Source organism: Streptomyces sp. NPDC088097, from assembly GCF_044741845.1.
Lineage (GTDB): Bacteria > Actinomycetota > Actinomycetes > Streptomycetales > Streptomycetaceae > Streptomyces.
The window spans coordinates 565,829-763,094 of sequence record NZ_JBIUTJ010000002.1 but is presented as its reverse complement, the minus strand read 5'-3'; the positions used below and the strand labels follow the sequence as shown (position 1 = coordinate 763,094).

Annotated in this window: 185 protein-coding genes and 2 tRNA genes (1 of these 187 only partly in view); 77 read left to right on the top strand and 110 right to left on the bottom strand. The window is 74.0% G+C overall.

Annotated features, from left to right (window positions below):
• Window positions 1-138: 138 nt before the first annotated feature.
• The 5 genes from ACIOD1_RS09430 to ectA all read right to left on the bottom strand — a co-directional run bounded on the left by ACIOD1_RS09430 (window position 139) and on the right by ectA (window position 4,829).
• The gene (locus ACIOD1_RS09430) at window positions 139-939 is read right to left on the bottom strand and encodes a CAP domain-containing protein (RefSeq protein WP_365628565.1); all 801 of its coding nucleotides are present in this window, start codon (window positions 937-939) and stop codon (window positions 139-141) included.
• 533 nt (window positions 940-1,472) lie between these two features.
• Entirely contained in the window at window positions 1,473-2,375 is a 903-nt protein-coding gene (gene thpD, locus ACIOD1_RS09425) for an ectoine hydroxylase (protein ID WP_365628562.1), read from the bottom strand.
• Between the two features lie 98 nt (window positions 2,376-2,473).
• Entirely contained in the window at window positions 2,474-2,878 is a 405-nt protein-coding gene (locus tag ACIOD1_RS09420; protein ID WP_365628559.1) for an ectoine synthase, read from the bottom strand.
• A gap of 65 nt (window positions 2,879-2,943) precedes the next feature.
• Window positions 2,944-4,212 (bottom strand): diaminobutyrate--2-oxoglutarate transaminase, encoded by a 1,269-nt coding sequence (ectB, locus tag ACIOD1_RS09415; RefSeq protein WP_401901247.1) that lies wholly within the window; start codon window positions 4,210-4,212, stop codon window positions 2,944-2,946.
• 62 nt (window positions 4,213-4,274) lie between these two features.
• On the bottom strand, window positions 4,275-4,829 hold the full coding sequence (ectA, locus tag ACIOD1_RS09410) for a diaminobutyrate acetyltransferase (RefSeq protein WP_401901246.1): 555 nt from the start codon (window positions 4,827-4,829) through the stop codon (window positions 4,275-4,277).
• A gap of 366 nt (window positions 4,830-5,195) precedes the next feature.
• Here ectA and ACIOD1_RS09405 point away from each other — a divergent pair, with 366 nt between their 5' ends.
• A complete protein-coding gene (locus ACIOD1_RS09405) occupies window positions 5,196-5,732 on the top strand; it encodes a MarR family transcriptional regulator (RefSeq protein ID WP_365628550.1) in 537 nt (178 codons plus the stop codon).
• A gap of 80 nt (window positions 5,733-5,812) precedes the next feature.
• Here ACIOD1_RS09405 and ACIOD1_RS09400 read toward each other — a convergent pair whose 3' ends face one another.
• The 4 genes from ACIOD1_RS09400 to ACIOD1_RS09385 all read right to left on the bottom strand — a co-directional run bounded on the left by ACIOD1_RS09400 (window position 5,813) and on the right by ACIOD1_RS09385 (window position 11,965).
• Window positions 5,813-8,377, bottom strand: coding sequence for an ABC transporter permease (locus tag ACIOD1_RS09400; RefSeq protein WP_401901244.1), 2,565 nt, complete (start codon window positions 8,375-8,377; stop codon window positions 5,813-5,815).
• A gap of 90 nt (window positions 8,378-8,467) precedes the next feature.
• Window positions 8,468-9,244, bottom strand: coding sequence for an ABC transporter ATP-binding protein (locus tag ACIOD1_RS09395; RefSeq protein ID WP_401901242.1), 777 nt, complete (start codon window positions 9,242-9,244; stop codon window positions 8,468-8,470).
• Window positions 9,245-9,542: 298 nt separating this feature from the next.
• Window positions 9,543-10,223: a response regulator gene (locus ACIOD1_RS09390; protein ID WP_401901240.1), complete on the bottom strand. Its 681-nt coding sequence runs from the start codon at window positions 10,221-10,223 to the stop codon at window positions 9,543-9,545.
• The gene (locus ACIOD1_RS09385) at window positions 10,220-11,965 is read right to left on the bottom strand and encodes a sensor histidine kinase (protein ID WP_401901238.1); all 1,746 of its coding nucleotides are present in this window, start codon (window positions 11,963-11,965) and stop codon (window positions 10,220-10,222) included. Before ACIOD1_RS09385 ends, ACIOD1_RS09390 begins: the two co-directional genes overlap by 4 nt.
• A 318-nt stretch (window positions 11,966-12,283) precedes the next feature.
• Between ACIOD1_RS09385 and ACIOD1_RS09380 the strand changes: the two genes are divergently transcribed.
• Window positions 12,284-15,685 carry a CARDB domain-containing protein gene (locus tag ACIOD1_RS09380; protein WP_401901236.1) on the top strand — a complete coding sequence of 1,134 codons (3,402 nt, stop codon included), beginning with the start codon at window positions 12,284-12,286 and terminating at the stop codon, window positions 15,683-15,685.
• Window positions 15,686-15,762: 77 nt separating this feature from the next.
• Here the strand turns inward: ACIOD1_RS09380 and ACIOD1_RS09375 are convergent, their stop codons facing one another.
• The 4 genes from ACIOD1_RS09375 to ACIOD1_RS09360 all read right to left on the bottom strand — a co-directional run bounded on the left by ACIOD1_RS09375 (window position 15,763) and on the right by ACIOD1_RS09360 (window position 19,064).
• The gene (locus ACIOD1_RS09375; protein ID WP_365628533.1) at window positions 15,763-16,950 is read right to left on the bottom strand and encodes a GDSL-type esterase/lipase family protein; all 1,188 of its coding nucleotides are present in this window, start codon (window positions 16,948-16,950) and stop codon (window positions 15,763-15,765) included.
• A gap of 36 nt (window positions 16,951-16,986) precedes the next feature.
• Window positions 16,987-17,559, bottom strand: coding sequence for a WHG domain-containing protein (locus tag ACIOD1_RS09370; protein WP_365628530.1), 573 nt, complete (start codon window positions 17,557-17,559; stop codon window positions 16,987-16,989).
• 226 nt (window positions 17,560-17,785) lie between these two features.
• Window positions 17,786-18,610, bottom strand: a complete 825-nt coding sequence (locus ACIOD1_RS09365) for a DUF1206 domain-containing protein (protein WP_401901233.1) — start codon at window positions 18,608-18,610, stop codon at window positions 17,786-17,788.
• A 4-nt stretch (window positions 18,611-18,614) separates the two neighbouring features.
• On the bottom strand, window positions 18,615-19,064 hold the full coding sequence (locus ACIOD1_RS09360) for an SRPBCC family protein (RefSeq protein WP_365628527.1): 450 nt from the start codon (window positions 19,062-19,064) through the stop codon (window positions 18,615-18,617).
• Window positions 19,065-19,231: 167 nt separating this feature from the next.
• Here ACIOD1_RS09360 and ACIOD1_RS09355 point away from each other — a divergent pair, with 167 nt between their 5' ends.
• On the top strand, window positions 19,232-19,801 hold the full coding sequence (locus ACIOD1_RS09355; protein ID WP_365628524.1) for a hypothetical protein: 570 nt from the start codon (window positions 19,232-19,234) through the stop codon (window positions 19,799-19,801).
• Window positions 19,802-20,085: 284 nt separating this feature from the next.
• Window positions 20,086-20,694: a TetR/AcrR family transcriptional regulator gene (locus ACIOD1_RS09350; protein WP_401901231.1), complete on the top strand. Its 609-nt coding sequence runs from the start codon at window positions 20,086-20,088 to the stop codon at window positions 20,692-20,694.
• Between the two features lie 70 nt (window positions 20,695-20,764).
• Here ACIOD1_RS09350 and ACIOD1_RS09345 read toward each other — a convergent pair whose 3' ends face one another.
• The 6 genes from ACIOD1_RS09345 to ACIOD1_RS09320 form a co-directional block, all read right to left on the bottom strand.
• Entirely contained in the window at window positions 20,765-21,196 is a 432-nt protein-coding gene (locus tag ACIOD1_RS09345; protein ID WP_365628518.1) for a pyridoxamine 5'-phosphate oxidase family protein, read from the bottom strand.
• A gap of 136 nt (window positions 21,197-21,332) precedes the next feature.
• Window positions 21,333-22,331 (bottom strand): type I glyceraldehyde-3-phosphate dehydrogenase, encoded by a 999-nt coding sequence (gene gap / locus ACIOD1_RS09340; protein WP_401901229.1) that lies wholly within the window; start codon window positions 22,329-22,331, stop codon window positions 21,333-21,335.
• Window positions 22,332-22,443: 112 nt separating this feature from the next.
• Window positions 22,444-23,400, bottom strand: a complete 957-nt coding sequence (locus ACIOD1_RS09335) for a helix-turn-helix domain-containing protein (RefSeq protein ID WP_365628512.1) — start codon at window positions 23,398-23,400, stop codon at window positions 22,444-22,446.
• A 52-nt stretch (window positions 23,401-23,452) separates the two neighbouring features.
• The gene (locus ACIOD1_RS09330) at window positions 23,453-23,731 is read right to left on the bottom strand and encodes a hypothetical protein (RefSeq protein ID WP_365628509.1); all 279 of its coding nucleotides are present in this window, start codon (window positions 23,729-23,731) and stop codon (window positions 23,453-23,455) included.
• Entirely contained in the window at window positions 23,731-23,958 is a 228-nt protein-coding gene (locus ACIOD1_RS09325; RefSeq protein ID WP_365628506.1) for a hypothetical protein, read from the bottom strand. Before ACIOD1_RS09325 ends, ACIOD1_RS09330 begins: the two co-directional genes overlap by 1 nt.
• A 125-nt stretch (window positions 23,959-24,083) precedes the next feature.
• Window positions 24,084-25,052, bottom strand: a complete 969-nt coding sequence (locus ACIOD1_RS09320; protein ID WP_401901227.1) for an NUDIX domain-containing protein — start codon at window positions 25,050-25,052, stop codon at window positions 24,084-24,086.
• Window positions 25,053-25,435: 383 nt separating this feature from the next.
• Here ACIOD1_RS09320 and ACIOD1_RS09315 point away from each other — a divergent pair, with 383 nt between their 5' ends.
• Window positions 25,436-25,678, top strand: coding sequence for a hypothetical protein (locus tag ACIOD1_RS09315; RefSeq protein WP_365628500.1), 243 nt, complete (start codon window positions 25,436-25,438; stop codon window positions 25,676-25,678).
• 155 nt (window positions 25,679-25,833) lie between these two features.
• Here ACIOD1_RS09315 and ACIOD1_RS09310 read toward each other — a convergent pair whose 3' ends face one another.
• On the bottom strand, window positions 25,834-26,037 hold the full coding sequence (locus ACIOD1_RS09310; RefSeq protein ID WP_281208001.1) for a cold-shock protein: 204 nt from the start codon (window positions 26,035-26,037) through the stop codon (window positions 25,834-25,836).
• Window positions 26,038-26,317: 280 nt separating this feature from the next.
• On the opposite strand from ACIOD1_RS09310, the gene ACIOD1_RS09305 reads away from it, so the two are divergent.
• Together ACIOD1_RS09305 and ACIOD1_RS09300 are read left to right on the top strand one after the other, a co-directional pair.
• Window positions 26,318-26,749, top strand: a complete 432-nt coding sequence (locus tag ACIOD1_RS09305) for a GNAT family N-acetyltransferase (protein ID WP_365628498.1) — start codon at window positions 26,318-26,320, stop codon at window positions 26,747-26,749.
• Between the two features lie 144 nt (window positions 26,750-26,893).
• A complete protein-coding gene (locus ACIOD1_RS09300) occupies window positions 26,894-27,190 on the top strand; it encodes a DUF6300 family protein (protein ID WP_365628495.1) in 297 nt (98 codons plus the stop codon).
• Between the two features lie 46 nt (window positions 27,191-27,236).
• On the opposite strand, the gene ACIOD1_RS09295 is transcribed toward ACIOD1_RS09300, so the two are convergent.
• Together ACIOD1_RS09295 and ACIOD1_RS09290 are read right to left on the bottom strand one after the other, a co-directional pair.
• Window positions 27,237-27,743 carry a DUF4265 domain-containing protein gene (locus tag ACIOD1_RS09295; RefSeq protein WP_401901224.1) on the bottom strand — a complete coding sequence of 169 codons (507 nt, stop codon included), beginning with the start codon at window positions 27,741-27,743 and terminating at the stop codon, window positions 27,237-27,239.
• Window positions 27,744-27,773: 30 nt separating this feature from the next.
• Window positions 27,774-28,640: a DMT family transporter gene (locus tag ACIOD1_RS09290; protein WP_401901222.1), complete on the bottom strand. Its 867-nt coding sequence runs from the start codon at window positions 28,638-28,640 to the stop codon at window positions 27,774-27,776.
• A gap of 154 nt (window positions 28,641-28,794) precedes the next feature.
• Between ACIOD1_RS09290 and ACIOD1_RS09285 the strand changes: the two genes are divergently transcribed.
• On the top strand, window positions 28,795-30,966 hold the full coding sequence (locus ACIOD1_RS09285; protein ID WP_401901221.1) for a hypothetical protein: 2,172 nt from the start codon (window positions 28,795-28,797) through the stop codon (window positions 30,964-30,966).
• A gap of 330 nt (window positions 30,967-31,296) precedes the next feature.
• Window positions 31,297-32,811, top strand: a complete 1,515-nt coding sequence (locus ACIOD1_RS09280) for a cellulose binding domain-containing protein (protein WP_401901219.1) — start codon at window positions 31,297-31,299, stop codon at window positions 32,809-32,811.
• A 7-nt stretch (window positions 32,812-32,818) separates the two neighbouring features.
• On the opposite strand, the gene ACIOD1_RS09275 is transcribed toward ACIOD1_RS09280, so the two are convergent.
• Entirely contained in the window at window positions 32,819-33,736 is a 918-nt protein-coding gene (locus ACIOD1_RS09275) for a LysR family transcriptional regulator (protein ID WP_365628480.1), read from the bottom strand.
• Window positions 33,737-33,868: 132 nt separating this feature from the next.
• On the opposite strand from ACIOD1_RS09275, the gene ACIOD1_RS09270 reads away from it, so the two are divergent.
• Window positions 33,869-34,861 carry a DMT family transporter gene (locus tag ACIOD1_RS09270; protein ID WP_401901217.1) on the top strand — a complete coding sequence of 331 codons (993 nt, stop codon included), beginning with the start codon at window positions 33,869-33,871 and terminating at the stop codon, window positions 34,859-34,861.
• Window positions 34,862-34,951: 90 nt separating this feature from the next.
• On the opposite strand, the gene ACIOD1_RS09265 is transcribed toward ACIOD1_RS09270, so the two are convergent.
• Window positions 34,952-35,281 carry a hypothetical protein gene (locus tag ACIOD1_RS09265; protein WP_365628474.1) on the bottom strand — a complete coding sequence of 110 codons (330 nt, stop codon included), beginning with the start codon at window positions 35,279-35,281 and terminating at the stop codon, window positions 34,952-34,954.
• A gap of 150 nt (window positions 35,282-35,431) precedes the next feature.
• Between ACIOD1_RS09265 and ACIOD1_RS09260 the strand changes: the two genes are divergently transcribed.
• The gene (locus ACIOD1_RS09260) at window positions 35,432-35,659 is read left to right on the top strand and encodes a hypothetical protein (protein WP_401901215.1); all 228 of its coding nucleotides are present in this window, start codon (window positions 35,432-35,434) and stop codon (window positions 35,657-35,659) included.
• Window positions 35,660-35,734: 75 nt separating this feature from the next.
• Here ACIOD1_RS09260 and ACIOD1_RS09255 read toward each other — a convergent pair whose 3' ends face one another.
• From ACIOD1_RS09255 to ACIOD1_RS09245, 3 genes are all read right to left on the bottom strand, one after another.
• A complete protein-coding gene (locus ACIOD1_RS09255; protein ID WP_401901214.1) occupies window positions 35,735-36,361 on the bottom strand; it encodes a TetR/AcrR family transcriptional regulator in 627 nt (208 codons plus the stop codon).
• Window positions 36,358-37,458: a saccharopine dehydrogenase family protein gene (locus tag ACIOD1_RS09250; protein WP_401901212.1), complete on the bottom strand. Its 1,101-nt coding sequence runs from the start codon at window positions 37,456-37,458 to the stop codon at window positions 36,358-36,360. The genes ACIOD1_RS09255 and ACIOD1_RS09250 overlap by 4 nt, the downstream gene beginning before the upstream one ends.
• A gap of 153 nt (window positions 37,459-37,611) precedes the next feature.
• A tRNA-Trp gene (locus ACIOD1_RS09245) sits at window positions 37,612-37,686 on the bottom strand.
• Between the two features lie 90 nt (window positions 37,687-37,776).
• Between ACIOD1_RS09245 and ACIOD1_RS09240 the strand changes: the two genes are divergently transcribed.
• Together ACIOD1_RS09240 and tsaD are read left to right on the top strand one after the other, a co-directional pair.
• Window positions 37,777-38,787: a glutathione S-transferase family protein gene (locus ACIOD1_RS09240; protein ID WP_401901210.1), complete on the top strand. Its 1,011-nt coding sequence runs from the start codon at window positions 37,777-37,779 to the stop codon at window positions 38,785-38,787.
• A 183-nt stretch (window positions 38,788-38,970) separates the two neighbouring features.
• Window positions 38,971-40,041: a tRNA (adenosine(37)-N6)-threonylcarbamoyltransferase complex transferase subunit TsaD gene (tsaD, locus tag ACIOD1_RS09235; RefSeq protein WP_401901209.1), complete on the top strand. Its 1,071-nt coding sequence runs from the start codon at window positions 38,971-38,973 to the stop codon at window positions 40,039-40,041.
• A gap of 47 nt (window positions 40,042-40,088) precedes the next feature.
• Here tsaD and ACIOD1_RS09230 read toward each other — a convergent pair whose 3' ends face one another.
• From ACIOD1_RS09230 to ACIOD1_RS09205, 6 genes are all read right to left on the bottom strand, one after another.
• On the bottom strand, window positions 40,089-40,658 hold the full coding sequence (locus ACIOD1_RS09230) for a GTP-binding protein (RefSeq protein ID WP_401901207.1): 570 nt from the start codon (window positions 40,656-40,658) through the stop codon (window positions 40,089-40,091).
• 368 nt (window positions 40,659-41,026) lie between these two features.
• On the bottom strand, window positions 41,027-41,758 hold the full coding sequence (locus ACIOD1_RS09225; protein ID WP_365628456.1) for a hypothetical protein: 732 nt from the start codon (window positions 41,756-41,758) through the stop codon (window positions 41,027-41,029).
• A 72-nt stretch (window positions 41,759-41,830) separates the two neighbouring features.
• Window positions 41,831-42,880 carry a hypothetical protein gene (locus tag ACIOD1_RS09220; protein ID WP_365628453.1) on the bottom strand — a complete coding sequence of 350 codons (1,050 nt, stop codon included), beginning with the start codon at window positions 42,878-42,880 and terminating at the stop codon, window positions 41,831-41,833.
• Window positions 42,881-43,031: 151 nt separating this feature from the next.
• The gene (locus tag ACIOD1_RS09215) at window positions 43,032-43,607 is read right to left on the bottom strand and encodes an exonuclease domain-containing protein (RefSeq protein ID WP_401901205.1); all 576 of its coding nucleotides are present in this window, start codon (window positions 43,605-43,607) and stop codon (window positions 43,032-43,034) included.
• Between the two features lie 125 nt (window positions 43,608-43,732).
• Window positions 43,733-45,784 carry an NAD-dependent DNA ligase LigA gene (ligA, locus tag ACIOD1_RS09210; protein ID WP_401901204.1) on the bottom strand — a complete coding sequence of 684 codons (2,052 nt, stop codon included), beginning with the start codon at window positions 45,782-45,784 and terminating at the stop codon, window positions 43,733-43,735.
• A gap of 46 nt (window positions 45,785-45,830) precedes the next feature.
• Window positions 45,831-47,822, bottom strand: a complete 1,992-nt coding sequence (locus tag ACIOD1_RS09205) for a PE-PGRS family protein (RefSeq protein ID WP_401901202.1) — start codon at window positions 47,820-47,822, stop codon at window positions 45,831-45,833.
• A gap of 132 nt (window positions 47,823-47,954) precedes the next feature.
• On the opposite strand from ACIOD1_RS09205, the gene ACIOD1_RS09200 reads away from it, so the two are divergent.
• The 4 genes from ACIOD1_RS09200 to ACIOD1_RS09185 all read left to right on the top strand — a co-directional run bounded on the left by ACIOD1_RS09200 (window position 47,955) and on the right by ACIOD1_RS09185 (window position 51,608).
• A complete protein-coding gene (locus ACIOD1_RS09200; protein ID WP_401901200.1) occupies window positions 47,955-48,236 on the top strand; it encodes a hypothetical protein in 282 nt (93 codons plus the stop codon).
• Window positions 48,233-48,556: a putative quinol monooxygenase gene (locus tag ACIOD1_RS09195; RefSeq protein ID WP_365628438.1), complete on the top strand. Its 324-nt coding sequence runs from the start codon at window positions 48,233-48,235 to the stop codon at window positions 48,554-48,556. Before ACIOD1_RS09200 ends, ACIOD1_RS09195 begins: the two co-directional genes overlap by 4 nt.
• Window positions 48,557-48,832: 276 nt before the next feature.
• The gene (helR, locus tag ACIOD1_RS09190) at window positions 48,833-51,016 is read left to right on the top strand and encodes an RNA polymerase recycling motor ATPase HelR (protein WP_401901198.1); all 2,184 of its coding nucleotides are present in this window, start codon (window positions 48,833-48,835) and stop codon (window positions 51,014-51,016) included.
• Between the two features lie 178 nt (window positions 51,017-51,194).
• Window positions 51,195-51,608, top strand: coding sequence for a rodlin (locus ACIOD1_RS09185; protein ID WP_365628432.1), 414 nt, complete (start codon window positions 51,195-51,197; stop codon window positions 51,606-51,608).
• A 60-nt stretch (window positions 51,609-51,668) separates the two neighbouring features.
• Here ACIOD1_RS09185 and ACIOD1_RS09180 read toward each other — a convergent pair whose 3' ends face one another.
• Together ACIOD1_RS09180 and ACIOD1_RS09175 are read right to left on the bottom strand one after the other, a co-directional pair.
• On the bottom strand, window positions 51,669-52,664 hold the full coding sequence (locus tag ACIOD1_RS09180) for a WYL domain-containing protein (RefSeq protein ID WP_365628429.1): 996 nt from the start codon (window positions 52,662-52,664) through the stop codon (window positions 51,669-51,671).
• A 60-nt stretch (window positions 52,665-52,724) separates the two neighbouring features.
• Entirely contained in the window at window positions 52,725-53,795 is a 1,071-nt protein-coding gene (locus ACIOD1_RS09175; RefSeq protein WP_401901196.1) for a serine hydrolase domain-containing protein, read from the bottom strand.
• Window positions 53,796-53,940: 145 nt separating this feature from the next.
• On the opposite strand from ACIOD1_RS09175, the gene ACIOD1_RS09170 reads away from it, so the two are divergent.
• The 7 genes from ACIOD1_RS09170 (at window position 53,941) to ACIOD1_RS09140 (ending at window position 59,463) form a co-directional block, all read left to right on the top strand.
• Window positions 53,941-54,174: a hypothetical protein gene (locus tag ACIOD1_RS09170; RefSeq protein WP_401901195.1), complete on the top strand. Its 234-nt coding sequence runs from the start codon at window positions 53,941-53,943 to the stop codon at window positions 54,172-54,174.
• Between the two features lie 217 nt (window positions 54,175-54,391).
• Entirely contained in the window at window positions 54,392-54,658 is a 267-nt protein-coding gene (locus tag ACIOD1_RS09165) for a hypothetical protein (protein WP_365628421.1), read from the top strand.
• A gap of 132 nt (window positions 54,659-54,790) precedes the next feature.
• Entirely contained in the window at window positions 54,791-55,381 is a 591-nt protein-coding gene (gene thpR, locus ACIOD1_RS09160) for an RNA 2',3'-cyclic phosphodiesterase (protein WP_401901193.1), read from the top strand.
• An 82-nt stretch (window positions 55,382-55,463) separates the two neighbouring features.
• A complete protein-coding gene (locus tag ACIOD1_RS09155; RefSeq protein ID WP_401901191.1) occupies window positions 55,464-56,003 on the top strand; it encodes a GNAT family N-acetyltransferase in 540 nt (179 codons plus the stop codon).
• 362 nt (window positions 56,004-56,365) lie between these two features.
• On the top strand, window positions 56,366-57,685 hold the full coding sequence (locus ACIOD1_RS09150; protein ID WP_365628412.1) for a bifunctional o-acetylhomoserine/o-acetylserine sulfhydrylase: 1,320 nt from the start codon (window positions 56,366-56,368) through the stop codon (window positions 57,683-57,685).
• Entirely contained in the window at window positions 57,682-58,842 is a 1,161-nt protein-coding gene (locus ACIOD1_RS09145; protein WP_401901405.1) for a homoserine O-acetyltransferase, read from the top strand. The genes ACIOD1_RS09150 and ACIOD1_RS09145 overlap by 4 nt, the downstream gene beginning before the upstream one ends.
• A gap of 60 nt (window positions 58,843-58,902) precedes the next feature.
• A complete protein-coding gene (locus ACIOD1_RS09140; RefSeq protein WP_365628409.1) occupies window positions 58,903-59,463 on the top strand; it encodes a DinB family protein in 561 nt (186 codons plus the stop codon).
• 113 nt (window positions 59,464-59,576) lie between these two features.
• Here the strand turns inward: ACIOD1_RS09140 and ACIOD1_RS09135 are convergent, their stop codons facing one another.
• Entirely contained in the window at window positions 59,577-63,068 is a 3,492-nt protein-coding gene (locus ACIOD1_RS09135; protein ID WP_401901190.1) for a molybdopterin-dependent oxidoreductase, read from the bottom strand.
• A gap of 137 nt (window positions 63,069-63,205) precedes the next feature.
• Window positions 63,206-64,045, bottom strand: a complete 840-nt coding sequence (locus ACIOD1_RS09130; protein ID WP_365628402.1) for an NAD(P)H-binding protein — start codon at window positions 64,043-64,045, stop codon at window positions 63,206-63,208.
• 108 nt (window positions 64,046-64,153) lie between these two features.
• On the opposite strand from ACIOD1_RS09130, the gene ACIOD1_RS09125 reads away from it, so the two are divergent.
• Both ACIOD1_RS09125 and ACIOD1_RS09120 read left to right on the top strand, forming a co-directional pair.
• Window positions 64,154-64,762, top strand: coding sequence for a TetR/AcrR family transcriptional regulator (locus ACIOD1_RS09125; protein ID WP_401901188.1), 609 nt, complete (start codon window positions 64,154-64,156; stop codon window positions 64,760-64,762).
• 382 nt (window positions 64,763-65,144) lie between these two features.
• Window positions 65,145-65,218 (top strand) — tRNA-Met (locus ACIOD1_RS09120).
• A 70-nt stretch (window positions 65,219-65,288) separates the two neighbouring features.
• Here the strand turns inward: ACIOD1_RS09120 and ACIOD1_RS09115 are convergent.
• Together ACIOD1_RS09115 and ACIOD1_RS09110 are read right to left on the bottom strand one after the other, a co-directional pair.
• Complete coding sequence (locus ACIOD1_RS09115; RefSeq protein WP_365628397.1) at window positions 65,289-66,731, bottom strand: cellulose binding domain-containing protein; 1,443 nt, start codon at window positions 66,729-66,731, stop codon at window positions 65,289-65,291.
• 38 nt (window positions 66,732-66,769) lie between these two features.
• Complete coding sequence (locus ACIOD1_RS09110) at window positions 66,770-68,329, bottom strand: beta-N-acetylhexosaminidase (RefSeq protein WP_365628394.1); 1,560 nt, start codon at window positions 68,327-68,329, stop codon at window positions 66,770-66,772.
• Between the two features lie 253 nt (window positions 68,330-68,582).
• Between ACIOD1_RS09110 and ACIOD1_RS09105 the strand changes: the two genes are divergently transcribed.
• Both ACIOD1_RS09105 and ACIOD1_RS09100 read left to right on the top strand, forming a co-directional pair.
• Complete coding sequence (locus ACIOD1_RS09105) at window positions 68,583-69,431, top strand: GntR family transcriptional regulator (protein ID WP_401901404.1); 849 nt, start codon at window positions 68,583-68,585, stop codon at window positions 69,429-69,431.
• 125 nt (window positions 69,432-69,556) lie between these two features.
• Window positions 69,557-69,766: a hypothetical protein gene (locus tag ACIOD1_RS09100; protein ID WP_365628391.1), complete on the top strand. Its 210-nt coding sequence runs from the start codon at window positions 69,557-69,559 to the stop codon at window positions 69,764-69,766.
• A 103-nt stretch (window positions 69,767-69,869) separates the two neighbouring features.
• Here ACIOD1_RS09100 and ACIOD1_RS09095 read toward each other — a convergent pair whose 3' ends face one another.
• Window positions 69,870-70,610, bottom strand: a complete 741-nt coding sequence (locus ACIOD1_RS09095; RefSeq protein WP_401901186.1) for a VanZ family protein — start codon at window positions 70,608-70,610, stop codon at window positions 69,870-69,872.
• Between the two features lie 131 nt (window positions 70,611-70,741).
• On the opposite strand from ACIOD1_RS09095, the gene ACIOD1_RS09090 reads away from it, so the two are divergent.
• Window positions 70,742-71,428, top strand: a complete 687-nt coding sequence (locus ACIOD1_RS09090) for a DUF4230 domain-containing protein (RefSeq protein WP_401901184.1) — start codon at window positions 70,742-70,744, stop codon at window positions 71,426-71,428.
• Here ACIOD1_RS09090 and ACIOD1_RS09085 read toward each other — a convergent pair.
• A complete protein-coding gene (locus tag ACIOD1_RS09085; RefSeq protein ID WP_401901183.1) occupies window positions 71,419-72,459 on the bottom strand; it encodes an ACP S-malonyltransferase in 1,041 nt (346 codons plus the stop codon). The two genes, ACIOD1_RS09090 and ACIOD1_RS09085, sit on opposite strands and share 10 nt — an antisense overlap.
• A gap of 435 nt (window positions 72,460-72,894) precedes the next feature.
• On the opposite strand from ACIOD1_RS09085, the gene ACIOD1_RS09080 reads away from it, so the two are divergent.
• Window positions 72,895-74,412, top strand: coding sequence for a glutamate synthase subunit beta (locus ACIOD1_RS09080; protein ID WP_401901181.1), 1,518 nt, complete (start codon window positions 72,895-72,897; stop codon window positions 74,410-74,412).
• 126 nt (window positions 74,413-74,538) lie between these two features.
• Complete coding sequence (locus ACIOD1_RS09075; RefSeq protein WP_401901179.1) at window positions 74,539-75,276, top strand: alpha/beta hydrolase; 738 nt, start codon at window positions 74,539-74,541, stop codon at window positions 75,274-75,276.
• Window positions 75,277-75,299: 23 nt separating this feature from the next.
• On the opposite strand, the gene ACIOD1_RS09070 is transcribed toward ACIOD1_RS09075, so the two are convergent.
• A complete protein-coding gene (locus ACIOD1_RS09070; RefSeq protein ID WP_365628379.1) occupies window positions 75,300-75,698 on the bottom strand; it encodes a DUF4440 domain-containing protein in 399 nt (132 codons plus the stop codon).
• Window positions 75,699-75,879: 181 nt separating this feature from the next.
• On the opposite strand from ACIOD1_RS09070, the gene ACIOD1_RS09065 reads away from it, so the two are divergent.
• Window positions 75,880-76,266 (top strand): hypothetical protein, encoded by a 387-nt coding sequence (locus tag ACIOD1_RS09065; RefSeq protein ID WP_401901177.1) that lies wholly within the window; start codon window positions 75,880-75,882, stop codon window positions 76,264-76,266.
• Between the two features lie 3 nt (window positions 76,267-76,269).
• Here ACIOD1_RS09065 and ACIOD1_RS09060 read toward each other — a convergent pair whose 3' ends face one another.
• Window positions 76,270-77,772 carry an MFS transporter gene (locus ACIOD1_RS09060; protein ID WP_401901175.1) on the bottom strand — a complete coding sequence of 501 codons (1,503 nt, stop codon included), beginning with the start codon at window positions 77,770-77,772 and terminating at the stop codon, window positions 76,270-76,272.
• A 129-nt stretch (window positions 77,773-77,901) separates the two neighbouring features.
• On the opposite strand from ACIOD1_RS09060, the gene ACIOD1_RS09055 reads away from it, so the two are divergent.
• Window positions 77,902-78,525 (top strand): XRE family transcriptional regulator, encoded by a 624-nt coding sequence (locus ACIOD1_RS09055; protein ID WP_365628372.1) that lies wholly within the window; start codon window positions 77,902-77,904, stop codon window positions 78,523-78,525.
• 188 nt (window positions 78,526-78,713) lie between these two features.
• Here ACIOD1_RS09055 and ACIOD1_RS09050 read toward each other — a convergent pair whose 3' ends face one another.
• Together ACIOD1_RS09050 and ACIOD1_RS09045 are read right to left on the bottom strand one after the other, a co-directional pair.
• The gene (locus ACIOD1_RS09050; protein WP_365616889.1) at window positions 78,714-78,917 is read right to left on the bottom strand and encodes a cold-shock protein; all 204 of its coding nucleotides are present in this window, start codon (window positions 78,915-78,917) and stop codon (window positions 78,714-78,716) included.
• A 155-nt stretch (window positions 78,918-79,072) separates the two neighbouring features.
• Window positions 79,073-79,426 (bottom strand): hypothetical protein, encoded by a 354-nt coding sequence (locus tag ACIOD1_RS09045; protein ID WP_365616891.1) that lies wholly within the window; start codon window positions 79,424-79,426, stop codon window positions 79,073-79,075.
• Between the two features lie 211 nt (window positions 79,427-79,637).
• Here ACIOD1_RS09045 and ACIOD1_RS09040 point away from each other — a divergent pair, with 211 nt between their 5' ends.
• Together ACIOD1_RS09040 and ACIOD1_RS09035 are read left to right on the top strand one after the other, a co-directional pair.
• Window positions 79,638-79,820, top strand: coding sequence for a hypothetical protein (locus ACIOD1_RS09040; RefSeq protein WP_365616893.1), 183 nt, complete (start codon window positions 79,638-79,640; stop codon window positions 79,818-79,820).
• Window positions 79,821-80,042: 222 nt separating this feature from the next.
• Entirely contained in the window at window positions 80,043-81,158 is a 1,116-nt protein-coding gene (locus tag ACIOD1_RS09035; RefSeq protein ID WP_401901172.1) for a mechanosensitive ion channel family protein, read from the top strand.
• 21 nt (window positions 81,159-81,179) lie between these two features.
• Here the strand turns inward: ACIOD1_RS09035 and ACIOD1_RS09030 are convergent, their stop codons facing one another.
• Window positions 81,180-83,474, bottom strand: coding sequence for an FUSC family protein (locus ACIOD1_RS09030; protein ID WP_401901170.1), 2,295 nt, complete (start codon window positions 83,472-83,474; stop codon window positions 81,180-81,182).
• A gap of 145 nt (window positions 83,475-83,619) precedes the next feature.
• Entirely contained in the window at window positions 83,620-85,386 is a 1,767-nt protein-coding gene (locus ACIOD1_RS09025; protein WP_401901168.1) for a putative Ig domain-containing protein, read from the bottom strand.
• A 317-nt stretch (window positions 85,387-85,703) separates the two neighbouring features.
• Here ACIOD1_RS09025 and ACIOD1_RS09020 point away from each other — a divergent pair, with 317 nt between their 5' ends.
• Entirely contained in the window at window positions 85,704-88,658 is a 2,955-nt protein-coding gene (locus tag ACIOD1_RS09020; protein ID WP_401901167.1) for an AAA family ATPase, read from the top strand.
• A gap of 803 nt (window positions 88,659-89,461) precedes the next feature.
• Here ACIOD1_RS09020 and ACIOD1_RS09015 read toward each other — a convergent pair.
• Window positions 89,462-89,713, bottom strand: a complete 252-nt coding sequence (locus tag ACIOD1_RS09015) for an acyl carrier protein (RefSeq protein WP_365616903.1) — start codon at window positions 89,711-89,713, stop codon at window positions 89,462-89,464.
• Window positions 89,714-89,873: 160 nt separating this feature from the next.
• Between ACIOD1_RS09015 and ACIOD1_RS09010 the strand changes: the two genes are divergently transcribed.
• Complete coding sequence (locus ACIOD1_RS09010; protein WP_401901165.1) at window positions 89,874-90,656, top strand: lysophospholipid acyltransferase family protein; 783 nt, start codon at window positions 89,874-89,876, stop codon at window positions 90,654-90,656.
• A 9-nt stretch (window positions 90,657-90,665) separates the two neighbouring features.
• Here ACIOD1_RS09010 and ACIOD1_RS09005 read toward each other — a convergent pair whose 3' ends face one another.
• The 6 genes from ACIOD1_RS09005 to ACIOD1_RS08980 all read right to left on the bottom strand — a co-directional run bounded on the left by ACIOD1_RS09005 (window position 90,666) and on the right by ACIOD1_RS08980 (window position 98,325).
• Window positions 90,666-92,207 carry a hypothetical protein gene (locus tag ACIOD1_RS09005; RefSeq protein WP_401901163.1) on the bottom strand — a complete coding sequence of 514 codons (1,542 nt, stop codon included), beginning with the start codon at window positions 92,205-92,207 and terminating at the stop codon, window positions 90,666-90,668.
• Between the two features lie 58 nt (window positions 92,208-92,265).
• Complete coding sequence (locus tag ACIOD1_RS09000) at window positions 92,266-93,729, bottom strand: lipase family protein (RefSeq protein ID WP_365616909.1); 1,464 nt, start codon at window positions 93,727-93,729, stop codon at window positions 92,266-92,268.
• Between the two features lie 304 nt (window positions 93,730-94,033).
• Window positions 94,034-94,465, bottom strand: a complete 432-nt coding sequence (locus tag ACIOD1_RS08995) for a VOC family protein (protein WP_401901161.1) — start codon at window positions 94,463-94,465, stop codon at window positions 94,034-94,036.
• Between the two features lie 127 nt (window positions 94,466-94,592).
• On the bottom strand, window positions 94,593-95,507 hold the full coding sequence (locus ACIOD1_RS08990; RefSeq protein WP_365616913.1) for an alpha/beta fold hydrolase: 915 nt from the start codon (window positions 95,505-95,507) through the stop codon (window positions 94,593-94,595).
• Between the two features lie 118 nt (window positions 95,508-95,625).
• Window positions 95,626-96,702, bottom strand: a complete 1,077-nt coding sequence (locus tag ACIOD1_RS08985; protein ID WP_365616915.1) for a cation diffusion facilitator family transporter — start codon at window positions 96,700-96,702, stop codon at window positions 95,626-95,628.
• Window positions 96,703-96,801: 99 nt separating this feature from the next.
• Window positions 96,802-98,325, bottom strand: a complete 1,524-nt coding sequence (locus tag ACIOD1_RS08980; protein ID WP_401901159.1) for an MFS transporter — start codon at window positions 98,323-98,325, stop codon at window positions 96,802-96,804.
• 53 nt (window positions 98,326-98,378) lie between these two features.
• On the opposite strand from ACIOD1_RS08980, the gene ACIOD1_RS08975 reads away from it, so the two are divergent.
• From ACIOD1_RS08975 to ACIOD1_RS08965, 3 genes are all read left to right on the top strand, one after another.
• Window positions 98,379-99,245: a helix-turn-helix domain-containing protein gene (locus ACIOD1_RS08975; protein ID WP_365616919.1), complete on the top strand. Its 867-nt coding sequence runs from the start codon at window positions 98,379-98,381 to the stop codon at window positions 99,243-99,245.
• A gap of 127 nt (window positions 99,246-99,372) precedes the next feature.
• Window positions 99,373-99,597 carry a hypothetical protein gene (locus ACIOD1_RS08970; RefSeq protein WP_401901158.1) on the top strand — a complete coding sequence of 75 codons (225 nt, stop codon included), beginning with the start codon at window positions 99,373-99,375 and terminating at the stop codon, window positions 99,595-99,597.
• A gap of 210 nt (window positions 99,598-99,807) precedes the next feature.
• Window positions 99,808-100,353: an FABP family protein gene (locus ACIOD1_RS08965; RefSeq protein WP_365616923.1), complete on the top strand. Its 546-nt coding sequence runs from the start codon at window positions 99,808-99,810 to the stop codon at window positions 100,351-100,353.
• A 27-nt stretch (window positions 100,354-100,380) separates the two neighbouring features.
• Here ACIOD1_RS08965 and ACIOD1_RS08960 read toward each other — a convergent pair whose 3' ends face one another.
• From ACIOD1_RS08960 to ACIOD1_RS08940, 5 genes are all read right to left on the bottom strand, one after another.
• Entirely contained in the window at window positions 100,381-101,139 is a 759-nt protein-coding gene (locus tag ACIOD1_RS08960; protein ID WP_365616925.1) for an SDR family oxidoreductase, read from the bottom strand.
• Between the two features lie 134 nt (window positions 101,140-101,273).
• On the bottom strand, window positions 101,274-101,858 hold the full coding sequence (locus ACIOD1_RS08955; protein WP_365616927.1) for a TetR/AcrR family transcriptional regulator: 585 nt from the start codon (window positions 101,856-101,858) through the stop codon (window positions 101,274-101,276).
• Between the two features lie 84 nt (window positions 101,859-101,942).
• Window positions 101,943-102,626: a DUF2278 family protein gene (locus ACIOD1_RS08950; protein WP_401901156.1), complete on the bottom strand. Its 684-nt coding sequence runs from the start codon at window positions 102,624-102,626 to the stop codon at window positions 101,943-101,945.
• Between the two features lie 71 nt (window positions 102,627-102,697).
• The gene (locus tag ACIOD1_RS08945) at window positions 102,698-103,366 is read right to left on the bottom strand and encodes an intradiol ring-cleavage dioxygenase (RefSeq protein ID WP_365616931.1); all 669 of its coding nucleotides are present in this window, start codon (window positions 103,364-103,366) and stop codon (window positions 102,698-102,700) included.
• A gap of 125 nt (window positions 103,367-103,491) precedes the next feature.
• Window positions 103,492-105,000 (bottom strand): alpha/beta hydrolase, encoded by a 1,509-nt coding sequence (locus ACIOD1_RS08940; protein ID WP_401901155.1) that lies wholly within the window; start codon window positions 104,998-105,000, stop codon window positions 103,492-103,494.
• 491 nt (window positions 105,001-105,491) lie between these two features.
• Here ACIOD1_RS08940 and ACIOD1_RS08935 point away from each other — a divergent pair, with 491 nt between their 5' ends.
• The gene (locus ACIOD1_RS08935) at window positions 105,492-107,402 is read left to right on the top strand and encodes a hypothetical protein (RefSeq protein ID WP_401901154.1); all 1,911 of its coding nucleotides are present in this window, start codon (window positions 105,492-105,494) and stop codon (window positions 107,400-107,402) included.
• 52 nt (window positions 107,403-107,454) lie between these two features.
• Here the strand turns inward: ACIOD1_RS08935 and ACIOD1_RS08930 are convergent, their stop codons facing one another.
• The 4 genes from ACIOD1_RS08930 to ACIOD1_RS08915 all read right to left on the bottom strand — a co-directional run bounded on the left by ACIOD1_RS08930 (window position 107,455) and on the right by ACIOD1_RS08915 (window position 112,616).
• On the bottom strand, window positions 107,455-108,633 hold the full coding sequence (locus tag ACIOD1_RS08930; protein WP_401901152.1) for an anhydro-N-acetylmuramic acid kinase: 1,179 nt from the start codon (window positions 108,631-108,633) through the stop codon (window positions 107,455-107,457).
• Complete coding sequence (locus tag ACIOD1_RS08925; RefSeq protein WP_365616938.1) at window positions 108,630-109,988, bottom strand: MFS transporter; 1,359 nt, start codon at window positions 109,986-109,988, stop codon at window positions 108,630-108,632. Before ACIOD1_RS08925 ends, ACIOD1_RS08930 begins: the two co-directional genes overlap by 4 nt.
• A gap of 95 nt (window positions 109,989-110,083) precedes the next feature.
• Window positions 110,084-111,565 carry an Ig-like domain-containing protein gene (locus ACIOD1_RS08920; protein WP_365616940.1) on the bottom strand — a complete coding sequence of 494 codons (1,482 nt, stop codon included), beginning with the start codon at window positions 111,563-111,565 and terminating at the stop codon, window positions 110,084-110,086.
• Between the two features lie 148 nt (window positions 111,566-111,713).
• Complete coding sequence (locus tag ACIOD1_RS08915) at window positions 111,714-112,616, bottom strand: class I SAM-dependent methyltransferase (RefSeq protein ID WP_401901150.1); 903 nt, start codon at window positions 112,614-112,616, stop codon at window positions 111,714-111,716.
• Window positions 112,617-112,852: 236 nt separating this feature from the next.
• Between ACIOD1_RS08915 and ACIOD1_RS08910 the strand changes: the two genes are divergently transcribed.
• Window positions 112,853-113,473 carry an L-threonylcarbamoyladenylate synthase gene (locus ACIOD1_RS08910; RefSeq protein WP_365616944.1) on the top strand — a complete coding sequence of 207 codons (621 nt, stop codon included), beginning with the start codon at window positions 112,853-112,855 and terminating at the stop codon, window positions 113,471-113,473.
• 173 nt (window positions 113,474-113,646) lie between these two features.
• Here ACIOD1_RS08910 and cynS read toward each other — a convergent pair whose 3' ends face one another.
• Together cynS and ACIOD1_RS08900 are read right to left on the bottom strand one after the other, a co-directional pair.
• Window positions 113,647-114,117 carry a cyanase gene (cynS, locus tag ACIOD1_RS08905; protein WP_365616946.1) on the bottom strand — a complete coding sequence of 157 codons (471 nt, stop codon included), beginning with the start codon at window positions 114,115-114,117 and terminating at the stop codon, window positions 113,647-113,649.
• A gap of 92 nt (window positions 114,118-114,209) precedes the next feature.
• Complete coding sequence (locus ACIOD1_RS08900) at window positions 114,210-114,818, bottom strand: carbonic anhydrase (RefSeq protein WP_365616948.1); 609 nt, start codon at window positions 114,816-114,818, stop codon at window positions 114,210-114,212.
• A 128-nt stretch (window positions 114,819-114,946) separates the two neighbouring features.
• On the opposite strand from ACIOD1_RS08900, the gene cynR reads away from it, so the two are divergent.
• Window positions 114,947-115,870: a transcriptional regulator CynR gene (cynR, locus tag ACIOD1_RS08895; protein ID WP_401901147.1), complete on the top strand. Its 924-nt coding sequence runs from the start codon at window positions 114,947-114,949 to the stop codon at window positions 115,868-115,870.
• A gap of 7 nt (window positions 115,871-115,877) precedes the next feature.
• Here the strand turns inward: cynR and ACIOD1_RS08890 are convergent, their stop codons facing one another.
• Window positions 115,878-116,105 (bottom strand): DUF6296 family protein, encoded by a 228-nt coding sequence (locus ACIOD1_RS08890; protein ID WP_365616952.1) that lies wholly within the window; start codon window positions 116,103-116,105, stop codon window positions 115,878-115,880.
• Between the two features lie 255 nt (window positions 116,106-116,360).
• On the opposite strand from ACIOD1_RS08890, the gene ACIOD1_RS08885 reads away from it, so the two are divergent.
• Window positions 116,361-117,122 (top strand): carbonic anhydrase, encoded by a 762-nt coding sequence (locus ACIOD1_RS08885; RefSeq protein WP_401901145.1) that lies wholly within the window; start codon window positions 116,361-116,363, stop codon window positions 117,120-117,122.
• 18 nt (window positions 117,123-117,140) lie between these two features.
• Here the strand turns inward: ACIOD1_RS08885 and ACIOD1_RS08880 are convergent, their stop codons facing one another.
• Window positions 117,141-117,500 (bottom strand): DUF6204 family protein, encoded by a 360-nt coding sequence (locus ACIOD1_RS08880; RefSeq protein WP_401901143.1) that lies wholly within the window; start codon window positions 117,498-117,500, stop codon window positions 117,141-117,143.
• Between the two features lie 159 nt (window positions 117,501-117,659).
• Between ACIOD1_RS08880 and ACIOD1_RS08875 the strand changes: the two genes are divergently transcribed.
• A complete protein-coding gene (locus ACIOD1_RS08875; protein WP_365616957.1) occupies window positions 117,660-118,238 on the top strand; it encodes a YdeI/OmpD-associated family protein in 579 nt (192 codons plus the stop codon).
• A 39-nt stretch (window positions 118,239-118,277) separates the two neighbouring features.
• Here ACIOD1_RS08875 and ACIOD1_RS08870 read toward each other — a convergent pair whose 3' ends face one another.
• The 5 genes from ACIOD1_RS08870 to ACIOD1_RS08850 all read right to left on the bottom strand — a co-directional run bounded on the left by ACIOD1_RS08870 (window position 118,278) and on the right by ACIOD1_RS08850 (window position 122,387).
• Window positions 118,278-118,880: a HutD family protein gene (locus ACIOD1_RS08870; RefSeq protein ID WP_401901141.1), complete on the bottom strand. Its 603-nt coding sequence runs from the start codon at window positions 118,878-118,880 to the stop codon at window positions 118,278-118,280.
• A gap of 36 nt (window positions 118,881-118,916) precedes the next feature.
• The gene (locus ACIOD1_RS08865; RefSeq protein WP_401901139.1) at window positions 118,917-120,368 is read right to left on the bottom strand and encodes a VWA domain-containing protein; all 1,452 of its coding nucleotides are present in this window, start codon (window positions 120,366-120,368) and stop codon (window positions 118,917-118,919) included.
• A gap of 48 nt (window positions 120,369-120,416) precedes the next feature.
• Window positions 120,417-121,133, bottom strand: a complete 717-nt coding sequence (locus ACIOD1_RS08860; protein WP_401901137.1) for a hypothetical protein — start codon at window positions 121,131-121,133, stop codon at window positions 120,417-120,419.
• A gap of 168 nt (window positions 121,134-121,301) precedes the next feature.
• Window positions 121,302-121,505, bottom strand: a complete 204-nt coding sequence (locus ACIOD1_RS08855; protein ID WP_030228921.1) for a cold-shock protein — start codon at window positions 121,503-121,505, stop codon at window positions 121,302-121,304.
• 222 nt (window positions 121,506-121,727) lie between these two features.
• Window positions 121,728-122,387, bottom strand: coding sequence for an NAD(P)-binding domain-containing protein (locus ACIOD1_RS08850; RefSeq protein WP_365616963.1), 660 nt, complete (start codon window positions 122,385-122,387; stop codon window positions 121,728-121,730).
• Between the two features lie 231 nt (window positions 122,388-122,618).
• Between ACIOD1_RS08850 and ACIOD1_RS08845 the strand changes: the two genes are divergently transcribed.
• A complete protein-coding gene (locus tag ACIOD1_RS08845) occupies window positions 122,619-123,089 on the top strand; it encodes a hypothetical protein (protein ID WP_365616965.1) in 471 nt (156 codons plus the stop codon).
• Between the two features lie 159 nt (window positions 123,090-123,248).
• On the opposite strand, the gene ACIOD1_RS08840 is transcribed toward ACIOD1_RS08845, so the two are convergent.
• The 5 genes from ACIOD1_RS08840 to ACIOD1_RS08820 form a co-directional block, all read right to left on the bottom strand.
• Window positions 123,249-124,610, bottom strand: coding sequence for an FAD-dependent oxidoreductase (locus tag ACIOD1_RS08840; protein WP_365616967.1), 1,362 nt, complete (start codon window positions 124,608-124,610; stop codon window positions 123,249-123,251).
• A gap of 157 nt (window positions 124,611-124,767) precedes the next feature.
• Window positions 124,768-125,904, bottom strand: coding sequence for a hypothetical protein (locus tag ACIOD1_RS08835; protein ID WP_401901135.1), 1,137 nt, complete (start codon window positions 125,902-125,904; stop codon window positions 124,768-124,770).
• On the bottom strand, window positions 125,901-126,575 hold the full coding sequence (locus tag ACIOD1_RS08830; RefSeq protein ID WP_365616969.1) for an ankyrin repeat domain-containing protein: 675 nt from the start codon (window positions 126,573-126,575) through the stop codon (window positions 125,901-125,903). Before ACIOD1_RS08830 ends, ACIOD1_RS08835 begins: the two co-directional genes overlap by 4 nt.
• A 209-nt stretch (window positions 126,576-126,784) precedes the next feature.
• Window positions 126,785-127,321 carry a GNAT family N-acetyltransferase gene (locus ACIOD1_RS08825; protein WP_365616971.1) on the bottom strand — a complete coding sequence of 179 codons (537 nt, stop codon included), beginning with the start codon at window positions 127,319-127,321 and terminating at the stop codon, window positions 126,785-126,787.
• 93 nt (window positions 127,322-127,414) lie between these two features.
• Window positions 127,415-130,300 carry an XRE family transcriptional regulator gene (locus tag ACIOD1_RS08820; protein WP_401901132.1) on the bottom strand — a complete coding sequence of 962 codons (2,886 nt, stop codon included), beginning with the start codon at window positions 130,298-130,300 and terminating at the stop codon, window positions 127,415-127,417.
• A gap of 220 nt (window positions 130,301-130,520) precedes the next feature.
• Between ACIOD1_RS08820 and ACIOD1_RS08815 the strand changes: the two genes are divergently transcribed.
• Window positions 130,521-131,564, top strand: coding sequence for a hypothetical protein (locus ACIOD1_RS08815; protein ID WP_401901130.1), 1,044 nt, complete (start codon window positions 130,521-130,523; stop codon window positions 131,562-131,564).
• The gene (locus ACIOD1_RS08810) at window positions 131,557-131,970 is read left to right on the top strand and encodes a peptidase inhibitor family I36 protein (protein ID WP_401901129.1); all 414 of its coding nucleotides are present in this window, start codon (window positions 131,557-131,559) and stop codon (window positions 131,968-131,970) included. The genes ACIOD1_RS08815 and ACIOD1_RS08810 overlap by 8 nt, the downstream gene beginning before the upstream one ends.
• Window positions 131,971-132,057: 87 nt before the next feature.
• Here ACIOD1_RS08810 and ACIOD1_RS08805 read toward each other — a convergent pair whose 3' ends face one another.
• Together ACIOD1_RS08805 and ACIOD1_RS08800 are read right to left on the bottom strand one after the other, a co-directional pair.
• Window positions 132,058-133,038 carry a maleylpyruvate isomerase N-terminal domain-containing protein gene (locus ACIOD1_RS08805; RefSeq protein WP_401901127.1) on the bottom strand — a complete coding sequence of 327 codons (981 nt, stop codon included), beginning with the start codon at window positions 133,036-133,038 and terminating at the stop codon, window positions 132,058-132,060.
• Window positions 133,039-133,073: 35 nt separating this feature from the next.
• Entirely contained in the window at window positions 133,074-133,604 is a 531-nt protein-coding gene (locus tag ACIOD1_RS08800; protein WP_365616980.1) for a hypothetical protein, read from the bottom strand.
• Window positions 133,605-133,879: 275 nt separating this feature from the next.
• Here ACIOD1_RS08800 and ACIOD1_RS08795 point away from each other — a divergent pair, with 275 nt between their 5' ends.
• From ACIOD1_RS08795 to ACIOD1_RS08785, 3 genes are all read left to right on the top strand, one after another.
• Window positions 133,880-134,506, top strand: coding sequence for an HPP family protein (locus ACIOD1_RS08795; RefSeq protein ID WP_401901124.1), 627 nt, complete (start codon window positions 133,880-133,882; stop codon window positions 134,504-134,506).
• Window positions 134,507-134,614: 108 nt separating this feature from the next.
• Window positions 134,615-135,346, top strand: a complete 732-nt coding sequence (locus ACIOD1_RS08790; RefSeq protein WP_365617520.1) for a VOC family protein — start codon at window positions 134,615-134,617, stop codon at window positions 135,344-135,346.
• A gap of 55 nt (window positions 135,347-135,401) precedes the next feature.
• Window positions 135,402-136,430, top strand: coding sequence for a PHP domain-containing protein (locus ACIOD1_RS08785; protein ID WP_401901122.1), 1,029 nt, complete (start codon window positions 135,402-135,404; stop codon window positions 136,428-136,430).
• A 235-nt stretch (window positions 136,431-136,665) separates the two neighbouring features.
• Here the strand turns inward: ACIOD1_RS08785 and ACIOD1_RS08780 are convergent, their stop codons facing one another.
• A complete protein-coding gene (locus ACIOD1_RS08780) occupies window positions 136,666-137,553 on the bottom strand; it encodes a UbiA family prenyltransferase (RefSeq protein WP_365616986.1) in 888 nt (295 codons plus the stop codon).
• A gap of 88 nt (window positions 137,554-137,641) precedes the next feature.
• Between ACIOD1_RS08780 and ACIOD1_RS08775 the strand changes: the two genes are divergently transcribed.
• From ACIOD1_RS08775 to ACIOD1_RS08765, 3 genes are all read left to right on the top strand, one after another.
• Window positions 137,642-138,703 carry a type III polyketide synthase gene (locus ACIOD1_RS08775; RefSeq protein ID WP_401901120.1) on the top strand — a complete coding sequence of 354 codons (1,062 nt, stop codon included), beginning with the start codon at window positions 137,642-137,644 and terminating at the stop codon, window positions 138,701-138,703.
• A gap of 85 nt (window positions 138,704-138,788) precedes the next feature.
• Window positions 138,789-139,322: an isoprenylcysteine carboxyl methyltransferase family protein gene (locus ACIOD1_RS08770; RefSeq protein WP_365617522.1), complete on the top strand. Its 534-nt coding sequence runs from the start codon at window positions 138,789-138,791 to the stop codon at window positions 139,320-139,322.
• Window positions 139,319-140,356 (top strand): NAD(P)/FAD-dependent oxidoreductase, encoded by a 1,038-nt coding sequence (locus tag ACIOD1_RS08765; protein ID WP_365616990.1) that lies wholly within the window; start codon window positions 139,319-139,321, stop codon window positions 140,354-140,356. Before ACIOD1_RS08770 ends, ACIOD1_RS08765 begins: the two co-directional genes overlap by 4 nt.
• 78 nt (window positions 140,357-140,434) lie before the next feature.
• Here the strand turns inward: ACIOD1_RS08765 and ACIOD1_RS08760 are convergent, their stop codons facing one another.
• Window positions 140,435-141,835 carry a hypothetical protein gene (locus ACIOD1_RS08760; protein WP_365616991.1) on the bottom strand — a complete coding sequence of 467 codons (1,401 nt, stop codon included), beginning with the start codon at window positions 141,833-141,835 and terminating at the stop codon, window positions 140,435-140,437.
• A gap of 242 nt (window positions 141,836-142,077) precedes the next feature.
• Here ACIOD1_RS08760 and ACIOD1_RS08755 point away from each other — a divergent pair, with 242 nt between their 5' ends.
• Together ACIOD1_RS08755 and ACIOD1_RS08750 are read left to right on the top strand one after the other, a co-directional pair.
• Window positions 142,078-143,766 carry a carboxylesterase family protein gene (locus ACIOD1_RS08755; RefSeq protein ID WP_365616993.1) on the top strand — a complete coding sequence of 563 codons (1,689 nt, stop codon included), beginning with the start codon at window positions 142,078-142,080 and terminating at the stop codon, window positions 143,764-143,766.
• A gap of 4 nt (window positions 143,767-143,770) precedes the next feature.
• Complete coding sequence (locus ACIOD1_RS08750; RefSeq protein WP_401901117.1) at window positions 143,771-144,925, top strand: serine hydrolase domain-containing protein; 1,155 nt, start codon at window positions 143,771-143,773, stop codon at window positions 144,923-144,925.
• 60 nt (window positions 144,926-144,985) lie between these two features.
• Here ACIOD1_RS08750 and ACIOD1_RS08745 read toward each other — a convergent pair whose 3' ends face one another.
• The gene (locus ACIOD1_RS08745; RefSeq protein WP_401901115.1) at window positions 144,986-146,344 is read right to left on the bottom strand and encodes a M64 family metallopeptidase; all 1,359 of its coding nucleotides are present in this window, start codon (window positions 146,342-146,344) and stop codon (window positions 144,986-144,988) included.
• A gap of 149 nt (window positions 146,345-146,493) precedes the next feature.
• Here ACIOD1_RS08745 and ACIOD1_RS08740 point away from each other — a divergent pair, with 149 nt between their 5' ends.
• Window positions 146,494-147,855 carry a tetratricopeptide repeat protein gene (locus tag ACIOD1_RS08740; RefSeq protein WP_401901113.1) on the top strand — a complete coding sequence of 454 codons (1,362 nt, stop codon included), beginning with the start codon at window positions 146,494-146,496 and terminating at the stop codon, window positions 147,853-147,855.
• Window positions 147,856-147,898: 43 nt separating this feature from the next.
• On the opposite strand, the gene ACIOD1_RS08735 is transcribed toward ACIOD1_RS08740, so the two are convergent.
• The 9 genes from ACIOD1_RS08735 to ACIOD1_RS08695 all read right to left on the bottom strand — a co-directional run bounded on the left by ACIOD1_RS08735 (window position 147,899) and on the right by ACIOD1_RS08695 (window position 155,524).
• Window positions 147,899-149,422: an MFS transporter gene (locus ACIOD1_RS08735; RefSeq protein ID WP_401901112.1), complete on the bottom strand. Its 1,524-nt coding sequence runs from the start codon at window positions 149,420-149,422 to the stop codon at window positions 147,899-147,901.
• 46 nt (window positions 149,423-149,468) lie between these two features.
• Entirely contained in the window at window positions 149,469-150,086 is a 618-nt protein-coding gene (locus ACIOD1_RS08730; RefSeq protein WP_365617003.1) for a TetR/AcrR family transcriptional regulator, read from the bottom strand.
• A 73-nt stretch (window positions 150,087-150,159) separates the two neighbouring features.
• Window positions 150,160-150,849, bottom strand: a complete 690-nt coding sequence (locus tag ACIOD1_RS08725) for a CPCC family cysteine-rich protein (protein WP_365617005.1) — start codon at window positions 150,847-150,849, stop codon at window positions 150,160-150,162.
• Between the two features lie 40 nt (window positions 150,850-150,889).
• Window positions 150,890-152,035 carry a DUF6596 domain-containing protein gene (locus ACIOD1_RS08720; RefSeq protein ID WP_365617007.1) on the bottom strand — a complete coding sequence of 382 codons (1,146 nt, stop codon included), beginning with the start codon at window positions 152,033-152,035 and terminating at the stop codon, window positions 150,890-150,892.
• A gap of 8 nt (window positions 152,036-152,043) precedes the next feature.
• Window positions 152,044-152,451: a YciI family protein gene (locus ACIOD1_RS08715; RefSeq protein ID WP_365617009.1), complete on the bottom strand. Its 408-nt coding sequence runs from the start codon at window positions 152,449-152,451 to the stop codon at window positions 152,044-152,046.
• A gap of 565 nt (window positions 152,452-153,016) precedes the next feature.
• Complete coding sequence (locus tag ACIOD1_RS08710) at window positions 153,017-153,205, bottom strand: hypothetical protein (RefSeq protein WP_401901109.1); 189 nt, start codon at window positions 153,203-153,205, stop codon at window positions 153,017-153,019.
• A 154-nt stretch (window positions 153,206-153,359) separates the two neighbouring features.
• On the bottom strand, window positions 153,360-153,731 hold the full coding sequence (locus ACIOD1_RS08705) for a peptidase inhibitor family I36 protein (RefSeq protein WP_365617013.1): 372 nt from the start codon (window positions 153,729-153,731) through the stop codon (window positions 153,360-153,362).
• 410 nt (window positions 153,732-154,141) lie between these two features.
• On the bottom strand, window positions 154,142-154,393 hold the full coding sequence (locus tag ACIOD1_RS08700; protein WP_365617015.1) for a DUF6158 family protein: 252 nt from the start codon (window positions 154,391-154,393) through the stop codon (window positions 154,142-154,144).
• A 57-nt stretch (window positions 154,394-154,450) separates the two neighbouring features.
• Entirely contained in the window at window positions 154,451-155,524 is a 1,074-nt protein-coding gene (locus ACIOD1_RS08695) for an AI-2E family transporter (RefSeq protein ID WP_365617017.1), read from the bottom strand.
• A gap of 114 nt (window positions 155,525-155,638) precedes the next feature.
• On the opposite strand from ACIOD1_RS08695, the gene ACIOD1_RS08690 reads away from it, so the two are divergent.
• Window positions 155,639-156,973, top strand: a complete 1,335-nt coding sequence (locus ACIOD1_RS08690; protein WP_401901106.1) for an MFS transporter — start codon at window positions 155,639-155,641, stop codon at window positions 156,971-156,973.
• 81 nt (window positions 156,974-157,054) lie between these two features.
• The gene (locus ACIOD1_RS08685; RefSeq protein WP_365617021.1) at window positions 157,055-157,792 is read left to right on the top strand and encodes a hypothetical protein; all 738 of its coding nucleotides are present in this window, start codon (window positions 157,055-157,057) and stop codon (window positions 157,790-157,792) included.
• Between the two features lie 12 nt (window positions 157,793-157,804).
• Here ACIOD1_RS08685 and ACIOD1_RS08680 read toward each other — a convergent pair whose 3' ends face one another.
• On the bottom strand, window positions 157,805-158,152 hold the full coding sequence (locus ACIOD1_RS08680; protein ID WP_365617023.1) for a hypothetical protein: 348 nt from the start codon (window positions 158,150-158,152) through the stop codon (window positions 157,805-157,807).
• Window positions 158,153-158,441: 289 nt separating this feature from the next.
• Here ACIOD1_RS08680 and ACIOD1_RS08675 point away from each other — a divergent pair, with 289 nt between their 5' ends.
• Window positions 158,442-159,539 (top strand): alpha/beta hydrolase, encoded by a 1,098-nt coding sequence (locus tag ACIOD1_RS08675; protein WP_401901104.1) that lies wholly within the window; start codon window positions 158,442-158,444, stop codon window positions 159,537-159,539.
• Window positions 159,540-159,562: 23 nt separating this feature from the next.
• Here ACIOD1_RS08675 and ACIOD1_RS08670 read toward each other — a convergent pair whose 3' ends face one another.
• From ACIOD1_RS08670 to ACIOD1_RS08660, 3 genes are all read right to left on the bottom strand, one after another.
• A complete protein-coding gene (locus ACIOD1_RS08670) occupies window positions 159,563-159,784 on the bottom strand; it encodes a hypothetical protein (protein WP_365617026.1) in 222 nt (73 codons plus the stop codon).
• Window positions 159,785-159,926: 142 nt separating this feature from the next.
• On the bottom strand, window positions 159,927-160,595 hold the full coding sequence (locus ACIOD1_RS08665) for a response regulator (RefSeq protein WP_401901102.1): 669 nt from the start codon (window positions 160,593-160,595) through the stop codon (window positions 159,927-159,929).
• Window positions 160,592-161,773: a sensor histidine kinase gene (locus ACIOD1_RS08660; protein WP_365617030.1), complete on the bottom strand. Its 1,182-nt coding sequence runs from the start codon at window positions 161,771-161,773 to the stop codon at window positions 160,592-160,594. Before ACIOD1_RS08660 ends, ACIOD1_RS08665 begins: the two co-directional genes overlap by 4 nt.
• Before the next feature lie 275 nt (window positions 161,774-162,048).
• Here ACIOD1_RS08660 and ACIOD1_RS08655 point away from each other — a divergent pair, with 275 nt between their 5' ends.
• Window positions 162,049-164,253 carry an MMPL family transporter gene (locus ACIOD1_RS08655; protein WP_401901099.1) on the top strand — a complete coding sequence of 735 codons (2,205 nt, stop codon included), beginning with the start codon at window positions 162,049-162,051 and terminating at the stop codon, window positions 164,251-164,253.
• Window positions 164,254-164,337: 84 nt separating this feature from the next.
• Here ACIOD1_RS08655 and ACIOD1_RS08650 read toward each other — a convergent pair whose 3' ends face one another.
• The 3 genes from ACIOD1_RS08650 to ACIOD1_RS08640 all read right to left on the bottom strand — a co-directional run bounded on the left by ACIOD1_RS08650 (window position 164,338) and on the right by ACIOD1_RS08640 (window position 168,381).
• Window positions 164,338-166,131, bottom strand: coding sequence for an ABC transporter permease/substrate binding protein (locus ACIOD1_RS08650; RefSeq protein WP_401901096.1), 1,794 nt, complete (start codon window positions 166,129-166,131; stop codon window positions 164,338-164,340).
• Window positions 166,131-167,216 carry a betaine/proline/choline family ABC transporter ATP-binding protein gene (locus tag ACIOD1_RS08645; RefSeq protein ID WP_365617523.1) on the bottom strand — a complete coding sequence of 362 codons (1,086 nt, stop codon included), beginning with the start codon at window positions 167,214-167,216 and terminating at the stop codon, window positions 166,131-166,133. Before ACIOD1_RS08645 ends, ACIOD1_RS08650 begins: the two co-directional genes overlap by 1 nt.
• A gap of 199 nt (window positions 167,217-167,415) precedes the next feature.
• Window positions 167,416-168,381, bottom strand: a complete 966-nt coding sequence (locus ACIOD1_RS08640; RefSeq protein WP_365617036.1) for a SigB/SigF/SigG family RNA polymerase sigma factor — start codon at window positions 168,379-168,381, stop codon at window positions 167,416-167,418.
• Between the two features lie 205 nt (window positions 168,382-168,586).
• Between ACIOD1_RS08640 and ACIOD1_RS08635 the strand changes: the two genes are divergently transcribed.
• Both ACIOD1_RS08635 and ACIOD1_RS08630 read left to right on the top strand, forming a co-directional pair.
• Window positions 168,587-168,973, top strand: coding sequence for a MarR family transcriptional regulator (locus ACIOD1_RS08635; RefSeq protein ID WP_401901093.1), 387 nt, complete (start codon window positions 168,587-168,589; stop codon window positions 168,971-168,973).
• Between the two features lie 113 nt (window positions 168,974-169,086).
• Window positions 169,087-170,646 carry a S8 family peptidase gene (locus ACIOD1_RS08630; protein WP_401901402.1) on the top strand — a complete coding sequence of 520 codons (1,560 nt, stop codon included), beginning with the start codon at window positions 169,087-169,089 and terminating at the stop codon, window positions 170,644-170,646.
• A gap of 75 nt (window positions 170,647-170,721) precedes the next feature.
• Here the strand turns inward: ACIOD1_RS08630 and ACIOD1_RS08625 are convergent, their stop codons facing one another.
• Together ACIOD1_RS08625 and ACIOD1_RS08620 are read right to left on the bottom strand one after the other, a co-directional pair.
• Window positions 170,722-171,480: a GntR family transcriptional regulator gene (locus tag ACIOD1_RS08625; RefSeq protein ID WP_365617038.1), complete on the bottom strand. Its 759-nt coding sequence runs from the start codon at window positions 171,478-171,480 to the stop codon at window positions 170,722-170,724.
• A 137-nt stretch (window positions 171,481-171,617) separates the two neighbouring features.
• Window positions 171,618-173,162: an IucA/IucC family protein gene (locus ACIOD1_RS08620; protein ID WP_401901090.1), complete on the bottom strand. Its 1,545-nt coding sequence runs from the start codon at window positions 173,160-173,162 to the stop codon at window positions 171,618-171,620.
• 189 nt (window positions 173,163-173,351) lie between these two features.
• On the opposite strand from ACIOD1_RS08620, the gene ACIOD1_RS08615 reads away from it, so the two are divergent.
• On the top strand, window positions 173,352-174,884 hold the full coding sequence (locus ACIOD1_RS08615) for an IucA/IucC family protein (protein ID WP_401901400.1): 1,533 nt from the start codon (window positions 173,352-173,354) through the stop codon (window positions 174,882-174,884).
• A 71-nt stretch (window positions 174,885-174,955) separates the two neighbouring features.
• The gene (locus ACIOD1_RS08610; RefSeq protein WP_401901088.1) at window positions 174,956-175,603 is read left to right on the top strand and encodes a class I SAM-dependent methyltransferase; all 648 of its coding nucleotides are present in this window, start codon (window positions 174,956-174,958) and stop codon (window positions 175,601-175,603) included.
• A gap of 22 nt (window positions 175,604-175,625) precedes the next feature.
• Here ACIOD1_RS08610 and ACIOD1_RS08605 read toward each other — a convergent pair whose 3' ends face one another.
• Window positions 175,626-175,916, bottom strand: a complete 291-nt coding sequence (locus ACIOD1_RS08605; protein ID WP_401901087.1) for a hypothetical protein — start codon at window positions 175,914-175,916, stop codon at window positions 175,626-175,628.
• A gap of 291 nt (window positions 175,917-176,207) precedes the next feature.
• Between ACIOD1_RS08605 and ACIOD1_RS08600 the strand changes: the two genes are divergently transcribed.
• Together ACIOD1_RS08600 and ACIOD1_RS08595 are read left to right on the top strand one after the other, a co-directional pair.
• Entirely contained in the window at window positions 176,208-177,764 is a 1,557-nt protein-coding gene (locus ACIOD1_RS08600) for an FAD-binding oxidoreductase (RefSeq protein WP_401901085.1), read from the top strand.
• A gap of 164 nt (window positions 177,765-177,928) precedes the next feature.
• Complete coding sequence (locus ACIOD1_RS08595) at window positions 177,929-179,320, top strand: hypothetical protein (protein ID WP_401901083.1); 1,392 nt, start codon at window positions 177,929-177,931, stop codon at window positions 179,318-179,320.
• Here the strand turns inward: ACIOD1_RS08595 and ACIOD1_RS08590 are convergent.
• Genes ACIOD1_RS08590 through ACIOD1_RS08575 form a run of 4 tightly spaced genes read right to left on the bottom strand, consistent with a single transcriptional unit; the run spans window position 179,274 to window position 181,219 of the window.
• Window positions 179,274-179,663: a hypothetical protein gene (locus ACIOD1_RS08590; protein ID WP_365617051.1), complete on the bottom strand. Its 390-nt coding sequence runs from the start codon at window positions 179,661-179,663 to the stop codon at window positions 179,274-179,276. The genes ACIOD1_RS08595 and ACIOD1_RS08590 overlap by 47 nt on opposite strands.
• 7 nt (window positions 179,664-179,670) lie before the next feature.
• Window positions 179,671-179,952 carry an HXXEE domain-containing protein gene (locus ACIOD1_RS08585; protein ID WP_401901081.1) on the bottom strand — a complete coding sequence of 94 codons (282 nt, stop codon included), beginning with the start codon at window positions 179,950-179,952 and terminating at the stop codon, window positions 179,671-179,673.
• Entirely contained in the window at window positions 179,874-180,275 is a 402-nt protein-coding gene (locus tag ACIOD1_RS08580; RefSeq protein ID WP_401901079.1) for an HXXEE domain-containing protein, read from the bottom strand. The genes ACIOD1_RS08585 and ACIOD1_RS08580 overlap by 79 nt, the downstream gene beginning before the upstream one ends.
• Window positions 180,251-181,219 (bottom strand): AEC family transporter, encoded by a 969-nt coding sequence (locus ACIOD1_RS08575; RefSeq protein ID WP_365617053.1) that lies wholly within the window; start codon window positions 181,217-181,219, stop codon window positions 180,251-180,253. Before ACIOD1_RS08575 ends, ACIOD1_RS08580 begins: the two co-directional genes overlap by 25 nt.
• Window positions 181,220-181,499: 280 nt before the next feature.
• Between ACIOD1_RS08575 and ACIOD1_RS08570 the strand changes: the two genes are divergently transcribed.
• From ACIOD1_RS08570 to ACIOD1_RS08555, 4 genes are all read left to right on the top strand, one after another.
• Window positions 181,500-182,768: a sensor histidine kinase gene (locus ACIOD1_RS08570; protein ID WP_365617055.1), complete on the top strand. Its 1,269-nt coding sequence runs from the start codon at window positions 181,500-181,502 to the stop codon at window positions 182,766-182,768.
• On the top strand, window positions 182,765-183,445 hold the full coding sequence (locus ACIOD1_RS08565; protein ID WP_365617056.1) for a response regulator transcription factor: 681 nt from the start codon (window positions 182,765-182,767) through the stop codon (window positions 183,443-183,445). The genes ACIOD1_RS08570 and ACIOD1_RS08565 overlap by 4 nt, the downstream gene beginning before the upstream one ends.
• A gap of 131 nt (window positions 183,446-183,576) precedes the next feature.
• Window positions 183,577-184,623 carry an alpha/beta hydrolase gene (locus tag ACIOD1_RS08560; RefSeq protein ID WP_401901076.1) on the top strand — a complete coding sequence of 349 codons (1,047 nt, stop codon included), beginning with the start codon at window positions 183,577-183,579 and terminating at the stop codon, window positions 184,621-184,623.
• Complete coding sequence (locus ACIOD1_RS08555) at window positions 184,620-185,843, top strand: acyltransferase (protein WP_401901074.1); 1,224 nt, start codon at window positions 184,620-184,622, stop codon at window positions 185,841-185,843. The genes ACIOD1_RS08560 and ACIOD1_RS08555 overlap by 4 nt, the downstream gene beginning before the upstream one ends.
• 115 nt (window positions 185,844-185,958) lie before the next feature.
• Here ACIOD1_RS08555 and ACIOD1_RS08550 read toward each other — a convergent pair whose 3' ends face one another.
• Window positions 185,959-186,381: a DUF350 domain-containing protein gene (locus tag ACIOD1_RS08550; RefSeq protein WP_365617061.1), complete on the bottom strand. Its 423-nt coding sequence runs from the start codon at window positions 186,379-186,381 to the stop codon at window positions 185,959-185,961.
• A gap of 401 nt (window positions 186,382-186,782) precedes the next feature.
• Here ACIOD1_RS08550 and ACIOD1_RS08545 point away from each other — a divergent pair, with 401 nt between their 5' ends.
• The 4 genes from ACIOD1_RS08545 (at window position 186,783) to ACIOD1_RS08530 (ending at window position 191,099) form a co-directional block, all read left to right on the top strand.
• Window positions 186,783-188,732: an ABC transporter ATP-binding protein gene (locus tag ACIOD1_RS08545; protein ID WP_365617063.1), complete on the top strand. Its 1,950-nt coding sequence runs from the start codon at window positions 186,783-186,785 to the stop codon at window positions 188,730-188,732.
• 59 nt (window positions 188,733-188,791) lie between these two features.
• Window positions 188,792-189,169 (top strand): VOC family protein, encoded by a 378-nt coding sequence (locus ACIOD1_RS08540; RefSeq protein WP_365617065.1) that lies wholly within the window; start codon window positions 188,792-188,794, stop codon window positions 189,167-189,169.
• Window positions 189,170-189,252: 83 nt separating this feature from the next.
• Entirely contained in the window at window positions 189,253-190,386 is a 1,134-nt protein-coding gene (locus tag ACIOD1_RS08535) for a MerR family transcriptional regulator (RefSeq protein WP_401901072.1), read from the top strand.
• A gap of 74 nt (window positions 190,387-190,460) precedes the next feature.
• Window positions 190,461-191,099 carry a hypothetical protein gene (locus ACIOD1_RS08530; RefSeq protein ID WP_401901070.1) on the top strand — a complete coding sequence of 213 codons (639 nt, stop codon included), beginning with the start codon at window positions 190,461-190,463 and terminating at the stop codon, window positions 191,097-191,099.
• An 18-nt stretch (window positions 191,100-191,117) separates the two neighbouring features.
• Here the strand turns inward: ACIOD1_RS08530 and ACIOD1_RS08525 are convergent, their stop codons facing one another.
• Together ACIOD1_RS08525 and ACIOD1_RS08520 are read right to left on the bottom strand one after the other, a co-directional pair.
• Window positions 191,118-193,211, bottom strand: coding sequence for an ATP-binding protein (locus tag ACIOD1_RS08525; RefSeq protein WP_401901069.1), 2,094 nt, complete (start codon window positions 193,209-193,211; stop codon window positions 191,118-191,120).
• A 91-nt stretch (window positions 193,212-193,302) separates the two neighbouring features.
• Window positions 193,303-194,013: a FadR/GntR family transcriptional regulator gene (locus ACIOD1_RS08520; RefSeq protein WP_401901067.1), complete on the bottom strand. Its 711-nt coding sequence runs from the start codon at window positions 194,011-194,013 to the stop codon at window positions 193,303-193,305.
• A gap of 123 nt (window positions 194,014-194,136) precedes the next feature.
• Here ACIOD1_RS08520 and ACIOD1_RS08515 point away from each other — a divergent pair, with 123 nt between their 5' ends.
• Both ACIOD1_RS08515 and ACIOD1_RS08510 read left to right on the top strand, forming a co-directional pair.
• Window positions 194,137-194,682, top strand: coding sequence for a gluconokinase (locus ACIOD1_RS08515; RefSeq protein WP_401901065.1), 546 nt, complete (start codon window positions 194,137-194,139; stop codon window positions 194,680-194,682).
• 93 nt (window positions 194,683-194,775) lie between these two features.
• The gene (locus ACIOD1_RS08510; RefSeq protein WP_365617077.1) at window positions 194,776-196,182 is read left to right on the top strand and encodes a gluconate:H+ symporter; all 1,407 of its coding nucleotides are present in this window, start codon (window positions 194,776-194,778) and stop codon (window positions 196,180-196,182) included.
• A 71-nt stretch (window positions 196,183-196,253) separates the two neighbouring features.
• Here ACIOD1_RS08510 and ACIOD1_RS08505 read toward each other — a convergent pair whose 3' ends face one another.
• Both ACIOD1_RS08505 and ACIOD1_RS08500 read right to left on the bottom strand, forming a co-directional pair.
• Complete coding sequence (locus tag ACIOD1_RS08505; RefSeq protein ID WP_365617079.1) at window positions 196,254-196,559, bottom strand: hypothetical protein; 306 nt, start codon at window positions 196,557-196,559, stop codon at window positions 196,254-196,256.
• A protein-coding gene (locus ACIOD1_RS08500; protein WP_401901062.1) for a hypothetical protein crosses the window boundary here: on the bottom strand, window positions 196,556-197,266 show its 3' portion. Its footprint extends 432 nt past the window's final position; only the last 711 of its 1,143 coding nucleotides appear in the window; its start codon lies off the right edge, out of view; the stop codon is at window positions 196,556-196,558. The genes ACIOD1_RS08505 and ACIOD1_RS08500 overlap by 4 nt, the downstream gene beginning before the upstream one ends.

The following is a 197,266-nucleotide window of genomic DNA, read 5'->3' as shown; positions in this document are numbered from 1 at the left end:
GGGGGGGGGGGGGGGTGTCGGCGGCGCCCCCCCCCCCCGGGGGGGGGGGGGGCGGGGCGCGGGGGGGCGGGGGGGGGGGGGGGGGGGGGGGGGGGGGGGGGCCCCCCCCCACGCCCGGCGACGCGCGCCGCCGGCGGATCAGCGGGTCGCGCCGAAGTCCTGGGTCCAGTACTGACCCGGCTGCGCGAGGCCGATGCCGATCTCCTTGAAGGAGCAGTCCAGGATGTTCCGCTTGTGGCCCGGGCTGTTCATCCAGCCCTCCATGACCTTCGCGGCGGTGGGGTAGCCGTAGGCGACGTTCTCGCCGTACGTCCTCCACTCGTACCCGGCGCGGGTGACCCGCTGTCCCGGGTCGGAGCCGTCCGAGCCGGTGTGGGACATGTTGCTGTGGGCGGCCATGTCCGCGCTGTGGTCCTGCGCGGCCTTCGTCAGCTTCGCGTTGACGGTGAGGGCCGGGCACCCGACGGCGGCGCGCTCCTGGTTGACGAGCGCGAGCACCTCGGCCTGGGGGCCGGTGGGCGCCTGGGCGTCCTGGGAGGCGGTGGGCCCGGTCGGCTCCACCGGCTGCGGCGCGACCGGCCGCGGTCGCGCGGGGCGCGGCTGCTCGGGCTGCGGCTGAGCGGGCTGCGGCTGCTCGGTCTCGACGACCTGCTCCGCGGGAGGCTCGGCGATCGGCTGCGACGTGGGCTCCGCCGGTGCGGTGTCGGGGGCCGTGGTGTCGAGCTGGGCCGGGGCTTCCACGGGCTGCCGAGAGCCGGGGAGGCCCAGAGGGGCGCCGTACCCGGAGCGCCCGTGCTGCTGGGCCGCGGCGGGGCGCGCGGAGCCGGATTCCTGGGTGTCCAGGCAGGCCATGGCGGCCGTGGGCACGGCGACGATGGCCAGTGCTCCGACGGCGACGGCTATTTTCTTGTGGTGCGACTTCTTACGGTGCTTCTTCATACGTGACCTCACTCGGTTTTCGCGAAGCTCCCGGCGCCCGGACCGCGAGGACGCCGGAGGAGCCGCCATTGTTGAAGCCCCGCCGTGACCTGGGCAAGCCACACCCCCGAGGGCGCTCGGGAGCCACCGGCACCGGCTTGAAACGGCCACAAGATCGTGCATGCGCGCCCACCGGCCGCCTTCGCCCAGACCTGGCGCACCGCCAGAACCGCCGCCCGTCAGCCGCGTTGAAGAAGGCAAAACAAGAGCCACTGATTCCGTTTCTGGCGGAGTGAGGCATGTCAACGTCAAATAGGCATAAAGAGCGACATGTCGACGGCCTGGCGATCACAGCCCGACCCACTGGAACGACACGTGCCGCGTGACGCATGTCACGGCTCGGCAAGGCAACCGGACGGTGTGTCCGCACCCGCGTTCAAGGAGGCAACCGAGGGGGCCCTGACGCACGGCCGCCCCGCGCGCCGACGGGCGCACGGGGCGAGATGTGTGGCGGAACGTGCGGGGCCGGCCGAACCGGCCGCCCCTTCCGCCCGTCAGACCAGCGGGGTGAAGTCCCGCGAGGCGATGAAGGATGGGCGCCGGATCGGAGCCGCGAAGGGCTCCACGGGCCGGTTCTCCACGCTGTTGAACACCAGGAAGACGTTGCTGCGCGGGAAGGGGGTGATGTTGTCCCCCGAGCCGTGCATCGCGTTGCAGTCGAACCAGGTCGCCGATCCGGCGGGACCGGTGAACTGCCGGATGCCGCAGGCGGAGGAGAAGCGGGTGAGCGCCTCGCGCGAGGGGATCCCGGCGTCCTGCATCTGGAGGGACTTCTTGTAGTTGTCCTTCGGCGTCTCCCCCGCGCAACCCAGGAACGTCCGGTGCGAACCCGGCATGATCATGAGGCTGCCGTTGGTCGTGTAGTTCGGGGTGAGGGCGATGGACACCGAGACCGTCCGCATCCGGGGCAGGCCGTCCTCGGCGTGCCAGGTCTCGAAGTCCGAGTGCCAGTAGAAGCCGCTCGCGCCGAAGCCGGGCTTGGCGTTGATGCGGGACTGGTGGACGTACACGTCGGATCCGAGGATCTGGCGGGCCCGGTCGGCGAGGCGGGAGTCGGCGGCGAGGCGTGCGAACACCTCGCTGATGCGGTGGACCTCGAAGACCGAGCGGACCTCCCCGGACCGGGGCTCCACGATGGCCCGCTCGTCGGCCCGTACGGAGGGGTCCGCCACCAGCCGGTCCATCTCGGCGCGGTACTCCTCGACCTCCGCCGGGCCGAACAGCTGGTCGGCGGTGAGGAAGCCGTCGCGCTCGAACTCCTCCAGTTCGCGTGCCCAGAGCGGCCCCGGGGTGCCGGGTTCGGACCACACGACGGGGTCCTTGCGTCCGACGAGGACTTCCTCGGAGCCCCGGGTGGGGTACAGGTCGGTGAGCGTGCGTTCGGTGACAGTGGTCATGGCGGTGCCTGCCTCGCCTCTCGGTTCGATCGCTGGATCGGTCGGTCGGTCAGTCAGTCGATGCGTGGGTGGGTGCGTCGGTCGGTGCGTCGGTCGGGTCAGACCGGGTCCGGTTCGGTGAGCAGCGGGTAGACGCCGTTCTCGTCGTGGTCCTCGCGGCCGGTGACCGGCGGGTTGAAGACGCACAGGCAGCGGAACTCGCTGACGACCCGCAGGGTGTGGCGTTCGTGGCCGTCGAGGACGTAGACGGTGCCGGGCGTGATGCGGTGCTTCTCGCCGGTCTCCTCGTCGGTCAGTTCGGCCTCGCCCTCGACGCACACGACGGCCTCGATGTGGTTCGCGTACCACATCGACGTCTCGGTGCCGGCGTACAGGATGGTCTCGTGGAGGGAGAAACCGACGCGTTCCTTCGCCAGGACGACGCGCTTGCTCTCCCAGGTGCCGGAGGCCGCCTTGACGTGGCGGTCGGTGCCTTCGATGTCCTGGAAGGATCGGACGATCACGGTGGTGCTGCCTTTCGTGGTGCCGGCTCCCGCGCGCCACTGGCGGGGGTGCCGTACGGGGTGGGTCAGGCGGTCTCGCGGACGGACCGGGCGAGGATGTCGAGGCCCTCGTCGAGCTCGTCGGCGGACACGGTGAGCGCGGGGAGCAGCTTGACCACCTCGCTCTCGGGACCGGAGGTCTCGACGAGGAGGCCGTGCTCGAAGGCCCTGCGGCACACCTCGGCGGCGCGCTCCTTGCGGGCGAACTCGATGCCCCAGACCATGCCGCGGCCCCGGTAGGAGATGCCCTCGCCGTCCTGGTCGGCGCAGAGGTCGATGAGCGCCCGCTCGATGCGGTCGCCCTGGACGCGGGTGCGTTCGCGCAGGACGCCGTCGCGCCAGTAGGTGTCCAGGGCGGCGGTCGCCGTGATGAAGGCGGGGTTGTTGCCGCGGAAGGTCCCGTTGTGCTCGCCCGGCTCCCAGATGTCGAGTTCGGGCTTGAACAGGCAGAGCGACATGGGCAGTCCGTAGCCGCTGATGGACTTGGACAGGGTCACGATGTCGGGGGTGATGCCGGCTTCCTCGAAGGAGAAGAAGTCGCCGGTCCGGCCGCAGCCCATCTGCACGTCGTCGACGATGAGCAGCATGTCGCGGCGGCGGCACAGGTCGGCGAGGTTGCGCAGCCACTCGGCGCGCGCCACGTTCACACCGCCTTCGCCCTGCACGGTCTCCACGATCACGGCGGCGGGGTTGTTGAGGCCCGAGCCCTGGTCCTCCAGGAGCCGCTCGAACCAGAGGAAGTCCGGGACCACGCCTCCGAGGTAGTTGTCGAAGGGCATGGGCGTGCTGTGGACCAGCGGAATGCCGGCGCCCGCGCGCTTGAAGGCGTTGCCCGTGACGGCGAGCGAGCCGAGGGACATGCCGTGGAAGGCGTTGGTGAAGGACACGACGGCCTCGCGGCCCTTGACCTTGCGCGCCAACTTCAGGGCGGCCTCGACGGCGTTGGTGCCGGTGGGGCCGGGGAACATCACCTTGTACGGCAGGCCGCGCGGGGCGAGGATCGTGGAGTGGAAGGTCTCCAGGAAGGCCCGCTTGGCGGTCGTCGACATGTCCAGGGCGTGCGTGATGCCGTCGCGCTGGATGTACTCGACCAAGGCCTGTTTGAGCACGGGGTTGTTGTGGCCGTAGTTGAGTGAGCCGGCGCCCGCGAAGAAGTCCAGGTAGCTGCGGCCGTCCTCGTCGTGGAGGCGACTGCCCTGCGCGCGGTCGAATACGACGGGCCAGGCGCGGCAGTAGCTGCGTACCTCCGACTCGACGGTGTCGAAGACGGTCGGGACCGGTGCTGTCGTGGTCAAGGTGAGCCTCTCCAAAGGTCGTGCGCGGGTTGGGATCGCGTGCGAAACGGGTTCGGGCGGGTTCAGGACAGCGGGGCGATGCGGTGGAGCACTTCCGCCTCGTGGTGACCTGCGCCGCCGGGGAAGTGCTCCTCGTCGAAGAGGACCTTCCGGGTGACGCGGGCGCCGTGGCGTTCGGCGTAGGACGCGAACAGCCTTTCCGACGCGGTGTTTCCGGGGCTGATGGTGGTTTCCAGGCCGTCGAGCCGTTGTTCGGCGGCGATCCGTGCGGTCAGCCGGTCGAGGAGGATGCCGGCGACCCCCTGCCCGCGGACGGACGCGTCCACGGCGATCTGCCAGATCAGCAGGGTCGCCGGGGCGTCCGGGCGGAGGTAGCCGGTGACGAAGCCGACCGGGCGGCCGGCGGCGTCCCGGGCGACGGCGGAGGTGGCGGCGAAGTCCCTGCACCACAGCAGGTAGCTGTAGGGGGAGTTGACGTCCAGCGTCTCGGCCTCACGGGCGAGGCGCCACAGCTCGGGTCCGTCGGCCAGGGTCGGTCGGTCGACTCTGATCCGGGGTGCGGTCGTCGGGGCGGGAGTTCGGGAACGGGTGGCCGGGTCGGCTGGAGCGGTGGTCATGCGGGCCGAAGTTACCGACCTCGGGACGAAATCGCAGCCCCGGTCGGGGTTCCATACGCGAATCATTCGTGTTATTCGACAGCGCCGCCCGAGGGGTCGACACCCCTCACAGGGGCGTCAAAAACCATGGGTTTGTCGGGATAAAACACCCAACTCATGGCGAATATAACGAGATGATAACGTCTTTGCCCTGTGCCACATTTACCATGTGAAAGCCGCAACATTCGACGCTCCCCCCGTTTGGGACGGCAGGAACGGGTAAGACGGGTCGACTCCCGCTGTCCGACGGCAGCGGCGCGTCCGCGCCCGGGCGCCGTCCCTGACGAACCACCGGGTGCCCCGCACGGGCAGGCGGTACAAAGGGGTATGACCGAGCAGCTGCGACCCGCGGGGACGTCACCCGCCGCGGACCAGGTCGACGAGGTGACACGCGCCCTGCTCACCGGCTCCCGCCTGCTTCTGGCCCTCTCGACCCGGGCCCTGGCAGCCGGCGCCGGGGACAGGGTCACGCTCGCGCAGTTCCGGATGCTCGCCGCCCTCGCTGAGCGCGGGCACGTCAAGCTGGTCGCCCTGGCGGGCCTGATGGCGGTCAATCCGTCGACCGCCATGCGCATGGTCGACCGGCTCATCGCGGCCGGGCTCGCCGACCGGCGGCCGAATCCGGCCAACCGGCGGGAGACCGTCCTGACCGCGACGGCAGCAGGCCTGCGCCTGGTGGAAGAGGTGACCGCCCGGCGCCGGGCCGAGGTCGCCGCGGTCGTGGCGCGGATGGAGCCGGAGCAGCGGGCCGCCCTGGTCGCCGCGCTCACCGCGTTCATCGGCGCGGGCGGGGAACCCGAGGCGGACGAGCCCTACGGTGCGCCGCGCCCCCTCGGCTGGACCGAGCCGTACGTCCTGGGCTGAACCGAGCCGTACGTCCCGGGCTGAACCGGCCCCTGCCGCTCCGGCCCGGGCCGGAGCGGCAGGGGGCTCGGTCAGGGGTCTCAGGCGGTGTCGGCGATCGCCTCCAGGGGGTTGAGGGCCGCGGCCCGGCGGGCCGGGACCGCCGCCGCCACGGCGCCGATGGCGAGGGAGGACAGGCAGACGAGGAGGAGGGTGCCCCAGGGGAGCGAGAACGCGTACTGCTCCACCGCGCCGTTGGCGAGCGAACCGACGGCCCACGCGCCGAACAGGCCGCCCACGAGCCCGAGCGCGGTGCCGAAGACGGCGACGGTGAGGGATTCCAGTCGGATCATGCGCCGAATGCCCTTGCGCCGCATGCCGACGGCGCGCAGGACGCCGATCTCGCGGGTGCGTTCGGCCACCGACATGGCGAGGGTGTTCGCGATGCCGAGCGAGGAGATGACGACACCGATGGCGAGCAGTCCGTACGTCAGGGTGAGCAGGTTGCCGACGGTGGCGCCGGCTTCCGCGACGAGCTGTCCGCGGTCCTGGATCGTCAGGAGCGGATTGTTGCCCACCGCGGTCCGCAGCCGGTGTTCGAGGTCCTTCGCGGCGCCCCGCTCGGCCCGGACGAAGACGCGCTGCACGGATCCGGGGACGAAGCCGTTGGCCTGTACTTCGGCGCGTGCGCCGAGGACGTCCCCCGCCAGGGGGTTGTCCCGGTACACACCCACCACGGTGTACTCGCGCGGCTCCTGGCCGAGGCCCATCCGGGCTTCGGTCCGGCCGCCGACGGCGAGGCCGTACTCATGGGCGGTGGTGGCGGAGACCGCGATCCGCCCGGGTGCGAGTTCCCCGGCGGAGCCGCTGACGAAGTCGAGCTTCAGGGCGGTGTCGAGGCCCTTCGGGTCGATGCCGGTGATCCCCTCCACCCCGCCGCCGACGAACAGGGTGCCGGCCGAGGTGGCGGTGGCCGCTTCCACACCGGCGGTGCGGGCCACCCGGTCCACGGCGGCGGGGTCGATGGCGGTGGTGTCGGTCCGGGCCCGGATCAGGTAGTCGGCGCTGAGGCCGGCCGCCGCCTGCCGGTCGAGGGACCGGGCCGTGGAGTGGCCGATGACGGCGAGTCCGGCGACCAGGGCCGTACTGACCATGAGGGCGGCGGCGGTGGCCGCGGTACGCCGCGGGTCGCGCAGCGCGTTGTCCCGCGCGAGCCGGCCGACGACCCCGAACCGGGAGGTCAGAGCCCCGAGGGTGCGGATCAACGGGCGGACGAGCAGCGGCGACAGGACGATCAGACCCGCCATCAGGACGCCACAGCCGAGCATCGCGCTCCGCAGGTTCTCCTCGGAGGCGTCCTCGGCGCCGGTGAGCGAGACCAACAGGCCCGCGCCGGCTGCCAGGAGGACCGCTCCGATCGCGCCCCGGACCCGGGTTCCGGCGGTGGACGGCGGCTGGTGGGCGCTGCGCATGGCCTCGATCGGCGCGATCTTCGCGGCCCGACGGGAGGGCAGCCAGGCGGCGAGGACGGTGACGCCCACCCCGACGGCGAGCGCGGCCACGACCGACCGGGCACCGATGACCAGGGGGAAGTCGGGCAGGGTGCCGTCGGAGCCGCTCAGCAGGCCGGGCAGCACGCTCGCGACGCCGAGGCCGGCGAGGAAGCCGACGGCCGACGCGGCCACTCCGATCAGCGCGGCTTCGAGGATCAGGGAGCGGACCACTTGGCGGCGGGTGGCCCCGATGGCCCGCAGCAACGCGATCTCCCGCGTGCGCCGGGACACGAGCATCGTGAAGGTGTTGACGATGAGGAAGGAGCCGATGAACAGCGAGACCCCGGCGAAGACCATCGGGACCTTCTGGTAGCCGCGGGTGAGGACGTTGACGTAGACGGCCTGCTGGTCGGCCTGCGCGGTGGCGGTGGTGGCCTCGGCTCGGTCGGCGGGGAGCGCGCCGGTGACGCGGCCCGCGAGCTCGAACTGGCTGGTGCCGGGAGCGGCGGTCAGATCGATGTCGGTGTAGTGCCCGGGGGTGGCGAAGAGCTGCTGGGCGGTTGCCAGGTCGAACAGGACGAGGGTGCCGCCCGTGGTGACCCGGGTGTCGTGGGTGGTGACGATGCCGACGAGGCGCTTGGTCATGACCGGGCCGTGGGTGGCCAGCGTGATCGTGTCGCCGATGTGGAACCCGCCGGCCTCGGCGGTGGTGGTGTCGACGACGATCTCGTCGCCGCCGCGCGGGGCCCGCCCCTTCACCAGGGGATGGCGGCCGTCCTTGCCGTCGGGTCCGGGTACGTAGGCGCCGGCCGGCCGGGCCCGGCCCGTGCCGGCGCGCAGCGGGTCGCCGTCCGCGGCGGACAGGGTGGCGGAGCCCTCGGCGGAGGGGCGCACCGCGGCGACTCCGGGAACGGCGGCCAGTTTCCGTACGAGCGCGTCGGTGAGGACGTCCTCCCGGGGCTCCGCGACCCGGCCGGGCGGGGGTGCCTTCGCGGTCACGGTGACCGCGATGCCCTCGAAGCCCTTGGAGGCGGCGGCCCGGTAGCCGGCGGCGGCGGAGTCGGCGAAGACGAGGGTGCCGCAGACGAACGCGACACCGAGGCAGACCGTCAGGACGGTCATGGCAAGACGGGCCTTGTGCGCGAGGACGTTGCGCAGGGCTGTTCGCAGCATGGGGAGCTTTCGAATCGATGGTGGTCGACGGGGTGCGGGGGATGCGGCGGGCGCGGGGGGGGTGCGGGGGGATACGGGGGCGCGCCTCGGTCAGGAGGTGTGGCTCGGGGTTTCGAACGCGAGCATCCGGGCGAGGACGCTGTCGGCCGTCGGCTCGTGCAGCTCGTCGACGAGCCGTCCGTCGGCGAGGAACACGACCCGGTCCGCGTACGAGGCGGCCGCCGGGTCGTGGGTGACCATCACCACGGTCCGGCCCAGTTCCCTCACCGAGTCCCGCAGGAAGCCGAGGATCTCGGCGCCGGAGCGGGAGTCGAGGTTGCCGGTCGGTTCGTCGGCGAACACGATCTCGGGACGGGAGATCAGGGCGCGGGCGACGGCGACCCTCTGCTGCTGGCCGCCGGACAGCTCGGCGGGACGGTGCTCCAGCCGGCCGGCCAGTCCCACCGTGGCGATGACGGCCTCCAGCCAGGCCGGTTCGGGCCGCCGGCCCGCCAGTCGCAGGGGCAGCGTGATGTTCTCCAGCGCGGTCAGGGTGGGCATCAGGTTGAAGCCCTGGAAGACGAACCCCACCTTGTCGCGGCGCAGTGTGGTGAGCCGGTTCTCGGAGAGCGACGACAGCTCGGTGCCGCCGATGTGGGTCGTGCCGGAGGTGGCGGGATCCAGCCCGGCCATGCAGTGCATGAGCGTGGACTTGCCGGAGCCGGAGGGGCCCATGACGGCGGTGAACCGGCCCCGCGCGAACTCGACGCCGACCCCGTCCAGCGCGGTGACCCGGGCCTCGCCCTTCCCGTAGACCTTGGTCAGGGCGGTGGCGCGGGCGGCGGGTTCCGCGGTGTGGGGGCGGGGGGGAGGAAGGTGTGCTGACATGGGGACTCCGACGGAAGTACGGGGGTCCGCGCGGCGGGCGCGGACCGGGTGGACCTCTCCATCGTTACGGCTCCCACCTGCGCAAACATCGCCCGGGAGGCGGGAGTTGGCGTCTGCCGAAAGGCAGGAGCGCGGGCGGCGCCTCCGTCTTTGGGCAGAGCGCGGGCGTGCTCGCCTCCGCCTTTCGACAGAGGCGGGGCGCCCTCGGCACGAGGCCAGGGCGCAGAGGCGGAGGGCCGGGGAATCAGAGGGTCGGGGGCAACGGGTCAGGGAGTCAGACGGTCAGGGAGTCAGACGGTCAGGGGGTCAGGCCACTTCGGTGGGCCAGGAGGGCGGCCTGCACCCGGCTCGTCGAACCGGACTTGTCCAGGATCGCGCCCACGTGGGTCTTCACCGTGCCGGTGCCGATGCCGAGCCGTTCGGCGATGTCCTGGTTGGACAGCCCCTGGCCGAGCATCGCCAACACGTCCCGCTCGCGGGCCGTCAGCCGCTCGATGCTGCGGGCGTCCTCGGGGAGGAGTTCCCGCGCCGGCGTGTCGTCCGCGCGCAACATGCGCGCGACCACCGTCCCGGTCACCCCCGGGGAGAGGACGGCGTCCCCGGCGGCGGCGGCCCGTACCGCGTTGATCAGTTCCTGCGGCCCCTCGTCCTTGAGCAGGAAGCCCGCCGCGCCCTCGCGCAGGGCGCGCAGGACGTTGTCCTCGTCGCCGAAGGTCGACAGCATCACCACGCGTGGCGCGGGGTCGAGGGCCAACAGCGGACCGATCGCGGCGAGGCCGTCGCACACGGGCATCCTCACGTCGAGCAGGACGACATCGGGCCGGTGGGCGGCGGCCGCCTCCACGGCCCGGCGCCCGTCGGCGACGTCGGCGACGACCTCGATCCCTTCGGCGTGGCGGAGGATCAGGCTCACCCCGGCCCGGATCATCGCCTCGTCGTCGGCGAGGAGGACGCGGATCGAAGGGGCGGGCTCGCTCACGGGGACTCCCAAGGGGTGGCGTCCTGGACGGACGGGACGGGAAAGCGGTCGATGGCGATCAGCCGGCTGGAGCCGTCGAAGCAGTAGCGGGCCACGGTCAGGACGCCGGGGCGGTGCTCGGTGGCGCCGTTGAACGGATAGACGCAGCCGATGGCGCCGGCCGGGCGGGGCGGCTCGTGCCCGGTGGCCGCGGCCCGGACCGCCGCGTTGTCCAGGACGCCGCTCCCCGCCACCTGCTCGTAGGTCATGCCGACGTGGGGCAGCGGCTGCGGCCCCGAGCCCGAGGAGGGCTCCGTGGCGTAGACGAACCCGACGCCGATCACCATCGACACGCACACCGCCACCGTGCCGCAGGCCGCCATCAGCCACTGTGCGCTCCGGTGCGCCGGCGCCACGGGGCCGATGTGCCGGGAAACGTCGAGGGGTTGGGGATCGGTCGCATCCGGAGTGCCCGCGCCGGCCGCCCGTACCGCCACGGCCTCGTCGGCCTCGGCGGGGACGGTGGCGTGGACCTGGAAGCCTCCGGAGGGCAGCGCGCCGGCCGCGAACACTCCGCCCAGCAGTTCGGTACGCTCGCGCAGCCCCGTCAGACCGCGGCCGGTGCCCGGGGTGGGCCCGGAGCCGTCCGCCGGGGCGGCGGCGCGCGGGGTGGCGGGGGCGCCGTTGCGGACGGTGACCGACACGGCCGTGTCGTCGTGCGTGACGGCCACGGTGGTGTGCGCCGTGGCCGCGTACCGGTGGACGTTGGTCAGGGCCTCCCGCACGACGCGGTGGACCGTACGACGGACCGGCGCCGGACGGTCGAGGAGGTCCGGCCCGTGCCACTGCGACCGGACGTCGATACCGCCGGCCCGGGAGTCCTCGACCAGCGCCTCGATGTCGGCGCGGGTGCCGGTCGCGTCGGTGAGCACGTCGACGCCGGTGTCCCTGCCCAGCGGCCCCAGCACGCCCAGGGCCCGGCGCAGCTCCCGCATCGCGTCGCCGGTGGTGCGCCGTACGAGCACCGCCTCGTCGCGCAGCTCGGGCGCAGCCCGTTCCAGGGCCAGTTCCAGGCCGCCGGCGTGCAGGGAGACCAGGCTGAGCCGGTGGCCCACCAGGTCGTGCATCTCCGCCGCGATCCGGGACCGCTCGTGGATGCGGGCCTCACTGTCGGCGAGCAGCCGGGCCCGCTCCGAGGCGTCGCCGCGCTCACGCAGCGCCCGTACGAGCCGGCCCTGCTGCCCCTGTACGGTGCCGACCAGCCCCGGCACGACCACGGCCGTCACCGCGAGCACCAGGCCCAGGGCCGCTCCGTACAGCAGGGACCCCGGCCCCACCCGGGGCCCCGCCACCGTGGCGACGACCGTCACCACGGCGCTGGCCGCGACCGGCAGCCAGGCGCGTCGGCGCCCCGGAGCCGTCCGGCGGGCCGCCGCGTACGCGGTGGCCGCCAGGACCGGGCCGGCGCCGGGCGCCAGTCCCGCCAGGGCGGCGAGGACCAGCAGTACGGGGGCGTGCCGGATCCGGCGCAGCGGGAAGAGGAGCACGGCGGCGGCCGCGGCCGCCGCCTGGAACTCCGGGTGCGGCGGGCGCGCGATCCGGAGCATCGCCGCCAGGGTCACCAAGGTCACCAGGGCGACGACGGCCACGGCCGCCGCCTCCGCCGCCCACGGCCCGGGTCCCGTCGCGTCCGGGCCGTCCGGGCCGTCCGGCCTGTCCGGGTCCTGGCGGGTCGATCGGAGGAAAGGGCTGGTACGGGGCACAACGCCCAGTATCGGTGTCCGAAGGGCGCGGGGCGTGGACCCTCAGGCCGATCCGCCGCTCTGCCGAAAGGCAGAGGCACCCGCCCTGCTCGGACGGTGGGGAGCGGGCCGCGTCGTGCGCCGACCGTTGACAAAGTCGTCATCTGCTAGAAATCTGTGGCGCGACAGCCGCACATCTACGACTTGAGAACTCAAAAATCTGAGCACCCTCTGCAAAATCACGGCAGGCATGCACATCCGCCTGTGGAAGTCCCAGGTTCGAGCCTCCACCCCGGCGCGTCGGCACCGGGCGGATCCCCCCATGGAACAGAGGACAGCATGAGATGGAAGCACGGTGGCCGGCTGATGCTGGCCGGCACGGTCGTCGCGGGCTTGATGTCCGCCGGGCTCCTGCCCGCCACGTTCGCCGCCGCGGCGGGCGGCCCCAACCTCGCCCTCGGCAAGACGGTCACCGCGAGCGGCTCCCTCGGCGGATACGGGGCCTCGGGCGTCACCGACGGCAACCAGGGCTCGTACTGGGAGAGCCCCTCGGGGACCTTCCCGCAGTGGGTGCAGGTGGACCTCGGCAACAGTGCCCGCGTCGACCAGGTCGTCCTGAAGCTGCCCGCGTCCTGGGAGACGCGCACCGAGACCCTGACGGTGCAGGGCAGCACCGACGGGAGCACCTTCAGCGCCCTGTCGGCCTCCGCCGGGCGCGTGTTCAACCCGTCCCAGTCGAACGCGGTGACCATCGCCTTCCCCGCCGCGACCGTCCGCTACCTGCGGGTCAGCGTCACCTCGAACACGGGCTGGCAGGCCGCGCAGATATCCGAGCTGGAGGCGTACGCGGCCGACGGCGGCGGCAATCCCGGAGACCCCGGCGACCCCGGTGATCCGGGAACGCCCCCGGCCGGCGTGAACCTGGCCAAGGGCAAGCCGATCGAGGCCTCCTCCGTCACCCAGTCGTTCGTCGCGGCCAACGCGAACGACGACAGCGTCACCAGCTACTGGGAGGCGGGCGGCCGGCAGTCCACGCTGACGGTCAAGCTCGGCTCCAACGCCGACGTCACCGGGGTGGCCGTCAAGCTCAACCCCGATCCCGCCTGGGGCAACCGCACCCAGAGCTTCGAGGTCCTGGGGCGCGAGCAGTCGGCGACCGGGTTCACCTCCCTCAAGGCCCGCGCCGACTACGCGTTCAGCCCGACGGGCAACCAGAACACGGTGGTCGTCCCCGTCACCGGCCGGCTCGCCGACGTCCAGCTGAACTTCTCCGGCAACACCGGCGCCGGCGGCGGCCAGGTCGCGGAGTTCCAGGTCATCGGTGCGGCCGCGCCCAATCCCGACCTGACCGTCACCGACCTCACCTGGTCCCCGGCCTCCCCGTCGGAGGTCGACCCCGTCACGGTGGGCGTCACCGTGCGCAACGCCGGTACGGTCGCCTCCCCCGCGACCACCGCCGCCGTCAGCCTGGAGGGAGCGGTCGCCGGAAGCGCCCCGGTGGGCGCGCTCGCCGCCGGCGCCTCGGTCACCGTCCCGGTGGCCGTCGGCAAGCGTCCGATGGGCAGCTACACCGTCTCGGCCGTGGTGGACCCGGCAGGCACGGTGCCCGAGCAGGACGACACCAACAACAGCCGCACCGGCTCCGCGAAGCTCGTCGTCGGCCAGGCTCCCGGTCCCGACCTGGAAGCCCTCTCCATCACCACCAATCCGGCCAACCCCGCCGTGGGCGCTCCGGTCTCCTTCACCGTGGCCGTACACAATCGCGGTACCACCGGGGTGGCTTCGGGCACCGTCACCCGCCTGGTGGCGGGCGCCACCACCTTGAACGGCCCCACTCCGGCGATCGCGGCCGGCGAGACCGTCAACGTGGCGATCAACGGCACCTGGACGGCGGTCAGCGGCGGGGCCACCCTCACCGCCACGGCCGACGGCACCTCCCTGGTCGCCGAGACCAACGAGAACAACAACGGCTTCAGCCGCGCCGTGGTCGTCGGCCGGGGCGCCGCGCTGCCGTTCACCGCGTACGAGGCGGAGGCCGGCAGCTACACCGGCGCGCTGCTGCAGACCGACGCCAAGCGCACCTTCGGGCACACCAACTTCGCCACCGAGTCCTCGGGCCGCGAGTCGGTCAGGCTGTCCTCGACGGGCCAGTACACACAGTTCACCTCGACCGGGGCCGCCAACTCGATCGTCGTGCGCAACTCCGTCCCCGACGCCGCGGGTGGCGGCGGCCAGGACGCCACGATCAGCCTCTACATCAACGGCACCTTCGACCGCAAGCTCAGCCTGTCGTCCAAGTACAGCTGGCTCTACGGCAGCACGGACAGCCCGGAGGGGCTCACCAACACCCCCGGCGGCGACGCCCGTCGGCTCTTCGACGAGTCCCACGCCCTGCTCTCCAAGAGCTACCCGGCGGGCACCACCTTCCGACTCCAGCGGGACGCGGACGACACGGCCTCGTACTACGTGATCGACCTGGTCGACCTGGAGCAGGTGGCCCCGCCGGCGGCCAAGCCGGCCGAGTGCGCCTCGATCACCGAGTACGGCGCGATCCCCAACGACGGCATCGACGACACCGTCGCCATCCAGAAGGCGGTCACGGCCGACCAGAACGGGCAGATCGCCTGCGTCTGGGTCCCGCAGGGCCAGTGGCGCCAGGAGCAGAAGATCCTCACCGACGACCCGCTGAACCGGGGCCAGTTCAACCAGGTGGGCATCAGCAACGTCTCGATCCGCGGTGCGGGCATGTGGTACTCACAGCTCTACACGCTGACCGCGCCGCAGAACGCGGGCGGCATCAACCACCCGCACGAGGGCAACTTCGGCTTCGACATCGACGACAACACACAGATCTCCGACATCGCCATCTTCGGCTCGGGCACGATCAGGGGCGGCGACGGCAACGCTGAGGGCGGAGTGGGTCTCAACGGCCGCTTCGGCAAGAACACCAAGATCACCAACGTGTGGATCGAGCACGCGAACGTCGGTGTCTGGGTCGGTCGCGACTACGACAACATCCCGGCCCTGTGGGGTCCCGGCGACGGAGTCGAGTTCACCGGCATGCGGATCCGCGACATCTACGCCGACGGCATCAACTTCGCCAACGGCACGCGCAATTCGACCGTCTTCAACTCCTCCTTCCGCACCACCGGTGACGACTCCCTCGCCGTCTGGTCCAGCAAGTACGTGAAGGACCAGTCGGTCGACGTCGGGCACGACAACCACTTCCGCAACAACACCATCCAGCTCCCGTGGCGGGCCAACGGCATCGCGATCTACGGCGGTTACGGCAACACCATCGAGAACAACCTGATCTACGACACCATGAACTACCCGGGCATCATGCTGGCGACCGACCACGACCCGCTGCCCTTCTCCGGGCAGACGCTGATCTCCGGCAACGGCCTCTTCCGTACGGGCGGCGCCTTCTGGGGCGAGGCCCAGGAGTTCGGCGCGATCACGCTCTTCGCGGCGAACCAACCGATCCCGGGCGTCACCATCCGCGACACCGACATCCACGACTCGACCTACGACGGGATCCAGTTCAAGACCGGCGGCGGGTCCGTCCCCGACGCGAAGATCACCAACGTACGCATCGACGACTCGAACAACGGCGCCGGCATCCGGGCCCACGGCGGCGCACGAGGCAGTGCCACCCTCTCGAACGTCACCATCACCGGTTCCGCCGACGGCAACATCGTCGTGGAACCCGGATCACAGTTCGTCATCAACGGCGGCTAGCCCCACCCCGCTTCACCAGACCGGCCGCCCGAGCAACCCTCGGGCGGCCGGTCCCGCGCGGGCCGGTTCGGGCGGGGCTACGGGGCGAAGGGGCCGTCGGTCGTGAAGGCGAGGCGGGCGAAGCGTTCGCCGATGAGGCGGTGGGTGGTGGCGTCCGGGTGCAGGTTGTCGGGCAACGGCAGCTCGGCGTGGTCGGGTTCGCCGTAGAGGGCGAGTCCGTCGAGGTGGTGCAGGTTCGGGTCGTCGGCGGCGCGCTGCCGGACGATGCGGACCAGCTCCTCGCGGATCACGGTGAGCGTCAGCTTGCCGGCGGCCGTCTCGGCCGGGTCCCCGGTGGCCGTGAACGACAGCCGTCCCTCCCCCATCGCTTCGAGGTTCACGGCGCAGGGGCCGGGCGTGTGCTCGTGGATGGGGCAGTGGATCGGCGAGACGACCAACAGCGGCGTGTCGGGGTGCCCCTCCCGGATGGTGTCGAGGAAGCCGTGGACGGCCGGCCCGAAGGCGCGCAGTCGCATCACGTCGGCGTTGACGATGTTGATCCCGATCTTGACGCTGATCAGGTCGGCGGCGGTGTCGCGCATGGCGCGAGCGGTGAACGGGTCGAGCAGCGCACTGCCGCCGAACCCCAGGTTGATCAGGTCCACGCCGCCCAGGTGCGCGGCGACGGCGGGCCAGATCCCGGTCGGGGTCGCGGCGTTGGAGCCGTGACTGATGGAACTGCCGTGGTGCAGCCAGACTTTACGGCCGTCGGCGGGCACGGTGTGGACGGGGGCGTCGGTGCGCAGCGCGACCAGTCGGGTGGTCTCGTCGTGCGGGAGCCAGATCTCGACCTCCTTGTCCTCGCCCGGCAGGCCGGTGAACCGCAGGGTCTCCACCGGCCCTTCACGGGATTCCGCGGCGCCGGAGGCCAGGTCCACGGTGATCGTGTCCCCGTCGGCGGCGACGGCCCGGCCCGCGAGCCGTCCGTCGACGAGCAGCTCGTACACGCCGTCGGGGCGGGGCGGCGCTCCGACGTAGACCCGCTTGCCGGCCACCACGTCCAGTTCGACGGTGGTGGCCCGGGTGCGGAAGCCCAGTCGCACGCCGGACGGCTGCGCCTCGGCCATGGCCAGCTGCCCGTCGGGGATCTGCTTGCGGGCGCGCGCGGGCAGCCGGTGGGGCAGTACGCCGCGTTCGGTGTGCTCCAGGTCGAGGGCGCCGCGCAGCAGGTCCGCGGTGATGGCGGTGGTGGTGATGGCGGTGGTCCGGTCTCGGTCGGTGCTCATGGGCCGATCTCTTCGCGGGGAGGGCTGTGAGGGGAGTCAGGAGGCGGTGGGCCAGGTGCGCAGCAGGGCGTCGAGCGCGTTGAGGATCTCGGTCCAGCTCTCCTGCGGGTCGGGGGCGCTGTGGCTGAAGCCGCCGGCGGCCTCCAGCCCGACGTAGCCGCTGAAGACGCTGCCCAGCAGGCGAACGGCGTGGGTCTGGTGGGGTTCGGCGAGGTGGTACCCGCGCAGGAGCGCCCGCATCATCCGGGCGTGCCGCACACCGGCGCTCACGGCGGCCGTCTCCGGGTCGAGCCGGTAGGCGGCGGCCTCGAACCGGCCCGGGTGCCTGAGCGCGTAGCCGCGGTAGACGTTCGCGAAGGCGGTGAGGGCGTCCTTGCCGGCCCGCCCGGCCACCGCCGCGGAGACCTCGTCGGCGAGTTCCTCCAGGGCGAGCAGGGCGATCCGGGTCTTGAGGTCGTGCGCGTTCTTGACGTGCGAGTACAGGCTCGCGGTCTTGACGCCGAGCCGTCGGGCCAGCTCGGCAGGGGTCGCCGCTTCGAAGCCGATCTCGTCGGCCAGCTCGGCGCCCGCACGGACCAGTCGCTCCGTGGTCAGTCCTACGCGCGTCATGTCCGTCCTCCGCGTTGCTCCCCGAAGCCTGCCATAGGGCAGTATGCATTTGCCTAATAGGATTAGGCAAATGGCGCTATTGATTTGGAACGGCCGCTTAGGGGAGGGGGCCGACACCGCGGGAAGGGGGCGGCATGCCAACGCCCCCGCCCCCCGAGCATTCGGGGGCGGGGGCGTTCGGGGAGCGGGGGCGTTCAGGGCGGCGAGTCCTCGGACCGTGCCGCGTTCAGACCTTGCGCCACCGGGCCATCGCGAAGGAGAAGAGGCCGAAGAGGGCGAGGCCGGCGGCGACCGCCAGCAGCAGCCACGGTCCGGCGGGCGTAGCGGTGAACGACCGCAGGGTGTCGTCCATGCCCTTGACCTGCGCGGGGTCGTAGCGCAGTGCGGCGTACACGGCGAAGCCGCCCGCCGTGGCGAAGACGAGGCCGCGCGCCATGCCGCCGCCCACACCGAGTACGTCGACGGTCTTGCGCAGGCCCGCGGAGACCCCGCCCATCTCCATGTGCTTGCGGAACGAGCGCCGGGCGGCCTTCACGCCGATGACCACACCCGCGATGAGTATCCCGGCGCCGGCGGCGGCCACCAGCCACTGACCGGCCGGCAGACCCAGCGCCTTCGTCGTGACGTCGCGCGACTGCTCGTCGCTCGACGGGCCGGAACCGGCTCCGGCTGCGAAGGAGAGTACGGAATAGGCGGCCGTCCCGTAGAAGACGGTGCGGCCCGCCGAGGCCAGCCGCTTGGTGGCCTTGCCGCCGTCGGCTCCGGCGGCTCCGAACACCGCCTCCGACAGCCGCCACAGCGCCATGCAGACCAGGCCAACCCCCACGGCCCCCACCAGGACGCCGCCGAACGGCTGCCCCGACAGTTCCTTCAGGGCCCCTTGGCGATCGGCCTCTTGGCCGGTGTCGCCCAGGGCCACGCGGGCCGCCACTCCGGCGATGAGCAGGTAGAGCACGCCGCGCGCCGTCAGACCGCAGCGGGCCGTCAACTCCCGACCCTTGCCACCCCGCGACGCGCTCCGTACGCCCGCTCTCGCGACTCCGGCGCTCACCGGCTCAGACCTCGCCACGCCAGGCGCCGGTCTCGGCCCCTCGCGCCTCGATGAACGCCTTGAACCGCTTGAGGTCGCCCGCGACCTGACGCTTCACGAAGCCGAGCTTGTCCGCCGCGTTCTCGGCGAGCCCCTCGGGCGCCCAGTTCATGTGCAGGGCGATCTGGGTGGTCGTCGGGTCGACCGGCCGGAAGGTGACCAACCCGGCCTGACGCGGCTCTCCGTCCACCGTCATCCAGGCGACGCGTACGTCCGGCAGCTGCTCGGTGATGCGGGCGTCGAACTCGCGTTCCACACCGTTCACGTTGGTCACCCAGTGCGTGAGGGTGTCGCTGCGCTGTTCGATCCTCTCGACGCCTTCCATGAAGGCGGGGAAGTCCTCGAACTGGGTCCACTGGTTGTAGGCCGTCCGGATGGGGACGTTCACCTCCACGTACTCCTCGACGTGCGACATGCGAATCCCTTCCGTGCTGTCGGCGCGACCGGGGCGCTCGGCCACCGGGGCCTCCCTGTTGGAAGCTCGTGGGCCCTCGACTACCCGACCGCGCCCACCCCATGCGCCCGGGCGCTCCCCGGCACGGCCTGCCGCGCTCGGGCCGCGCACGCCCGTAGGGTCGTACGGTGAACTCCACCGCGCGCACGCGCACTTCCCCGGTCGAGGACGACGCCCCGTTCGCCAGGCGCGCGGCCTCGGTGTTCGGCCGAGCGGGCGGAGAGGTCCGCTGGCCCTACGGGATGTCCCCACCGCCACCGCCCCGGAGCGGATCGGAGGACGCCGACGCCCTCGACCGACACCGGGCCGCCTCCTCGGACCGCCGGGCCGCGCAGGAGACGATCACCAACTGGGCGCAGGCGTACGGGCTGCGGCAGAGCCTCTCGGGCTGCTGCCCCCGCTGGCTCCAACGCCGCCGCAGCCGGCGCTGCCAGCCCTGGGACTGCACGCACTACGGGGGCGGCGCCCCGGACCACGACTGGCTGGACCACCTCACGGTGTGGACCCGGGAGGGCCGGCCCGCGGTCCTCACCACGGCCCCCTACGAGGTCACGCCCGACGACGAGGCCCGCCTGCGGTGGTGGACCCAGCAGGACGCCCGGCTCGCCGTGGCCCGCGGAGCGGGCTGGTACGGATCCGGCACCAGCCAGATCGTGGTGTGGCGGGGCGACCTCCTGCCCGAGGTCCGGCCCGCGTAAGGCGGTCGGCCGCCGCATCGGGAGGGCGTCGCGTACGCGGAGCCCGGCCGTCACCCCGGGACGACCGCCCCCACCCCCGTGGGAGGCGGTCGTCCCGGATCCGCGCGGGAGGAGCAGCGGAGCTTCGTCGGCGAACGGGTCCCGCGGGGCTCCGATCCACGGGCCTGGATACCTGTGTCACACAGTCGCGGTACGACTCGTTTCGTTTCGCGCTCTGATCATGCGGTCTGCCTACGTCGATGTCAACGCGGAGAACGCCCGGTCCGCACGCTAGCGTCTGCCAGATGACACCTCCGCCCCCACGACAGCCCGACCCCTCCCGCCGCAACACCCAGGCCGCGCGGGCCATCACCACGGCGGCCCTCGAACTGTGCCGGGAGGTCGGCTACACCAAGGTCACCATGGACGCCATCGCCGCCCGGGCCGGTGCGAGCAAAGCGACCATCTACCGGTGGTGGCCCAGCAAGGGGGCGGTCCTCCTCGACGCGTTCATGGAGGCCGCCGCGGACTCGGCCGGATTCCCCGACACCGGCGACGTCGTCGCGGACCTGCGCACGCAGATGAACTCCGCCGTCGCGACGATCGCCGGCCCCGATCTGTGGCCCCACTACACCGCGTTGATCGGCGAGGCCCAACACCACCCCGGCCTCGCCCAGGCCATCTTCGACCGGTTCATCGGCCCCCTGGAGGAAGCCGCCGCCGAGCGGCTGCGCGCGGCCCAGGAGCAGGGGGAACTGGACCCCTCGCTCGACCCGCACGTACTCATCGACCTGATGTACGGGGCCCTGTACTACGCCCTGTTGCTCGTCCGCAAACCCGCGGACCCGGCCTATGTCGACACCCTCCTGGCCACCGCGTTCCGGGCGTGGACCGCCAAGGGCGTCGAACCCTGAGCGCGCTCGGGGAGCGTCGCGCGGGGAGCCGGTGCCGGCGGGGCGGCCGGTGAGGGTGAGCGCCCGGGTGTCAGACGTCCCCGAGGTCCGAACTCACCCAGCGCTGCGGCCTCATGTGGATGATGATCTGCTCCCCGTGCGCCTTCCAGGCGAAGTCCACGTAGCCTTCGACCTTCTCGGCGGGCAGGTACCGGGTGGACATCTCCACCAGCCGCTCACGGGTGGCCGGTTCGGTCGAGACGACCGGTCCCTCGACGGAGACGTACCGGATCGTCGGCTTCAGACGGTCCACCATCAGCGTGAACCGCCCTGCCGCCCGGATCAGTTCGGCCTTGCGCGAGTTCAGGCCGGTCAGGATCCAGATGTCGCCACCGGGCGCGTACTGGTACCAGATGGGGACCGTCAGCGGTGCGCGGTCTCCCTCCGGGCCCGCGTTCACGGCCAGCGCGGCGATGTGGGGCTCGGCGAGGAAGCGTTCACGGTCGGTGCGGGACAGGGCCACGACAGACTCCTTCGGCAGGACGGGCATCACTCGGACAACGGCCCGCCCGACGCGACTGTTCCCCCCCGTCACCCGTACGGCCCTGGGCCGGCACACCGGAGCGTGCGGGTCCAGGGCCGTCCCCACCGCGCGACGATCAGGCGGTGGCGAGGAGTTCGAGGGTGTCGATCACACGGTTCGAGAAGCCCCACTCGTTGTCGTACCAGGCGACGACCTTGATGTGGCGTCCCTCGACGCGGGTGAGCGCCGAGTCGAAGATGGACGAGGCGGGGTTGCCCGTGATGTCGGACGACACGAGGGGGTCATCCGAGTACTCCAGCACGCCGGCCAGCGGGCCCTGCGCCGCGGCGCGGTAGGCCGCCAGGACCTCTTCGCGCGTCACGTCGCGGGCGACGGTGGTGTTCAGCTCGACGATCGATCCCACCGGCACGGGAACGCGGATCGAGTCGCCGGAGAGCTTGCCGTCGAGGTTCGGCAGGACGAGGCCGATGGCCTTCGCGGCGCCCGTGGTGGTCGGCACGATGTTGACGGCTGCGGCGCGGGCGCGGCGGGGATCCCGGTGGGGACCGTCCTGGAGGTTCTGCTCCTGCGTGTAGGCGTGCACCGTGGTCATGAAGGCGTGCTCGATGCCGGCGAGGTCGTCGAGGACCGAGGCCAGCGGGGCGAGCGCGTTGGTGGTGCAGGAGGCGTTCGAGACGACCGTGTGCAGCGCCGGGTCGTACGCGTCCGTGTTCACCCCGAACGCGAGCGTGACGTCGGCCCCGTCCGCCGGAGCGCTGACGAGCACCCGCCGGGCGCCCGCGTCGATGTGGGCGCGGGCGGCCTTCGCCGAGGTGAAGCGGCCGGTCGCCTCCAGCACGAGGTCGACGCCCAGCTCGCGCCAGGGCAGCTGCGCCGGTTCCCGCTCGGCGAGGACCTTGATGCGCCGGCCGTCGACGACGAGGACGTCCCCGTCCACGCTCACCGGACGGCCGAGCCGGCCGGACGTCGTGTCGTAGGCGAGGAGTCGCGCGAGCGTGGCGGGCTCGGTGAGGTCGTTGACGGCGACGATCTCAAGGGCGCTGTCACGCTCCAGGAGCGCGCGCAGGACGTTGCGTCCGATGCGGCCGAATCCGTTGATGGCGATGCGAGTCATGGTGTGTCCCCTTCCGTTTCACCACCAGGGTCGCGCGCGGCGGCCTCCGCTGACAGGGGCGCGATCGCCATGGTCCGCAAGGATCGCGCCACAGCGCGGCCGACCGCGTCCGTCACTCGCCCCGGGTGAAGGTGCGCCGGTACTCACTGGGCGTGGTGCGCAGGATGTGTTGGAAGTGGAGCCGCAGGTTCGAACCGGTGCCGAGGCCGACGTCGGCGGCGATCTGCTCGACGCTCCGCTCCGATCGCTCCAGCAGTTCCCGGGCCAGGTCGATGCGGGCGCGCATCACCCATTGCATGGGCGTGTAACCGGTGTCCTCGGCGAAGCGACGCGAGAAGGTGCGCGCCGAGACCGCCGCGTGCCGGGCGAGCGCCTCCAGGGTGAGGGGCTCGCCGAGCCGGTGCAGGGCCCACTCCCGGGTGGCGGCGAAGCGCTCGCCGAGCGGCTCGGGCACGCTGCGCGGCACGTACTGCGCCTGACCGCCGCTGCGGTAGGGGGCCGCGACCAGGCGTCGGGCGGCGTGGTTGGAGGCCGCCACTCCGAGGTCGCCGCGCAGGACGTGCAGGCACAGGTCGATGCCGGATGCGGCCCCGGCCGAGGTCAGCACGTCGCCCTCGTCGACGAACAGGACGTTCTCGTCGACCTTGACCCGCGGCCACTTCGCGGCGAGCGCCCGCGTGTAGTGCCAGTGCGTCGTGGCGCGCTTGCCGTCGAGGAGGCCCGTGGCGGCGAGCGCGAAGGCGCCCGTGGAGATGGCCGCGAGCCTCGCGCCCCGGGCGTGGGCGGCGACCAGCGCGTCGAGAACGGGCTGCGGCGGAGCGTCGCGGTCGGGAAAGCGGTAGCCGGGGACGAAGACGATGTCGGCCCAGGCGAGCGCGTCCAGGCCGTGGGCGACGGAGTACGACAGGCCGTCCCCGCCGGTCACGAGCCCGGGCGCGGCGCCGCACACGCGTACCTCGTACGGCATGCTCGCGCGGGTGGTGAACACCTGGGCGGGGATCCCCACATCGAGGGGCTTCGCCCCCTCCAGGACGAGGACGGCGACGTGACGGGGGCGGGAGTCGGGCACGGGACGAGGGTACGCGGGGGTGCGCGCGGGCGGCGGAGGCGGGAGGCGCGGGTCAGGCCTCGATGTGGGCGACGACCACGACGGTGCGCAGGGCGGTGACGAAGTACAGGACGACGACGCGTTCGATCTCGTCGGCGTACCGGCGCAGCGCGGGTCGGCCGCCGTCGGCGTCGGTGGGGAGCGGGTCGCCGATCTCGGGGTCGACGGAGAGGGCGACCAAGGCGCGGTCCAGGGCATGGACCGCGGCTTCGGTGTCGAGTTCTTCGAGCTGCTTGGCGGCGGATTCGCTGAAGGCGATCCGGGCGCGTCGCGGGGTGGGGCCGGTGGCCATCAGGCGACGGCCGGGCGGCGGGAGGCCAGGACGGCGAGGCGCTCCTCCCGCAGGTCCTCCCACGGGGTGCACTCCTCCACCGCCGGAAGGCCGTTGGCGGCGAGGTCCTCCAGCACCGAGGCGAACCGGTCGGCCTGCTCCCGGGTCCTGGCCGCGTACGCGCGGACCGCGTCGGCGGTGGCGGGGGCCAGCTGGTGCCGGGCGGCGGGGACCGGTCGGTGGCTCATCGTGGGCTCCAGGAGGCTGAACCGGTGGGGCCCCACCACGGTATCGCCCGGCCCGCCCCGCGTCCCCCGGTACGGACGAACCGGCCGCGGCCCGAGAGCGCGCCTCCTCCCCGTCCGTGGTGGGGTCAGGCCCAGCCCGTCTCCGAGTACGCGCGACCGCGGCCGATGCCCTCGATCGCCGTACGGGCGTACGGGACGACGGGCTCGGGGAGTCGCTCGGGGTCGAACCAGTCCCACTCCAGGCACTTGTCGGGCTCCCGGAGTTCGGGGCTGCCCGTCCAGGCACGCGCGCGGAAGACCAGCTGGAGGCGGGGCCGGCCGCCGGCCGCGTGCAGGACGTGGACGGTGTGCACCAGATCGAGGTCCTCGGGTGCGATCGTCAGGCCGGCCTCCTCCCGAGCCTCCCGGATCAGGCAGGCCAGGACGGACTCCTGCTCGCAGTGGCCCGCGAGGAAGTGCCAGGTCCGGGGGGCGAACAGCGCGTCGGGGTGGCGCAGGCCGAGGAGGATGCGGCCGTCCTCCCGTTGCAGGTAGAGGTGGACACCCAGCACGTTCAGCCGCACCGGGGAGCCGCCGGCCGTCTCGGGCGGGGTGACGGGCCGGGGCGCCGGAACGGCGGCGGGGGTGGGAGCAGGACCGGCGGCGGGGGCGTTCGCCTGGTGCAGCGCGATGACCTCCGAGGTCCACGGACACATCGTCAGCCAGGCGGTGGTGGCCGCGTCGAACCAGCGGAACATGATGCCCTCGGGGCACGGAAGCGCGTCGGCGTCGCCGTCCCAGGAGCCGAGGAAGACCCGGATCCGGCTCCGACCGCCGCCCGGCCCGTGGGCGTCGACGACGGTGAGCGGCTCCAGGGGCACGAACAGCCCTGTCTCTTCGCGCAGTTCGCGTTCGACGGCCTGCTGTGAGGACTCCTCGCCCTCGCGGTCGCCGCCCGGGATAGACCAGGTTCCCGGGTCGTAGATGTGCGGCTTGTTGGCGTCGCGCAGGTGCAGGAGGTACTGACCGCGTGCGTTGACCAACAGGGCGGCCGTGCCGCGCGGTTCGTCGGACATCGTGTCCGTGGGCGTCGTGTCCGTGGGCGTCGTGCTCATCGGCGGGCTCCTCGGTGCGGGGCGTGCGCTGGAGGAGTGAGTAGAGCGCGGCCGGGTGGTCGGCCTAATGCGATCTGGCCGATCTGGCGGCGCCGCGGCCCCGTGCGTGCCCGCTGATCGTTTCCGGCCGCCGCCGGGTTCCCGGTCACCGCGCCCGGATGAGGTTGGCCGGAACCGGCCGGTGTACGGCGCGCACCGGCGGAATTCGCTTGCCGCCGCTGCGGCGACCTGCCGAGCCGGCCATGACGCCACATGGACGCGCCCCGGGACGGATCTCCCGGCCATTGGAGTGACGTGCCGTTTCCCGTGACGATTCCGTGACGTTGGACCGCCCGACGCGCACACCTTTCCTGGCGCGTCTCCAAAGATCCTTGGGAGTCACCATGCGCATGCGCTCTGCCCTCACCGCCTCCGTCCTCGCCGCGGGCATCCTGCTGGGCGGCGCCGGTGCCGCCCTCGCCGACGGCGTCGACGGCGAGTACTTCTCCGGCGGGCACGCGGCCTTCGCGTCCGACTGCTCCTCCGCCGCCGCCATCCCGGCCCACTTCGGTCCGGTCTACACCTCGACGTGTGCGCGTGCGGGCGAGAAGGAGTTCGCGAAGTTCGCCCACCTCGGCGCCCACTGACACCAGGGCCCGCGCGAACGGGGGTGGTCGAGGGGATCGATCCCTCGACCACCCCCGTGGCGCGTCACCCCACCCCGGCCCCCGAGCGCCCTTCGAGCGGGTCCGGAGACAGCTCCGCCCCGGAGCGCGGCTCCGGGGCGGAGGAGTACTCGGGATCAGGCGGCGGTGATGTTCTCCGCCTGCGGGCCCTTCTGGCCCTGCGTGATCTCGAAGGTCACGGCCTGACCCTCCTGGAGCTCACGGTAGCCCGTGGAGTTGATGTTGGAGTAGTGCGCGAAGACGTCCGGACCGCCGCCGTCCTGCGCGATGAAGCCGAAGCCCTTTTCGGAGTTGAACCACTTCACGGTTCCGCTGGCCATGGTCATGCCTCTCAGTCGATGTCGGATCCGCACGACGCGGACCCGGAGGTGATCGCCCTGGTCCGGCACTGCACAGCAAAACGCCCACGCCAGGGCGCGGGCAGAACTGCGAACCACGACAGCTTGAGCTGAAGTTACACGCCGGAACCGTCCGTCACCAGAGAACTTCGAGCACCAGTCCTCTTCGGCTCCTCCTCGGCCTCGTTCCGAGTCTTGCGGCCCGCCCCCGGCTCCGAGAAATGGGGTGGCCACGGGCTGCTCGGCTTGGTTGGATCACCGCATGAACGACGACCTTCCCGCCGGCTGTGAGATCTCCACCGACCCGGCCCGCCTCGACGCCGCCCTGATCCACCGATGGCTCTCCGAGGATTCCTACTGGGCGCTCGGACGGAGCCGCCGGAAGCAGGACGTGGCGATCGCCAACTCGCTGAATTTCGGTGTGTACGACGAGGCCACGGGCGCGCAGCTCGGCTACGCCCGCATCGTCTCCGACCTCTCCACCTTCGCCTGGCTGTGCGATGTGTTCATCGCCCGGGACGCACGCGGCAAGGGGCTGGGCACGGCCCTGGCGCGCGCGGTGCGCGACCACATGGAGCCGTACGGAGTGCGGCGGATCATGCTGGCCACGGCCGACGCCCACGAGGTCTACGCGCAGGCCGGGTTCGCTCCGCTCGCCCACCCCGAGAAGTGGATGGCCCTGGGCGAGCAGTGACGCCCCCGGGAGCCCACGGGCGCCGTCGACCGCGCGCGGGGCGTGTGGGAACGCGCCCCGGCGGGCATCGCCCCTGTACGTCCGGGCGAGCGGTTCCGGACGGCGCCGGTGGGTTCCCCACACCGTGAACGAGGAGGTGGCGGCATGGACCACGTGGAACTCTCCGACCAGCTGCCGCGGTGCTCGCGCTGCCGCGGGGATCTGGTGAGCAGCATCGTGATGCCGCAGGACGATGCCGAGGGGTGGCCGATCCACCTGGAGCTGTGCTGGGCCTGTGACGTGGACAAACCCGCGGCCGGCGCGCTGCTCGGGTTCTTCGCCGAGGGCGGCGGGCGCGACATCGCGCGCGTGGAGGAGGCCGCCCGGCTGCTGATCGCGTGGACCGACGAGGGCATGGCCGGGCACGGCTTCCTCCGCCAGGATCCACCGCCCGAAGAATGACCCCGGCCGCTCCCCCGGGGCTGCCGAACCCGCCCGGAGGACTGTTTCAGCCGGCGTTTCGCCAGGCGTCGGTGACACGGCCCGCTTCGAAGTGCCACCAGCCCTCGTCCCGGCCGTGGTGGAGCAGGGCCTTGATCCGGGCCAGGTCGGCGTCGGCCGGCACGGTCATGGCCACCAGCGGCAATTCCGCGCTGAACACCTCGCCGCCCATCCCGAAGGGGGCGAACCGCTCGTGCACGGCCCGCGGGTCCCGCCCGAGGGGGCCGGTGGGTACGGCCAGGACCCTGATGGTGCAGTTGCCGGAGGGTGCCACCCGTTCCGTGGCCCAGTGCAGGCCCTCGGCGTCCGTGGCGAAGCGGACGGTCTCCCCTTCGGCCACGCCGTCCTGTAGGAAGGGGACGTTGGCCACGCACGCCGTGTCCTCGCTGAGCCGTGTCGCCCACAGGCCCTCGGTGTCGTACGGGAGCCGGCCCTCGCGGGGGACGAAGCGGAACCACACCTTGATGTAGTCGGGTCCGGGTGTGGGGCGCTCCGGCGCCGCGGGGGAAGGCATGCCTCCATCCTCACGCACGCCCCACGGCCCTCACGTGGCGCCGGGGTCCTGGCCCGCCTCCGCCCTCGCCAGGGCGAGGACCCCGGCGCAGATCAGGGCGAGGCCCAGGAACTGGGGCACCAGCCACCACTGGGCCCGCAGGTGTTCCTCGTACAGCAACACGCCGAGCGCGACGCTCACCCCCGCGTCGCCGAGGGTCAGGGCGGGTTGTGAGGCGACCAGCGGGCCGCCCTGCATGGCGTGTTCGAGGAGCAGCAGGGCGCAGATGCCGCTCGCGGCGAAGGCGTAGGTCTCCCAGGTGGTCAGGAAGGCTCCGAGTCCGCCGTCGTCCAGGACGTGCACGGCCGACTTCATCAGGGCGGCCGTGAGCGCGTAGCAGACGGCGGTGGCCGCCCCGAGGCATCCGGCCCGCGTCCGGCCGGGCGGCCGGCGCAATCCGGCCACGGCCGCCACCGCCACCGCCCCGGCGCACGCCACGAGTGCCAGCACCCAGCGGTCGAACGGTACGTGCGTACGGTTGCCGGCCGGCGAGGCCGCCACCAGCACGATCCCGAGGCCGAGCACCACCCCGGCCACGGCGAGCCACAGCGCTCCGGGAAAGCGGCGCCGCGTCACCAGCGAGGCGATGAGGAGCGCGAGCGGCAGCTCCAGCACGAACAGGGGCTGTACGAGGGCCAGCGCGCCGGTGGCCAGCGCCACGGCCTGCCCGACGCCCGCCGCGATCACCGCCAGGATCCCACCGATCCACAGCGGCCTCCGCAGCAGATCGAGGACAAGGCCGACGCGGAAGCCGTCGCTCTGCGGGACGGTCAGCGCGGCGCGCCGTTGGAGCACCGTCGCGAGGGCGTTGCTGAACGCCGCGAACAGTGCGAAGAGGACCGGCAGCACGAAGCCCATGCCCCGATCCTCGCCGCCTCCGCCCCTGCTCGCCGCCAGGACACCACCCGGCGTCGGCCCGGCGCCGTTCATTCCCCCGTCCGGCCCGCGCCGGCGCTCCCCGTGGGCGAAAATCCGAGTGCTCCGCCCGGGCCCGTTCTGGGACGATGCCCGGATGGCCCATCCTCTCGAAGCCCTCGTCCTGCGGCACACCCACCGCCTCCCCGACCCTTCCGGACCCGCCGGCCAAGGTGACGTCGTGGCGCGGCAGTTCGACGCCGCGCTGTTGTCGGTGGGCTTCAAGCTCTCGGCGGCCCTGTTGGGCCGCTTGTCGGAGCTGACCGGGGAGACGGTCGCCGAGACCGCCCGGCGCACGCTGGAGACGGTGCGCGAGATGGTCGGCGACCACGTCCGGCACAACGTCTACTTCCTCGACTTTCCGGCCAACGTGCCGGACACCTTCGAGTTCTGGACGCGGTGCGTCACCGAGGCGCTGGCCGACGACGCCTCGCGCGAGCGCACGCTCGCACAGCTCCGTACCGGCGTGGTCGACCTGCTGACCCTGCCCACCTACGGCACCTACCGGCACGCCTACGCCGACCTGCTGGCCGCGCACGACGAGCTGATCGCCGCGGCGGGCGACCGCATGACGGTCCTGCACGCGGGCGCCTCCCCGGAGGTGGAGGTCGGCGCCCTGTACCTGGCCCTGGCGGGCAGCAGCACTCCGCTCGGCGAGGAGGCGCTGCGCGACCTGCGCGTGCTCGCCGAGCACTGCGTGGACGGCCCCCAGCCGGACTCCGTCCCGGTGCGGGAGAACCGCGCCGTCGTCAACCTCGCCCGCCTGCACGCCGGCCGTGACCTCCTGCTGGACACCGTGACGGACGTGCTCCGCCTGGCCTGCGCCCTGTCGGACGGCGACGTGTCGCTCACGGACCCCACCCGCTTCCGGTCGCTCTCCCGCCCGATCCGGCGGGCCCTGCTCGCCGGCCTGGACGCGGTGGTCGGCGCGTCTCCCGCCAAGCTCGCCGACGTCCACGCGCACCGGGAGGCGTTCAAGCGGCTCGGTGAACGGATCCACCCGCACGAGTACCCGCGGTGGCCGCACGCCCTCGACGTGTTCGCCGTCGCCCGGGGCGAGAAGGAGGCCCGGACCTTCGACAGCCGGGTCGAGGAACTGCTCGGTGTCAACGACGTCACGGGGGCCGTCGAGCTGCTGACGGCGGCCCCCGGCCGGCTCTTCCGCTCCCTGGACCGACTGCTGCGCACGTGTCTCACCCAGGACGAGCGCGACGCCGTCGTGGCCGCCGCCGAGCAGGTCGCCCCGCGGGTCGCCGGCCGGGTCCTGCTGTCCGTGCGCGAGCACCTGCACAACCGGGCCCGCGAGAGCGGCGAACGTCGTGTCTTCGTCAACCGCCGGGGCGGCGCCTGGGTCACCGCCGACGAACGCACCCTGGTGTACCCGGCCGAGCGCGAGCGCCTCGTCGACCTCCTCGACGCCGAGACGCGTCGTCGCCTCCCGGCGCCGGGCCACCTGCTCGTCGACCCGGACGTCCTGGACGTCGCGCTGCCGCTGAGCGGCAAGGCCACGGCCGCCGGCCTCGGCGTGCTGCCGCGCGGCTCGCTCTCTCCCGTCGAGGGCGAACTGCTGCGCTTCTTCGTCCATTGGAAGCAGACGAGCCGCGACACCGACTACGACCTGTCCGCCGTCATGCTCGACGCCGCCTACGAGACCGTCTGTTGGCTCTCGTACACCAACCTCACCGACGTCGAGGGCGAGCACTCCGGCGACATCACGGAAGCCCCCCAAGGCGCCTCGGAATTCATCAACCTGCGTCTGGGAGCCGTGCGCGGGGACTTCGTCGTCCCGCAGGTCAACATCTTCTCGGGCGAGGACTTCGAGACGGTGGAGGAGTCGTTCTTCGGTTTCATGCTGCGCGACGCCGAGCAGGCCGGGCGGCCCTTCGAGGCGCGCACCGTACGCATGAAGTCGGGGTTGCGCGGTCCGGGCCGGGTCGCGCTGCCCCTGGCGTTCCTGCGCGGGAGCGACGGACGCTGGCGCGCCAAGTGGACGCACCTCTACCTCCGGGGAACACCGAACGGCAACCGGGTCGAGGAGAACCGGGTGTCGGTGGCCACGCTGCTGCGCGGCATCGTCGAGCGCGACTACCTCACGGTCCGTCACCTCACGGATCTGATGTCGGACCGCGCCACCTCCACGACGCTGTGGGACGGCGCGTCGGTCCCGGACGGCCCGGTCACCTACATCGGCCTGGAGCGACCGGAAGGACTGCATCCGGATTCGGTGGTCGTCACGCCGGAAAATCTGCGCGCGCTGATCCCGGCCTGACTGTTAGCTTTGACCCAGGCAAGGCCATGGACGGGCTTCCTTCTCACTCCTTCTGAAATAGTCCGTCCGCTTTCCTTGCCCCGACGTCACGCCGGGGTGCCCCAGGGCATCCCGGCGTCGTCATGTCCGGACCCGGGCGGCCCTTCCCGAGGTCCCCTTGCCAACGCTCTTCCCGGGGCCCTTCCGGAGGCTGTTCCTGAGGTCCCCCTTACCGCTTCCTTAAGCGGAACCTAAGACTCATCCCCCGACCCCCGAAACGAACGAATGTCCGTTTCGGGGCGGCTAGCGTGCTGCCTCTCCCCCACTCCGCACTCCAGAGGCAGGCACATCATGGGCAGCACCACCGGTCACCGGCGCAGGACGAGTACGAAGGCGAAGGCCGCGGGCGCGATCGCGGTGGCGGCGGTGATCGCCGGCGCCGCCCTGATATTCACCGGCACCGCGCAGGCCGGCACGGTCGGCGCGGTCTACACGAAGTCCAGCTCTTGGAGCGGCGGTTACACCGCCCAGTACGCGATCACCAACAACACCGCCCAGGCGCAGTCGGGTTGGACCCTGGAGTTCGATCTGCCCGTGGGCACGCGGATCGACTCCCTGTGGAACGGCGCCCATACGGTCAGCGGGCGCCACGTCACCGTGAAGCCGGCGGCATGGAACGGGACGCTGACCCCCGGCGCCTCGGTGACCGTCGGCTTCGCCGCGAGCACGACCGGTGCGGCGACCGGTGCGGTCGGGGCACCGACGGCCTGCCGGATCAACGGCGCCAAGTGCTCGGTGGAGCAGGGCGCCACGCCCGCTCCCGGCGGCCGCCCCACCACCGCCCCGACGGCGACTGCCGGTACGGTCGCCCCCTCGCCGTCGGCGCCCACGACGACCCCGACCCGTACCGCGTCACCGTCCGCCTCGGCCCCCACCACTGCCTCGCCGCCGCCCGCGACGGGGACTCCGGCGGGCGGGGCGCGGTTCGCCCCGTACGTGGACACCTCGCTGTACCCCACCTACGACCTGGTCGACACCGCGACCCGGACCGGGGTGAAGGAGTTCCACCTCGCCTTCGTCACCGGCGGCGGCGGCTGCACCCCGATGTGGGGCGGGGTCACCGACCTCGCGAGCGACAAGGTCGCCGCGCAGATCGGGGCGCTGCGGGCCAAGGGCGGCGACGTACGGGTCTCCTTCGGCGGAGCGTCGGGCAGCGAGCTGGCCCTGAACTGCGCGAGCGCGGACCAACTGGCCGCCGCATACGGCAAGGTCGTCGACCAGTACCGGCTCACCAAAGTCGACTTCGACATCGAGGGCGCGGCACTGCCCGACACGGCGGCCAACGCCCGGCGCGGGCAGGCGATCGCGGCGCTGCAGAAGTCGCACCCGGGTCTGGACGTCGCCTTCACCCTCCCGGTGATGCCCGAGGGGCTCACCCAACCGGGCGTCGCGCTGCTCGCGGACGCGAAGCGGGCGGGGGTACGGATCGACGGGGTCAACATCATGGCGATGGACTACGGGCCCGCGTACAGCGGGAACATGGGCCAGTACGCGATCCAGGCCGCGACGGCCACGCAGGCACAGGTCAAGGGGGTGCTCGGGCTCTCCGACGCGGCCGCCTGGCGCGCGGTGGCCGTCACTCCGATGATCGGGGTGAACGACGTGGCGAGCGAGACCTTCACCGTCGCCGACGCGGGCCGACTCGTGGAGTTCGCACGCTCGAAGGGGATCGGCCGGCTGGCGATGTGGTCCGCGACCCGTGACAAGCAGTGCGCGGCGGGCGCGGTCGACCACGCCGACCCGACGTGCAGTTCCGTCCTCCAGGAACCCCTGGCCTTCACCAAGACCCTCGGCGCACTGCGCTAGAGACGGCCTAGTCGACGGCGGGGGTCGCGCACCGCCGGAGGGCTTCGAGGAGGTCGCGTACGGCGGGGCGGCCCAGCGAGACCTTGCGCACCGCGGCGTAGACGGCCCGGGTCGGGCGCGGGTCGCGGACCGGACGGACGACGACGCCCGGATGCGGGTGCCCCGGGCCCATCCCCACACCCAGGCCCAGGCGTGGCATCAGGCCGATGCCGAGGCCGGCCGCGACGAACCCCCGCGCCGTCGCGTAGTCCTCGCTCCGCACCACGAAATCGGGGCTGAACCCCGCCGCCGCACAGGCTTCGAGCACCGGCTCCAGGCAGGGGCCGGCAGGCTCGCTGCCGACCCACTGCTCCTGCGCGAGGTCCACCAGGGCGATCGTGTCCTGTGCGGCGAGTCGGTGCCCGACCGGGAGCACGGCGTCGTACGCGTCGTCGAGCAGGTGGACCATCAGCACGTCGTCACGCGGCAGGGTCCGGGGCGCGATGACGAGGGCGAGGTCGGCGTGGCCCTGTTCCACCTCCGTCAGCGGGTCCACGGGATCGGTCATCCGCAGGTCGATCCGCACCTCCGGGTGCGCGCGGCGCAGGCCGGCCAGGGCGGGAGCCACCAACGCGGCGCCGGCCGTGGCGAAGTAGCGGACGGCGAGTCGCCCCGTACGCCCCGCCTTGAGGTCGGCCAGGGCCGTCTCCGCCTCGGCGATGTTCCGGCTGATGACGGCCGCGTGCTCGGTGAGGAGCCGGCCCGCCGCCGTCGGCTGGACGCCCCGTCCGACGCGTTCCAGGAGGGGGATGCCGGCCTGCCGCTCCAGGGCGGCCACCTGTTGGCTGACGGCGGACGGGGTGTACCCCAGGTGAGCCGCCGCGGCGGTCACCGATCCGCTGGTGACGACCGCCCTGAGGACCTGCATCCGCCGCACATCGAGCATGTAGTACACGTTAACGGTTCATGCAGAACCCTTTGCTTGTCCTGTCACATCACGTGCCGCACCGTGTGAGGAGGCCCCGAGAAGACACCGGGAGACCGGAACAGAAAGACAGCGGACCAGAGGAGAAGGCCAGTGATCAGTGCCGGACGCGTAGGAGTGCTCGCCCTGTTGTGGGGGTCGACGTTCCTGTGGATCGACCTCGCCCTGGACGGGCTGACACCGGTGCAGGTCACCTCGGTCCGTTGCGCGCTCGGCGCGCTCGTCCTCGGCCTGGCATGCCGGTTCACCCGCCACCGACTGCCGCGCGGCCGGGCACTCTGGGGGCACATCCTGGTGGCCGCCTTCTTCTGCAACGCGCTCCCCTTCGCCCTGTTCAGCGTCGGACAGCAGAGTGTCGATTCGGGTCTCGCGGGCGTGCTCAACGCGACGACACCGCTGTGGTCGCTGCTGATCGGGCTCCTCACCGGCGGCGAACGCCGACCGCCCGCGATCCGGGTCCTCGGTCTGCTGGTCGGTCTCGTCGGGACCGCGCTGATCTTCGCGCCGTGGCAGCGGTCGGGACACGTGGGCTGGGGGGCCGTCGCCATCCTGGGGGCCGCCGCGAGCTACGCCTTCGCCTTCACCTACATGGGTCGCCACCTGGTCGGGAAGGGCGTGCCCACGCTCCCCCTCGCCGCTGCCCAACTCCTCGCGGCGACGGGGCTCACGGCCCTGGCGCTGCCCTTCGGGGGCCTGGTCGAGGTGCGGCTCCAGCCCGTGGCCCTGCTCGCCGTAGCCGTCCTCGGCGTCTTCGCCACCGGCGTCACCTTCCACCTCACCTACCGGATCATCGCCGACGAGGGCGCCACCAACGCCGCCACGGTCGGTTACCTGCTGCCGGTGGTGTCGGTGGCGTTGGGTGCGCTCGTCCTGGGTGAGGAGCCGAGCCCGCGCGTCGTCGCCGGTATGGCGGTGGTGCTCGTGGGCGTCGCCCTGACCCGCCGGCGCAAGGCGGTCCGGACCCCGGATCCGACGGCTCAACGGGCGGCGCCCAGCGCCACGTCCGCCTCTGCCACGTCCGCCTCTGCCACGTCCGCCTCCGCCGGGGCCGCCGACCCGATCCGCGGGAAGTCGTACACGAAGTGAACCGCGGCGTCCTCGATGCCGCAGCACTCCGAGATCCCCGTCCCGAGGGTCTGCTCCAGCGTCCGGTCCCGGCCCGGCGCGGGCGGGCTCCTACCCGGTCCGGTCCAGGGCGTCGCGAGCGGCCCGTTCGTACCGCACGGCGCGGTGGAGGTGACCGCAGGTCACGACGGGCAGCAGGCCGCCGAGTCGGTCGGCGGCGCGGAGGTGTCGCAGGGCGAGGGCCAGGCGCGCCAACGCGACACCGTGCCCGGGCGTCCCTGCCGGGAGGGCGCGGGCGGCCTCGGAGAGGAGGTCGGCGAGTTCTCCGACCCCCGGGTCCTCGGGGACGTCCGCGCCCCACCGCGCCGCGGCGTCGGCCAGGGTCCGGGTCAATCTGGTGCGCGTGGGGCCGACGCGTGCGGAGAGGTTCTGAGCGCTCACGCGGCCATCGTCACCGAGCGGCCCCCGACAGGGGGGCGGGTGGCCGGGATTGGCCGGTGGATGGCTCACTTGCCGCCGGTCGCCTCTCCAGCGCGCCTCCGCGGCGGGCTTCCCCTTGGAGGGCCCGTCCGGGACCTGCACAATGATCATGTGACGAATGAGCGCGACCCTTCGAACACCGCCCCCGACACTGCCGTGGCCACCGGCCTCTCCGTCGGGGTGGGCCTGGGCGTGGTGCTCGGCCTGCTCGTCTTCGACAACATCGGGCTGGGCCTCGCACTCGGCGCGTCCCTCGGGGTCGCGGCCGGCAGCGTGGTGGCGGCGCGGCGCCCCCGGCGTGACGACGCCCCCGAGGGCCCGGGGGACGCTGCCCACTGACGGCGGCGACGGCGACGGCGACCGCCGCACGGGGTCCCGTCCTCGGTCCCGACGCTCACCACTCGGATCCGCCGCTCACTCCCCCGACTCGGCGACCTTCGAGCCGGTGACCCCCGGGTCGGTGACCAGGGTGCGTGCCGTCCGCGCGATCAGGGCGTCCGTCGCGGGCGAGGCGTTGCCCGCGATGCCCGAGCGCGTCAGGGCGCTGCCTTCGAGCAGCGCGATGAACACCTCGGCCCGCGCTCGGTGTTCGCTCTCGGGCAGGTCGGGCAGGTGGAGCCGGATCTGCCCGGTGACCAGGTCCGCGTAGTGACCGTAGAAGGTGCGGACGGCTTTGGCGACGGATTCGTCCCGGGCGGCCAGGGCCCACAGTTCGACGAAGACCCTGACCAGCCGCGGGTCGTTCTGCTCGGCGAGCAGCAGGGCGACGAGTTCCTCCAACGGGACCGGTTCCGTACTGTCCGGGCCGAGGCCCGGGGCCACCTCGGCGAGCCGGTCCAGCGAGCTCCGCAGGAGCCGGTCGAGGACCGCTTCGAGGAGGGCGTCCCGGGTGGGGAAGTAGTACTGGAGGTGGCCGAGCCGGACTTCGGCCGCCTCCGCCACGCCCCGTAGGGACAGCGCCCCGTACCCGGCCTCGACCAGGGTGCGTTCGGCGGCGTCCAGCAGGGCCGTCCGCCGGGCGGCGCCCTTCGCGGTGCTCACGCGGCCCCCGTCGCGGCGGCCGGCGCGGCCACCTCGACCCGTACGCCCGCTTCCTCCAGGGCCGGCAGGACGGTGCCCGGCAGCGGGTGGGACTCGGGGAAGACGAGCCCGGGGCGGGCCACCGCACCGTCGGCGCCGAGGACGCGGCGCAGCCCCAGGAGGGCTCCGACGGCCGTCAGGTGGGCCTGGCCGCGGGGATCGGTGACAGTGGCCCTCAGGACCCCGCGCGGCCCCTCGACCTCGATGTCCAGGGCCGCGGTGCCACCCTCTCCCGGGGCGTGGAGAAGGCGACGTCGGACCGGCCGCCAGCGCTCGCCCCGGGCGTGGCGGAAGAAGCCGATGTGGCCGAGGCCGACGAGGGTCGAGGTGGCCGCGGCGCTGCTGAACCCGATGCGGGTGGTCACGGTGCGCGCCCCGAGGGTCAGCGGCAGGGTGAACTGTTCGGGCGTGTCGATCCTGGCCACCCTGGTGCGGTGGCCGCCGACGTTCCGCGTGCGGGCGCCGCTGAGCGGGGTGACGGACGTGGTGCGGCCGTCCTCGCGCACCTCGAAGTCGATGCCCAGGCGGTCCATGAACTCCACCGAGTCGACGCCCGAGCGGTCGGCCAGGTCGTAGCGAATCGCGGTCTCCACCCGGTCGGCGCCGCCGAGCCGGTCCGCGAGGGCGGCGGCCACCAGGGGGACGACGCCGCCCATCCAGCCCGAGGAGAGCAGCACGGGCGCCGGCGCGCCCGCGTCGGGGGCGCCGAGCGAGACCAGGGCCGCCGCGCGGTGCAGGCGCGCCGTCCAGCGCGTCACGTCCACGTACGGGACCCCACCGGCGAGGGCGGCCCGCAGTACCCGGTCGTCCGGATCGTTGACCACGCTCACCACGGCGCGTGCCCCGGCGCGGAAGGGCGCCGGGTCGGCGAGGTCCCAGCGCCGCGCCTCTACGGCGTGGTCCCGGATCAGGTCCGCCGCCTTCCGCGGATCGCGCCCGGCGAGCAGCAACGGCCACCGCCCGGCGGCCGCGCGTACCAGCTCCGCTCCCACCGTCCCGTACCCACCGACGAGAAGCACCGGTCCATGGGGATCGTGCACCAGCTGATCTTTGTCCATGGGGAGACTATAGGTCACGTGACCTAAAAATAGAGCCGGTCGCCGCCCCGAGGGATGTCGAGGAGATTTTCCCGGGCTGCCGGACCCACCGGGATACGCGCCGAAATGAGCCCGGATGAGCCAGAGAGACGGGGAGACGGGGAGACGGGGAGACGGAACCGACCGGATTCGAACCGGCGTCCTCGCGGTTTTGGAGACCGCGCGCGACGACCTCTGCGCTACGGTTCCGCCCCGTCCGGCATCCTACGGCGCCCCCACCGCGGGCCGGATCGGCGGGTCCGCCCGCATCGGCGCCGCGTTTGCGGGTAGCGCCACGGGATGAGCTATGTGGAACCCGGCGGGGAGTACGCACGCGACAGCCGGTACCTCACCACCCGGATCACCGCCGACGGGCGCGACGGTCACCCCGTCGAGGCCGGCCGCTACCGGCTCGTGGTCAGCCGCGCCTGCCCCTGGGCGAGCCGCGCCGTCATCGTGCGGCGGCTACTGGGGTTGGAGAGGGCCCTCCCGATGGCCGTGGCGGGGCCCGTGCACGACGACCGCAGCTGGTCCTTCGACCTCGATCCAGGGGGTCGCGACCCCGTGCTGGGGATCGAGCGGCTACGGGAGGCGTACCTCGCCCGCGATCCCGGATACGACCGGGGCGTCACGGTGCCCGCCGTCGTGGACGTGCCGTCCGGCCGGGTCGTGACCAACGACTTCCCGCAGATCACCATCGACATGGCCGTCGAGTGGAAGGCCTTCCACCGCGCCGGCGCCCCCGACCTCTACCCCTCCGCGCTCCGCCCGGAGATCGACGCCGTGAACGACATGGTCTACGCGGACGTGAACAACGGCGTCTACCGGGCGGGATTCGCCGGTTCGCAGAAGTCGTACGCGCAGGCCTACGAGCGGCTGTTCGCCCGGCTCGACCTGCTGTCGGAGCGGCTCGCGACGTCCCGCTACCTCGTCGGTGACACGATCACCGAGGCGGACGTGCGCCTGTTCACCACGCTCGTGCGCTTCGACGCCGTCTACCACGGCCACTTCAAGTGCAACCGGCACAAGTTGACCGAGCTGCCGGTCCTGTGGGCCTACGCGCGGGACCTCTTCCAGACGCCGGGCTTCGGCGACACCGTCGACTTCACCCACATCAAGCAGCACTACTACACGGTGCACAGTGACATCAACCCGACCGGGATCGTGCCCGAGGGACCGGACGGCTCCGGCTGGACGGCGCCCCACGGGCGCGCCGAGTTGGGCGGGCGTCCCTTCGGCGACGGCACCCCGCCCGGACCGGTGGACCCGTCGGAGGCCGTGCCCGCCGGCCACACACCCCTGCGCCCGTGAGGCCGCGGTCGCCGGCGCGGTGACGGCCCCCCGCCGACAACACCCGGGGCGGGCACGGGCGGATGAAGTCGGCGGGCAGGGGCGGACGGAGCTGTCGGGCACGGGCGGACGGAGCCGGCCTTCCGACCGCGTACCTTATTGCACATAGGTCGCAACTACTCAGCTCTGCCGAAAGGGGCCGTCGTGGGCTCTCGTGTGGTCCTCGGGATCGAGTCCTCGTGTGACGAGACCGGCGCGGGGTTGGTGCGCGACGGTCGGCTCCTCGGGCACGCCTTGGCGTCGAGCATGGACGAGCACGCCCGCTTCGGCGGAGTGGTCCCGGAGATCGCGGCGCGGGCGCACCTACAGTCCTTCACGCCCGTCGTACGACAGGCCCTGGACCGGGCCGGCCTGCGGATGTCGGACATCGGCGCCGTGGCCGTCACCACCGGGCCCGGCCTCTCGGGTGCGCTCCAGGTGGGGCTGGCCGGGGCGAAGACCCTCGCCTTCTCCCTCGGTGTGCCGCTGTACGGGGTCCACCACCTGGCGGGGCACGTGGCCGCCGACACCCTGGAACACGGGCCGCTGCCGGACCCGTGCATGGTGCTGATCGTCTCCGGTGGCCACACCTCGTTGTTGCTCGTACGGGACCTCGTGCGCGACCCGATCGTCCACCTCGGGGACACGATCGACGACGCCGCCGGGGAGTGCTTCGACAAGGTCGCCCGGGTCTTCGGGCTCCCGTACCCGGGCGGACCGGCCGTCGACCGAGCGGCCCGCCAGGGCGATCCGCGCGCGGTGCGGTTCCCGCGTCCGCTGAGCGGGCCGAAGGACTCCCGCTACGACTTCTCGTTCTCCGGCCTGAAGACGGCCGCCGCCCGTTGGGCCGAGCAACACCGCATCCGTGGCGAGGAACTGCCGCTCGCCGACGGAGCGGCCTCGCTCCAGGAGGCGGTCGCCGACGTGCTGACCCGCAAGGCGGTCGCCGCCTGCCTCGAACACCAAGTGCGGACCCTGGTCGTGGTGGGCGGGGTGGCGGCCAACTCCCGGGTGCGCGCCCTGGCCGAGGAACGCTGCCGGGCGGCGGGGATCACCCTGCGGGTGCCGCCGCTGCACCTGTGCACCGACAACGGGGCGATGATCGCCGCGGTCGGCGACCTCCTGGTCCGCGCCGGCGCGGCACCGGCGCCGCTCGACATGTCCATCGACCCGTCGGCACCCCTGGAGTACGCCGCCCTACACCCCACCGCCCGCACCACCACACGAGCCGCTTGAGCGGGGCCCGGTCCGCGCGGCGAGGGCCTCGGACGGGCGACAGCGCCCTAGGCGAGCGGGGGTAGCAGGGCTTCGTCCATGGCCTCGATCAGGCGGGTGATGGACTGCCGGCCGTACGGGCCATCGTCGTCCTCGATCGCCAGTTTGGCCGAGCCCCGGACGTAGACCACGTGGCGGGGGGCGGGGCGCAGGCAGCCGAGTTCGCCGGCGATCCGGTCCTCCAGGTCCTGTTGTGCCTTCGCGTCGTCGCAGCGGTCGCACTGGTTCAGGAAGACGACCACCGCGGGCACGCCCGCCCCTACGGCGGCCTCGACGTGTTCGAGCACCCCGGGTCCGGGCCCCTCTGCGGCGGACACCACGAGGATCACGCCGTCCGGTACGGGTGCGGCGCCCTTCAGGCGGGCGGGCACGTCCTGGGCCGGGACGTCCGTGTGCAGGTAGTGGTACCTGGTGCCCGTGTACTCGACGGTGTCCCCCGCCAGGGCGGCGGCGTAGGATACCTCCTCGCCGCGGACGTCGACCAGCGCCCTCGTCAACGTCGACTTGCCGCTCCCCACCTCCCCGACCGTGAACACCGTGAGCTGCGGAAGGTCTCCTCCGGACACGTGCGCGGCCATCGACCGCTCCTCTCCCACCGAGTTCCCCGGACGGTCCCGGGCGCCCACCGATCATCGGCGCGCGCCCGCACCGGGGCCAGGCGAACCCGGAAAGATCACGCGAAGGGACCAGCCGTGGGAGAGGGCTCCGCCGGAGTCCGCCGAGGTGCGACCCCGTCGCAGCCCTAGGTGGCCAGGCCGCACCCCGTAGGCGGCACCTACCCGGTTCGCGGCCGACCATGCCCGGGCGAAGCGGGGCTCGCGGCACCACGGAGCGACACGCCACGCCACGCCACAGCCAGGCGCGACACGGCGGGGCGACACGACACGGCGGCTCCCCCACCACGGCCGAGGCCCGTCTCCTCCCCGGGGGAGACGGGCCGCGCCGGTCAGGTGGTGACCGGCAGCTTCACTTCCTCCGCCTGCGGCGCCGGGGTGGCCGCGGGCGTGCCGGTGTGCGGGAGCGCCGTGTAGTAGACGGTCGCACCCTGCTTGACGCGCTCCGCCTGGGAGCGGGCCACCAGGCGCTCGGTGGTCGTGCGGACCACGTTGCTGCTGAGGGTCCGGTCCCGGTGTTCGGCCGCCAGGGCCTCCGCGATCTCACCGGCCGTCTTGGGCTCCGTCTGACCCGTCAGGTGACGGTGGATCAGCTCGGCCAGGGGAGCTTGTCCTCCCTCCGGGGCGACGGACTTCTTCGCCGCTGCGCCCTTGGCCTCGGTCGCCGTCTTCGCGGTCGCCGTCTTCGCGACCGGGGTCTTCGCGACCGGCGCCTTCTTCGCGCCGCCCGTCTTCACCGCGGCGGTCTTCACGGCGGCGGTCTTCACCGCGGCCGTCTTGATCGCGGTCTTCTTCACCGTCGTGGCGGCCGACGCCGCCTTCCCGGTGGGCGCCGCGGTCTTCTTGCCCGTACGCGGCCCGGGCACGCCGGCCGCCGCCGTGTCACCGATGGCGGCACGCATCCCGACCAGGAGTGCGTGGTCCTGCTCCAGCCCGCCGAGGCGCGCCTGCAGGGACGTGATCTCCTCGCGGATGCGTTGCTGCTCGGTGGTGTTCACCTCCAGATCGGCCGTGACCTTCTCCGCGTACTGGGACTTGAGGTTGGGAATCTCCTGTGCCGGCATGGGCGCTCCTCGATAGACGTGTGGGGTGCGGACTCTACCGAGACTGTCTGTGTGGTGCGGCGGTTCGCGCGGTTACGTCTGCTCGCGCACCTGTGTGGGAACGGCCGAGGAGGCGATCAGGGCGGCCGCGAGGTTCTCCTTGCGCATCCGCTGGTCAACGTAGATCAGGGCGAGCGCCAGTTGGGGATAGCCGAACTGGAACAGCCCGCTGACCACGCCTCCGATCAGCAACGACACCACGTACACGGCCACTCCGATGACCAGGGTCACCGGATCGGGACTGCTGTTGCCCGCCTCCAGCATCATCGGGACGAGCGCGAAGGTGCCGATGAAGGTGAACGGGATCTGGATCGCGTAACTCACGGCCAACGCGATCGTGTACACGAGCATCATGATGCCGAACACGCGCCACCACGCGCCGTCGACCAGACGGGAGGAGCGGCGCAAGGCGGTGACGGGACCGAGGTCCTCGCACACCGCCGCCGTGGGCGCGAGGCTGAACTTCACGCCGAGCCAGGCCGAGACGGGAGCGCAGAGCAGCGCCCCGAGGACCAGCAGGACCAGGCCGGTCGGCGACCCCGAGCCGTCCGAGGTGACGATGAGGAGCGGGACGCCGATCGCGTACAGGACGAGCATCGGTCCACCCGCGATCAGGCCGGAGAGCATCACGGTCCCGAGGACCGCCCGCATCCGGGACCACGAGCGGCGCCACATCGCGCCGAAGGTCGCGGGGCGCCCGAGTACCGCTTCCTGCACCACCGCGGAACACAGGGCGTTGATCATCGCGACGGCCAACAGCATGGTGACCAGCGTGACCAGGCCGACCGGCACGAAGGCCAACACCAGGGCCGTGACGTCCGCGCTGTCGGCCCCCTGCCCCGCCTCCAGGTTGAAGACGGTGACGAGATTGTCGTACACCGCCGCGACGGCGATGCCGGTCGCGGCGGTCATCACCAGGAGCGCGAGCCCCTGTACGGCGAGGATGACGCCGACCAGGGGCTTCCAGTAGTGCCGGAAGGTTGCGAAGGCGCCCCCGATGACGGCGCCCACGCCGAGCGGTTGCAGCGGTATGACGCCCGGCTTCGGCGCGGCCGGGATCCAACCGCCTCCCCATGGCGGCATGGGCTGTACCGGGTGTTGTCCCCACCCTGTGTTCTGCGACATCAGTGTCCCCCTCGAATGAACGACCACCGTATCCCGCCGCCGTGTGTGGTGGCGCGGGCCCCCGTATGACCTACAACCGGGGCCGCGGCCGGGTGTGTTCGGTCTCGGATCATCGAGGGGACGCGGCGGTCGGCCACGCGTCTCGGGCAGCGAGGTCGAGGATGAGCGCGGCGATGTTCCACGCGTCGTCCTCGCCACGGTGGTGTCGCCCCTCCAACGGGAGGCCGGCGATCCGCAGGGCCTGGGCCATTCCGGGACGCTTGCGCAATCCGTGGGCCTCGGTGAAGGCCGCCTTCGCGTTGGTGTGTCGACGTCCGAACGGGTACGCGGTGTCGGCGGCCCGACACTGGCGCGTGAACTGGTGGCGGTCGTAGTCGCCCCAACTCGCCCACGCGCGCTCACCCGCCCGGTGCTCGGCCGCCAACAGCCGGCAGGCATCGGCGAAACCGAGCCCGGTGTCGACCTCTTCCTGGGTCAGGCCCGTCAGCTCGGTGCAGAAGGAACCGACGGCGGACCGAACGGGCCGCACCAGTACGCGGTGCCGCCCGACGCGCTCTCCCGCGGCGAGGTCGACGACCGTCAGACCGATCTCGATGATCTCGCCGACCGCGCCGTCCGGCGGCTCGCCCTCCCAGCACGTCGCCTCGACATCTATGACATTGAGCAGTTCAGCGGCGCTTTCCATGGGGAGACCCTAGGGCGGCGGCCCCCGCCGGTCACCCCGATTCTCCGGGCCGTCGCCCGGTACGCCGCTCCCCGCATCGGCCACCGACATCGGCCCCCGTCGGACCGCGCCGCACAGCTCTCCGCTCAGTCGGCCAAGAGCGCGGCGAAGGCTTCCGGGGTCAGGACGGTGACGCCGAGTTCCTCCGCCTTGACGGCCTTGGAGCTCGGCTTTCCGTTCGCGGACGGCGCGCAGACCAGGTAGGTGGTCCTGGAGTTGACGCTGCTGCCCGCCCGGCCGCCCGCCTTCTCGATCAGGGCGTTCATCTCCGAGCGGCCCGTGTTCTCCAGCGGGCCGCTCATCTTGCCGGTGACGACGACGGTCGTGCCCGCCAGGGGGCCGTCCCCGGCCGGCTTCGGCTCCTGCGGTTCCGTCATGTTCACTCCGGCCGCGACCAGCTTGTCGATGACGGGGGCCAGGGAGGCGACCTGTTCCACGATGACCGGGGCCTTCTCCGCGCCGATGCCTTCGACCTCCTGCATCGCCGCGGCGTCGGCCCCTCGGATGGCGTCCATCGTGCCGAAGTGGGCGGCGACACGGCGGGACATGCTGCGCCCGGTGCCGAGGACGCCCAGGGCGCAGAAGACCCGGTTGAGCGGACGGGACCTGGCGGTCTCGATCTGTTCGACCAGTTTCGCTCCGCGCTTCGCGCTGCCGGAGGCGGTGGTGAGTTGCTCCTCGGTGAGGGTGAACAGGTCGGCGACATCGGTGACGGCGCCGGACTCGATCAGCGCCTTGACGTACGTCCTGCCCAGGCCGTCGATGTCGAGCATGTCGCGACCGGCCGCGTACTCGATGAGGGCGGGCAGCGCGCAGGCGGTTCCCTTCGCGCAACGCCACCGTTCCTGTTCCTTGTTGATCTCACCACCACAGTGCGGGCAGGCCGTCGGGAGCGGCACTTCGCGCGCGCCGTCCGGACGGAAGTCGACGAGGGGCGCCTGGACGCGGGGGATGATGTCGCCCGCCTTGTACACCGTCACGGTGTCGCCCAGGTGGAGGTCGCGGCGGCGGATGTCCGCCGGGTTGTGCAGGGTGGCCCGGGTGATCGTGGAGCCGTCGATGTCCACCGGTTCGAGGATGGCCGTGGGGGCGAGGACGCCGGTCCGGCCCACGTCCCAGACCACGTCCTTCAGTACGGTCTGGCGCTCGACGGCCGGGAGTTTGAAGGCGATGGCCCAGTGCGGGAACCTGCTGCCGAAGCCGGCGGCCGCCTGTTCGGTCGGGTCGTCGGCCTTGATCACGACCCCGTCGATGCCGAAGGGCAGGGCCGGGCGCAGGGCCGCGATCTCGTCGACCTTCCGCTGGGCCTCGGCGAGGTCGGCGACCACGTGCAGGCCGGCGGGCGTGTCGGCCGTGGTCCGTACTCCGGCGGCGGCGACGGCTGCCATGACCTCGGCGTGGGTGGCCGCGGGATCCGCGAGGGCGACGCCGTCGAGTTCGACCGCTCCGTACGCCCAGAAGGTCATGGCGAGCCGGTAGGGCCGGTCCTTCGCCCGCAGGGTGCCGGCCGTGCCGTTGCGCGGGTTGGCGAAGACCTGGGCGCCGTGCGCGGCACGGATCTCGTTGGCGGTCTCGAACTGCTGCTGGGTGAAGAGCACTTCGCCGCGCACCTCGAAGGTGGCCGGTGCGGGAAGCTGCTCGGGCAGGCCCTCGATGGTGCCGATGACGTGGCTGACGTCCTCGCCGTGGGTGCCGTTGCCGCGGGTGACGATCTGCTCCAGCCGCCCGGCCCGGTAGCGGGCGGCGATGGCCGCGCCGTCCATCTTCGGCTCGACGGTGAAGCCGCCGACCGGCTCGTGGCCCAGCCGGCGTTGGAGGGACGCCCCCCAGGTGACGAGGCCGGCCGGGTCGAAGACGTTGTCCAGGCTGAGCAGCCGGGTGGTGTGGGCGACATCGCCGACGGGGGCCGCTCCGTCCCCGACCAGGGCGGTCGGGGTGTCCCGCGCGACGTGTGCGGGGTGCGCGTCCTCCCAGGCCAGTACGGCGAGGCGGAGCCGGTCGTAGACGGTGTCGTCCACGGGGCTGTCGCCGTCGCCGTAGTACGCCCGCGAGGCCTCGCGCAGGCGGGCGAGGGCGGCCTCGTAGTCTTCGCGGCCGGACATGCTGAACGACGCCTCATCGGCGGAAAGGCTCTTCATGGGACCGATCCTCACCCATGCCACTGACAACGCACGGCGCCGCCCCTCAGGCCCCTTTCCGCCCTTCGAGGAGCACGGCGCACCGGCCGGCCATGGCACGGATGACGTGCGGGGGGATCCACGGGTTCAGGGCGGCGTCGCGGATCATGTCCGGGTCGAGCAGTCGCTGCGCCAACACCCGTGCGGGCAGGCGTCCTTCCCGCAGGACGATCGCCCGGACGGAGTCGTCCGGGTCCTCGGCCAGGCGGGCCGCGTCGGTGACGGACAGCCGCGGGTCCTCGGCCGCCCGTCGGCGCACCTCGGGGTCGCGGTCGCGGGCGAAGCGGGCGACGAGTTCAGGGCCCGAGTGCGGGTCGTCCAGGGCGAGCCTACGCATCCTGCCGTGCGGGTCGTCCGCGTAGCGCAGCATGCCTTCGCGGGGGAAGTTGGGGTGCGTGCGGGGGCGCCCCGGTGACGACATGCTGCCGGTCCACCAAGTCCACACCCGCAACAACATCTCGGCGGGGGCGTCCTCGCAGGACTCGGCGAGGAACAGCTGCACGACGCGGTCAGGATCCCGGGACAGGCACCGGACCACGTCCGGCGGGAGCCTGCGGGCCCGCGCCACGCTGCGGCGCACCAGGGGGTGGGAGGAGCCCGCGAGCACCCGCATGGCCTCGGGGTCCTCGTGGCGCTCCGCGACCCACGGCAGGGTCGGGGACATGTCCGACGGGTCGATGTCCACCCGGACCGCGGCCCGTTGCTCCTCCGTGAGGTCGGCGCGGAGCGCGACGGTGTGGCGGACCCGGTCGTCGGCGTCCTCGGCGAGCCGGGCCACGGTGTGCGGGTCGAGGCGCGGGTTGCCGGCGATCTCCACGCGCAGACGCGTGTCGCCGGTGGCGAGCAGGTGCTCGACGAGGTCGGGCGCGAGGAGGCAGCTCCCGACGGCCCGGTCCGCCGGCACGTCACGCCCGAACCGCTCCGGGGTGAGGGGCTCTTCCTCGTGGTGGCGCAACAGCGCCTCGGTCCGTACCGACGCCGCCCCGTCGGCGAGCAGCGCCCGGCGGCGCTCGGCGGACAACACCGGCCAAGCGGTACGGCAGGCCGCCGCGCGGACCGCGGCGTCGGCGTCCCGCGTCAGGGCCAGGAGATGACGTACGGGCAGCCCGGTCAGCCCGACGGCCTCGGCCCGTACCCGGCCGGACGGGTCGGTGGCCAACAGGACGCAGGACTCCTCGTCCCACGGGATCCGCCCGTCGGCCGCGACCATGGCCAGGCGCCACCGTTCGCGCGGCGTGTCGGCCGCGCGGACGAGCCGGGCCCAGTGCGCCGGGCCCAGCTCCCCGTGCATGTGGACGGCCCTCAGCCTGTCCTCCGGGTCCGGCAGCGCCAGGACCTCCTCCATGAACGCGTCCGGCGGGAGCGTCCGGGACGGCAGGGGAAAGGCCCGCAGCACGTCCCGCCGGACGTCCTCGGGGACGCTCGGGTTCGCGGAGAGGCCCTCGTACCAGCCGCCGAGGACGGGCCGCTCCGGCTCGGGACCGGCCAGGAACGCCTCCCAGACCGCTTCGCCCTCCCGGGGCCCTTCCAGAGCCACGACCTCGGCGCGATCCGCGATCCGCGCCCCGATGCCGGTCAGGGCGAGCAGCCGCGGACCCCGGGGGGAGTCGACGACGCGTGCGATGCTCTCGCCGTCCGTCGTGGCGACGATCAGGCCGCGCGGGTCCGGATCGGCGGCCGAGAGAAGCCGCACGAGGGCCGCGACGGGGTCCGCGGCCGGGAGCCGGACCCTGCGCCAGGCCCGGCCCTTGCAGCCGCGCGGGGCGTGCGGGCCCTCGAAGGTCAGCAGGAACTCGTCACCGCCGGCGAGGACGAGTGCGGCCGCCTCGGCCGGGTCGAGGCCGGGGGCGCCCTCGGCCTCCGCTGCCGCGAGGAGCCGCCGCGCCGTCCCGGACCTCCGAACACCGGGAAGCCACCAGCTCCCCAGTGGCTCCAGCCCCATCGCTGCGACCAGCGCCTCGTAACCCTCGCTGTTCCCGAGTCTGAAGTCCTCGTCCATGTCCGCGATCCCCTCCCCCTCGTGTGTCCCGTCATCCTCTCCCGGAGCCTTTCGCACCAGGTCACGCGGGTCCCCGCGTGGATCCGGGCGTACGGGCTTGCCGCGACGGTGCGGGCCGGCCATGCTGGGCCGATGCCGGGGCAGGGGAAGAGAAGACGCGCGCGCCAGACCGAGGCACGGCGGGACGCCGTTCGTTTCGCGCCTGATGCGGGCGAGTGGAAGGTCCTCTTCGAGACCGGGGACGAACGGGAATTCCGCGACCACGTGCGCCGCCTCCAGGAGGCGCGCGACCCCCGGATCGACGACAAGGCGCTGCGCATTGACACGCTCTGTGGACGCCTGACGCAGCCGACGACGTACCGGCTGAGCCTGTTCGTCCCGAAACGGAGCGGCCCGCCTACAATGATCGAATGATCTTCATTGTGGTGAAATTCCCCGTCAAGCCCGAATACGTCGACCAGTGGCCCGAGGCGGTCGCGGACTTCACCCGCGCCACCCGCGCGGAACCGGGCAACCTGTGGTTCGAGTGGTCCCGCAGCCTGGAGGAGCCGCACACCTACGTCCTGGTCGAGGCGTTCCAGGACGACGCCGCCCAGGCGCACGTCGGCTCCGCTCACTTCCGGGCGGCGTTGGAGACCATGCGGCCCCTGATCACGCGCACGCCCGACATCGTCAGTACCACCATCGAAGGTGCGAACGGCTGGAGCGCGATGGGCGAACTGCGGGTCGACTGACCCGGCCGCGCCAATGAGATGAGGGAAATGAGAGAGGGTCGAGGAGGATCACACACTCCTCGCCACTCTCAATTTATAGCGCAGTGGGGGGCTTGCGGCAAGGCCCCCATCGTCCCGCAGAATCAACGGCCAAGGCCATTACCTGCGGGAACGGGAGATTTGCCACGTGCGTGTGTTGTTGTCGCGTGTGTTGTTGTCGCGTGTGTTGATGTCGGTGCGTGAAGAGTGCGGGGCCTCCGGGGCGACCGTGCGCGGCCTCGCATCGGAGGTGACCCCGTGGACCGTTTGACCACCAGTGCGTTCGACCTCCCCGAGCGTCTCTCCCCCAAGGCCGACCCGGTCCTGATCGCCGCCGACGAACAGCACTTCGCGGCGATCGCGGAGAGCCTGGACCAGTCGATCGCCGAGCTGTCCGACCGTCTCGACGAGCTGCGCAGGGCCCCCGGCGGCATCGGCCGGGAGGCGATGGACCGGGACGTGGAGATCCACCGGCTGACCGCGCGCCTGGGCACCCTGCGCCGATTCGGTCTGGACCTGTGCCTCGGACGCGTCGTCGGCGCGGACGGCGCCGGGCCCGTCTACATCGGGCGGCTCGGCCTCACCGACAGCTCGGGGCGACGGCTGCTGCTCGACTGGCGCTCCCCCGCCGCCGAGCCGTTCTTCGCCGCGACCCACGCCCACCCGGCGGGGCTGGTGAGCCGCCGTAGGTACCGCTGGACCCGGGGCCGCATCAGCGACTACTGGGACGAGGTGTTCACCGCGGACGGGCTCGAAGGGCACGCCGCGCTCGACGACCAGTCCGCCTTCATCGCCGGCCTGGGCGGCAACCGCTCGGCCCGGATGCGCGACGTGCTCGGCACCATCCAGGCCGACCAGGACGCCATCATCCGGGCGGGTTCCCGTGGCGCCCTCGTCGTGGACGGCGGTCCCGGTACGGGCAAGACCGTCGTCGCCCTGCACCGCACCGCCTACCTCCTCTACTCCGACCCGCGCCTCGGGCACCGTCGCGGCGGCGTGTTGTTCGTCGGTCCGCACCAGCCCTACCTGGCGTACGTCTCCGACGTGCTGCCCAGCCTCGGGGAGGAGGGCGTGTCGACCTGCACCCTGCGCGACCTCGTCGACGAGGGAGCGACGGCGGCCATCGAGGAGGACCCGGAGGTGGCCCGGCTCAAGTCGTCCGCGGACATGGTGAAGGCGATCGAGAAGGCCGTCGGGCTCTACGAGGAGCCGCCCACCAGGGGGCTGACCGTCACGACCGACTGGGCCGACCTCCGGCTGAGCGCCGCCGACTGGGCCGAGGCCTTCGAGGCGCCGGATCCCGGCACCGCGCACAACGAGGCGCGCGAGCAGATCTGGGACGAGCTGGTCTCGATCCTGCTGGACAAGTACGACGGCGACGACATGTCGCCCGAGATGCTGCGCAGGTCGATGTCGCAGGACGAGGACCTGGTCACGGCCCTCAACCGCGCGTGGCCGCTGCTGGAGGCCGCCGACCTCGTCGGCGACCTGTGGACGGTCCCGGCCTACCTGCGGATGTGCGCTCCCTGGCTGAGCCGCGATCAGGTGCGTGCGCTCCAGCGCACGGACGCCCAGGCCTGGACGGTGTCCGACCTGCCGCTCCTGGACGCGGCGAGGCAGCGGCTCGGCGACCCGCGGGCGGCGCGGCGCAAGCGGCGGCACGAGGCAGCCGTCGCCGCCGAACGCGAGCGGATGGGCCGCGTCATCGACGAGATCATCTCGGCCGCCGACTTCAACTCGGCCGGTGACGACAGCGAGGGCGCGGTACGGATGCTGCGCGGGAAGGACCTCCAGGACAGCCTGGTCGACGAAGGCGTCCTGGCCGGCGTCGATCCGGACCGGCTCGCCGGCCCGTTCGCCCACATCGTCGTGGACGAGGCGCAGGAACTGACCGACGCGGAGTGGCAGATGCTGCTGCTGCGCTGCCCGTCCCGGAGCTTCACCATCGTCGGGGACCGCGCCCAGGCGAGGCACGGGTTCACGGAGACCTGGCGCGAACGGCTGGAGCGGGTCGGGCTCGACCGGATCGACGTGGCCTCGCTGAGCGTCAACTACCGGACGCCGGAGGAGGTCATGGCGGAGGCCGAACCGGTCATCCGGGCCGCGCTCCCCGACGCCAACGTGCCGACGTCCATCCGCAGCAGCGGCATCCCCGTCGTGCACGGCTCCGTCGCGGACCTGGACGCGGTCCTCGACACCTGGCTCGCCGCGCACGACGAGGGGATCGCCTGCGTCATCGGCGTGCGGGAGGGCGGGGTCGGCGCGGCCCGGACGACGCCGCGCGTCCGGTCGCTGACCCCGGAGTCGTCGAAGGGGCTGGAGTTCGACCTGGTCGTCGTCGTCGACCCGGAGGAGTTCGGCGAGGGCGCCGAGGGGGCGGTCGACCGCTACGTCGCGATGACCCGGGCGACCCGGCAGCTCGTCGTCCTCCGGAGCCCGTGACGGGGCCTCGTGCGCGACGGGGTGCGGCCGGCGGGGCGTACCCGGCGGGGTCAACACGCGGGGCGGTCGGGCCGGCGCGATCGGGTGACACACCGCCACACCCGCGCCCGCACGGCCGTTACCAGAGCGGCTCCCCCTCGGGGGCCCCGTTCCGCTCTAGTGAAGGAATTGTTCGAGCATGCTGAAGAAGATGACGGTCACCGCAGCAGTCACCGCCGCCGCGATCGGCGCCGGCGTGGGCGTGGCCGCCCCGGCCATGGCGATCGGCAACGACAACGGGGTCAACACCGTCAACGGCAACGGTGCCCAGCAGATCTACGGCAACCAGAAGACCCACGGCGACAAGAGCCCCCAGCTCAGCCTGGTCCAGGGCACCCTGAACAAGCCCTGCATCGGCCTGCCGGCCAAGGTCAACGCCCAGTCCCTGGTCGCGATCATCGCCAACGTCGGTGTCCAGGACATCAACGTCCTGTCCAACCCGCAGAACCAGCAGTGCGTGGAGAACTCCACCCAGGCCAAGGGCGACGAGCCGCTCTCGCACATCCTGGACAACATCCCGGTCCTCTCCGGGAACCTTTCCGCCGGCAGCTGACCCGGCCACGATCGGGCCGGCCGGGGAGCCCGCGCGGGCTCCCCGGCCGGCCCGGTCGGCTCACCCGTTCGCGGCCTTGGCGTAACGGGCGGCCAGGTCCGCGAAGGCGGCCCTCAGCTCGGGCGGCCCGACGACCGTGATGTCGGCGTCGAACCTGCCGACGGTGGCGGCCAGGCCGGTCCAGGACCAGGAGCCCAGGAGGACCCGACAGCGCTCCGAGCCCAGTTCCTCGACGATCGCGTCGCGGGTGTAGAGGGACACGGTGGCGGCCGGCAGATCGAGGAGCACCTCGCCCCGACAGGGCCACTCCCCCGCTCCCTCGGAGCCCCGGAAGCGCCCGGCGACGAAGAGCGCCACGTCCCCGCCGGGCAGCTCGCGGGGGTTGAACCGCGGCCCGTTGGGCGTGCGCGGGGTGATCCGGTCGGCACGGAAGGTACGCCAGTCCTCGCGGTCGAGGTCCCAGGCCACCAGGTACCAGCGTCCGCCCCGTGTGACGAGGTGGTGGGGCTGCGCCCGGCGCGGCGGAGGTTCCCCGGCGCCCTCGGCGGAGGCGGAGGCGGACGCGGACGCGGGCGCGTAGTCGAAGCGCAGCTCCACGCGGGCGTGGACGGCCTCGCCGAGGGCCATGAGCACGCCGCTGTCGACGGGCGTGTGGGGTCGTCTGTCCGGCTGTTCGACGGCGGCGACCTGGAGGGTGTCGATGCGGTGGCGCAGCCGGGCGGGCATGACCTGCCGGACGGTGTTCAGCGCGCGGGCGGCGGCCTCCTCGATGCCGGCGCCGGTGGTTGTGGCGATCCGGAGGGCGACGGCGAGCGCGACGGCCTGCTCGTCGTCGAACAGCAGCGGTGGCAGCTCCGTACCCACGTCGAGGCGGTAGCCGCCTTCGGGGCCCTTGAAGGCGGCTACGGGGTAGCCGAGTTCGCGCAGGCGGTCGATGTCGCGGCGCACGGTGCGCGGGCTGACGTCCAGCCGCTCGGCGAGGAGCGCGCCCGGCCAGTCCCGACGTGCCTGGAGCATCGAGAGCAGCGACAGCAGTCGTACGGAGGTTTTCTGCACGTCGCCATCCTGCCCCGGGAAGCGGCCACGGACTGTCCGCTTCTCCTGCGACGGTGGTCCTCAGCGCGCCCGGGACGCGTGCTCGGCCTGAAGGGTGGCGAGGAGGGCGAAGGCGGCCCTGTCCACCGCGCGTCGGGTGTTGGCCAAGGCGACGACGGCGACCCGCTTCTCCGGGTCGAAGCCCACGAAGGAGGAGAAGCCGCCGGTGCCGCCGTTATGCCATATCTGCAGGTGGGAGCCCTGGCGGGGGTGGAGGCGGTGGGCCGTCCAGCCGAGGTGCGCCCAGGCGAAGGGGCTCATGCGGTGCTCGACCGCGCGGCTCGTACGGATGGCCTCGGCGAGTTCGGCGGGGCCGCCGTCCAGTTGGGCGCGGACGAATGCCGCCAGGTCCGTCGCGGTCGAGTGCAGGCCGCCCGCTCCCGCGAGGTCGGCCAGGTGCCACGGCGGGACCGGCCGCCCCGGGCGGGCGTGTCCCCGCGCGAGGCGTCCGGCGCGGGCGCCGTCCACGGTCACGACGGTGTCGCTCATGCCCAGGGGCGCGCAGACCTGGCGGGTCACGAGGGTCTCGTAGTCGGTGCCGGTCCGGTGGCCCAGGGCCAGGCCGAGCAGTCCGGCGCCGAGGTTCGAGTAGCGGAAACGTTTCCCTGGTTCGGCCCCCAGCCGGGTCCGGGCCAGGCCGGAGAGGAGCACCTCCGCCGTGCAGTCGGCGTACGGGTCAGGCGTCGAGGGGCGCAGCAGGGCCCGCAGGTACATCCCCTTGGGCAGGCGCGGCAGGCCGGAGGTGTGGGTGGCCAGGTGCCGCAGGAGGATGGGGGCGCCACCGCGCGTCGGGATGGTCGCGCCGTCCGGCAACAACGCGGCGAGCGGCTCGTCCAGTTCGACGACGCCGTTCACCGCCAGGCGCGCCAGGGCCAGGGCGGTGAGCGGTTTGGTCACCGAGCCGATCTCGAAGAGGGTGTCCGCGCCGGGAACACCGGGTGCCCCGGGAGCGCGGTCCTCGTCCCCACCGGCGCGGCCCGCGCCCCTGATCTCCACCGAGTCCCCCGCCACGGCGGCCACCACCGCGCCGACGCGCCCTTGGGCCAGTCGGTCGGCGGCCTGTTGGGCGAGGCTCGCGAGTTCTTCCACCATGAGGGTCATCCTGTCGGCGTCGGGGGCCCAACCCGTGAGCCCTGGTGATGATTTGTCGCGGCCCGCACTGCGACCTGAGAAGGACGTCCGGCACGACTCGACCCGGAGGTCCCGGGAATCGTGACCGGGGCGGGATGATGGGGGCATGAACGAGAAGCAGTGGGCGCCCCGTCACAATCTCCGGTTGGAGAACCACAGCAAGGCCATCGACCCGCAGGACGGCCCCACACAGTTGCGGCCCGCGCGCGTACCCACGGGAGAGACCACCGTGACCTGCGCCTGCGGGCTGGACACGGGAGCCCTTCCGAGCGACGACGCGCGCCTGATCTACGAACAGCACCGCCACCTGATCCGCGACGAGAGCACGGCGAGGGGCTGAGGCCGATACCGCAGCGCACCCCGCACCCGCCCGGCCTCCGCACCGGCTCCCGATCCGCACGGGAGCCGGGCGGCGTTGGCCGTCCCGGGCCGGGGCGAGGTCCGGAAGTACGCGAGATCGTCCACGGCGCTCGCATCGGAAGCCGTCCTGCCGGGAGAATGTCCCCCAGCGCGGAACGCGTCGCTCCACTGGATGCGATCGGGATGAGGCGGGCGGCATGAACCCCTGGGAACCCAACGAGCCCATGACCGTACGGAGGGCGAGGGACGGACAGCTCTACTTCGCGGCCGGCGACGTCACCCACATGCTCCGTGACCTCGCCTCGGCCATCGACCTCCACGCCCGCGACGGCGACTTGAGCTGGGCGAGCGACACCCCCGAGCCGATCACGTTGGACGCCGCCACCATGCGGACGGTCGCCCGCATCCTGCAGGCGCAGGCCGACCACATGGACATCCAGCTGATCACCATCGCCGGAGAGTGACGGGCCGGCTCCTGTGGGCGGGACGCAGCTTCCGGTCGGGGCCGGTGGGCCGGGGTGGGGCGGAGCGGTCGTCCCCTCCCCGCGGACCGGGCCGAAGGTGACGGAACCGGCCCGGCACGGTACGAAGGCCATGTGAAGGAAGCAACGCAAGCCGCCACCGTTCGGGTGTTCATCGCCCTCGCCCCGCCCGACGACGCGAAGGAGGAGTTGGAACGGGTGCTGCGCCCGGCCTACGGCGCGCACCCGCGCATGCGGTGGAACCGCGTCGAGGACTGGCACGTCACCCTGGCGTTCCTGGGCGAGCTGCCGGTCGAGACCGTTCCGCCGCTGCGGACACCGCTCGCGGACCTCGCGGCGTCCCGTCCTCCCGTACGGCTCGCCCTGCGCGGCGGTGGGCACTTCGACGAGCGGGTGGTGTGGACCGGGATCGATGGGGACGTGGAGGGCCTGCACCTGCTCGCCTCCGAGGTGCGCACCGTCGTGAAGGAATGCGGCGTGCCCTTCGAGGGCCGCCCGCTACGCCCCCACCTCACCCTGGCCCGAGCCCGCCGGGGCGACACGTCCTCGGCGGTGGACACCGCCGCCGGTCTGGCCGCCTTCGCCGGTCGGCCCTGGGAGGCCGCGCGCCTGCACCTGGTCGGCAGCAACATCGGCCGCGGCCCGGGTCCGATCCACTACCGCGACATCGCGTCCTGGCCCTTCACCGACCCCGCCGCCGAATGATCGACAGCCGGAGCCGGGGGACGACGCCCCCGGGCGGAATCCGACTGCGGCCCGGCCTCCCCGCGTGATACGTCATCAGGTCATGGACGATCTCGTGACGGCCCGGCTCCTGCTTCATCCGCTGAACGTCAGCGAAGCGGAGCGGGTGCTGACCGGCGAGCCGGACGGCGCTGCCCGATGGGCACCCGGATACCCGGCCGAGGGCGACGCCTCCGCGGCCCGACGCTTCCTGGCCACCTGCGCGAACACGGGCGATCCCCGGCCGTTCGGCACGTACGAGATCCGTCGCCGCGAGGACGGGCTCACCATCGGCGGCGTGGACTTCCACGGAAGGCCGGACGAGAGCGGCGGCGTCACGATCGGCTACGGCCTCATCCCCTCGGCGCACGGCCGGGGATACGCCACCGAAGCCCTCCGCGCGCTGCTGTCGTTCGCGCGCGCCCACGGCGTCAGCAGCGTCGAAGGCGACACCGACCACGACAACCTCGCCTCCCAACACGTCATGACCGCGGTCGGCCTGCGCCTGGTCGCCGAAGACGAACGACTGAAGTACTTCAAGATCACCTGGAAGGACACGGCGGAGACCACCGATCCGCGCACCCAGGGAGCCCAACCGGCTTGAGACACGGCCCGGTTGACCGCACCGCATTCCACCGACTCGCTGGTGCGCCGCGTCCGACTGTGGTTGGCTGGGGGGTATGACCGTACTCGTGACCCGTCGCCACGTTGACTACGTGCGTGTCACGACCACGGCTTGTCCCGCCGCTCTCTGACGCGGCGCCGCGACCCCGGGTCGCCCCCCTCTCCGCTTCCGGTGCACCGTGCCGTCCGCCCGTACCGCCCGTACGCCCCTCCCCGGGTCGGGCGCGTGGCGCCGCGCCGCGGTGACGCCTCCCGCGCCGTCACCCCCCTCCCGTAGGCGCTCCGTCGGAGCCCCGTACGCCGTCCTGCCCGTGCCCCCGCCGCCCCGCACCGAGGAGAAGCATGAGCCAGCCGACCGGACCCGACACTTCCGCCTGGTCGTTCGAGACGAAGCAGCTGCACGCCGGCGCCGCTCCGGACCCGACCACCGGCGCGCGTGCGGTCCCGATCTACCAGACCACCTCGTTCGTCTTCCGCGACACGCAGCACGCGGCCGACCTCTTCTCCCTCGCCGAGCCCGGGAACATCTACACCCGCATCCACAACCCCACCCAGGACGCCTTCGAGCAGCGGATCGCCGCGCTCGAAGGCGGAGTCGCCGCCGTCGCCCTGTCCTCCGGGCAGGCCGCGGAGGCACTGGCGCTCCTGAACGTGGCGAGCGCCGGCGACCACATCGTGTCCAGCGCATCCCTCTACGGCGGCACCTACAACCTCTTCCGCCATACACTGCCGAAGTTCGGCATCGAGGTGTCCTTCGTCGAGGACCCGGACGACCCGGACGCCTGGCGGGCCGCCATTCGGCCCGGTACGAAGGCCCTGTTCGCGGAGACGCTCGGCAATCCGCGCGGCAACGTCCTGGACATCCGTGCCGTCGCCGACGTGGCGCACGCCGCCGGGCTCCCGCTGATCGTCGACAACACCGTGCCCACCCCCTTCCTCCTGCGCCCCATCGAGCACGGCGCCGACGTCGTCGTGCACTCGGCGACCAAGTTCCTGGGCGGTCACGGCACGACCATCGGCGGCGTCGTCGTCGACGCCGGCACCTTCGACTTCGGGGCGCACGCCGAGCGCTTCCCCGACTTCAGCGAGCCGGACCCCAGTTACCACGGCCTGCGGTACTGGCCCGCGCTCGGCCCCGGGGCGTACGCCGTCAAGCTGCGCGTGCAGTTGCTGCGCGACCTCGGCCCCGCCATCGCGCCGCACTCCGCCTTCCTGCTCCTCCAGGGCGTGGAGACGCTGAGCCTGCGGCTGGAGCGCCACACGTCCAACGCGCAGGCGCTGGCGGAGTGGTTGGAGGCACGGGACGAGGTCTCCGCCGTCCACTACCCCGGGCTGCCCTCCAACCGCTGGTACGAGGCGGGGCGCCGCTACCTCCCGCGCGGCGCCGGGGCCGTGCTCTCCTTCGAGTTGGAGGGCGGCGCCGATGCGGGCCGGCGCTTCGTGGACGCGGTCGAGCTCTTCAGCCACCTCGCCAACATCGGTGACGTGCGCAGCCTCATCATCCACCCCGCGTCCACCACCCACAGCCAGCTCGACGAGGCGCAGCTCGCCGCCACCGGAACCTCCGCGGGGCTCGTGCGCCTCTCGGTCGGCATCGAGAACCTCGCCGACCTGAAGGCGGACCTGGAGGCCGGCTTCCGCGCCGCGAAGGGGACGCCCTGAGCCCCGGCCCGCCGACCGCCGGCGGCGCGCTCCTCCCTCCCGCCACCGGTGCGTGGCGGGAGGGGGATCCGTGGGGGCGGCGGCGGTGGCACCACCGTGCGGATCCCCTGCCGCTGGAGTCGGGCGGCACCCTCCCGGGGGTCACCCTGGCGTACGAGACGTGGGGGCGGCTCGCCCCGGACGGCTCCAACGCGGTCCTGGTCCCGCACGCGCTGACCGGCGACAGCCACGTCGCCGGTCCGGCCGGGCCCGGCCACCCCACCCCCGGGTGGTGGGACGCGCTGGTGGGGCCGGGGCGGGCCCTGGACACGGACCGCTGGTTCGTGGTGGCGCCGAACGTCCTCGGGGGCTGCCAGGGGAGCACCGGGCCGGCCTCGCCGCGCCCCGACGGGCGTCGCTGGGCTGGTTCCTTCCCCCGGCTGACCCAGCGCGACCAGGTGCGCGCCGAGGCGGGCCTCGCCGACGCGTTGGGGATCGAGCGGTGGGCGCTCGTGATCGGCGGGTCCATGGGCGGGATGCGCGCGCTGGAGTGGGCGGTGTCGTTCCCGCCCCGCGTGGCGGCGCTGCTGTTGCTCGCCTGCCCGGCGGTGGCGAGCGCCGACCAGATCGCGTGGGCCTCCGCACAGATCCACGCGATCCGCGCCGACCCCCACTGGCGGAACGGCGCCTACCACGACGCCGGGCCGGGGCGCGGCCCGCACACCGGTCTCGGCATCGCCCGCCGCATCGCCCACACCACCTACCGCAGTGGCGAGGAGCTCCAGGCCCGCTTCGGTCACCGCCCGCAGGACGGCGAGGACCCCCGGGCCGGTGGGCGCTACCAGGTCGAGTCGTACCTCGACCACCAGGCCGCGAAGTTGGTGGGGCGCTTCGACGCGGGCAGTTACGTCGTGTTGTGCGAGGCGATGAACGCGCACGACATCGGCCGGGGGCGGGGCGGGACCCGCCCCGCCCTCGCGCGGGTCGGGGCGCGGACCCTGGTGGCGGGGGTCGACTCGGACCGGCTGTATCCGATCGGGCAACAGGAGGAACTGGCCGCCGGGATCCCCTCGGCGGACGCCGTCCGGCGTCTGTCCTCGCCGTTCGGCCACGACGGGTTCCTCATCGAGACGGGGCAGGTCGCCGCGCTCGTACGGGAACTCCTGGGCACGGTGTGACCCGTCTTCGCGGGCAAAAGTACTGGCGGGCACGCGTCCGCAAGGTCGATCATTCGACGCATGAGCGAACAACCCGCACGATGGACCCAGGCGACCGTCTACCCCGACATGTGGGCCGACCCGGACCAAGACCCCCGCGACACCGACGGAGAGGCACCGGAGGGCGAGCTCGCCACCCTGGAGGACTTCCTGTCGGGCTACCGCCTGACCCTGCGGTTGAAGTGCGAGGGCCTGGACCCGGAGCAATTGGCCCGGCGTTCCGTCCCGCCGTCGACGATGTCGCTGCTCGGCCTGCTGCGCCACCTCGCCGAGGTGGAACGGGACTGGCAGAACTGGATCACGGACGACGAGCCGCGCCCGAAGCTGTACGGCGTGCGCGACGGGGACTTCGACGGGGCGATCGCCGAGCAGGCCGTGGTCGACGCCGCGTACGTGGATCTGGAGCGCGAGCAGGCCGCGACCGACGCGGCGCTGGCCGAGCACCCGGACCTGGGTGAGCGCGTGGGCAAGGACGGCATCGCGGTCCGCGAGCTGATGGTGCACCGCGTCGAGGAGTACGCCCGCCACTGCGGGCACGCCGACCTGTTGCGCGAGTGCGTGGACGGCAGGGTGGGCCAGTGACGGGGAACGGGACTCGCACGGCCCGCGGCACGCGGGTCGGCGGCCGCCCGACCCGCTGACCGAAACGGCGCGCCGGGTGGGGCGCCGGCGGGGGCGACCGGGCCGCCTCGCGGTCAGGCGTCGAGGGTGAGGTCGGAGGTGGGGATCGACTGGCAAATGAGGACCTCGGTGTTGGGGAGGTCCTCGGAAGGGGTGACGAGGTGCGCCGCGGCCCCCTTGAGGACGGCGCAGGCGCAGCTCTCGCACTGGCCGACGCGACAGCCGGAGGGCATCTTCACCCCCGCGGCCTCGCCCAGGGCGAGCAGCGGGCCGTCGCCCTTGCGCCAGGTGGTGGTGGTTCCGGTCCGGGCGAAGGTCACGGTGAACTCGGCGTCGTCGGGGACCTCGACCTCCCGCCGGGTGGGCCGGAACTTCTCGCTGAACACCTCGAAGCGGGGGACGCCCCGGGCGTGGAGCCCCTTCGTGAGGGAGTCGATCATGGGCTCGGGACCGCACAGGTAGAACCGGGCGCGCTCGCGCAGGAGTCGCGGGTCGATGTCGTCGACGGTGATGTAACCGGTGCGGTCGTGGTCGCGGCCGATGACGTCCTCCTCCCCCGGGGCCGCGTAGTGGTCGACGGTGCGCAACACCGGTATGCGGGGCGCCAGTTCGCGCAGGCGGGCGCGGAAGGGGTGGTCCGCGGAGTTCGTGTTGCCGAAGTGGAGGACGACCTCGGGGACGGTGTGGGCCGTGGTGGCGAGGGTTTCGAGGTAGCTGAGGAACGGGGTGCCTCCGATGCCGCCGGCGAGGAGGACGACCGGGTGCTCGGTGTGGGTGGGGATGGCGAAGACGCCACCCGGGTTGGCCAGGTGGAGTCGGTCCCCGACCCGCAGCCGCTCGTGGACCCGGGTGGAGAAGGCGCCGTCGGGGATGCGCCGCACCGCGAGGTGGTAGGCGGCGCGGTCGGCTTGGACGGCGGGGCCGGTGAGGGAGTAGCTGCGGCCGTCGACCGGATCCTGGAGGCTGCCGTCGGGGTGTTCGGCGCGGACGGTCAGGTGCTGGCCGGGCCGGTAGTCGGGCAGGGCTCCGCCGTCGTGGGGCTCCAGTACGAGGCCGCGTACGCCGGGGCTCACATCGGTCAGGGCGGTGACGGTGAAGGGCCGCGTCCCGGTCCAGGCCCCGTCGGTGGCGGCGGGCCGGATCTCGCACACCGAGGAGCGCAGCGGGGCGGAGCCGCTGAGCGGGTCGGTGGTGCTGTGGTCGACGAGCCGGTTGAAGTTCGATCCGCTGGGGGCGGTCGGGTCGGCGCCGGGGAGGCCGAGGTCGGGGGCGTCCTGCCACCAGCCGTACTCGCCGACGACGACGGAGGGGTGGAGGGAGTCGTCGAAGCGGGCCCGCAGCCGGATGGACCCGCGCCGGGTGGCGAGTTCGACCCACTGGCCCTCGCCGATCCCCCGGGCCCGCGCCGCACGCGGGTGCATGTCCACGGAGGGGTCGACGGCGCGGCGGCGCAGCGAGGTGAGCGAGCGCTGCTGGCTGTGGACGAAGTAGCCGTGTTTGGCGCAGGTCAGGACGAGCGGGAACTCCGGGCCGGTGGAGGCGGGGTCGTGGTGTTCCGGGACGGGCGGGTGGCCGTGGCCCAAGAGCCGCTCGGAGTAGAGCTCGACGCGCCGGGTCGGGGTGTTGAAGCCCACCACCGTGTCGCCCGCCGCCGCCCCACCGACGGCCGTGCCACCGGTGGTGAGGGCGTACTTCCGGTGGAGGAGTTCGCGGGGCACCCGGACACCGCCGGGGCGGGCGCGGAGTGCGTCGACGCTCAGGCCGAGGGGTTCGAGCTGCCAGTTCCAGGCGGCCTCGATGTCCCCGTCGAAGAAGTCCTCGCCCATGCCGAGGCGGCGGGCGAGGTCGAAGACGACCTCGGTGTCGCTGCGGGAGTCGCCCTGGGGGTCGACCATCCGGGGGCGGAGCTGTACGTGTTCCTGCGCGCGGTGGCCGATCTCGAAGCCGAAGCGCAGGGCCTCGTGTTCGTAGGCGCTGTTGACGGGGAGCACGATGTCGGCGCTGGTGCCGGTCGGGTTGTGGAACAGGTCGAGGTGGACCTGGAAGTCGAGGCTCCGCAGGGCGCGGGCGGTGCGGTCGGAGTCGGGCTGGGCGACGACGAGGTTCGAGCCGAAGCCGATCAGTGCGCGGACCGGGTAGGGCCGGCCGGTCTCGATGGCCGTGCACAGGTCCCCGGAGTTGACGTACCCGAAGGCGGGCGGGCCGAGGGGGTGCTTGTCGAGGCCGAGGGCCTTGGCGCGCTGTTCGGGGGCGAGCTGGGCGAAGGAGGTGGCGGCGTTGTAGGGCGGGGCGGGGGCGACGTGGTTGCCGCCGGGGCTGTCGTAGGAACCGGTCAGGGCGTAGAGCGTGGCCAGGGCGCGCTCCGTCTGGCTCGCGTTGGCGCTCTGTCCGACGCCCGTCCAGCCGTAGTAGGTGACCGCCCGCGCGGCGGCGATCTCCGCCGCCAGCGCCCGGACCTCCCGCTCGGGGATCCAGGTCGTGGCGGCGACCCGGGCCGGCGGCCAGGCCGCGCAGGCCCGCGCGTAGTGCTCGAAGGCGGGCAGGCAGTCGAGGACGGAGCCGTCCCGGAGGGTGACGCCCCGTGCGCCGCGCAGGGCGAACCGCTCGGGGCGGCGGGCGGCGCGCGTGGTGTCGTACGCCTCGGCCCGGCCCGTCTCGTCGTCGAAGACGGCGAAGCCGTGGGCGTTGCCGGAGCCCTCGCTGTTGCCGGAGACCCCGCCGCTCCCGGACCCGCCGCGCCGCTCGGGGGCCGCCGCGTCGGGCGCGAGCTCGTCGGCGCGCAGGAAGCGTCCGGTGTCGGGCCGGACCAGGAGGGGGCCGTTGGTCCAGGCCCGGACGAACGCCTCGTCGTGGCCGCCGCTCTCGATGAGGAGGTGGGCGAGGCCCAGGGCGAGGGCGGCGTCGGTCCCGGGGCGCACCCTCAGCCAGTGGTCGGCCCGCAGGGCGCTGGTGGAGCGGCGCGGATCGACCACGGCGAGCTTGGTGCCGTTCGCCTGCGCGGCGGAGAGCGCGGCGGACTGGGCCAGCCAGGTCTTGGCCGGGTTGAAGCCCCACAACAGGGCGAGGTCGGCGTTGGCGTAGTCGGGCGGGGGGATGGGCGAGCCGAAGGTGAAGGCGTGGGCGAAGTCCTTGTGCCAGTTGCAGATCTCCGCGCTGTACACGGTGTTCGGGCTGCCGAAGCGGCGCACGAAGCGCTCGATCCACTCGGTCGCGTCCGAGACCATCGTGCCCGAGGGCGTGGCCACGCCGAACGCGACGGCCTCGGGTCCGCTCTCGGCGGCGATCGCCCCGATCCTGTCGGCGATCTCCGTCATCGCCTCGTCCCACGTGATGGGCGTCCATCCCGGGTCGGGGTCGGACTTCGGGTTCGTGCGCCGCAGCGGAGTGGTCAGGCGGCGGGTGCTGTGCGCGATCTCGGGCGCGGACCGGCCCTTGGGGCACAGGGCGGCGCCGGTGGGGTGGTCGGGGTCCGGGCGGACGCCGGTGAGCCGGCCGTCCTCGACGGTGTAGATCGCTCCGCACCGGGACTTGCAGAGGGTACAGAACCCTCGCTTCTCTTCGATCACGATCAGGACCTCCGAAAGGACGCGGCGCCACTGCCACCCCTCCATTGGACGCCCGTTTGATCGATCATTCACTCCGTCGATGGTCCCTTCCGGCGGGCCGGAGGTCCCGGCCCGCCGCCGCTGTCAGCCGGTCGGCGTCACGTGAAGGCGGCGGCGTTGCGTGCGGCCCACGCCGCGAACGTGCCCGGTGCCCGGCCCAGGACGCGTGCGACGTCGGGGCTCACCCGCCGCTCGGCCTCGGTGGGCTCGCCGAGGATGGCCAGGGTGCCCTCGACCACCGGCAGCGGCATGAACCCCGCCATCAGCTCGTGGGCCTCGGCGCGGGTCTGCTCGGTGAAGCGCACCGGTTCGCCCAGCACCTCCGCGATCGCCCCGGCCCGCTCGCGGGGGGTGGTCGCGGCGGGACCGGTCAGGATGTGGGTGGCCCCCGTGTGGCCGTCGCCGAGGAGGGCCGCCGCGGCGACCGCCGCCACGTCGTCGGGATCGACGAAGGGCAGTCCGACGTCTCCGAACGGCGCCTCGACCGCACGCCGCGTCCGGATCGACTCCGCCCAGGCGAAGGCGTTGGTGGCCATGCCTCCCGAACGCAGGACCGTCCAGGCGAGCCCGGACTCCCGCACGGCCGCCTCGAACAGGGCCGGGTGCCGATACGCCTCCGGACGGGTCCCCGCCCCTTGCGAGGACAGCAGGACGACCCTGCGGATCCCGGCGGCCTTGGCCACCTCGAGGATGCCGTGCGGGTCCTCACCCGCCACCAGCAGGAACAATGCCCGCGCCCCCTCGAAGGCGGCCCGCAGACCGGCCGGATCGGCGAGGTCCGCGGCCACCGCCCGCACCCCCGTCGGCACGTCGGCCTCGGTGATCCGCCGGGCCACCGCCGTCACCGGGACCCCGGTCTCCCTCCCGGCTTCCGCCTCGTCGAGCATCCGTACCAGCGCCCGTCCGACGTTGCCCGTCGCACCCGTCACCACGATCATGTCGATTCCCTCGTTCAAGAGTTGGTCAGCCAGTTAGTTAGTTGACTGACTTGCTTCGATGAGGGAGACGGTAGGGGATCCGGCGCCGCGCTGTCTATAGTGAGTTGGGTGACTGACTCAAAGGATTCCCGCCCCGCTCGGGCCAAAGCGGTGGGCAAGCGCCAACGGCTGACGGCCGCCGCCGCCCGGGTGCTGCACGAGCAGGGTGTGGAGCGCACGACCATCGCCGACATCGCCCAGGCGGCCGATGTGCCCGTGGGCAACGTCTACTACTACTTCAAGACCAAGGACGAGCTGATCGAAGCCGCCCTCTCCGAACACACCCGACACCTGGGCGTGCTCACCGAGCGGCTCGACGCGCTGTCCGATCCGCGCGAACGCCTGAAGGGGCTCATCGAGGCATGGGTCGGCGGGCGCGACACCGCCGCCCTCTACGGATGCCCCACCGGCACCCTCGCCGTCGAGCTGGACAAACGATCCGAGGGCGGCCTCGACCTCACCGCGGGTCTGGTCATCCGTGGACTGTTGGACTGGGTGGAGATGCAGTACCGCGAGCTCGGGGCCGCCGACCCCGAAGGGCTCGCGCTGACGCTCGTCGGCGCCTACCAGGGCATGTCACTGCTCGCCAACGCCCTACGCGACCCGGAGGTCATGTCCCGCGAAGGGGCCCGTCTCGTCCGCGAGATCGACTCCCTGCCCCCGACCCGGTCCGACTGATCCCGTCCGTGTCGCGTCGACGCGACGGCCCCGGCCGGGGCCGGACAGCGAAAGGCCCCGGTCTCCGTGAGGAGGCCGGGGCCTTGTTCGAGCGCTGGGCAGGCCTTGCACCTACATTTCCCCGCGGGAAGCGGGGCGTCTTTCCTTGGACCACCAACGCAGGTCCCGCTGCCGTTTTCACGGCCGCGAGAACAAGATCAATATAGCGCAGGCTTCCGGCCACGGGCAACAACCCGGCCACCGGCGATTCGGACGGGACCGCGGTCGTGAACACGGCGGGCAGGACGGGCACGACAGCGGCGGTGGCGGGAGGGGCTGTAGCGGGTGGGGCGGGCGTGTGTGCGGAAGTGGTCCCGGCATGGCGTAGGGTTGTGTTCACCGACGCGGGGTGGAGCAGCTCGGTAGCTCGCTGGGCTCATAACCCAGAGGTCGCAGGTTCAAATCCTGTCCCCGCTACTGATCGAAAGGGCCCGGATCCTCATGGATCCGGGCCCTTTCGTCATGCCCTGCCCGGCCGGGCCCCGTCTCAGCCGTTCGGGACGGTGTCCTGGAAGGTGGTGCCCGCGGTACGGAAGGCATTGACCTTGGCCGTGACCTGGGCGGGGGTGAGGACCTGGTCCTTCACGTGGAGGACGTAGTCCACCTTCTGGTCGTAGGCGCGGGGCGCCGATCCCGGCTGGCCGTTGAGGTCGATGAGCCACTGGTTGAAGTTGATCGACATGGGGCGCTCGGGCAGGTAGCGGGCGTCGTGGGTGCCGAAGACCTGTCCGTCGATGTAGTAGGTGATGGCGTTGCCGTCGATGGTCAGCACCAGGTCGTGCCAGCCCGCGTAGCTGGTGCGGGCCTCGGAGTGCTGGTTGACCGCTTCCCAGGGGTCGGGCCGGTACGTCTCCCACGAGGTCGTGTAGAGGATGTCGGCCGGCTCGCCCCAGCCTCCGTTGGGGAGGTACTCGAAGTCGTACTCGGCGTAGTCGTCGGCCATCGGGGCCTTGAGGTCGTTGATGGTGAAGAAGGTCTGGACGAGGTGGTCGCCGTCCGGGCCTGACTTGGGGGCGTCGGCGAACTTCATCCGGGTCGCATAGGTGCCGTTCTTGAACTTCGTGGCCTGGGTGAGGATCTCGGTCTGTTTGGTGGACTCGCCCGAGCCGGCCGTGGAGGTTTCCAGGTTCATGACGGAGTTCCCGGACTCCTGGGCGAAGGTGACGTTCTCGGGAGCCCAGGTCGCGCCGGGGACGCCCGGGCCGCCCGCGTTGGAGCGGACGCTCCAGCCGTGCGCCGCGATGGCCGGGTCGGTGTGGGAGGTGTAGGCGAAGTCGTCGAAGAGGGTGGCTCCGGACGGGCCCGGGTCGGTCGGGGTGGGGGTGGGGCCCGTGGGGGTGGGGGTCGGATCCGGGTCGGGGGTGTTGCCTCCGGGGGCGGTGCCCCAGACGGTGGAACCGGCGAGCTGCGCCGTCACCTTGGCGGCGTCCGCGTAGGCGGTGAGCGCGGGGGCGAAGGAGTAGTCGTCGGACTGGTTCAGGGTCTGCCAGTCGGCCCGGTGGAAGCGCAGTTGCATGTCGCCGGTGTCGGCGCCGGGGGCGAGGGAGCCCGCCCCCGCGGTGAAGGTGATCTCCAGATAGCGGTCGGCGGTGGCGGTGGGCGTGGCCAGGGTGCCGAAGGTGCCGGTGATGTTGGCGCAGCCCTTGACCGCCCAGGAACAGGCGAAGCGGTACTGGGTGGTGGGGCCGTCCGCCTTGAAGTAGTAGCGGATCTTGACCTGGCTCAGCGCGACGGCGGTGGAGCCGTTGTTGACCACCTTGAACCAGGGCTCGGCCTGGTCGGCGGTGGCTCCGGTGGCGCTGGTGCGGTACTGCACCTTCACGGAGTCGGCGGCGGCGTTGGCGGGGAGCGCGGTCAGGGCTGCCGAGCCCAGTCCGGCGGTCAGGGCGAGGGCCAGGGCGGTGGCCGTGCGTCGACGGGGTGTGCGCATGGGGCGTTCCTCTCGGGGTGGGGGGACCACGGGTGGGATCACGGGGTGAGGAGGCGGTGCGGTGCGCGGGCCGGGACGCCGAGCGCGGCGAGCCGGATCAGGTGTCGGTCGAGCCGGCGGAGGAAGTCGGGCCGGTCGCGGTGGGTCGACCAGGCGGTCTCCGCGAGGGCGCAGAGGCGGGGGAAGGCGAGGCGTTCGAGCTGGGCGGGGGTGCTCGCGTACTCGGTCCACAGTTGGGCCTGGGTGCCGAGGACCCGCGCGGCGGCCTCGGGTTCCCAGTGGGCGGGGGCGGGGTCGTGGTCGTAGACGGCGTCGAGGTCTACGATCCCGTCCTGTCCCCGGGGTTCGGCGGGGTCGGCGCTCTGCGGGTAGTCGAGGTAGGTGGAGCGGAACGGGGTCATGACGACGTCGTGGCCGCGCAGGGCCGCCTCACGGCCGTGTTCGGCGTCGCGCCAGGCCAGGACCGTGAAGTCGGTGGGTAGTTCCCGACCGGTGTCGGTCCAGCCGAGGGGCCGCCGGCCCAGGGAGGCGAGGTGGGCGGCGACGGTTCCCATGAACCAGCCGTGCAGGGCGTCCGGTCCGGCCAGTCCCTCGGCGGTGACGCGGGCCCGGGCGGTGGGCGAGGTCTCCCATTCGGTGCGGGGGCATTCGTCGCCGCCCAGGTGGACGTAGGGGGCGGGGAAGACGTCGACGACCTCGTCCAGGACGGCCCGGCAGAAGGCGAGGGCCTCGTCGTGGACGCCGAAGATGTTTTCGCAGACGCCCCAGCGGGTCCAGGTGTCCATCCGGGTGGTGGGGTGGTTGCCCAGGTGGGGGTAGGCGGCGAGGGCGGCCCGGGCGTGGCCGGGCATCTCGATCTCGGGGATCACCGTGATCCCCCGGCGGGCGGCGTAGGCGACGAGGTCGGCGAGTTCGGCGCGGGTGTAGGAGCCTTCGTGGGGCAGGCCGTCTCCTTCGCTCTCGCGGCGGTGGGCGCCGGTTTCGGTGAGGAGGGGGTAGGCGGGCACGGGCATCCGCCAGCCCTGGTCGTCGGTGAGGTGGAGGTGGAAGACGTTCAGCCGGTGCAGGGCGAGCAGGTCCACGAACCGCCGCAGGTACGCGGGGGGTTGGAAGTGCCGGGCCACGTCGAGGAGGGCCCCTCGCCAGGCGAACCGCGGGCGGTCGGTGATCCGTACGCAGGGCACGGTCCATTCGGTACGTCGCCCCGTGAGGTCGGGGGCGTCGGGGGCGTCGGGGGCCTGCGCGGGCGGGCCGAGCGCTTCGGGCGGGAGGAGTTGACGCAGGGTCTGTATCCCGCGCAGCAGTCCCGTCGGGTGGGCGGCCCGCAGGACCACGGCCTCGGTGGAGACGGTCAGGCCGTAGCCCTCGGCGCCGAGACCCCCGAGGACGGGGTCGAGGAGCAGGACCACGCGGCCGTCGGAGCGCGGGGGCAGGGCGAGCCCGGTGGTGGGGGTGAGCGTCTCGCGCAGCAGGGCGGCGGCGCCCTCGGCGCCGGGGCCGACGCGCAGTCCCGTGGTGGCGTCGAAGGTGAAACGGCCCGGCTGGAGGGTGACGGATTCGGGGCGTGGGACGAGTGCGAGGTCGGAGCGGCGGGTCATCCGGGGGTTCCTCACCTGATCGGGCCTGACGACTGGGAGTTGACCAATTGGCAAGGTGGTCAACTCGGTGGCATGAAGGTGACATGCTCGGGTCGACCCGTCAACCCTCCCCGCACGCAAGGAATTCGGCCGCGGAGTCGCGGGACGCCGACCTCAAATGCTTAGATGTATATGACCAGTTGGACAGATGGCCAGATGAGAGGAGGGGTGAGTCGTGCCGAAGGACTCCCCCGGAACGGCCCCGCTCGCCCGGGTGGCGGGCGGACCGGCCCCGGCGACCGGCCCGGGATCCGTACTCAAGCGGGAGCGGGTCCGCGAACACCTCCTCGGCCTGATCGACCTCAGGCGCCCCGGGGACGCCATCCCGTCCGAACGCACCCTGTGCGCCTCTCTGGAGGTCTCCCGACCCACCCTGCGCGCGGCCGTGGACGAGCTGGTCGCCACCGGTCTCCTCGTGCGCGAACACGGGCGCGGCATGTTCGTCGCCCCCGCCAAGATCACCCAGGAACTCTCCTCGGAGGAAACGCCGTTCGCCGTTCGCCGGGCGTCCGGCCACTGGTCCAGCCGGGTCCTGGAGCACGCGACCGTCCGGGCGGGCGCCCGGATCGGGCGCCGGCTGCGCATCTCGCCGGGGGCCGATCTGCTCTACGTGGCCCGGTTGCGCCTCGTCGACGGGGCGCCCATGGCGATCGAGCACCTCCACATCCCCGCCGACCTGGTCCCCGCCCTGTCGCCGGCCGAGTTGGAGGCGGGGGACCTCTACGAGCACCTGCGCGACCACCACGGCGTGTACGTGCACGAGGCCCAGCAGTCCATCGAGCCGACGGTGGTCAACGAGGCCGAGGCGGGGCTCCTGGACGTGCCGTTGCTCTCGCCCGCCCTGCTCATCGAGCGGCTCACCACCGACTCGACGGGGCGCCCGGTGGAGTACGTGCACTCCGTCTACCGGGGGGACCGCTACCGGATCGTCTCGCGCCTGGCCCTCGGGGCCGCGCCGGGCGGCCGTGCGGCGGGCCACCATCCGGGGATCCCGCCGGGCGACCTGGGGCGGCGCGGCATCATCACGGCCACCACCACCGGGGACGTCCAGCCGAGCCCGTGAAGGGCCGGGGCGCCAACGGGGCGCGTCGGGGAGGTCCGGGGCGGGAATACCGGCTGTGCGGGCTCCGTGGCGACGGAGCCCGGCCGCTCGGCGGCACCAACCCCCCTCCCCCGGAAGGCGGCGTGATGGAGCAGGAACGCATCACCGGGTTCGTGCAGTACTTCAACCGCGCCGAGGGCTGGGGGTACCTCGTCCTGCCGGGTCAGGACAACCCGCTCCGCTTCGAGCACGCGTCGGGCTCCGACGGGTGCGGCGGGCTGTCCGTGGACCAACAGGTCACCTTCATCGTCGAGTTCACCGAACGCGGCTTCGTTGCCCGGAACCTCAGGCACTGACGCCGAACTCGGACACCGACGCGGTGGCTCGGACACCGACGCGGTGGCTCGGACACCGACGCGGGGCCCGCTCGGCGCGGGCCCCGCGGCCGAGCCACGCGCCTCAGCCCCGGGGCTCCCCGGCGCCGCGGCGGCGCGGCAGGCGCAGTCGGGCCATCCGACGGGTCAGGCCGTCCGATGCGGGGGCCGCCGCCCCGGTGGCCCCGGCGGCGGCCGGAGCCGCGGCGGGGACGGGGGCCCGGACGGGCTCGCGCACAGGTTCGTGAACGGGCTCCTGGACGGGGGCCGCAGCGCGCCGGGTCCAGCGGTGCCACCAGTGACTGCGCCTCGGGTGGACGGCGCGGCTCATCCGGCGGCCGAGGAGGAGGTAACCGAGCAGCGCGCCGGCGGTGTTGAGGATGACGTCGTCGACGTCGAACGCCCGCCCGCTGACCAGGGCGCCCTGCACCAGTTCGACGAGCGTCATCACCAAGGCGGTCGGCAGGGTCACCCGTAGCAGGCCCCGGGTCTGCGGCAGCAGGACGGGCAGCAGCAGGCCGAAGGGGACGCCCAACAGGACGTTGCCGCCCAGCTGTTTGACGGCGTCCTTGACGGAGGCGCCGTCGAGGTAGGCGTTGATGGAGGCACCGGGACGGACGTTGCTGTGCACGAGGTCCACGGAGGCCGCCGACGGCTCCAGGGTGACCCGGGCCAGCGCGAGGCTGAACAGCACCGTTCCCGCGAAGGCGAGGAGCATGGCGAGCCCGCGCAGGACCGGGTGCAGGGGCGCCCGGGGCGGTTCCGCCGGCGGCCTGCGCGTCCTCCACGACCTCCGGGGCACGGTGGCGTTCTTGCTCTCGTCCATCGGTCACTCCTCCGGAAGCCGCTCGAATCCTGGCCCGGCGTGTACCCCCGCACGACCGGCCCACGCACTGCGATCGACGGCGTCGCCAAGTGCCCTTGGGTGACCATGAATTGGCGGGGCATCCGGTCCTCATGGAGACCCAAGAGAACGAGACCGCCCCGCCCCGACGCGACGACCAGAGCCGGCGGCCACCACGCCGCGCGCTGCGGGCCGTCGCCTTCGTGGCGGCCGGCGCCGTGCTGCTCTTCCTCGTCCTGCGGTTCCTTCCGGTACCGGGCCTGGGCGACCTCTTCGGGACCCGCACCCACGACCGCACCGGTCCCGCCGTGTTGAAGTCCCTGCGCGACATGAGCCGCTTCGAGGGCGCGGCCGGGGACTACCAGGTGGTGGTGGACCTGGAGAAGGACGCCCCCTTCCTGCCGGACGCCGTCCGCGGCACCCGCACCCTGTACGTGGGGGCCGGTTCGATATCCGCTTACGTGGACCTCGGCAAACTGGACGGGCGGGCCGTGTCGGTGAACGCCGACCGCACCGAAGCGGTCCTGCGGCTCCCCCACGCGGCCCTGGGCTCACCGGCGCTGGACCCGGGGCGCTCGTACGCCGTCTCCAAGCAGCGCGGGCTTTTGGACCGGCTCGGCGACCTGTTCTCCGACAATCCGGCGGGCGAGCAGGCGGTGCAGAAGGTGGCGGCGCAGCGCATCGGTGAAGCGGCCCGTGACGGCGGGCTGACCCAGCGCGCCGAGCGCAACACGACCTCCGTCCTGGAGGGACTGCTGCGGTCCCTGGGCTTCGAACGGGTCTCGATCTCCTACGGCTGAGCCCGCGCGGCGCCGGCGTCGGCCCCCACGGCATCGACGGGGCCGACGGCCCCGCGCAGGCGGTGCGCGGCCAGGACGGTGTGGAGGGCGCCGAGGTCCTGGCCGGCGCCCAGGGGGGCGAGCGCGGTGGTGTCGGGCGCGATCCACTGGACCATCGGTGACAGCAGGGCGCGGCACCCGCTCTCGACGAAGACGCGCTCGCCCCGGAGGTGGAGGTCGGCGACGGCCTGCCGGAAGCGGACGGGGGCCACCAGATGGTGGACGACCATGTCGCGCAGCTCCCCCGGGTCGCGCGGGGAGCGGCGCAGCACCGGCGAGTGGAGCCGGTGGCGGGGCTGCCGGAACTCCACCGCGTCGGCGACGGCGCGGACCTGGCGGGCCACACCAGTCAGCCGGGTGCTGTGGAAGAGGGTGCGGGTGGTGACGGTGACGCAGGTCAGCGACCGGGCCCTGGCCATCCGGGCGAGGACGGCGAGGGACTCCGGGGGGCCGGATATGAGGCACTGCCGGTCGGTGTTGTCACACGCGACCTGGGTACCGGGCAGGCGCAGCCGCGCCAGCAGCTCGACGGCGTCGGATGCGGACAGGCGCAGGGCCAGCAGGCCGCCGGGGGGCGCGGAGTGCGCCCGGCGGGCGTCCTCGCAGGCCAGCAGCAGCCTGGCACCGTCGCCCGCCGAGACCACCCCGGCGGCGGCGAGCGCGGCTATCTCTCCCAGGCTGTGGCCCATGAGGACGCGGGGGCGCGGGAGGTCGGCGGACTCCAGGAGCCGGAAGACGGCCAGGCTCTGGGCGTAGACGGCCAGGTGGAGGAGCGGGTCGTGCGGGCCGGCGAGGTCCTCGGCGTGCGGGGCGAGGGTCGAGGTGAGCAGTCCGGAGACGGTGAGGTGGGCGTGGCCCCAGGGGGCGCGGACCTCCGCGTCGACGGCGGCGAGGGTGTCCCGTACGACCGGCAGACGGCGGACCGCGCTGAGGGCTCCGGGCACGTACGAGCCCACCCCGGGGAGGAGCACCGTGGGGCGCGGGAAGGACATCGGCGTTCTCCCTACCCGAGAGGGGGGTCTGCGGCGCCCCCGAGGTCGGCCACGCTGCCGGCGGTCTTGGGCCCAGCCTTCGGGGGCGGTGGCGCGGGCGCCAGTTCCGTTGGCCCGGACGGGTGAGGGGCGCGGTCGGCGGCGGGCCGGTTCGGCAGGGCCGACCAGGTGGATCCGCTCGGTGGCGTCCGTCGGACACAAACGGCGTAATCTGGTCGAAAACCGCATACGAACCTCTGGGCACACCTTCCCGTGCGCCCGGCACCAATCCCCCGGCAACCGCCGGCAACCCCACAGCCCCGCACGCGCTCACCTCCGCACCTCCCACGGCCGCACCTCCGCACCTCCCACCGCCGCACCGTGAAGCCCGTACCGAGCCGGTACCGAGCACCCAGTTCCGAGCACCGTCCCGCACGTGGTCCAGGCAGGTGGCGCGTGACCGATCCGTTCGGCTTCATGAGGATCCCCCGCAGTCCCGTCGCGCCCCGCCCCGTCGAGGAGCGGCTCGGTGACTGGCACGAGGTGTACGCGGGGCAGGCGCTGCTGCCACTGATCTCCGAGCAGGCCGACCGTTGCATGGACTGCGGCATCCCGTTCTGCCACACCGGGTGCCCGCTGGGGAACCTCGTACCGGAGTGGAACGCCTACGCCGCGCGCGGCGACTGGGCGGCCGCGTACGAACGTCTGCACGCGACGAACAACTTCCCCGACTTCACCGGCAGGCTCTGCCCGGCCCCCTGCGAGGACGCCTGCGTGCTGACGATCAACGCCGACCCGGTGACGATCAAGAACGTCGAGCAGGCCATCGCGGACGAGGGCCTGCGGCGCGGCTACCTGGTCCCCCGCCCTCCGGAGCGGCGCAGCGGCAAGAGCGTCGCCGTCATCGGTTCCGGCCCGGCGGGGCTGGCGGCGGCGCAGCAGTTGACGCGGGCCGGACACGAGGTCGTCGTCTACGAGCGGGCCGACCGGATCGGCGGCCTGCTGCGGTACGGCATCCCCGAGTTCAAGATGCAGAAGGTCCACCTGGAGCGGCGGATCGCGCAGATGCGGGCCGAGGGCACGAGCTTCCTGACGGGCGCCGACGTGGGCGGGCCGGCCGGGGACGCCCCGGTGGGCGAGCTGCGCAGCCGGTACGACGCCGTCGTGGTCGCGGTCGGTGCGACGGAGAGCCGGGAGCTGGCGGTCCCGGGGCGCGACCTGGCGGGCATCCACCAGGCCCTGGAGTACCTGACCTGCGCCAACAGGGTCAGGGAGCGGGACTATCCGGTGTCCCCGCTCAGCGCGGCGGGCCGGCACGTGGTGATCGTCGGCGGTGGTGACACGGGCTCGGACTGTCTGGGTACGGCGCTGCGGGAGGGCGCGCTGTCGGTGGTCCAGCTCGACATCAATCCGGAGCCGGGCAGCGGGCGGCCCGAGGACCAGCCCTGGCCGGTGTACCCGAAGGTGTACCGGATCTCCCACGCCCACGAGGAGGCCCGGGGGCGGGAGGACACCGATCCGCGACTCTTCGCCAGCGCCACCCTGGACTTCGAGGGCGACGGGGCGGGCCGGGTACGGTCGCTGCGCCTGACCGCCGTCGAGCCGGCCGCCCGCAGCCCCCTGTCCGGGACGGAACGGGTGATCCCGGCCGGGCTCGTCCTGCTGGCCCTGGGGTTCTCCGGCCCGGAACGGTCGGACGCGCTGTGCGGGGGGCTGGGCCTGGAGTTCGACGAGCGGGGCAACTTCGCCCGCGACGCCGCCTTCGCGGCAGGGGGCGGGCGCACGGCGGGCGTGTTCGTCGCGGGGGACGCGGGGCGGGGCCAGTCGCTGGTGGTGTGGGCCATCGCGGAGGGCCGCTCGGCGGCCTCGGCGGTGGACCGCTACCTGACCGGCTCGACGAGCCTGCCGGCCCCGGTGGCCCCCCACGACGAACCGATGTCGGCCCTGGGCCGCCTGCGGTACGGGGAGCTCTAGGCCGTCTCGCCAGGGCCCCGTGGGGCCCGCCCGTGCCCCCACCCATCCGGAGCGCGGGCGCCTACGAAACACTGGTGTGAGGGCGTCGGCGGGCGGCGACCCGAGGAACAAGGGCAGGGAGCCGCAATGGCACGGCGGGCATCCGGTGCGGACGGCACCGACACGGCGGCGATGGCCTTGGTGCACGGGAGTGTGCCGCCCCGGCCGCGGGCCGCGGTGCTGTTCCTGCACGGCGGGCGCGCCGACGGGCTCGGGCCGCCCGGCGCCCTCAACCTGCCCGGCGCCCGCATGCGCCCCTTCGCCGCCCGGATCGCACGCGAGGCACGGCCGGACGGGGTGCTGGTCGGTCACGTGCGCTACCGCCACCGGGGGTGGAACGGCCCGCGCGAGGACGCCGTGCGCGACGGGCGCCGGGCGCTGCGGGAGCTACGGGACCTCGCCGCCGGGGTTCCGGTCGTCCTGGTGGGTCACTCCATGGGCGGCCGGGCGGCGCTGCGCATGGCGGGTGACCCCGGAGTCGACGGGGTGGTGGCCCTGGCCCCCTGGTGTCCGCCGGGGGAACCGGTGGCCCACCTCGCGGACGCGCGCGTGGTCGCGCTGCACGACCAGGCCGACCGGGTCACGGACGCGGACGGGACCTGGTCCCACCTGGCGCGCGCCCAGCACGAGGGGGCGCGGACCCTCGGCATCCGGATGCCGGAGGGCGGTCACGCCATGCTGCGCGGCGCCCGCGACTGGCACCGCCTCGCCACCACGCTCACCCTCGGCCTCCTCGGCCTGGCCCCGCTGCCGGCGGCTCTGACCGGGCCGGACGGGGCGGCGACGACACCCCAGCCCGCGGGCCTCTTCCTGACCCCGGGCTGACCGTCCCCCGCCCCTCCCCCGGATCAGGGGCGGTCGTACCAGGAGAAGGCGACGATCCGCCAGCCGTCCGGGGTGCGGACGCATTGCATGGTCTTGGTGCCGCCGCCCTCGAACGCTTCGCCGTCGAGCACCCCGGATTTCCGGTACTCGCCGAAGCGCGCCGCGATGTCTCCGGTGATATCGGTGCGTTCGCCGGTTTCCCATTCGGAGAATTCCACCAGCCGGCCGTCGTTGAGCAGCCGTTGGCGGGGTTCGATGAACTCTTCGACCGTGTAGACGGTGAGTTCGGGTCCCGTCTTGACGATCACACCGCTCGGCAGGAGCAGCCGGCGGATCCGGGCCACGTCGGCACCCTTTCCACCCCGGTTGTCGAAAGCGCCGTAGAACTCGGCGGTCAGGATGTCTATCTCGGCCTTGGACACGATACGACGGTAACACCGGCCGGGCGGTGGGGACATCGGCCTGCGGGACCCTGGGGCGCTTTCACCGGGGCGCGGGGTGATGACGTCTCCATCATGACAGGTCAGAGGCCGTTTTCGTAGGACCGAGAGCACAGCGGATCAACCTTGTTGGGGGCCCTGTTCGGCTCGCACAATCGTCCTCATGAATCACACGGCGAACATCAATCACGACGCGGTCCTGCGTGCCCGGGTGGCACTCCTCGGTTCGGAGAAGCTCCCGATCCGGCAGCGGGTCGCCGCCTATCGCGTGCTCGCCCAAGTCAGCCCACTGGCCTACCTGCCGCTGCTGTCGGCCGCGTTGTACAAATACGGGACGCGGGAATTCCGCGACCAGCCCGGGATCGAGTTGGCGCTGCGGGCCGAATCCGTGGACGCCGCGCGCCGCGCGTACGCGCTCGAAGCGGAGCGGGAGCCGTTGCTCCTCATCGCGCTGGAGCACTACGGGGAGCAACTCGCCCTCCTGGGACGGACGGAGGAACTCCGCGCCGTGGAGGACGAACTGGCCCGGATGGGCCGGAAGGCGCGCTGACCCCTATCCGAACTCCCCGGTGGGGCGGGTCCGGCGCCGGGCGGTGGCGGCCACCGCGAGGGCCGCGGCGGTCAGGGCCGCCGCCACCGCGAACGTGGTCCGGGTGCCGGCGGCCACGGCCTCGGGGGCGGCCGTGGTGATGTCGGGGGTCTCGGAGGCGAGGAGGAACACGGCGCCCATCACGGAGGCTCCGGTGATGAGGCCGAGGTTGCGCGAGAGGTTCAGCAGGCCGGAGGTGACGCCCCGGCGGTCGGGGTCGGCGCCGGCCATGACGGCCGTGTTGTTGGCCGTCTGGAAGACCGCGTAGCCGGCGGTGACGACCACCAGCGGGACGACGTAGCCGAGGGCTCCGTAGCGCGTCGGCATCAGGGAGAGGCCGAGGCAGCCCGCGGTCATGGCGGTCAGGCCGGCCCCGGTCGTGCGGTGGGCGCCGTGGCGGTCGGTGAGGCGTCCGGCGGGTACGCCGGCCAGTGCGGCGACGACCGGGCCGGCGGACAGCGCGAGCCCGGTCAGCGCTTGGCCGAGGCCGAGCGCGCGGGACAGGTGGAACGGTCCGACCACGAGGGTGGCCATCATCACCGTGGAGACGAGGACGCTCATGACGAGGCCGGAGCGCAGGGCCGGTTCGCGGAGCGTCGCGCCCCCGATCAACGGGTACGCGGCCCCGCGCTCCACCCGGACGAACAGGGCGGTGCCGAGAGCGGCGGCGAGCAGGAGGCCCAGGCTGAGGGGGCCGGAGCCGCCGCGCCAGGTGGTCATGGCGAGGGCGTAGGAGGCGAGGGTGAGCGCGAGCAGCAGGGTTCCGGAACGGTCGAAGGGAGGTCGGTCGGTGCGGGTGCGCCGCCTGTCGGTGGGGAGGTGGCTTCCGGTGGGGAGATCACTGTCGGCGGGGAGGTGGCGGTGGGCGAGGAGCAGGGCGAGGAGCCCGAGCGGGACACCGACGAGGAACACGGCCCGCCAGCCGGGGCCGGACATCAGGACGCCGCCCAGGGACGGGCCGAGCGCGGTGCCGATGGCGGAGGTGGTGCCGAGCAGTCCCATGGCCCGGCCGGTGGCAGCCTTGGGTACGGTCTCTCCGACGAAGGCCATGGTGAGGGTCATCATGACGGCGGCCCCGAGGCCTTGGGCCGCTCGGGCGGCGATCAGCAGTCCGAGGGTGGGGGCGAGTCCGCACACTGCCGAGGCGGCGGTGAACAGGGCGGTCCCGGCCAGTAGCAGTCGGCGCCGGCCGATCGTGTCGCCGAGCCGTCCGACGCCGACGATCAATGTGGTGAGGGCGAGGAGGTAGGCCAGCACGATCCACTGGACCTGCGGGAAGGTCGCGTCGAAGGCGTCGGCCAGGGCCGGCAGGGCGACGTTGGCGATGCTCGTGCCGAGGGAGGACAGCAGCATGCCGAGGGAGAGCGCCGCGAGCGCCCAGCGGTGACCGGTGGCCCCCGGGAGGTCGCAGGCCCCGGCCCCCGCCCCGGCTCCGGTCGTCCCTGGGCTCGAACCGAGGTGCTTCACGGTGGACTCCGCTCTTCGGGTGTCGGGTGTACGGAGCCCGCTGCGGGCCCGTGCCGAGGAGAGTGCGTCCGACGGGCGGCGCCGGCAATCGTTGTTGCCGTTTCCGGGACGGGGCGGTGGAATGCCCCCATGGAACCGACGCCCTCCGACCGAGCGGTACTCGAAGAGGTGGCCCCGCGGCTGCGCAGGCTGCGGGCCCACCGCGGTCTCACGCTGGCCGTGCTGTCCGAGCTGACGGGCATCTCCAAGAGCACCCTGTCCCGCCTGGAGTCCGGGCAGCGCCGTCCCAGCCTGGAGTTGCTTCTCCCGCTGGCGAGCGCCTACCGGGTGCCGCTCGACGAGTTGGTCGGCGCTCCGGACGTGGGCGATCCGCGGGTCCGGATGACGCCGGGGCCGCTCGCCAGTGGGGGTACGTACATCCCCCTGAGCAGGACCCCGGGCCCGCTACAGGCCTACAAGATGATCATCTCCGACCGGGGCTCCGAGCCGGATCACCGTACGCACGAGGGCTACGAGTGGCTGTACGTGCTGAACGGCCGGCTGCGGCTGGTCCTCGGGGAGCACGACCTGGTCCTCGGGGCCGGGGAGGCGGCCGAGTTCGACACGCGGGTGCCGCACTGGTTCAGCAGCGCGGACGGGCAGCCGGTGGAGGTCCTCAGCCTGTTCGGCCGGCAGGGGGAGCGCATGCACGTCCGCGCGAAGCCCCGTACGGCGCCGGCCCTCGACGACGGGCCCGGATCGCGCGACGCCTGACCGCGGACGGAACCGGAACCGGAACCGGGAGGACGGAGCGCGCTCGACGCGTGCGGCGGCGGGGGGGGGCCCCGGGGGGGGGCCCCCCCCCCCGGGGGGGGGGGCGCGGGGGGGCGGGGGGGGGGGGGGGCGCCCCCCGGGGGGCGCCCCCCCGCCGCCGTGGTGTGCGCGGAGGTCGGACGGTGGGGTCAGCCTCGGACGATGTTCTCCGCCTGGGGGCCCTTCTGGCCCTGGGTGACGTCGAACGTGACGGTTTCGCCCTCCGCCAGCTCCCGGTACCCGTTGCCGGAGATGTTGGAGTAATGGGCGAAGACATCCGGGCCGCCTCCGTCCTGGGCTATGAAACCGAAGCCCTTCTCGGAGTTGAACCACTTCACGGTGCCCTTGGCCATGCGCGTCCCTCTGTTCGACCCGGCGGGCGGCCCGGTCAGGGGCCGCCGCAGCGCCCGTACGGGGGCGCCCGCCTCAGTCCTCCCCAGGTGACGCGGCACCTACACCAACGACCCGCCGCAGACACGCGGCGGGTCGGGGGCGGGGGCGCCCGGGGTCAGTGGATGACCCGGAAGCTGCGCCAGGGCAGGGCGACCGGGGAGGTCACGTTGGAGAGGGTGGTGGCCACGTAGGTGCCCTTGCCCCCGGCCGGCTCCTTGCAGTCCAGGGACGGGTACAGGACCACGTCCACAAGGGTGTTGTTCTCTACGTGGGCGGCTCCGCGCGGGAGCCTGATCCGGTGGCACCCCGTGACCAGGGTGTTGGAGTAGGTCACCTCCGCCGCCGAGTCGTGGGCGCGGAAGCTGAGCGTCCCGACCGTGCTGCGGCCCAGCCCCGAGCAGGCGGTGGCGGTGAGCAGCAGGAGCGCGGCCCCGGTGATGACGCCGATGCGCCGGCGGGGATGGGTCATGGCGCGGTCCTCGTCTGTGCGGTGGCGGCGGGCGGCTGTCCAGGGCCGTCTCCGTGGGATCAGGCCTGGCCCACAGCCTGCCCCGGCCGGGCCCGGACGGCATCCGCAGTTCGGCCGGGCGGATGAATCCGGGGGTCCGGCGCCCGCGTAACCGGCCGCGGGGGCGGGGCCCGGCGGGTGACGGATGGGGCGTTGCCGCGTTGTGCTCGGCATGGAAGAGCTCCTCGACGTACTCCTGGACGGCGTGACCGAACCCCGTCTGAAGCTGATCGCCGCGGACGAGGCCCGCGCCCTGGTGGTGCTGCTCGGGATCCTCGACGACGAACACCCCGGTGAGGACGTCGGGCGGGCGGCCGGCGAGATGCGCATGCGCCTGGTCGCCCGTCTGGCCTGAGGCGGCGGTCGGTCGGCTGCGGTCGGTCGGTCGGCTGCGGGGCTGGGCCGTCGCAGCCCCGGCCCACCTGTGAGGTCGCGTTCCGCATGGGGCAGGATGGCATCCCGTTTCGCGTGCGTCGTACATGCGTCCGGATGCGATCCAGCAACACAACCTGACAGGTGACATGGTGACGACACAACACATACCGTCGGCGGCGCTTCCCCCCTCGGAGGACGTCCGTTGAACCGGGACCTCGTCCTGCACGACTGGGTGGTGGCCGCCGTCGCGCTCGGCGCGGGCGTGCTCGCGGCCCTGCTGCTGCGGGCCGTACTGCGACGGCTGGAAGTGCACGCCCGTCGGACCCGGTGGACCGGGGACGACGTCATCGTCGACGCGCTGCGCACCGTGGTGCCGTGGGGAGCGGTGCTCGCGGGAGCCGCCGCGGCGGCCACGGCGCTGCCGTTGAGCAGCCGGTGGGAGGGGATCGCAAACCGCTCCCTGACCGCCGTGTTCATCCTGGTGGCCACCCTCACGGCCGCCAGGATCATCGCCGGGCTGGTGCAGTCGGTGGCCGCTTCGCGCACCGGTGTGGCGGCCTCGGCCAGCATCTTCGTGAACATCACCCGGATCGTGGTGCTCACGATGGGCGTGCTCGTTGCCCTGGAGACCATGGGCGTGTCCATCGCCCCACTGCTCACGGCGCTGGGCGTCGGCGGCCTGGCTGTTGCCCTGGCCCTCCAGGACACCCTCGCCAACCTCTTCGCGGGCGTGCACATCCTCGCGTCCAAGACGGTCCAGCCCGGGGACTACATCCGGCTCAGCGGCGGCGAAGAGGGGTACGTCGTCGACATCAACTGGCGCAACACGGTGGTGCGCAACCTCTCGAACAACCTGGTCATCATCCCCAACGGGCGCCTGGCCCGGACGAACATGACCAACTTCACCCACCCGGAACAGCGGTTGTCGATCCTGGTGCAGGTGGGGGTCGGCTACGAGAGCGACCTGGAGCAGGTGGAACGGGTGACGCTGGAGGTCGTCGACAGCGTGATGGCCGACATCAGCGGCGGGGTGCCCGACCACGAGGCCGCCGTCCGCTTCCACACCTTCGGGGACTCCCGGATCAACTTCACGGTGATCCTCGGGGTGGGCGAGTTCAGCGACCAGTACCGGATCAAGCACGAGTTCATCAAGCGGCTGCACCAGCGCTACCGGGCGGAGTCCATCTCCATCCCGGCCCCGATCCACACGGTCTCCCTCCAGGGCGAGGACGTCCGCCCGACCGGCCCGGTCCCGGCGCCCCCGGTGCCGCACCAGCGCGACGGCTCCTCGGCCCTGCCGGCGGACCGGGTCCGATAGGGACTCGCACGGACGGGGGCGTCAGGGCGTGTCCGTCGCGCGGGCGGGTGCGCCGTGGGCGTCCGCGAGGCGGGCCAGGTCCGCGGAGAGGGTGTCCAGCCAGGCCACCGTCGTGAAGAACAGCGCCGGGGCGTCCCGGGTGGCGTCGGCGGCCTGCGGGCCGGCGCCAGGGCGGGCCGGCGCACCGGCTCCCGTCTCCGGGGCCGGCGGGGGCGGCCGGCGGCCGCGGGTCTTCCTCGGTACGTCGAAGCGGGCGGCGGCCACGGTGAAGCCCTCCGCGACCCACGCGCCGTAGGACCGGAGCCGCTCCCGCGCCTCCGGGGCGGCCGGCGCCCCCGGGCAGGCGGCCATGACACGGCGGGCGCCCCACAGCACGTGGTGGCCCGACATCATCGCGCCGTGCCAGTCGGGGCCGGGCCCCGCCGGTCGCTGCCCCTCGGTCTGGAACTGGGCGTACGCCGTCTCGGCGAGGACCAGCGCCCTGCGGACCTCCCCCGCCGCCTCCAGGGTCGCGGCCGGGTCCGCGGGCCCTTCCGAGGAGCTCCCGGCGGCGCCGGTGCCGGCCGAGACCTCGCCGGCGGCGGCCCGCAGCATCCGGGCGACGGCCCGGCCCAACTCGTCGTGCGCCCCGCGCGGCCAGGCGAGCAGTCCGCAGGCGAGGCCGATGACGCTGCCGATGAGGACGTCGAGCAGGCGGACCTCCGCGAGCTGCCAGGTGGCGGGCGCCAGCTGGGCGAAGACCACGGCGACGATCAGCGTGAACATGGCCTGCGCCCAGCCCACGCCCCGCAGCGGCCCGAGGGTGAAGCCGATCAGCATCAGCGGCGGCATCAGGTACGCGTACGCCGTGCTCGCCTCCCCGGCGAGCGCGAGGACCGTACCGGCCGCCAGGGCGCCCAGGCAGGTCCCGATCAGCGCGGACCGTACGGTGGCGCGGGTCTGGACGGCGGTGGTGCGGGTCAGGCTGACCACGGCGAGCATCGCCCAGAAGCCGTGGGGCAGGGAGTCCAGGCCGGCGACCGTACGGGCCACGGCGAGGGCCAGACTGATCCGTACGGCGTTCTGGAAGTGGACGGACCTCGGACCGGCGTGCGCCGTCAGCCGGATCCACCACAGGCGGGGCAGGCTCATCCCGGCGTACCAGAAGTGGTCCCGCTCCAGCTCCGGGTACGGCGGCCGCAGCCCCGGGGCCGGGGTCCGGGACGGCGCCGGCGCGGCCCGGCGGCCCCGGACGGCGATGTCGGCGGCCTTGCCGAGGGCCAGGCCCGCGTCGGCGACCTCCAGCAGTGCGGCCTGGCGGCGGCGCCCGACCGGGACGGGGGGCATCAGCAGCGCCATCCGGGCCCGCGCCCGGCGCAGGGCGTCCACGGCGGCCGGGCTCGGGGTTCCTTCCCCGCCCCCGCCGAGCACCTCGGCGGTGTCCCGCGCGGCCTCCTCGACGGCGCGGACCAGCGCGAGGTCCACCGGGCCGGGCTCCGTACCGGCGGGGCCGGGCAGCATCCGCAGCCGGGCGAGGAGGGTCCGGGCGGCCATGCCGGTGTGCGCGAGCGCCCGCTCGCGGACCCCGGGGCCGGCGGGACGTTCGGCTTCCGGGACCCGGGCGGGGCGCAGGGCCTCACCGGCGGCCACGGCCCCCCGGTCGACGGGCGGGGGCAGGGCGTACGGCGGCGCCACGAGGGCCCCCGCACACCGGGCGGCCGTGGCCACGGCGGCGGCGACGCGCTGCCGGTAGGAGGCGACGGGCGGGTCGGGCAACACGTACGCCTCGGCCAGGGCCATGAGCAGCAGGCCCACGACGGTCCCGAGGAGGCGTTCACCGAGGGCGTCCGGGGCGTACGGGGGGAAGCACGGCAGGATGTAGAGCAGCTGGAGCCCGGGGGCGGTCCCGGCGGCGCGCGGCCCGCCCGCCGAGGAGAAGGCGACGCAGAAGCCGATGACGACGGTGCCGAGGACGGCGGTCCACGTACGGACGGCCAGCAGGGTGCCGATCGTGACCAGCAGGCAGGCCACGGGCAGGACCCTGACCATCTGTTCGGCGCGCTGCCGGCCCGTGCCGGGGATCCGGGACAGGGCGGCGAGGGCGACGGCCCCGAACAGGGCGTAGGTGGCGGCGACCGGGCGGTCCACGAGGTGGAGGAAGCCGTAGAAGCCGACGCAGGCGGCCAGGGTGACCCGCACGGCCCGGCGGACGGCGGCAGGACCGGCGTCCGTGCCGTGGCGCAGTCGCGCGTACGCCCGCGCCGGGCTCCCTCCGGCGGAAGACGGCCCCGGCCGGGCCTCGGAGGTCGTGCTGCCCTCGTCCGTTCGCATGCCCATACCGGCTCCGCCCGCGCGCTCGACGTCCCCGTTCCAGAGTGCCACGGGCTCCGGCGGCGCACAGCGGGAGCCGGGCGGGGCCCGGTACGGCCGCCGTCGTCTCCGGCCCCCCGGGCCCGGAGACGACGGCGCCGCGTGCGGGGCGTCAGGACCAGACGGTGAAGGTGACCGTGACGGAGGACTTCCGGCCGGCCGCGTCGGTGACGGTCAGCGTGGCGTTCCGGAAGCCCCAACCCGTGGCGCTGCCGGAGACGACCCCGGTGGACGCGTTGACGCCGAGTCCGGCGGGCAGGTTGGCCGCGCCGAAGGTGTACGGCGCCGTGCCTCCGGTGACCTGGAGCGCGAGGCTGAAGGGGCGGCCGACGGTGACGTTCTGGCTGCCGGGGTTGGTCAGGGTCGGTGCGCCGGTGCCGGGGGTGGTCACCGTCCAGGTGAAGCTCGCGGAGCCCTTCTTGCCGGCGGAGTCGGTGGCGGTGAGGGTGACGGAGGAGGTTCCGGCGGTGGTCGGAGTACCGGAGACGGTGCCGGTGGCGGCGGCGACGGACAGGCCGGCGGGCAGGCCGGTCGCGGTCCAGGTGTAGGGGGCGGTGCCACCCTCCGCGGAGTTCTTCAGCTCGACGGCGTTGCCGGTGACGCCGTTCTGCGCGGAGACGGCGGCCACCGTCACCTGGCCGGGCTGTGGGGTCGAAGTGACCAGCGAGGCACCGAACTTGGCGAGGGCCTCGTTGACCGGCTGGAAGATGGTGAACTTCTCGCCGCTGCCTCCGGAGCAGGTGGCGCTGCCGCCGCCCGAGTGGAGTCCGACGGCCTTGCCCCCGGTCGCGGTGACGTAACTGCCCCCGGAGTCACCGCCCGCCGAGCAGGCACTGGAGTAGGAGAGGCCGTCGATGACGACGTTGCCGTAGTCCACGCTCTGGTTGACCTTGGTGACCTCGCCGCACTGGAAGCCGGTGGTCTGGCCGGAGTGGCAGACGGCGGTGCCGACGACGGCTTCGGCCGAGCCCGTGACGGCGACGTCGCCCTTGCCCCAGCCGGCGACGGTGGGGGCCAGGTTCCAACCGGCCTGGTCCACGTCGACGATGCCCATGTCCCCCTCCTTGGCGTTGACGGTACCGACGCCACCGCGGTTGGAGGTGCCGACGCGGGTGCCGTCCTTGCCGTAGGCGGGCTGGTCCACGTCGTTGGTGCAGTGACCGGCCGTCAGGAACGCCTTGCCGCCGCCGTTCGTGCGGGTCACGGGGAAGCCGATCGAGCAGGGGCTCTCGCTGCCCGGTATCCACTTCTCGCCGCCGAGGACGCTGCCGCCCTGCTGACGGGGCAGGTCCCGGGACTCGACGACCCGTACGAGGTCGCCCAACGAGGCCAGTCGGTTGCGGAGTTCGGCGGTGGCGGCGGTGGCGCGGTCGGGATCGAGGGTGACCTCGACGCGGTTGTGGCGGGCGTCGGGCCCCCAGGACACCAGGCCGGGTACGCCCTCGCTCCAGCGACCTACGCTGTCGGTGGCCTCCTCCAACCGGGTCCGGGAGAAGCGGGCCTGGTGCGGGACGGCGCCCGCCGCGCGGACGGCGGCGGCCTGTGCTGAGTCGGCGGCGCCGGTGACGGCGGCGTGCAGGCGACCGTCGGCCGCGTCGAACCACATCCCCGCCACGGCGTCCCCGACGGCGCCCCGTACGGCGGTCGCGGCGCGGGCGGCCTCCGTTTCCCGGGCGATCCGCTCGCGGACCTGGGCGGCCGACAGCCCGAGGTCGCGGCGCATCGCGTCCTGGACCTCCTGCGATACCGGTGCCGGTGCGACGGCGGGTGCGGACGGGGTTGAGTTGTCGGGCCGGGCGCTGGCGGGCACGGCCAGCGCGGCGAGGGCCGCGACGGCCACGAGGCCGGTCAGCGCGGGTCGGTTGACGGAACTGCGCATGGGTGGGGGGCCTTTCGTGAGGGGGGACGCACGGCTTCCCGGAGGAGAGGACGTGCGGGGAGGCACGGCGGCCGGGGTGCGGCCGGGGTGCGGCCGGAACCGGATGGCGGGTGGGTCCGGGAGGGTCCGACTCTCGGGATGACCGACAGCGTCACGGTCGACCGGGCTCCGGCGGTATCGGGGAAATCCCCCGCGCCGGCGGGCCGTCGGGGGGCACCGCCGGCGGTGCGGGAGCAGTGTGGGGGAAAACCCTTGTCCTGGGCCGGGGACCCGCCGCGGCATTGCCCGGGAGCACGGGGCGGCCTACCGTGCGCGGTGTGAACGGGCGGACGGGTGAAGAGGGCCGGGCGTACGGAGCCGACGAGGACCGGCCCCCGCCGGCGCACACCGCCGCGCGACTGTTGGAGCGGCACGGCCGGCTGGTCGTGACCGGGCCGTGGGGGGCGGGCAAGAGCGCGCTGCTCGACGCGTTGGCGGCGGACCCGAGCCCGTGGGCGGGCGCGGCCGAGCGGCGCCGACGCCTGTACGTCCGTACGCGGCCGGGCGACGAGCGCCTCCCGTACGCCGCCCTCGCACAGTTGCTCTCCACCCCGCCGAGCGCCCGCCCGGCCGGCGCACCGGGACCGGACCCCGCCTGGGCGGCGGACCTGCTCCACGAGCTGACCCCGCACCCGGGCCTGCCGGGGGCGGGGCCGGGGCCGGGGCCGGACGGAAGTGCCCTTTCGGCGCTGCCCGTTGGCGAGCCCGAGGAGCTTGCGGCCCTGTCCGCGCCGGGCCAGCGGACCGCCGGCCCGACATATGGCGCCGGCGGCGGCAGGGAACCGAACGGTCGGGGCGGGGTGCGGGTGCGGGTGGCGTTCAGCGCGTGGCTCGGGGGCGGGGGGCCCGTGCTGCTGCTCGTCGACGGGGCGCAGTGGCTGGACCCCGCCAGCGCCGAGGTGCTCGGGTACGCGCTGCGCGTGCTGCCCGCCGAGCGGTTGGCGGTGGTGGCGGCCGAGCGGACGACCGGTCACCCCGGAGCCGCGGCGGACCTGCTGGGCGGGCACCCGCCGCTGTTGGCCGTCCCTCCGGCGGACCTGACGCGGACGGCGGTCGCTCTCGGGCGGGTGGGGTTGCCCGCCCGCTGGGCGGCTCCGGTGCGGGAGTACACCGGGGGCCATCGGGCCCTCCTGGACGCCTGCTGCGAGGCCTTGGCGCCGGACGCCCACGGCGGGCCGCTGTGGCCCCGACGGGTGCGGGAGCTGGCCGGGGCCTGGCTGGCCACCGTTCCCGAGGAGGTCCGCGACACCCTCCAGGTGGCCGCGCTGGCCCGGCACCCGGACGCCGATCTGCTGCGCGCGGCGGGGCGGCCGCTCGCCGAGGACCACTTGGACCACGCCGTCCGCGTCGGGCTGTTGACCGACGACACCGCGACCGCCCCCGACGCGGTGACGACGACCCGGACCCGGTTCGCCGCGCGGGCCCTCGCCGAGGCCGCCGCCGCGACCGGCACCGCCGGGCAGCGCCGCCGGATCCACCGGGCGCTCGCGGGGGCCGTCCACGACCCCGTGCAGCGGGCCCGGCACCGGGCCCTCGCCCAGGACACCGCCGACCGGGCCGTCGCGGAGGACACCTCGCTGGCCGCGGCGCTCGCCCGGGAGGCCGGGGACCGCCTGGCCGCCGCCGAACTGGAGCTGCTCGCCGCCCGGTTGACCCCCACGGACCGGCCCCGGCTCCGGCTGGAACGGCTCGCCGCGGCCACCCGGGACGCCGCCGCCTCCGGACGGGCGGACCTGGCCCGGCAGGCCTGCGACCTGATCGCGGCGGCCGGCGGCAGCACCGCCCAGCGGGTGCACGCCCTGCTCTTCGTGGTCGACGCCCACGGCCAGGACACGGGCGCCATGGAGCCCCTCCTCGCCTCGGCGCGGCAGCTGGCGGCCGGGGACGCGGCGCTGCTCGCCGCCGTGGAGCTGCGCGCGGCGGTCCGGGCCAACATCACGGGCGGGGAGGCGGCCCGGGCCCTTCGGCACGCGGGGGCGGCCGCCGAACTGGCCCGGGACGGCGGGGACGTTCCGCTGGAGGCCGCCGCCCTGACGATGCGCGCCCGCATGGAGCGCGTCCTGGGCCGGCTCGACGCCGCGCCGGTCACCCTGGCGCGGGCCCTGGCCCTGGGCGTGGCGCCGCCCCGGCTCGGCATCCGCAACAGTCCCGAGTACCTCTCCGCCCGGCACGCGGTGTTCGACGGGCGGCTCGTGGAGGCCCGCCGGACCCTGACCGGGCTGCTGCCGGTCGCCGAAGCCGCCGGTGAGGCCGAGGACCTGGTGGACGTGTGGCGGAGCATGGCCGAGGTGGACGCGGGGCTGGGCCGCTGCGCTCGGGCCCTGGAGTGGTCGGCCCGCGCCGTCGCCCTCACCGCGGCTGCGGGCCTGTCCCCCGGGCCCGCCTGGTACACCGCCGCCCTGGCGCAGAGCTGCGGCGGCGCCTTCCCCGAGGCCCTGCGCTACGCGGCGCAGGGGGTGCGGGCCTCGCGGGAGGAGCGGGACGCCCTGCACGTGGCGCGCGGCCTCTGGATCCTGGGCGCCGTACACCTGCACACCGGCGAGGTGGAGCGGGCCGCGGCGGCGTTGGCCGAAGTGGCCGAGCTGGAGGACCGGGCGGGGGCCGCGGATCCCGGGATCCTGCGCTGGCAGGCCGACGCCGTGGAGGCCTTCGCCGCCTCCGGGCAGCCGGAGCGTGCCTTGGCGCTGCTGGAGCGGATGCGGGAGCGGGTCGGCCCGCGCTCGGGGCACGCGGGGTTGCGGGCCGCGCTGACCCGGGCCCGGGCGGCCTGCCTGCACCTGGACGGCGCCGACGAGGAGGCGGCGGAGCTGCTGGAGGACGCCGCCCGGGGGTTCGCGCGGCTCGGGCTGCGCGTTGAGGAGGGCCGTACCCACCTGGCGCTGGGCCGGCTCGAACGCGGCCGGCGGCGCAGGGCGGCGGCCCGTACGGCCTGGGAGACGGCCCTGGAGGTGTTCGAGGGGGCCGGGGCGCGCCCGTGGACGGAGCTGACCCGGGAACACCTGGACCGCCTGACCGGCCTGCGCCCCGACACGGCCGCCCCGGGTGACGGCGGGGCCCGGCTGACCGGGCACGAGCTGCGCCTGGCCGCGCTGGTGTGCGGCGGTGCGACGAACCGGCAGGCCGCGCAGCGGATGTTCCTGTCGGTGAAGACGGTGGAGACCATGCTGAGCCGCGTCTACCGCAAGCTGGGCGTCCGCTCCCGTACCCAACTGGCCGCCGCCCTGACCCCGTGACCGGCGCCGCCCGTCCCTGCCGTCCCGGGGGAGGGACGCGGTGCGGCGTGGCGTGGTGTCGGCCGCCGTGGCCGGTCGGACGGTGGACAGGGCGGCGGGAATCCGTTCCCCGAGCCGTCCGAGGCGTGCGTCCATGCCCGACCGCCGCGCCTCCGCCGCCGCCGTCGACCGTCTGCGCGCCCATGCCGTGGCCGGCTTCGGGGACGGTGTGATGATCCTGAAGACCGTCCTCGCCGCGCCCTGTCCTGGTGGGTCGCGGCCGACCTGTTGGCACTCCCCCAGCCGGTGCCGGCCCCCGTCGGCGCGATCCTCGTCGCGCAGACGACCCCGTACGCCACCGCCCTCAAGTCGCTGGTGGGCATGTACGCGGGCCGGGTGCTGAGGCTGGGCTCCCAGATGCACCAGATCGCGATGACCGCCGTCCTCGTGGTCGGCAGCAGCGAGCACCTGGGCCACGGGACGGCCCGGCTCGTGGACAACATCCTCGGGATCCTCGTGGGCACCGCCGTCGCCCTGTTCGTGCCGTCCGCCGGATTCACCCGGCGGGCCCGCTCCGAGACCGCCCGACTCACCCGGGATGTTGTGCACGGCGGCGATCCTGGAGGACGTCCGGAGGCTGCTGTACGAACTCGACCCCGAGCTGGGCCCCCACCTGAACGCCTTCGGCTGAGGCCTTCCGCCCGCTCGCCGGGCCCGAGGAGAAACCGTCCGGCGCCCCGTCACCCCGGCGACATCCGTTCGACCACCGGGGCAACGGACCGCCCCCGGTGGTCGCGGGTGCCCGCCCGGCCGGAACGACGGCCTCAGACCACCGTCCGACGCGCGGCGACGGCTTCGGCGAACTCCCCGAGGTTCAGGTCGCGGAACTCCTCGCCGTCGACCTTGACCCCGAAGTGGTCCTGCACGGCCATGGCCAACTCCACGACCATGAGCGAATCGAGGAGGAGGTCGCGCATCGGCGTGTGCGGCCCCATCCCCTCGGCGGGCACTTCGATCAACTCGGTGAGCAGTTCGGAGATCACGTCGATGACGGATCCCGGCGCGGAAATGGTCACGGAACCTCTTTCGAGAAGCAGGGAAAGAACAGGGAGGCCCATTCCCCGGACGGGGCACGGGCGTTCTCGTGGTGGAATGAGTATCACGGCGGCCCATGCGTTCAAAACCGGCCGCCGGGAAGCCATTTGACATCACGAGCGACGAGAGCGAGGCACTTTCGTGTCCCCAAGCGTGACCGACCTGCTGGAGATCGCCACAGCCGAATTCCGTTCCGTTCGGCGACTGCTCGGCGAGGCGGGCGAAGTCGCCCTCGACCGGACCATGGACTGGCTGGTGGACGACTACTTCCGCCTGGACGTACGGGGGTTGGAGAAAGTGCCGACCGAGGGCGCGGCGCTCCTCGTGGCCAACCATTCGGGGGCGTGGGGCCTCGACGCGTTCGTCTTCCAGAGGGTCCTCTTCCGCTCCCTTTGTCGCCCCCTGTTCATTCCGGCCGCACCGTTGACTTTCCGCGTCCCGGCGCTCGGCGCGTACGCACGGAAGAAGGGTGCCTATCCGATCGATCCGACGCTGGGATTGGAGCACCTCACCGCCGGGGAACTCGTCGGCTTGTTCCCCGAGGGAATGGCCGGTCTCGAAAAGCCTTTCCAGGACCGCTACCGACTCCGTCCCTTCAGTCCCGGATTCGCGGCGACCGCGCTGCGCGCCGGTGCGCCCGTCCTTCCGGTGGCGATCGTGGGCGCCGAGGAGACGTATCCGAAGCTGGGGGACGTCCCCGCACTGGCCCGTCTCCTCGACCTCCCGTACTTCCCGATCACACCGGTGTTCCCACTGCCCGCGAAGTGGCTGATCAGCATCGGCGAACCGATCCCCGCGCCCGAGCGGCCCGCTTCCCTCGCCGCGCGTTCGGCCGTGGCCCGCGCGCTGTGCGCCGAGGCGCGGGCCGCGGTGCAGGACATGCTGGACGAGGTGGTGGGCGGCCGGGACACGCCCTTCTGGTAGGGCCCCGGTTCACTCCACCAGTCGCCGGGCGGCCGTCCGTACGTCGGACGCCGCCTTGGCGCAGCGGTCGGCGTGTGCGAGGAGGACGGTACGGAAGTGCTCGCCCGTCTCGTCCTCGTTCCAGCCGGGATCGCCCGCACACGCGGCGAGGCTCTCGGCGTGCCGGTCCAGCCGCTCGGCGCTGGCCCGGGCGCGGGCCCCGTACACGGCGGGGGCGTGGCCGGAGGCGGCGTCGGGCACGGCCGTCGCCGGCCGGACCGTCGGCGGGACCGCACCGGCCCCGCCGGTGAGGTCGGTCAGGGCCACCAGCAGCCCGCTCGCGTCCAGGGAGTCCGGCAGTCGGTCCGCCGTGAACCGGGGGGCGATCAGTGTCGGGCGGGCCCGCTCCAGGACGGCCCGTACGGTCTCCCCCGTGACCAGGGTGGCGAAGTGCGCGGCCGAGCAGCCGGCGGGGGCCGTGCACAGGGCGCCCGGCCACGGGGCCGGCCCGTCCTCCCCGGGCGGGTGGGGCAGCCAGCCGGGGGCGCAGAGGATCTCGGTGCCGGCTGCCACCTCCAGGTCCTGCCAGACGAACCCCGCCCGCGCCGGGTGCACGGCGGCGGCCACCGGCGGGTAGCGGCGCAGGGCCTCGTCGACGGCGCGTTCCGGGGAGTCGGCGGCTCCGACCGCGTGCAGGGCGAGGGCCTGGAGGGCCGTCGTGGAGGCCGCTTCGCAGACCAGGGAAAGCGCGTGGGCGACCACCGGGAGGGCCGCTTCGCCGGTCAGGCCGCCGGCCAGCAGGCCGCCCAGCAGGGAGGCCGGGTCGGGGTCGTCGAGGTAGGGCGCGAGGCGCCTGGCCAGGGCGGCCCGGCGGGCCCCGTGGGAGCGGCCGTCCACGGCCGCGGTCGTCGCGGCGACCACCTCGCTCAGCAGGGTGTCCTCGACGGCGCCCGCACCGACGACCACGCGTCGGGCCAGGCGGCGCGTGCCGGCGCGCCACTCCCGCCGGTCAAGGGTGCCGTCGCCGCACCGGGCGGCCGTGAGGCGGCCCGCGTCCTCGGCCACGAGGGCGCGCACCGCTTCGGCGGTGGGGGCGGCCGCGTAGGCCAGGGCGTCGTCGGGGGCGGCGTGCTGCGAGAGCGGGTGGCGCCGTCCCCCGGCGTCGAGCCCGGTCGCGGGGCCGAGGGCGTCCTCCCGGTCCGCCCGGGCGAGGAGGGCCGCGGCGTCGTCGGCGGACAGCGGTACGAGGAAGGTACCGAAGGGGGTGCCCAGCCGGACGGGCCGTCCGGAGCGGGTGCGCCGCAGGTGGGCCAGCAGGGCCCGGGTCATTCCCTCCCGGGTCAGCGCGTCCCATCCCACCGCGCGGGCGGGGGCGTCGGTCCAGGGCAGCCGCCGGGCGAGTACGGCCGCGCTGAACAGGACGTTCTCCAGGGGCCAGGCGGTGGCCGGTCCCCGCACCGGGGCGGTGGGGAGGCCCTGGGTGTCGGCGGGAGGGGCTTCGGCGTCCACGCGACGGTATGCGGCGTCGGTGAAACGGTCTTGGGCGTCGGCGGGTCGGTCTTCGGCGTTCACGGGTCGGTCTTCCTCGCGGTCACTCGTCGCGGTCACGTGCGGTGGGCGCTCGTCGTCGTCACTTGTCGCGCAGCATGTACGGCTGGTTGCCGGTGATCTCGCCGTCGTAGGCGCCGATGAGGGCGTTGACCCGCTCGCGGTGGTGGGCCATCGCGCCGCGCAGGCTGTCCGAGTAGGCCTGGGGCGCGTGGGAGAGCGGGTAGTCGTACGACTCGTCGAGCCAGGCCAACTCGACCCAGTCCTCGGGGATGTCGTTCGGGGAGGCGGGGCCGCGCCCGTCGAGGGTGGGGATCACGTCGTGCTTGTTGACCAGGCTGATCACCCGCGTGGTGTGGTCGGCGGGCCGCTTGTTGTCGATCGGCGAGCCCACGGCGATGACGTGGGTGAGGCGGTAGGTGGCCGAGAACTCCGGGTCCGAGGCCAGGTTCAGGGCGGTCAGTCCGCCGAGGCTGTGCCCGACGATCATCAGCTCGGAGCCGGCCGGGACGCCCGAGCGTTCCAGGAGGCGGCGGGCGGCGCGGGTGTAGGTGGTGTCGGTGCGCAGGACGCCGTCGAAGGCGCCGATGACGTCCTGGGGCGTGCTGTTGCTGAGCAGGGCGAAGCTGGTCCCGGGCAGCAGGAGCACGTACCGTACGGCGCCGTCGGCGCACCGGACCCGGCGCAGCAGGGCCAGGCCGTGGTTGCCGAGGGCGCCGATGTCGTTGACGTAGCTCACGATGTCGTTGGCGGAGGTCGTCAGGACCTTGGCCAGGATGGAGTCCGGTTCGGCGCGTTCGGCGCGTCCCGGCCCGGGGTTGAGGAACTTCAGGAGGGAGCTGGGCAGTCCGAGGAAGGGGTCGGTGGTGGGGACTCCGCCCGCGAGGGTGACCCAGGAGAAGGAGTCGTTGACGGGGTTCTCGTCCAGCAGTCCGAGGAGCGCGCAGAGTTCCATCATCACGGGGCTGATGGTGGTGAGGGCGCGGGTGATCCCGAGCAGCTCGATGAGGCCGCGCAGGGCACGGAGGGCTTCGACCCGGTTCCCGGCGATCATCGCGTCGGTGAACCGCCGGGCGGCCGGCGCGTCCAGGTTGGGGTGTTCGGTCGCGGCCGCCCGGATCCGCAGGGCGAAGGCGTCCACGGCCATGGTCACCTTGGCGGGCCGTCGGTACGTCACGTTCCCGGCCATCCGGGTCATTTCGCCGAACAGGCCGCCGTTGGCGCCGAAGCCGAGTCCCGACGGGCTGGTCAGTGCCTTGGCGCAGGAGAGCGCCGCGCCGAGCGCCCAGCCGGGTCGCCTGAGCGCTTCGAGGGCGAACCGGGGGCCGGAGAGGGCCCCGCTCAGCTCGGCGCCGGCCCGGCGCGCGGTGAGCGCCGCGTCCGCCAGCAGTACCGAGGCCGCGATCAGCAGGTCGGTCTCGGTCCGCCCCGACTGCGGTCGCGGGACGGTTCCGTTGGCGGTGGCGGGCTGCGGTTGCGGCTGTTCGGGGAGGCTCCGAGCCACCTCTTCGACCACGTGCGGGGTCACGTCCCACCTCTCGTCCATGTGCGGCCGGTTCGTGGCGCCGCGCGGGCTGTTGCGCACGCATGGTGGCACCGAACGGGCACCCCGACGTGCGCTCGCCGCACGCCCCCGCACGCCCCTGGTACGCCTCCGGCGAGGGTGGGGCCGCGCCCCCACGGGCCGGGGACGGCCCGGGCGGTGAGCTGCGGTCCTTCGGGGATCCGCCGGTCGGCCGGGGTGAGGGCGGGGTCGCCGCGTTGACCCGGGCGGGACGCGTACCGGCGCGGGACCGAGAGTCGGCGCGGGAGGGGTGGTCCGCTCGGGGGGGCCGCTCCGGGAGGGGTGGTCAGCGGCGTTCGAGGTCCGAGGGTGCTTCCTGGACGTTCCATCCGTTGCCGTCGGGGTCCTGGAAGGACAGGAAGGAGTTCCAGGTGCCGCCCTTGCCGTCCTCCCAGCCGCCGGCGCCGATGTGGCGCACCGGGGAGACATCGACGCCCCGGGCCACGAGTTCCGCGCGGGCGGCCTCGATGTCGGTGACGCAGAGCTGGAGGCCGTGGAGGGCGCCCGGGGCCGTGGTCCTCGTACCGGGGGCCGGGGGCATGCCCTGGAGCAGGGCGATGGAACAGCGCGAGCCGGGCGGGGTGAGCTGGATGACGCGGACGCCGGGGGCGACCTCGTCGTCGAGGTCGACCGTGAAGCCCACCTGGTCGGCGTAGAACTCCTTGGCCCGGTCCAGGTCGGTGACGGGGACGGGAACGACTTCGAGCGTCCAGTTCACGGTGGCTCTCCTCTGCGGTGGGAACGGGCGCCGGTGGCGGGCCCGGGTGCGCGCCTCCACCGTCGCGCACCCCGGCCCGGCCGCGCACCCCGAACCACCCGGAGGGGTCCCCCGGGGCCGGCGGTCGTCAGCGGGCGAGCGGTGACACGGGTTCCGCCCGGCGGACCAGGGCCGCGATCCGGGAGGCGATCTCGGGCCACAGCGCCCTCGGCAGGTCGTGGCCCATGCCCTCGAAGACGAGGAGTTCCGCGCCCGGAACGGCTTCGGCGGTCGCCCGCCCGCCGCTGACCGCGCACATGGCGTCCTCGGCCCCGTGGATGACCAGCGTGGGCAGGTCCAGGGCGCGCAGCGCCCGCGTACGGTCGCCCGAGACCACCGAGGCGACGGCTTGGCGGGCCATGCCGAGGGGGTCGTAGGCCCGGTCGAACGAGCGGCCCGCGCGGTCGCGGACGGCGGCCTCGTCCGGCTCGAAGCCGGGAGAGCCCAGCAGGCGTAGGGCCGCGACCATCCGCTCGACCACCTCGTCCCGATTCCTCGGCGGCGGACCGGCGAGCGATTCCAGCGCGCCGGGCCTCGCCTGGCCCACGGACCGGTCACCGGTCGAGGACATGAGCGAGGTCAACGAACGGACGCGCGCCGGGTGCTCGATCGCCATCGTCTGCCCGATCGCCCCGCCCAACGAGAGGCCGACGACGTGCGCGCTCTCCAGGCCGAGTGCGTCGAGCAGGCCCACGCCGTCGGCGGCCATGTCGGACAGGGTGTAGGAGGCCGAGGAACCGTCGCCCGCGAGCGCGGCCGGGACGTTCGGGAACGGCGCGTCCGGGAAGTGCGAGGACAGTCCGGCGTCCCGATTGTCGAAGCGGATCGGCTGGAGGTCCCGGGCGACCAGCTCGTCACAGAATCCGTCCGGCCAGCCCAGGAGTTGCATCCCGAGCCCCATCACCAGCAGGACAGGCGGGGCATCCGGGTCGCCGAGCCGTTCGTACGCGACCTCGATGCCCGCCGGGCCCACGCCCACGGCCTTCGCTCCGACCACCGTCACACCGTCTCCTCGCTCGCCCCGCCCCCTCTCGAATACGGACGGGAAACCTACCGGAATTCCCTCTCGATCCTCGGGAAAACCGCCGGAATCGCGGAAAGGCGAAATCGACGGGAATTCCTCATGCCGTGGGGACGGGAAGCGGAACGACGACGGGCGCGTGGTCCGTGTGGACCGTCGCGGCCGTCATCCGGGGGACCGCCTCGATCAGGGCCCGTTCGGCGCCGGCGGCCAGCTCGTGCGCCTGGACGACCGTCAGGTGCGGGTCGACCACGATGTCGACTTCCGCGCGCAGGGTGTGCCCGATCCACCGCATGCGCAGCCGACCCACGTCCCGTACGCCCTCCACCGCCCGCACGGCGCCTTCGGCACGGTCCACGAGGGCGGGGTCCACCGAGTCCATCAGCCGTCGCCAGACCTCACGGGCGGCGCCGGCCAACACTAGCACGATGGCGACGGTGATCAGCAGGCCGACGACCGGATCCGCCTGGCGCAGGCCGAGGGCGGAGCCGCCGGCCCCGAGCAGGACGGCGAGCGAGGTGAAGCCGTCGGTGCGCGCGTGCAGCCCGTCGGCGACCAGGGCGGCCGAGCCGATCCTGCGGCCGGTGCGGATGCGGAGGCGGGCGACCCACTCGTTGCCCGCACAGCCGATCAGCGCCGCCGCGCAGACGGCGCCCAGGTGGGTGACCTCGCGGGGGTGGAGGAGCCGGTCGACGGCCATCCAGGCGGCGAGCGCGGCGGACGCGGCGATGGTGAGGACGATGAGCACCCCGGCCAGGTCCTCGGCCCGCCCGTACCCGTAGGTGTAGCGGCGGTTGGCGGCACGGCGGCCAAGGACGAAGGCGATCCCGAGCGGTACGGCCGTCAGCGCGTCGGCGGCGTTGTGGACCGTGTCCCCCAGCAGCGCGACCGAGCCCGAGAGCGCGACGACGGCGGCCTGGAGGACGGTGGTGACGCCGAGGACGGCGAGGGACAGCCACAGCGTCCGCATCCCCTCGCGCGAGGTCTCCATGGCCGCGTCCACCTTGTCGGCGGCGTCGTGGCGGTGCGGGCGGAGCAGGTGGGCCACGCGGTGGCGCCGCGGGGCCGGGTGCGCGTGGCCTTCATGGCCGTGGCCGTGTCGGATCCGCGCCCCATCGGAGTGGGGGTGGGAGTGGGTGTGGTGGTCGGGTGCGTGAGCGTGCCGGTTGCCCTCCATGCGTTCACGGTGGCATACGGATCCGATTGCGGCCATGGCCGTCGTACACCCTCCGACCAGGTGCGACGCGCTCGCAATTGCACCCCGGTGGTGGCGGCTTCAGCGGACGAGGCGGGGAAGTCGCAGGCTGAGCAGGACGGTGAGGGCGATCAGCCCCAACTGCACCAGCAGGATCACCTGGAGGGCCTCCCCCATGCCGCGCTCGGGGGCCAACGCGAGGAAGAGGCTGCCCAGTGTGGCAACGCCCAGGGCGAGGGCCGACTGCTGGGCGGTGACCATCACCCCGCCGCCGACACCGGCCCGGTCGGCCGGTACGTCCGAGAGCATCAGCCTGATCAGGACGGGGAGTTGGAAGCCCTGGCCGAGACCGGCGACGGCCATGCCCGGGGCGAGGGCCGCCACGGAAAGCTCTTGACCGCCGGAGCGGAACGCGAGCAGGAGCAGGGCGATGCCCACCGCCTGGACGAGTCCACCGGCCGTGACGACGCGGCTGCCGAACCGGCCGACCAGTCGGGGCCCGGCGAGGGAGGCCGCGAAGAAGGCGACGGCCATCGGTACGAGGGCCAGCCCGGCGGCCACCGGGCCGAGGTGCAGGCCCTGCTGGAGGGCCACGGCCATCACGAACATGAATCCGCTGAAGCCGACCGAGAAGGGCACCATCATCACCAGGCCGCGCCGCAGCGACTCCAGGCGCAGCAGGCTGGGCGGCACCAGCGGGGTCCGGCCGAGCCGGTCGGCGCGGCGTTCGGTGAGGTAGAAGGCGAGGGCCGCGAGCGGGAAGATCCCGAGGGAGACCAGGGTCCACAGCGGCCAGCCGGCCGCCCGCCCCTCGGTCAGCGGCAGGAGCAGGGAGAGCAGCGACAGCGCGAGCAGCAGGGTTCCGGGTACGTCGACGGCGGCCGGGCGCTCCGAGCGGGTCTCGGGGACCGCGCGAACGGCGAGCAGCAGGCCGAGCAGGACGACGGGGACGTTGACGAGGAACACCGCCCGCCAGCCGGTTCCCGCGAGGTCGGCGGCGACGAGGACGCCCCCGAGGATCTGGCCGAGGACCATGGACAGGCCGGCGGTGGCCCCGTAGAGGCTCATCGCCCGGGCCCGGCGGGGGCCCTGGGTGGTGGCCTGGATGGTGGCGAGCACCTGCGGCAGCATCAGCGCGGAGGCGGCGCCCTGGGCCACCCGTGCGCCGACCAGGGTCCAGGCGGTCGGGGCCAGGCCGCAGGCCAGGGAGGTCAGGCCGAAGGCGGCCATGCCGATGAGGAACAGCTTGCGCCGCCCGGCGGTGTCGCCGAGGCGGCCGCCGAGGACGAGGAGGACGGCGTAGGCGACGCCGTAGCCGCCGACGACCAGTTCCAGCAGGGCGGGGCCGGCCGCGAGGTCGCTGTCGATGGCGGGCAGGGCCACGTTGACGATGAAGAAGTCGATCAGCGGCAGGGCCGCGCCCAGCAGTACGGTGAACAGCCCGAGGGGGGCCAGGGACGCCGTGGGAGTCGGGGAGGCCGCAGGGGCCGCGGGGGCGCTGCCGGTGGCCGACGGGGCCGGGGGCGGTGGGTTCGTTCGTACGGTTGCTTCGCTCACACCCTGGACGATCCTCCCCCGCTCAGCCTGGTACCAGAGTCTTCTCATCCTGGTACCGGGAGTACCTGGCACCGGGATGCACGATGCGGCACCCTGGTCACATGACTTCCGTGTCCCCCGAGACCGACGTGCGCCGGCACGAGCTGGCCGAGTTCCTGCGCAGCCGCCGTGAGCGGATCACCCCCGAGCAGGTGGGCCTCGTACGCGGTCGCAGGCGGCGCACGCCGGGGTTGCGCCGTGAGGAGGTCGCGCAGCTGTCGGCGGTCGGCGTGACTTGGTACACGTGGCTCGAACAGGCCCGGTCGATCCAGGTGTCCCCGCAGGTCCTGGACGCGCTGGCGCGCGCCCTGCTGCTGGACCGCAGTGAGCGCGGGCACCTGTTCGCGCTGGCCGGGGCGACGGATCCGGCTCCGCACACGCGCTGTCCGAGCGTGACGCCGGCCCTCCGCGTGATGCTCGACGCGCTGGATCCGATTCCGGCCTGCGTGCAGAACAGCCGGTACGACATCCTCGCCCACAACACCACCTACGGGCGGCTCCTGTGCGACCTCGATCGGCTGGCGCCGGAGGACCGCAACTGCCTGTGGCTGGCGTTCACCGATCCGCAGTGGCGCGATTCGATGGTGGACATGCCCGAGTCGAGGCGGATGATGGCGGCCAAGTTCCGGGCCTCGATGGCCGAACACCTCGCCGAGCCGGCCTGGAAGGCGCTGCTGGAGCGCTTGGAGTCGGCGTCGCCGGAGTTCCGGGAGGTGTGGGCGCGGCACGAGGTGGTCGGCCCGGAGGGCAAGGCGAAGTACATCCGCAACGCCCAGGTGGGCATGTTGCACCTGGAGCACACCAACCTGTGGCTGGGGCCGGCGGCGGGACCGCGGCTGGTGACGTACGTACCGCTGGACGAGCGGAGCCGCGAGCGGCTGGGGCGGCTGCGCGAGCTGACCCTGTCCGCGGCGGCGTCGGCCGCCTGAGGCGGGTGGGCCGGAGCGCCGGTGCGGCGCGGAGCCGGCTGCGCCGTCCTGACGGGTCGGTCTCCTACGATGGGCGCGGTGCGGGCTCCTGACCCGCACCGCCGCTCCGTCGAGGGGGAGTTCGTACATGAAGCGGTGGCACGTCTGGGTCACGGCCCTGACCCTGGTCCTGGCTTCCGCGGGCGCCGGCAGCGCGCAGGCGACGTCGGTCGACCCGGCCGCGGCCGGCGCCGACTGTCCGGCCGCGGAACTCTTCGCCACGGACAACACCGCGGTCATCACGGATCGTCGGCTGACCCCGCGGGACGCGGGATCCGGGACGCGGACACGGGACACGCCCGCGGGGCGGTAAGCCTAAGGGCTGTCCCGTAATCCGTGGTGGATCAGCGCGCGGCGTCGGATGCGGTGCATCGCAAGGCGGAGGGACGCCCGAATACTCGACGTATTCGGGCATCCCGACAACGCGGCGAGGTGCCGTAGCCGACGCCGCGCGCCCACCAGGGATGACGGGACAGCCCTTAGGCTGCACGCCGTCAGAGATCCACGTACAGACGAGGCGAACATGTTCGAACCGGCGCAGGAGAATCCGTACCCCGACACCCACGTTCTCGGGGAGGGTCCGGAGCCGCACCCGTCGCTGCTGCCGCTGCTCCCGCTGCTGGGGCGTTGGCACGGGCGCGGCCGAGGCGAGTACCCGACCCTGGAGCAGGACTTCCGGTACGAGCAGGAGCTGACCTTCAGCCACGACGGCCGACCCTTCCTGCGCTACGAGGCGCGGGCCTGGCTGGTCGACGCCTCGGGGGCGCCGGTGCGCCCGGCCGGGCGGGAGGCCGGTTGGTGGCGCGCGACGCCCGACGCCTCCCTGGAGGTGGTCCTCGCGCACCCCACGGGCATCGTGGAGACGTACGTCGGCGGGGTCTCGGGCTCGGAGATCGAGATCGTGACCAAGGACGTGGCGCTCACCCCGCTCGCCAAGGAGGTCACCGGAACGCGTCGGCAGTACACCGTCGACGGGGACCGGTTGACGCTGGTGCACGACATGGCTGCCGTGGGTCAACCGCTGCAACACCACCTCACGGCCACCTTCCTGCGGCGCCCGGCGCACTGACGGGCGCCGCCCCGCCGGCCCCGGGGCTCAGGCCGAGGATCCACTGTCCACGACCAGGTCCGCGCCGACGACGGAGCCGGCGGCGGGCGAAGCCAGGTAGAGGACCGCGGCGGCCACTTCCTCGGCCTCGGCGACCCGGCCGAGCGGGTTCTCCGTCTTGACCCGCTCGGCCCGGTCGGCCTCGGTCTCGCCGGGCCGCAGGGACATCGGGGCGGCCGAGGCCCCCGGGCTGACCGCGTTGACGCGGACCCCCTCGTGGATGTGGTCGAGCGCGGCGGCGCGGGTGAGCGCGGACACGGCCGCCTTGGAGGTGATGTAGGCGGCCGCGTTCGGGATCCGCTGGTGGGCGCCGAGGTTGGACGAGATGTTGACGACGGCGCCGCCGCCGTTCGCGCGCATGTGGGCGATCTCGTGCTTCATGGCCAGCCAGACGCCGGTGACGTTGGTCCGGAGCACGGCGTCCCAGTCCTCCTCGCTGACATCGGCGACGGGGACGGCGCCGCGGAGTATCCCGGCGTTGTTGACGGCGACGTCGAGGCCGCCGAAGAGGGAGACGGTCCGCTCCACGAGGGCCCGTACCCGGGTGGAGTCGGTGACGTCGGTGGTGACCGACTCGGCCGTGCCGCCCGCGGCCCGGATCAGGGCGACCGTTTCCTCCAGCGGACCCGCGGTGCGGCCGGCGACGACCACGCGGGCGCCTTCGGCGGCGAAGGCGAGCGCGATGGCCCGGCCGAGGCCGGTGCCCGCGCCGGTGACGAGGACGCTCTTGCCGGTGAAGCGGTTCATCTTGATTCTCCTTATTGGATCGATCAGTTCAATATGAGGACATCGGAAGGACCCGGACGAGGGGCCAGGGCAGCCCAAGGCAGGGCAGGGCAGGCTGACAGACAGCCCCGGGAGACGCCTCGGCCGCCCCGGCGTCAGTCCAGGAGGGTGAGCGCCTGCTCGACCGCGTCCCGCACCCGCGCCGGGTCCCCGGAGGCCTTGCCGACGACCCGGACGCCCTGCATCAGGACCAGCAGCATGCGGGCCAGGGTGCGGGGGTCACGCCCCTCGGGCAGTTCGCCCTGCCCTTGGGCCCGGACGAGGGTCGAGTGCAGGAGGGTTTCGAGGCGGTCCCAGCCGCTCTCGACCCTGCGGGCGGCCCCGGGGTCGTGCGGGGCGAGTTCGGCGGCGGTGTTGGTGAGGAAGCAGCCGAGCGACCGCTCCTCCGGGGTCCCCGCCTCGACGGCGAAGCGGCGCAGCAACTCCCGTACCGCCGGGAGGGCGGGACCGGGGCGGGACAGTTGCGCGAGCAGTTCGAGGTGCCGGGCCTCGGAGTAGCGGTCCAGCGACTTCAGGTACAGCTCGCGCTTGGTCCCGAAGGTGGCGTAGAGGCTGGCGCGGCCGATCCCCAGGTGGTCGGTCAGGTCGGTCACCGACGTGGCCTCGTAGCCGCGCCGCCAGAACAGCTCCAGGGCCGACTGGAGGGCGGCGTCCGGATCGAATTCCTTGGTCCTTGCCATGCACAAGATCATAGGAGCATGTGGAACGATCAGTCAAGAATGCGATGCGGGTCAACCACACGTCGCCGAGGAGGCCTTGAGCCCTCAGACGTCGTGCGCCGCCTCGTCCCGGAGGGGATGCCCGTCGGGGTCGGTGTGGTCGGCCTGGGAGGAGAACGCGTGCAGGAAGACGTCGTAGCGGCCGTCCGGCCTCCGGGTGAGGAGGGCCCCGTCCTGCCACGTGCCGTTGTCCGCCCACCGCCGACTCCCGTACGGGGCGCCCTGGTTGCGGTGGACGTTGCGCATGCCGAGCCCCTCGGTGAGGGGCTCTCCGAAGACGAGCACCGGCCGGCCGGGGAGGAGGATCGACTCCAGGGCCGCGGCGGCTTCGAGGTGGGAGCCGGTGACCCAGGGGCGGCGGGGGTCGAGGCGGTCGAGGAGCGTCTGGACCCAGGCCGGCGGGCGCCGGACGAAGAGGCAGCCGGGGGTCTGGGCGAGGGCCGGGTGGCGGAGGTGGTCCAGGGCCCCGGATCCCGAGCTCATGGACAGCTCGTGGTAGCCGGGGGCCAGGCGGTGCACGGGATCCAGCACGGAGGCGCCCAGGGTGAACACCTGCCACCGGACCCCGGCGCCGGACCCCTCGTCGTCCACGTCGACGGCGCAACGGTGGCGGCCCGCGGGGGTGTCCACTTCGAGGTTGACATGGAACCGACGGCCCCGGGTCTCGGGCCCGTCGCGGAAGTGGCGGTGCAGCGTCCCCGACAGCACCCCGTGGTTTTCGAGCGGCATCCCGCCAGTCAACCACCGCGGCGCCCCGAACGCCGACCCGGCCGGCCCGGGTCGGTCAGGCCCAGGGTCGGTCAGGCGATGCCCAGGGTGTGGGAGGCGCGGTAGCCCGGGGCCTCGGGGGTCGGGGTGAGGGTCATCGCGGCCCCCGAGGCGCGGTAGCGGCTGTCCCGCTCGTTCGGGTGGGCCGGGGCGGGCCGGCGGGCGTAGGGGTGGCGGGCGTAGACCTCCTTCAGGAAGGCCTCGGGGAGGAAGAACTGCGAGGTCACCCCGGAGCCGGAGCCCGGGCGGACCTTGAAGTGGACGTGCGGTGCGAGCCCCGCGTACCAGCCGGGCACGATCGTACGGAAGGTGCAACGGCCGGCGCCGTCGGTGATCTGGGTGCCGCGCAGGAAGGTGGCGCGGCCGGTGGAGTAGTCGCCCGCGGCGTCGGCGTGCCAGACGTCCACGGCCACGTCACCGCGGGGGCGGCAGCCGGCCGAGACGTCGACCAGTGTGAGGTCCAACCGCAGGGGCGTCCCCTCGCGGCCCTCGGTGATGTCGGTGCGCACCTTGTCGAGGTCGAGGTAGTACGGACCCGCGCCCGCCTCCGGGGTGAGCACGCAGGCGGGGGGCGGTGCGGCGGCCGTCGGACGCCGCGCGGGGCCGGCGCAGCCCGCCGGGGCCAAGACCAGGGCGCCCGCGGATCCGACGGCGCCCAGCAGCCGGCGGCGGCTGGTGTGGTGGGGTTCCCGCTCGGCCATGTGCGTTCCCTCGGCGTGTTGGGGGTGGCGCCCGACCGCGCCGGCCCACGGCGCCCACCGTGCCGCAGCCGGGGCGGGCCCGCCACGACCGACACGCCCTCCCCCGCCGGTCGGCCCCCGGCCGGTCAGCCCGCGCAGGTGGTGTCGGCGGCGGGGCGTTCGCCGGTGGTGAGGAAGCGGGTGACGGTGGCGTCGCCGCAGGGGTTGCCGTTGCCGAGGTAGGCGCCGTGGCCCCCGCGTTCGACGGTGACCAGGACGGCCCGGTCGCCGAGGGCCTCGCGCATCTCCAGCGCTCCGAAGAGCGGGGTCGCCGGGTCGCGACGGTTCTGGATCATGAGGATGTTCGAGGGGCCGTCGTCGGTGATCGATACCGGCTTGTCCGTCGGAGCCGTCTTCCAGAAGGCGCAGGGCATCGCGTTGGCCGTCATCCCGGCCGTCAGGGGGTGGCGCTCGCGGTCCTCGGCGACGGCGCGCCCGTAGGCGGCCGTCGAGGTGCGGGGCCAGGCCACGTCGTTGCAGACGACGGCGACCATCAGGGCGGCGTCCTCCTGCGACAGGGGCCGGGCCAGCTCCGGCGGGAGCACGGGCTCGACCTTCGGGTCGCGCAGCGCGGTGACCAGTTCGGCGAAGGCGGGGAAGGAGGCGTCGGAGACGAGGGTGTTCTGCAGGGACTGGCGCAGTCCGTTGCCGGTGAGCGGCACGCCGGCGACGTTCGACTTCCGCGGCGCGCCGTCCAGTTCGGCGGCGAGGGAGAGGATCAGGGGCTCGACCTCCTCGGGGCGTTCGGCCAATCGCAGGGCGCCCCGGTCGGGGTGGGCGGCCCAGGCGGCGAAGTCGGGGAAGCGGGCCTCGACGCCCGGGCCCATGTTGGCGAGCCACCCCCGGGCCACCTTGCGCGGGTCGGGGTCTCCGGTGCTGTCGAGGATCCAACGGTCGGTGCGGCCGGGGAACTTCTGGGCGTAGCCGGCGGCCACGTAGGACCCGTACGAGACGCCCCAGGCGGAGAGCTTGCGCTCGCCGAGGGCCTCGCGGAAGCGGTCGAGGTCGCGGATCTGGTTGGCGGTGGTGAAACTGCGCAGCTCGGCTCCGCCATCCCGCGCGCAGGCCTCGGCGGTGCGGCGGGAGCGGGCGACGTTTTCGGTGACGTCCCCGTCCGGGCCGGGCCAGGGGCGCAGGCTGGTGAGCATGCGGTCCTCGTCGGAGAGTCCGCAGCTCGCCTTGGCGCTGCCGCCGACCCCGCGGGGGTCCAGGGCCACGAGGTCGTAGGCCCCGTCCAGCCGGCTCCCGAGGGCCACGCCCTTCCTCGTCAGGCGGTCCACTCCCGAGCTGCCCGGACCCCCGGGGACCACGGCGAGGGTGCCGCGACGGGCTTCGGGGCGGTCGCTGCGGACGCGGGAGACGGCCACGGTGATCTGTCGGCCGTACGGGTCCGCGTAGTCGAGGGGGACGGGGAGGTCGGCGCATTCCTGGGTGGCGGGCCCACCGGGCTGGGCGCAGGGACGCCAACTGAGTCGGACCGCCGGGGCGGTGGGGTCCTTCGGGGCCGCCGAGGCCGGGACGCCGGCGGTGAGGGCGGTGGCGCCGGTGGCCGCGGCGAGGGCGAGGAGCAGGCTCTTCCTGCGGTAAGTCGTCATGGCGCAAGCCTTGTTGATCTCGCCCCGAGCCCCCATCCGGCAGCCCGGTCACCCGGGGTGGGGTTACCCCCCGGCCCGGCTCCCGCCCCCACGGTGCGGCAGCCGCCCCGAAACGCCCTGACCCGGCCACGTCCAGGACGCCGGATCCGTCGGCCGCACCGAGGCCGCGGGCCGGGGCGGATGACGGGGCTGAGGGGCGCGTCGGTGCCGGGGGCCGCCGGGCCGCTGCCATCCGGGACCGGCGGGAGGTGTGGACCTCGGGTGCCAGAGCGGGGCAGCGCCCCGGCCGCGCCGGCCTGGGGTTGCTCTGTGGGGGCATTGTTCGGGCCGGGGAGAGATTGCTCCGTCCGGGGGACTGTGCGGGGTGTCCCGGGGGAAGGGAGGGGCAACGTCCCCCACACGGCTCCCGGGCCGGGTCATATTGGCTGAACGGCGCGCCGTGCGGGCGCCCGCCCGCTTCTTGACGTCCCGTCATTGTGGAGGCACTGCTGATGCGTACCCGGTCCGTCCTGGTGGCCACCGCCCTGTTGGCGACGCTCCTGACCGCCGCCGGGCCGGCCGCCGCGCGCGGCCCCGCCCCCGCCACCGCCGCGGCCGTCGACCGGCAGGCCGCGCACGACGTGGCCCTGTTCGGCCTCCGGGGTTCGGGCGCCTCCGGCAAGGCCGCGGTCCAGGAGTTCACCACCGACAGCGCCCGGTTGGACCGGGTCGGGCTGTACCTGAGCAGCGGGGCGGCGACCGGACGGCTGACCGTGCAGGTCCGTACCGTCCTGGACGACCCCGGCTCGGCGGTCGCGAGCGCCTCGGTGGACCTCGCGCGGTGGGGCGGGGCGGGCGCGGGGTGGGTCGAGGTGCCCTTCGGCGCGACCGGCGCCCCGCTGAGTCCCGGCACCCCGTACTACCTGTTCGTGCAGGCCGACACCGCCGAGGAAGAGGAGGTGACCTGGCACGGCACCCGGGCGGCGGCCCCGGGGGCGCCCGCCGGGCGGCAGTACGACGCGACGCTCGGGGGCTGGCAGCCCGGCCAGGGCCGGCCGGCGTTCTACGTGAACCCGGCCGGCGGCGAACGGTGCGGGGAGGTGGAGCCCTGCTACGTGCCGAACTCGCTGCGGCCCGCCCGCACCGCCGGGCTGCTCACGGACGGGCATACGGTGGAGGCCCTGGATCCGGCCTTTGCCGTGGGTGCCCACTACGTGCAGGGCTCCAACGTGCTGGCTCTGCCGTCCGGGCGGTGGCGCTACCTGCCCGACGGGGCGACCAAGTCCGAGGTGGTGGACGCCCAGGACCCGGGCGCGCTGGAGCAGATCGCCTCGTCCCGGCGCTGGTTGGCCTCCGGGACGGTCCCCGGGGCGCCGGGGGCACGGCGGGAGGCCGCCGAGCGGGCGCTGTTGTCGATGCGGGCGCTGCTGCGGCCCAACGGCGCCTCGGCGGCGGCCTGGTACCCGTTCTGGGACTTCTCCTGGCCGCGCGACTCGGCCTTCGCGGCGGCGGCGTTCGCGCACACCGGGCACGACGAGGAGGCGTACCGGATCCTTCGGTACAACGCCGCCACCCAGCGGGAGGACGGCACCTGGGAGGCCCGCACCCGGCTCGACGGCAGCGGTCCGCCGGACGGGCGGACCTGGCAGCTCGACGCGAACGGCTGGGTGCCGTGGGCGACTTGGCAGTGGTACCGGACGGCTCCTGCGGCCGACCGGGAGGCACGCCTGCGCACCCTGTACCCGGTGATCGTCAAGGCGGCGGACTACACGGCGAACTCCCTGGACACCGACGGATTGCCGCCGGCCTCCCCCGACTACTGGGAACTGCCCACCGACACCGCCAACATCGGCACCGCCGCGCCCCTCCTCGCCGGTCTGAACTCCGCCGCAGACCTGGCCGAAACCCTCGGCCACACGGACGACGCCCGGCGCTGGGCCCGCGCTTCCGCGCGGCTGCGGGACGGGATCGCGTACCGCTTCGCACCGTTGGGCTACCCGCGCACCGTGGACGGGCTGCACGGCCGCGACAGCGCGGCCGCCTTCCTGGCGCCGCCGTTCGTCCCGGCCACGGCCGACCTCCCGGGCGCCCTCGACGACACGTACCAGGCGCTGTTGCGCCCCAACGGCGGTCTGGTGCCGGGCGACGACCCGGACACCCGGTGGGGCCACATCACCTGGACGGCGAGCACCTCCTTCTTCGCCCTGGCCTGGTCGGCGATGGGCGAGCGGGAGAAGGGCGGGGCCGTGCTCGACTGGGTGCTGTCGAAGCGGAACGTGCTGGGCGAACTGCCCGAGACGGTGGACGCGCAGGGCCTGCCGAAGGCGGTCGTCCCGTTGGGCTGGACGGACGCGCTCGTGCTGCTGACCCTCGTCCAGCAGGACGGCGCCAAGCTGGCGACCCCGCCCCTCCCCCGGCTCTGATCGACCCCGCGCGGGGTCGGACGGGGCGGGATCGGGCGGCGCCCGGCCGCCGTCAGCCCCGGCCGGTCACGGTGAGGCGGGTCGGCGGTCCGGCGGGGACGGGCGGCAGCCACAGCGGGCCACGGCCGGGGGTGAGGGAGCCGAGGACCCGGGGTCCCTCGGCTCCCGTGCACTCGGGGGCGTTGCCGGGGAGGCCGTGCAGGGTCAGGAAGCCGAGCACGGCGAAGGCGTACGCCTCCTTGGCGCCGGCGGGCAGGCCGAGCGCGTCGGAGGTCGACAGGGCGGCGTGCGGGGGCAGTTCCTCGCGCAGGGCCCGCATGAGGGTGGGGTTCCTGGTGCCTCCGCCGGAGGCGATGACCTCGGTGGGGTCGAGGGGGCGCAGGGCGTCGGCGACGGTGCGGGCGGTGAGTCGGGTGAGGGTGGCGAGGACGTCGAGCGGGGGGACGGGCCCGCAGACGTCGAGGGCGGCGCGCAGGTGGCCGGGGTGGAAGAGTTCCTTGCCGGTGGTCTTGGGGGCCGGCAGCCGGTAGTAGGGCTCGGCGAGCAGGCGGCGCAGGAGCGGTTCGTGGACGCGACCGGCCGCGGCGAGGGCGCCGTCCTCGTCGTACGCGAGCCGGTCGGCGGTCAGTTCGCGGACGGCGGCGTCGAGGAGGGCGTTGCCGGGGCCGGTGTCGAAGGCGACCGGGGCACCCGTCGCGGGAAGGGCGGTGAGGTTGGCGATGCCGCCGATGTTCAGGGCGGCGGGTCGGCCGGGGCGGCCGCGCAGCAGCATCAGGTCGATCAGGGCGACGAGCGGGGCTCCCTGGCCTCCGGCGGTGATGTCGCGGGGGCGGAAGTCGGCGACGACGGGCAGTCCGGTGGCCTCCGCGATCCAGGCGGGGGCACCGAGTTGCAGGGTGCCGCGGACCCGCCCGTCCTGCGTCCAGTGGTAGAGGGTCTGGCCGTGAGAAGCAATCAACTCGGCCCGTCCGGAGCATAGTTCACGGTCGGCGCGGACGGCGATGTGGGCGAAGGCCTGCCCGATGCCGGTGTCGAGCCGGCACACCTCGGCCATGGTGGTGTGGGCCGGCGGCAGGGCGGCGGCGAGGGCGGCGCGCAACTCGTCCTCGTACGGGGCCCCGACCATGCCGAGCGGGGTCAGGCTCAGGGTGTCGCCGTCGAGGACGAGGTCGGCGGCGGCCGCGTCCACGGCGTCGTAGGAGGTGCCCGACATCAGGCCGACGACCCTCACCGCAGCGGCCTCAGGTGGTCGTCGCCGCGCAGGCTCGCCAGGGCGGGGAGGCTGAGGGCGCAGGCCGCCGCGGCGTAGTAGGCGGGGACGCGGGTGTCGCCGGTGGCCGCGACGAGGGCGGTGATGACCAGCCCCGCGCAGCCGGAGAACACGGCGTTGGCGAGGGCGTACGCCACTCCGAGCCCGGTGCAGCGTACGGACGCGGGGAACATCTCCGCGAGCATGGCGGGCCCGGGTCCGGCCAGGAGGCCCACCGCGGCGCCCGCGACGAGGACGGCGGCGGCCTTGGCGGGGGTCGTGGCGGCGGGGTCCTGGAGGACGTCGAGGAGGGGCAGCGCGAGGAGGGTGACGGCGAGGGCCCCGGCGAGCATCACGGGGCGGCGGCCGACGCGGTCGCTGAGCATCCCGGCGGGGAGGATCACGGCGGCGAAGCCGAGGTTGGCGAGGGCGGTGGCGGCCAGGGCCTCGCGGAAGGAGGCGCCGAGGGCCGTCTGGAGGTGGGAGGGCAGGACGACGAGGAAGGTGTAGCCGGCGGCCGACCAGCCCATGATCCGCCCGACGCCGAGGGCGATGGCGCGGACGCCCCCGATGCCGGGCGGGGACTCGGCCGCGTCGGGAGGCCCGGCCCGGGGCGGGGCGGGCTCCTCGGGGAGGGGCGGGGCGGGCACCTCGGGCAGGGGCGGCGGGTCCGGGAGGGCGGTGCGCAGCCGGAGGGCGACCAGGCCCAGGGGCAGGGCCAGCAGGAAGGGGATCCGCCAGCCCCATTCGTACAGGGCCGCCGGCGTGAGCAGCAGCCCCAGCAGGGCGGCGGTGGCGGCTCCGGTGAGCAGGCCGAGGGCGACGGTGAGGGACTGCCAGGCGCCGTACCGGCCGCGCCGGCCCGGGGGCGCGTGTTCCGTCAGGAGTGCCACGGCGCCGCCGAACTCCCCGCCGGCGCTGAGCCCTTGGAGGGCGCGGAGCACAACGAGGGCCCACGGTGCGGCGGCTCCGAGCGTCTCGCGGGTGGGCAGCAGTCCGATCAGGGTGGTGGCGAGGGTCATCAGGCCCACGACGAGGATCAGGGTGGGGCGGCGCCCGAGCCGATCGCCGAGCCGACCGAAGAGGAGGGCTCCGGCCGGCCGGAAGAAGAAGGCCACGGCGAAGGAGCCGTAGGCGGCGAGCAGCGGGCCGGACCCGCCGTCGTGGGTACCGGCGCCCTGCTCGGGGGTGAAGAACCGGGCGGCGATGACCGTGGCGAAGCAGCCGTACACGCCGAACTCGTACCACTCGACGAAGTTCCCCGCCGCGCCCGCGAGGAGGGCGCGGCGGTTGCGGGCGGCCGTCGGGGGTGTGGTGCGCAGCGCGAGGGGGGTCACCCGTGCTGGGTGCCCGGTCCGGGCGGGCGGGATGCCTGACGGTGGCGGGGTTCAGCAGTTCGGCGGCGGCCCGGCCGCCGGGCCCCGCGTCCCGCTCAGGTCGTCGGGTGCAGGCGGGAGGGGGTGAGGGGGACGTCCTGCGCGAAAGCGGAGGCAGAGGAGGAGGCGGAGGGGGAGGCGGCGGCGGCGGCGTTGAGGGCGCTGCCCGACAGCCAGGTGCGCCAGTCCATGTTCCAGTCGCCGAAGCCGTTGGCGAAGGGGGGCATCCGGTCGCCGCCGCTGTTGACCACTTCGACGATGTCGCCCTCGCGGACGGTCTCGTAGAACCAGGCGGCGTCCTCGGTGGACATGCCCGTGCAGCCGTGACTGACGTTCTCCTCGCCCTGCGCCTCGACCGACCAGGGCGCGGCGTGGACGTACTCGCCGCTCTCCGTGACCCGGGCCGCGTAGAAGACGGGCAGGTCGTAGGACTCCTGGGTGCCGCGCTTGATGCCGATGGAGTCGCCGCGCATCCGGACCTTGTACTCCTTGCGCAGGACGACCTTGATGCCGCTGCGGGTCAGGAAGCCGGCCTTGCCCGTGGTGACGGGGATGGTCCGGACGACGCGTCCGTTGCGGCGTACGGTCATCTCGTGCGCGGCGGAGTCGGTGACGGCCTCGATCCGGTCCGCGACGGTGAACTCCACGGGGTCGGAGGGGCCTCCGTAGCCGAGCTCGCCGAACTCGACGCCGTCGAGACCGCTGCGGACGCGGACCACCGTGTGGGCGGGCCAGTAGGTGCGCGGGCGGAAGTGCAACGTGGAGTCGTCGACCCAGTGCCAGGCACCTTCGACGTGGGGTTCGGAGGTGACCTGGAGGGCCTGTTCCACGCGGGCGCGGGCACCGGCGTCCTCGGCGGGGACGGGGTGGCTGAGGGCGGCCGTGACGATCTCGCCGGCGCCGTACGTGCCCGGCCGGGGGCCGAACTCGACGGTGAGGCGGCCCCCGTCGGCGCGCGTGGCGGGCGGCGCGGTCGTGAAGGCCATGGTGACGCCGACGGGGGAGCCGGCCGCGTCATGGGCGCCGACGCGCACCGTGTAGCTCTCCCCCGCCCGCAGGGGTTCGGTGTTGTGCCAGTGGCCGCGGCTGTGGCCCAGCCGTCCGGCCAGGTGCCGGCCGTGGGCGTCGCTGACGGTGACGTCGGTGAGGGCTCCCGTGCCGGGCTGGGCGAGGGCGATCTCCAGGGGGCCGCCCGGGTCCGTCGGGAGGGAGTCGGGGCGGCCCGTGGCCTCGCTCCACACGACGGATCCCGCTCCGCGGGCGGTGGCCCGTACCCGCTGCTCCCGCCAGTCCCCGCAGGGGCCGGAGCGGAAGCTCCCGGCGGCGCACCAGGCCGTGGCGTCCGGGCCGCCGCCGTCCACGGCCCGTCCGACGAGGAGGGTGACGGCCGCTTCCCGGGGTGCCGCGGCGGCCGCGGCGCCGAGCGGGGACTCCGCTTCCGTGGTACCGCCGGGTGCGGCGGCGACGGCCAGCAGGGCGCTGGTGGCCGCCGCCGTGGCGCTCCACACTTTGGTCCGCTTCTTGCGCGCGTTGGCCACGCGGCCCTCCCAGTCGTCACCGTGCCGAATGGGAGCATCAAAACGATCTGGAGCCAAAACGATGATCGTAAACTCGGCCCTGCGGCCGAACGGGTACGCGAAGTGAACCCGGACGGCCCAGGGCGTGTCCTGCCGTGGGCGTGCGCTCTCAGGCCGGCGGGCCACCGGGCTCCTCGCGGCGGCGGCCCCAGGCGGTGATCATCCCGGGCGAAAGGGCCGCGCAGTCCGGGGAGTCCAGGAAACGGACGGCCTCGTCGACGACCGCGTCGTCCACCAGGTCGGTGGCGGTCATCGCCGGGCGCGACCGCTCCCAGGTCTCGGCCCAGAAGCGGCTGATGGGGCTCCCGGGCACCAGCGGTGGGACGTGTACGTCGGCGGCCACGGAGACCAGCCCGGCGGCGCTCAACAGCTCCGGGTAGCGCGGGGTCCAGGAGACGTCCGTGCCGATGGTGTCCCGCAGGCCCTGCCACATGGCGGCCATGGTCCGGCCGTAGGCGGTCTTGGGCGTCGTCGCGCCGGTCAGGTCGATCGCGTCGCCGAGTACGAGCACACCGCCCGGGACGAGCAGCTCGGCGAGCCGGGAGATCACGCGTTGCCGGGCGGGCAGGTGCATCAGGACGAAGCGGGCGTGGACGAGGTGGAACCGGCCGGGGCCCACTTCGGGGAAGCCGTCGCCGGTGGTCCCGAAGGCGGGGTCGGCGATGTCGGCCTCCAGGGTGGTGAGGCCGGGCTCCGGTCGGGCCGCGAGGAAGCGGACGTCCCGGTCCACGGCCAGGACGCTCGACACGCCGGCGTCGCGCAGCAGGCGGCGGGCGACGCTGCCGGTGCCGGCGCCCAGTTCGAGGCAGTGCCAGCCGGGTCCCGCGCCGAGGGCGCGCAGCCGGGCCAGCGTGGTGTCGTCGTAGGTGAGCGCGCCGAGGTCGATCCGCTCGTCCTCGCCGAGCTGCTCCGGCCGGAACACCCGTGTGCCGTACCCGCCGGGGGTCGAGGGCCCGCCGGAGGCGGCGGGTTCGGGGGAGGTTCCCCCCGGGGTGGGGGTCTGTGCGCCCATGGGTCGCTCACCGCCTCACGGTTCCGGCCGGTTCCTCCAGTATCGCGGGGAAGTCGCGCGCCGACGACCGGGACGGGAGCGGGCGGAGCGCGGCCCGCGCGCTACCGGTAGAGAGCGGGCACGGGCGGGCGCGAGCGGTCCGCAGGTTGGTGCACGGGCTGGTGCGGGGGCGGGTGCGGGGGCGGGTGCGGGGGCGGGTGCGCGGGCGGAGTGGCGGGTTCCCGTAGGCTCGGTGAATGGCGAAGTACTTCGACGTGCACCCCGAGAACCCTCAGCGGCGCACCATCAGCAGCGTGGCCGACAGCATCCGCTCCGGCGCGCTGATCGCATATCCGACGGACTCCTGCTTCGCGCTGGGGTGCCAGATCGGCAATCGTGACGGAATCACGCGGATCCGGTCGATCCGCGATCTCGACGACCGGCACCACTTCACCCTGGTCTGCCAGAACTTCGCCCAACTCGGGCAGTTCGCGCAGATGGACAACGACGTCTTCCGTGCGATCAAGGCGGCGACCCCGGGTCCCTACACCTTCATCCTGAAGGCCACCTCCGAGGTGCCGCGACAGCTGCTGCACCCGAAGAAGAAGACGGTGGGGGTCCGCATTCCCGACCACCTGGTCACCCAGACCCTGCTGGCCGAACTCGGGGAGCCGCTGCTGTCCAGCACGCTGCTGCTGCCCGACGAGGAAGAGCCCATGACGCAGGGGTGGGAGATCAAGGAGCGGCTCGACCACCTCGTGGACGCCGTGGTCGACTCCGGCGACTGCGGCACCCGGCCGACGACCGTCATCGACTTCTCGGACGGCGAGGCGGAGATCGTCCGCCGGGGAGCCGGCGACACCGCCCGCTTCGAGTAGCACCGCCCACTTCGAACGGAACCGCCCGCTTCGAACGGCGCCCACGTCGGATGACCCCGGCGCCGTCGCCTCCCCTCCCCCGGTCCACCGCGGGAGGGGCCGGCCCGGCCGTCGCTCCTCGCTCCCTCGCGGGCGAGCGAGGCGCGCGCGAGCACGCCACCGGCCCCAGAAGGTCAGAAGGGCCTGGTCGGAAGGTACTTCCCGTCCAGGGTGATCACGGCGCGCTCGCCACCCTCCGGGTCGGCGACCTTCCGCACGTCCAGCCGGAAGTTGATCGCGCTGATGATGCCGTCACCGAACTGCTCGTGGACCAGGGCCTTCAGCGTCGTGCCGTAGACCTGGAGCATCTCGTGGAAGCGGTAGATCGTCGGATCGGTGGGGATCCCGCCGGGGAGGGAACCGCGGGTGGGGATGGTCCCGAGCCACATGGCGGCGTCCTCGTCCAAGCCCAGGAGTTCGGCGACGGCCCGCGCGGCCGGTTCGGGGAGCGGGTGCTGGCCGAGGACGGCTGCGGTGACGAAGGCGACGGACAGGCCGGCCACATCGGCGATCTGCTGCCAGGTCAGGTTCTTTCGGACCTTCGCCTCGACGGCTTCGGCGGCGATCCGTTCGCGGACGGCGGGGGCGAACTGGGCGTGCGTCACGGTGATTTCCTTGTCGATCGGAGCTGCGGGGTCGAGGGAAGCGAGGGAACGAGGGGCGCTGGGGGGACGGTCGCCGGCCCGGGGCACCGGGTTCACGCGGCGAGGACGACGCCGCGCCGGGGCGGGTCGAGCCGTTCCACGGCGCCCGTGGGGATGTCGTAGACCCAGCCGTGCAGGGTGACGGAGTTCCGCGCGAGGGCTCCGGCCACCGAAGGGTGCGTGGCGAGGTTGGCGAGCTGGGCGCGTACGTTCTCCCGTACCAGCGTGTCGAGGTCGCCGTCCGCGTACGCGGCGCGGGCCAGGGAGGCGTCGGCGTGACGCAGCCAGTCGGCGACGGCGGGCGCGCCGCTGAGGTCGTGCCGCTCGGCGAGGGCCGTCATGGCTCCGCAGGCGGAGTGCCCGCACACGACGACGTCGGCGACGCCGAGGACGGCGACGGCGTACTCCACCGCCGCCGCGACCGCGTCGGCACCGGGCGCGTGTGCTGGTATGAGATTGCCCGCGGTGCGGAGGACGAACAGCTCGCCGGGCTCGCTCTGGGTGATCAGCTCCGGTACCACGCGGGCGTCGGAGCAGCTGATGAACAGGGTCTTCGGCCGGTGGGCCGTGGCGAGGCGGGCGAAGAGTTCCGCCTTCGCCGGGAAGACGTCGCGCCGGAACCGTTCGACGCCCTCGGTGAGGTCGTGGTCGTGGTCGTGCATGGTCACTCCCCTGGTCGGTCTGGGATCCGCCCCGTGGGGCTGACGAGATCCACCATGCATGACCTGCTTCTATAGTGTCCAAGAGCTGAAATCGATGAGTTCCATCGATGCGGTCTATGGTGGATGTCATGACTCCGGAACTGCGTCACCTGCGCTATCTGCTCGCGGTCGCCGAGCACGGCAGTTTCACCCGCGCCGCGGAGGAGCTGCACATCTCCCAGCCCACGCTGTCCCAGCAGGTCAAGCAGCTCGAACGGGCTGTGGGCGTACAGCTGTTGGACCGCGCGGGCCGCGCGGTGCGGCTCACCGACGCGGGCGAGGCGTACGCGCGGCACGCCCGTCGGGCGCTGCGGGACCTCGCGGCGGCCGAGCGGGCGGTGCACGACGTCGCCGACCTGTCCCGGGGCCACCTGCGGCTGGCCCTCACCCCGACGTTTACCGCCTACCTCCTCGGCCCTCTCCTCGCCGACTTCCACCTGGCCCATCCGGGGATCACGGTGGAGGTGCGGGAGCTGGCCCAGGACCGGATCGAGGCCGCGTTGCTGGCCGACGACACCGACCTCGGGATCGCGTTCCACGGCGAGCACCCGGCGGGGATCGCCGCGACGGCCCTGTTCACCGAGCGACTCGGCCTCGTGGTGGCGGCGAGCGCCCCCCGGCCGGTCGACCCGTTGCCCGTATCCGCGCTCGGGGAGCGGCCACTGGCGCTGCTGAGCCGGGACTTCGCCACCCGCGCCCACATCGACCGGCACGCCGCCGCGCTCGGGGTGCGCCCGGCCATCGCGGTCGAGGCCAACTCCGTCCCGGCGCTGACGGAACTGGTCCGGCGGACCGGACTGGCCACGGTCCTCCCGGAGCCGATCGCCGCGGCCGATCCGCACCTGGTCCCGGTCCCTCTGGACCCGCCGCTTCCCCCGCGCACGGTCGTTCTGCTCCACCGGGCGGCCGGGCACCACAGCGCGGCGTCCGTCGCCTTCGCCGCGCTGGCCCGGGAGCACGCGAGGACCGGCGGCTACGCGCCGCCCGGGGAGGACCCCGGGACCGCCGGATAGGCCCGCGTCAGGAGAGCGGGCGCGCCCCGAGGGGGTGGGCCGGGACCTGGTGGACGCTGGAGGTCAGCATGCGGACCTCGCCCTGGTCGCTGATCTCGGCCCGGACGATGCCGCTGGCGTCCGCGTAGACCGGGTGACCGCCGGGCCCGCGCTCTTCGGTACGGTCCACGACCACGAGGTCCCGGCCCGTGCCGGTGCTGTCGGGGAACGCCAGCTCGTACCGTGGGACGCTCATCCGCATACTCCTGTCAGGGGGGCCGGGCCGTTCTTCCATCCTGAGCCGCTCCGGCCGGAACCGCCTGCCGGGATCACCGGTGGCGGCCGCCTCCGGCAGCCGCCGGCCGCCGGTGCTCGTCGGCCCGGGCCACCACTGTGGGCCGACGGTGGGTAAAGCGGCCCCGTCCCGCTCGTGCCTGCCTCCGGACCGCCGGGGCCCGTCCGATAGTCGCGGGGGCGACGGCACACGGACGCCGCCGGGAAGAAGGCAGCGATGGACGAGGCAGGCGGACCCCCGCCCCGCAGGGCCCTGCTCACCGGGAGCCTGGCCGTCGCGGCGGCCGGGGCGCTGTCGGCGTGCTCGGCGTTCGACACCGGATCCCGGACGGCGAGCGTCGGGCCCCGGCCCGACGCCGCCGCGCCGAACCCGCGCCCCACCACCCCGGACACGGCCCTGGCCCGGCTGATGGAGGGCAACGCGCGGTGGGTCACGGGGAAGCTCAAGCACCCCGACCGCGACCCCGACCGGCGCGAGCTGCTCGCGCAGACGCAGGAGCCGTACGGCGTCGTGCTCGCCTGCATCGATTCCCGGGTGCCCCCGGAGATGGTCTTCGACACCGGTCTCGGCGACCTGTACGTCCTGCGCACGGGCGGCCAGACGGTCGGCCCCGTCGTCACCGGATCCGTCGAGTACGGCCCGATGACCAGCGCGACCCCGCTGATCGTGGTGATGGGTCACCAACGCTGCGGGGCCATCGACGCCGCCTACAAGGCGATGCGTGACGGCAAGACCCTGCCGGGCAACCTGGAGGCGATCGCCAAGGCCCTGCGCCCCGCCTACGACCGGACGGTCGAGGAGGGCGGCCCGGATCCGGTGGACCGCATGATCCACGCCCAGATCACGATCACCGCGGAGGACCTGCGGGCCAACGACGACCTGGCCCCACTCGTCAAACGGGGCGCCCTGGCCGTGGTCGGGGCCTACTACTCCCTCGACACGGGACGGGTCCAGAACCTCTCCGGCGCCACGGTCTGACGCGGTCGCCCGCGCCCGTCAGGCGTCCCCGCGGACCGTCGCCCGGCGCTGACGCTTGCTCTGCTTGGCGAGCGAGAGGTCCTCGGCGGTGGAGCGGAGCCGCTTGAACCCGTATCCGCGTTCGGTGAGCCAGACCTCGGCGGCGAGTTCCGCGCGGGCGGTGGCGTCGAGGATGTCCTCCTCGGCCTCCCCGCCGTCGAGGAAGCGGAAGGCGAAGGAGTTCCGTGCGGCCAGCTCGTACGTCAGGTCGCCCTCGGCGGTGAAGGAGGCCCGCAGCACCTCGTGCTGCGGCGCGGCGGCGAGCAGTTCGGCGTGCTGCTCGGCGGTGAGGCCGTCGAAGAAGCCACGGACGATGATGCGGAAGGTACGGGTGCTCATCGGCCCACCGTAGGGCGGCCCGGTCCGCCCCGCACCGGGATTTCCCGCCGCCCCTCGGCGGCCACGAGAGCTCCGGAGCCGGCCCGTCCGACGGAAGTCCGGCGAACTGCCGGGCTCGTACGGCGTGATCGGCGTGCCCGCGCGGCATAGCGTGGACCCATGGCGGAGATCGACGGGGTGGAGATCCTGGCTTTCGCGGACGCGGGGGCCTTCGAGGAGTGGCTGGCGTGTCACCACGGGCACACGGAGGGGGTCTGGATCAAGGTGGCCAAGAAGTCCTCGGGGATCGCGACGGTCACCGGTGACGAACTGGTCGACGTCGGGCTGTGCTATGGCTGGATCTCCGGGCAGCGCCGGTCGCACGACGAGCGGTACTTCCTCCAGAAGTACGTGCCGCGCCGGGCCGGGAGCGTGTGGTCGCGGGTCAACGTGGAGAAGGTCGAGGCCCTGACGGCGCAGGGACGGATGCGCGGGCCGGGGCTGGCGGAGGTCGCCCGGGCGCGGGCGGACGGCCGTTGGGCCGTGGCGTACGCCGGGCAGCGGACCGCGACGGTGCCGCCCGAGCTGGCGGCGGCCCTCGACGCGGACCCGGCGGCCCGGGCGGCCTTCGAGGCCCTCGACCGGACCGGGCGCTACCAGGTGCTCCTGCCGATGCTCCAGGCCCGCAGCCCCGAGACCCGCCGCGCCCGCCTGGAGCGCGCGCTCGACGTGCTGCGCGGGGCCGGACCGCCTGGCTGAGGCTCAGCGGGCGCGGGCGGGCCGGTCCGATCCGCCGCCCTACCCGATCCGCACCACGGCGGCGCGCCCCTCCGTTCGCAGCGACATGCGCGGCGGCAGGGGCCCCGGACCTCCGGTCAGGACGGCGTCGTACGGAGCCAGCACGACCGCTCCCTCGGGTCCGGGTCCGGCCGGGTCGAGCAGGGCCGGGGCGTCCAGGGCGACGATCAGGAGGGTCTCCCCCGGCGTGGTGTCGAGGGCGAGTTCACCCCGTACGACGGCGGTCCGCGCCCGAGCGGTCTCCCGCCGGCACATCACGTTGAAGTTCACGACGGGGCCCGCCAGGAGCCGGCATCCGGTCGGGCAGTCCCCGGGGAACGCCTGCGGGGCGAACCGTTCGTCGACGAGACGGTGTTCCCCCGCGACGGTGAGGTCCATGCCGGCTCCTTCGACGAGGGTCAGTACGCGGTCGACACCGGGGAACTCCGAGAAGGGGCCGTCGGCGGCGACCTCGGCGAAGCTGACCCGCCAGGCGAATCCGGCCATGTCGGAGCCCTCGGGCCCCGCGGCGATCTCCCGGGTGACCCCGCCGCCGTTCTTCCAGACCGTCGCCGGGCGGTCGGCGGCGCGCAGGATCCGGATGTCGGCGGGGCCGGTGCTCATGGTGCGGTTCCTTCGTTCGGGTCGGCGGGAGGGGCGTCAGCGCAGGATCCCCGCCTGGCGCGCGGCGCGCAGCCAGGAGGGGAACTCCGACAGCAACCGGTCGTACAGCTCGGTGTCGGATATCCGGTCGATGTCGTCCACGGCGAAGAAGCCCACGTTGTCCACCCGGCGTCCGGACATCGTGTCGAAGCGCTCCAGCACTCCGAACCCGGCCCGCCCTAGGCCGACGAACTGCCAGAACAGCGGCTCCTCCACGGCCTCCCGCAGCTCCCGCTCGATCTCGTCGTTGCGGTAGACCCCGCCGTCGGAGAAGAACAGGACGAGGGTCGGCGCCGGCACCGGGTGGGAGCGTACGTAGGCACGCACCTCGGCGATCACCTTCTGCTCCTCGTTCTGGAAGCCGACCGCCCGCATGTCGACCTGACCGGGAAGCAGCCCGCGGGGCGGCTTCTTGCGGGCGAAGACGCTCATCTGGCCGACCCGGACGTGCAGGCGCAGCCACTCGGGGAGTTCTCCGATGGTGAGGTCCGGAAGGCGCGCCGGATTCGTGGCGAAGGTCCAGGCCTGCATGTCCCCGTCGTCGTCGAGCTGGGCCGCGACCGCCGCCATCCGCTCGACGACCCCGGCCACGGTGCCCCGGGAGTAGAGCGTGCTCATGGATCCGGAGGCGTCGAGGACGAGGATCACCCGGGCGGTCAGGCCGGGGGCGCCGGCCTTGTCGAGGCTGACGGCGACCTGTTGTTTGCGCAGGGAGAGGCGCCCGCGCATGTCGGCGGGGAGTCGTTCCTCGCCCTTGACCAGCCACACGACGGGTTCGACGGGCGCCGGTACCCGGGTGGGGGCCGGTTCGGGCTCGGGCCAGTGGACGGGGGCAGGCGTGGGGGCCGGGCGCGGCGTCGGCGCGGGGGTCGGGGCGGGGGTCGGGGTCGGCGTCGGGGCCCGCAGGGGCGTCTGCGTCGGGGTCGGGGTCGGGGCGTCGTCCACCGTGATCCCGAAGTCAGTGGCCAGCCCGGCCAGTCCGCTGGCCCACCCCTGCCCCACGGCGCGGAACTTCCACGCACCGGCCCTGCGGTACAACTCTCCGCCGACGAGAGCCCGTTCGGGGCCGGCCTCCATGTCGAAGCGGGCCAGTTCGGCGCCGGACCCGGCGTCGAACAGCCGCAGGTGCAGCCCGGGGACCTGGCCGAAGGTGCCGCCGTCGGCGGAGGCGCACAGCACCACGCGTTCGATGCCCGGTTCCAGGGCGCTCAGGTCCACCGCGAGGGAGTCCGAGCCGGCCTGCTTGCCGAGGTGGCGCACGGCGCCGGAGGGGTGTCGGGGCTGGTTGTAGAACACGAAGTCGTCGTCGGTGCGCACCCGCCCGCCGCCGGTCAGCAGCAGCGCGGACGCGTCCACGTCGGGTACCCCGGGCCTCGCGGACCAGCCCAGGACGGCTCTGACGGAGGCGGCCGCGACCGGCAGGTTGGCGCCCTTGTTGAGTGTCGTCACACCGGACAGTCTGCCCGGACGGGCACCGCTCCCGGTACTCGTTCGGCCTCAGGAACCCCGGCGGATGCTCTGCGGGAGCGAGGAGCGGCCGGGGCGGGCGAGTTCCTCGGGAGCCCCCGCGGGGGCGTCGGTGTCGATGGCGCTGATCATCAGCGGGGAACCGCCGGTGGGGCCGGTCGCGCCGGCCCGCACGCGGTAGCGGTCGGTGCGTACCGCTTCGCGCCCCAGGCGGGTCCCCCCGGCGTAGGACGCGTACGGCTTGAGGTCGTTGGCGATCCGCAGCTCGACCGGGTGCCACCGGCCCGTGGCCGGATCCAGCCGCTCCAGGACGACGGACGCCCGCGGTTCCGGGGTGTCCCCGGGCTCCGGTTGGAGGGTTTCCATCTGGAAGGCGAGCAGCAGGTGTCCGTACTCGCGGGTGTTTCCGTTGCGCAGGGTGACGGTGAACTCCTGCGCGGGGCCGCCCCGTTCGAGCACGAGCCCGCCGGACCGGGCGGCGACGGACAGGGACAGGACGGTGGCTGGCGCCGCGGGAGCGTCCGAGGGCGGGGGCGTCGGTACCGGGGAGGGCGGTCGGGGGCTCTCGGCGGCGGCCGGGGCCGCCGGACTCGGAAGGACCGGGGCGGAGTTCGGCGTCGGGGTGTCGGCCACCGGCGCGACGGGACGGGCTCGGTGGTGCTCCGGCTCCGCCCGCGCTTCCCGGCATCCCGCCAGAGCGGTCGTCAGGACCAGCGCGACGATGAGGATCCGGGGTCTGACGTGCACGACGGCGGCCCTCCTGCGGCTCCGGGAACGGGGTGCGGGAGGAACGTAGCAAGGGCGGGGCGCCACCGCCGAGGGGCGGCCGATGACGCTTCGGTCACGGTTGCGGACACGAATCGGGGCCCGCACCATCGGTGCGGGCCCCGGCCCAGGACTACTTAGGCGTACGCGTCAGGCGGGAACGATGTTCTCGGCCTGCGGGCCCTTCTGGCCCTGCGTGACGTCGAAGTTGACCTTCTGGCCCTCCTGAAGCTCGCGGAAGCCCTGGGTGGCGATGTTCGAGTAGTGGGCGAACACGTCGGCGCCGCCGCCGTCCTGCTCGATGAAGCCGAAACCCTTTTCCGCGTTGAACCACTTCACGGTGCCGGATGCCATATGGATTCTCCTTCGGGGCTGTACCCGGCGCCGCACTGTACGGACGCCGGCGTCGCCGTGTTGATTGACCCGTCCGAAAGCATCCGGAAATAAAAAGTGCGCCCGCCGGGGAAACCGGCGAGAGCACTTGAAATCTTTGGGAACCACACCTGCAACTGGACGTCACCGTAGCACAGCGAGCTGCCCTGATCTCGGAGAGTTAGCACGTATGGCCCTACGACGTCAGCCCCGGAAATCCGCCGTGCGCTCCGGGGAGGCCTCGGCGAGGGCCGTGACGACGGCCTCGGTGCCCGCGCGCAGGCCGTAGACGGGGGTGTCGGGCTGCTGGCGCCAGGAGTCGTCGATGCCGCCCGCGTCGACGCTGTCGAAGCCCAGTTCGTCGATGAGGGCGCGCACGGTCTTCTTGGCGGCCTCGTCGTCACCGGCGACGGGAAGGGCCAGCCGGTCGGGGTCCCCGGCCGGGCGGGGCCGGTCGACGATGTCGGCGGCGAAGGTGCCGTTGAAGGCCTTGATCACCGGGTGACCGAGGTGCTGTTCGGTCCAGCGGCTCTCGGTGAGGCCCTCCTCCACGGCGGCGATGCGGCCGTCGCGCACCCGGGGGTAGTAGTTGCAGGTGTCGATGACGGCGAAGCCGTCGGCGGCCCCGTCGAAGAGACCCGCGGGCAGGTCCGGGACGTTCTTGAAGGGAACGGTGACCACGACGACCTCGGCGCCACGGGCCGCTTCGCCGACGGTGACGGCGGTCGCGCCGGTCTCGTCGACGAGTTCCTTCAGGGTCGCGGGACCGCGGGAGTTCGCCACGGAGACCTGGTGCCCCAGCGCGGTGAGACGCCGGGTGAGGTTGCCGCCGATGTTGCCGGCGCCGATGATGCCGATCTTCATGAGCTTCTCCAGTGCGTGCGGAGTGGAATGGCGTGTCTTCGCGTCCGTCCGAACCGTGTGGAACCCCTCGGCATTCCGCCCGGAGGTCCCCGCCTTCGAAACTGTCCTCCGTACGAGCGAATTTTGGCCAATCCCCGTACTCCGAGAACCGGAACGGCCGGGGGGACCGTCCTCCAGCCCAGTGCCGGGGACCGTCGCGGCACTCAGTCAGCACGGGGAAGGTACCGACCGATGTCCAAGCCCTCGACCAAGATCCCGACCAGGCGCGTCGTCCCGATCGCCCTCGCGGCCACCGCGGGCGCCGCCGCGCTCTCCTTCGCCTTCGCCGGCACCTCCGCGACCGCGGCGGCGCCGGTCTCCGTCTCCGGCAGCCCCGAGGGGGCCTTCACCCGGATCGCGGACTTCTACGGTTCCTACATCGACGCGATCTACGACGGCGAGGGCAAGACCGCCGACCAACTGCGGGCCTCCGCCCTCTCCAAGCCGCTCCAGCAGCAGCTGAAGCAGTGGGAGGAGACCAACCACGCCAACGGGGTGCTGCGCGCGCAGAACGTGCCGCTCCAGTGGAAGGTGACCTCCACGGGCAGCGGGACGGGTAAGACCAACGCCACGGTCACCCTGACCTGGGGCGGCGGCGACACCACGCAGATCCACGTGCAGGCCGACCTGAAGACGAAGAAGATCACGTCCATCACGGACTGACCGAAGGACTGACCCACGGACTGGATCGTGGACTGAGTGGCGGACCGATCCGGCCGTCGGTGCGCCGGGGCCGCCACCCCGGCCCGGACGCGTGTGGGGCCCGCCGACGGCGGGCCCCACACGTGTCTCAGGCGCTCGCCGCGCGAGCCGGAGGAGCGCTCACGCGCCGCTCGCGTCCAGCATGCCCTCGCGCTCGACGATCTTCACGCGCTCACGGCCCTGGGGCTCGCCCAGCGCCTTCTCCGCCGCGTCCAGCTTGTACCAGCCGTCCCAGGTCGTGTACCGGACCTGACGCTCCGCGAGGAACGCCTCGACGGCCTCCGGCTCGGGCGTGGCCGGGATCGACAGGCGGCCCTCGGCGTGGTCGGCGAGGAGGTTGCCGATCGTCTCGTTGGCGTCGCCCTTGGTGTGACCGATGAGGCCGATGGGGCCGCGGCGGATCCAGCCGGTGACGTACGTCGAGGCCAGGTGCGCGCCGTTCTCGATGACGCGACCGCCCTCGTCGGGGACCGTGCCGGACTCGACGTCCCAGGGCAGCTTGGGCAGCTCGTCGGAGAGGTATCCGACGGCCCGGTAGACGGACCCCACGTCCCAGGTGGTGAACTCGCCGGTGCCCTTGACGTTGCCGGTGCCGTCCAGCTCGGTGCGCTCGGTGCGCAGGCCGACGACCTTGCCGTCCTCGCCGACGATCTCCGTCGGGGACTCGAAGAAGTGCAGGAACAGCTTGTGGCGGCGGTCGCCGACGTCGCGGATCGCCCAGTTCTCCAGGGTCTTGGCGACCATGTCCGCCTGCTTGTTGGAGCGGCGGGTGGTGATCGAGCCCTCGTCGTAGTCGATGTCCTCGGGGTTGACGATGACCTCGATGTTCGGCGAGTGGTCCAGCTCGCGCAGCTCCATCGGGCTGAACTTCGCCTGCGCGGGGCCGCGCCGGCCGAAGACGTGGACCTCGACGGCCTTGTTCAGCTTCAGGCCGTCGTACACGTTGGCCGGGATCTCGGTCGGCAGCAGTTCGTCGGCCGTCTTCGCGAGGATGCGGGCCACGTCGAGGGCCACGTTGCCGACGCCGAGGACGGCGACCTTCTCGGCCTCCAGCGGCCAGGTGCGCGGGACGTCGGGGTGGCCGTCGTACCAGGAGACGAAGTCGGCGGCGCCGTGGGAGCCGTCCAGCTCGACGCCCGGGATGCTCAGCGCGCGGTCGGCCGTCGCGCCGGTGGAGAACACCACGGCGTCGTAGAAGGCGTGCAGCTCGTCGAGCGCTATGTCGTTCGGGTAGTCGACGTTGCCGAAGAGGCGGACCTGCGGCTTGTCGAGAACCTGGTGCAGGGCGGTGATGATGCCCTTGATGCGGGGGTGGTCGGGAGCGACCCCGTACCGGATCAGGCCGAAGGGGGCGGGCATCCGCTCGAAGATGTCGATCGACACGCCGGGGGTGGCGGCCGCCTCGGACTTGAGCAGCGCGTCGGCCGCGTAGATGCCGGCGGGGCCGGCACCGACGATTGCTACCCGCAGGGGGCGAGGCATGACTGGGTTCCCTTCGACCGAAAAACAGACTGATCACGAGAACCCTAAACTAAGGACACCCTAACTCGGCACCCGCCCCTTGGTTATGACCCCATAACCAGATCTTATGGCTTACCAAAGTCTGACTTTTAACTGACCGTACCGTCCGGTGGCGCCGTCAGAGCACCGCGATGCCCAATGGCCGGCTGCCCGCCGCGAGCCGTCGGGTCGTTCCGTCGCCCAGGTCCACGACCGTGATCCCGTTCCAGTAGCCGTCCCGCGTGAACCCTCCGGTGACGTACGCGGTGCCGCCGTCGCGGGAAACGGCCAGGTCCTCGTGGGGTCCGTCGAGCGGGACGACCCGTTCGCGACCGTCCGGGGAGCGGACCGTGAGGGAGGGTCCCCGCCCGTCGGAGGGGTCCACCGCGCCGGTGCCGACCACCAAGAGCCGGCCGTCGGGAGTGACGGTGGCACCGTGCTGGTGCGTGTCGGCCGTCATGGCCTCCACCCGGGTCCGACCGGTGCGCGGGTCGACCACGGCCAGCCGTTCGCCCTCGAACGGCAGCAGCAACATCCCGTCCGAGGCTCGAACGGCCGTGTAGTGCGGCTTGAGCCAGGAGCCGAGCCCGCCCTCGGTTCCGTACGGGGCCACCTCGATCCGACGCGGGCGCAGCGAGCCGGCGTCGACGACGGTGACGTCGAAGGAGTCGTGGCCGGTGACGTACACCTGGGAGCCGTCGGGCGCGAGGTCCACGTCGAAGGGCCGCCGGCCCACCGGGACGGTCGCGGTGACCTCGCCCCCGGCGGTGTCGATGACCTCCAAGGCGCCGTTCGCGCCGGGGACGTTCACGCCGACGTAGGCGCGGGAGCCGTCGGGCGAGAGCGCGATGCCCATGCCCCCGCCCCGGTACTCGCCGTCGGTGACCGGGCCGCTCGCCGTCCGCAGGGCGATGAGGGCCGTACGGGTCCGGGTGCGGGTGTCGACCACGGCCACCCCCTCGGCGGTGGCCACCCAGGCGCGGCCGTCCGCGCCGACGGCCAGGCCGTAGGGGGCCCGGCCCACGGTCACCGAGGCGACCGCGCCGCGCGCGGGGTCCACGAAGGTCACGGTGTCCGCGCCGAAGTCGGCGACGAGGAGGGTGCCGGCCGGGGTGGGGGCGGCGGTCGGGAGCGGCGACGCGGCCGGGGCGGCGGGCGCCGGTACGGCGGGACCCGCGGCCGGAGCCGGCCCGGTGCAGGCACCGAGCAGCAGGGCGGCGGCGAGCGCGGCGAGCGCCGTACGGGCGGCGCGGGGGCGGGGGCCGGGGCGGTTCACCGGGCCGCCCCCGAATCCGTCTCGGCGGCCTCGTCGGGACCGGCGGCTTTGGCGGGACCGACGGGGCTGGCGGGATCGGCGGCTTCGGACAGCAGCCGCGCCATGCCCCGGAAGCCCCGGCGCAGGGCGTGCGCGTGGGCGGTGACGCCGTCGCCGTCGGCGAGGAGGGGGTCGGCTCCGGCGGCGAGGAGCAGGGCGACGACCTCCTCGTGGCGGGGGCCGCCGTCGCCGAGGATCACCGCCTCCAGCAGGGCTGTCCAGCCGAGCCGGTTGACGTGGTCCACCTCGATGGTGGTCTCGGCGAGCACGGCCCGGACGTATCCGGTGTGCCCGCGTTCGGCGGCCGGGATGAGGGATGTGCCGCCGAAGCGGTTGGGCTGCGTCAGATCCGGTCCGGCGGGCAGCAGGGTCCGCATCATGCGGACGCTCCCGGTGACGCCGGTGACCAGCCAGGGGCTGTCCGCGCGGCAGTCCGGGGCGTCGGGGTCGGCTCCGGCGGCCAGCAGCAGGGCGGCCGCGCCGGGGTGGTCGCCGAGCGCGGCGAGCAGGAGCGGGGTGCGCAGCTGCTCGTCCCGCCCGTCGACGGACGCTCCGGCGGCGAGCGCGGCGCCCACGGCGGCCTCGTCCCCGCGGGCGGCGGCGGCCCGCAGGGTGCGGTCGTAGGGGTTCATGGGTGCCTCCCGGTTCCGGGGCCGGCCCGCGTCCTGTCGCTCGCGCCGCCGCTCCCCGCACCCATCCTGGCCCCGCCCGCCGCCCTCGGAGGTCCGCCCTGCGGGGGCGGTCGGCGGGCGGTGTGGCGGACCCCGGGGGCATCCGATCGGCTGATGCGCCGCCGGGCCCGGGGCGCGGGGCGCCCCCGGCGGGATCCGCCGGGGGCGGCCTACGCCTCGTACTCGGTGAGGTCGATGCTGTGCAGGGTGATCAGGTGGCCGGTGTCGGGGTCGGTGACGGTGGCGTCGTCGGACATCCCGAGCTTGCGGATCACGTTCGCGGACTCGTCGTTGCCCGCCCGGTTGACGCAGACGACCCGGTCGAGGCCGCGGTCCTGGAGGGCGAATTCCAGCGTGGCGTGGGCGGCTTCGGAGCCGTAGCCCTGCCCCCAGAAGGGTCGGGCGAGGCGCCAGGCGACGCCGACGGCGTGCGTGACCTCGGGCAGCTTCTGCTCGGGCACGGTCAGGCCGACGGCGCCGATCAGCTCACCGGAGGCGAGGAGCTCGACGGCGAAGATCCCGAAGCCCTCGTCGTCCCACTCCTCCTCCCAGCGCTCGATGGTCTCGGCGGTCTGTTCCAGGTCGAGGGTGGAGCCGTCTCCGATCCAGCGCATCACCTCCGCGTCGGCGTTGATCTCCGACAGGGGGACGAGGTCGTCGTCGTTCCAGCGGCGCAGGATGAGGCGGGGGGTACGGATCTCGGTCATGCGCACATCCTGCCGAACGCGGCCGACCAGCGGTAATCGGGTCCCCCGGGGCCGCTCCCGAGGGGCTCCGACGGGACGGGGCCGCCGTGGCGGTCAGGGGCGTTCGAGGCCCGCGCAGGGGGGCGCGTAGTCCAGGTAGGGCATGTACGAGGCCCACTGCGCCCGGGTGATCGTCGGCCCGGTGTGCGCGCAGGCCCCCGCGAGGGCGCCGGCGAGGTCGGTGGCGGCCAGGCGCAGGGTGGTGTCGTAGCCGCCGGAGGCGAGGACGGCGCCGTCCGGGCTGAAGGCCACCGCGCCGACGGCGGTGAGGTGCCCGGTGAGGATGGCGAGCGGCGCCGGCCGGGCGCCCCGGGCCACGGTCCACAGCCGCACCGTACGGTCGTCGCTCGCGCCGGCGAGGGCGCGACCGTCGGGGCTGAACGCCACGGAGCCGACGACGTCGGTGGGCCCGGTCAGGGTGGCGAGGGTGGCGGGGTGGTGCGGGTCGGCCAGGTCCCACAGCCGGACCGGGGTGTGTCCGCCGCTCGCGGTGGCCAGGGTCCGGCCGTCGGGGCTGAAGGCCACGGAGAACACGGCGGTGTCGTGGCCCGTGATCACGGCCGTCGGGACGGGCCGCGCGCGGTCGGCGACCTCCCACAGCCGGACGGTGGCGTCCTCCCCGCCCGTGGCGAGGGTCCGCCCGTCGGGGCTGAAGGCGAGCGCCCGCACGGTGTCGCGGTGCCCGGTGAGGCGGGCGGCGTCCGCGGGCGGCCGGGCGGGATCGGTCGTGTCCCAGAGCCGTACGAAGCCTCCGGCCCCGCCGGTGGCGAGGGTCCGGCCGTCCGGGCTGAAGGCGAGGGCGCGCACGTCGCCGTCGCCCGCGGGGAGTTCGGCCGCGACGGCCGGACGGGCCGGGTCGGCGACGTCCCACAGCCGGACCGTCCCGTCGGCGCAGCCGGTGGCCAGGATCCGCCCGTCGGGCCGGTAGGCGACGGCCCGCAGCGCGTCGCCGTGGCCGGCGAGGGTGGCCACGGCGGTGGGGCGGGCGGCGCCTGCGGTCCGCCAGATCCGGGCGGTGTGGTCTCCGCCGGCCGTGGCGAGTTGGCGGCCGTCGGGGCGGTAGGCGAGGGCGACGACCTCCTTGTCCTGAGCGGGGGTGGAGGTCATCAGCGTGGACAGGAGGCTGTCGCGGGTCCGGGCGGTGGGCGAGAGCCGGTACGCGGTCAGGCCCAGTTGGACGGCGAGGGCCGGCTGGGTGTTGCCGAGTTCCGCGGCGGTCTCGGCGAGGTTCTGCGCGACGGCGTCGTTGCGCTGGCGGGTGACCTCGTCCTCCGCTCGGACGGCGTTGCCGGTGGCGACTGCGGCCACCACCACGAGGGCGGCGAGGGCGCCGACCAGGCAGCGCAGGCGGCGGGTGCGGCGGCGGGCCGAGTCGCCCGCGGCGGCCTCGGCGGCGGCGGATGCCGCGAGGAACTCCCGCTCCGCGGGGGCGAGGTCGAGGATGGCGTGGTCGAGGCCGGCGTGGTCCTCCAGTTCGCGGGCCAGGGCGAGGCGGGTGCCGCGCAACAGGGAGCCGGGGTCGCGGCCGACGCCTTCCCAGGCGCGGGTGGCCTCGGCGAGCCGGCGGTGGGCACGGAGCCGTTCCCGGTCGTCGGTGAGCCAGCCGCGCAGCCGGGGCCAGGCCCGGATGAGTGCTTCGTGGGTGAGTTCGACCCGGCCCTGGTCGAGGGTGAGCAGGCGCAGGCCGGCCGCCCGGTCGAGGACGGTCGCGGTGTCGGCGTCCGCGCCCAGCTCCCCGCGCGCGACGGGGCGTTTGGTGTCCTCCGTGCCCTCTCCCAGGGCGATGAGGTGCACGAACACCTGTCGGGCCAGGCGCTGCCCGCGTGGGGTGAGGGAGGCGTGGAGGGCTTCCGCGGACTGGGCGAGCGCACCCTCGAAGCCGCCCGCGGCGTGGAACCCGTCGAGGGTGAGCGCGGCGCCCCGGCGCCGCCGCCAGGTCTCCAGGAGTGCGTGCGAGAGCAGGGGCAGGGCGCCGACCTGCCCGTGTGCGTGGGCCACGAGGGTGGCCTGGAGGGCCCCTTCGACGGTGAGGCCGGCCCGGCGGGCGGGTTCGACGACGGCGCGCCGCAGTTCGGCGGCGGTCATCGGACCCACGACGACCTGGGCCTCGCGCAGTACGGCGACGAGCTCGGGGTGGCGGGTGCAGTGCGCGTAGAAGTCGGCGCGCACTCCGAGCACCACGCGCAGTCGGGAATCGGGGCGGCGCGCGGCCCCGATGAGGACGGCGACGGAGCGGGCCCGTTCGGCCGGGTCCGGGCAGAGGGTGAACACCTCCTCGAACTGGTCGACGATCAGCACACCGCCTCGGTCCGGTTCCTCCTCCGCGAGGGCCCGTTGGAGGCGGGCGAGGGGATCGCGGCCGGGGGTCAGGACGCGTACGGCTCCGTCGGGGGCGCCGGCGCGCAGTCGGGGCAGCAGTCCTGCGTGCAGGAGTGAGGACTTGCCGGCGCCGGAGGCGCCGACGAGGGCGACGACCCGGTGCCGATCGAGGGCCGCGAGGAGGTCCTCGACGAGTCGCTCGCGCCCGAAGAAGAGGTCGGCGTCCTCGGGCCGGAAGGCGGCGAGGCCCACGTACGGCCATCCGCCCGCGTCCGGGCTCTCCGGCGGACCCGCCCCGCCCGCCTCGCCCGGGCCGCCCGGGCCGCCCGGCGCCGCGTTCCGTGCCGGGTCGGCGGCGAGTTCGAGGGCCACCGCGTGCCAGCGGCGCTCCCACGCGTCGAGGTCCCCTCCGCAGGCGCGGACGTAGGACAGGGTCACGTCCAGGCTGGGCAGGCGGCGGCCCGCCGCCGCGCCGGACAGGGTGGCGACGGAGTAGTGGGCGCGGGCGGACAGGTCCCGGTACGGCGGGGAGCCGGCCCGGTGGCGCAGGGCTCGCAGGGCGGTGGCGAACTCCAGCAGCGGTCCGTCCCCGCCCTCCAGCGGACGTTCCTTGCGTGCCATGCGCGGCCCCTTCCGGCTGGCCCCTTTGCTGCCTTCCGGGGTGGATTGTTCAGCAATTGTTTGTTCAGTTCCAGGCCGCCGACGGCGAACAACCCCTTGGCGCTACACCTGAGTCCGGACGGTGACGGTCGCCATGCGGACGGGCCGGACGCACCGCGGCAACGCGGCACCACAGGAACGCGGCACCGCCGCACGGAACCGGAGAGGAGGTGTCCCGCAGATGATCGGAACGCAGTGGACGACAGGGCGATCGGGCCCGGCGGTCGCCCTGGTGGCGGCGCTGGCCTTGGCCTCCCTCGCCTCCCTGACCGGCTGCGGGGCGGGGGGCGGCGCCGGGCACGGGGCCGGACGCGGGCCCCGCCCCGACGCCGGACACGCCGCACGCCTGGCCGCCGCTCCCGCCGTGGAGCCGACCACGGCCCAGGCGCGGACCCTGGCCCGGGCCGAGCAGATCCTGATCAGCCGCTGCATGGTGGGGCGCGGGTTCGCGTACGCCGTCACCGGGACCGCCCCGGAGAGCGAGGAGCGGCGCGTGTTCCCGTACGCGGTGGACGACGTCGAGTGGGCCCGGGCCCACGGCTACGGCGGCCGCGCCGACCGGGCCGACGCCGAGGCCCGGCTCGCCGACCCCAACCAGCGCTACTTCCGCGGCCTTTCACCCGCCCGGCGCGCGGCGGCCCGGACGGCACTGATGGGGGCCTCGCCCGTCGGCCTGTCCGCGACGACCCCCACCGGCATGACCCTCACGGCGAGCGCCGAGGGCTGTACCGCCGGGGCGCAGCGGGAGCTGTACGGGGACCTTCCCGGCTGGTTCCGCGTCAAGGTGATCACGATGAACCTGCGCCCGGTGCGGGAGTCCCTCGTGCACGAGGACCCGAAGTACGCGCGGGCCGTGGGCGCGTGGGCGGCCTGCATGCGGGAGGCGGGCCGGCCCTATGCCTCCCCCGATGCCTCGCGGCAGGCGGCGGCCACCCTGACCGAAGGGCTGCCGGCGGACCGCGCCGAGGCCACCGAGACAGCCTTGGCGGTCACCGAAGCGACCTGTGCGACCGGCACCGAGCTGGCCCGGGTCTCCCGAGCTCTGGACCGTGCCCACGGCGAGGAGGTCCGCTCCCGCTTCCGGGACGAGATCGCCCTGCGGCAGCGGTTCCAGAACGCCGCGCTCCCCACGGCGGAGCGCGTCGTAAGGCAGTACCCCGACGAGGACGGCCCGTCCGGGCGGTCCGGAGCACCATCCGACACCTCAGGAGAGAACCATGGCTGAGTTCCGCAAGACGCTGCTGGCCTGCGCGCTCGCGCTGCCCCTGCTGGCGGTGCCCTTCACCCTGACACCCGCGAGCGCGGCCCCGGCGGACGCGTCGGGGGTGGCTGCCGACGGGAACTACTGGGTGTGGGCGGACACCAACCGCGGCGGCCCGGCGTGCGGCTGGAGCGGCAACGACTCCGACTGGCGCACGTGTGGCGCCTCCGGCAACTACGACATGAACGACCGGGCGTCGTCCTTCTGGAACAACGGCTACGGCGGCTCGCTCGGTGACGTCCGCGTCTTCGAGAACATCGGCTACGGGGGCGCCTCCACCTGTGCGCCCAACGGGTCGTCGGGCAACATCCCGTGGGAGTGGAACGACCGGATCTCCTCGCACAAGTGGGTGACCAACTGCGGCTTCTGACCGCCCGTCCGGGTGGGCGCGTCCTCGCGCACCCCGCACCAGCGCACCGAGGCCTCCCGGGACCCGAACCCGGGGGGCCTCCCCGCGTCAGCCCGCCGGCGGGGAGCGGCGCAGCGCTGCCAGGGCCCGGTCGGCGAGCCCTTCGCCCCGGGCGGACGGGGCCAGGGTGATGTCGCCGCTCGCGTAGCCGTCGGCATCGGTGTCGGTGTCGGTGTCCGCATCGGCGTCGGGCGCGGAGCGCGGGCCGATCGAGCCGACGGCCAGGTGGTCGCTCAGGCGGACGACCGCGTAGGCGGGACGGCCTGCGGGTCGGCCTGCGGCACCGCCGGCGGAACGGTATGGCGTACGGAGCACCCGCGCGGCCGTCGTACGGACCTGCTCGCCGGGGCCGTCCGGAGTCCAGGCGAAGCCGCCCGTGCCGCCGGCGAGGAGGTCCTCGGCGGAGCGGGGTCCGATCGCGCACAGGGCGACGCCCTCGCCGCGGACCGCGTCGTTGTACCAGCGCCAGACGCGTTGCCGGGGCACACCCGGGACGTCGGCCCGTCCGGTGGCGGCGAGCAGGGACGCCCAGGGGCCCGCTGCCGCCGAGCGGGGCGCGTGCGGGAAGAGCCGGTCCAGCACGGCGGCGGCGTCCCGGTCCCGGGGGTGGCCGACCCGGCCCAGACCGGTGAGGACGTCGTGGGTGTGGAGCAGCAGCTCGGCGGCGCCCATGGCGGCGAAGGCGCCGGGGTCGGCGAGTCCGGCCGGGTGCCAGGCCCGGTCCTGCGGTCGGGCCGCCCGGACGGCGGCGACGAGCAGGCGTCCGCCCGCCTCGACGAGGTCCACGAGTCCGTCCGGCGGGGTGCCGGGGGCGGCGCCGACGGTGAGCGGGAGGTAGCGGTCGCGGGCCCGGCCGGCGAGCTGCGCGGCGAAGCCGGTCAGGTCCCCGGCGAGGTGGACGGCCGTGTCCCGGCAGCTCCAGTCCAGACCGGCAGCCGGTAGCGACCAGTCCAGCCCGCCGGCCGCCCTGAGCGCCCCGGCGGCGGAGGTCACGCACCGCTCCAGCTCGTCGGGGCCCGTCGTATCCATGGCCCGACCCTACGGCCCCGCCCCGCCGGGCGGCCTCAGTCCGGGAGTCCTGTGCCGCAGCGGGAGCAGTAGCGGGCGTCGGCCTCGGTGGCCAGCCGGCCGCACTCGACGCAGACCCGGTGCAGTCGGCAGGCCGGTTCGCCACCCTCGGCCGGGTCCGGGACGGCCCGCCGCGGGCCGCCGAGGCCGAGGCCGGGGCGTCGGGTGCGCACGATCAGGTACGTGAGCCCTTCCGGGCCGGCGGTCAGCGAGCGGCGGGCGTCGCGGGCAAGCCGGCAGACGGAGTGGGGGCGCAGGACCCGAGGCCCGTCCCCGGTGTCGATCCGCCCGGCGCCCTCCAGGACGAGGAGGAGCCCGTCGCGGTCGGAGTCGACCGGGTCGGCGGGGTCGGTAGGTTCGGCGGGGTCGGCGACGACCGCGCCGGGGCGCAGCCGGACCAGGTCGGAATCCAGGCTCCGGCTGGTCCCGGTCAGTCGCCACAGGGCTCCGGTGGCGTCGGCGGGGGACCCCGCGATCACCGCGTCGAGGTCCGTCGGGGCTCCGGCGCCTTGGGGGTGCGTCGTCATGTCGGTCGGTCCCTCCCTGTCCGCGCGCGTTCCCTCGCAGTCATAGCAGGATCACGGGCGGCCCGGTCCCGCCGATCCGCCGCTCCCCGGCGCGCGTACCCGCACCCCACCCGACCCGACCCCCGTACATGTGGGCGATTAAAGTGGTGTCCGGTTCGCGTCGTCGGACACCCGACGCTCGCGCGAAGCGGTCGGGCCCCGTCGATCGCCGACCTCGGCGCCCCGCCCCTGCCCCGCGGGTCCACGCCCCGCCCTGCCCCGGAGCACTGCCGCGCATGAACACCAGCACCACCGGCACTGCCGGCACCACCAGCACCATGGCTGCCGCCGATCCGGCCGATACCGTCCCCACCGCACCCGTCCCGGGCCCACGCCCGCGCACCGTGTTCATACGCACCCTGTTCACGCGCACCCTGTTCACGCCCCGGGCGCCGGCCAGGCCCGGTGCCGGGGCGGCCCTCCACAGCGTCAGCGCGGCGACGACGGTACTGCTGGCCCTCGTCGGCATCGGGGCGGCCCTCCACGAACCGGTGCTGATCCCACCGCTCGCCGCCAGTGCCGCGCTGATCCACAGCGCACCCACCCTCCCGCTGGCCCAGCCGCGCGGGGTCGTGATCGGCCACATGCTGGGCGCCGCCGTCGGCTACGCGGTCCTCGCGGCGGCGGGCAACAGCGCCTGGGCGGCGGCGGTGGCCGCCGGCGCCACCCTCGCCCTGCTGATCCTCGCCCGTACCCCGCACTCCCCGGCGGTGGCCACCTCCGTGGTGATCGTCCTCCAGACCCCGGAGCCCGCCCGGTTCCTCCCCCTCCTGCTCGGCTCCGTCGTGCTGCTGGTCCTCACCGGCTACGCCGGCTCCCGGGTCCGCCGCAAGGCTCCGAGGTACCCCGCCTACTGGTGGTGATGACCTCCGGGCGCGCCTGCGCGGCGTCGAGGGGGCCGGCGCGCTACTTCTTGTGGTGTGCGCATTTCTACGAAGGACGTCTTCGGGGCCCCCTGTTGGGTGAGCCTGATGGCCCGCGATCTGGAGGCCGCCCAACGCTTCTACGGAGCGGTCGTCGGCTGGACCTTCCGCCCCGCCATCCTCGGCGACGGGTTCTCGGTGGCCGTCATGGACGGGGTCCCCGTGGCGGGCATCGGGGCACTGGCCTCGGACCTCGCCGTGGCGGTGGCCTGGACCCCGTACTTCGCCGTGGACGACGTCGACGTGGCGGCTGCGCGGATCCGGGAGCGCAGCGGCACGGTCGCGGTCGGCCCGGTCTCCTTCCCCTCGGGCGGGCGGGCGGCCCTGGTCGCCGACCTCGACGGGGCCGTCTTCGGGATCTGGCAGGGCCCCGTCTCCTCGGGCTGGCGCGTGGGCAAGGGCACCGCCCCGGCCTGGCTGGAGCTGCGGACCAGGAACGCCTTCGACTCGGCGCTCTTCTACGGTGAGGTGCTGGAGTGGGCCACCGGCCGCCCCGGCTGCTGCGAGGTCTCGTACGAACAGGAGCAGGTGGTGCTGCGCCAGGGCGGGGAGCCGGTCGCCCGGCTGAACAGCGGTCCCGTGGAGCCCGGCGCGTACACCCCGCACACCCGGCCCCGGTGGCACGTCCACTTCCGGGTGCCCGAGCTGGAGTCGGCCGTGGAGGCCGCGATCGACCTCGGCGGGCGCACCGTCTCGGTGATCACCGAGACCGGCACGAGCCGCTCGATCATGCTCCGTGACCCCGACGGGGCCGTCTTCACCCTCGCCTCGGACGCCTGAGCGCTCGCCGCTCCCGGGGCGCGTGGGGACACTGGTCCCGAGGAGGTGGTGCGCGATGGACCCGGTGGCGGCGTTGGACCGGATCGCCTTCCTGCTGGAGCGGGCGCAGGCCCCCACGTACCGGGTGCGGGCCTTCCGTACCGCGTCCGCCGCGCTGGTCCACCTGGGCGGGGCGGAGACCGCCGCGCGGGCGGCGGCCGGCTCGCTCGAAGGAGTGAAGGGCATCGGGCCCAAGACCGCGCTGGTGGTGCGCGAGGCGCTGGCCGGTGGGATCCCGGAGTACCTCCGCGGCCTGGAGGACGAGGCCGCCGCGATGCCCGAGGGGCCGGCGCCCTCCCCCGCCGCGCTCGCGCTGCGCGCCGCCCTGCGCGGGGACTGCCACCTGCACTCGAACTGGTCGGACGGCGGGAGCCCGATCGAGGCCATGGGGCGCGCCGCCGCCTCGCTGGGGCACGAGTGGGCGGTGCTGACGGACCACTCGCCCCGGCTGACGATCGCCCGGGGCCTCTCTCCGGAGCGGCTGCGCGAACAGTTGGAGGTGGTCGCGGAACTCAACGCGTCGTGGGCGCCGTTTCGCCTGTTGACGGGCATCGAGTGCGACATCCTGGCCGACGGCTCCCTCGACCAGGAACCGGAACTCCTCGAACGGCTGGACCTGGTGGTGGGCTCGGTCCACTCGAAACTGCGGATGGAGTCCCCCGCCATGACGCGGCGCCTGCTGAAGGCGGTCGCCAACCCGCTGATGGACGTGCTCGGCCACTGCACGGGTCGGCTCGTGACGGGCCGCACCCGCCCCGAGTCGGAGTTCGACGCGGAGCGCGTGTTCGCGGCGTGCGCGGAGTCCGGGACGGCCGTGGAGATCAACAGCCGCCCCGAACGGCTGGACCCTCCCCGCCGCCTGCTCCGATCGGCCGTCGCGGCCGGCGCCCTGTTCGCCGTCAACACCGACGCGCACGCCCCGGGCCAGCTGGACTGGCAGATCCTCGGCTGCGAACGAGCCGTCGAGTGCGGCGTCCCGACCGACCGCATCGTCAACACCTGGCCCGCCGCCCAACTCCTCGCCTGGACAACCCGGACCCCCTGAGCCCGCCCCCGAACCACTCGCTCGCGACCGCACCGGGCCGGCGTCCAGGACTCCTGGACGTGACGTTGGCAGCGCCCCTCGGCCAGGCCTCGAACGGAAACGGGCCCTGAGCGTCAGCAGCGTCGGCGCCTACCGCACCCGGCGTCATCCGCGTGGTTCGGGCCCGATCGACAACCTCGGTCAGGTCGGGCGGCGGCGAGGGAGCCGCCGCAGCGGGCGTGGACGGAGCGCGGCGTCAGCGCAGGCTTGTGCCGTGGGCCAGGAGAAGGAGGACGTCGGCGCCCGCGACGGCCATCGTCGCCAGGAACGGGATCCGGCCCGGGGCGCGGGCGGTGGCGAGCAGGAGGGCGCCGGTCAGGGTCAGGAGGCCCCAGCCGTACGGGGAGACGCGGCCCGGGGGTGCGAGGACGAGGGTGGCCGTCGAGCCGAGGACCAGCAGCGCGGCCAGCGCGGCGGAGCGGGGGCCGCCCAGCCGCTGGGGCAGTCCCCGTACGCCGGTGGCGAGGTCGTCCGCGATGTCGGGCAGGACGTTGGCGAAGTGCGCGCCGGCTCCGAGCAGGGCGGCGGCCGCGGTCAGCCAGAGCGGGGGCCAGGGTGCTCCCGGCAGGCCGAGGGTGACGAAGGCCGGGAGCAGGCCGAAGGCGAGGGCGTACGGGAGCCAGGACGCGGCCGTGCTCTTGAGCCGCAGGTTGTAGGCCCAGGCGGCGGCGACCCCCACGAGGTGCGCGGCGCCGGCGAGGAGTCCCGGGGCCAGGGAGAGCGGCACGCAGACGAGGAGCGCGGTCAGTGCGGCGGTGGTGACGACCGGGGCGGGGACGGCTCCGGACACGAGCGGTTTGTCCCGGCGGCCGGTGGCGAGGTCTCGGCGCAGGTCGGCCCGGTCGTTGCACCAGCCCACGGAGAGTTGTCCGGCCGCGACCGCGGTCGCCGTGAGGGCGGCGCCGGCGGGTCCGCGTCCGGCCGCGACGGCCAGGGCGGCGGCGAAGAGGGTGACGGCGGCTGCGGGGAGGGGGTGGCAGGCGCGCAGCAGGCCGCCCGCGATCCCGGTCGGGAGGGGGCTCGGGCGGTCGCGGGGCCGGTCGCGGCGGCGGGTTCGGGGGGTGGGGAGGAGGCGGGCGGGCACGGGCTCACGCTACGCCGCGACGACACGTCCGCTTCATACCGTTCGCGCCTTTCGCGGTGCGGCGCCGGTTGTTCCCTATGTTGGGCCAATGACACGTGTCCTGGCAGTGAGCAGCGTGTTCCCTCCCCACCGGTACCCGCAAGCGCGGATCACCGAGTCCCTCGCCGCCCATCTGTCGCCCGGAGCCGACCGGGCCCTGTTGCGGCGGGTCCACGCCTCGTCGCGGGTGGAGTCCCGGCACCTCGCGCGCCCCTTGGAGGAGTACCGGCCGGGCGGCGACTTCGGCTCGTCCAACGCCCTCTTCCTGCGCGCCGCCCTGGATCTCGGCATCGACGCGGTCGCCGGCGCCCTCGGCTCGGCCGGCGTGGCGGCGGCCGAGGTGGACCTGATCCTTTCGACGACCGTCACGGGGCTGGCCACCCCGTCCCTGGAGGCCCGCCTCGCGGGCCGGGCCGGGCTGCGGCCCGACGTACGCAGGGTGCCCTTGTTCGGGCTGGGCTGCGCGGCCGGCGCCGCCGGACTCGGACGGCTGCACGACCACCTGACGGGCCGTCCGGGGGACGCGGCCCTGCTGCTGTCGACCGAGCTGTGTTCGCTGACCCTCCAGTACGACGACACCTCGATGGCGGGCCTGGTGTCCGGGGCCCTCTTCGGGGACGGCGCGGGGGCCCTCCTCGCGGTCGGGGCCGGTCATCCGCTCCACGCCACCGGCGTCGGGCCGACGGTGGTCGACTCGCGCAGTCGCCTCTACCCGGGGACCGAGCACCTCCTGGGCTGGGACATCGGCCACTGGGGGCTGCGGATGGTGCTGGGCCGCGAACTGCCGGACCTGGTGCGGCTGCACGTGGCCGAGGAGATCGAGTCCTTCCTCGCCGGCCACGACCTCAAGCCCGCCGACGTGAACGCGTGGATCTGCCATCCGGGCGGTCCCAAGGTCCTCGACGTCCTGACCGACGCCCTCGGCCTCCCCGAGGCGGCCTTCGCCGCGAGCCGCCGCTCCCTGGCCTCGGTCGGCAACCTCTCCTCCGCTTCCGTCCTGCACATCCTCGGCGGGGTACAGGCCGACGGGCCGCCGCCGCCCGGCGCGGTCGGGCTGATGCTCGCCTTCGGTCCGGGCTTCGCCTCCGAACTCGTCCTCCTGCGCTGGTGAGGTCCCCGTGCCCGTGAACCTGTCCCTGAACCTGGCCCCGAACCTGGCCCCGAACCTGTCCTTGAGCCCGTACCCGAACCCGTCCCTGACCCCGTACCTCATCCTGCTCGCCCTGGTGGCCGTCGAGCGGATCGTCGAGTTGGTCACCGCCCGCCGCCACACCGCCTGGAGCCTGGCGCGCGGCGGTCTGGAGCACGGCCGCGGCCACTACCCGGCCATGGTCGCCCTGCACACCGCCCTGCTGGTGGGCTGCGCGGTCGAGGCCGCGTACCGGCCGTTCCTGCCGTGGTTGGGCTGGTCCGCCCTGGCCCTGGTCGTGGTGGCGCAGGGGTTGCGCTGGTGGTGCGTGGCCTCGCTCGGGCCGCGCTGGAACACGCGGGTGATCGTGGTACCGGGGCTGCCCCTGGTGGTGGGTGGGCCGTACCGCCTGGTGCGGCACCCCAACTACGTGGCCGTGGTGCTGGAGGGGCTGGCGTTGCCCTTGGTGCACTCCGCCTGGGTGACGGCGGCCGCCTTCACCGTGCTCAACGCGCTGCTGCTGCGGGTGCGGATCCGCTGTGAGGACGCCGCGTTGGACGGGGCCCGGTCGGACGGGCGGCTCGTGGCCGCGGCCCGGTGATCGACCTGATCGTGGCGGGCGGCGGTCCCGCCGGACTGTCGACCGCGATCCACGCCGCCCTGGCCGGGCTGGAGGCCGTGGTCGTCGAACCCCGCCCCACTCCCGTGGACAAGGCCTGCGGGGAGGGGCTGATGCCGGGCGCGGTCCGCCGCTACGAGGAGCTGGGCGTGGCGGTGACGGGCCGCCCCTTCCGGGGGATCGGCTACGTGGACGGGGTCACGGGGCTGCGCGCCGAGGCCCTCTTCCGCTCCGGTCCCGGACGCGGTGCCCGGCGCACCGACCTCCAGGCGGCCCTGGCCGCGCGGGCCGCGGAACTCGGCGTACGGGTCGTGCCCGGCCGGGTCGGGGAGGTCCGCCAGGACGGGCAGCGGGTGTACGCGGCCGGGCTGACGGGCCGCTACCTCGCGGCGGCGGACGGCCTGCACTCGCCGGTCCGGCGCGCCCTGGGCCTGGACGTGCCCGCCGTCCCGGGCCGCCCCGCCCGCTACGGGCTGCGCCGCCACTACGCGGTCGAGCCGTGGAGCGACCTCGTCGAGGTGCACTGGTCGGGCCGGAGCGAGGCCTACGTGACCCCGCTGGGGCCCGACCGGATCGGCGTGGCGGTCCTGACCTCGGAGCAGGCCCCGTACGAGGTCCATCTGGCCCGCTTCCCGGACCTGGTCGACCGGCTGCCCGCGCCCGGCACCGGGCCGGCGTCGGCGGTGCGCGGGGCCGGTCCGCTGCGCCGGCGGTCCCGGACCCGGGTCGCGGGGCGGGTCCTGCTGGTCGGGGACGCGGCGGGGTACGTGGACGCGCTCACGGGCGAGGGGCTGACCCTGGCCGTGACGGCGGCGGCGGAACTGGTGCGGTGCGTCCGCGCGGACCGACCGCAGGAGTACGAACGGGCCTGGCGGGAGCTTTCGCGCGGCTACCGGACGTTGACCGGCGCCCTGTTGTGGGCCCGGCGCCGGCCCTCGCTGTCCGGCCGGATCGTGCCCTTGGCGGCGCGCCTGCCCGGGGTGTTCGCGGGAGCCGTGAACCTCCTCGCCCGCTGACGCGCCCCGGCTCCCTTCCCGTACGGGGAGGGAGCCGGGGTCGTGCGCCCGGGTTCGGGGCGGAACGGGGCCGGAGGGTCAGACCCGTTCGGCGGACCGTTCGGCGGACCGCTCGCCCGCATCGGCCTCGGCCGGCCGGTACCTCAGGGCCAGCCCGGACAGGACGGCCACCGATCCGGCGCACAGCACCGCGGTGATCCCGGCCCAGCCGTGCGGCCCGCCCAGCGCCCCGTCGAGGGGGTCGAAGAGGACGATGCCGCCCACCACGTGCAGGGTCACCACGGCCAGGGCCGCCACCGCCACGCCCCGCCAGACCGCGGCGGTGTCCCGCAGCGCCAGCAGGACGCCGACGCCCAGGCACAGCACGGACGCGGCGACGGGCAACAGCGCACCCGGACCCGCGACGGGCAGGACCGCCACGTCACCGGGCAGGTGCAGCACCCCGACGAGCAGCAGGAGCGCCGCCGTCGGCCAGCGCAGCAGGTGCCGCAGGGCGCCACCGCCACGGGACGGAGGGGGCTGCGCCGGTGCGGGCCGGCGGACCGGCCGGGTCGGCGGGGCCGGTTCCGGCCGGGTGGGGGCCGGTCCGGCCTGAGGACCGTCCGCACCGCGACGGGCCGCGCCGCGCTCCGCGTCGGAGCCGGTCCCGCCGACCGCCGCGTCCGGTCCGAGGATGCTGACCAGCAGGGCCACGTCCTCGATGGGCCGACCGACGGCCGCCGCCCGCAGGGTGATGGCGGCCTCGACCTCTTCGTGCGGGGACTCGGCCAACAGGGCGACCATCTGCCGGACCTCGTCCACCGGCCGGCCTACCGCTGCCGCCCGGAGCGCCTCGTGCCCGAGGTTCGGGAGTTGGCCGGTCTGCTTGAGCAGGCCGACCAGGGCCGTGACCTCTTCGAGGGGCCGACAGGTGGCGGCCGTCTCCAGCAGGGTCCTTATGGGCTCGGCGTGCGGAGCGGCCGATGCGGGATCGAGGTCGGGTTCGGGATCGAGGTCGGAGTCGGGTTCGGGTCGGGGTTGGGCTTCGGGTCGGGGTTCGGGTGCCGGCGCGACCCGCGCCGGCGGCTCGGGGACCACCGGCGACGGATCCACCGGGACCGGATGCGTCGAGACCGGATGCGTCGAGACCGGATGCGTCGGGACCTGATCGGTCGGGGTGGGGCCCACCGGTGCCTGTACGACGGCCTGGACGGCCACGGGCACGGCGGGCGGGGCGGGCGCGGCCACGGACACCGACACGGCGGCGGGGACGGCGGCCGGGACGGTGACCGGCCCGACGGTCGACACGGCGGCCGGTACGACGACCGGCACCATGACGGGGTGCGCTCCGTCCACCGGGTCCGGCGGGCCGACCGGCTGCGACGTCGCGGCCGGATCCGGCGCCCCCGTCGGGTGCGGTCCGTAGGTCGGGTCCTGGGTCAGGGGAAGCCCGTCGCGGTCCTGGGGTTGCGTCGCCGCGAGGGTGCTGGGGTCATTCATGGGAGAACTCCGTTCGCCGACACACGGGTCTACACGTCGTGCGCCGGTCATCGTGCGTCACGGGAAGCGCACGCTTTGTTACATTCAGCGCCACTCCGGCCCACTGCGCCATTCGGGGCCGGCAAACGGGGGGCGACCCGGGCTGTACGGGGGGTGCGGCGGACACGCGGGCGCCGGAGCGGTCCCCGTCCGGGGCGACGGGGCACAGTGGCCCGGTCCACCGTCCAGGAGAGGGCCCCGCCTTGCAGGAACCGCACCCGGCCCGGCCCCGCCCCCCGCGCACCCACCGGAGCGCGCTGCTGTCCGCCCCGCTGGCGGCCCTCGCACTGCTGTCCCTTCTGGTACCGGCGCTCACGCTGCCCGCGGGTGTCGCCGGGGCCTCGGCCGCCGCGCCCGAGGACCCGGCGCGGCCGGTCGTGGAGACCGCCGAGGGGCCCGTACGGGGCCGCGCGCACGGGGCGTACGCGACCTACGAGGGCCTCCCGTACGCCGCCGCGCCGATCGGGCCGCAGCGCTGGCGTCCGCCCGGGCCGGCGCCCCACCGGACCGGCGTGCTCGACGCGGGAACACCCGGGGCCCGTTGCGTCCAGCTCCCCGCGCTGGGCCCGGGCGGGCCGTCCGGGTCGGAGGACTGCCTGTTCCTGAACGTCACCGCTCCGACGGGGCCCGAGCGCGACCGGCCGGTGATGGTGTGGTTCCACGGCGGGGGCTTCCGCCTCGGCGCCGGCGACCTGTACCGGCCCGGCCCGCTGGTCACGCGCGGCGGGGCGGTGGTCGTCACGGTCAACTACCGGCTGGGGATCTTCGGCTTCCTCGGCCACCCGGAGTTGGGCGGCGCCCCCGGCTTCGGGCTCGCCGACCAACAGGCGGCGCTGCGCTGGGTGCGGGCCAACGCGACGCGCTTCGGGGGCGATCCGGGGCGGGTCACCGTCTTCGGGGAGTCGGCGGGCGGCCTCAGCGTCTGCGCGCACCTGGTCTCCCCCGCCTCCGCCGGCCTGTTCGCGCGGGCGATCTCGCAGAGCGGCCCCTGCTCGCTCACGATGCCCCCGTACTCCCTGATGCCGACGCTCGGCGCGTACGAGCCCTTCGTGCCCCAGGAGCGGGTCGTCGCGGCCGGCGCGGCCGCGGCGGACCGGCTCGGTTGCGGCGACCACCCGCCGGGCGGGGAACTGGCCTGCCTGCGCGGGCTGGACGCGGAGAGCCTCGCTACGCCCGAGCTGATGGCCCTGTTCTCGGGGGTCCCCTACGGCACGGAGCTGTTGCCCCTCGAACCCCGGCGGGCGCTGGAGGCGGGGCGCTTCCACCGGGTCCCGGTGGTGCAGGGCACGACCCTGGACGAGATGCGCGTGTTCGTCGGGCAGGGCCTGGCGGCCGATCCGGTCGACGGGGAGCCGGCCTACCGGCGACGGCTGGCGACCTCCTTCGGGCCGGCGGCCCCCCGGATCGAGGCCGCGTACCCGGCGGCCGACTTCCCGACGGCCGCGCTGGCCTGGGCCGCCGCCCTCTCGGACGCCTCCTTCACCTGTCCCGCGCTACGCGACGCCCGGGCGCTGGCCCGTCACGTGCCCACGTACGCCTACCTGTTCGCCGACCGGGACGCGCCGAACCGTACCGGTCTGGCGGACGTCCCCGGCTTCCCGTACGGGGCCTCGCACGGCTTCGAACTGCCCTACCTGTTCGGGACGGAGGCCCTGGAGACTCCCCAACAGGCCCTGTCCGAGAGGATGGAGGGGTACTGGACGCGCTTCACCCGCACCGGTTCCCCCGGCGCGCCGGGTGCGGTCGAGTGGCCCCGGTACGGGCCCTCCGGCGGGCGGGTGTTGCGCCTGGCCCCCGGACCGGGGGGCACCGGCCCGGCCGATGTCGCGGCCGACCGGCACTGCGCCCTGTGGGACGGCCTGTCCACGCCAGACCAGCCCTCCGGAAGGTGACCCTATGACCGGCCTGCGCGAGATCCTCGACCCGTACGTGCGCGACGGGGCGCTGCCCGGGGCGGTGGCCCTGGTCGCTCGCGGGGACCGGATGGAGACCGTTGCCCTCGGGTACACCGAGGCGGGCGGTTCCGTGCCGATGGCCGCGGACACCCTCTTCCGGGTGGCCTCCCTCACCAAGCCGATCACCGCCGCCGCGGTGATGCTGCTGATCGATGACGGCCGGCTGGAGCTGGACTCCCCCGTGGCGAGGTGGCTGCCGGAGCTGGCCTCGCCGGTGGTCGTGCGACGACCCGACGGCCCGGTGGACGACGTGGTGCCGGCCGCCCGCCCGATCACGGTGGAGGACCTGTTGTCCTTCCGGGCCGGCTGGGGGTTCCCGTCGGACTTCTCCCACCCGGCGGTCGGCCTGCTCTTCTCGGAGCTGGGTCAGGGCCCACCGCAGCCGCAGCAGGTCGCGGCGCCGGACGAGTGGATGGCGGCGCTGTCCCGGATCCCGCTGCTCCACCAGCCGGGCGAGGTCTGGCTGTACAACACCTGCTCCGACATCCTGGGCGTGCTCGTCGCCCGCGCCTCGGGGCAGCCCCTCCCGGAGTTCCTGGCCGAACGGCTGCTGGGGCCGCTGGGCATGGAGGACACCGGGTTCTCGGTGCCGAGGGCGGAGCTGGGCCGGTTCACGGGCTACTACCGCGGGGGTGGCGAAGACGGCTCCCTTCAACCGGTCGACGCCCCCGACGGGCAGTGGAGCCGGCCGCCGGCGTTCCCGTCCGGCGCGGGCGGGCTCGTGTCCACCGCCGCCGACCTGTACGCCTTCGGCCGGATGCTGCTCACCGGGGGCGCCGCCGCCGACGGGCGGGTGCTGCTCTCGGCCGCCTCCGTACGGCAGATGACCACCGACCGGCTGACACCGGCCCAGCGGGCGGGCGGCGAACTGTTCCTGGAGGGGCAGGGCTGGGGCTACGGCGGCTCCGTCGACGTCACGCTCCGCGATCCCTGGAACCGCCCCGGCCGCTACGGATGGGTGGGCGGCACGGGGACGGCCTCGCACGTGGTCCCGTCGGACGGGACCGTCTCGGTGCTGCTGACCCAACGGGAACTCGACGGCCCGACCCCGCCCGCCGTGATGCGCGACTTCTGGCGGTACGCGGCCGGCGCCTGAGCGGGCCCCGGTCGTCCCGTTCGGATCTCGGCGGGCCCGGCGAGATCCGAAAGGGACGGCCTACAGGCGCACCCGCCAGCTCGCGGTGGAGCGCAGGGTGCGGGCGATCTCCGGGTCCCGGACGGCCGGGGAGCGGTCCTCGGCGCTCACGGTGAGGGTGTGGGTGCGCGGGTCGAGGAGCCACAGCTCGGCCACGCGCACCTCGGCGCGGCCCGCGAACCGCTTGACCTCGCGCCCGTCCAGGTACCAACGGACCACCGCCTGACGGCCGTCGGGCGCGGCCAGGCGGGGGACGGTGACCTTCGCGCCCTGCCCGAACCGGAGGGTCCGGTCGGTGGGGGTGCGCGGGGTGACGAGGGTGGCGTGGCGCAGGAAGCCGGCGGTCATCGCCTCGACCCCGGGCAGGTTGAACGGCTTGCCCAGGACCCGCATCAGCGAGTTGTCGGTGGGCCGCGTCAGCCCCGTGACGTAGTAGCCGCCACCCTCGTAGGCGCCGACCGTGCCTCCGTCCGGAGACGGTTCGCCGAGCCAGCGGAACCACTTGGCCCGTTCGGCGGCCATCCGGCCCGCGTCCAGGGTGGAGGAGTTGGGCTCGGTGGGCTCGGGGCCCTCGTACTTCTCGTATCCGGGGACGCCGGGGTAGAAGTACTCGTCGGCGAGCTTGCCGAGGGAGTGCCCCGTCTCGTGGATGGCGACCTGCCCGGACTTGGGGTGGCCGGCGGAGGCGGTGGAGATGCCCTCGTAACCCAGCACGGGATCGGGCTCGTTGTAGCCCGCGCCGCCGTATTTGGCGCTGTTGGCGAGGACGATGACCAGGTCGGCGGCGGGGGCCCGGGCCACGTAGGCGTCCACCTTGGTCCGGTCCACGCAGAGCAGCCGCTCGATGTCCTCGCACCAGAAGTACGCGCCGAGGGCGGTGTCGCGGACGACCTCGGGGCCGGGGTCGCCGGAGGTACCGGACTCGGCGGAGACCGCGTCCACGGTCCACACGTTGAACAGGTCCCGGTACGTCGTGTAGGGCTCGACGGCGGTGACCTCGGCCCATTTGGCGCGGGCGTCGGCATGGAAGCGGTCGAGCTCCGCCGCGGTGTAGCCGTCGCCGACGATCACCACGTCCAGACGGTCGGAGACGGGTCCGTTGTCGATCGCCTTGGTGACGCGGCCGTCGGCCTCGCGCGCCGCTCCGGAAAGGCGGGACGCGGTCTTCGCCCGGCCGGCGACGGGAACGCGGGCCCGGCCGGAGCCCGCCTCGTCGCCCTGTTCGGGCCCGGGTATCTCGACCTCGACGCTGCCGTGCGGGGCGGGAGCGGGGGCCGGGGTGGCTGCCGCGGGGGCGATCGCGGCGAGCAACGCCGCGGCGGCGCAGGCGGCCGCGAGCACGGTGCGGCGCGCCGCGCGGGGCGCGGTGGCGGATCTCATCAAGTCCTCCGTGGGGGGCGGGAGTTAAGCGAGAAGATAAATGGAGTGAACCGGCTGCTTAAATTAGGGGGCGCACGGACGGTGCGCAATGCCCGACTCCCCTCGGATAATGCGGAGACGGCACATCAAGCGGCTCAGCGGGAGGCGTCGTGGACGAACCGGTCGAGATCGGCCGCCGGGTACAGCGGCTGCGCGCGCAACGCGGCCTGACACAGAGGCAGTTGGTCGAGCCCGCCTACACCCCGGCCTACGTGTCCACCCTGGAGGCGGGCAAGGTGCGGCCGTCGGAGACCGCCCTGCGCTTCCTCTCCGAGCGGCTCGGGGTCTCCTACGAGGAGTTGACCACGGGCCGCCCGCCGCGGTGGGCCACGGAGCTGCGCCTGGCGTTGACGGACGCCCAACGCACCCTGGCCACCGGTTCGGCCCGGGAGGCGTCGACCGCGTACCGGGCGGTGCTGGCGGAGGCGGAACGCCTGGAGCTGACCGACGAGCGGGCCGAGGCGCTCCTGGGGCTTGGGGACTGCGCGCTGGAGGTCGGCGAACTCATCGGGGCGGCGGGGCACTTCGAGGCGGCCGAACTCCTCCTGGCCGGCGAGCCGCTCCCCCGCCGGGCCCGGGCGGTGCGCGGCCGGGCCGTCGTCCACCTCCTGTCAGGGGAGCTGCGGTACGCCTGCTATCTGCTGGAGTCGACGATCGACGCGCTCAACACGAGCGGGCTGGGAGATCCGGAGACGCTGGTGCTGCTGTACGCGGCGGTCATCGGCCCGTACATGGACATGGGCGCCCACGCCCGCGCGGCCCACGCCGCCGAGCTGGCCCTCGCGCTGGCCCCGCAGGTGGGCGATCCGGCCCTGGTGGCGGGCATGCACCGACAGGTGGCGCGCACCTTCCTGGCGGAGGGACGGGCCGCCGACGCCGACGCCTCCCTGGCCAAGGCCCAGGCGGTCTACCGCCAGCTGCGGCTGCGCACCGATCTGGCGCACTGCCACTGGATGCGCGGCTACCTCCAGGCCCAACACGGGGAACTGGAGTCGGCGGAACGGGAGTTGCGGACGGCCCGGGAGATGCTGGCGGAGCGGAAGGCCGCCCTGTACACGGCGCAGGTGGAGGTGGAGCTGGCCGACGTGCTGCGCCGGCTGGGGCGGTACGAGGAGGCGGCCGAGCTGGTGTCGGGGCTGCTGGAGCCGGGACCGGGCCCGGGGGCGGTGCACGCGGGCGGCGCGCACCGGCTGTTGGGGCTGATCGCGCAGGAGCGCGGGGATCCGGAGGCGGCCGAGGCGCACTACGTACGGGCGCTGTCGCTGTTGGAGCGCAGCGGCGCTTCGGGGGACCTCGCCGACCTGTGCCGGCTCTTGGGGGACCTGCTGCGGCGGGAGGGCCGTACGGAGGCGGCGCTGGACGCCTACCGGACGGGGCTGGGGCACCGCGCGACCCCGGGCACCACCACCCTGGGCCCGGCTCCGGCCGCTCCCCCGCACGCGCGGACGCCGCCGCTCCCGGCGCCGCACTGAGGGCGGGGCCGGGAGCGGCGGCGGACGGGGGCCCCGTCGGGGGTCAGTGGTTCTCGGTGGGCTGGAGGTCGCGCGGGATCATCGCCCAGGTGGTGGCCGCGGCGGCGACGGCCAGCGCTCCGGCCATCAGGAACGCCGGGGTGATGGCCAGGGTGTAGGCCTGTGAGGCGGTGTCGAGGAGGGCCTGGCCGACGGAGCCGCCGAGGCGCTCGGCGGTGTGCGCCGCCTCGCCCACGGAGTCCCGTACGGCGGCCGTGGTGGGGGCGTCCAGGTCGAGCGCGGGCAGGTTGCCCCGGTAGAGGGTGGCGGCGGTGCTGCCGAGGATGGCGACGCCCATCGCGGAGCCGAGTTCGTAGCAGGTCTCCTCGATGGCGGCGGCGCTGGAGACCTGGTCGGCGGGTGCGGTGGAGATCAGGGTCACGGAGGCCACGGTGGTGGCGGTGCCCGCCCCGAGCCCCATGACGGTGAGCGCCGCGGCGAAGGCGGGGTAGCCGAGGTCGGTGAACTGCTGGAAGACCCAGGGCAGTGCCATGCCGGCCGCGAGGACCACGAGCCCGGCGCCGAGCACGTGCCGGATCGGGAAGCGGTGCATCAGGGTGGGCGCCACCATCGAGGCGCAGATCAGGGCGAGCGGGGCGGGCAGCAGGCGCAGCCCGGCCTCCAGGGGGGTGTAGCCCTGGCCGTACTGGAACCACTGGGTGACGAGGAAGAGGATCGCGCCCATGCCGACCATGGGCAGGAAGATGGCCGTGGCGGCCACGCTGAAGGCGGGCTTGGCGAACAGCCGCACCTGGAGCAGCGGGTGGTCCACGCGCAGCTGGCGGCGGACGAACACCGTGAGCGAGACGGCGGCGAGGATCAGCAGTGCCCAGGGCACGGGGTCCATGACGCCGCTCTTGCCGAGCTGCTTGATGCCGCCCGCGAGGGCCAGCATGCCGACGATCGACTGGCCGACGCCCCACCAGTCCCAGCGTCCGGCGTTGAGCGTGCCCCGCGATTCGGGCAGGTAGCGCAGGCCGGCGGCGATGATCAGGGCGGCGACGGGGAGGTTGAGGAGGAAGGCGGAGTGCCAGCCGTAGTCCTGGACCAGGAGGCCGCCGACGACGGGGCCGAAGGCCATGCCGCCGCCGAAGACGGCGGCCCAGACGGCGAGGGCGAAGGCGCGCTCCTTGGCGTCGGTGAAGACGCTGCGCAGGATCGACAGGGTGGACGGCATGATGGCCGCGCCGCCTATGCCGAGCAGGGCGCGGGCCGCGATGAGGTGCCAGGCCTCGGTGGAGAACACGGCGATCAGCGACGCCGCGGAGAAGATGCCGAAGCCCGCCATCAGCAGCCGCTTGCGGCCCCACCGGTCGCCGAGCGCGCCGGCGGTGACCAGCAGGCCGGACAGGGCGAGCGCGTAGACGTCGATGATCCACAGCTGTTGCACGGCGCCGGGCTGGAGATCGGCAACGAGCGAGGGGAAGGCCACGTTGAGGATCGTGGTGTCCATCGAGATGAGCAGGAGGCTGCCGGAGAGGATCGCCAGGATGATCCAGCGGCGGGGGTCCGGCGTGGGGGTGTGCATGGGGTTCCGTTCGGGGTCGTGCACGGGGGCCGCCCGGGGCGGCGGATCAGGCGTCGGGCTCGGGGACGCGGGCTGCGGGCTCCGTGGCGGGCCAGGGCGGCCGGGCGTGCCGGGCTCCGCCGAGGAAGGAGGTCAGGACCAGGCGGCCGATCTCGCGGGGGGCCAGGTGGCCGTCGCGCACGCCTTCGGCGGCGGCGTCGAGCAGTCCCCAGAGGGAGTACCAGATCCAGTACGGCGGGAGGTCGGCGTCGAGCCGTCCGAGCCGCCGGCCGAGGTCGAGGAAGCGCAGGGCCCGCTGGTCCTGGCGCTCCAGGCCGGCGCGGAAGTCGGGGTCGGCGAGAACGGTGGCGTCGCGCGAGGTGAACCCGTACAGGTGGGCGGCGGGCAGCAGGGCGACGACCAGTTCCTCCAGGGCGGCGTCGAAGGCCTCCCCGTCGGCGCCCGCGTCGCCCGTCTCGACGAGGTCGGCCGGGGCCAGGCACCCGTCGACCACGTGGATGGCGCGGACGGCGACGGCCTTGAGCAGGGCCTCACGGGTCGCGTAACGGCGGCTCAGGGTGGCGCGGCTGGTGCCGATGCCGGCGGCGATCTGCACCATCGAGGCGCTGTGATCTCCGGCGAGCACACCTGCGGCGGCGTCCAGCAGTTCTTCTTCGGGCACCATGATGAGCCTCCTTCGCCTCGAATGATACAGATCTGTCTCACTCGATGCAAAGATGGCTCATCCGGTGTGACCGTCAGTCGACCCGACCGTCATAGGAGACGCTGAAGACCCTGGCCGCCGTCTGGCCGTAGGCCCTCAGTTCGTCGCGGAGCGCCGTCGCGGCCGACGGCTGTCGGAGTTCCAGCTCCGCCCAGTGGACGAAGCGCAGGACTTCGGGCATCGCGACGAGGCCGGTGATCGCATCATGGAACGCGGCCCGGTTCATGCCGTAGAACGGCGGGAAGCCGAGCGCCCTCTTGAGGACCTCATGGAGATCGCGCTCGACGCGCACCGAACCGACGTCGATCACCACCTCGCGGACCGGATCGCACTCCGGCTCCTCGGGGACTCCCCAGAAGGAGGGGAGCCACCAACACAGGACGGACCGGTCCTCGGGCCATGGGCGCCGGCCCTCGCCTGCGAAATCCTCGAACGAGTCGACGGTCGGGTCGATCGGGCGCCATGCCGGATCGCGAGGTTCGTCATGCGACGGGGGCCGGGCGAACCGCCGGCCCCGCTGATCGCAGGCGCCGTAGGCCCGGACGTTCTGCTGGGCTTCGGCCAGCGACCATCGATTGGCGCCGCCGGCCCGGAACGGCCAACGGAACTGTTCCGGGTCGTCTTCCCAGGAGCAGATCGGGCAGGCGGCGTACGAACCGGGCCACCCCTCCTCGGTGTCGAAGACGAGATGACCACAACAGGGGCACGGGCGGCGGGTGTTCACCGGGGCGGTCTGATCCGTGCCGCGAGCGGCAGCGACTCGGTCACGGGCCGCTCCGCGCGTTGAGGCGGGCGGCCTGGCGGGTCAGGTGGTCGCGTTCCGCCAGGTCGGGCGCCTTGCGGGCGGCCTCGGCGTACAGCCGCGCCGCCGTCGCCGGGTCGCCGTCGCGCTCGTGGAGGTACGCCGCGACGGCCGTGTGCCGGGGCAGGGAGTCGTCGACGGCCGCGAGCGCCGCCAGGCCGGCGCGCGGTCCGTCCGCCTCGCCCACGGCCACCGCACGGTTGAGCCGGACGACGGGGCTGTCCGTCAGGCGCGCGAGCTCGTCGTACCACTCCACGATCTGCACCCAGTCGGTCTCCTCGGCGGTGCGCGCGTCGGCGTGCAGCGCGGCGATGGCGGCCTGAGCCTGGAACTCGCCCAGCCGGTCGCGGGCGAGGGCCGCCTGGAGGATCCGGACCCCCTCGGCGATCGAGACGGTGTCCCATCGGGAGCGATCCTGCTCGGCGAGCGGTACCAGGCTGCCGTCGGGGCGGGTCCGGGCGGAGCGCCGGGCGTGGTGGAGCAGCATGAGGGCCAGGAGCCCCGCCACCTCCGGGTGGTCGATGGAGGCCGCGAGTCGCCGGGTGAGCCGGATGGCCTCGGCGGCGAGGTCGACGTCGCCGGAGTAACCCTCGTTGAAGACCAGGTAGAGGACGCGCAGCACGGTGGCGACGTCGCCGGGACGGTCGAAGCGCACGCCGGAGAGCGTGCGCTTGGCCCGACTGATGCGCTGGGCCATGGTCGCCTCGGGGACGAGGTAGGCCGCGGCGATCTGGCGGGTGGTCAGCCCGCCGACCGCGCGCAGCGTGAGCGCCACCGCGGACGACGCGGTGAGTGACGGGTGGGCGCACAGGAAGTAGAGCTGGAGGGTGTCGTCCACCGCCGGCGCGGGGCCCGGCGCCGGTTCCTCCTCGACGCGGTCCTCACGTCGGCGGCGCGCGGTGTCCGCCCGGGTAGCGTCGAGGAACCGCCGCCAGGCCACGGTGACCAGCCAGCCCTTCGGGTCCCGGGGCGGGTCGGCGGGCCAGACGCGGACCGCCTCGACCAGGGCCTCCTGCACGGCGTCCTCGGCCGCCGCGAAGTCGGCTCCGCGGCGGACGAGGATCCCGAGCACGCTCGGGGTGAGGCTCCTGAGCAGTGCCTCGTTCATCGGTGGGGTCACTCCGTGATGGTGGGGGGCGCGGTCAGGAAGGGGCGCAGCTCCAGCCACTCGTGGATCGGCTTCCCGCCCGCTCCGGGGGCGGCGGACAGCTCGCCGGCCAGTTCGACGGCGCGGTCGTAGCTGTCGACGTCGATGACCATCCAGCCGGCGATGAGGTCCTTGGTCTCGGCGAAGGGGCCGTCGGTGACGGGCGGGCGCCCCTCCCCGTCGTAGCGTACGAACGTCCCTCCGGGCGCGAGGGCCTGGCCGTCGACGAACTCGCCGGTCTTCTCCAGCCGGTCCGCGAAGTCCTGCATGTACTGCATGTGGTCCGAGATCTCCTGGGGCGTCCACCGGTCCATGGGTACGTCGTTGACCGCGGCCGGGGCGCCACGGTAGTGCTTGAGCAGCAGGTACTTGGCCATCGTGTCTCTCCTCTGTGCCGGCGACCCATTGTGGTCGCCTTCACCACGGGGACGGAGCCCGGCACGGGTTCTCGACATCGTCGCCGAAGTTTCTTCGGGTTCTTTCGGACGGGGTGCGGGCGACCCGTCCCCAGGAGGTCGGACACGACCAGGTCGGCGGCGCGCCCGGGGGAGGCCGCCGGCCCGGTGGCAGAGGGCTTCGACGGTGTGGACGTGCGCGCCCTCAGGGTCTGCGAGCAGCCGTGTCAGCAGGGGGACCGCTCGAACGTCGCGTCGGCGGGCCAATCCGCGGGCGGCCTCCGCACGGGGCGGTGCGTGCGCGTCCGCGGTGCGTGCCCAGAGCGCGGCCCGGATCGCCGGGGCGTCGACCTTTTAGCGGGAAGCCCAGGGTGAAGGTGGCCCCGTCGCAGACCTCCGGGTCGCCGTCCCGGGCCGGTCGCCTCGATCGCACGCGGCAGGGACCACAGCACCCGCGCGCGGTCTCCCGCGCCGCGAGGGCGACCAGCGCCGGCGCCGTCGTCGCGCGCAGGGTCTCGTGACACTCGCTCGCGTGCCCCAACAGCGCTCATCCCACCGCGCGTTCGAAGAGATCACCCGAGTCGTTCAGCTCCAGTCCGAGCGGCACCGACGCGAATTCGTCCGCCGCCGCCCGCCGCAACAGGTCCGCGTGCGCCTCCCGGTCGCCCGCCTCCTCGACGGTGCGTGCCACCGCCAAGGCCCGTCCCCCCAGATCCGCCACCACGGCCGCTCCCATGCGGCCATGGTGACGCACCGCGCCTTCAGGGCGCGAAGGGGATCCCGGGGCGTCCGGGTCGGCGGACACCCCGAGAGGTAGGGCGGAGGTGAGGAATCGTCAATTCGGCGTGCGCAGATTTGGCTTACCGGCCGGAGAGGCCGAGGAAGGGCTGCTATTGGGGTTTGAAGGAGCGGATCTGGTAGCTCCCCTGGAGGTTTCCGCTGCCGCCCGAAGGCGTCGATCCGACGCGGTTGTTGTAGTTGGTTCCGGTGTAGTACTGCTTGCGCTGACCGGTGCTGTTGGCGACGGACCGCACGTTCTGCCCGTTGCGGATGAAACTGCAGTCGTCGGCGGTGTTCGCCCGCTGGGCGCTCTGCCACTGACAGCGCGTCCCGGTGCCGTCCCAGCCGCTGTAAATGCAGAACCAGCCGGTGGAGCAGTTGTAGGCGGTCGGCGCGGGCGGGGCGGCGAGGGCGGCGGGAGCGGTCCCGATGACGGCGACCAGCGCCATGGAGGCGAGCATGAGGGGACGAACGATGCGCATGGGAATGATCCCTCTTCCATTCGGGTGGGGGAATTACCTGTGGCTCGACGTCAGCAGTATGTGGGGGCCCGATTCCGGCTGCCCAGTGCCACTTTTCGGCGAACGAAAACATCGCGCCGCCCCGACACGCGGACGCAGCCCCCGGACCAGCCATGCGTCACGAGCCGGGCATTTCCATCCCGTCCAAAAACCCGTCCGTCGTTCGGCCCTTGAATCCCGAGCCCCGTGACGGACGGTGCCGCCTTTCCGGAGAACCGACGGGTTTGACTTTACCTCTTCTTTAGCTTCAATCTCCACGACGGCGCTGGACGAAGACGGTGACGCTGCGCGGCCTCACGCCGGCCGCCGTCTCCCCGGTCGCGGGCGAGTAGCCCTGCCCCCTCCCCCGCGCTCCGGATCCGGCCGCGCCCTCAGCCGTCGTCGGGTTCGGCCGTGCGCGCCCGGGCGCCCGAACGGGTGCGGCCCGCCGTGCGGGCCCGCTGCGGGTGACGGCGTACGTACTCTTCCTCCAGCTCCCGCGCCCGCTGCGTGTGCGTGGCCAGAGCCTCGTCCGAGCCGTACAGCAGGGTCTCGTGCCGGGTGCGGTGGATGGTCTCCAGCTCCCTGAGCAGACGGCCGTCGTCCAACATCCGCGCCGCCGGTCCTCCGGGGTGCTCCGCCATGGCAACCACCTCCACGTCTCACGGTAGGGCCGGGTGGGGCGTCGCGCGCCACGGACGTCAGGGTGGTGCCTCCACCGCCGGGGCGGTGGGGTCCACGGCGGCCCGCGCGCGCAGCGCCGTACGGACCGACCAGAACACCGAGACCAGCGGGACGGCGACGACGGCGCCCACGACTCCGGCGGCGATCGCTCCGGCGACCACCGAGATCGCCACGACCAGCGGGTGCAGTCGTACGGCCCAGCTCATCACCAGCGGGTGCAGGAGGTGGCCCTCGATCTGACCGATGACCACGATGAGGGCCACCACCACGGCGGCGATCACCGGCCCCCGCGCGGCGAGCGCGACCACCGCGGCCACGGCGAGGGCGACCGGAGAGCCGATCAGCGGTACGAAGGCGGCGAAGAACTCCAGCAGGGCCAGCGGCAGCGCGAGGGGGACCCCGAGGAAGTAGAGGGCCGATCCGACCAGGACGGCGTTGGTCGCGGCGACCAGGACGATGCCGTGGGTGTAGCCGGTGAAGGTCTGCCAGGCGGCCCGACCGGCGACGCCCACCCGCTCCCGCCAGACCGGGGGCACCTGGGCGCAGAACCAGGCCCACTGCCGTTCCCCGCCGTGCAGGAAGAGCACCGAGGAGAACACGCCCAGGGCCACCACGGTGACCACCTGCACCACATGGCCGGCGCCGCTGACGGCGGTGCTGAGCAGCGAGGAACGGTGGGTGGAGAGGTACTCGCCGACCTTGGACTGGAGCGCGCCGAGGGCCTCGGAGTCCATCCGGAAGGGCGGCCGGGCCAGCCACTTCTCGATGCTGGTCAGGCCCTCGCGGAACTCGCGGACCAAGGTGGTGGTCTCCCCCGCCACCGCCTCGCCGACCAGCGCCAGCGCCCCGAGCAGCAGCACCGTGCTGCCGATCAGGGCGACCGCGACCGCCAGGGGGCGGGGAATGGCCCGGGCGAGGATGCGGGTGGGCCGGATCAGCAGGGCGGTGATCACCAGGCCGAGGAAGAGGGCGACCCCGATCTCGTGGAACCGGCCGGCGACGGCGAAGACCGCGTAGACGGCGGCGCCGACGACCAGCAGGCGCCAGGCGTAGGACGCGGCCGTACGCAGGAACGGGGACACCGGCGGCATGGGTCCATCGGTGCCACGCCGAACGGGCGCCGGCACGCGTCGGAGACGGATTTCCCCCATCCGGGGAGATATTGCGTTGCAGCCGGCGCAGGGGCCAGCGGACGATGGACCCTCGTGAGCACCCCCCGTCTGACCGCCGTACTTCCCGACCTCGCCCCCTGGCGTTCCAGCCGTGACTTCCGGCTCCTCTTCTACCAGGGCACCGTCACCTTCTTCGGCTCGTTCATGGCGATGATCGCCCTGCCCCTCCAGATCAAGCACCTCACCGATTCGCCCCTCGCGGTCGGGGCGATGGGCGCGGTGGAACTGGTGCCGCTGGTGGTCTGCGGCCTGTACGGGGGCGCGCTCGCCGACGCGGTGGACCGGCGGCGGTTGATCCTGTTGAGCGAGGCGGGCCTCGGGGTGCTCGCGTTGGCGCTGCTGGTGAACTCGCTGCTGCCCGAGCCCCTGCTGTGGCCGCTGTACGTGGTCGCCGCCGGGGTCTCCGCGCTGACCGGCCTCCAGCGCCCGGCGCTGGACTCCCTCATGGCGCGGATCGTGCCGCACGACCAGTTGAGCGCGGCCGCCGCGCTCAACGGCCTGCGCTACCAGTTCGGGGCCATCGCGGGTCCCGCCCTGGCGGGCGTGGTCGTCGCCTGGGCCGGGTACGCGCCCGCGTACGCCGTGACCGTCGTCGGGTTCGTCGTCTCGGTGGTGCTGTGCGGCCGGCTGCGGCCGGCGCCGCCCGTCGGCGGCGGGGAGAAGCCCTCGCTGCGGGCGATCGCCGAGGGCGCGCGGTACGCGTGGAGCCGGCCGGTGCTGCTGGGGACGTACGCCGTGGACATGGCGGCGATGTTCTTCGCCTTCCCCAACGCGATCCTGCCCTTCCTCGCGGACGAACTGGACGCCGCGTGGGCGCTCGGGTTGATGTACGCGGCCGGGGCCGTGGGCTCCCTGGTGCTGGGAATGACCAGCGGCTGGGTGTCGCGGGTGCGCCGGCACGGGCTGCTGGTGGTGTTCGGGGCGGCCGCCTGGGGCCTGGCCATCGCGGCGGCCGGCTGGTTCTCCGGCATCTGGCTCGTGCTGCTGTGCCTGGCGGTGGCCGGGGCGGGAGACATGCTGAGCGGGCTGGGCCGGGCCACCATCTGGAACCAGACCATCCCCGAGGAGCTGCGCGGGCGGCTCGCCGGCATCGAGGTGCTCTCGTACAGCGTGGGCCCACAGCTCGGGCAGGTCCGGGCGGGCACCATGGCCGGCTGGACGGGCACCCGGCCGGCCTTCTGGAGCGGCGGTCTCGCCTGTGTGGCCTCGGTGGGGCTGCTGGCCGCGCTGCTGCCGAAGCTGATCTCCTACGACGCGCACACCGACGCGGACGCGCTGGCCCGGCGGGCGGCCCGCGAGGCGACCGACACCGCGGGAGCGGCGAAGGAACCCGGGGCGGTGAAGGAGCCCGACGCCACCGCGGTCTGAGGCGCGGCGGGGCCCGGCGGGCCGCCCCCGAACGGCGGTCCCCGTCGTGCGGGGCGCGACCGGGCCCGCCAAGGTGACGGCATGGGCGACTGGTGGTACCGCAACATCCTGGAGCCGGGGAAGTTGCCCCTGCTCCTCGCGCTCTCGGCGTTCGTCGTCACCTTCGCCGCCACCCGGATCATCACCCGCATGATCCGGGCGGGGAAGGGCCCCTTTCGCAACGTCACACCGGGCGGCCTGCACGTCCACCACTGCGTCCCGGGGGTCATCCTGATGACCGTCGGCGGATTCACGGCGATCGGGGGCGGCCGTACGGGGTGGGGCGCGGCGGCGGCGGCCGTGCTGTTCGGGATGGGGACGGGGCTGGTCCTGGACGAGTTCGCGCTGATCCTGCACCTGAGCGACGTCTACTGGACGAAGGAGGGCACCATCAGCATCGAGGTGGTGATCATGACCTCGGCGCTGGCGGCGTTGCTGCTCTGCGGGTTCCTGCCGCTGGGCGTCGACGGGCTGACCCCCGACGAGGAGCAGAACCGGCTCACCGCGGTGGGCACCGTGCTCCTCAATCTGGCGCTGGCAGTCGTGGCCCTGATCAAGGGCAAGCCCCGGATGGCCGTCCTCGGCGTCATCGTCCCGCTCATCGCGCTGGTCGCGGCGGTGCGGCTGGCCCGGCCCGTCTCCCCCTGGGCGCGCCGCTTCTATCCGGGCCGGCCCAGGGCGCGGGCCCGGACCATCAAGCGGGCCTACCACCACGACCGGCGCTGGAGCGGGCTGCGGCGCCGGGTGGACTACCTGATCGGCGGCGCACCCAGCCCGTAGGGCAACCCTCGGTCAGGCGCCGGCCGGGGCCGGGGTCGCGTCCAGCTCCCAGGCGTGGCGCTTGAACTCCCGGCGGAAGTCCGTGTGGTCCTCCCACTGGCGGGCGATGCCGCGCAGCACGTCCCAGTGGTGCTCCACCGACTGGTCGATGATGCTGCGGGTGCGCGGCTCGGCCGACTCCCGCTCGGTGAGGAGGCCCTTGACGGCGGAGGCCTCCAGGACGCTGTTGCGCAGCGCGCGCAGGGCCCGCGAGGTGTCGTCCATGGCGAAACCGCTCTCACTTCCGGTCTCCGCCTCGAACAGCGGGGTGAGCCGCGCCTCGATGAACGCGGTGATCCGCTCGAAGTGCTGGACGTCCATCAGGGTTCTCCCTTTCCCGCCGCGCGGTGGGCGGGGCCCGGCGCGGCTCGTCTGTGCGGCTCGGGGGACGAGCTCAGATGCAGGATACGAGGTCGAAAGGGGCGGGCCGCCACGGGTCCTCCACGGTTTGCGTGGTGAGGAAGTCGTGCGCCGCGCGACGAAATAGGAATATGGCTTTCCGTTTGCCCTTTTCATACCTGTTGGTGGCGAACCGCGCCTTTGTTTCTCCGCTCTCTTACGCTGGCGGCTCGACCGACCGCCGAGGAACGGTCCGGAGGAGCGACAGACGATGCGGTACGAGGAAACGGGCACGACCCGGACGGGGCGCCGGGGCCGGGGCGCGCGCCGACGCCGGTGGATCGGGGGCGCGGTGGCCCTGGTGGTCGTCGCGGCCGTGGCCGGGGGCGCCGCCTCCTACTTCGAGGTGTTCTCCGACACCGGTGACACCGTACGGCTCGACGACAACGCGGGCGGGGACGGCCCTCCCGGCTCCTCCGCCGACGGCCTCACGCAGATGCCGACCGGTCCGGAGCCGGAGCTGAAGATCGCCGCGACCATCCCGGAGGACGGCAGCAAGGTGATGGTGACCACCTTGGCAGGGAAGAAGTCGGGGTTCACCGGCAAGGTCTGGCTGTGGTTGCCCCCGCAGTACAAGGACCCCAAGTACGCGCACAGCGGCTTCCCCGTGATGGTCGCCCTGCCCGGCGGCCCCGGGTTCCCCACCAACTACTGGATGGACCGGAACCTCAAGCTGGAGGCGAGCATCTCCAAGTGGTCGCAGGACGGCAGCAGTCTGCCGTTCATCCTGGCCATGCCGGTGCTCAACCCACAGTCCGACGGCAAGGAGGGCCTGTACTGGGACGGCAGCGACATTCCCGGTCAGCCCAGGATGGGGACCTGGTTGACCGAGGACGTCCCGGACCTGGTCCGCTCCGCCTTCCGGACCATCAAGTCCCGCGACGGTTGGGCGTTCATGGGCAATTCGACGGGCGGGTTCGCCGGGCTGAAGGCGGTCCTCCAGAAGCCCGACCGCTTCAAGGCGGTCATCGCCGGCGGGCCGGACATCCTGCCCGACTCCCGGCTGTGGCAGGGCCACGCGAAGGAGAAGCTGGACAACAGCCCGCCGGAACTGGCCCGCAGGCTCATCGACCGCAAGGGCCCCGAGGTCTACCTGGCCTTCCAGGTCGGCACCAAGGGCAGCGACGTCCAGAACCGCCCGCCCATCGAGAAGTTCGTCCAGCAGTACGGCAAGGGCCCGGTGAAGACCCGGTTCCACGTGGACGAGGGCGGCGGCCACGACGCCTACAGTTACGTCCCGGGCATGCACGACGGCGGGCTGATCCAGTGGATCAGCGCCCACATGCGCGGCCCGGTGCCGAGTCCCTGACCGACCGGCGGCCGGCTTCCCGCTCAGGCGCGGGGCGGGGTGACGGCGAGGACCGGCGGGGCCGGTGAGGTGTGGCGGTGGCCACAGGGGTCGAAGACCAGGACCACGGGATCGCCGGGGCGTTGGCGCCAGGAGATCCGTTCCGGCACGCCTGCGCAGAGCGGACAGGACGGCAGCGGGCTCGGATCGGTCCGGCGCTCCGGCGCCACCGCGAGCGGCGGACACATGGGCTGCGGGTCACGCATGGCGGCTCCCTGGTACGGCGGTTGTGCTGATGGCACTCTGCCATGCCCGACGGTGCGCCCGCACGGGCAGATCCTCCAGTGTTTTGCCTGGTCAGAGGTTCGGCGGCCGGGCCGAATCAGGCCCTCTGGGGGCACTTGGTGATCAAGTGATCCTGCGTTCGGCCTCGACGAGGCCCGATTCGTACGCGGCGATGACGGCTTGGGCGCGATCGCGCACGCCCAGCTTGCCGAAGATGCCGGTGATGTGGTTCTTGACCGTGGAGACGCTGATGTCCAGTTCTGCCGCTATCTCCGCGTTGTCGCGTCCGCCGGCGAGCAGCCGCCAGATCTCCAGCTCGCGCGGGGTGAGCCCGCCGGGCTCGGCCGGGGCGGGGCGGGGCTCGCGCGGGGTGGCCCGTACGTAGGTCGAGATCAGTCGGGTCAGCAGGCGGGGAGCCACGACCGCCTCGCCGGCGTGCACGGTCCGGACGGCCGCGATCAGCTCCTCGGGGGAGACGTCCTTCGGCAGGAAGCCGTACGCGCCGGCGCGCAGGGCGGCGACCACGTACTCGTCCATGTCGAAGGTGCTCAGCGCCAGTACCCGCGCGGCGGGCCGGATCCGGGCCAGCTCCACGGTGGCCCCCACCCCGTCGAGGACGGGCATCCGGATGTCCATCACCACCACGTCGGGCCGCAGCACCGGGGCGAGGGCCACGGCCTCGGCTCCGTCGCCGGCCTCGCCGACCACCTCGACGTCCGGGTGGGGGGCCAGGATCAGGGCCAGGCCCCGCCGGACCAGGGGCTGGTCGTCGGCTATCAGTACGCGGATCAACGGTGTCCCTCCTCTGCTTCGGGTGCGCCGGCTCCGGGCGCCACCGGGATGCGGGCCGCCACCCGGAAGCCGCCGTCGCGGTGCGGGGCCGCCTCCAGGGTGCCGCCCTGGAGGACGACGCGTTCGCGCATGCCGATCAGACCGTACCCGCCCTGCCCCGGGGGCCGGGCGGTCGTGGTGCGGCGGGGCGGTCCGTCGCCCGGCCCGTCGTCGCAGACCTCCACGGCGACCTCGTCGTGGTGGTAGGTCAGCCGGACCCGGGCGCTCGCCTCCCCCGCGTGCTTGCGGGCGTTGGTCAGAGCCTCCTGCACCACCCGGAACACCGTCAGACCGACCGTGGGCGGCAGCGGGCGGACCGGACCGCTGACGGTGAACTCCGTCTCCATGCCGCCGAGGCGGGACTCGGTGACGATCCGTTCGAGGTCGTCCGCCCCGGGTTGCGGCGCGGGCGGGGCCTTTTCGGGCTCCTCCCCGGCGCGCAGCACGTCCAGCAGCTGGCGCATCTCGCCGAGCGCCATCCGCCCGGAGCCCTCCAGGACCATCAGGGCCTCACGGGCCGCCTCGGGGTCGTGCTCCAGGTTGGCGCGGGCGCCACCGGCCATCAACTGCATGGTGGTGATGTGGTGGGCCACGATGTCGTGGAGCTCGCGGGCGATGCGGCGGCGTTCCTCGGCGACGGCCCGGTCGGCGAGGAGCTGCCGGTTGGCCTCGACCTCCCGTTGCCACCGCTTGACCACCAGCGCGGTGGCCACCACCACGGAGGCCGCGAGGCCGTTGGCGAGCGGTCCCCAGAGGTCGGCCAGCAACGCGCCGCCCTGGCCGACGGAGGGCAGCGGCACCGACAGGAGGAAGGCGAGGGCGATGACGGCGGGCCGGGACTGGCGCGCCACGGTGTACAGGCCGACGGTCACGGTGAGGCTGAAGTGGGCCTCGATCGGCAGCCCGAGGTTGACGACCACGTTCAGGGCGAGGACCGCCGCGTAGACCGCCACCGGGTAGCGGCGCCGCAGCACCAGGAGCAGGCCCGAGAGGACCACGACGCACGCCGTGGTGACCCGGAGGGCGGCCCCTTCGTACAGGGTGCCGAAGGAGAACGCCATGAGGTCGGTTGCGACGGCCCCGACCGCCACCAGGGCGTCGCCCCGGGTCCACCCCGGCCTCTCCGCGGGCGTGTCCATCGTCACCGGTCCTCCCCCGGCCGGCGCGCGGTCCCGGCGGGCGCCGGACCTGGGCGACCGGTCTCCTGTGCCCATTCTGGCATCGCCCCCATGGTCGCGCACCGGCCCCCGGTAGGACCCCGACCAGGACTCTGGTCCTGGTCAGGGCCCACGTCCGGACCCTGGTCCCGGTCGGGAACTCCTCCTGTGCCGGGACGTTTCCCGGCCAGCCGACTGATGGTCTGGAGACATGCCGGGAACCCCGGCGGACCGTGTACGGACCAGGAGGAGAAACAGTGATCCGCGCCCTGACGGGATGCTCGACGAGGAACGCGTGGAAGGTGATCGCCCTCTGGGCGGTGCTCGGCATCGGACTGACGATCCTGGGCCAGGTGTTCGTCTTCCGTGCCACGCAGCCCGGCAACGACGGGTTCCTGCCCGCCTCCTACGATTCGGCCGCCGCGCTCCGGATCGCCGAGGAGAGCTTCGGGGCGCGCCCCGATTCCGACCCCCTGACGGTGCTGGTGGCCCGCACCGACGGGGCCGCGCTCGGCGCCGCCGACGAGAAGCGGATCGAGGAGGTCTCCGGGAAGCTGGCCGGGCAGCGGATCGTCATGCCGAGGACGGAGGACGACCCGCCGTTCGTCCAGGACCACTCCCAGACCCCCCGGATCGGCGCGGGGATGACCGCGCCCGACCGGTCCTTCCGGCTGCTCTCCGTCGAACTGAAGGGCAACCCGGAGGATCCCGGGGTGCAGGCCACCTACCGGGCGTTCCGGGAGCGGAGCCGGGCCGCCTTCGAGGAGGCGGGACTGCGTACGGGGTTCACGGGCGGGTTGGCCGCGACGGTGGACACCGCGGACGCGGAGAAGACCCGGTCGATGGTCGTCGGCGGCGTGGTGACCGGGCTGATCGTGCTGCTGCACGTGCTCGTCTTCCGCAGCGCCCTCGCCGCGCTGCTGCCGCTGCTCGCGGTGTCGATCATCGGGGGCGCGGCGGCCGGGGCGGTGGTCCTGGCCTCGCTGGCCACCGGCGTCCGGCTGGCCCCGTCCACCCCGGGGCTGATCAACGTGGTGCTGATCGGCATCGGGATCGACTACTTCCTCTTCCTCCTGTTCCGCTTCCGCGAGCAGCTGCGGGCCCACCCCGACCAGTCCGGCCGGGAAGCCGCCCGGGAGGTGGCGGGCCGGGTCGGGACGGCGGTCACCTCGGCGGCGCTGACGATCGTCGCCGCGTTCGCCACCCTCGGGATCGCCTCCTTCGGCCAGTTCCGGGTGTTGGGGCCGGCCATCGCGGTGTCGGTTCTGGTGATGCTGCTGGGCAGCCTGACGCTGATGCCCGCCCTGCTGGCCGTGACCGGTCGCCGGATGTTCTGGCCCTCCCGGGCCCTGGGGCGGACCCCGCGCGAGGGCGCGGCGGGCCGGCTCGGCGCCGCGGTGGCCCGGCGTCCGGTGGCGCTCGTGCTCGCCTCGTTGGCGCTGCTCGGCACGCTGACGGCCGGTCTGGCCGGGATGCGCATGGACTACGGGCAGGGCGGTACGAGCGGGGAGCGCACGGCCGCCGTCGAGACGGCGGCGGAGATCTCGCGGGCCCTGCCGGCCGGGGTGTCGGACCCGACGACGGTGTTCGTCTCCGTCACCGACGGGGCCCCGTTGACCGCCGGCCGGGTGGCGTCCCTGACGGGAGCCCTGGCCCGGGTGCCCGGGGTGGGGCAGGTCGCGCCCACGGTGCTGAGCGGGGACGGGAAGGCGGCCCGGATCGATCTGCTGCTCACGGCCGACTCCGCCACCCAGGAGGCCCGTGACCTGGCCTCCGGGCCGGTCCGGGAGACGGTCCGCGCACAGCTGCCCGCCGGGACCGAGGCCCATGTCGGCGGTACCGCTGCCGTGTTCGCGGACATCGCGGTGGCGGTGGACGAGGACCTGAAGGTGATCTTCCCGGTGGCCGCCGCGCTGATCGCGGTGATCCTGCTGGTACTGCTGCGCAGCCTGCTCGCCCCGGTCGTGCTGATGCTGGCGGTCGGACTCGGCTTCACGGCCACGCTGGGCGCCTCGACGCTGGTGTTCCAGCACGGGCTGGGCCGGCCGGGCGTGGACTTCACCCTGCCGCTGGTGCTGTTCCTGTTCGTGGTGGCGCTGGGCACCGACTACAACATCCTCATCAGCGACCGGATCAGGGAGGAGATGGAACGCCCGGGTCCGGCCCGCGCGGCGGTGGCCCGCGCCGTGCGCCACACCGCGCCGGCGATCGCCACGGCCGGTCTGGTGCTGGCCGCCTCCTTCGGGAGCCTCGCGGTGAGCCCGCATCCGGGTACGCAGCAGACCGGCTTCGCCACGGCGGTCGGGATCCTGCTCTCCGCCTTCCTGCTGTCCATCGTGCTGGTGCCCGCCCTGGCCGCGCTGCTGGGCCGGTCCGTGTGGTGGCCGCTGCGCCCCCGTGTCCGCGCCGACACCCCGTCCGCCCCCGCGCACCGGGCGGAGGCCGAGCGGGTCACGGTGTAGGTCCCGCCGGGCATGCGAACGCCGGGGGCGCGGAGGATCCGTGACGGATCTCCGCGCCCCCGGCGCTTCGGCGTGCCTCCCGGGTCAGACCAGTGCGGCGACCTCGGGGTGGTCGTCCAGCCAGCCGCGGACGGCATCCTGCTCCTTGCCCTTGCCGCCCTCCTGGATCTTCGCCTCCAGGCTGGTGAGCTGGGGTTCGGTCAGCTTGAACTTCTTCAGCCAGGCCGCGACCTCGGGCTCGTCGGCGGCGAAGCCCTTGCGGGCGAGGCTGTGGATGCCGTCGCCCTTGCCCCAGGCGCCCTTGGGGTCGGCCAGTTTGGTCAGGTCGTAGCTGGAGTAGGCCCAGTGCGGGGACCACAGCACCGTGACGACCGGCTCCTTCTTGTCGTAGGCCCGCTTGAGCTCGGAGAGCATGCCGGGCGTGGAGCCGTCGACGACCTTGTACTCGCCTTCGAGGCCGTACTCCTTCAGCACCTTGCCCTTCAGCGCGGACATGGCGCCCGCGCTGGGCTCGATGCCGATGATGCGGCCCTTGAACTCGCCGCTCTTGCCCTTGAGGTCCTCCAGGGACTTGACGTCCTTCATGTAGGAGGGGACGGCCAGCTCGATGGAGGTGGGTCCGTACCAGGAGCCCATGTCGTCGAGCTTGTTCCCGTACTTCTTCCAGTAGTCGGCGTGCGTGACGGGCAGCCAGGAGTCGGTCTGGAAGTCGAGCTGGCCTCCGGCGAGGCCGGTGTAGAGGGCGCCCAGCTCCATCTGGCGGGCGTCGACCTCGAAGCCCTTGCGCTCCAGCAGCTCCTTCCACAGGAAGGTGGAGGCGATGCCCTCGTCCCAGGGGATGTAGCCGATGCTGACCTTGCGGCCCTTGCCCACGTTGTCGGCGCCGGTCACACCGCCCGTGGAGGCGGATCCGCCGAAGGCGTTCAGACCGCCGGCGACGAGGGCGAGGACGACGGCCGCGGTGACGGCGTACGCGGGCTGGGGACGGTACTGCCACACCTTGGTGGAACCGCTCGCGGCGGAGCGGGCCTTGGCCAGGGCGCGCCGGCCGAGCGGGGAGACCTGGCGGCCCAGGGCCCCGGTCATGCGGTCCAGGTACATGGCGAGGATGACGATGGACAGGCCGGCCTCGAAGCCCAGGCCGATGTCCACGCTGCCGATGGCCTTGTAGACGGCGCCGCCGAGCCCGCCGCCGCCGACCATGCCGGCGATGACGACCATGGACAGGCCGAGCATGATGACCTGGTTGACGCCGGCCATGATGGTGGGCAGGGCCAGGGGGAGCTGGACGCGTACGAGGGTGTCGCGCGGGGCGGTGCCGAAGGCCTCGGCGGCCTCGACCAGTTCGGCGTCGACCTGCCGGATGCCCAGCTCGGTCATGCGCACGCCCGGCGGCAGCGAGAAGATGATCGTGGCGATGATGCCGGGAACCACGCCCACGCCGAAGAAGATGATGCCGGGGATCAGGTAGACCATCGCGGGCATGGTCTGCATGAAGTCCAGCGCGGGGCGCATGGCGGCGCTGACGCGGTCGGAGCGTGCCGCCCAGATGCCGAGCGGCACGGCGAACACCAGCGTCACGAGCGTGGCGACGAGCACCAGGGACAGGGTGGACATGGCTTCGTCCCAGAGGGCCACGGAGTCCACCAGTGCGAAACCGGCGAAGGCGAGCAGTCCGGCGAGCAGGCCGCGCAGCCACCAGGCGGCGACGGCGAGGATGCCCGCGAAGAGCAGCGGGGCGGGGGCGGAGAGGACCGCGTCGACCCCGTCGTAGAGGCCGGTGACGGCCGTGGTGACGGCGTCGAAGAGCCAGGACAGGTGGAGCTGGAGGAAGTCGACGACGCTGTCGGCCCAGGAGCCGAGGTGGAAGCGGGGCATCAGGCGGCCACCTCCCGGCCGGTGTGCGCGTCCGCGCCGACACAGGCCATCGGGGGCCGCTGCTCGTCGCCGATGAAGGCGACGAGACGGTCCTGGGAGACGGTGCCGAGGACGACGCCCTGGGCGTCGGTGACCGCGACCGGGTGGGGCACGCGGGCGCTGACGGCGCACAGGTCGGCGAGCGGGGTGTCGGCGGCGACGGTGGGGCAGTCGCAGGCGTCCGCGTCGGCGGGGGCCTCGTCCATCACGGCGTCGGCGGTGAGCACGCGGGAGCGGTCCACGTCCTGGATGAAGGAGGCGACGTAGTCGTCGGCGGGGCGCGTGAGGATGTCCTCGGCGCTGCCCTGCTGGACGATGCGGCCGTCGCGCATGACGGCGACGCGGTCGCCCAGGCGCATGGCCTCGTTGAGGTCGTGGGTGATGAAGACGATGGTCTTCTTCAGGGTCCGCTGGAGTTCGAGGAGCTGGTCCTGCATGTCGCGGCGGATCAGCGGGTCAAGGGCGCTGAACGACTCGTCCATCAGGAGCAGGTCGGCGTCGGTGGCCAGGGCGCGGGCGAGGCCCACGCGCTGCTGCATGCCGCCGGACAGCTCGTCGGGCCAGGACTTCTCCCAACCGCCGAGCCCGCACAGCGCCAACGCCTCTGCGGCGCGCCGTTCGCGCTCGGCCCGGGGGACGCCCTGGACCTCCAGACCGTAGGCGGCATTGGCCAGGACGTCGCGGTGCGGGAAGAGCGCGAAGTGCTGGAAGACCATGGAGATCTTGGTGGAGCGGACGTGACGGAGATCACTCGCGCTGAGCGCCGTGATGTCCTCCCCGTCGAACAGGACGCGACCCGAGCTGGGTTCCAGCAGTCCGTTCAGCATCCGCAGGAGGGTGGACTTGCCGGAGCCCGACAGACCCATGACGACGAAGATCTGGCCCGGCTCGACGGTGAAGGAGGCGTCGATCACGGCCGCCGTGACACCGTCGGCGCGCAGCTCTTCGCGGCTCGCGCCGCGTTCGAGCGCCCGGACGGGGTCAGCTCCGCGTTTGGAGCCTCTTCCGAACACCTTGTAGACGTGCTCGGCCTGGAGCGTGGACACATGCACCTCGCGGGTTGTACCGGATACGGCCGCACCGCTGGCGGCGGCGGGCCGTGGAGCGGGGGCGGGATCGGCCCGCGCGGACCTCGTGTCCGGCCGAATGACCGGAGCAAGAGATTCCGCTCCATGGCCGCGCATGCCCGATGAAATCCGGGGCAAACGGGTAGGTGACCCAGCTCACGGCCTGAAACCGGTTCGGTCAGGCCTGAAGCGCGTGGTGGCGACCCGACTCCAGGTCGGGGTCGGCCAGCATCGAAGCCCGCAGCTGGGCCAGGACGCGGTTCAGGAGCCGGGAGACCTGCATCTGGGAGATGCCGAGGGCGGTGCCGATCTGGGCCTGGGTGAGCTCGTCGCCGAAGCGCATCTGGAGCATGCGGCGCTCGCGGTCGGTGAGCCGCTCCAGGAGCGGGGCGAGGGTCTGGACGTCCTCGACCAGCTCCATCGCCGGCTCCTCCTCGCCCATCACGTCGGCGAGGCTGTGGCCGCCGTCGGCCGGTCCGTCGCCGTGGTCGGCCTGGGGGGCGTCGAGGGACCCGCTGGTGTGACCGTTGGCCGCGACCAGACCCTCTATGACCTCTTCGTCACTGAGGTCGAGGTGGGTGGCGAGGTCGGTGACCGTCGGGGAGCGGTCCAGGCGGACGGTCAGCTCCTCCTTGGCCTTGGCTATGTCGATGCGCAGCTCCTGGAGCCGGCGCGGGACACGGACGGCCCAGGTGGTGTCGCGGAAGTGCCGCTTGATCTCGCCCGTGATGTACGGCATGGCGAGGGTGGAGAACTCGTTCTCGCGGGCCGGGTCGAAGCGGTCGATGGCCTTGATCAGGCCGATCGTGCCGACCTGGACGATGTCCTCGATGTCGCCGCCGTCGCCGCGGGCCCGGAAGCGGCGCACCGCGTACTGGACGAGCGAGGCGTTCATCTCGATGAGGGTGTTGCGGACGTACTGGTACTCCGGAGTGCCCTCGGACAGTTCGCGGAGTCGCTTGAAGAAGACCTTCGAGAGCTCCCTCGCGTCGGCCGGGGCCATCTCGCGGGGCTCGTCGATGCGGGGCAGGCCGGCGGCGCGGGCGGCGGCGGCGGAACTCCGGCGGGGGCCGGGCAGCGCGGCGGAGCGGGCCGCGGTGGTGCGGGGGTCGGCGGTAGGGGAAAGGGGGGCGTGGACCGGCATGGGGTTCGCTCCTTGGGCTTGTCGGCTTGCGGCGCGGGACCTTGACTGCCGTAGATGTTGGCCTTCTTCGGCTCGTACGTCAAGAATTGCCGGAAACCCGTTTCGCGTCTTGCGTCACAGGAATCAAGTAACGCATCATGACCCCATGGGGAGCATGACGCGTCGACAGAACTGGACGTTTCTCACAAATCACGCACGTGTTCTGGTGACCATCGCCCGGGACCCGGCCGTGCGGCTGAGGGACGTGGCGGTGACGTGCATGCTCACCGAGCGGACCGTGCAGACGATCGTGGCCGACCTGGAGTCGGACGGGTACCTGCGTCGCGTACGGGACGGTCGGCGCAACCGCTACGAGATCTCCGCGGGAGCCCTGTTCAAGCACCCGGTCGAAGCCGGGGTACAGGTGGCGGGGCTCTTGGCCCTGCTCACGGGGGTACCGGCGGCGGACCCCGCCGACGGGCTCGTCGAGCCCGGCACGGATCTGCTCGCGAAGCCGGGCGACGAACTGCTCGCGGAGCCCGGCGAGGGCCCGCTTCCGGAATCCGCGCCGCAGCCGCTCGCGGCGGCCGGGCGCGACCCCTCCGCCGAGTAGAAGGCGGCGCCCCGGGCCCGGGGTGCCCTTGTGCGGGGGTGCGGGACGCCGCAGCCTTGGCTGCCATGACCTCCACCAGATCCCCTTTAGGTACGCGGCGCCCTCCCTTGAGCATGCCGCGGGCCCGACGCCGGTACGCCGCCGTCCTCGCCGTCGCCGCCACCCTGTCCCTTGGCCACACCCCGGGCGCCTCCGCGGCCGGGCCCGCCGGCCCGCCGGAGGGAGCCGTCCGTCACGCTGGAGCTCCCGGAGCCGTGGCCGGGAGCTACCTGGTCCTGCTGGACCCCGCGCGCGCGGCGTCCCGTACCGCTTCCGGCAGGTCGGTCGTCGAGGGCTTCGGGGGGAAGATCCACCGGACCTTCGACTCGGCCGTCAACGGCTACTCCGTCGAACTGTCCGAGCGCCAGGCGCGCCGGCTGGCCGCCGACCCGGCCGTCGCCGTCGTCTCACAGAACCGCACCCTGCGGCTGGACGCCGTCCAGCCGGACGCGCCCTCCTGGGGTCTCGGCCGCATCGACCAGCGGCGGCTGCCGCTGAACGACGACTACGCCTACCCGGACCCCGCCGGCGAGGGCGTCACCGCCTACGTCGTCGACACCGGCATCAACATCGAGCACGAGGACTTCGGCGGGCGCGCCTCCTACGGCTACAACGCCGTCGACGACGGGATGACCCCCGACGACGCCAACGGCCACGGCACGCACGTCGCCGGCACAATCGCCGGCGCCACGCACGGGGTCGCGAAGAAGGCGAAGGTCGTCGCGGTCCGGGTGCTCGACTACTCGGGCACGGGCACCACCGAGCAGGTCGTCGCCGGGATCGACTGGGTGACCCGCAACGCCGTGAGGCCCGCCGTGGTGAACATGAGCCTGGGCGGGGACCCCGACGAGGTCCTGGACGCGGCCGTGCGGGGCTCGATCGCCACGGGGATCACCTACGCCGTCGCCGCCGGCAACCAGGACATCGACGCCTCGGGCCACTCCCCCGCCCGGGTGTCGACCGCGCTGACGGTCGGCGCGACCGGGGAGAACGACCACCGCGCCGCCTACTCCAACCACGGCCCGCTGGTGGACCTGTTCGCGCCCGGGGACGACATCTCCTCCGCGGCCTGGTGGTCGACGGACTGGTACATGAACATGTCCGGAACCTCCATGGCCGCCCCGCACGTCACGGGCGTGGCCGCCCTCTACCTCTCCACCCACCGCACGGCCACGCCGGCCCAGGTGGGTGCGGCGCTCGTGGCCACGGCGACCACCGGGTCGGTCATGGACCTCGCCGGTTCGCCCGACCGGCTGCTCTTCGCCGGCGGCACGGTCCCCCGCCCGCGGGGCCCGCGCTTCGCGAACACCACCGACTTCCCCGTGGCCGATCTCGCGACGGTCCGATCGCCCGTGACGGTCTCCGGGGTGTCCGGGCGCGCTCCGGTCGACCTCGACCTGGAGATCGACATCAAGCACCCGGACTCCGGAGAGCTGCGGATCGACCTGATCGCCCCGGACGGCACCGAGTACCCCGTGAAGGACGAGTGGGAGGGCTGGATCGTGACCGACTACAAGGTGGTCCACGCGATCGACGCCTCCTCGGAGACGGCGAACGGCGTCTGGCGGCTGCGGGTGTTCGACGCCCGGGCCGGGCAGACCGGCTACGTCGACGGCTGGGCCCTGCGGTTCTGAGCCCGCGCCCGGCCACCGCGCCTCCACCCGACAGACGGAGGCGCGGCGGCCGGAGGCGCGGCGGCCGGGGACGCTTCAGCTGACGCGGAAGCCGATGGCCGCCGGCTCCCGGTGGAAGGTGAGCCGGTCCCAGGCCGTGAAGGTGAGGTCCGTGACGGCGAGCAGCCCGCCCGACGCGTCGTGGAGGGTGCGGCGGACGGACAGCCCGCCGGCGGGGCCCGCCGCCGGGTGGTTCGTCCGGGTCATGGTGATGGTCTCGGCGGTGCGCCCGCGCGCCGCGGCCCGCTCCAGCCAGCGGTGCAGGGGGCGCAGGTCCTCGAACCGGTCGGTGGCGGCCCGGTCGAGGTGGACCGCCAGTTCCGGAGTGGCGGCCGCGATCCGGGGACAGAAGTAGGTCACCGCGTGCCGGACCGTCTCCCCCGCCGGACCGTAGGCGCGGTGGTGGTGGACCAGGGTGCGCTCCCCTCCGCGCATGCCGAGCAGGGCGGCGAGCGAGGGCGGGACCGTGACCAGGGTCAGCTGGGTGCGGGTGGGGCGGTGGGAGGCCGGGGAGTCCGGCGCGGCCGGGCGGGCCGCGGGTTCCAGCGGATGCCGGCGGGGTGCGGCACGGGTGCCCCGGCGGCCGGTGACGACCAATCCGTCGGCGCGCAGCTCCTGGAGGGCGGCCCTGATGGTCTGGCGGTTGACCTCGTAGCGGGCGGCCAGGACGCGTTCGGAGGGCAGTCGTGCGCCGGTCGTCGCGGCGGCGCGTTCGAGTTCGTCCCGTAGCGCTGCGGCGATCCGCTGGTACTTGGGCGTGGCGGCCGGGCCGCCGCCCCGCGAAGGGGAGGGCATGGCTTCTCCTCTGACGGGTGGTCAAGGACTGCGCGGTCTGCCCGATCAACCTAGCATTGGTCTATACCTTTCGGTACGCGGGTGGCCGCTCCCCGCACCAGCTTGGCCAAAACCGCACTCCGGCCCGCCCCCGCGCGTCAGCCCCGCAGCGGGTTCGGCAGCGGCAGGTAACGGGCGTCCGCGCCGTCGGCCCGGGTCCAGCGCAGCAGCAGGTTCGTCTTGGCCGGAATCGTGGGGTCCGTGAGGAGCCGGGCGATCTCCGGCAGGCCGTGCGCGGCGCCGAACCGCTCGAACTCGGCGCGGACGGCCGGCCACACCGCCGGGGCCGCCTCCGGCCGCAGCTCCGCCAGCGCGGCGGCCACCTCCGCGAGGTGGTTGACCACCAGGCAGTACACGAGCCGCTGCCAGGCGGCCTCGCGCGGCATGTCCGAGGGGAGTTTGACCCCCTCCGCGTCGCGGAAGAGGGCCTGCACCGGCATCCCCCGGTCGTCGACGGCCACGAGGCAGTTCTGGAGGTGGGCCTCCAGCACGATCCCGTGCCGGGCGAACAGGTCCAGGACCGGAGGCACCATGTGACGCAGGTACGCCTCCCACCACGCGACGGGGTCGCTCGCACGGGCGAGCGGGCTGTCGGGGAAGCCCTCGGCGAGCGCGGCGGACAGCAGCGGGGTGGAGCCGGGCGGCACCGAGCGGCGCAGGCCGTCGCGGACGAGGACGGCCAGCTCCTCGAAGGCGAAGGCGGCGGTGCGGTACCCCCGGTCGCACAGCCAGACGGCGTCGGACCCGGTCCGTCCGCGCAGGTCGGCGAAGCCCGCCTCGACGGCGGCGTCGACGCGGCGCAGCCTGAGCAGGTCGTGGCGCCACAGCCGGCGCACGTCGTTGGTGATCCGCACGTCGAGGCTGAACTTCGCGAACAGGTCCCCGGCCGGGCCGGACGCGTACACGGTGCGCAGGGAGGCGGTGGGCCACACCGGAAGTCGGGTCGGACCGAGCCGCAGCAGCCGCCCGTCGGCGAAGGCCTCGCGCAGCCCGGGCCGTCCGTCGAGGAGGTTCAGCTGCCACGGGTGGGCGGGCAGGGGCCGGTAACCGGCGGGCGGACGGGGGCCGTCGAGGATCGCGGCCAGCGCGTCGACCGCCTCACGGGCGACTTCCCCACCCTCCTCCACCGTCTGGTCCTCGCGCACGGCGAGCATGACCAGCGGGAAGGCGGCGTGGGCCTCCGGGGCGTACGGCAACCAGCCGGCGGCGGGCGCCCCGCCCCGGGCCTTGGGCGCGGGATGGTGCGGGTGCCCCGTCACCAGCGCCTGCTCGGAGCGGACGTACGGGTCACCGGGGGCGGTGGCGGCGGCCCGCGCGGCCAACAGCGCGGCGACCGTGTCCCGGCTGTCGGTGATCTCGCCGGGCAGCTCGTCGTTGGACACCCCGGTGTAACGGCGCAGTTCGTCTGCGGTGAGTTTGACCAGCTCCGCGTGCCCCAGCGGCCACCAGCCCCGCGGGGTGCGCAGTTCGGGGTCCGCGGGGCGGCGCCCGCCGCTCACGCGCAGCAGCCGGCCGCTGCCGCGCAGCCGGTACACGCCCTCGCCCTCGGCGTCGGCCGCTTCCCTGAGCAGGCAGTTCAGGAGCGGGGCGGCGGCGTAGGCGTCGGCGGCGGCGTTGAGGTCCACTGGTTCCATTCGGTCCATCCGGTGCGCCGGAGGTCCGCGGTGGACCACCGGCCGTGGTCTCGTGAGGTCGCGGGGGCGAGCCGTGCGGCGGGACGTTCCGTCCTCCTCGCCCCGTCGCGTCATCTCGCCATCGCGGCGTCTCGTGATCTTCAGTATCCGCGATGATGACGTGATCATCACGTACAGCGAAGCGAAAGGACCGGAACCCTGGACCGCAGCACGCACGCTCCCGATCCCACGCCCCGCGCCGGGCACACCACGGCCGAGGAGGCGTTCGCCGGCGCGCTGGTCGGCGTACGGCCCGAGCGCGGGCCCGCCTACGAGGCCGCCCTGGACGGGGCCCGGGCCGCCGTGCTGAGCCGGCTGTGGCGGGCGCTGGCCTTCGAACCGCTGCCGTGGGTGGAGCGGCGGGAGCACCGACCGGGCTCCCTCACCCTGCTCCTCGGCGGGGGCCGCCGGCTGGAGGGGCCGGCCCCGGACCCGTACGCGACCGGGGACCGGGTCGACGAGGTGCGGCTCGACGGCCGGCCCCACCGGGTGGCGGCGCGGCTGGTGGAGGCGCTGCGGGTACCGCACGGAGCGGCGTTCGCGGCCGAACTGGACGACAGTACGGCCTCGCTGGCGCTCTCCCGGGCCGGACAGCCGACCGGACCCGAACCCGAGCCGGCGACCACCTGGGAGTGGGAGCAGCGGGTGGTGGACGGGCATCCGTACCACCCGAACTGCCGCTCCCGGCCCGGCTTCTCGGTGGCCGAGCAGCTGGCGTACGCGCCCGAGCACCGGCCTGTGGTCACCCTCGGGCTGGTCCCGGTGCGGGCCGCTGAAGTCCTGGTGAACGGCGACTGGCCGGAGCACCTGCGCGACGGGGACCGGGTCCTGATCCCCGTGCACCCCTGGCAGGCGGAGCACGTGCTGAAGGGCGAGGGACCGCTGCCGGGCGCGGCCGCGCACCCGCTGATGGCGTTGCGCACACTGGCTCCGGTGGACGGCGGCCCCCACGTGAAGACCGCGCTGAGCACCCGGCTGACCTCCTCGGTGCGGGACATCTCCGGCTACTCCATCGAGACGGCCTCCGTGGTCTCCGCCTTCGCCGAGGCCCTGACCGAACGGCTCGACGGGCGCCTGCACATCACCCGCACCCTGGGCGCGGTCACCGCGCACAGCCCGGACCTGGCGGCGGTGCTGCGCGAGCCCCCGGAGGCCTACGCGGGCCCCGGCGAGCGGGTGGTGCCGGTGGCGGCCCTGGCCGGTACCCCGCTCGCCGGTTCGGCGGCCTGGCGGGCGGAGTTCGCCCGGCTGGCGCTGTCGGTGTGCCTGCGGGTGCTGGACCTCGGGGTGGCGCTGGAGGCCCACGGGCAGAACCTCCTGGTCGTGCTGTCCGCCGAGGGGGCGCCGCTGCGGCTGGTGTACCGGGATCTGGCCGACATCCGGATCAGCCCGGCCCGGCTGGCCCGGCACGGGCTGGCGGCGCCGGCGCTCGCGGGTCGGCTCGTCACGGACGACGAGACCCTGCTGCGGCGCAAGCTGTTCGGATCCCTGGCGGCCGGCGCGCTCGCCGCGACGGCCGGTTCCGCGGCGGCGTTCGGGGAGAGCCTGGCGGCGGGGCTGGCCGCCGCACCGCCGACCGCCGACACCGAGGCGCTGCGCGCGGGACCGCTCCCGGTGAAGGCGCTCACCCTGATGCGGCTGAGCCCGGGCGTGCCGGGTGACCAATGGGCCGATCTGCCCAGTCCGTTGTGAGGGGCTCGGGCGGTGAGGTCGACCGGTTTCGGGGGTGAGTCCCGCGGCAGCTCGGGCTACTGTCCGGGGACATGACAGAGACCTCGCGCCTGCCTGCCGTACGGGCGTCCTACGACGCCGTCGCCGCCGACTACGCCCGGCTCCTGCGGGGCGTCCTGGAGGCCGCACCGCTGGACCGGGCGATGCTGGACTCCTTCGGCGAGTACGTGCGCGGCGCGGGCGGCAGGGCGGTCGCCGACCTGGGCTGCGGGCCGGGCCGGGTGACGGCCTACCTGGACGCGATCGGCGTGCGGGCCTTCGGCGTCGACCTCTCCCCGGCCATGGTCGCGGTGGCCCGGCGGAGCTATCCGGGGCTGCGGTTCGAAGTGGGCTCGATGCGCGCGCTCGACGTGGCGGACGGGGTCCTCGGCGGGGTCCTGTCCTGGTACTCGACCGCGCACACCCCGCCGGCTGAACTCCCCTTCTTCTTCACGGAGTTCGCCCGGGTGCTGGCCCCCGGCGGATACGCGCTCGTCGCCTTCGAGGCCGGGGAGGGGATGCGGACGCTGGACCACGCCTACGGCCACCCCGTCGACCTCGACGTGTACCGGACCCCGCCCGACCTGGTCGCGCGGTCGCTGGCGGAGGCGGGCCTGACCGAGACCGCCCGGCTGGTCCGCGCGCCCGGCCCCGCCGAGGGCGGCCCGCAGGCCTTCCTCCTGGCCCGCAAGGCGGACTGAGGACGCGGCTCCCTCGGCGCCCTCAGCCGGACGGGTCGGGGACGGGGTCGGGGGCGGGGTCGGGGTCGGCGCCGCGGGTGGTGGGCCAGGACGGCCAGGTCTCGGTGCAGCAACCGGACTCGTACTTCAGCACCACGTACGCCCGGTGATCGGCGGCCGAGTCGCGGATCCACAGCTCGAAGGTGTGGAGGGCGCCGTCGGCGGTGCGGAGGTCGAGCGTCCCGCCGGTGTACCCGCGCTGGAGGTGGGCCTCGACGATCTGGTCCAGTTCGAACACGACACCCTGGATCGTCACCGACACCGTCCGCGTCACCGCACACCACTCCCCGCCGGCCGTCGCCGTCGCATCAGCATGCCATCGCCATACGGCGCTCGACGATCGCCGCTCGCCGCTCGCCGCCGCCCTCGCGCCAGGACCGGCCCACGTCCTCGACCCTCCGTGCGCACCGGCCGCGGGCACATCGGGAACCGGCCGATTGTGGCAGCCCTCACCACCTGCCGGACGTGACGGCGAGGAGCGGGCCGCTCGGCCGTTCGAGGGGGAACGCCGACGCACCGGGCCCGCCTTCGCGGGGAACGGGGCGCGCGATGGCAGGAAGGAGGGATGAGCCTCCCGAGCCTGCCACGCCGACGGGTCCTCGCGGGCGTCGCCGGGGCCGTCCTGGCCACCACCGGGGCGGCGAAACGATCCGGCCGCGGGACGGACGGGCGGGCCGCCGCCGACTTCGGGGCCCTCGGCCGCGCCCTCGACGGGCGCCTCGTACTGCCCGACGATCCCGACTATGCGCAGGCCCGGCAACTCTTCCAGCCCCGCCACGACCCGGTCGCCCCCGGTGCGGTGGCCTACCCCGCGCACGCCGGGGACGTCGCCGTCTGCCTCGACTTCGCCCGGCGCTCCGGGGTGGCGGTGGTGCCGCGCGGCGGTGGTCACAGCTACCCCGGATGGTCCACGGTGGCGGGCGGGCTGGTGGTCGACGCCGGGGTGATGGCCGGGGTCTCCGTCGACGGGGACGAGGTGCGGATCGGCGCCGGCGCCCGCCTCGCCGAGGTGCAGGGGGTCCTCGCGGAGCGGGGTCTCGGCGTCCCCTCCGGGCTCTGCCCGTCCGTCGGGATCGCGGGCCTGACCCTCGGCGGCGGCCTCGGGATCGCCTCCCGCGCCCACGGGACCACCTCCGACCGACTCACCGGAGCCCGGGTGGTCACCCCGGACGGAGTGGTCCGGGAGGTCGGCCCTGACCGGGACCCGGCACTGTTCTGGGCGCTGCGCGGGGGTGGGGGCGGCAACTTCGGGGTGGTCACCGAGTTCCGGTTCCGTACCCATCGGGTGGCCGACGCCGCCCTCGCCGAACTGAGCTGGCCCGCCGAGCGGTCGGCGGCGGTCCTGGCCGGCTGGCAACGCTGGCTGGACGAGCTGCCGGACCCCTTCTGGAGCCAGGCCGAGTTCACCGTCGAGGCGGGGCGGCCCGAGGAGCGGGCGACCGTCCCCGCCGTCCGCGTGGTGTGCCTGGACGGGCGCGCGGAACTGGAACGGCGGTTGACCCGGCTCACCGACCTGGTGGGCGCGGGACCGGCCGAGAGCCGGATCACCGTACGGACCTACGGGGACACCGTGCGCGCCATGGCGGGCTGCCTCGACGAGAGCCCCGAGCAGTGCCGTCTGCCGGGGACCCTGCCGGGCCGTGATCCCCGGGGGCGGCTGACCCGGGATTCGTACGCGGCCCGTTCGGACTTCTGGGACGGGGCCGGCCTGCCCGGGGCCGGGGTCGAGGCGGTGCTCGACGCCGTCCGGCGCTACGCCCGGTCCGGGCCGGCCGGCGGGCGCGGGGTGGTCCAGTTCGACGGGGTGTGCGGCGGCGCCGTGAACCGGGTCGCGGCCGGCGACACCGCCTTCGTGCACCGCGACGCCCGCTTCCTCGCCCAGTACCTCGTCTACTGGCCGCCGGCCGCGCCGGACTCCGAGGTGGCCCGGCACCTGGGCTGGCTCGACGGGCTCTGGCGCGACCTGCGCCCCTGGGCGAGCGGCCGCGCCTACCAGAACTACGCCGACCCCGAGCTGACGGGCTGGAGGGAGGCCTACTACGGGCCGAACCTCCCCCGCCTGGAGGCGGTCCGGCGCACCTACGACCCGGAACGACTGTTCCGGTTCCCCCAGGCCGTCTAGGCCGTCCCCCTCGGATCCCGCCGGTCGTGCCGGCGGCGGCCGGTGCCGTACCCGCACCGGTCGTCGCGGGCCCGGCGAGGTCCGGGAGGGACGACCCAGGGCCACGGGCCGGGCGCCGCCGTCACGGCGGGCCCCGACCCGTTCCTTCGGATCAGGAGCGATGCATGCGACGTACGTTGACGGTGGCGGTGGCCACGGCTGCCGCCGCCCTGCTGCTGCCGGTCGGATCGGTCGGCGCCGAGGCGTCCCCGGGCGGCTGGAGCGCGCGGGAGGCGACCGCCTTCTGGACACCGGAGCGGATGGCCTCCGCCGAACCGGTCCCCGACCCGCCCGCGCCCGACACGGCGCCGGCCGGGGCCGCGCCGGCCGCGGACCCCGCCGCGCCGCTCAGCACTCCGCCCGGCACTCCTCCCGCCGCGACTCCCACCCCGGCGGCCGCCGGGGCGCCGGTCGCGGTCCCGGGCGAGGCACCGGGCGGGGTCCCGGCCGGGACCCCGGTCGCGGTCCCGGGCGAGGTCGTTGCCGGAGCGCCCGCCGAGGCTCCCGCCGGAGCGCCCTCGCAGGCGCCCGTCGCCGTCCCGGACCCGGGACCGCCGGCGCCGGCGCCCGACGCCACGACGACCACGGCCGCCCCGGTCCCCCCGGCGGCCCCCTCCGCCCCGACCCCGGCGGCCACCGTCCCGACGCCCATGGCGACGCCGACGCCCGTGGCGGCCCCGACACCGACACCCACCCCGACACCGACACCCACGCCGACCCCGACGCCGTCGCCGACCCCGACGGCCTCCGCCTCCGCGTCGCCCGTTCCCGGTGCCCCCGCCGGCCAGGTCGCCCTCGGGGCCGGGCGGGACTTCGACGGGATCCCGGTCGTCGGCCGGATGTTCGTCATGAAGGGCTCCGGCTCCTACTTCTGCAGCGCCAGCGTCGTCTCCTCCCCCGGGCGCAACCTGGTCATCAGCGCGGCGCACTGCCTCCTCGGCTCCGACACCCGCCAGGTGGCCTTCGTACCGCGCTACACCCGCAAGGCCCCCCGGCCCTACGGCCTGTTCCCGGTCGTCCGTGACTCCGCCGGCCGTTCCCGGGTGTGGATCGACCAGCGGTACAGGGTCCAGGGCGCGGAGAAGGCGGCCACCCTCGACGTGGCCTTCGCCCAAGTCGGCCCGAACGCCGCCGGCAAGGCCGTGGAGAAGGCGGTCGGCGGGAACCGGCTCGTCACCGGGGCCACGTACGCCCACTCCCGGGTCAGGCTGATCGGCCACCCGGCGTCGGCGGCGCGTCCCCGCGTGTGCGACAACCGGACGACGAAGTTCACCAGTACCGACAAGCGCAGTCCCGGATCGTTCCTGCGCATCAACTGCACGGGTTATCCGGGCGGGACCAGCGGGGGCCCCTTCATCGCGCGCTTCAACGCCAAGACCTCGACCGGGGACGTGGTCGGGGTCATCGGCGGCTGGAAGACGGGCGGACCCACGGCCGACACCTCCTACAGCGCCTACTTCGGCGCGGACGTCAGGAAGCTGTACCGGGCGGCGGTAGCCGGGGCGCGGGTGGGGTGAGCACCCGCACCCAACGGGTCCGGCGCGGGTTGCCGACCGACCTCGGCGTCGCCGGCACCCCCTCGGCGGTCAGTACGTCGGCCGGGGCCAGGCCGAGTTGTCGGCGCAGGTCGGCCAGGGCCGCGTGCACCGGCGCGAGGATGACCTCGGCGCGCGGGCCGACGAGCGCGAGGGCGTGCGCGGTGGTCTCGATGGTCTCGGCGGCGTCCTCGGCGGCGGTCCGGCTCCAACCGCCGGGGCCGCCGCCGGGCGCGACGCAGTCGTAGAGGTGGCAGGCGGCCTCGGCCGCGGCGTCGGCGCGTTCGCCGACGCCCGGCGCCGCGATGGTCGGCAGGAGCTCCATGCCCCCGTCAACGAGCGGGACCCCGCCGGGGGAACGAGGCGCCGCCGGCTCGGCGCGGACGCCCGGCCGCGGCGTGCGCCCCGGCGGTGGCCGCCGCGGCCAGGCCGAGGCCGGCGGCCACGTCCCGTACCCGGGCCGGACGCGACAACCCGGCGCGGCGCAGTCGGGCGCGGGCCCACAGTGCGAAGGGGACCACCACCAGCGGGGAACTCACCGCGCCCGGGGTGTAGCCGCGGGTCGCGGCCGCCTGCGCGAGGTGGACGAGGCCGTGCAGGCCGAAGCCGTCCACGGCGCTCTGGAAGAAGCGGGAACGCCCTCGGTGCGGTAGCCGTCCACGGCGGCCTCGGTGACGACGACCCCCAGCAGGGCGACGGCGGTGGCGAACTCGCGGCCGTCGACGTCGGTGACCCCGCGCCACATCCGGTCGGGCAGCCCGGGGTGGCGGGCGCGCAGCAGGGGGACCCGGGTGCGGGACCGGCGGGCCGTGGTGGCGACCTCCTCCAGGTCGTGCAGCGTCCAGGCGGCGAGCAGTCCGAAGGTGGTGGGGGCCAGGGCGCGTCGCTCGGCGCGGTTCGGTTCGTGTCGGGTCAGGGGACGACACTCCGCAGCCACAACGGCAGCAGCAGGAGGGAAACCAGCGAACTCTTGATCACCAGGGAGGCGGAGAGGTCCACTCCGACGTCGTAGCGCTGGGCGAAGACGAACAGGTTCTGCGGGGTGGGCATGGCGGCGAGCACCACCAGGTAGGCCAGCCAGTCACCGCGCAGCCCGAACAGGCCGCCGCAGACCGCCCAGGCGAGGAGGGGGAAACCCAGGCACTTGAAGCCGATCAGGGCCAGTTCCTCGCGGGTGGTGCCGCGCAGGTCGAGGCCGACGCCACCGAGGTGCAGGCCGAGGGCGAACAGGGCGACGGGCGAGGCGCTGTCCCCGACGAAGGAGGCCCCGTCGAGGAGTACGGAGGGGACCTCGACGGACGACAGGTTGAGCAGGATGCCCGCGTTGCAGGCGAGGACCAGCGGGGTGACGAGGGAGGCGGACACCGCCCGGACGAGCCGGCGACCGGCACCGCCGCCCGTGCCCGCGCCCCCTTCGGTGTCGTCGCCCGCCCGGCCCAACTCCATGATGGAGATGACCACGAGGGACAACACGCACACCTGGAACAGCAGCACGGGGAAGATCGGCGCAGCGGTCCCGAACACCGTGATGAAGACGGGGACGGCGAAGTAGGCCGTGTTGACCTGGACCCCGGCCATCACGCGCAGGGCCAGCGCGCGCGGCTCCCGTATCCCGCTGACGGCCGCCGCGGTGACCACCAAGAGCACGGCGAGGGCGGCGGCCGCGGCGTAGCCGCCGAGGGCCCGGGCGTCGAAGAGCGCGCCGAGGTCGGCGACGTAGATGCTGCCGAAGAGGTAGCAGGGGACCGCGAAGAGGAACGCGTAGTCGGCGAAGGCCTTGGAGGCCTCGGCGGGCACGGCCTTGCGGCGGGAGAGCAGCACCCCGCCCCCGAAGGCCAGCAGGACCGGGACGAGCTTTTCGAGTGCGGCTGCCGCGCCCATGCGTACCGGCTCCCCTTGATCGTCCGTCGGGCCCGTGGCAGCCTACGCGCCGCCGCGCCCACCACCTCCGGCGGCCCGGTGGCGGCCCCGGGGCGCGTCCGCAAAATCCCGCCTGCCCGGCGGCGTCCGGCGGGACTTTGCGGGCACGCCCTAGGCTGGAGCGACCATGAGCCTCAGAGTCCGACTCCGTGTCCCCACGTCCCTCCAGGTCCGGCGAAAGCGGGGGGAGCGGCCGCAGGGGCCGCCCCGGCCGGCCGGGAAGGCCCGGCCTCCGGGTGCGATGGCGCAGCTCGCCCGGGTGTTGCGGACGCCCGCGCGGCCCGGTGAGCCCCTGTTCGCGGGGGCGCCCCGGTGGTGGCAGCGGATGCTGCCCTTCGCGGTGGCCGCGGTGTTCGTGGTGACGTTGATGCCGGTGACCATCGTGGTACTGACCAACGACTACCGGGCGGGCGGCGGCTGGGCCGGGGCGCTGGGGGTGGCGCAGACCGTACCGCTGCTGCTCGCGGTGACCCGGCCGCTGGTCGCCTGGGGGCTGGTGCTGTTCGCCGACGTGGCCGGGGCGGTGCTGCTGATCTGGGCCGACGGGGTGGCGGGGCACCCTTGGCCGTGGACGCCGATGATCATCATCGGCTACCTGATGGTGATGGCCTGCCTGGGGCTGCGGGAGTCGATCCGGACCCTGGTGGGGGTGTGGCTGGCGACGGGCGCGGTCGGGGTGGTGCTGGGCTTCTTCGAGCCGGCGGGGGTGACGACCACGGTGGCCCTGCTGTTCGTGCTCAGCGGTGTCGTACTGGCGCTGACGGGCGCCCTGCGCGGCCTGGGGGACGCCCAGCAGCGGATCGCCGAGCAGGAGAGCATCAGCGAGGCGGAGCGGTCCCGACGCACCCTGCTGGAGGAACGGGCCCGCATCGCGCGGGAGTTGCACGACGTGGTGGCGCACCACATGTCGGTGATCACGGTCCAGGCCGATTCGGCGCCGTACCGGCTGCCGGGCATGCCGGAGCCCGTGTGCGAGGAGTTCGCCTCGATCGCGGCGGCGGCCCGCGAGTCCCTGGGCGAGATGCGGCGGCTGCTGACCGTGCTGCGCGGGGACGGTACGCACGTGGGCTCGCTGGACGGGGAACTGGCTCCGCAGCCGGGCATCCTGCGCGTCCAGCAGCTGGTGGAGGCGACCGTGCGGGCCGGGCAGCCGGTGGAGTACTCCCTGGCGGTGGGCGCGGCCGAGGGGGTGGCGCCGGCCGTGGACCTGTCGGCGTACCGGATCGTGCAGGAGGCCCTGGCCAATGTCGTCCGGCACGCGCCGGGCGCCCGCACGAGGGTGTCGGTGACCCGCTCCGCCGAGGACGAGGTGCTCGTGCTGGTGGTCAACGGCCCCGCCGAGGACCCGGTGGTGGAGTTGGAGCGCTCGGGCACCGGGCACGGCCTGGTGGGGATGCGGGAGCGCGTACGGTTGACGGGCGGGACCCTGGACACGGGGCCGCTGCCCGAGGGTGGCTTCCGCGTCGCCGCCCGACTTCCCCTGAACCCCCCGAGCGAGGAACCCAGTTGACCATCCGCGTGATCATCGTCGACGACCAGGCCATGGTGCGGGCGGGGTTCGCCGCGCTGTTGTCCGCCCAGGCCGACATCGACGTGGTGGGCGAGGCTCCCGACGGGCGCCAAGGCGTGCTCCTCTCGCGCACGGTCCACCCCGACGTGGTGCTGATGGACGTGCGGATGCCCGAGCTGGACGGCCTCTCGGCGGCGCGCGAACTGCTCGATCCGCCGCCGGGCGTGGTGCACCGCCCCAAGGTGCTGATGTTGACCACCTTCGACATCGACGACTACGTGTACGAGGCGCTGCGCGCGGGCGCCTCCGGGTTCCTGCTGAAGGACGCGCCGCCCGCCGACCTGATCGCGGCGGTCCGGGTGGTCGCCTCGGGCGAGGCGCTGCTGGCCCCCTCGGTGACCCGGCGCCTGATCGCGGACTTCGTCAAGCAGCGGCCCGCGCCCCGCAAGGACCCGGCGCTGCGGCTGAACGGTCTGACCCCGCGCGAGACCGAGGTGCTGGAGCTGATCGCGCGGGGCCTGTCGAACCAGGAGATCGCCGCCCACCTGGTGCTGGCCGAACAGACGGTGAAGACCCACATCGGCCGGGTGCTGGGCAAGCTGGACCTCCGTGACCGGGCCCAGGCGGTGATCTTCGCCTACGAGGCGGGCCTGGTCCGCCCCGGCGACACCGGCTGAGGGCGCGCGCGGGGGCGGTTCCTCCTCCACCCCCTACCGGGGTATGACATCCGGGTTGGCTCCCCGGTGCGATGCCCCTCCGGGTACCTCCTTCCTACCTTCCTCCTCGTCACGAGGAGAGGAGAAGGGGCATGCGCCGCTTCGCAAGGACCCTGGGGGCGGCCGCGCTGGCCGTGTCCGTCGTCGCGGGGACCGCCGGTTGGGCTTCCGCCGACGCTCAGACGGCGGTCACCGGACCGCCGCCGGGCTCGGCCGCCTGGCGGGCCGACACCACTACGGCCGGTCGGCCGCTGCCGGATCCGCAGACCGCCTCCCCCGCCGAGGTCGCGGCGTTCTTCGCCGGGCTGGACGCCGGCCGGCAGCGGCAACTCGTCCTGGCCCACCCGTTGGTGGTGGGGAACCTGGACGGGGCGCCCCTCCCCCTGCGGTACGAGGCCAACCGGCTGGCCGTCACCGCCACGGGCAAGGCCCGCTACGCCTCCCTCGGCGCCCTCGGCCGCCACGTCCTGGCCTTCGACCCGCGCGGGCGGGGCCAGGTCGCCGAGGTGTTCGGGGACCTGGAGAGCGCAGGGCACGTCGCGGTGATCGTGCCGGGTTCGGACAACGACGCGGCCTCCCACGACGCCCCGCGCAAGCCCGCCACCGGCCCGGCGGGGATGGCCCGCGCGCTGCGGGCGGCGGCGGGGCCGGACACCGCCGTGGTGGCGTGGACGGGCTACACCACCCCGGTCGGGATGGGCCTGGACGCCGCCGACGGACGGCTCGCCGAGGCCGGCGCGGCCCGACTGGTCCGCTTCACGGCGGGGTTGCGCGCGGTCGGCGCCCCGGCGCCCGCGCTGTTCTGCCACAGCTACGGCTCCGTGGTCTGCGGGCTCGCGGCCCACGACACCGACGCCCGCGACATCGTCGTCTACGGCTCTCCGGGCGTGCGGGCGGACGACGTCGCCGGGCTGCGCACCCGGGCCCGGGTGTGGGCGGCGCGCGGCCCCTCCGACTGGATCGCCGACGTGCCGAACGTGGAGGTCGCCGGGATCGGCCACGGCGCCGATCCCACCTCGCCCGCGTTCGGGGCCCGGCGGATCCCGGCCGACGACGTACAGGGGCACACCGGCTACTTCGCCCCCGGAACCCGCTCCCTCGCGGCCTTCGCCGCCATCGCGAACGGAGCGGCCCGATGAGCACGCTCACCGCGCTGCGCGCCGCGGCCGACCGGATCGAGCGGCGGACCCCGGCGCACCGCGACCGGGCCGTCGACGGCCTGCGCGCCCTGGCCCTCCTCGCCGTGCCGACCGGGCACTGGCTGCTGGGCGGGTTCACCCTCGACGCGGACGGCGGGCTGCACAACGCCAGTCCGCTGTCCTCCTTCGGCGGCCTGGCGCCGGCGAGCTGGGTGCTCCAGATGCTCGGCATCTTCTTCCTGGTCGGCGGCTACGCCTCGGTGCTGTCGTTCCGGCGGCGGACCGGATCCACCGGGGCCTGGTTGAAGGGGCGCGTCGTCCGGTTGGGGCGCCCGGTGCTCGGGGTGACGGCGGTGTGGGCACTGGCCGCGCCGGTGCTGTACGCGGCCGGGGTGCCGGAGGCCACCCTGCGGACGGGGGCCACGCTGGTGGTCCAGCCGTTGTGGTTCGTCGGGGTGTACGTGGTGGTGACCGCCCTGACCCCGTACTGCGTGCGGGCGGCGCACCGGCTCGGCGGGTGGGCGGCGGCGCCGCTGATCGCCTCGGTCGCGGTCGTGGACCTGCTGCGCTACGGACCCCTCGCGGACTCGGTTCCGTCCTGGCTGTCCGTCCTGAACGTGCTGCCGGGCTGGCTGTTCGCGTACCAGTTGGGCGTCTCGTGGGGCGAGCGGCGGATCGGGCGGCGCGGGGCGTGGCTGCTGCTGGCGGGCGGCGCCGTGTTGTTCGCGGCGCTGCTGGTGGTCTTCCACTACCCGGCCTCGATGGTGGGGGTGCCGGGTGCGGCACGGACCAACTCGCACCCGCCGTCGCTGCTGGTGCTCGCCCTGGCCTCGGCCCAGTCCGGTGCGGCGATCCTGTTGCGGGACCGGCTGGCCCTGCTGCTGGAGCGGCCGGCGCTGTGGGCGCCGGTGGTCGTGGTCAACCTGTGCGCGATGACGATCCTGTGCTGGCACCAGAGCGCCCTGCTCGCGGCGGCCGTCCCGGCCTCGTTCGTGGGCGGGGTGGCCGGGCTGACGACGGCCCCCGACTCCCTCGGGTGGATCCTGGCGCGGGTGGCGTGGATGCCGGTGTTCGCGGCCCTGCTCGCCCTGATCACCCGCTACGCGCGCCGCTTCGAGGCCGCGCCGGCGCCGGGGACCCGCCGCGCGAAGGCCGTGCGGCGGGCCGTGGCGGGCGTGCTCGCCGCCGGGTTCGCGGTGTTCGCGCTGGGGCTCGCGTAACGTCCGCCGAACACGCGAGAGCGCCGCTCCTTTCGGGGAGCGGCGCTCTCGTCGTGTACGGGCCCGTGGGTACGGGTTCGCGGGGTACCGGGTCCGTCGGTGCGGGACCGCCCGGTCAGGCGATGGAGGCCGCCACGATCGCCGCGACCGCCAGGTTGCAGGACGCCGTGACCCAGACGGCCGGGTGCGGCTCGGGGTCGACCACTATGGCGCCGAGCTTGCCGGGGGTCACCAGGTCCAGGACCAGGAAGGCCACGCCCATCAGCACCAGGCCGAGCAGGCCGAAGGCAGCCGTGGAGAGCAGCCCCTTGCCGAAGTCGTCGTAGGTGGTCCAGATCGAGGTGAAGACGATGGCGCCGATGCCGAGGAGCGCGGAGCTGAGCAGGAGGGCCGCGTTGCGGTTGCGCTCCTCCCAGATCTGCTTCGGGAGCTTCCCGGGCGTCAGCACGTCCACCAGCACGATGCCGAGGATCAGCAGCACCAGGCCGAGGGCGCCGTAGGCGCTGGTCCGGCCAAGTCCGTTGATGATGTCGCTCATTGAGAAGCCTGTCTCCGGGTGAGTGGATGAGGAGGTGTCCAGAAGGTGCCGTGGGGAGGCCGAATCTATCGCACCACCTTCCCCCGGACCATGGGGAGGTCAGGACATGGCAAAGGCCGGGGCCGCGCGGGCCGGCAAGGTGGGGGCCCGCCGACGAGCGCCGGCGCGGCGATTGCAGGCGTATCCAGGTGTATCCGGGTGTATCCAGGCACATCGGGGCGCACCAAGGCATACCGAGGCGGACTGGGGATGCGACGCGGAGGGCCGTTCCCCGATGACGACACCGGACTCCGGCGGGCCGGCCGAACACCCGCCTCCGGAAAGCGAGTTGACGACTCCCTCGGGTGAGCGGCGGGGCGTTCCTTGACCTGAAGTCCGGTAGAGGTCCTAGCGTGTGCCCCATGGACATGGAAGTCACCGCCTGGCAGTCGCTGCACAGCGCGCTCAACGCCCGACAGGAACGTCGCCCGCTCTCCCGGGCGAGCCTGCGCCGGATCGCCGATTTCGCCCGCCCGCACCGGCGCGGGCTGACCCTCTTCCTGCTGCTCAGCGTGGTGGGCGCGCTGCTGGCCGTGGCCACTCCGCTGCTGGCGAGCCGGATCGTCGACGCCATCGTGCAGGGCCCGGACGCCAAGGGCGGCAGCGGCGACGGGACGGTCACCCGGCTCGCGTTGCTCATCGCGGTCATCGCGGTCGCCGAGGCGGGGCTCGGGCTGCTGACCCGCAAGCTGTCCTCGACCCTAGGCGAGGGGCTGATCCTCGACCTGCGGACGGCCGTCTTCGACCACGTGCAGCGGATGCCGGTCGCCTTCTTCACCCGGACCCGGACGGGCGCGCTGGTCAGCCGCCTGAACAACGATGTCATCGGCGCGCAGCGGGCGTTCAGCAACACCCTCTCCGGGGTGGTCTCCAACACGGTGACCCTGTTGCTGACCCTGGGCGTGATGCTGACGATCTCCTGGCAGATCACGGTGCTGGCCCTGGCGCTGCTCCCGGTGTTCGTTCTGCCGGCCCGCCGGATGGGGGCCCGGATGGCCGGAATGCAGCGGGAGGCGTCGGAGCTGAACGCCGCGATGGGCACCCAGATGACGGAACGGTTCTCCGCGCCCGGCGCCACCCTGGTGAAGCTGTTCGGGCGCCCTGCGGAGGAGTCCGCCGAGTTCGCGGCGCGGGCCGCCCGGGTGCGGGACATCGGGGTCCGCACGGCGATGGCCCAGTCGGCCTTCATCACCGCCCTCACCCTGGTCTCCGCCCTGGCCCTCGCGCTGGTCTACGGCCTCGGCGGCCACTTCGCCCTGCGCGGGAGCCTGGAGGCCGGCTCGGTCGTGGCCCTCGCCCTGCTGCTGACCCGGCTGTACGCACCGCTGACGGCCCTGGCCGGGGCCCGCGTCGAGGTGATGAGCGCCATGGTCAGCTTCGAGCGGGTCTTCGAGATCCTGGACCTCAAGCCCCTGATCAGCGAGAAGCCGGACGCCCGCAGGGTGCCCGAGGGGCCCGTCTCCGTGGAGTTCGACGGGGTCACCTTCGCCTACCCCTCCCCCGAACAGGTCTCCCTGGCCTCCCTGGAGGAGGTGGCGACCCTCGACTCTCGCGGCGGCACCGACGTCCTGCACGAGGTGTCCTTCCGCGCCGAGCCCGGCCGGATGATCGCCCTGGTCGGCTCCTCGGGGGCGGGCAAGTCGACGATCGCGCAGTTGCTGGCCCGGCTGTACGACACCGACGCGGGCGCGGTCCGCCTCGGCGGGATCGACGTGCGCGACCTCAGCGCCGACTCCCTGCGGGAGACCCTCGGCATGGTCACGCAGGACGGGCACCTGTTCCACGAGTCTGTACGGTCCAACCTGCTGCTGGCCCGGCCCGAGGCGACGGAGGACGAGGTCTGGGAGGCCCTGCGCCGGGCCCGCCTGGACGGGCTCGTCGCCTCACTCCCGGACGGTCTGGACACGGTGGTCGGCGAGCGGGGCTACCGGCTCTCGGGCGGGGAACGCCAGCGGCTGACCATCGCCCGGCTGTTGCTGGCCCGCCAGCGGGTGGTGATCCTCGACGAGGCCACCGCACACCTGGACAACTCCTCGGAGGCGGCCGTGCAGGAGGCGCTGACAGAGGCCTTGGCCGGACGCACGGCGGTGGTCATCGCGCACCGGCTGTCGACGGTGCGGGCGGCCGACCTCATCCTGGTGGTGGAGGACGGCCGGATCGCGGAGCGCGGCACGCACGCCGAACTGCTGGCGGCCGGGGGGCGGTACGAGGAGCTGTACCGTACGGGGTTCGCGGCGCGACACCCCGCGCCGGCGCCGGGCGAAGCCGCGGACGTCGTGTCGGACGGCGCGCCGGTCGTCACCGGCGGATGATGCCGGGAGGCCCCGGCGCGCCGTACCGGTGGGCCGGGCCGCTACCGAGGGAGTGAGCCATGGACATCAAGCTGGAGCTGGTCGCCGTCCCCGTCTCCGACGTGGACCGGGCCAAGGCCTTCTACGAACGGCTCGGCTTCCATGCCGATCACGACGTCACGGTCAGCGAGGACATCCGGTTCGTCCAGCTGACCCCTCCGGGATCGGCGTGTTCCATCGCCCTGGGCAAGGGGCTGACCCGGATGACCCCGGGCTCGTTGGACAACCTCCAGGTGGTCGTCGCCGACATCGAGGAGGCGTACGCGGACCTGCGGGGTCGCGGGGTGGAGGTGACGGAGATCCAGGACATGCCGTGGGGGTCGTTCGTCTACTTCTCCGACCCCGACGGCAACGGGTGGGCCGTCCAGCAGACCACGCCCCGTACGGCGGCCGGCTGATCCGAGCCGACCGCCGGACCGTCGTGCCGCTCGACCCCGTGCCACTTGACCTTCAAGTGGGATGAAAGTCGACAATCAAGTCCATGGACGGCACTACTTCCGCGACACCCGACCCCGACGCCCCCCTCCTCATGGGGATCAGCGCCTTCGCCCGGCGGGTCGGCCTCGCCCCGAGCGCCCTGCGTTTCTACGACGACTGCCGCGTGCTGGCCCCCGCCCACGTGGACCCCGCCACCGGCTACCGCTCCTACGCGCCGGCCCAGGAGGCGCGGGCCCGGCTGCTGCGCGGCCTGCGCGAGGCCGGGCTCGCCCTGCCCGACGTGGTCACCGTGCTGGACGGTCCGCCCGAGCGGGCCCGGGAGGTGCTGGAGCGCCACCGGGGAGCGCTACGGGAATCCGGTCGGGCCTCCGACGCCGCGATCCGCGCGGTCCTGAACTCCCTCCCCGGGGGCCCCGACCGCACCCTGATCGTCCTCGGCGGGGCCGAACTGGCCGGCGCCGTGCGCCAGGTGGCTCCCGCCGCCGGACGGGATCCGGCGCACCCGGTCCTGGGCCGGGTCCTGCTGGAGTTCGACGAGGACGAGGTCCGCCTCGTGGCCACCGACCGCTACCGGCTCGCGCTGCGCACCCTGCGCCCCGCCTCCGTGACGGGCCCGCCGGGACAGGTCCTGGTGGAGGCTCCCGAGCTGCTGGAGCTGGGCCCCTGGGCCGCCCGGTCGGCGGAGGTCACCCTGACGGCGGGTCCGGCCGGGACCCCGCTGCTGGTCCGGGGGTCGGGCGGCGCACGCGAGGTGGCGCCGGCCGAGGGGCCCTACCCCGCCTACCGGGACATGCTCGCCGCCATGGCCGCACTCCCCGCCCCCGTCCACCGGGTGGTGGTGGACCGGGCCGCGTTGCTCGCCGCCCTCGGCGCGTGCGGGGAGGCGGCGGCGGTGGCCCTGGAGTTGGGGCCCGACCGGCTGCGGGTGGCGGACACCGAGCTGGCCGCGCTGTGCGCGGAGCCGGCCCCGGTGCGGATCGGCTTCGACCCGGCGGTGCTGGCGGCCGCCCTGGAGGCGGGAGTCGGGCCGGACATCCTGCTGGAGATCCCTGCGGCGCCCCGCCCGGCCCTGGTGCGCTCCGCCGACCAGGGGAGCTTCACCACCCTCGTCATGCCCGTCGCGCCGCCTCCCCCGGGCCGGGGCACGTCATGGAACCCCGAACGGACCGGCTCGTGAGCCCGTGCGTGGGCCCGCGCGCGAACCCGCCAACGGGCCCCGAAGGCAACCCGAACGACGCGAAGAGGAACACCATGGACCCCGAGAACACCGTCGTCGGCCTCTGCGCCCGGGGCATGGCCGCCGAGGCCGCCGACCGGCCCTCCGAGGCCCGGGAGCTGTTCCGCCAGGCCTGGGAAGCCGCCGACGACGACTATGAGGCCTGCGTCGCGGCCCACTACCTCGCCCGGCACCAGTCCACCCCCGAGGAGACGCTCCGCTGGAACCTGCTCTGCCTCGAACGCGCCGACCGGGTCGGCGACGGGCGCGTGCTCCCCTTCTACCCCTCGCTGCACGGCTCGCTCGGCCGGGCCCACCTGGAGCTGGGGCAACCGGCCGAGGCCCGGGGCCACTTCGAGTCGGCGGCCGCCCGCCTCGGCGACCTCCCCGCTGGCCCCTACGCCGACTGGCTGCGGTTGCGCATCGCCGAGGGGCTGCGCGCCACCGGGCCCGCGCCCACCGAACCCGAACCGCTGCGGGCCCTGCTGGAGGCGCTCTGCGCCCGCGCCGACCTGGCCTCGCTCGCCCTGCTGCTGCCGCCGTACGTGGAGGACCTCGGGCGCCCCGAGGACGCCGAGCGGATCACCGGCGCCCTGCGGATGCTGCACGCGGAGCGGCGGCTGCCGCCGACCGAGCAGGCGGCGCTCGCCGAGGTGATCGGCCCGCGCGGCTGAAACCGTACGACGGACGACTCAGAGCGGGTCCGACGAGGACCGGCCGCGCAGGGCCCGACCCTCGCGCACGCCCTCGTCGAAGGCGGCCTCATAGGCCCGGTCCCCGAGGGCGTCCCGGGCGGTGCGCTCCAACTCCTCGCGCATCAGAGCCAGTTCCGGGGTGCCCCGCTGGGGGTGACCGACGGCCTGCCAGTAGGCGTGGCCCGTCCCGTAGGCGCGCGCCGCGTCCGCTTCGTCGCCGTTGGCCGCCTGCGCGGCGGCCAAGAGGTCCAGTCCGAGCGCGGTGCCGAAGCTGTCCCCCAGCTCCCGCTTGCTCTCCAGCATGGACCGGGCGTGGTGGGCGGACTCGGCGGAGCGGCCCTCGAACAGGCAGATCAGGGCGAGTTGGTAGTCGATGTAGGACCGCATCCAGTACTCCTGGCGCTCCACGCACCCGGCCCGCAGGCCCGCCACCTCGGCCCGCGCGTCGTCGAGGAGGCCGGTGGCGGTGAGGGCGAACACGCGGACCAGGTGGCAGCGCAGTCGGGGCGCCGAGTCGAAGGGCGCGCCGGGGAAGGCCTCCAGGGTGTTCTCGGCGACGATCCGGGCGGCCAGGGGCCGGCCCGCGAGGAGGTGGCTGAGGCCCAGCAGGTAGGCGGCGTCCAGGGCGGGGCGGGGATCGGCCCCGGGCAGGCCGGCGGCCAGGACCTCGCAGCCCACCGCGATCCGGTGGGCGTCCTCGTGCTCGCCCTGGAGCAACCGGGTCACCCCGAGGGCCCACAGGGCGCGCATCCGGCCGGGCGGGTCCGCCTCCTCGGGGCCCGCGACGGCCAGGGCGCGTTCCAGGTAGGCCCGGGCCACGTGGAGGTAGCCGGAGCAGACCCAGAAGAAGCCGACGCGTCCGGCCAGTTCGACGGCGAGGGCCGGAGCGGTGGCCAGGTAGTGGTCCAGGGCCGCGCACACATCCCCGTGGGCGGCGGCGACCCGCCGGTAGGCGGCGCGTTGTCGGGGCCCGAGCCAGTCGCGTTCCGACGCCCGCACCAGGTCCAGGACGTACGCGGCGTGCCGGGCGCGCAGCGCGTCCCGCTCGCCGACCCCCTCCAGCCACATCGCGCCGTACTCCCGGACGGTGTCGAGCATGCGGTGACCGGCGCCCCCGTCGGGTCCGGCGGGCCCGACGCGGCGCACGACGGACTTGGCCACCAGCGCGGCGAGCAGGGTCGGCACCTCCCCGGCGGTCAGCGGGGGCGCGGAGCAGACGACGCGGGCGGCGCGCTCGTCGAAGACGCCGCCGAAGACGGACAGCCGCAGCCACAGCAGGCGTTCGCGCGGGGCGCACCATTCGTGGCTCCAGCCGATGGCGGTGCGCAGGGCCCGGTGGCGGGGCGGGTGCGTCTCGCGTCGGGCGGAGAGGGGGCCGATCCGGCGGGCGAGGCGTTCGGCGAGTTCCTCGACGGTGTGGTCCGCCAGTTGGGCGGCGGCCAGTTCGAGCGCGAGGGGGATGCCCTCCAGCCGGTCGCAGACCGCGCGGGCGGCGGCAAGCCGGCCCGGCGTCCAGGGGGCGGGCACGTCGGGGCGGGCGATGTCGTCGGCCCGCGCCGTGAAGAGGGCGAGCGCCTCCGCCGCGTCGTGGTCGTGCGGCAGCGGCCCGACCTCCACCACGTGTTCGGCGGGCAGGCCGAGCGGCTCCCGGCTGGTCAGGAGCAGGACGAGGTTCGGGGCGGCGCCCAGGAGGTCCGCCACGAGGGCCCGTACGGCGGGCAGGAGGTGTTCGCAGCAGTCCAGTACGAGGAGCAGCCGGCGCGGCCCGATCCACTGGCGCACCGCTTCGGCGAGGGCGCGCGGGGTGTGGTCGGCGAGGTCGAGGGCGTCCGCGACGGTGTCCACCAGCAGCCGGTCGCCGGGCAGCGGGGAGAGGTCGGCCCAGTGGATCCCGTCGGGAAAGGATCCGGCGGCGTGGCGCAGGCCCTCGCGGGCCAGTCGGGTCTTGCCGACACCGCCCGGCCCGGTCAGGGTGATCAGCCGCCGTCCGGCCAAGGCCGCGCGCAGGGCGGCCAGTTCCTCCCCGCGCCCCACGAAGGAGGCGTCCCCGTCCGCTTGTTCATCGCCCTCGGCACGTCCCAGTCCCAGCACGCGTCCAGTCTCCCGCACGACACACGGGGCGCGCACCGTTCGGGCGGAGCCGGTTCAGCCCGAACCGGCGGCGGAGGCCGGGCGGCGGCGACTACGGGGCGAGGACGTCCAGCTCCTCCAGGGCCCCGAGGGCGATCTGCCGCGTCAGCGCCTCCGCGCGTCCCGCGTCCCCCTCCCGTACCGCCTCGGCCACCCGTACGTGCAGGGTGACGGCGGCCGGGTCGGGGTCGTGGAACATCACGGAGTGCTCGGTGCGTCCGGTGAGCACCTCGGCGACGACGTCGCCCAGGCGGGCGAACATCTCGTTCCCGGAGGCGTTCAGCACCGTGCGGTGGAAGGCGATGTCGTGGTGGAGGTAGCCCTCCAGCTGGTGGCCGCGCGAGGTGCGGACCATGCCGAGGGCGGCCTCGGTGAGCTGCGCGCACTGCTCGGGGGTGGCCCGGGTGGCCGCCAAGCCCGCCGCGACCGGTTCGACGGCCGAACGGAGCACCGTCAGGGAGCGCAGTTGCCGTGGGCGGTCGGTGCCGGCGAGCCGCCAGCGGATGACCCGGGGGTCGTAGACGTTCCACTCCTCGTCGGGGCGCACGGTGACGCCCACCCTGCGGCGGGACTCGACGAGCTGCATCGACTCCAGCACGCGGACCACTTCGCGGACGACGGTGCGGGAGGCCTCGAAGCGCCCGGCGATCTCGTCGGTGCGCAGCACGCTGCCGGGCGGGTACTCCCCGGCCGTGATCGCGAGGCCGAGGGTGTCCAACACCTGGATGTGGAGTCCTGGTCCCGGACTGCCTTCGGTCGTCATGGCGTAAGCGTACGGTGACGGCCCGGTGAACCAATGGTGTGATGTTTTACCGACGGACTCTTGAATAAGTAGTACTTAATGCGGTTCAGTGGTCCCCACCCGGGCCTCCCCCCTCCCGGGCCGATGTCAACGAGGACAGCGAGGTACGACGTGAGCTCCCAGCGCGTCATTGTGGTGATGGGCGTCGCCGGCACGGGCAAGACGACCGTGGGCCGACTGCTCGCGGAGGCCCTCGGCCTTCCGTACGCGGAGGGCGACGCCTTCCATCCGGCCGCCAACGTGGCCAAGATGTCGGCCGGAGTCCCGCTCGACGACGCCGACCGGCGCCCCTGGCTGGACGCGATCGGCGAGTGGATCCGCCACCGGTCCGGCCAAGGCGGTGGGGTGGTCGCCGCCTCCTGCCTCAAGCGGGCCTACCGGGACCGGCTGCGCGCCACCGCCCCGGACGCGGTCTTCGTCCACCTGTCCGGCGACCGCCCGTTGATCGAGCGGCGCATGGCGGACCGCAAGGGGCACTTCATGCCTCCCTCGCTGCTCGACTCGCAGTTCGCCGCGCTCGAACCGCTCCAGGCGGACGAGACCGGCACCGCCGTCGACGTCACCGGCACCCCCGAGGAGATCACCGAACGGGCCCTGGCCGCCCTGCGCGACCTCAACGTCGCCCGTTAGCCCTCCTCGGCTCTCCTTCCCCCATCGGACCCCCCTTTCGGCCCGGGTTCCGCCCGGCTCCCCGACGATCACGCCCCGAAAGGAAGCATCACCGTGACCGGTCTCAGCGTCGAGACTCTCCTGCCCCTGGCCGCGGCCGCCCCCGAACCCATCACCTCGGCCGGTGACGTCCGACTGGGCCTCGCCGTCCTCGCGGGCATCGCCGTCATCGTCCTGCTCATCACCCGACTCAAGATGCACGCCTTCCTGGCACTGACGGTGGGCTCCCTGGCCCTCGGGTGCTTCGCGGGCGCCCCGTTGAACAAGACCATCGCCAGTTTCACGGCGGGTCTCGGTGCCACGGTCGCGGGCGTCGGCGTCCTCATCGCGCTCGGTGCGATCCTCGGGAAGCTGCTGGCCGACTCCGGCGGCGCCGACCAGATCGTCGACACGATCCTGGCCCGGGCCAAGGGTCGGGCCATGCCCTGGGCCATGGTCCTGATCGCCTCGGTGATCGGGCTGCCGCTGTTCTTCGAGGTCGGCATCGTGTTGCTGATCCCCGTGGTGCTGCTGGTCGCCAAGCGCGGCAACTACTCCCTGATGCGGATCGGCATCCCGGCGCTGGCCGGCCTGTCGGTGATGCACGGGCTGATCCCGCCGCACCCCGGGCCGCTCGTCGCCATCGACGCCCTGCACGCGAACCTGGGGGTCACGCTCGCCCTCGGGGTGGTCGTCGCCATCCCGACCGTGATCATCGCCGGGCCGCTGTTCTCCCGGTACGCGGCCCGCTGGGTGGACATCCCGGCGCCGGACCGCATGATCCCCGAGCGCCCCTCGGCGGAGTCGCAGCATCGCCCCTCCTTCGGCGCCACCGTCTTCACCATGCTGCTGCCGGTGGCCCTGATGCTGGTCAAGGCCCTGGTCGACATCGTGGTCGACGACCCCGCCAACGGGGTGCAGAAGGTCACCGACGTGGCGGGTTCCCCGTTGATCGCCCTCCTCGCCGCCGTGTTGGTGGGCATGGTCACGCTCGGCCGGGCGGCCGGATTCACCCGGGCGCGGCTCTCGGTCACGGTGGAGAAGTCCCTCGCCCCGATCGCGGGCATCCTGCTGATCGTGGGTGCGGGCGGAGGCTTCAAGCAGACCCTGATCGACGCCGGCGTGGGCCGGATGATCCTCGACCTGTCGCAGAGCTGGTCCATACCGGCCCTGCTGCTGGGCTGGCTGATCGCGGTGGCCATCCGCCTGGCGACCGGTTCGGCCACGGTCGCCACCATCTCGGCGGCCGGCCTGGTGGCCCCGCTCGCGGCGGGCATGTCCACCACCGAGACAGCGCTGCTGGTGCTGTCCATCGGGGCGGGCTCGCTGTTCTTCAGCCACGTCAACGACGCCGGGTTCTGGCTGGTGAAGGAGTACTTCGGGATGACCGTCGGCCAGACCCTCAAGACCTGGTCCGTGATGGAGACCATCATCTCGGTGTGCGGTCTCGGCTTCGTCATGCTGCTGTCGCTCGTCCTCTGAAGCGGGCCCCCGCCCGCCAACGCGGCCCCGGCCGCCGGCTCGTCCCCGCCCGTCTCCTCGCCCCCGGTGCCTCAGTGGCGCCGGGGGCCGGCGCCGTCCAGTTGCGCGGCGGCCAGGGCGAAGCCGTCGGCGGCGGTGGAGCAGCGGTCCGCCAGGGCGGTGACCTCGGCCCGCAGGGCGTCGGCCTGCGGGCCCCGCCACTCCAGGGCCGCGGCTCCCGCGCGCAGGCGCCGGGCGTGGGAGCGCAGGGTGGCGCAGTGGCCGCGCAGTCCGTCGGCCGGGGCGGCCCCGGCGTCCGGGGCGGGCAGTGCGGGAGGCATGGGAGGCGCGGCGGGCCGGGTGCCGCGGCGCGCTCCGGGGCTCGGGCGGTCGCTCACGGCGTCCTCCAAGGGGTCTCGCCGGGCGCGGAGAGCGGGAGGAGTCGGGTGCCCGTCACCGTTCCCTCGATGGCGGCGGCCCCCGCTCCGGGCGACCGGACCAGGCGGGTCCGGGCGTCCGCGGGGACGCGGGCGTCGGCCGGGGAGCCGACGGTGACCAGGTGGGTGACGGCGTAGACGGCGGTGAACTCCCGGTCGCGGGCCAGGTCCATGGCGGTGACGGCGCCCATCCGGTGTCCGACGAGGGCCAGTTCGGTACCGGACGGGATCAGCGCGCGGACCGCCCGGGCCATCGCCCGCACCTGCGCGGAGTCCCGGTCGGGGAGTTGGAGCACGTGGATCGTGCGTCCGCCGGGGCCGGTCACCCGCTGAACGAGCAGGGCGTCGGCCGCGCCGATCAGGACGGCGTTGCGGACGTAGCCGGCCAGGGTGCCGCTGGTGTCGAGGGCCTCCAGCACCCCGGCGTCCGGGGGCGCCTCCTCGGAGGGGCCCCGGGCGAGGAAGGCCCGTAGGGCGGCGCCGATGCCCAGGAGGGGTTCGGCGGTCACCGCCCGGCCGGTGGCGACCTGCCAGCCGGCATGGTCGTTGAAGGGGTTCTCGTCCGTCAGGGCGTGCCAGGCGAGGATGTCGGCGAAGGACGGGGCCAGCAGGGTGTACGCCTGCCCCGCGCCGCGCTCGCGCACCAGCGCCCGGAAGGCCCGGGCGGC

Excerpts from the sequence above, each read along its gene's own strand:
- ACIOD1_RS09230 (WP_401901207.1), bottom strand. The coding sequence starts at position 40,658 with ATGGCCGCGCACGTGTCCGGAGGAGACCTTCCGCAGCTCACGGTGTTC.
- ACIOD1_RS08730 (WP_365617003.1), bottom strand. The coding sequence starts at position 150,086 with ATGGTGCCCGAAGAAGAACTGCTGGACGCCGCCGCAGGTGTGCTCGCC.
- ACIOD1_RS08825 (WP_365616971.1), bottom strand. The coding sequence starts at position 127,321 with ATGACCGAGATCCGTACCCCCCGCCTCATCCTGCGCCGCTGGAACGAC.
- ACIOD1_RS09110 (WP_365628394.1), bottom strand. The coding sequence starts at position 68,329 with ATGACCCGCCGCTCCGACCTCGCACTCGTCCCACGCCCCGAATCCGTC.
- ACIOD1_RS08745 (WP_401901115.1), bottom strand. The coding sequence starts at position 146,344 with ATGAGATCCGCCACCGCGCCCCGCGCGGCGCGCCGCACCGTGCTCGCG.
- ACIOD1_RS08610 (WP_401901088.1), top strand. The coding sequence starts at position 174,956 with ATGACAGAGACCTCGCGCCTGCCTGCCGTACGGGCGTCCTACGACGCC.
- ACIOD1_RS08600 (WP_401901085.1), top strand. The coding sequence starts at position 176,208 with ATGAGCCTCCCGAGCCTGCCACGCCGACGGGTCCTCGCGGGCGTCGCC.
- ACIOD1_RS08980 (WP_401901159.1), bottom strand. The coding sequence starts at position 98,325 with ATGAGAAGACTCTGGTACCAGGCTGAGCGGGGGAGGATCGTCCAGGGT.
- ACIOD1_RS09045 (WP_365616891.1), bottom strand. The coding sequence starts at position 79,426 with ATGACCCATCCCCGCCGGCGCATCGGCGTCATCACCGGGGCCGCGCTC.
- ACIOD1_RS08965 (WP_365616923.1), top strand. The coding sequence starts at position 99,808 with ATGTTCGAACCGGCGCAGGAGAATCCGTACCCCGACACCCACGTTCTC.
- ACIOD1_RS08850 (WP_365616963.1), bottom strand. The coding sequence starts at position 122,387 with ATGAAGATCGGCATCATCGGCGCCGGCAACATCGGCGGCAACCTCACC.
- ACIOD1_RS08750 (WP_401901117.1), top strand. The coding sequence starts at position 143,771 with ATGACCGGCCTGCGCGAGATCCTCGACCCGTACGTGCGCGACGGGGCG.
- ACIOD1_RS09275 (WP_365628480.1), bottom strand. The coding sequence starts at position 33,736 with ATGCTCGATGTGCGGCGGATGCAGGTCCTCAGGGCGGTCGTCACCAGC.
- ACIOD1_RS08975 (WP_365616919.1), top strand. The coding sequence starts at position 98,379 with ATGACTTCCGTGTCCCCCGAGACCGACGTGCGCCGGCACGAGCTGGCC.
- ACIOD1_RS09375 (WP_365628533.1), bottom strand. The coding sequence starts at position 16,950 with ATGAGCACCGACCGAGACCGGACCACCGCCATCACCACCACCGCCATC.
- ACIOD1_RS08695 (WP_365617017.1), bottom strand. The coding sequence starts at position 155,524 with ATGCCGCCGGTGTCCCCGTTCCTGCGTACGGCCGCGTCCTACGCCTGG.
- ACIOD1_RS08530 (WP_401901070.1), top strand. The coding sequence starts at position 190,461 with ATGGACCCCGAGAACACCGTCGTCGGCCTCTGCGCCCGGGGCATGGCC.
- ACIOD1_RS09300 (WP_365628495.1), top strand. The coding sequence starts at position 26,894 with ATGGACCACGTGGAACTCTCCGACCAGCTGCCGCGGTGCTCGCGCTGC.
- ACIOD1_RS08940 (WP_401901155.1), bottom strand. The coding sequence starts at position 105,000 with ATGACGACTTACCGCAGGAAGAGCCTGCTCCTCGCCCTCGCCGCGGCC.
- ACIOD1_RS09040 (WP_365616893.1), top strand. The coding sequence starts at position 79,638 with ATGGAAGAGCTCCTCGACGTACTCCTGGACGGCGTGACCGAACCCCGT.
- ACIOD1_RS08955 (WP_365616927.1), bottom strand. The coding sequence starts at position 101,858 with ATGGCAAGGACCAAGGAATTCGATCCGGACGCCGCCCTCCAGTCGGCC.
- ACIOD1_RS09400 (WP_401901244.1), bottom strand. The coding sequence starts at position 8,377 with ATGCTGCGAACAGCCCTGCGCAACGTCCTCGCGCACAAGGCCCGTCTT.
- ACIOD1_RS09215 (WP_401901205.1), bottom strand. The coding sequence starts at position 43,607 with ATGGAAAGCGCCGCTGAACTGCTCAATGTCATAGATGTCGAGGCGACG.
- ACIOD1_RS09050 (WP_365616889.1), bottom strand. The coding sequence starts at position 78,917 with ATGGCCAAGGGCACCGTGAAGTGGTTCAACTCCGAGAAGGGCTTCGGT.
- ACIOD1_RS08785 (WP_401901122.1), top strand. The coding sequence starts at position 135,402 with ATGGACCCGGTGGCGGCGTTGGACCGGATCGCCTTCCTGCTGGAGCGG.
- ACIOD1_RS09100 (WP_365628391.1), top strand. The coding sequence starts at position 69,557 with ATGGAGCAGGAACGCATCACCGGGTTCGTGCAGTACTTCAACCGCGCC.
- ACIOD1_RS09030 (WP_401901170.1), bottom strand. The coding sequence starts at position 83,474 with ATGGGCATGCGAACGGACGAGGGCAGCACGACCTCCGAGGCCCGGCCG.
- ACIOD1_RS08810 (WP_401901129.1), top strand. The coding sequence starts at position 131,557 with ATGGCTGAGTTCCGCAAGACGCTGCTGGCCTGCGCGCTCGCGCTGCCC.
- ACIOD1_RS09220 (WP_365628453.1), bottom strand. The coding sequence starts at position 42,880 with ATGCCGCCATGGGGAGGCGGTTGGATCCCGGCCGCGCCGAAGCCGGGC.
- ACIOD1_RS08805 (WP_401901127.1), bottom strand. The coding sequence starts at position 133,038 with ATGGATACGACGGGCCCCGACGAGCTGGAGCGGTGCGTGACCTCCGCC.
- ACIOD1_RS09295 (WP_401901224.1), bottom strand. The coding sequence starts at position 27,743 with ATGCCTTCCCCCGCGGCGCCGGAGCGCCCCACACCCGGACCCGACTAC.
- ACIOD1_RS09315 (WP_365628500.1), top strand. The coding sequence starts at position 25,436 with ATGCGCATGCGCTCTGCCCTCACCGCCTCCGTCCTCGCCGCGGGCATC.
- ACIOD1_RS08960 (WP_365616925.1), bottom strand. The coding sequence starts at position 101,139 with ATGAACCGCTTCACCGGCAAGAGCGTCCTCGTCACCGGCGCGGGCACC.
- ACIOD1_RS08705 (WP_365617013.1), bottom strand. The coding sequence starts at position 153,731 with ATGCGCATCGTTCGTCCCCTCATGCTCGCCTCCATGGCGCTGGTCGCC.
- ACIOD1_RS08950 (WP_401901156.1), bottom strand. The coding sequence starts at position 102,626 with ATGCCGCTCGAAAACCACGGGGTGCTGTCGGGGACGCTGCACCGCCAC.
- ACIOD1_RS08800 (WP_365616980.1), bottom strand. The coding sequence starts at position 133,604 with ATGACGACGCACCCCCAAGGCGCCGGAGCCCCGACGGACCTCGACGCG.
- ACIOD1_RS08815 (WP_401901130.1), top strand. The coding sequence starts at position 130,521 with ATGATCGGAACGCAGTGGACGACAGGGCGATCGGGCCCGGCGGTCGCC.
- ACIOD1_RS09290 (WP_401901222.1), bottom strand. The coding sequence starts at position 28,640 with ATGGGCTTCGTGCTGCCGGTCCTCTTCGCACTGTTCGCGGCGTTCAGC.
- ACIOD1_RS08545 (WP_365617063.1), top strand. The coding sequence starts at position 186,783 with ATGGACATGGAAGTCACCGCCTGGCAGTCGCTGCACAGCGCGCTCAAC.
- ACIOD1_RS08520 (WP_401901067.1), bottom strand. The coding sequence starts at position 194,013 with ATGACGACCGAAGGCAGTCCGGGACCAGGACTCCACATCCAGGTGTTG.
- ACIOD1_RS09200 (WP_401901200.1), top strand. The coding sequence starts at position 47,955 with ATGCCGGGGCAGGGGAAGAGAAGACGCGCGCGCCAGACCGAGGCACGG.
- ACIOD1_RS09380 (WP_401901236.1), top strand. The coding sequence starts at position 12,284 with ATGAGATGGAAGCACGGTGGCCGGCTGATGCTGGCCGGCACGGTCGTC.
- ACIOD1_RS09055 (WP_365628372.1), top strand. The coding sequence starts at position 77,902 with ATGGAACCGACGCCCTCCGACCGAGCGGTACTCGAAGAGGTGGCCCCG.
- ACIOD1_RS09195 (WP_365628438.1), top strand. The coding sequence starts at position 48,233 with ATGATCTTCATTGTGGTGAAATTCCCCGTCAAGCCCGAATACGTCGAC.
- ACIOD1_RS09085 (WP_401901183.1), bottom strand. The coding sequence starts at position 72,459 with ATGTCCTTCCCGCGCCCCACGGTGCTCCTCCCCGGGGTGGGCTCGTAC.
- ACIOD1_RS08775 (WP_401901120.1), top strand. The coding sequence starts at position 137,642 with ATGACACGTGTCCTGGCAGTGAGCAGCGTGTTCCCTCCCCACCGGTAC.
- ACIOD1_RS09130 (WP_365628402.1), bottom strand. The coding sequence starts at position 64,045 with ATGATCGTGGTGACGGGTGCGACGGGCAACGTCGGACGGGCGCTGGTA.
- ACIOD1_RS08735 (WP_401901112.1), bottom strand. The coding sequence starts at position 149,422 with ATGCACACCCCCACGCCGGACCCCCGCCGCTGGATCATCCTGGCGATC.
- ACIOD1_RS09205 (WP_401901202.1), bottom strand. The coding sequence starts at position 47,822 with ATGGACGAGGACTTCAGACTCGGGAACAGCGAGGGTTACGAGGCGCTG.
- ACIOD1_RS08595 (WP_401901083.1), top strand. The coding sequence starts at position 177,929 with ATGCGACGTACGTTGACGGTGGCGGTGGCCACGGCTGCCGCCGCCCTG.
- ACIOD1_RS08820 (WP_401901132.1), bottom strand. The coding sequence starts at position 130,300 with ATGGCACGCAAGGAACGTCCGCTGGAGGGCGGGGACGGACCGCTGCTG.
- ACIOD1_RS08945 (WP_365616931.1), bottom strand. The coding sequence starts at position 103,366 with ATGGCCGAGCGGGAACCCCACCACACCAGCCGCCGCCGGCTGCTGGGC.
- ACIOD1_RS08670 (WP_365617026.1), bottom strand. The coding sequence starts at position 159,784 with ATGCGTGACCCGCAGCCCATGTGTCCGCCGCTCGCGGTGGCGCCGGAG.
- ACIOD1_RS09115 (WP_365628397.1), bottom strand. The coding sequence starts at position 66,731 with ATGCGCACACCCCGTCGACGCACGGCCACCGCCCTGGCCCTCGCCCTG.
- ACIOD1_RS09360 (WP_365628527.1), bottom strand. The coding sequence starts at position 19,064 with ATGTCGCACGTCGAGGAGTACGTGGAGGTGAACGTCCCCATCCGGACG.
- ACIOD1_RS09075 (WP_401901179.1), top strand. The coding sequence starts at position 74,539 with ATGGCACGGCGGGCATCCGGTGCGGACGGCACCGACACGGCGGCGATG.
- ACIOD1_RS08840 (WP_365616967.1), bottom strand. The coding sequence starts at position 124,610 with ATGCCTCGCCCCCTGCGGGTAGCAATCGTCGGTGCCGGCCCCGCCGGC.
- ACIOD1_RS09305 (WP_365628498.1), top strand. The coding sequence starts at position 26,318 with ATGAACGACGACCTTCCCGCCGGCTGTGAGATCTCCACCGACCCGGCC.
- ACIOD1_RS08625 (WP_365617038.1), bottom strand. The coding sequence starts at position 171,480 with ATGCCCTCCCCTTCGCGGGGCGGCGGCCCGGCCGCCACGCCCAAGTAC.
- ACIOD1_RS08570 (WP_365617055.1), top strand. The coding sequence starts at position 181,500 with ATGGCGCAGCTCGCCCGGGTGTTGCGGACGCCCGCGCGGCCCGGTGAG.
- ACIOD1_RS09250 (WP_401901212.1), bottom strand. The coding sequence starts at position 37,458 with ATGGACAAAGATCAGCTGGTGCACGATCCCCATGGACCGGTGCTTCTC.
- ACIOD1_RS08660 (WP_365617030.1), bottom strand. The coding sequence starts at position 161,773 with ATGGACACGCCCGCGGAGAGGCCGGGGTGGACCCGGGGCGACGCCCTG.
- ACIOD1_RS09095 (WP_401901186.1), bottom strand. The coding sequence starts at position 70,610 with ATGGACGAGAGCAAGAACGCCACCGTGCCCCGGAGGTCGTGGAGGACG.
- ACIOD1_RS08640 (WP_365617036.1), bottom strand. The coding sequence starts at position 168,381 with ATGCCGGTCCACGCCCCCCTTTCCCCTACCGCCGACCCCCGCACCACC.
- ACIOD1_RS08560 (WP_401901076.1), top strand. The coding sequence starts at position 183,577 with ATGCGCCGCTTCGCAAGGACCCTGGGGGCGGCCGCGCTGGCCGTGTCC.
- ACIOD1_RS08915 (WP_401901150.1), bottom strand. The coding sequence starts at position 112,616 with ATGGGCGCACAGACCCCCACCCCGGGGGGAACCTCCCCCGAACCCGCC.
- ACIOD1_RS09225 (WP_365628456.1), bottom strand. The coding sequence starts at position 41,758 with ATGCCGGCACAGGAGATTCCCAACCTCAAGTCCCAGTACGCGGAGAAG.
- ACIOD1_RS08555 (WP_401901074.1), top strand. The coding sequence starts at position 184,620 with ATGAGCACGCTCACCGCGCTGCGCGCCGCGGCCGACCGGATCGAGCGG.
- ACIOD1_RS09185 (WP_365628432.1), top strand. The coding sequence starts at position 51,195 with ATGCTGAAGAAGATGACGGTCACCGCAGCAGTCACCGCCGCCGCGATC.
- ACIOD1_RS08845 (WP_365616965.1), top strand. The coding sequence starts at position 122,619 with ATGTCCAAGCCCTCGACCAAGATCCCGACCAGGCGCGTCGTCCCGATC.
- ACIOD1_RS08675 (WP_401901104.1), top strand. The coding sequence starts at position 158,442 with ATGCGGTACGAGGAAACGGGCACGACCCGGACGGGGCGCCGGGGCCGG.
- cynR (WP_401901147.1), top strand. The coding sequence starts at position 114,947 with ATGACTCCGGAACTGCGTCACCTGCGCTATCTGCTCGCGGTCGCCGAG.
- ACIOD1_RS09310 (WP_281208001.1), bottom strand. The coding sequence starts at position 26,037 with ATGGCCAGCGGAACCGTGAAGTGGTTCAACTCCGAAAAGGGCTTCGGC.
- ACIOD1_RS09285 (WP_401901221.1), top strand. The coding sequence starts at position 28,795 with ATGGCCCATCCTCTCGAAGCCCTCGTCCTGCGGCACACCCACCGCCTC.
- ACIOD1_RS09330 (WP_365628509.1), bottom strand. The coding sequence starts at position 23,731 with ATGGCCACCGGCCCCACCCCGCGACGCGCCCGGATCGCCTTCAGCGAA.
- ACIOD1_RS09370 (WP_365628530.1), bottom strand. The coding sequence starts at position 17,559 with ATGACGCGCGTAGGACTGACCACGGAGCGACTGGTCCGTGCGGGCGCC.
- gap (WP_401901229.1), bottom strand. The coding sequence starts at position 22,331 with ATGACTCGCATCGCCATCAACGGATTCGGCCGCATCGGACGCAACGTC.
- ACIOD1_RS08885 (WP_401901145.1), top strand. The coding sequence starts at position 116,361 with ATGGACGAGGCAGGCGGACCCCCGCCCCGCAGGGCCCTGCTCACCGGG.
- ACIOD1_RS09350 (WP_401901231.1), top strand. The coding sequence starts at position 20,086 with ATGACACCTCCGCCCCCACGACAGCCCGACCCCTCCCGCCGCAACACC.
- ACIOD1_RS08830 (WP_365616969.1), bottom strand. The coding sequence starts at position 126,575 with ATGAACCCCTACGACCGCACCCTGCGGGCCGCCGCCGCCCGCGGGGAC.
- ACIOD1_RS09320 (WP_401901227.1), bottom strand. The coding sequence starts at position 25,052 with ATGAGCACGACGCCCACGGACACGACGCCCACGGACACGATGTCCGAC.
- ACIOD1_RS09090 (WP_401901184.1), top strand. The coding sequence starts at position 70,742 with ATGGAGACCCAAGAGAACGAGACCGCCCCGCCCCGACGCGACGACCAG.
- ACIOD1_RS08875 (WP_365616957.1), top strand. The coding sequence starts at position 117,660 with ATGGCGGAGATCGACGGGGTGGAGATCCTGGCTTTCGCGGACGCGGGG.
- ACIOD1_RS09175 (WP_401901196.1), bottom strand. The coding sequence starts at position 53,795 with ATGGTGGAAGAACTCGCGAGCCTCGCCCAACAGGCCGCCGACCGACTG.
- ACIOD1_RS08790 (WP_365617520.1), top strand. The coding sequence starts at position 134,615 with ATGGCCCGCGATCTGGAGGCCGCCCAACGCTTCTACGGAGCGGTCGTC.
- ACIOD1_RS08880 (WP_401901143.1), bottom strand. The coding sequence starts at position 117,500 with ATGAGCACCCGTACCTTCCGCATCATCGTCCGTGGCTTCTTCGACGGC.
- ACIOD1_RS08540 (WP_365617065.1), top strand. The coding sequence starts at position 188,792 with ATGGACATCAAGCTGGAGCTGGTCGCCGTCCCCGTCTCCGACGTGGAC.
- ACIOD1_RS09325 (WP_365628506.1), bottom strand. The coding sequence starts at position 23,958 with ATGAGCCACCGACCGGTCCCCGCCGCCCGGCACCAGCTGGCCCCCGCC.
- ACIOD1_RS08650 (WP_401901096.1), bottom strand. The coding sequence starts at position 166,131 with ATGCCCCGCTTCCACCTCGGCTCCTGGGCCGACAGCGTCGTCGACTTC.
- ectA (WP_401901246.1), bottom strand. The coding sequence starts at position 4,829 with ATGACCACCGCTCCAGCCGACCCGGCCACCCGTTCCCGAACTCCCGCC.
- ACIOD1_RS08870 (WP_401901141.1), bottom strand. The coding sequence starts at position 118,880 with ATGAGCACCGGCCCCGCCGACATCCGGATCCTGCGCGCCGCCGACCGC.
- ACIOD1_RS08935 (WP_401901154.1), top strand. The coding sequence starts at position 105,492 with ATGCGTACCCGGTCCGTCCTGGTGGCCACCGCCCTGTTGGCGACGCTC.
- ACIOD1_RS08715 (WP_365617009.1), bottom strand. The coding sequence starts at position 152,451 with ATGGCCAAGTACCTGCTGCTCAAGCACTACCGTGGCGCCCCGGCCGCG.
- thpD (WP_365628562.1), bottom strand. The coding sequence starts at position 2,375 with ATGACCACTGTCACCGAACGCACGCTCACCGACCTGTACCCCACCCGG.
- ACIOD1_RS08700 (WP_365617015.1), bottom strand. The coding sequence starts at position 154,393 with ATGGCGGAGCACCCCGGAGGACCGGCGGCGCGGATGTTGGACGACGGC.
- ACIOD1_RS09430 (WP_365628565.1), bottom strand. The coding sequence starts at position 939 with ATGAAGAAGCACCGTAAGAAGTCGCACCACAAGAAAATAGCCGTCGCC.
- ACIOD1_RS08630 (WP_401901402.1), top strand. The coding sequence starts at position 169,087 with ATGCCGCGGGCCCGACGCCGGTACGCCGCCGTCCTCGCCGTCGCCGCC.
- ACIOD1_RS08760 (WP_365616991.1), bottom strand. The coding sequence starts at position 141,835 with ATGAATGACCCCAGCACCCTCGCGGCGACGCAACCCCAGGACCGCGAC.
- ligA (WP_401901204.1), bottom strand. The coding sequence starts at position 45,784 with ATGAAGAGCCTTTCCGCCGATGAGGCGTCGTTCAGCATGTCCGGCCGC.
- ACIOD1_RS09170 (WP_401901195.1), top strand. The coding sequence starts at position 53,941 with ATGAACGAGAAGCAGTGGGCGCCCCGTCACAATCTCCGGTTGGAGAAC.
- ACIOD1_RS09240 (WP_401901210.1), top strand. The coding sequence starts at position 37,777 with ATGAGCTATGTGGAACCCGGCGGGGAGTACGCACGCGACAGCCGGTAC.
- ACIOD1_RS09165 (WP_365628421.1), top strand. The coding sequence starts at position 54,392 with ATGAACCCCTGGGAACCCAACGAGCCCATGACCGTACGGAGGGCGAGG.
- ACIOD1_RS08620 (WP_401901090.1), bottom strand. The coding sequence starts at position 173,162 with ATGGACCGAATGGAACCAGTGGACCTCAACGCCGCCGCCGACGCCTAC.
- ACIOD1_RS08720 (WP_365617007.1), bottom strand. The coding sequence starts at position 152,035 with ATGAACGAGGCACTGCTCAGGAGCCTCACCCCGAGCGTGCTCGGGATC.
- ACIOD1_RS09150 (WP_365628412.1), top strand. The coding sequence starts at position 56,366 with ATGAGCCAGCCGACCGGACCCGACACTTCCGCCTGGTCGTTCGAGACG.
- ACIOD1_RS08685 (WP_365617021.1), top strand. The coding sequence starts at position 157,055 with ATGGGCGACTGGTGGTACCGCAACATCCTGGAGCCGGGGAAGTTGCCC.
- ACIOD1_RS09395 (WP_401901242.1), bottom strand. The coding sequence starts at position 9,244 with ATGTCAGCACACCTTCCTCCCCCCCGCCCCCACACCGCGGAACCCGCC.
- ACIOD1_RS08985 (WP_365616915.1), bottom strand. The coding sequence starts at position 96,702 with ATGGAGGGCAACCGGCACGCTCACGCACCCGACCACCACACCCACTCC.
- ACIOD1_RS09000 (WP_365616909.1), bottom strand. The coding sequence starts at position 93,729 with ATGGACGAGAGGTGGGACGTGACCCCGCACGTGGTCGAAGAGGTGGCT.
- ACIOD1_RS08680 (WP_365617023.1), bottom strand. The coding sequence starts at position 158,152 with ATGGACGTCCAGCACTTCGAGCGGATCACCGCGTTCATCGAGGCGCGG.
- ACIOD1_RS09025 (WP_401901168.1), bottom strand. The coding sequence starts at position 85,386 with ATGCGCAGTTCCGTCAACCGACCCGCGCTGACCGGCCTCGTGGCCGTC.
- ACIOD1_RS08890 (WP_365616952.1), bottom strand. The coding sequence starts at position 116,105 with ATGAGCGTCCCACGGTACGAGCTGGCGTTCCCCGACAGCACCGGCACG.
- ACIOD1_RS08710 (WP_401901109.1), bottom strand. The coding sequence starts at position 153,205 with ATGGGAGCGGCCGTGGTGGCGGATCTGGGGGGACGGGCCTTGGCGGTG.
- ACIOD1_RS09405 (WP_365628550.1), top strand. The coding sequence starts at position 5,196 with ATGACCGAGCAGCTGCGACCCGCGGGGACGTCACCCGCCGCGGACCAG.
- ACIOD1_RS09280 (WP_401901219.1), top strand. The coding sequence starts at position 31,297 with ATGGGCAGCACCACCGGTCACCGGCGCAGGACGAGTACGAAGGCGAAG.
- ACIOD1_RS08900 (WP_365616948.1), bottom strand. The coding sequence starts at position 114,818 with ATGCACGACCACGACCACGACCTCACCGAGGGCGTCGAACGGTTCCGG.
- ACIOD1_RS08550 (WP_365617061.1), bottom strand. The coding sequence starts at position 186,381 with ATGAGCGACATCATCAACGGACTTGGCCGGACCAGCGCCTACGGCGCC.
- ACIOD1_RS09155 (WP_401901191.1), top strand. The coding sequence starts at position 55,464 with ATGGACGATCTCGTGACGGCCCGGCTCCTGCTTCATCCGCTGAACGTC.
- ACIOD1_RS09140 (WP_365628409.1), top strand. The coding sequence starts at position 58,903 with ATGAGCGAACAACCCGCACGATGGACCCAGGCGACCGTCTACCCCGAC.
- ACIOD1_RS08590 (WP_365617051.1), bottom strand. The coding sequence starts at position 179,663 with ATGGAGCTCCTGCCGACCATCGCGGCGCCGGGCGTCGGCGAACGCGCC.
- ACIOD1_RS08910 (WP_365616944.1), top strand. The coding sequence starts at position 112,853 with ATGGCGAAGTACTTCGACGTGCACCCCGAGAACCCTCAGCGGCGCACC.
- ACIOD1_RS08515 (WP_401901065.1), top strand. The coding sequence starts at position 194,137 with ATGTCAACGAGGACAGCGAGGTACGACGTGAGCTCCCAGCGCGTCATT.
- ACIOD1_RS08855 (WP_030228921.1), bottom strand. The coding sequence starts at position 121,505 with ATGGCATCCGGCACCGTGAAGTGGTTCAACGCGGAAAAGGGTTTCGGC.
- ACIOD1_RS08575 (WP_365617053.1), bottom strand. The coding sequence starts at position 181,219 with ATGGGCGCGGCAGCCGCACTCGAAAAGCTCGTCCCGGTCCTGCTGGCC.
- ACIOD1_RS08535 (WP_401901072.1), top strand. The coding sequence starts at position 189,253 with ATGGACGGCACTACTTCCGCGACACCCGACCCCGACGCCCCCCTCCTC.
- ACIOD1_RS08970 (WP_401901158.1), top strand. The coding sequence starts at position 99,373 with ATGAAGCGGTGGCACGTCTGGGTCACGGCCCTGACCCTGGTCCTGGCT.
- ACIOD1_RS09065 (WP_401901177.1), top strand. The coding sequence starts at position 75,880 with ATGAATCACACGGCGAACATCAATCACGACGCGGTCCTGCGTGCCCGG.
- ACIOD1_RS08795 (WP_401901124.1), top strand. The coding sequence starts at position 133,880 with ATGAACACCAGCACCACCGGCACTGCCGGCACCACCAGCACCATGGCT.